The 230,686-nt window shown below is 45.3% G+C and carries 192 protein-coding genes, 3 tRNA genes and 1 other RNA gene (2 of these 196 only partly in view); 74 read left to right on the top strand and 122 right to left on the bottom strand.

Annotated elements, in window-relative coordinates; all coding sequences use genetic code 11:
* From OH455_RS03510 to OH455_RS03530, 5 genes are all read right to left on the bottom strand, one after another.
* Nucleotides 1-669, bottom strand: partial view of a NupC/NupG family nucleoside CNT transporter gene (locus OH455_RS03510; RefSeq protein ID WP_045976139.1) — the 5' portion only. 594 nt of this gene lie to the left of the window's left edge; the window shows 669 of its 1,263 coding nt (coding positions 1-669); the start codon lies at nucleotides 667-669; its stop codon lies beyond the left edge, outside the window.
* Nucleotides 670-873: 204 nt separating this feature from the next.
* A complete protein-coding gene (locus tag OH455_RS03515) occupies nucleotides 874-1,647 on the bottom strand; it encodes a TatD family hydrolase (RefSeq protein WP_269980371.1) in 774 nt (257 codons plus the stop codon).
* Nucleotides 1,647-1,796: a DUF5363 family protein gene (locus OH455_RS03520; RefSeq protein ID WP_206368189.1), complete on the bottom strand. Its 150-nt coding sequence runs from the start codon at nucleotides 1,794-1,796 to the stop codon at nucleotides 1,647-1,649. The genes OH455_RS03515 and OH455_RS03520 overlap by 1 nt, the downstream gene beginning before the upstream one ends.
* Nucleotides 1,797-1,808: 12 nt before the next feature.
* Nucleotides 1,809-2,582, bottom strand: a complete 774-nt coding sequence (yaaA, locus tag OH455_RS03525; RefSeq protein ID WP_206368187.1) for a peroxide stress protein YaaA — start codon at nucleotides 2,580-2,582, stop codon at nucleotides 1,809-1,811.
* 100 nt (nucleotides 2,583-2,682) lie between these two features.
* The gene (locus OH455_RS03530) at nucleotides 2,683-4,113 is read right to left on the bottom strand and encodes an alanine/glycine:cation symporter family protein (RefSeq protein ID WP_206368185.1); all 1,431 of its coding nucleotides are present in this window, start codon (nucleotides 4,111-4,113) and stop codon (nucleotides 2,683-2,685) included.
* Between the two features lie 703 nt (nucleotides 4,114-4,816).
* On the opposite strand from OH455_RS03530, the gene OH455_RS03535 reads away from it, so the two are divergent.
* Entirely contained in the window at nucleotides 4,817-4,999 is a 183-nt protein-coding gene (locus tag OH455_RS03535) for a DUF3545 family protein (protein WP_045976143.1), read from the top strand.
* A 53-nt stretch (nucleotides 5,000-5,052) separates the two neighbouring features.
* Here the strand turns inward: OH455_RS03535 and OH455_RS03540 are convergent, their stop codons facing one another.
* The 3 genes from OH455_RS03540 to nfo all read right to left on the bottom strand — a co-directional run bounded on the left by OH455_RS03540 (nucleotide 5,053) and on the right by nfo (nucleotide 7,519).
* Complete coding sequence (locus tag OH455_RS03540) at nucleotides 5,053-5,604, bottom strand: hemerythrin domain-containing protein (protein ID WP_206373488.1); 552 nt, start codon at nucleotides 5,602-5,604, stop codon at nucleotides 5,053-5,055.
* Between the two features lie 99 nt (nucleotides 5,605-5,703).
* Nucleotides 5,704-6,390 carry a uracil-DNA glycosylase gene (ung, locus tag OH455_RS03545; RefSeq protein ID WP_269980372.1) on the bottom strand — a complete coding sequence of 229 codons (687 nt, stop codon included), beginning with the start codon at nucleotides 6,388-6,390 and terminating at the stop codon, nucleotides 5,704-5,706.
* Between the two features lie 244 nt (nucleotides 6,391-6,634).
* A complete protein-coding gene (gene nfo, locus OH455_RS03550) occupies nucleotides 6,635-7,519 on the bottom strand; it encodes a deoxyribonuclease IV (RefSeq protein ID WP_269980373.1) in 885 nt (294 codons plus the stop codon).
* Nucleotides 7,520-7,837: 318 nt separating this feature from the next.
* Here nfo and grcA point away from each other — a divergent pair, with 318 nt between their 5' ends.
* Both grcA and OH455_RS03560 read left to right on the top strand, forming a co-directional pair.
* A complete protein-coding gene (grcA, locus tag OH455_RS03555; RefSeq protein WP_006957983.1) occupies nucleotides 7,838-8,215 on the top strand; it encodes an autonomous glycyl radical cofactor GrcA in 378 nt (125 codons plus the stop codon).
* A 135-nt stretch (nucleotides 8,216-8,350) separates the two neighbouring features.
* Nucleotides 8,351-9,196, top strand: coding sequence for a LysR family transcriptional regulator (locus OH455_RS03560; RefSeq protein WP_269980374.1), 846 nt, complete (start codon nucleotides 8,351-8,353; stop codon nucleotides 9,194-9,196).
* Here the strand turns inward: OH455_RS03560 and OH455_RS03565 are convergent.
* The 22 genes from OH455_RS03565 to rsmI form a co-directional block, all read right to left on the bottom strand.
* On the bottom strand, nucleotides 9,147-9,926 hold the full coding sequence (locus OH455_RS03565) for a TSUP family transporter (protein WP_045976149.1): 780 nt from the start codon (nucleotides 9,924-9,926) through the stop codon (nucleotides 9,147-9,149). The genes OH455_RS03560 and OH455_RS03565 overlap by 50 nt on opposite strands.
* A 188-nt stretch (nucleotides 9,927-10,114) precedes the next feature.
* On the bottom strand, nucleotides 10,115-13,345 hold the full coding sequence (gene carB / locus OH455_RS03570; RefSeq protein WP_269980375.1) for a carbamoyl-phosphate synthase large subunit: 3,231 nt from the start codon (nucleotides 13,343-13,345) through the stop codon (nucleotides 10,115-10,117).
* A 16-nt stretch (nucleotides 13,346-13,361) separates the two neighbouring features.
* Nucleotides 13,362-14,501: a glutamine-hydrolyzing carbamoyl-phosphate synthase small subunit gene (carA, locus tag OH455_RS03575; protein ID WP_019274504.1), complete on the bottom strand. Its 1,140-nt coding sequence runs from the start codon at nucleotides 14,499-14,501 to the stop codon at nucleotides 13,362-13,364.
* Between the two features lie 536 nt (nucleotides 14,502-15,037).
* Complete coding sequence (dapB, locus tag OH455_RS03580; protein WP_206368173.1) at nucleotides 15,038-15,847, bottom strand: 4-hydroxy-tetrahydrodipicolinate reductase; 810 nt, start codon at nucleotides 15,845-15,847, stop codon at nucleotides 15,038-15,040.
* 123 nt (nucleotides 15,848-15,970) lie between these two features.
* Nucleotides 15,971-16,375, bottom strand: coding sequence for an 8-oxo-dGTP diphosphatase MutT (gene mutT / locus OH455_RS03585; protein WP_045976152.1), 405 nt, complete (start codon nucleotides 16,373-16,375; stop codon nucleotides 15,971-15,973).
* A gap of 63 nt (nucleotides 16,376-16,438) precedes the next feature.
* Nucleotides 16,439-19,168 carry a preprotein translocase subunit SecA gene (gene secA, locus OH455_RS03590; RefSeq protein ID WP_269980376.1) on the bottom strand — a complete coding sequence of 910 codons (2,730 nt, stop codon included), beginning with the start codon at nucleotides 19,166-19,168 and terminating at the stop codon, nucleotides 16,439-16,441.
* A 410-nt stretch (nucleotides 19,169-19,578) separates the two neighbouring features.
* A complete protein-coding gene (lpxC, locus tag OH455_RS03595) occupies nucleotides 19,579-20,496 on the bottom strand; it encodes a UDP-3-O-acyl-N-acetylglucosamine deacetylase (RefSeq protein ID WP_045976154.1) in 918 nt (305 codons plus the stop codon).
* Nucleotides 20,497-20,596: 100 nt separating this feature from the next.
* The gene (gene ftsZ / locus OH455_RS03600; protein ID WP_045976155.1) at nucleotides 20,597-21,832 is read right to left on the bottom strand and encodes a cell division protein FtsZ; all 1,236 of its coding nucleotides are present in this window, start codon (nucleotides 21,830-21,832) and stop codon (nucleotides 20,597-20,599) included.
* Nucleotides 21,833-21,862: 30 nt separating this feature from the next.
* Nucleotides 21,863-23,125: a cell division protein FtsA gene (gene ftsA / locus OH455_RS03605; RefSeq protein ID WP_045976156.1), complete on the bottom strand. Its 1,263-nt coding sequence runs from the start codon at nucleotides 23,123-23,125 to the stop codon at nucleotides 21,863-21,865.
* Nucleotides 23,118-23,900, bottom strand: a complete 783-nt coding sequence (locus OH455_RS03610) for a cell division protein FtsQ/DivIB (protein ID WP_269980377.1) — start codon at nucleotides 23,898-23,900, stop codon at nucleotides 23,118-23,120. Before OH455_RS03610 ends, ftsA begins: the two co-directional genes overlap by 8 nt.
* A gap of 183 nt (nucleotides 23,901-24,083) precedes the next feature.
* Nucleotides 24,084-25,544 (bottom strand): UDP-N-acetylmuramate--L-alanine ligase, encoded by a 1,461-nt coding sequence (gene murC / locus OH455_RS03615; protein WP_269980378.1) that lies wholly within the window; start codon nucleotides 25,542-25,544, stop codon nucleotides 24,084-24,086.
* Between the two features lie 12 nt (nucleotides 25,545-25,556).
* Nucleotides 25,557-26,618 carry an undecaprenyldiphospho-muramoylpentapeptide beta-N-acetylglucosaminyltransferase gene (murG, locus tag OH455_RS03620; protein ID WP_269980379.1) on the bottom strand — a complete coding sequence of 354 codons (1,062 nt, stop codon included), beginning with the start codon at nucleotides 26,616-26,618 and terminating at the stop codon, nucleotides 25,557-25,559.
* The gene (gene ftsW, locus OH455_RS03625) at nucleotides 26,605-27,804 is read right to left on the bottom strand and encodes a cell division protein FtsW (protein ID WP_269980380.1); all 1,200 of its coding nucleotides are present in this window, start codon (nucleotides 27,802-27,804) and stop codon (nucleotides 26,605-26,607) included. The genes murG and ftsW overlap by 14 nt, the downstream gene beginning before the upstream one ends.
* Nucleotides 27,805-27,818: 14 nt before the next feature.
* Entirely contained in the window at nucleotides 27,819-29,138 is a 1,320-nt protein-coding gene (gene murD / locus OH455_RS03630; protein ID WP_269980381.1) for a UDP-N-acetylmuramoyl-L-alanine--D-glutamate ligase, read from the bottom strand.
* Between the two features lie 18 nt (nucleotides 29,139-29,156).
* Nucleotides 29,157-30,239 carry a phospho-N-acetylmuramoyl-pentapeptide-transferase gene (gene mraY / locus OH455_RS03635; RefSeq protein WP_269980382.1) on the bottom strand — a complete coding sequence of 361 codons (1,083 nt, stop codon included), beginning with the start codon at nucleotides 30,237-30,239 and terminating at the stop codon, nucleotides 29,157-29,159.
* On the bottom strand, nucleotides 30,236-31,594 hold the full coding sequence (locus OH455_RS03640) for a UDP-N-acetylmuramoyl-tripeptide--D-alanyl-D-alanine ligase (RefSeq protein ID WP_045976163.1): 1,359 nt from the start codon (nucleotides 31,592-31,594) through the stop codon (nucleotides 30,236-30,238). Before OH455_RS03640 ends, mraY begins: the two co-directional genes overlap by 4 nt.
* Nucleotides 31,591-33,075 (bottom strand): UDP-N-acetylmuramoyl-L-alanyl-D-glutamate--2,6-diaminopimelate ligase, encoded by a 1,485-nt coding sequence (gene murE, locus OH455_RS03645; protein WP_269980383.1) that lies wholly within the window; start codon nucleotides 33,073-33,075, stop codon nucleotides 31,591-31,593. The genes OH455_RS03640 and murE overlap by 4 nt, the downstream gene beginning before the upstream one ends.
* A 12-nt stretch (nucleotides 33,076-33,087) precedes the next feature.
* The gene (locus OH455_RS03650) at nucleotides 33,088-34,818 is read right to left on the bottom strand and encodes a penicillin-binding transpeptidase domain-containing protein (RefSeq protein WP_045976165.1); all 1,731 of its coding nucleotides are present in this window, start codon (nucleotides 34,816-34,818) and stop codon (nucleotides 33,088-33,090) included.
* Complete coding sequence (gene ftsL, locus OH455_RS03655) at nucleotides 34,815-35,132, bottom strand: cell division protein FtsL (protein ID WP_045976166.1); 318 nt, start codon at nucleotides 35,130-35,132, stop codon at nucleotides 34,815-34,817. Before ftsL ends, OH455_RS03650 begins: the two co-directional genes overlap by 4 nt.
* Before the next feature lie 5 nt (nucleotides 35,133-35,137).
* On the bottom strand, nucleotides 35,138-36,088 hold the full coding sequence (rsmH, locus tag OH455_RS03660) for a 16S rRNA (cytosine(1402)-N(4))-methyltransferase RsmH (protein WP_206368160.1): 951 nt from the start codon (nucleotides 36,086-36,088) through the stop codon (nucleotides 35,138-35,140).
* A 184-nt stretch (nucleotides 36,089-36,272) separates the two neighbouring features.
* An RNA gene (gene rnpB / locus OH455_RS03665) (RNase P RNA component class A) lies at nucleotides 36,273-36,663 on the bottom strand.
* Between the two features lie 109 nt (nucleotides 36,664-36,772).
* On the bottom strand, nucleotides 36,773-37,636 hold the full coding sequence (rsmI, locus tag OH455_RS03670; protein WP_206373505.1) for a 16S rRNA (cytidine(1402)-2'-O)-methyltransferase: 864 nt from the start codon (nucleotides 37,634-37,636) through the stop codon (nucleotides 36,773-36,775).
* A gap of 63 nt (nucleotides 37,637-37,699) precedes the next feature.
* Here rsmI and OH455_RS03675 point away from each other — a divergent pair, with 63 nt between their 5' ends.
* Genes OH455_RS03675 through OH455_RS03690 form a run of 4 tightly spaced genes read left to right on the top strand, consistent with a single transcriptional unit; the run spans nucleotide 37,700 to nucleotide 41,033 of the window.
* Complete coding sequence (locus tag OH455_RS03675; protein WP_269980384.1) at nucleotides 37,700-39,514, top strand: penicillin-binding protein activator; 1,815 nt, start codon at nucleotides 37,700-37,702, stop codon at nucleotides 39,512-39,514.
* Nucleotides 39,498-39,866, top strand: a complete 369-nt coding sequence (locus OH455_RS03680) for a YraN family protein (RefSeq protein ID WP_269980385.1) — start codon at nucleotides 39,498-39,500, stop codon at nucleotides 39,864-39,866. The genes OH455_RS03675 and OH455_RS03680 overlap by 17 nt, the downstream gene beginning before the upstream one ends.
* Nucleotides 39,867-39,869: 3 nt before the next feature.
* Complete coding sequence (locus tag OH455_RS03685; RefSeq protein ID WP_045976171.1) at nucleotides 39,870-40,460, top strand: phosphoheptose isomerase; 591 nt, start codon at nucleotides 39,870-39,872, stop codon at nucleotides 40,458-40,460.
* Nucleotides 40,461-40,463: 3 nt separating this feature from the next.
* A complete protein-coding gene (locus OH455_RS03690) occupies nucleotides 40,464-41,033 on the top strand; it encodes a BON domain-containing protein (protein WP_269980386.1) in 570 nt (189 codons plus the stop codon).
* A gap of 53 nt (nucleotides 41,034-41,086) precedes the next feature.
* Here the strand turns inward: OH455_RS03690 and sspB are convergent, their stop codons facing one another.
* The 8 genes from sspB to zapE form a co-directional block, all read right to left on the bottom strand.
* Nucleotides 41,087-41,578: a ClpXP protease specificity-enhancing factor gene (sspB, locus tag OH455_RS03695; protein WP_269980387.1), complete on the bottom strand. Its 492-nt coding sequence runs from the start codon at nucleotides 41,576-41,578 to the stop codon at nucleotides 41,087-41,089.
* An 11-nt stretch (nucleotides 41,579-41,589) separates the two neighbouring features.
* Nucleotides 41,590-42,225 carry a stringent starvation protein SspA gene (sspA, locus tag OH455_RS03700; RefSeq protein ID WP_045976174.1) on the bottom strand — a complete coding sequence of 212 codons (636 nt, stop codon included), beginning with the start codon at nucleotides 42,223-42,225 and terminating at the stop codon, nucleotides 41,590-41,592.
* 97 nt (nucleotides 42,226-42,322) lie between these two features.
* Nucleotides 42,323-43,060: a cytochrome c1 gene (locus tag OH455_RS03705; protein WP_045976175.1), complete on the bottom strand. Its 738-nt coding sequence runs from the start codon at nucleotides 43,058-43,060 to the stop codon at nucleotides 42,323-42,325.
* Complete coding sequence (locus tag OH455_RS03710; RefSeq protein ID WP_045976176.1) at nucleotides 43,057-44,322, bottom strand: cytochrome b; 1,266 nt, start codon at nucleotides 44,320-44,322, stop codon at nucleotides 43,057-43,059. The genes OH455_RS03705 and OH455_RS03710 overlap by 4 nt, the downstream gene beginning before the upstream one ends.
* A complete protein-coding gene (gene petA / locus OH455_RS03715) occupies nucleotides 44,322-44,915 on the bottom strand; it encodes a ubiquinol-cytochrome c reductase iron-sulfur subunit (RefSeq protein ID WP_045976177.1) in 594 nt (197 codons plus the stop codon). The genes OH455_RS03710 and petA overlap by 1 nt, the downstream gene beginning before the upstream one ends.
* A 328-nt stretch (nucleotides 44,916-45,243) precedes the next feature.
* Entirely contained in the window at nucleotides 45,244-45,636 is a 393-nt protein-coding gene (rpsI, locus tag OH455_RS03720) for a 30S ribosomal protein S9 (protein WP_005436094.1), read from the bottom strand.
* A gap of 15 nt (nucleotides 45,637-45,651) precedes the next feature.
* Nucleotides 45,652-46,080, bottom strand: coding sequence for a 50S ribosomal protein L13 (gene rplM / locus OH455_RS03725; RefSeq protein WP_045976178.1), 429 nt, complete (start codon nucleotides 46,078-46,080; stop codon nucleotides 45,652-45,654).
* Between the two features lie 232 nt (nucleotides 46,081-46,312).
* A complete protein-coding gene (gene zapE, locus OH455_RS03730; RefSeq protein ID WP_269980388.1) occupies nucleotides 46,313-47,416 on the bottom strand; it encodes a cell division protein ZapE in 1,104 nt (367 codons plus the stop codon).
* Between the two features lie 152 nt (nucleotides 47,417-47,568).
* On the opposite strand from zapE, the gene zapG reads away from it, so the two are divergent.
* The 3 genes from zapG (at nucleotide 47,569) to degS (ending at nucleotide 50,702) form a co-directional block, all read left to right on the top strand.
* Complete coding sequence (gene zapG, locus OH455_RS03735) at nucleotides 47,569-48,027, top strand: Z-ring associated protein ZapG (protein WP_045976180.1); 459 nt, start codon at nucleotides 47,569-47,571, stop codon at nucleotides 48,025-48,027.
* Between the two features lie 126 nt (nucleotides 48,028-48,153).
* Nucleotides 48,154-49,521 (top strand): DegQ family serine endoprotease, encoded by a 1,368-nt coding sequence (locus tag OH455_RS03740; RefSeq protein WP_269980389.1) that lies wholly within the window; start codon nucleotides 48,154-48,156, stop codon nucleotides 49,519-49,521.
* A 113-nt stretch (nucleotides 49,522-49,634) separates the two neighbouring features.
* Nucleotides 49,635-50,702 carry an outer membrane-stress sensor serine endopeptidase DegS gene (gene degS, locus OH455_RS03745; protein ID WP_045976182.1) on the top strand — a complete coding sequence of 356 codons (1,068 nt, stop codon included), beginning with the start codon at nucleotides 49,635-49,637 and terminating at the stop codon, nucleotides 50,700-50,702.
* Nucleotides 50,703-50,747: 45 nt separating this feature from the next.
* Here degS and parC read toward each other — a convergent pair whose 3' ends face one another.
* From parC to nudF, 6 genes are all read right to left on the bottom strand, one after another.
* Complete coding sequence (parC, locus tag OH455_RS03750) at nucleotides 50,748-53,018, bottom strand: DNA topoisomerase IV subunit A (protein WP_269980390.1); 2,271 nt, start codon at nucleotides 53,016-53,018, stop codon at nucleotides 50,748-50,750.
* Nucleotides 53,019-53,021: 3 nt separating this feature from the next.
* Nucleotides 53,022-54,902, bottom strand: a complete 1,881-nt coding sequence (gene parE, locus OH455_RS03755) for a DNA topoisomerase IV subunit B (RefSeq protein WP_269980391.1) — start codon at nucleotides 54,900-54,902, stop codon at nucleotides 53,022-53,024.
* Nucleotides 54,903-55,116: 214 nt separating this feature from the next.
* On the bottom strand, nucleotides 55,117-55,698 hold the full coding sequence (gene yqiA / locus OH455_RS03760) for an esterase YqiA (RefSeq protein WP_269980392.1): 582 nt from the start codon (nucleotides 55,696-55,698) through the stop codon (nucleotides 55,117-55,119).
* Between the two features lie 28 nt (nucleotides 55,699-55,726).
* Nucleotides 55,727-56,545, bottom strand: a complete 819-nt coding sequence (gene cpdA / locus OH455_RS03765) for a 3',5'-cyclic-AMP phosphodiesterase (RefSeq protein WP_269980393.1) — start codon at nucleotides 56,543-56,545, stop codon at nucleotides 55,727-55,729.
* Between the two features lie 9 nt (nucleotides 56,546-56,554).
* Nucleotides 56,555-56,995, bottom strand: a complete 441-nt coding sequence (locus tag OH455_RS03770; RefSeq protein WP_045976187.1) for a DUF1249 family protein — start codon at nucleotides 56,993-56,995, stop codon at nucleotides 56,555-56,557.
* Complete coding sequence (gene nudF / locus OH455_RS03775) at nucleotides 56,977-57,612, bottom strand: ADP-ribose diphosphatase (RefSeq protein ID WP_269980394.1); 636 nt, start codon at nucleotides 57,610-57,612, stop codon at nucleotides 56,977-56,979. Before nudF ends, OH455_RS03770 begins: the two co-directional genes overlap by 19 nt.
* A 233-nt stretch (nucleotides 57,613-57,845) precedes the next feature.
* Here nudF and tolC point away from each other — a divergent pair, with 233 nt between their 5' ends.
* Entirely contained in the window at nucleotides 57,846-59,171 is a 1,326-nt protein-coding gene (tolC, locus tag OH455_RS03780) for an outer membrane channel protein TolC (RefSeq protein ID WP_269980395.1), read from the top strand.
* Nucleotides 59,172-59,228: 57 nt separating this feature from the next.
* Here tolC and OH455_RS03785 read toward each other — a convergent pair whose 3' ends face one another.
* From OH455_RS03785 to OH455_RS03800, 4 genes are all read right to left on the bottom strand, one after another.
* Nucleotides 59,229-59,675 (bottom strand): hypothetical protein, encoded by a 447-nt coding sequence (locus OH455_RS03785; protein WP_269980396.1) that lies wholly within the window; start codon nucleotides 59,673-59,675, stop codon nucleotides 59,229-59,231.
* A 5-nt stretch (nucleotides 59,676-59,680) separates the two neighbouring features.
* Nucleotides 59,681-62,020 carry an aerobic respiration two-component sensor histidine kinase ArcB gene (gene arcB / locus OH455_RS03790; RefSeq protein WP_269980397.1) on the bottom strand — a complete coding sequence of 780 codons (2,340 nt, stop codon included), beginning with the start codon at nucleotides 62,018-62,020 and terminating at the stop codon, nucleotides 59,681-59,683.
* 81 nt (nucleotides 62,021-62,101) lie between these two features.
* Entirely contained in the window at nucleotides 62,102-63,850 is a 1,749-nt protein-coding gene (locus tag OH455_RS03795) for a diguanylate cyclase domain-containing protein (RefSeq protein WP_269980398.1), read from the bottom strand.
* A gap of 50 nt (nucleotides 63,851-63,900) precedes the next feature.
* A complete protein-coding gene (locus tag OH455_RS03800) occupies nucleotides 63,901-64,860 on the bottom strand; it encodes a TIGR01212 family radical SAM protein (protein ID WP_269980399.1) in 960 nt (319 codons plus the stop codon).
* A gap of 528 nt (nucleotides 64,861-65,388) precedes the next feature.
* On the opposite strand from OH455_RS03800, the gene gltB (OH455_RS03805) reads away from it, so the two are divergent.
* The 5 genes from gltB (OH455_RS03805) to OH455_RS03825 all read left to right on the top strand — a co-directional run bounded on the left by gltB (OH455_RS03805) (nucleotide 65,389) and on the right by OH455_RS03825 (nucleotide 78,261).
* Entirely contained in the window at nucleotides 65,389-69,939 is a 4,551-nt protein-coding gene (gltB, locus tag OH455_RS03805) for a glutamate synthase large subunit (RefSeq protein WP_269980400.1), read from the top strand.
* Nucleotides 69,939-71,408, top strand: a complete 1,470-nt coding sequence (locus OH455_RS03810; protein ID WP_269980401.1) for a glutamate synthase subunit beta — start codon at nucleotides 69,939-69,941, stop codon at nucleotides 71,406-71,408. The genes gltB (OH455_RS03805) and OH455_RS03810 overlap by 1 nt, the downstream gene beginning before the upstream one ends.
* 432 nt (nucleotides 71,409-71,840) lie before the next feature.
* Complete coding sequence (gene gltB, locus OH455_RS03815) at nucleotides 71,841-76,304, top strand: glutamate synthase large subunit (protein ID WP_269980402.1); 4,464 nt, start codon at nucleotides 71,841-71,843, stop codon at nucleotides 76,302-76,304.
* Between the two features lie 20 nt (nucleotides 76,305-76,324).
* Nucleotides 76,325-77,737 carry an FAD-dependent oxidoreductase gene (locus OH455_RS03820; protein WP_269980403.1) on the top strand — a complete coding sequence of 471 codons (1,413 nt, stop codon included), beginning with the start codon at nucleotides 76,325-76,327 and terminating at the stop codon, nucleotides 77,735-77,737.
* A gap of 95 nt (nucleotides 77,738-77,832) precedes the next feature.
* Entirely contained in the window at nucleotides 77,833-78,261 is a 429-nt protein-coding gene (locus tag OH455_RS03825) for a DUF1499 domain-containing protein (protein ID WP_269980404.1), read from the top strand.
* 172 nt (nucleotides 78,262-78,433) lie between these two features.
* Here OH455_RS03825 and truB read toward each other — a convergent pair whose 3' ends face one another.
* The 10 genes from truB to ubiT all read right to left on the bottom strand — a co-directional run bounded on the left by truB (nucleotide 78,434) and on the right by ubiT (nucleotide 86,602).
* Nucleotides 78,434-79,381, bottom strand: a complete 948-nt coding sequence (gene truB, locus OH455_RS03830; RefSeq protein ID WP_171323117.1) for a tRNA pseudouridine(55) synthase TruB — start codon at nucleotides 79,379-79,381, stop codon at nucleotides 78,434-78,436.
* Nucleotides 79,381-79,794 carry a 30S ribosome-binding factor RbfA gene (gene rbfA, locus OH455_RS03835; RefSeq protein ID WP_269980405.1) on the bottom strand — a complete coding sequence of 138 codons (414 nt, stop codon included), beginning with the start codon at nucleotides 79,792-79,794 and terminating at the stop codon, nucleotides 79,381-79,383. Before rbfA ends, truB begins: the two co-directional genes overlap by 1 nt.
* Nucleotides 79,795-79,908: 114 nt before the next feature.
* Complete coding sequence (infB, locus tag OH455_RS03840) at nucleotides 79,909-82,596, bottom strand: translation initiation factor IF-2 (protein WP_269980406.1); 2,688 nt, start codon at nucleotides 82,594-82,596, stop codon at nucleotides 79,909-79,911.
* A gap of 22 nt (nucleotides 82,597-82,618) precedes the next feature.
* A complete protein-coding gene (gene nusA, locus OH455_RS03845) occupies nucleotides 82,619-84,106 on the bottom strand; it encodes a transcription termination factor NusA (RefSeq protein ID WP_269980407.1) in 1,488 nt (495 codons plus the stop codon).
* Between the two features lie 24 nt (nucleotides 84,107-84,130).
* Nucleotides 84,131-84,586: a ribosome maturation factor RimP gene (gene rimP, locus OH455_RS03850; protein ID WP_006958050.1), complete on the bottom strand. Its 456-nt coding sequence runs from the start codon at nucleotides 84,584-84,586 to the stop codon at nucleotides 84,131-84,133.
* A 211-nt stretch (nucleotides 84,587-84,797) separates the two neighbouring features.
* Nucleotides 84,798-84,874: transfer RNA gene (locus OH455_RS03855), tRNA-Met, on the bottom strand.
* 55 nt (nucleotides 84,875-84,929) lie between these two features.
* A tRNA-Leu gene (locus tag OH455_RS03860) sits at nucleotides 84,930-85,013 on the bottom strand.
* A 15-nt stretch (nucleotides 85,014-85,028) separates the two neighbouring features.
* Complete coding sequence (gene secG, locus OH455_RS03865) at nucleotides 85,029-85,364, bottom strand: preprotein translocase subunit SecG (protein ID WP_045976255.1); 336 nt, start codon at nucleotides 85,362-85,364, stop codon at nucleotides 85,029-85,031.
* A gap of 223 nt (nucleotides 85,365-85,587) precedes the next feature.
* Nucleotides 85,588-86,091, bottom strand: a complete 504-nt coding sequence (locus OH455_RS03870; RefSeq protein WP_269980408.1) for a GNAT family N-acetyltransferase — start codon at nucleotides 86,089-86,091, stop codon at nucleotides 85,588-85,590.
* On the bottom strand, nucleotides 86,075-86,602 hold the full coding sequence (gene ubiT / locus OH455_RS03875) for a ubiquinone anaerobic biosynthesis accessory factor UbiT (RefSeq protein WP_269980409.1): 528 nt from the start codon (nucleotides 86,600-86,602) through the stop codon (nucleotides 86,075-86,077). Before ubiT ends, OH455_RS03870 begins: the two co-directional genes overlap by 17 nt.
* A 197-nt stretch (nucleotides 86,603-86,799) precedes the next feature.
* On the opposite strand from ubiT, the gene OH455_RS03880 reads away from it, so the two are divergent.
* The 3 genes from OH455_RS03880 to OH455_RS03890 all read left to right on the top strand — a co-directional run bounded on the left by OH455_RS03880 (nucleotide 86,800) and on the right by OH455_RS03890 (nucleotide 90,879).
* Nucleotides 86,800-88,839 carry an EAL domain-containing protein gene (locus OH455_RS03880; protein WP_443088579.1) on the top strand — a complete coding sequence of 680 codons (2,040 nt, stop codon included), beginning with the start codon at nucleotides 86,800-86,802 and terminating at the stop codon, nucleotides 88,837-88,839.
* A gap of 127 nt (nucleotides 88,840-88,966) precedes the next feature.
* Nucleotides 88,967-89,980, top strand: coding sequence for a ubiquinone anaerobic biosynthesis protein UbiU (gene ubiU, locus OH455_RS03885; protein WP_269980410.1), 1,014 nt, complete (start codon nucleotides 88,967-88,969; stop codon nucleotides 89,978-89,980).
* A 20-nt stretch (nucleotides 89,981-90,000) separates the two neighbouring features.
* Entirely contained in the window at nucleotides 90,001-90,879 is an 879-nt protein-coding gene (locus OH455_RS03890) for a U32 family peptidase (protein ID WP_269980411.1), read from the top strand.
* 69 nt (nucleotides 90,880-90,948) lie between these two features.
* On the opposite strand, the gene lysS is transcribed toward OH455_RS03890, so the two are convergent.
* The 3 genes from lysS to brnQ all read right to left on the bottom strand — a co-directional run bounded on the left by lysS (nucleotide 90,949) and on the right by brnQ (nucleotide 95,089).
* Entirely contained in the window at nucleotides 90,949-92,466 is a 1,518-nt protein-coding gene (gene lysS / locus OH455_RS03895) for a lysine--tRNA ligase (protein WP_006958058.1), read from the bottom strand.
* A 49-nt stretch (nucleotides 92,467-92,515) separates the two neighbouring features.
* Nucleotides 92,516-93,614, bottom strand: a protein-coding gene (prfB, locus tag OH455_RS03900) for a peptide chain release factor 2 (RefSeq protein WP_096000866.1) whose coding sequence is annotated in 2 segments (ribosomal slippage) — nucleotides 92,516-93,538 and nucleotides 93,540-93,614 — 1,098 coding nt in all. Because the reading frame shifts where the segments join, the coding sequence is not laid out codon by codon here.
* 161 nt (nucleotides 93,615-93,775) lie between these two features.
* Nucleotides 93,776-95,089 (bottom strand): branched-chain amino acid transport system II carrier protein, encoded by a 1,314-nt coding sequence (gene brnQ / locus OH455_RS03905; RefSeq protein WP_269980412.1) that lies wholly within the window; start codon nucleotides 95,087-95,089, stop codon nucleotides 93,776-93,778.
* A 304-nt stretch (nucleotides 95,090-95,393) separates the two neighbouring features.
* Here brnQ and OH455_RS03910 point away from each other — a divergent pair, with 304 nt between their 5' ends.
* Both OH455_RS03910 and srmB read left to right on the top strand, forming a co-directional pair.
* Nucleotides 95,394-96,113 (top strand): tRNA1(Val) (adenine(37)-N6)-methyltransferase, encoded by a 720-nt coding sequence (locus OH455_RS03910; protein ID WP_269980413.1) that lies wholly within the window; start codon nucleotides 95,394-95,396, stop codon nucleotides 96,111-96,113.
* 90 nt (nucleotides 96,114-96,203) lie between these two features.
* Complete coding sequence (gene srmB / locus OH455_RS03915; RefSeq protein ID WP_269980414.1) at nucleotides 96,204-97,433, top strand: ATP-dependent RNA helicase SrmB; 1,230 nt, start codon at nucleotides 96,204-96,206, stop codon at nucleotides 97,431-97,433.
* A gap of 445 nt (nucleotides 97,434-97,878) precedes the next feature.
* On the opposite strand, the gene prfC is transcribed toward srmB, so the two are convergent.
* Nucleotides 97,879-99,468, bottom strand: a complete 1,590-nt coding sequence (prfC, locus tag OH455_RS03920; protein WP_269980415.1) for a peptide chain release factor 3 — start codon at nucleotides 99,466-99,468, stop codon at nucleotides 97,879-97,881.
* Between the two features lie 222 nt (nucleotides 99,469-99,690).
* Between prfC and OH455_RS03925 the strand changes: the two genes are divergently transcribed.
* The gene (locus OH455_RS03925) at nucleotides 99,691-101,742 is read left to right on the top strand and encodes a putative bifunctional diguanylate cyclase/phosphodiesterase (RefSeq protein WP_045976212.1); all 2,052 of its coding nucleotides are present in this window, start codon (nucleotides 99,691-99,693) and stop codon (nucleotides 101,740-101,742) included.
* A gap of 1 nt (nucleotide 101,743) precedes the next feature.
* On the opposite strand, the gene rimI is transcribed toward OH455_RS03925, so the two are convergent.
* The 6 genes from rimI to rlmE all read right to left on the bottom strand — a co-directional run bounded on the left by rimI (nucleotide 101,744) and on the right by rlmE (nucleotide 107,619).
* The gene (gene rimI / locus OH455_RS03930) at nucleotides 101,744-102,184 is read right to left on the bottom strand and encodes a ribosomal protein S18-alanine N-acetyltransferase (protein ID WP_269980416.1); all 441 of its coding nucleotides are present in this window, start codon (nucleotides 102,182-102,184) and stop codon (nucleotides 101,744-101,746) included.
* 1 nt (nucleotide 102,185) lies between these two features.
* Nucleotides 102,186-102,584 (bottom strand): DNA polymerase III subunit psi, encoded by a 399-nt coding sequence (locus OH455_RS03935; protein WP_269980417.1) that lies wholly within the window; start codon nucleotides 102,582-102,584, stop codon nucleotides 102,186-102,188.
* A gap of 85 nt (nucleotides 102,585-102,669) precedes the next feature.
* Nucleotides 102,670-104,010 carry a phosphoglucosamine mutase gene (gene glmM, locus OH455_RS03940; protein ID WP_045976215.1) on the bottom strand — a complete coding sequence of 447 codons (1,341 nt, stop codon included), beginning with the start codon at nucleotides 104,008-104,010 and terminating at the stop codon, nucleotides 102,670-102,672.
* A 28-nt stretch (nucleotides 104,011-104,038) separates the two neighbouring features.
* On the bottom strand, nucleotides 104,039-104,869 hold the full coding sequence (gene folP / locus OH455_RS03945; RefSeq protein ID WP_269980496.1) for a dihydropteroate synthase: 831 nt from the start codon (nucleotides 104,867-104,869) through the stop codon (nucleotides 104,039-104,041).
* Nucleotides 104,870-104,917: 48 nt separating this feature from the next.
* Complete coding sequence (gene ftsH / locus OH455_RS03950; RefSeq protein ID WP_269980418.1) at nucleotides 104,918-106,882, bottom strand: ATP-dependent zinc metalloprotease FtsH; 1,965 nt, start codon at nucleotides 106,880-106,882, stop codon at nucleotides 104,918-104,920.
* A 107-nt stretch (nucleotides 106,883-106,989) separates the two neighbouring features.
* The gene (rlmE, locus tag OH455_RS03955; RefSeq protein WP_045976218.1) at nucleotides 106,990-107,619 is read right to left on the bottom strand and encodes a 23S rRNA (uridine(2552)-2'-O)-methyltransferase RlmE; all 630 of its coding nucleotides are present in this window, start codon (nucleotides 107,617-107,619) and stop codon (nucleotides 106,990-106,992) included.
* A 113-nt stretch (nucleotides 107,620-107,732) separates the two neighbouring features.
* Here rlmE and yhbY point away from each other — a divergent pair, with 113 nt between their 5' ends.
* Nucleotides 107,733-108,029 carry a ribosome assembly RNA-binding protein YhbY gene (gene yhbY, locus OH455_RS03960; protein WP_269980419.1) on the top strand — a complete coding sequence of 99 codons (297 nt, stop codon included), beginning with the start codon at nucleotides 107,733-107,735 and terminating at the stop codon, nucleotides 108,027-108,029.
* A 74-nt stretch (nucleotides 108,030-108,103) separates the two neighbouring features.
* Here yhbY and greA read toward each other — a convergent pair whose 3' ends face one another.
* Nucleotides 108,104-108,577: a transcription elongation factor GreA gene (gene greA, locus OH455_RS03965; protein ID WP_045976219.1), complete on the bottom strand. Its 474-nt coding sequence runs from the start codon at nucleotides 108,575-108,577 to the stop codon at nucleotides 108,104-108,106.
* A 525-nt stretch (nucleotides 108,578-109,102) separates the two neighbouring features.
* Here greA and OH455_RS03970 point away from each other — a divergent pair.
* Complete coding sequence (locus OH455_RS03970; RefSeq protein ID WP_269980420.1) at nucleotides 109,103-110,122, top strand: porin; 1,020 nt, start codon at nucleotides 109,103-109,105, stop codon at nucleotides 110,120-110,122.
* A 101-nt stretch (nucleotides 110,123-110,223) separates the two neighbouring features.
* Nucleotides 110,224-111,654: a serine-type D-Ala-D-Ala carboxypeptidase gene (dacB, locus tag OH455_RS03975; RefSeq protein ID WP_269980421.1), complete on the top strand. Its 1,431-nt coding sequence runs from the start codon at nucleotides 110,224-110,226 to the stop codon at nucleotides 111,652-111,654.
* Here the strand turns inward: dacB and OH455_RS03980 are convergent.
* Together OH455_RS03980 and tyrS are read right to left on the bottom strand one after the other, a co-directional pair.
* Nucleotides 111,633-112,478 (bottom strand): magnesium transporter, encoded by an 846-nt coding sequence (locus tag OH455_RS03980; protein ID WP_269980422.1) that lies wholly within the window; start codon nucleotides 112,476-112,478, stop codon nucleotides 111,633-111,635. The genes dacB and OH455_RS03980 overlap by 22 nt on opposite strands.
* Nucleotides 112,479-112,871: 393 nt before the next feature.
* Complete coding sequence (gene tyrS / locus OH455_RS03985) at nucleotides 112,872-114,059, bottom strand: tyrosine--tRNA ligase (RefSeq protein ID WP_269980423.1); 1,188 nt, start codon at nucleotides 114,057-114,059, stop codon at nucleotides 112,872-112,874.
* Between the two features lie 128 nt (nucleotides 114,060-114,187).
* On the opposite strand from tyrS, the gene OH455_RS03990 reads away from it, so the two are divergent.
* Nucleotides 114,188-115,474 carry a peptidoglycan DD-metalloendopeptidase family protein gene (locus tag OH455_RS03990; RefSeq protein WP_269980424.1) on the top strand — a complete coding sequence of 429 codons (1,287 nt, stop codon included), beginning with the start codon at nucleotides 114,188-114,190 and terminating at the stop codon, nucleotides 115,472-115,474.
* Nucleotides 115,475-115,537: 63 nt separating this feature from the next.
* Here the strand turns inward: OH455_RS03990 and OH455_RS03995 are convergent, their stop codons facing one another.
* The 3 genes from OH455_RS03995 to erpA all read right to left on the bottom strand — a co-directional run bounded on the left by OH455_RS03995 (nucleotide 115,538) and on the right by erpA (nucleotide 120,238).
* On the bottom strand, nucleotides 115,538-118,624 hold the full coding sequence (locus OH455_RS03995) for an efflux RND transporter permease subunit (protein WP_269980425.1): 3,087 nt from the start codon (nucleotides 118,622-118,624) through the stop codon (nucleotides 115,538-115,540).
* Between the two features lie 12 nt (nucleotides 118,625-118,636).
* Nucleotides 118,637-119,716, bottom strand: a complete 1,080-nt coding sequence (locus OH455_RS04000) for an efflux RND transporter periplasmic adaptor subunit (RefSeq protein ID WP_269980426.1) — start codon at nucleotides 119,714-119,716, stop codon at nucleotides 118,637-118,639.
* A 180-nt stretch (nucleotides 119,717-119,896) separates the two neighbouring features.
* Nucleotides 119,897-120,238: an iron-sulfur cluster insertion protein ErpA gene (gene erpA / locus OH455_RS04005; protein WP_045976227.1), complete on the bottom strand. Its 342-nt coding sequence runs from the start codon at nucleotides 120,236-120,238 to the stop codon at nucleotides 119,897-119,899.
* Nucleotides 120,239-120,494: 256 nt separating this feature from the next.
* Here erpA and hemL point away from each other — a divergent pair, with 256 nt between their 5' ends.
* From hemL to OH455_RS04075, 14 genes are all read left to right on the top strand, one after another.
* Nucleotides 120,495-121,787, top strand: coding sequence for a glutamate-1-semialdehyde 2,1-aminomutase (hemL, locus tag OH455_RS04010; protein WP_269980427.1), 1,293 nt, complete (start codon nucleotides 120,495-120,497; stop codon nucleotides 121,785-121,787).
* A gap of 258 nt (nucleotides 121,788-122,045) precedes the next feature.
* Nucleotides 122,046-123,131: an AI-2E family transporter gene (locus OH455_RS04015; protein WP_269980497.1), complete on the top strand. Its 1,086-nt coding sequence runs from the start codon at nucleotides 122,046-122,048 to the stop codon at nucleotides 123,129-123,131.
* A gap of 78 nt (nucleotides 123,132-123,209) precedes the next feature.
* On the top strand, nucleotides 123,210-124,232 hold the full coding sequence (gene rsmC / locus OH455_RS04020) for a 16S rRNA (guanine(1207)-N(2))-methyltransferase RsmC (protein ID WP_269980428.1): 1,023 nt from the start codon (nucleotides 123,210-123,212) through the stop codon (nucleotides 124,230-124,232).
* 195 nt (nucleotides 124,233-124,427) lie between these two features.
* Nucleotides 124,428-127,814 carry a response regulator gene (locus OH455_RS04025; protein WP_269980429.1) on the top strand — a complete coding sequence of 1,129 codons (3,387 nt, stop codon included), beginning with the start codon at nucleotides 124,428-124,430 and terminating at the stop codon, nucleotides 127,812-127,814.
* Between the two features lie 659 nt (nucleotides 127,815-128,473).
* Nucleotides 128,474-130,156 (top strand): ABC transporter substrate-binding protein, encoded by a 1,683-nt coding sequence (locus OH455_RS04030; RefSeq protein ID WP_269980430.1) that lies wholly within the window; start codon nucleotides 128,474-128,476, stop codon nucleotides 130,154-130,156.
* A gap of 169 nt (nucleotides 130,157-130,325) precedes the next feature.
* On the top strand, nucleotides 130,326-131,312 hold the full coding sequence (locus OH455_RS04035) for an ABC transporter permease (RefSeq protein WP_045976232.1): 987 nt from the start codon (nucleotides 130,326-130,328) through the stop codon (nucleotides 131,310-131,312).
* 2 nt (nucleotides 131,313-131,314) lie between these two features.
* Nucleotides 131,315-132,340, top strand: a complete 1,026-nt coding sequence (locus OH455_RS04040) for an ABC transporter permease (RefSeq protein WP_269980431.1) — start codon at nucleotides 131,315-131,317, stop codon at nucleotides 132,338-132,340.
* A 2-nt stretch (nucleotides 132,341-132,342) separates the two neighbouring features.
* A complete protein-coding gene (locus tag OH455_RS04045) occupies nucleotides 132,343-133,326 on the top strand; it encodes an ABC transporter ATP-binding protein (RefSeq protein ID WP_269980432.1) in 984 nt (327 codons plus the stop codon).
* A gap of 39 nt (nucleotides 133,327-133,365) precedes the next feature.
* Nucleotides 133,366-134,361, top strand: a complete 996-nt coding sequence (locus OH455_RS04050; protein ID WP_045976235.1) for an ABC transporter ATP-binding protein — start codon at nucleotides 133,366-133,368, stop codon at nucleotides 134,359-134,361.
* 57 nt (nucleotides 134,362-134,418) lie between these two features.
* Nucleotides 134,419-136,140, top strand: coding sequence for a glycoside hydrolase family 9 protein (locus OH455_RS04055; protein WP_269980433.1), 1,722 nt, complete (start codon nucleotides 134,419-134,421; stop codon nucleotides 136,138-136,140).
* 1 nt (nucleotide 136,141) lies between these two features.
* Nucleotides 136,142-137,017 (top strand): N-acetylglucosamine kinase, encoded by an 876-nt coding sequence (locus tag OH455_RS04060; RefSeq protein ID WP_269980434.1) that lies wholly within the window; start codon nucleotides 136,142-136,144, stop codon nucleotides 137,015-137,017.
* 10 nt (nucleotides 137,018-137,027) lie between these two features.
* A complete protein-coding gene (locus OH455_RS04065; RefSeq protein ID WP_269980435.1) occupies nucleotides 137,028-138,935 on the top strand; it encodes a beta-N-acetylhexosaminidase in 1,908 nt (635 codons plus the stop codon).
* Between the two features lie 88 nt (nucleotides 138,936-139,023).
* Entirely contained in the window at nucleotides 139,024-141,432 is a 2,409-nt protein-coding gene (locus OH455_RS04070) for a GH36-type glycosyl hydrolase domain-containing protein (protein WP_269980436.1), read from the top strand.
* Between the two features lie 53 nt (nucleotides 141,433-141,485).
* Nucleotides 141,486-142,898: a phosphoglucomutase/phosphomannomutase family protein gene (locus OH455_RS04075; RefSeq protein ID WP_269980437.1), complete on the top strand. Its 1,413-nt coding sequence runs from the start codon at nucleotides 141,486-141,488 to the stop codon at nucleotides 142,896-142,898.
* A gap of 48 nt (nucleotides 142,899-142,946) precedes the next feature.
* Here OH455_RS04075 and OH455_RS04080 read toward each other — a convergent pair whose 3' ends face one another.
* The 10 genes from OH455_RS04080 to hrpB form a co-directional block, all read right to left on the bottom strand.
* Entirely contained in the window at nucleotides 142,947-143,978 is a 1,032-nt protein-coding gene (locus tag OH455_RS04080; RefSeq protein WP_269980438.1) for an ABC transporter ATP-binding protein, read from the bottom strand.
* Nucleotides 143,978-145,603: an ABC transporter permease gene (locus OH455_RS04085; RefSeq protein ID WP_269980439.1), complete on the bottom strand. Its 1,626-nt coding sequence runs from the start codon at nucleotides 145,601-145,603 to the stop codon at nucleotides 143,978-143,980. Before OH455_RS04085 ends, OH455_RS04080 begins: the two co-directional genes overlap by 1 nt.
* A 160-nt stretch (nucleotides 145,604-145,763) precedes the next feature.
* Entirely contained in the window at nucleotides 145,764-146,777 is a 1,014-nt protein-coding gene (locus tag OH455_RS04090; RefSeq protein ID WP_269980440.1) for a Fe(3+) ABC transporter substrate-binding protein, read from the bottom strand.
* Nucleotides 146,778-146,931: 154 nt separating this feature from the next.
* Nucleotides 146,932-148,161: an ammonium transporter gene (locus OH455_RS04095; protein ID WP_269980441.1), complete on the bottom strand. Its 1,230-nt coding sequence runs from the start codon at nucleotides 148,159-148,161 to the stop codon at nucleotides 146,932-146,934.
* A gap of 26 nt (nucleotides 148,162-148,187) precedes the next feature.
* Nucleotides 148,188-148,526 (bottom strand): P-II family nitrogen regulator, encoded by a 339-nt coding sequence (glnK, locus tag OH455_RS04100; protein ID WP_004742633.1) that lies wholly within the window; start codon nucleotides 148,524-148,526, stop codon nucleotides 148,188-148,190.
* 189 nt (nucleotides 148,527-148,715) lie between these two features.
* Entirely contained in the window at nucleotides 148,716-149,087 is a 372-nt protein-coding gene (locus OH455_RS04105) for a YacL family protein (protein ID WP_269980442.1), read from the bottom strand.
* Between the two features lie 318 nt (nucleotides 149,088-149,405).
* Complete coding sequence (gene acnB / locus OH455_RS04110; RefSeq protein ID WP_269980443.1) at nucleotides 149,406-151,994, bottom strand: bifunctional aconitate hydratase 2/2-methylisocitrate dehydratase; 2,589 nt, start codon at nucleotides 151,992-151,994, stop codon at nucleotides 149,406-149,408.
* A gap of 298 nt (nucleotides 151,995-152,292) precedes the next feature.
* Complete coding sequence (locus tag OH455_RS04115; protein ID WP_269980498.1) at nucleotides 152,293-154,533, bottom strand: patatin-like phospholipase family protein; 2,241 nt, start codon at nucleotides 154,531-154,533, stop codon at nucleotides 152,293-152,295.
* Between the two features lie 121 nt (nucleotides 154,534-154,654).
* Nucleotides 154,655-157,015, bottom strand: a complete 2,361-nt coding sequence (gene mrcB / locus OH455_RS04120; RefSeq protein WP_269980444.1) for a penicillin-binding protein 1B — start codon at nucleotides 157,013-157,015, stop codon at nucleotides 154,655-154,657.
* A 2-nt stretch (nucleotides 157,016-157,017) separates the two neighbouring features.
* Nucleotides 157,018-159,471, bottom strand: coding sequence for an ATP-dependent helicase HrpB (hrpB, locus tag OH455_RS04125; RefSeq protein ID WP_269980445.1), 2,454 nt, complete (start codon nucleotides 159,469-159,471; stop codon nucleotides 157,018-157,020).
* A 54-nt stretch (nucleotides 159,472-159,525) separates the two neighbouring features.
* On the opposite strand from hrpB, the gene sfsA reads away from it, so the two are divergent.
* The 7 genes from sfsA (at nucleotide 159,526) to panC (ending at nucleotide 165,486) form a co-directional block, all read left to right on the top strand.
* Complete coding sequence (sfsA, locus tag OH455_RS04130; RefSeq protein ID WP_269980446.1) at nucleotides 159,526-160,239, top strand: DNA/RNA nuclease SfsA; 714 nt, start codon at nucleotides 159,526-159,528, stop codon at nucleotides 160,237-160,239.
* Between the two features lie 138 nt (nucleotides 160,240-160,377).
* Nucleotides 160,378-160,824, top strand: a complete 447-nt coding sequence (gene dksA / locus OH455_RS04135; RefSeq protein ID WP_045976249.1) for an RNA polymerase-binding protein DksA — start codon at nucleotides 160,378-160,380, stop codon at nucleotides 160,822-160,824.
* Nucleotides 160,825-160,896: 72 nt separating this feature from the next.
* Entirely contained in the window at nucleotides 160,897-161,787 is an 891-nt protein-coding gene (gene gluQRS, locus OH455_RS04140; RefSeq protein ID WP_269980499.1) for a tRNA glutamyl-Q(34) synthetase GluQRS, read from the top strand.
* A 120-nt stretch (nucleotides 161,788-161,907) separates the two neighbouring features.
* Nucleotides 161,908-163,272 (top strand): polynucleotide adenylyltransferase PcnB, encoded by a 1,365-nt coding sequence (pcnB, locus tag OH455_RS04145; protein WP_045976250.1) that lies wholly within the window; start codon nucleotides 161,908-161,910, stop codon nucleotides 163,270-163,272.
* Nucleotides 163,269-163,754, top strand: a complete 486-nt coding sequence (folK, locus tag OH455_RS04150; RefSeq protein ID WP_045976251.1) for a 2-amino-4-hydroxy-6-hydroxymethyldihydropteridine diphosphokinase — start codon at nucleotides 163,269-163,271, stop codon at nucleotides 163,752-163,754. Before pcnB ends, folK (OH455_RS04150) begins: the two co-directional genes overlap by 4 nt.
* 23 nt (nucleotides 163,755-163,777) lie before the next feature.
* Nucleotides 163,778-164,572, top strand: a complete 795-nt coding sequence (gene panB / locus OH455_RS04155; protein ID WP_045976252.1) for a 3-methyl-2-oxobutanoate hydroxymethyltransferase — start codon at nucleotides 163,778-163,780, stop codon at nucleotides 164,570-164,572.
* Between the two features lie 11 nt (nucleotides 164,573-164,583).
* Nucleotides 164,584-165,486 (top strand): pantoate--beta-alanine ligase, encoded by a 903-nt coding sequence (panC, locus tag OH455_RS04160; protein WP_269980447.1) that lies wholly within the window; start codon nucleotides 164,584-164,586, stop codon nucleotides 165,484-165,486.
* Between the two features lie 301 nt (nucleotides 165,487-165,787).
* Here panC and OH455_RS04165 read toward each other — a convergent pair whose 3' ends face one another.
* The 3 genes from OH455_RS04165 to OH455_RS04175 all read right to left on the bottom strand — a co-directional run bounded on the left by OH455_RS04165 (nucleotide 165,788) and on the right by OH455_RS04175 (nucleotide 169,344).
* The gene (locus OH455_RS04165; protein ID WP_269980448.1) at nucleotides 165,788-166,558 is read right to left on the bottom strand and encodes an ABC transporter permease; all 771 of its coding nucleotides are present in this window, start codon (nucleotides 166,556-166,558) and stop codon (nucleotides 165,788-165,790) included.
* 1 nt (nucleotide 166,559) lies between these two features.
* On the bottom strand, nucleotides 166,560-167,474 hold the full coding sequence (locus OH455_RS04170) for an ABC transporter ATP-binding protein (protein WP_269980500.1): 915 nt from the start codon (nucleotides 167,472-167,474) through the stop codon (nucleotides 166,560-166,562).
* Between the two features lie 199 nt (nucleotides 167,475-167,673).
* Nucleotides 167,674-169,344, bottom strand: a complete 1,671-nt coding sequence (locus OH455_RS04175; protein ID WP_269980449.1) for a SulP family inorganic anion transporter — start codon at nucleotides 169,342-169,344, stop codon at nucleotides 167,674-167,676.
* A gap of 335 nt (nucleotides 169,345-169,679) precedes the next feature.
* On the opposite strand from OH455_RS04175, the gene can reads away from it, so the two are divergent.
* Nucleotides 169,680-170,339, top strand: a complete 660-nt coding sequence (gene can, locus OH455_RS04180; protein ID WP_269980450.1) for a carbonate dehydratase — start codon at nucleotides 169,680-169,682, stop codon at nucleotides 170,337-170,339.
* Nucleotides 170,340-170,397: 58 nt separating this feature from the next.
* Here the strand turns inward: can and hpt are convergent, their stop codons facing one another.
* The gene (hpt, locus tag OH455_RS04185) at nucleotides 170,398-170,928 is read right to left on the bottom strand and encodes a hypoxanthine phosphoribosyltransferase (RefSeq protein ID WP_206368085.1); all 531 of its coding nucleotides are present in this window, start codon (nucleotides 170,926-170,928) and stop codon (nucleotides 170,398-170,400) included.
* Between the two features lie 306 nt (nucleotides 170,929-171,234).
* On the opposite strand from hpt, the gene OH455_RS04190 reads away from it, so the two are divergent.
* A complete protein-coding gene (locus tag OH455_RS04190; RefSeq protein ID WP_045977701.1) occupies nucleotides 171,235-171,840 on the top strand; it encodes a LuxR/HapR/OpaR family quorum-sensing transcriptional regulator in 606 nt (201 codons plus the stop codon).
* Nucleotides 171,841-171,958: 118 nt separating this feature from the next.
* Here OH455_RS04190 and lpdA read toward each other — a convergent pair whose 3' ends face one another.
* The 7 genes from lpdA to xerD all read right to left on the bottom strand — a co-directional run bounded on the left by lpdA (nucleotide 171,959) and on the right by xerD (nucleotide 183,406).
* On the bottom strand, nucleotides 171,959-173,389 hold the full coding sequence (lpdA, locus tag OH455_RS04195) for a dihydrolipoyl dehydrogenase (protein WP_045977702.1): 1,431 nt from the start codon (nucleotides 173,387-173,389) through the stop codon (nucleotides 171,959-171,961).
* Nucleotides 173,390-173,644: 255 nt separating this feature from the next.
* Complete coding sequence (aceF, locus tag OH455_RS04200; RefSeq protein ID WP_269980451.1) at nucleotides 173,645-175,543, bottom strand: pyruvate dehydrogenase complex dihydrolipoyllysine-residue acetyltransferase; 1,899 nt, start codon at nucleotides 175,541-175,543, stop codon at nucleotides 173,645-173,647.
* Nucleotides 175,544-175,562: 19 nt separating this feature from the next.
* A complete protein-coding gene (aceE, locus tag OH455_RS04205) occupies nucleotides 175,563-178,226 on the bottom strand; it encodes a pyruvate dehydrogenase (acetyl-transferring), homodimeric type (protein WP_269980452.1) in 2,664 nt (887 codons plus the stop codon).
* A gap of 49 nt (nucleotides 178,227-178,275) precedes the next feature.
* Nucleotides 178,276-179,043 (bottom strand): pyruvate dehydrogenase complex transcriptional repressor PdhR, encoded by a 768-nt coding sequence (gene pdhR / locus OH455_RS04210; RefSeq protein ID WP_006958126.1) that lies wholly within the window; start codon nucleotides 179,041-179,043, stop codon nucleotides 178,276-178,278.
* A 793-nt stretch (nucleotides 179,044-179,836) separates the two neighbouring features.
* Nucleotides 179,837-181,573 (bottom strand): single-stranded-DNA-specific exonuclease RecJ, encoded by a 1,737-nt coding sequence (recJ, locus tag OH455_RS04215; protein ID WP_269980453.1) that lies wholly within the window; start codon nucleotides 181,571-181,573, stop codon nucleotides 179,837-179,839.
* Nucleotides 181,574-181,720: 147 nt separating this feature from the next.
* On the bottom strand, nucleotides 181,721-182,470 hold the full coding sequence (locus OH455_RS04220; RefSeq protein ID WP_269980454.1) for a thioredoxin fold domain-containing protein: 750 nt from the start codon (nucleotides 182,468-182,470) through the stop codon (nucleotides 181,721-181,723).
* Between the two features lie 39 nt (nucleotides 182,471-182,509).
* Complete coding sequence (xerD, locus tag OH455_RS04225) at nucleotides 182,510-183,406, bottom strand: site-specific tyrosine recombinase XerD (RefSeq protein WP_045977896.1); 897 nt, start codon at nucleotides 183,404-183,406, stop codon at nucleotides 182,510-182,512.
* A 163-nt stretch (nucleotides 183,407-183,569) separates the two neighbouring features.
* On the opposite strand from xerD, the gene fldB reads away from it, so the two are divergent.
* Nucleotides 183,570-184,091, top strand: coding sequence for a flavodoxin FldB (fldB, locus tag OH455_RS04230; protein ID WP_045977893.1), 522 nt, complete (start codon nucleotides 183,570-183,572; stop codon nucleotides 184,089-184,091).
* 215 nt (nucleotides 184,092-184,306) lie between these two features.
* Here fldB and ampD read toward each other — a convergent pair whose 3' ends face one another.
* The gene (gene ampD, locus OH455_RS04235) at nucleotides 184,307-184,852 is read right to left on the bottom strand and encodes a 1,6-anhydro-N-acetylmuramyl-L-alanine amidase AmpD (protein WP_269980455.1); all 546 of its coding nucleotides are present in this window, start codon (nucleotides 184,850-184,852) and stop codon (nucleotides 184,307-184,309) included.
* A 131-nt stretch (nucleotides 184,853-184,983) separates the two neighbouring features.
* On the opposite strand from ampD, the gene nadC reads away from it, so the two are divergent.
* The 8 genes from nadC to yacG all read left to right on the top strand — a co-directional run bounded on the left by nadC (nucleotide 184,984) and on the right by yacG (nucleotide 191,994).
* A complete protein-coding gene (gene nadC / locus OH455_RS04240) occupies nucleotides 184,984-185,871 on the top strand; it encodes a carboxylating nicotinate-nucleotide diphosphorylase (RefSeq protein WP_269980456.1) in 888 nt (295 codons plus the stop codon).
* Between the two features lie 234 nt (nucleotides 185,872-186,105).
* On the top strand, nucleotides 186,106-186,543 hold the full coding sequence (locus OH455_RS04245; RefSeq protein ID WP_443088580.1) for a pilin: 438 nt from the start codon (nucleotides 186,106-186,108) through the stop codon (nucleotides 186,541-186,543).
* Nucleotides 186,543-188,210, top strand: coding sequence for a type IV-A pilus assembly ATPase PilB (gene pilB / locus OH455_RS04250; RefSeq protein WP_269980458.1), 1,668 nt, complete (start codon nucleotides 186,543-186,545; stop codon nucleotides 188,208-188,210). Before OH455_RS04245 ends, pilB begins: the two co-directional genes overlap by 1 nt.
* A gap of 2 nt (nucleotides 188,211-188,212) precedes the next feature.
* Nucleotides 188,213-189,448: a type II secretion system F family protein gene (locus tag OH455_RS04255; protein ID WP_269980459.1), complete on the top strand. Its 1,236-nt coding sequence runs from the start codon at nucleotides 188,213-188,215 to the stop codon at nucleotides 189,446-189,448.
* A 46-nt stretch (nucleotides 189,449-189,494) separates the two neighbouring features.
* A complete protein-coding gene (locus OH455_RS04260; protein ID WP_269980460.1) occupies nucleotides 189,495-190,364 on the top strand; it encodes a prepilin peptidase in 870 nt (289 codons plus the stop codon).
* A gap of 1 nt (nucleotide 190,365) precedes the next feature.
* Nucleotides 190,366-190,974 carry a dephospho-CoA kinase gene (gene coaE / locus OH455_RS04265; RefSeq protein WP_269980461.1) on the top strand — a complete coding sequence of 203 codons (609 nt, stop codon included), beginning with the start codon at nucleotides 190,366-190,368 and terminating at the stop codon, nucleotides 190,972-190,974.
* Between the two features lie 33 nt (nucleotides 190,975-191,007).
* Entirely contained in the window at nucleotides 191,008-191,748 is a 741-nt protein-coding gene (zapD, locus tag OH455_RS04270; RefSeq protein ID WP_269980462.1) for a cell division protein ZapD, read from the top strand.
* A 51-nt stretch (nucleotides 191,749-191,799) separates the two neighbouring features.
* Complete coding sequence (gene yacG / locus OH455_RS04275; RefSeq protein WP_045977782.1) at nucleotides 191,800-191,994, top strand: DNA gyrase inhibitor YacG; 195 nt, start codon at nucleotides 191,800-191,802, stop codon at nucleotides 191,992-191,994.
* Between the two features lie 501 nt (nucleotides 191,995-192,495).
* Here the strand turns inward: yacG and rplS are convergent.
* The 5 genes from rplS to ffh all read right to left on the bottom strand — a co-directional run bounded on the left by rplS (nucleotide 192,496) and on the right by ffh (nucleotide 196,080).
* The gene (gene rplS, locus OH455_RS04280; protein ID WP_045977783.1) at nucleotides 192,496-192,849 is read right to left on the bottom strand and encodes a 50S ribosomal protein L19; all 354 of its coding nucleotides are present in this window, start codon (nucleotides 192,847-192,849) and stop codon (nucleotides 192,496-192,498) included.
* Between the two features lie 41 nt (nucleotides 192,850-192,890).
* Entirely contained in the window at nucleotides 192,891-193,634 is a 744-nt protein-coding gene (trmD, locus tag OH455_RS04285) for a tRNA (guanosine(37)-N1)-methyltransferase TrmD (RefSeq protein WP_269980463.1), read from the bottom strand.
* A 27-nt stretch (nucleotides 193,635-193,661) separates the two neighbouring features.
* Nucleotides 193,662-194,210: a ribosome maturation factor RimM gene (gene rimM, locus OH455_RS04290; RefSeq protein ID WP_045977785.1), complete on the bottom strand. Its 549-nt coding sequence runs from the start codon at nucleotides 194,208-194,210 to the stop codon at nucleotides 193,662-193,664.
* A gap of 29 nt (nucleotides 194,211-194,239) precedes the next feature.
* Nucleotides 194,240-194,488 (bottom strand): 30S ribosomal protein S16, encoded by a 249-nt coding sequence (gene rpsP / locus OH455_RS04295; RefSeq protein ID WP_005438039.1) that lies wholly within the window; start codon nucleotides 194,486-194,488, stop codon nucleotides 194,240-194,242.
* Between the two features lie 209 nt (nucleotides 194,489-194,697).
* A complete protein-coding gene (ffh, locus tag OH455_RS04300) occupies nucleotides 194,698-196,080 on the bottom strand; it encodes a signal recognition particle protein (protein ID WP_045977786.1) in 1,383 nt (460 codons plus the stop codon).
* A gap of 207 nt (nucleotides 196,081-196,287) precedes the next feature.
* Between ffh and OH455_RS04305 the strand changes: the two genes are divergently transcribed.
* Both OH455_RS04305 and OH455_RS04310 read left to right on the top strand, forming a co-directional pair.
* Nucleotides 196,288-197,082 carry a cytochrome C assembly family protein gene (locus OH455_RS04305; RefSeq protein ID WP_206373591.1) on the top strand — a complete coding sequence of 265 codons (795 nt, stop codon included), beginning with the start codon at nucleotides 196,288-196,290 and terminating at the stop codon, nucleotides 197,080-197,082.
* Nucleotides 197,083-197,204: 122 nt separating this feature from the next.
* Entirely contained in the window at nucleotides 197,205-198,482 is a 1,278-nt protein-coding gene (locus tag OH455_RS04310; RefSeq protein ID WP_045977788.1) for an HlyC/CorC family transporter, read from the top strand.
* Between the two features lie 93 nt (nucleotides 198,483-198,575).
* Here the strand turns inward: OH455_RS04310 and rpoS are convergent, their stop codons facing one another.
* The 11 genes from rpoS to folB form a co-directional block, all read right to left on the bottom strand.
* Entirely contained in the window at nucleotides 198,576-199,559 is a 984-nt protein-coding gene (gene rpoS, locus OH455_RS04315; protein ID WP_269980464.1) for an RNA polymerase sigma factor RpoS, read from the bottom strand.
* Between the two features lie 66 nt (nucleotides 199,560-199,625).
* Complete coding sequence (gene nlpD / locus OH455_RS04320; RefSeq protein ID WP_269980465.1) at nucleotides 199,626-200,537, bottom strand: murein hydrolase activator NlpD; 912 nt, start codon at nucleotides 200,535-200,537, stop codon at nucleotides 199,626-199,628.
* Between the two features lie 2 nt (nucleotides 200,538-200,539).
* Nucleotides 200,540-201,166, bottom strand: coding sequence for a protein-L-isoaspartate(D-aspartate) O-methyltransferase (locus tag OH455_RS04325; RefSeq protein ID WP_269980466.1), 627 nt, complete (start codon nucleotides 201,164-201,166; stop codon nucleotides 200,540-200,542).
* A 2-nt stretch (nucleotides 201,167-201,168) separates the two neighbouring features.
* Complete coding sequence (surE, locus tag OH455_RS04330; protein ID WP_205622509.1) at nucleotides 201,169-201,912, bottom strand: 5'/3'-nucleotidase SurE; 744 nt, start codon at nucleotides 201,910-201,912, stop codon at nucleotides 201,169-201,171.
* Between the two features lie 14 nt (nucleotides 201,913-201,926).
* Nucleotides 201,927-202,970, bottom strand: a complete 1,044-nt coding sequence (gene truD, locus OH455_RS04335) for a tRNA pseudouridine(13) synthase TruD (protein ID WP_045977792.1) — start codon at nucleotides 202,968-202,970, stop codon at nucleotides 201,927-201,929.
* A gap of 45 nt (nucleotides 202,971-203,015) precedes the next feature.
* Nucleotides 203,016-203,495, bottom strand: coding sequence for a 2-C-methyl-D-erythritol 2,4-cyclodiphosphate synthase (gene ispF, locus OH455_RS04340; protein ID WP_045977793.1), 480 nt, complete (start codon nucleotides 203,493-203,495; stop codon nucleotides 203,016-203,018).
* Nucleotides 203,496-203,498: 3 nt separating this feature from the next.
* Complete coding sequence (gene ispD, locus OH455_RS04345) at nucleotides 203,499-204,203, bottom strand: 2-C-methyl-D-erythritol 4-phosphate cytidylyltransferase (protein ID WP_269980467.1); 705 nt, start codon at nucleotides 204,201-204,203, stop codon at nucleotides 203,499-203,501.
* A 2-nt stretch (nucleotides 204,204-204,205) separates the two neighbouring features.
* A complete protein-coding gene (ftsB, locus tag OH455_RS04350; RefSeq protein WP_045977795.1) occupies nucleotides 204,206-204,484 on the bottom strand; it encodes a cell division protein FtsB in 279 nt (92 codons plus the stop codon).
* A 108-nt stretch (nucleotides 204,485-204,592) separates the two neighbouring features.
* Nucleotides 204,593-205,396 (bottom strand): undecaprenyl-diphosphate phosphatase, encoded by an 804-nt coding sequence (locus OH455_RS04355; RefSeq protein WP_045977796.1) that lies wholly within the window; start codon nucleotides 205,394-205,396, stop codon nucleotides 204,593-204,595.
* 11 nt (nucleotides 205,397-205,407) lie between these two features.
* Nucleotides 205,408-205,902, bottom strand: a complete 495-nt coding sequence (gene folK / locus OH455_RS04360) for a 2-amino-4-hydroxy-6-hydroxymethyldihydropteridine diphosphokinase (RefSeq protein WP_269980468.1) — start codon at nucleotides 205,900-205,902, stop codon at nucleotides 205,408-205,410.
* A complete protein-coding gene (folB, locus tag OH455_RS04365; RefSeq protein WP_269980469.1) occupies nucleotides 205,899-206,252 on the bottom strand; it encodes a bifunctional dihydroneopterin aldolase/7,8-dihydroneopterin epimerase in 354 nt (117 codons plus the stop codon). Before folB ends, folK (OH455_RS04360) begins: the two co-directional genes overlap by 4 nt.
* 158 nt (nucleotides 206,253-206,410) lie before the next feature.
* Between folB and plsY the strand changes: the two genes are divergently transcribed.
* Nucleotides 206,411-207,022 (top strand): glycerol-3-phosphate 1-O-acyltransferase PlsY, encoded by a 612-nt coding sequence (gene plsY / locus OH455_RS04370; RefSeq protein WP_045977799.1) that lies wholly within the window; start codon nucleotides 206,411-206,413, stop codon nucleotides 207,020-207,022.
* Nucleotides 207,023-207,039: 17 nt separating this feature from the next.
* On the opposite strand, the gene OH455_RS04375 is transcribed toward plsY, so the two are convergent.
* Nucleotides 207,040-207,855, bottom strand: coding sequence for an alpha/beta fold hydrolase (locus tag OH455_RS04375; RefSeq protein ID WP_269980470.1), 816 nt, complete (start codon nucleotides 207,853-207,855; stop codon nucleotides 207,040-207,042).
* 138 nt (nucleotides 207,856-207,993) lie between these two features.
* Entirely contained in the window at nucleotides 207,994-209,010 is a 1,017-nt protein-coding gene (gene tsaD, locus OH455_RS04380) for a tRNA (adenosine(37)-N6)-threonylcarbamoyltransferase complex transferase subunit TsaD (RefSeq protein ID WP_269980471.1), read from the bottom strand.
* 228 nt (nucleotides 209,011-209,238) lie between these two features.
* Between tsaD and rpsU the strand changes: the two genes are divergently transcribed.
* The 5 genes from rpsU to OH455_RS04405 all read left to right on the top strand — a co-directional run bounded on the left by rpsU (nucleotide 209,239) and on the right by OH455_RS04405 (nucleotide 213,941).
* Complete coding sequence (gene rpsU / locus OH455_RS04385; RefSeq protein WP_001145625.1) at nucleotides 209,239-209,454, top strand: 30S ribosomal protein S21; 216 nt, start codon at nucleotides 209,239-209,241, stop codon at nucleotides 209,452-209,454.
* A gap of 26 nt (nucleotides 209,455-209,480) precedes the next feature.
* A complete protein-coding gene (locus tag OH455_RS04390) occupies nucleotides 209,481-209,924 on the top strand; it encodes a GatB/YqeY domain-containing protein (RefSeq protein WP_269980472.1) in 444 nt (147 codons plus the stop codon).
* 93 nt (nucleotides 209,925-210,017) lie between these two features.
* Nucleotides 210,018-211,775 (top strand): DNA primase, encoded by a 1,758-nt coding sequence (gene dnaG, locus OH455_RS04395; RefSeq protein WP_269980473.1) that lies wholly within the window; start codon nucleotides 210,018-210,020, stop codon nucleotides 211,773-211,775.
* Nucleotides 211,776-211,872: 97 nt separating this feature from the next.
* On the top strand, nucleotides 211,873-213,726 hold the full coding sequence (rpoD, locus tag OH455_RS04400) for an RNA polymerase sigma factor RpoD (protein ID WP_045977803.1): 1,854 nt from the start codon (nucleotides 211,873-211,875) through the stop codon (nucleotides 213,724-213,726).
* Nucleotides 213,727-213,865: 139 nt separating this feature from the next.
* A tRNA-Ile gene (locus OH455_RS04405) sits at nucleotides 213,866-213,941 on the top strand.
* 345 nt (nucleotides 213,942-214,286) lie between these two features.
* On the opposite strand, the gene OH455_RS04410 is transcribed toward OH455_RS04405, so the two are convergent.
* Both OH455_RS04410 and djlA read right to left on the bottom strand, forming a co-directional pair.
* Entirely contained in the window at nucleotides 214,287-215,408 is a 1,122-nt protein-coding gene (locus OH455_RS04410; protein ID WP_269980474.1) for a carbohydrate porin, read from the bottom strand.
* A 346-nt stretch (nucleotides 215,409-215,754) separates the two neighbouring features.
* The gene (gene djlA / locus OH455_RS04415; protein ID WP_269980475.1) at nucleotides 215,755-216,606 is read right to left on the bottom strand and encodes a co-chaperone DjlA; all 852 of its coding nucleotides are present in this window, start codon (nucleotides 216,604-216,606) and stop codon (nucleotides 215,755-215,757) included.
* Nucleotides 216,607-216,754: 148 nt separating this feature from the next.
* Here djlA and lptD point away from each other — a divergent pair, with 148 nt between their 5' ends.
* The 6 genes from lptD (at nucleotide 216,755) to apaH (ending at nucleotide 223,550) form a co-directional block, all read left to right on the top strand.
* Nucleotides 216,755-219,124, top strand: a complete 2,370-nt coding sequence (lptD, locus tag OH455_RS04420) for an LPS assembly protein LptD (RefSeq protein WP_269980476.1) — start codon at nucleotides 216,755-216,757, stop codon at nucleotides 219,122-219,124.
* Between the two features lie 52 nt (nucleotides 219,125-219,176).
* Complete coding sequence (gene surA, locus OH455_RS04425) at nucleotides 219,177-220,472, top strand: peptidylprolyl isomerase SurA (protein WP_269980477.1); 1,296 nt, start codon at nucleotides 219,177-219,179, stop codon at nucleotides 220,470-220,472.
* Nucleotides 220,462-221,454, top strand: coding sequence for a 4-hydroxythreonine-4-phosphate dehydrogenase PdxA (gene pdxA, locus OH455_RS04430; RefSeq protein ID WP_269980478.1), 993 nt, complete (start codon nucleotides 220,462-220,464; stop codon nucleotides 221,452-221,454). The genes surA and pdxA overlap by 11 nt, the downstream gene beginning before the upstream one ends.
* Nucleotides 221,455-221,466: 12 nt before the next feature.
* Nucleotides 221,467-222,273: a 16S rRNA (adenine(1518)-N(6)/adenine(1519)-N(6))-dimethyltransferase RsmA gene (gene rsmA, locus OH455_RS04435; RefSeq protein WP_269980479.1), complete on the top strand. Its 807-nt coding sequence runs from the start codon at nucleotides 221,467-221,469 to the stop codon at nucleotides 222,271-222,273.
* A gap of 71 nt (nucleotides 222,274-222,344) precedes the next feature.
* Nucleotides 222,345-222,722 (top strand): Co2+/Mg2+ efflux protein ApaG, encoded by a 378-nt coding sequence (gene apaG / locus OH455_RS04440; protein WP_045977810.1) that lies wholly within the window; start codon nucleotides 222,345-222,347, stop codon nucleotides 222,720-222,722.
* Between the two features lie 18 nt (nucleotides 222,723-222,740).
* Entirely contained in the window at nucleotides 222,741-223,550 is an 810-nt protein-coding gene (gene apaH / locus OH455_RS04445) for a bis(5'-nucleosyl)-tetraphosphatase (symmetrical) ApaH (RefSeq protein WP_269980480.1), read from the top strand.
* Nucleotides 223,551-223,601: 51 nt separating this feature from the next.
* Here the strand turns inward: apaH and folA are convergent, their stop codons facing one another.
* The 6 genes from folA to rplU all read right to left on the bottom strand — a co-directional run bounded on the left by folA (nucleotide 223,602) and on the right by rplU (nucleotide 227,507).
* Entirely contained in the window at nucleotides 223,602-224,087 is a 486-nt protein-coding gene (folA, locus tag OH455_RS04450) for a type 3 dihydrofolate reductase (RefSeq protein WP_269980481.1), read from the bottom strand.
* A 22-nt stretch (nucleotides 224,088-224,109) separates the two neighbouring features.
* Nucleotides 224,110-224,580, bottom strand: a complete 471-nt coding sequence (locus tag OH455_RS04455; protein ID WP_269980482.1) for a threonine/serine exporter family protein — start codon at nucleotides 224,578-224,580, stop codon at nucleotides 224,110-224,112.
* Nucleotides 224,580-225,347, bottom strand: a complete 768-nt coding sequence (locus OH455_RS04460; RefSeq protein WP_045977814.1) for a threonine/serine exporter family protein — start codon at nucleotides 225,345-225,347, stop codon at nucleotides 224,580-224,582. Before OH455_RS04460 ends, OH455_RS04455 begins: the two co-directional genes overlap by 1 nt.
* A 120-nt stretch (nucleotides 225,348-225,467) precedes the next feature.
* Nucleotides 225,468-226,640, bottom strand: a complete 1,173-nt coding sequence (gene cgtA, locus OH455_RS04465) for an Obg family GTPase CgtA (protein WP_006958202.1) — start codon at nucleotides 226,638-226,640, stop codon at nucleotides 225,468-225,470.
* A 277-nt stretch (nucleotides 226,641-226,917) separates the two neighbouring features.
* A complete protein-coding gene (rpmA, locus tag OH455_RS04470) occupies nucleotides 226,918-227,175 on the bottom strand; it encodes a 50S ribosomal protein L27 (RefSeq protein ID WP_004409945.1) in 258 nt (85 codons plus the stop codon).
* 20 nt (nucleotides 227,176-227,195) lie between these two features.
* A complete protein-coding gene (rplU, locus tag OH455_RS04475; RefSeq protein ID WP_006958203.1) occupies nucleotides 227,196-227,507 on the bottom strand; it encodes a 50S ribosomal protein L21 in 312 nt (103 codons plus the stop codon).
* Between the two features lie 272 nt (nucleotides 227,508-227,779).
* Here rplU and ispB point away from each other — a divergent pair, with 272 nt between their 5' ends.
* Nucleotides 227,780-228,751 carry an octaprenyl diphosphate synthase gene (ispB, locus tag OH455_RS04480; RefSeq protein ID WP_269980483.1) on the top strand — a complete coding sequence of 324 codons (972 nt, stop codon included), beginning with the start codon at nucleotides 227,780-227,782 and terminating at the stop codon, nucleotides 228,749-228,751.
* A gap of 377 nt (nucleotides 228,752-229,128) precedes the next feature.
* Nucleotides 229,129-230,686 carry the 5' portion of a lysophospholipid acyltransferase family protein gene (locus OH455_RS04485; RefSeq protein WP_269980484.1) on the top strand. Its footprint extends 197 nt past the window's final position, so 1,558 of the gene's 1,755 nt are visible here — the first part of the coding sequence; its start codon is at nucleotides 229,129-229,131; its stop codon lies off the right edge, out of view.

A 230,686-nucleotide genomic window follows, 5' to 3' on the forward strand; every position in this document is an offset into this window, starting at 1 on the left:
AGGTGTTTCTGTTTCTGGCTTGATGATTTTCGCGAATAGTAGACCGCCTGGCGCTGCCATAAATGATGCCGCAACTAGGTACTCTAGAGGTACACCCATAGAAGCGTAGCCCGCTAGTACACCACCAGCAACTGAAGCTAGACCACCACACATTACTGCGAATAGTTCAGATTGCGTCATCTTAGGAACAAACGGACGAACCACAAGAGGTGCTTCAGTTTGCCCTACGAAAATGTTCGCAGCCGCAGACATTGACTCCGCACGCGACGTGCCAAGTGCAGCCTGTAAACCGCCACCAAGAATCTTGATTACCCACTGCATGATACCAACGTAGTAAAGTACAGAGATAAGTGCAGAGAAGAAAATTAGCGTTGGAAGTACCTGGAACGCAAAAATGAAGCCAATACCGTCAACTGAGAAGTTAACTAGGCTGCCAAATAGAAAACCAGTACCGTCTTTACCGTAGTCGATAACACTTTGTACACCAGCTGAGAAGCCAGCTAGAAGGTCACGACCCCATGGTACGTAAAGAACGAAACCACCGATGATAAATTGGATAGCAAATGCGCCACCCACAGTTCTTAGATTGATAGCTTTTCGGTTATCAGACAGTAGTAATGCAATTCCTAGCAATACTGCCATACCGACTAGGCTCATAAACAGGCTCATAGTTTATGATTTCCTTATATGTTATTTGTTGGCGTGTTACAAAATGGAGCTCTAAAGCGGAGCCAATTATACTCATCCGTCCAATGATAAAGTAATGCTGCCCTCACAGTTTCTAATAAGATTCATCATGCGTTCACCCATTTACGTGAAGAAGATCACTTTATAGCGAACTGCAAATCATAAAAAGAACATTTTCTTTAGAAACTATTCACAAATACCGAATGCCGAATTGCTATTTTTCCAGATGCTTTCAGCAAGCGTTTGCTCATTAATACCCTTCAGCTTTGCGAGACATGACAAGGTTTGAGCTAACATTTCCGGATGATTAGGTTTACCTTGGTGCCCGTAAAGAGGCATGTCTGGCGCGTCCGTTTCCAGAACGAGACACTCCATAGGTAAGTTCATCACCGCTTGGCGCGTTTTCCGTGCTCTTGGATAAGTGATAACACCACCAATACCAATATAGAAACCCAACTCGACAAATTGCATTGCCTGCTGATAGCTACCCGAAAAACCGTGTAACACTCCACCGTAAGGAAATTTATGACGCTTTAGCAACTGAAGAACCAAATTGTGGGTTTTCCTCGCATGGAGGATCAGCGGTAACTTGAGTGTTTTCGCCAATTCAACCTGAGTAACAAACACTTGTCGTTGAATCTCTTCGTCAACAGCAACCATTGCATCTAAGCCACACTCACCAATCGCTTTACAACGTTCCAGCTTTGTTTCAAACAAAGTGTGTAACTCAGGTAACTGCTGCTGACTATCTTGCGTTAAAAAGTAGGGGTGCATGCCCAACGCAATATAAACAGATGGATATAAAGAAGACAGTGCAACTAATTGTTGCCAATTGGAGGGCCCAACAGCCGGAATCATGAACCGTTCAACGCCCGCTCGCTTTGCCAGTTGCAGTTGAGCCGGAAAATCATCTGAAAAGGGGGCGAAATCGAAATGACAATGGGTATCAAAAAGGCGCATTACCGCTGCGCCTTTTTATTAGATTGAGAAGCTTGCTGAACGGGGTCTGTGTGATAAGGAACACAACTGCGTTTGTTCTGCGGAGTTAGGCCCATCGACTGACACCACTCGTCGTATCGCGCAACCCACTGTTTAAACCAAGCTATCATCTGTTGATTCCTTTATTGCTCTTCGCGTTTAAAGACCAATTCGGTCGGTGAAGACTCATCTTCAACAAAATAATAGCCCGCTGTGTCAAATTTAGTCAGGTCCGCAACGCTCTCGATACGATTCTCAATGATGTATCGTGCCATCATGCCACGTGCTTTCTTCGCATAGAAGCTGATCACCTTGTACTGACCATTTTTACAGTCTTTGAAAATTGGCGTAATTACCTGAGCATCCAGAGATTTTGGTTTTACGGCTTTAAAGTACTCGTTTGAAGCAAGGTTAATTAGAACATTATCACCCTGTTCAGTAATAGCTTGATTTATCTTATCAGTAATCACATTACCCCAGAACTGATACAGGTTATTGCCGTTTTCATTGGCAAGTTTCGTTCCCATCTCCAAACGGTAAGGCTGCATTAGATCAAGTGGTTTTAATAAACCATATAAGCCAGATAACATGCGTAAGTGCTGTTGAGCATAATCAAAGTCATCGTCTGACAGGCTTTGAGCGTCTAAGCCAGTGTAGACATCACCTTTAAAAGCCAGAATCGCTTGGCGTGAGTTCTCCGTCGTAAACGTCTCACTCCACTCCTGAAAGCGGCCAACGTTAAGGTCAGCGATCTTATCGCTCACTTTCATCAAGCTAGCGACATCGGCAGGCGTTAGCTTACGACAGACATCAATCAGTTGTTTTGAATACTCTGTCAGTTCTGGCTGAGTAAATTTCTCTGTAGCCAGTGGAGATTCATAATCTAAGGTTTTCGCTGGTGAAACGACGATTAGCATGGCTTTACTCTATCTGTTCTGTTTTTATTCGCTATAGGTTACAAAAAAAGCCATGCTATGTCTGCATGGCTTTTTGAATCGTTTTAATAGAGGTTGGCTATTAATCTTTTTTGCTCTGATCCCAGATACCATCCTCAAGCTGAGATTTCAGCTCAGGAAAATCGTTCGAATCAAATGTCGGCACTTTACCTTCTTTTAGCTGACGGTTGTAATCTTTCGCCAGCTTAATCACGATGCCAGAGAGAAGCAAAATCGCCACCAGGTTGACAATCGCCATCATACCCATAGAAACATCTGCCAATGCCCAAACGATAGGTAGTGATGCAACGGCTCCAAACATTACCATCGCTAGTACAACCAGACGGAACACGCCCAGACCGGCTTTATGGTTATGCTCAAGGAAAATAAGGTTTGTTTCCGCGTATGAGTAGTTCGCTATAATAGACGTAAAGGCGAAGAAGAAAATCGCAACAGCTACAAAGATTCCACCCCACGAGCCTACCTGAGAGCTCAACGCTGCCTGAGTCAGTTCAATACCTGTGATCTCACCATGCGGAACGTACTCACCGGACATCAGGATAATCGCCACCGTCGCTGAACAGATCACGATAGTGTCCATAAACACACCTAACATCTGAACATAGCCCTGAGACGCAGGGTGTGGCGGATAAGGTGTAGCTGATGCCGCTGCGTTTGGCGCAGAACCCATACCGGCTTCGTTTGAGAAAAGACCACGTTTGATACCGTTAATCATTGCTTGAGCAATTGCATAACCTAAACCACCTGCCGCGGCTTCTTGCAGGCCAAAGGCACTCTTGAAGATCAAGCTCAGTACTGCCGGTAACTTATCGATATTCATAAACATAACGAATAGCGCCAGTAGCAGGTAAAGTAGCGCCATTGCAGGGACAATCATTTCTGCTACGCGCGCGATACGCTTGATGCCACCAAAGATAACCACTGCAGACAACAGAACTACGGCAACACCGACATAAGTTTCATCCCAACCAAATGCCGTATTCATGGCACCAGCAATTGAGTTAGCCTGAACCGCGTTAAATACCAAACCAAAAGCGATGATCAGGAAGATAGAGAACAATACGCCCATCCAGCGCATCCCTAAACCTTTCTCCATGTAGTAGGCAGGGCCACCACGATAGTTACCGTCATCATCTTTGGTTTTGTATAACTGCGCCAAGGTACTCTCGGCGAACGAGGTTGCCATACCCAGCATTGCGATCAGCCACATCCAGAAAATTGCACCTGGGCCCCCGGCGGTAAGAGCGACGGCAACACCCGCCATGTTACCTGTACCCACACGGGCTGCTAGGCTAGTACACAGAGCTTGGAATGATGAAATACCCGCTTTATCCGCTTTACGGCTGTTCTTTAACACCGAAAACATATGGCCAAAATGGCGGAACTGGATAAAGCCCAGTCTGAATGTGAAGTAGACCCCCACACCAACTAAGAGATAAACCAGAATAGAGCCCCAAAGTAGGTCATTCATCAAATTAATTAAATCTGTCATAAGATCCTCATAGTGAGTTTTCGCTGATCTCTGCTTCCCAGCCTTCCATCCAGTTGCAAACCAAGTGTCAATTTTGCTTAGTATTATTGTGTAATTATTGTGCAACTCAGATATGTAAAACGCGCCTCATGCTTCCATTTTACGTACCAGCGTATTTTTGACGGGCGGATAATGCAGTCAAGGATACCAAAAATCAATATGCATCATAATACATATTGTTGTTATTTTTCACTATAAAATCACCATTGATTAACACAAAAAAGAACATAAAAACCACAAAAACAGAACATTAACATCAAAATTTAACAACAATAAAGAACACACAACTCGATAAGAAATAGCAGAGCTGCAAATAATTGACACTCCTTTGTCATCAAGGACTCAGAGAAGAGAAGGTTAAGTGATTCGATCTGTAAATTCGATGTATCAACTCAGCCAAATAAACCTAATTGCATAGTTCAAGAAACCGCTGTTTTTTCACACACAGCGTTAACATACATCTTTTGAAAATTTAATCGTTTTCGGCAAACCGTTTGAACAAAAAACGACCAGGTATTGCTCCGTTTTTTGTGAAGACAAGTCTAAAACAACATGAAAACTTCATGGAATCGTAACAAATGAGAAACGAATCAAAGTTACGCTCCAAACAGAATGGTATTTAAACAGTACCCCTTCAAAGAGTAATCATTAAAAGAGGTAGCTTATGGAAGGCTTAAACTTTGAAGAAATCATGGAAATGGATTTTCCAAAAAATCGGGCAACACGTTCTAAACCCGCAAAGCGTAAATGGCGTGAAATCGAAGCAATAAAGGACAGGCAGAGACTTCGACGTGAATTAAAAGATATGGACATCGGATTCGACGATATTGATAATCTAGATTACTAACATTAGAAAAGAGGCGTATTAGCGCCTCTTTTTTGTTTATCGACACTTGAGCGTCAAACACACTCTTGATCGACCTGCCTAACACGTTGGGCTAATTGCTGATACTGCTCTGCAATGGTATGGCCAAAAACAGGATCGTCTTCAGTGACGCTCCAACGTTTCTCGACAACTTGCCAATCATGTAAAGTGAAACTCTTATTAATGAGAGGTAATATTGACTGCTCTTCAAGATCCATGTGGCGCTTTTGCGTCAGGACAAAATCTTCGAGTTGCTGTACAAACAGAGCCTGAGGTACCACAGCATCTTGGAGAATCATATCAACAGTATCGAGAAAAGCATGAGTTCTTTGTGACAATGTCTCATGCTCTAGTTCAAGATTCTCGATATCCGTGTGATGGCCGTAATGTTCTAGATAATAATGGTAGAGAATATCCTCTTTAGGGTGATGGACACGCTCAGAGTGGTGAGCCAGATAGTCCACTATTTCTCTCACTAAACTGTAATTGATGGTCTGTTCTTCCTTTAGCAGGGCAATCTTTTGCCTCAATACTGCCAGCAAACGAACCATGTAACCATGCTCTCGCCTTATCCTTTCAATCATCATAGCGCTTCTCCTTAACACCTACTTTTAATGAGTGTATAAAAGAAGCGCCAGTCAAGTTTTGACATTGCTCGAAGATTAAGCAATCCACATTAGGGAGAACTACATATTGACTTGAGTAGGAAGGTGCCAATTTATAGTTGGTTTACCTTGTGATCTAAGAATATGATTTGCTTGAGAAAAATGTCGACAACCGAAAAATCCACGATGCGCTGACAACGGAGAAGGGTGTGGCGCAGCTAATACATGGTGCTTATTACGGTCGATGAAACGCCCCTTCTTTTGCGCATGAGAGCCCCAAAGTAAAAACACTACGCCAGACTGATGCTGATTAAGCGCTTCAATGACTTTGTCAGTAAAGGTTTCCCAACCGGTTTTAGAATGCGAATGGGCTTTTCCCTGTTCAACCGTAAGAACAGTGTTGAGTAACAAAACACCTTGCTCAGCCCAGCTTTGAAGGTAACCGTGCGCCGGAATCTGAAAACCATCAATGTCCTGTGCTAACTCTTTATACATATTGACTAAAGAGGGAGGAGTCTTGATACCTGGTAAAACAGAGAAACACAGACCATGAGCCTGCCTAGGGCCGTGATAAGGATCCTGTCCTAAGATCACAACTTTCACGTCATTGAACTCAGTCGCCCGAAAGGCATTAAACACATCTTTTGCCGGAGGAAAGATCGCTTTACCTGATGCCCTTTCCGATTCAACAAAATTCAACGTCTGCTGAAAATAGTCCTGCTGCTTTTCAGCCCCAATGACGTCTTGCCATGTCAATGACGGGTTCATGTTTTGTTCCTTCTACTATTTGCGCTCAAACAATTGTCGCAAAAGTTAATGAAGGAACAAAGCGATAAAGTGAACTAGCTTTTTTGTGGGATCCGATAATGACCCTGACCCGTCACATGACGATTAGGAACAGGAAGGCGTGGCGAGCGTGCGATAGTATAAAAAGCAGTGTAAGGCATAGTGGCATCCTTATTTGTCTGAGTACATCCACTCACTATGAAAAATTAATGCCACTTTTAAATAGTTAGGCCATTTCCTTGAGCTGAGTAACATGATGCTGACGTATAAACTCAATTTCGTCAGGCCAACTTTCCGACTCTATTGTTTCTAGAATCAATGGGATATGGTCAAATCGAGCATCTTTGGCGATATACTCAAAACACGACCAACCAATTTCTCCTTTGCCTAATGCGTGGTGACGATCGACCTTCCCACCTAGGGCAATCTTTGAATCATTAATGTGCATTGCCCTTAAATAATGCATACCAACAACGCGCTCAAACTCCTCAAAAGTCGCCTCGCACGCATCAAAGCTGCTCAGATCATACCCAGCAGCGAAGGCATGGCAGGTATCAATACAGACACCAACGCGAGATTTATCCTTAACTTGTTGAATGATTTCTGCCAAATGCTCAAATCGCCAGCCTAGGTTGGTACCCTGACCCGCCGTATTTTCTATCACCGCGGTCACGTTTGGTACCGCTTGGTGGGCAATATTGATCGATTCCGCGATTCGCACTAAACACTCTTTCTCAGAAATTTTATTTAAGTGGCTTCCAGGATGAAAATTGAGTAAGCCTAGCCCAAGCTGATGGCAACGCTGCATTTCATCAATAAATGCAGCGCGGGACTTCTCAAGTTTTTCTTCTTCTGGAGCGCCGAGATTAATCAAGTATGAATCGTGTGGGAGTATCTGCTCCGCGGTAAAACCAAACAGGGTACAATTAGACTTAAATGCGGCGATGGTTGTTTCATCAAGCGGTTTGGCATTCCACTGGCGCTGATTTTTAGTAAATAGGGCAAACGCATTTGCTCCTATTTCATTTGCCCTCAATGGTGCCTGATCAACACCACCTGCTGCGGAAACATGAGCACCGATAAACTTGTTACCGTACGACTTTTCTAACATGTTGCTTTATCACTTTTGACTTTCAATATATGGTACGAATTACAGCAAGTTATTAGACTCATCTCAACAACCACACTTAATTTGTAGTAAAATTACAACAAAATAATAAATCCGAATCTATCACCAAGATCACAAGTCATTGCTATATATGATGTTATTGATTCAAATCAACATATTAACCACTAAGTTAACAATGATATTAGTAGTTATTTGACTTAAATCAAAACCACCCAAGTAATTTCGGGTTATATAATACGCAGCTCGACGAAATTCGAAAATTAACACCAATAAAACCACTAATGTGGATAGGAGACTGTGATGATTCAAGGCATTCAAATTACTAAAGCGGCAAACGATGCACTACTGAACTCTATTTGGTTACTTGATAGTGAAAAAAATGAAGCGCGCTGCGTGGCTGCAAACTCAGGTTTTGAAACTGACCAAGTTGTAGCAATCAACGAACTTGGCGAATACGAAAGCCGCGAAGTTGCGATCGAGAAAGCACCTCGCATCGAAGGTGGTCAGCACCTGAACGTTAACGTTCTTAAGCGTGAAACTCTAGAAGATGCGGTTGCAAACCCTGAGAAATACCCTCAGCTAACTATCCGCGTTTCTGGCTACGCTGTTCGTTTCAACTCGCTAACGACTGAACAACAACGAGACGTAATTGCACGTACATTTACTGAGTCTCTATAATTCAGTTAGTGGTACATTGAATATGACGACGGCGCCTTAATGGCGTCGTTTTTTTATGACTTTATAAAGAAGCAGTGCAAGCGAGTTTTTTTTCCGTTACATTAATTGACCCATTCCCATTTTTCATCAGTAGCTATGTTACTTGAAGGCATCGAGACTTTATTAGTTCTTAGTAAAGCGAAAACCATGAGCCGAACTGGCAGCTTACTGTATATCAGTCAATCAGCAGTCAGTAAACGAATCGCCAATTTAGAAAAAAAACTCGGTAAAAAATTAATCGAACCTTCTGGCCGTTCAATCAAACTGACACCCGATGGACAGGCTCTGATTGAAAACATAGGTCCTTCTTTTAGTGAGCTGCGAGGTCTGATCTATGAACAACAAGAGTTGGAAGATACATCCCTCATCAAGCTCGATAGCTCAAAATCTTTAATTGCTGGATATCTAGGCAAGACCATTGGCGACTACATTAAAAGCGATCAGTACATTACAATCACGACCAACCACACACCTCGTATTGTAGAACATGTTCAATCAGGTAAAGCAACGCTGGGCCTCTGTGCGGGTTTACTACCAGCCCACCATGGATTGATGACCTTTCACTTATTTGATGAGCCTTTCGCTGTCGTAAACGATGCACCTTTAAAGCAATTACCCGACAAGATCATCACAAACGATTTAACCAATCCCGCCAACAGCTATCAACTCATCACGCTAGAAAAGCTCGGTATCAAGCCAATCATGGAAATGGATGCTTACACCGCTGCGGCCCAGCTGGCGTTAGGCGGAACAGCGCCAGCGTTGATCCCTCATTCAATCATTAAAGCGCTCAATATCCCCGATAAACATTGCTTTTATTTCAAACAATTACAACACCTAATTCGACCTATCCATATTTGCGTCAGACAGAGTGTGTATCAATCACCTCGGGTTAAAAAACTGATAGCAACCATTGTTGATGCTGTTCCCAAAGCAGTTTAAATGCCATCGCCATCGACATCACGATCACTAGGGGACGGATCCATTTTTGGCCTTTGGTCACAACCACTTTCGCTCCCATTCGAGCCCCAAAAAACCCACCGACCGCCATTACCAATCCTAATTCCCAGATCGGTAATCCTGCCAACACAAAAAACAGTAATGCAGCGATGTTAGAAGTAAAGTTCAGAACCTTGGTGCGAGCGGTCGCATCGACCAACGAAAAATGCCCAATGGCAACAAAACACACAGTAAAAATGGAGCCTGTTCCCGGGCCGAAGAAGCCATCATAAAACCCAACCCCACCGCCTACGGACAAAGCAAACATCGCTTCTGACAGCTTGGCTTGCCCCGAGTGTTGTTTCGTTTTTGGCATCAGCAAAAAGTAAAGCGAGATAGCGACAAGAAGAATGGGAATAAGACTGGTCAGGGTACTTGCGTCTATATACTGCACCGCTTCCGCACCAATCGCTGAGCCAATGAAAGTACACAAAATGGCTAAGCGCATCTCTTTTATACTGACAATACCGTTGCGCACAAAATACCAGCTAGCAGAAAAACTCCCAAATGAGCTTTGCAACTTGTTTGTCGCTAAGGCTTGAGTCGGTGGAACCCCCGCCGCCAGTAGCGCAGGTAGCGTTAATAAACCACCGCCACCAGCCATAGCATCGATAAAGCCTGCAGCAGTAGCAACAAAGAAAAGTATGGTCAGTATTTCGAGGGAGATTTCCATAACTTATGTCTAAACGGCGAAACAATGGCCATAACCATAACACTGAGCTTTCCAGTCGGATAAGGAAAGCATCGAAATTGACCTATTCCATTTTTTCATCATTATAATACACAGCATAAAAAAGCCCGCTCAAAAGAGCGGGCAATGAGGTTGTCATATAGGCTCTGTTGCGAGCCTACTGGTTTTTATTACGCTTCGTTCTGTACCACTTTAGCGTGCAGCTCTTGAACTGAAGTCACTGACGTTTTAGCGTCAGCCGTGTGTGCCATACACACTGCAAACGCGGCATTCAGTGTCGTTGTGTAGTTCACTTTCTCAGCCAGTGCGCCACGACGTAGTACTTTTGAATCCTCAATCGCTTGACGACCTGCCGCGGTGTTGACGATGTAGGTGTACTCGTTGTTCTTGATACGGTCAAGAATGTGTGGACGACCTTCGTGTACCTTGTTCACTAGACGTGGGTTGATACCTGCTTCGCCTAGGATAACTGCTGTACCGTGCGTTGCATCCAGTTGGTAACCAAGTTTAGTTAGCTTAGACGCTAGGTCTACTACACGCTGCTTGTCACCTTCACGAACAGACAGTAGTGCGCGACCACCTTCTGGGTACACTGCGCCACAACCGAGTTCCGCTTTCGCGTAAGCTTCTGCGAACGTTGCACCGACACCCATTACCTCACCAGTAGAGCGCATTTCTGGACCTAACAGTGGGTCAACACCAGGGAACTTGTTGAACGGAAGTACCACTTCTTTCACTGAGTAGTAAGGTGGGATAATTTCTTTAGTAAAGCCCTGAGACTCTAGAGATTGACCCGCCATCACACGTGCAGCGATTTTCGCTAGTGGAGCACCTGTTGCTTTAGATACGAATGGTACTGTACGAGCAGCACGAGGGTTTACTTCGATTAGGTAAACTTCGTTATCTTTAACAGCAAACTGAGTGTTCATCAGACCGCGTACACCAAGTTCGAAAGCTAACTTCTCTACTTGCTCACGCATCTTATCCTGGATTTCCTGACTTAGCGTGTAAGCAGGTAGTGAACATGCCGAGTCACCAGAGTGAACACCCGCTTGCTCGATGTGCTCCATGATACCGCCGATAACTACGCGCTCACCGTCACAGATAGCATCGATATCAACTTCAGTTGCGTCGTCTAGGAAACGGTCTAGAAGCACTGGTGACTCGTTCGATACGCTCACCGCTTCGTTAAAGTAACGGCGTAAGTCTTGCTCGTCGTAGACGATTTCCATTGCGCGACCACCGAGCACGTATGAAGGACGTACAACCAACGGGAAGCCAATTTCTTTCGATTTCTCAACCGCTTGCTCGATTGTCGTTACTGTCGCGTTTTCTGGCTGTAGAAGACCTAGGCGGTCAACGGCAGCTTGGAAACGCTCGCGATCTTCAGCGCGGTCGATTGCATCTGGGCTAGTACCTATGATTGGCACACCTGCCGCTTCTAGAGCTCGAGCAAGTTTAAGTGGAGTCTGACCACCGTACTGAACGATAACGCCTTTTGGCTTCTCTACACGTACGATTGAAAGCACGTCTTCAAGTGTGACTGGTTCGAAGTACAGACGATCTGACGTGTCATAGTCAGTAGAAACTGTCTCTGGGTTACAGTTAACCATGATAGTTTCATAACCATCTTCACGTAGAGCTAGTGAAGCGTGTACACAACAGTAGTCAAATTCAATACCTTGGCCGATACGGTTTGGACCACCACCAAGAACCATGATCTTGTCTTTGTCTGTCGGCTGCGCTTCACACTCTTCATCATAAGATGAGTACATGTAAGCCGTATCAGAAGAGAACTCAGCCGCACAAGTATCAACACGCTTGTACACTGGGTGTATGTCGTACTGGTCACGCAGGCGACGAATTTCGTTCTCAGATACACCAAGAATTGAAGAGAGACGAGCATCAGAGAAACCTTTGCGTTTCATCTTACGTAGCACATCTTCAGTCAAGCCAGCAAAACCGCCAGCCTTGACTTGGTTTTCCAGGTTAACCAGTTCTTCAATCTGAACTAGGAACCAACGGTCAATTGCCGTTAGATTGAATACGCCATCTACTGACATACCAGCACGGAATGCGTCTGCGATGTACCAGATACGCTCAGCGCCAGCTTCTTTTAGTTCATGACGAATGGTTGTTAGTGCATCAGGCGCATCCAGATCAACCATTTCGTCAAAACCGTTGGCACCAACTTCAAGGCCACGAAGCGCTTTTTGTAGAGATTCTTGTTGGTTACGGCCGATAGCCATAACCTCACCCACTGACTTCATCTGAGTTGTCAGACGGTCGTTAGCACCGGCAAATTTCTCGAAGTTAAAGCGAGGGATCTTAGTTACTACGTAGTCGATTGTTGGTTCGAATGATGCCGGAGTCGCACCACCAGTGATGTCGTTTTGTAACTCATCAAGAGTGAAGCCAACGGCCAGTTTCGCTGCAATCTTAGCGATTGGGAAACCTGTTGCTTTAGAAGCAAGAGCAGAAGAGCGAGATACACGTGGGTTCATCTCGATGATAACCATGCGGCCATCTTTCGGATTAATACCAAACTGTACGTTTGAACCACCTGTCTCAACACCGATTTCGCGCAGTACCGCTAGAGATGCATTACGCATCAACTGGTACTCTTTGTCAGTCAGCGTTTGGGCTGGTGCCACTGTGATTGAGTCACCAGTGTGGATACCCATTGGGTCGAAGTTTTCGATAGAACATACGATGATACAGTTGTCCGCTTTGTCACGAACCACTTCCATCTCATATTCTTTCCAACCGATTAGTGATTCATCGATTAGAAGCTCGTTGGTTGGCGACAGGTCCAAACCACGACGACAGATCTCTTCGAACTCTTCTTTGTTGTAAGCGATACCACCACCAGTACCACCCATAGTGAATGAAGGACGAATGATACATGGGAAGCCGACCATATCGAGAACTTTGTAAGCTTCTTCCATCGTCTTAGCCGTATCCGCACGCGGACACTCTAGGCCGATTGACTTCATCGCTTTATCAAAACGAGAACGATCTTCTGCTTTGTCGATAGCGTCTGCAGTTGCGCCGATCATCTCTACGCCGAACTCTTCAAGTACGCCGTGCTTCTCAAGGTCTAGAGCACAGTTAAGTGCAGTCTGGCCACCCATAGTAGGTAGTACTGCATCAGGGCGCTCTTTCTCAATGATCTTGCGAACCACTTCCCACTGGATTGGTTCGATGTAAGTGGCATCCGCCATGTCTGGGTCAGTCATGATGGTTGCAGGGTTAGAGTTTACAAGGATAACTCGATAACCCTCTTCGCGCAGTGCTTTACATGCTTGGGCACCAGAGTAGTCAAACTCACATGCCTGACCGATAACAATCGGGCCTGCACCTAGAATTAGAATACTTTTTAAGTCAGTACGTTTTGGCATTCTCTACTACTCCGAATTAAGCGCTGTGTTGTTTGATTAGTTCGATAAAGTGGTCAAATAATGGTGCTGCGTCGTGTGGACCAGGGCTTGCTTCAGGGTGACCTTGGAAGCTAAATGCTGGCTTATCTGTACGGTGGATACCTTGTAGAGAGCCATCAAATAGTGACACGTGAGTTGCACGTAGGTTCTCAGGCAATGTTGCTTCATCAGCAGCAAAACCGTGGTTCTGAGAAGTAATCATCACAACATTACGATCTAGGTCTTTAACTGGGTGGTTAGCACCGTGGTGACCAAATTTCATCTTAACGGTTTGCGCACCAGACGCTAACGCAAGGATTTGGTGACCTAAACAGATACCAAAGATTGGCAAACCTTTATCCAAGAACACTTTGGTCGCTTCGATAGCGTAAGTACATGGTTCAGGGTCACCAGGGCCGTTTGACAAAAACACGCCGTCAGGGTTGAGCGCCAAAACTTCTTCTGCACTGGTTTCAGCAGGAACTACTGTTAAGCGGCAGCCTCGGTCAACAAGCATACGCAGGATGTTTCGTTTTGCACCGAAGTCATAGGCAACAACGTGATATGGCAATTCGCTGTCGTCTTGCGCCTCAGGAAGTCCACCCTCAAGCGTCCACGAACCTTGTTTCCATTGATACGCTTCTTTTGTTGTAACTTCTTTCGCAAGGTCCATACCTTTTAGGCCAGGGAATTCTTTTGCTTTAGCCAGCGCTAGAGCCTCGTCTAAGTTGTTACCCGCAACGATACAACCGTTTTGTGCACCTTTTTCACGCAGGATGCGAGTCAGCTTACGCGTATCAATATCAGCGATGCCAACGATGTTTTGCGATTTAAGGTAATCAGAAAGGGATTGTTCGTTACGAAAGTTAGAAGCGATGAGAGGGAGATCGCGAATCACAAGGCCTTGTGCATGAATGGAAGAGGATTCTTCATCTTCGGAATTGGTTCCGGTATTGCCTATGTGAGGATAAGTAAGTGTGACGATTTGTTGGGAATAGGAAGGATCAGTGAGGATTTCTTGGTACCCCGTCATCGAGGTATTAAAAACAACTTCACCAACGGACGACCCATCTGCTCCAATGGAAACTCCGCGGAACACTGTCCCATCTTCTAGGACTAACAGTGCTGATTTACTCAAGACAACCTCCAGAATAAAAATGCAAAAATAATAAATTAAACTGCAAATCTGCCTTCCTTCACGCAATAAAAAAGCGTTTTCAGGTTATTTAGACAAATTGGCGGTATTCTAATGAGGCGATAAAGAAGTGTCAACAGAGACACGAAAATAAATTTAATATTTAGAGCAGTTAAAACCAAAAATGTTTTTAGATGGCTAAAATATACAGTTTAGTCCGACTAACAAGGAGATAAGACGAACTATTTATGAAATGGAGTATTTTCAACATATCTGAGATCACAGTTTTTATTATCACCTTAGCGCAAACGTTGAACAACACACAATTACCATAACTTTTAAGCAACTAAGCAAAAATAAACACACAAACAACCAAAAAAACACACTAAACTTAGATGCAGATATCATATGTCAACTTGTTTATTGGATTACTAATTTAAGCCAGATACAAAAAGCGCCGGGCAAACCCAGCGCATAATTATTTACTTTCAGTTTCTAGTTTCACTTTAATACTAAGATGCAGGGTAATTCCCTTCAAACTAAAGCTCGTTTAGACCCAATACATCGGTCATAGTGTAAAAACCCGCTGGCTTCTCATTAAGCCAAACCGCTGCCTTAATTGCACCATTAGCGAAAGTCATGCGATCTGTAGCTTTATGGGTCACTTCCACACGTTCGCCAATATCAGCAAACATTGCTGTATGCTCACCAATGATGTCACCAGCGCGGATGGTCGCGAAGCCAATTTCATCTTTAGTACGCTCACCTGTGATACCTTCACGAGCGTAGACCGCCACATCACTTAGCTTATTACCCATTGCATCAGCAATCGCTTCTCCCATACCAATTGCAGTACCTGATGGCGCATCTACTTTATGACGATGGTGTGCTTCTACAATTTCAATATCGCAATAATCGCCCATTACCTTGGCGGCTTTTTCGAGGAGCTTGAAAACCAGGTTTACTCCCACAGAGTAGTTAGGTGCCATGACCACAGGTACATGCTGCGCAAATGCGTCAATTTGTTCACGCTCTTGCTCGGTAAAGCCTGTCGTACCAATAATAATACCCTTTGCGTGTTGCTTACATAACTCAAGGTTAGCAAGGGTGCTTGAAGGGGCAGTAAAGTCGACGATCACATCAAAGTTATTAATATCTTTTGCCAAATTATCAGTCACTACAATGTCAAACTTTCCTTCACCACACAGCTCCCCAATATCTACGCCGACTAAAGATGACTCTGGTCTCTCGGAGCCTGCACCTACTTGAGCCTGTTGGTTCAAATAAGTGGCTTTAACTAAGTTTCGGCCCATACGACCAGCAGCTCCGGCAATTGCAATACGTACCATTGCACCTCTCCATTATTATCATTAAATGTGCTTAGTAGATTAAAACTACCAACATTAACCATTGCTGGCTAGATCCGGATGATCTTTCATCACAAAATTTTTATCAAAACGAACGACACTTACCTACCTCTGTGCAAATTCGTTCATCACTCGATGTAAAATGGGTATGTTAGCTTCCGGGAATGCATAGCGAGTAAGCTCAGTTATTGGTACCCAAACGCCTTGTTGACCTTCTTTACCGTACGGAGCATTCTCGAATCTGGTCACACTAATGAAATCAAACTTGAGCGACTTTTCTGGGTAGTCATATTCAAGGTGTTCGAATAGACTCTGCTCTGTCACCTTAATACCGACTTCTTCTTCGAGTTCTCGAACAATAGCGTCTTCTATGGTTTCACCTAATTCCACTTTACCACCAGGAAACTCCCAGAAGCCCCCCTTATGTTTATCATCTGGCCTCTTGGTAATAAACACTTCCGATTGGTCGGAATTAAAAATGATGGCCGCAACAATATGAATACGTTTCATAGTAATTTTCCTCAAAAAAAGAGCCGCTTAAGCGACTCTTTACTTTTCATGTACGGTTTCAAATTAGCTATTAATTTGACCGTGACATTGCTTGTACTTCTTACCGCTACCACATGGGCATGGCTCATTTCGGCCAACTTTGCGTTCTTCACGAACCGTTGGCTGATGTGCACCATCATGGTTTTCGTCGTCGGAAAGTTGATTTTCAGCAGATGCATGCTGAGCTTGAGCACGACGAGCCGCTTCTTCTGCTTGGGCACGGCGCTGCGCTTCCATACGCTCAACTTCTTCCTGCTGTTGAACTCGCACTTTAGACAGTATGGTAATGACGTCTGATTTAAGCGCATCTAGAAGACCTTCAAACAACTCAAACGACTCACGTTTGTACTCTTGCTTCGGGTTTTTCTGAGCATAGCCACGTAGGTGGATACCTTGACGCAAATGATCCATTGCCGCCAAATGCTCTTTCCAAAGCGTATCCAGCGTTTGTAGCATAACGGATTTTTCAAAGTTACGTAGAACCTGCTCACCCACCACCGCTTCTTTCTCTTTATAAACGGCAACAGAAGTTTCAAGGATCTTCTCACGCAGTGCTTCTTCGTATAACTTATCGTCTTCTTCAAGCCACTGTTTGACCGGCGCATCCAAATCAAAGTCGTTCTTCAGACGCTCTTGAAGGCCTTCTACATCCCACATATCTTCCAGAGATTGTGGTGGAATGTATTCGTCGATAATAGCACTGATCACATCAGCTCGATTTTGCTCAACCATTTCACTGATGTCTTCAATACTCATCAGTTCATCACGAAGCTCATAAACCACTTTACGCTGATCGTTCGCCACATCATCGTATTCAAGTAGCTGTTTACGTATGTCGAAGTTGCGACCTTCAACTTTACGTTGCGCTTTTTCAATGGAGCGAGATAGCATCTTAGATTCAATCGCCTCACCTTCTTCCATACCACTTTGGATAAGACTAGCCATGCGATCTGAGGTGAAGATACGTAGTAAGGAGTCTTCCATTGATAAATAGAAACGCGAAGAACCTGCATCTCCCTGACGACCCGAACGACCTCGTAGCTGGTTATCAATACGACGAGACTCGTGACGTTCAGTACCAATGATGTGCAGACCGCCAGCTTCAAGAACTTTGTCGTGTATTTCTTTCCACTCTGCTTTGATCGTTTCGATTTGCTCTTGTGTTGGATTCTGCATTGAATCCACTTTCGCCTGCCAGCTTCCGCCTAACACAATATCAGTACCACGACCAGCCATGTTAGTGGCGATTGTCACCGCGCCAGGGGTTCCTGCTTCAGCAACAATTTCTGCTTCACGTTCGTGAAATTTTGCATTCAAAACGTTATGTTTGATCTTCGCTTTTTTCAGCGCATTAGACAGCAGTTCAGACTTTTCAATCGAAACTGTACCCACTAGAGAAGGCTGACCTTTAGCAACGCGCTCTTTAATATCTTCAATAATCGCATTGAATTTGTCTGCTTCAGTACGATAAACCACATCCGGCATATCGTTACGAATCATGGGTTTGTTGGTTGGGATCACAACCGTCTCTAGGCCATAAATAGACTGAAATTCAAACGCTTCAGTATCCGCAGTACCCGTCATACCTGATAACTTTTCGTATAAACGGAAGAAATTCTGGAATGTAATAGATGCGAGCGTTTGGTTTTCGTTCTGGATCTTCACACCTTCTTTGGCTTCAACAGCTTGATGAAGACCTTCAGACCAACGACGGCCTGGCATTGTACGGCCAGTATGTTCATCAACGATCACCACCTCGCCATCTTCATTGACGATATAGTCTACGTTCTTTTCAAACAGTACATGGGCACGCAGGGCCGCATTAACGTGATGCAACAGGCTAATGTTCGCCGGAGAGTAAAGTGTATCTCCTTCTTCCATTAAGCCATTCTTGATCATCAGTTCTTCAACAAACTCTTGACCCGTCTCTGTCAGATGGACCTGCTTCGATTTTTCATCGACGGTGTAATGGCCATCACCACGATACTCTTCTGAATCTTCCTGATCTTGTTTCTGAAGATTTGGAATAAGTGTGTTAATACGCGTGTACAGTTCAGAACTATCTTCTGCAGGGCCAGAGATGATCAATGGCGTACGTGCTTCATCAATAAGAATCGAATCTACTTCATCCACTACTGCAAAGAACCGAGCACGTTGAACACGGTCTTCGGGACGGAAGGCCATGTTGTCACGCAGGTAGTCAAAACCAAACTCATTGTTGGTTCCGTATAGAATGTCCGCTAAGTAAGCTTGTTTCTTTTCTTGTGGAGGCATATTTGGCACATTGACGCCAACGGTCATCCCAAGAAATTCGAAGAGAGGACGGTTTGTTTCTGCATCACGCTTTGCTAGGTAGTCGTTGACGGTAACAACGTGCACTCCCTTTCCTGCAAGAGCATTAAGATAAGCAGGTAATGTTGCAGTCAGTGTTTTACCTTCACCGGTGCGCATTTCAGCAATCTGACCAGCATTCAGTACCATACCACCAATAAGCTGGACGTCGAAGTGACGCATACCATAAACACGCTTTGATGCTTCACGTACTGTCGCAAACGCTTCTGGCAGAAGTTTATCTAAGGTTTCACCCTGTTCAAGACGCTGGCGGAACTCAACCGTTTTAGCTTTCAATTCTTCATCAGAAAGCGCTTCGAAGGTTGGTTCATAGTTATTAATTTCTTTTACAATTTTTCTAAGGCGACGTAACGTGCGGTCGTTGCGACTGCCAATTACCTTTGTCAGTAGCTTAGTTATCATTTGCTATGCATCTCTCTTTACTTAGATCGGGCCCGATCTACATTCTGTGCCTTCAGTCTCTAACAGTTTTGAACTAAGAATACTGAGATAAATCACTTTACTCAGATATTGTGATGAGAACTATAGATTTCAAGGCTTAAGTGGCGGTTAGTTTAAGGAATTTTGCCTCTAACGACCAATAATAAGGTGATTTGTTTGAAGCATTCTTTATTTTTGTTCGCTATATGATGGATGTTTATCTTCTGAGATTAAAATATGCCCACCAGTAAACCGAATAAATTTATTTATTGGACCTAAAGATTCAAATTGATCGGCAAGATCTTTTGAACCGTTGGCAGATCTTTGCCATGCGGCAAACGACGAAAACAAAAAAACCAGGCTTTCGCCTGGTTTTTTAAATCTTTTGCTTTTTACGCTACAACCATGCTTGGTTGCGCGAAAGCAACTGGTGAAACTGCTTCTTCTTCAAACGTTACCCACTCCCACGCTTCTTGATCTGCTAGAACAGAACGTAGTAGTTGGTTGTTTAAACCATGACCAGATTTAAACGCACGGAACTCACCAATGATTGGGTGGCCACACATGTATAGGTCACCAATAGCATCCAATACTTTATGAGTAACAAATTCGTTTTCGAATCGCAGACCTTCTTCATTAAGAATACGGTATTCGTCTAATACGATGGCACAATCAAAGCTTCCACCTAAACATAGGTTTTGAGATTGTAAGTATTCAATATCGCGCATAAAACCGAAGGTGCGTGCACGAGATATATCTTTGACAAAGCCTTGTGATGAAAAATCAAACAATAAATGTTGTTCATCTGATTCAATTGCTGGATGGTTGAACTCAATCTCGAAATCCATACGGAAACCATTGAAAGGTACAAACTCTGCCCATTTATCGTCATCTTCAAAGCGCACAGGTTTCTTGATACGGATAAAACGCTTAGGTGCGTTCTGTTCTTCAATACCAGCTTGTTGCAGCAAAAACACAAAAGGGCTAGCACTGCCATCCATGATTGGAATCTCTGGCGCATCAACCTCAACAATAATGTTATCGATACCCATACCTGCAAGTGCAGCATTTAAGTGTTCGACTGTTGAAATGCGTACGCCTTCGTCATTAACCAAAGCGGTACAAAGCATGGTATCACGAACTGATTCTGGATCTGCTGGAAAATCGACAGGTGGATTAACATCTGTACGACGGTAAATAATACCTGTGTTTGCAGCCGCTGGGCGAAGAGTAAGTGTCACTTTGCGACCAGAGTGGAGTCCCACACCAGTTGTTTTCACTATTTCTTTCAGAGTACGTTGTCTGATCATCTGCTTGCCTCAGTACTAATTGCTACAAAACGCGGTCAATGAGTAATATTGACCGCGAATCGTACCATAATTTTGAACAGTGTCAAATTATGACTTAATTTTAGTCAGCCTGACGACGTAAGAATGCTGGAATATCAAGATAACCAGTGTCCTTATCAGCTTTAGGGGCGGCACTTTGTTGACCAGCACCTGAGCTCGAAGGAGCAGAACTTGTCGGCTGAGGAGTCACCTGAGGTTTCTCTTGCAAACTTGGTGCCGGTTTTTCTTCCACTTTATTGACAGCTGGCTGCTGAGTAGGTGCAGCTGGCTGTGTTTGTGGTTGTGCAACAGAAGAAACTTTCGTTTTTCCACCAGCCACCAAAGTGATGTCAGGCTTTTTCTCTGTGCCAATACCAGTAGCAACAACAGTTACGCGAATTTCATCAGCCATATCAGGGTCTAACGAAGTACCAATAACAACTGTAGCATTATCTGAAGCAAATGCTTTAACCGTGTTACCCACTGTTTCAAACTCATCCAGACGCATATCAAGACCAGCTGTAATGTTAACAAGAACACCACGAGCACCAGCGAGATCGATATCTTCCAGAAGTGGGCTTGAGATAGCCATCTCAGCCGCTTCTTCAGCACGATCTTCACCTTTGGCAACGCCGCTACCCATCATTGCATGACCCATTTCAGACATCACAGTTCGAACATCTGCAAAGTCGACGTTAATCATGCCCGGACGAGTAATAAGTTCTGCAATACCTTGTACTGCATTCTTAAGTACGTCATTCGCGCTAGCAAAAGCTTCGAGTAGAGTGATGCCACGGCCCAATACTTTGAGTAGCTTTTCGTTTGGAATCGTAATTAATGAGTCTACCTGCTTAGACAACTCTTCAATTCCTTGCTCAGCAAAAGCTAAACGCTTCTTGCCTTCAAAGCTAAATGGCTTAGTCACGACGGCAACAGTGAGTATACCCAGCTCTTTTGCGACTTCTGCAATAACTGGAGCAGCACCTGTTCCTGTACCACCGCCCATGCCAGCTGCGATAAATACCATATCGGCACCATCGAGCTCTTCTTTAATTCTATCTCGATCTTCGAGAGCAGCATCACGCCCAACCTGAGGGTTAGCGCCTGCACCCAGACCTTTAGTGATATCACCACCAATCTGGATCACGCTATTCACGCTTGTTTTACGAAGCGCTTGCGCATCAGTGTTGATGCTAATGAACTCCACGCCTTCGATGGATTCACGTACCATGTGTTCAACGGCATTACCACCACCGCCACCAACCCCAACGACTTTAATTACTGCGTCGTCAGACATTTCCATCATCGGTTCAAACATGTGTTATCTCCGTTTATCCTGCTGCTCAGGTTAAAATTCTTTTTGTATCCAGTTACGCAAGCGTCCAAAAAATGACGTTACAGATTGGCGTTTAGGCTCATTGTATTCTGTATCGTCATTGATCTGGCTGTCTCTTGCATAATGAAGTAAACCCACCGCCGTAGAGTGATACGGCTCTTTTACATAGTCTGTAAGTCCGCTCACCTCGAGAGGTTTGCCAACTCGCACTTGATTACGGAATACACGTTCCGCGCACTCTACCAATCCTTCAATCTGCGCAGCACCACCAGTGAGCACCACACCAGCTGCAAGATGATGTTTAATCCCTTCTTCACGCAGCTTCTCCTGAACAGTATCGATAGTTTGATTAACCAGCCCCATCAACTCAGTATAACGAGGTTCAATCACCTCAGACAAAGTTTGTCTTTGCAAACTGCGTGATGGACGCCCTCCTACACTAGGAACGTTAACCGTGTCGTCCTTGCTGACCAACTCACTTAGAGCACAGCCATATTTCACTTTTATTTCTTCTGCATCGCTAACAGGAGTACCAAATGCAAAAGCAATGTCACTTGTCACAGCGTTACCTGCGTAAGAAAACACTTCTGTGTGACGTAAAGCACCACCTGTCCAGATTGACACATCCATAGTGCCAGCACCAATATCGACAACACAAACGCCTAGCTCACGTTCGTCTTCAGTGATCACAGCGTTACTCGCAGCTAAACCCGAGTAAACTAGGTGCTCCACTTTTAAACCACACCGCTCAACAGCTTTGATAATGTTTCTCGCCATATCATTGTGGCAAGAGATCAAATGCACGCTCACTTCCATCCTTACTCCTGATAAACCTAGCGGATTTTTAATCCCTTCTTGGTAATCGATAGTAAATTCTTGTGGAATTACATGCAGAATGCGCTGTTCGTCACCTATTTTGATAGATTTAGCAGTATGGATTGCACGGTCCATGTCCTCTTGAGAAACCTCTTCATCGGAGATGGTTCCCATGCCTTTCTCTATTCGGCTAGCAATATGTCTACCAGAGATTGAAATAAAAACATGACTGATTTGGCATTCGGCCATCAGTTCAGCTTGATCAACCGCTCTCTGGACAGACTTTACAACGGATTCAAGATCGTTGACGCCACCCTTGTCCATTCCTCGCGATGGACTACTACCTGCACCGATTATGTTTATCTGACCATCAGGCAGTACTTCTCCAACCAGAGCCGATACGGTTGCAGTACCTATATCAAGACCAACAATAATGTTGTCATCAGCGGTCTTAGTCATCTGTGCTCTCTTGTTCTAAATCTTGCTCAGGGAACCACCCAACGGAAGCTCCCGTATCATACCTGAGGTCAATATAACTGACTCTTTGGGAGTCGCTACCTAAGTTTTTGTACAAAGAGAGGAATCTTTCCACCCTCTCTTCTAAAGATTCTTTACCTAGTTCTAGCCTGATACCGTTATCAAGGATAATCTGCCATGCACGGCGTTCATTCAGTAATAACGAAGAAATCTTTAGGTTTAATACTGCAAATTGAGGATTGATTTGTTGCCATATTTCCAAGACTTCTTGGTTCGTGTCTATGGGGCCATAGAGCTTAACTCGCTCTTCCTCTAACTTGCCAATATCTCCATTAAATACCAGTCCCCGACTATTGAGCAGCTCATTACCATTCCAGATAGCGACCGCTTTATACTCGGTCAGAAAAACTTTTACAGTATCAGGCCACTGTTTACGAATCGATGCATGCGAAACCCAAGGAATAGCTTCAACCGTATCCTGAAGTACTTTCACATCTTGTGACATAAAAGTACCAACATGCTGTAACCTAGCGAATGCGCGCTGAACGTCGAGAGGGGAAACGTATTTCAAATCCCCCTCTAAAACGATGTGAGATAAAGGTAGACGCTTATCATCCCACATCCAAGATAACGTGGCATAAAGGGTAGACCCTATCAACATCAAAACCACCAGCAAAAATGCACCGCCAAAGGTGTGCTTTTTCACTAGTGGTGAGTCAGTAAAACGACGGCCTTCATTCACAGCACTTTCAATCAAGTCCGCTGTCCCTACTATCAGTTCGCAACTCTAAGCCCTATCTCATTTTTCGTAAAAAAGGCAAAAGCAATTACTTTAACCTTCGGATTATACTGGCGTCATTGAAAGTATCAAACACTGAAATTGAGAAATCGCACTTTAATTGCATTAATTAATCGAATTAATCGAAATCTCATATTTAAATCATGCCATTTGCATCTTATCGATACTTAATTCAAAAGCAGCTAGCTGCTTGGCTACTTTGCCAATATCTCCAGCACCTTGCGTTAGTACCAAGTCACCATCTTGCAAAACATTCGCTAAAACAGAGGGTAAAGTGCAACTATCTGAGACAAAAATGGGGTCAATTTTACCTCTACTACGAATAGTGCGGCATAAGTCACGGCTGTTAGCTCCAGCAATTGGTTTCTCACCGGCAGAGTAAACGTCGAGTATCAAAAGAACATCGACTTGCTCTAGCACATTAGCAAAATCATCGTACAAATCCCGCGTTCGACTATAACGATGGGGTTGAAAGATCATCACCAAACGCTTGTCTTGCCAGCCATTGCGAGCAGCATGAATTGTGACATCTACTTCGGTCGGGTGATGACCATAGTCATCCACCAACATCGCGCTGCCATTGCCTGTATCAAATTCGCCAAGGTGTTCAAAGCGGCGTCCTGTTCCTTGCGTTCCGGCCATAGCACGTAAGATAGCTTTATCGTCTATATCATCTTCCGTAGCAACGGCAATCGCCGCAGAAGCATTAAGTGCATTGTGGCGGCCAGGAATATTCAGTGTAATATCCAGATTTACACGCCCTTTACGCACCACGGTAAATTGTCCCTGCTGGCCTTCCTGACGGTAGTTTTCAATACGAACATCTGCGTCTTCAGAAAAGCCATAAGTGATGACTTGTCGACTCATTTTCGGGATCAAATCTCGAACTACCGGATCATCAATACACACAATCGCTTGCCCATAAAAAGGCAAATTGTGAAGAAAATCGATGAATGTTTGCTTTAGAGTTTCAAAGTCTCCGCCGTAGGTATCCATATGATCGGCTTCGATATTGGTTACGATACTCACCATAGGTTGAAGATGAAGAAAAGACGCATCGCTTTCGTCCGCTTCAGCGATCAGGATACGACTCGAACCAAGACGTGCATTCGTGCCAGCGCTCTTAACTAAGCCCCCGTTAACAAAGGTAGGATCGAGGCCTGCTTCAGAATAAATTTGAGTAACCAGTGCAGTCGTCGTGGTTTTACCATGAGTACCAGCCACGGCAATACCGTGACGGAAACGCATAAGTTCTGCCAACATTTCCGCACGGCGCACAACAGGTATTCTCGCCGTTCTTGCTGCTTTAATCTCAGGATTTTCTTCATTGATAGCGGTCGAGACAACGACAACACTTGCTTGCTGAACGTTATCTTCAGTATGACCAATAAAAATCGTCGCACCTTTTTTAGCAAGTCGCTCAGTGACAGGGTTTTCAGCTAAGTCAGAACCAGTAATTTGATAACCTTCATTGAGTAGAACCTCAGCGATCCCACTCATTCCTGCGCCACCGATACCGATAAAATGAATACATTTAACACGGCGCATTTCTGGCACCATGGCTCGAATTTGCGCTAAATCTTGGGTATGTTGAATTGTCATGAATATTTCTCTTTAATTCGCGAGCGCAATGATAGCTTCAGCGACTTTGGTATCGGCATCTAACTTGGCAGCAGTTCGGGCACTTTGTGCCATCTCAAGTAGCTTCGTGCGATCCAACTGGTGAATTTGTTCGGTTAATTTTTCGATTGTGAGATCAGGTTGCTCAATCATTTTTGCTGCACCACATTCAACTAAGTGATCGGCGTTCAATGCTTGCTGCCTGTCTTTGTGCATAAATGGAATAAACACAGCGCCAACTCCAGCAGCCGACACTTCGGAAACCGTCAGAGCTCCCGAGCGACAAACTAACAGATCTGCCCATGCATAAGCTTGTGCAACATCATCAATGAATTCTATTGCCTGAGCATTTTCAACATTAAAAGCTTGGTATGCTGCAGACACTTCTAAGTGATTATTTCTACCTGCCTGATGGCAAATTTCATACTTAGAGCCTAACCTAGACATGACTTCCGGCATTGTAATATTGAGAATTTTCGCGCCTTGGCTCCCACCCATCACTAGGATACGGATTTTCCCATCGCGCTCCATCATTCTCTGTTGTGGACAGGGTAATGCTACCACATCCTCACGAACAGGATTACCGACCACCTCAGCATCTGGGAAAGCCCCTGGAAATGCTTGAAAAACCTTAGATGCAATGCGCGATAGCCACTGGTTAGTTAGTCCTGCCACCGCATTTTGCTCATGCAGAATAACGGGTATTCCCAGTATCTTAGCCGCAATACCGCCCGGACCGCTAACGTATCCACCCATTCCAAGTACAGCATCAGGTTGCCATCGTTGCATATGTTTCTTTGCTTGCAGTATAGCATTCGCAATTTGAAAAGGCGCTTTGATAAGTCGACTCAATCCCTGACCACGTAATCCTTTGACTTTAATAAAGTCAATATCGATACCGTGCTTAGGTACCAGTTCCGCTTCCATGCGATCGGCCGTTCCAAGCCAACGAATTTCCCATCCTTGCTGCTGAAGCTTCTTCGCGACAGCCAATCCAGGAAAGACGTGACCACCAGTGCCTCCGGCCATCACCATTAATCGTTTATTCTCTTTCATTTTCTTCTTTCTGTTGCTGCTCGCTATGCAATGCGATCAATCGACATTCATGATCTATACGGAGCAATATCGCGACGGCTGTCGACATTATAATCAGACTGGAACCACCGTAACTAATCAAGGGTAACGTCAGACCTTTCGTTGGTACCATACCAGCCGCAGCACCAACATTAACCAAAGTCTGAAAAGCGAACCAAATTCCGATTCCAAACGATAAGTAACCTCCAAACAATAAATCGTGTTCAAAGGCTTTACGGCCTATCAGAATCGCTTTAACAACCAGACTAAAAATCAGCATTAAAACCAGTACTACACCAACAAAACCCAACTCTTCAGCTAGCACTGCAAATACAAAATCTGTGTGCGCTTCTGGCAAATACTCTAACTTCTGAATCGAATTACCCAGCCCCTGACCAAACCATTCACCTCGACCAAACGCCATCAGTGACTGAGTTAGCTGGTAACCACTACCAAACGGATCTTCCCAAGGATCAAGAAATGACGTCACACGACGCATTCGATAAGGCTCGACTAAAATAAGTCCAACAACAGAGACAATCCCTACGACCATCAGTGCCAAAAACTGAGTGAGCTTGGCCCCAGCAATAAAAAGCATACCAAACAAGGTGACAAGCATTACAATGACGGTACCAAGATCCGGCTGAAGCAACAGCAAACTTGCAAGGGTGCCAAACACTATAATGGGTTTGATAAAACCACCAAAAAAGCTTGATCGAACTTCTTCGTGTTTGCGGACTAAGTAATCGGACATATAGATAAACAGAGACAGCTTGGCAATCTCAGCTGGTTGAAGGTTAAACAGCCCCAGGGGTATCCAGCGGGAAGCACCATTAACCGATTTACCCGCCACGAGTACAACCACTAACAGAAAGAAAGATAGCCCGAGCAACGCAGTACTGTACTGAGACCATTTTCTCAGCGGCACCTGCAAAATGACGCTAGCTGTAGACAGTGCCAGTAGCAAAAAGACAGCATGGCGAAACATAAAATGGAACGGTTGATCTGTTAAACGTGAGCTGATCGGGAATGAGGCTGAAGTCACCATAACTAAACCAGTTAACATCAAACCTAAAGAGATCCACACCAATTGACGGTCAAAAAAGGCCTCTGGAGACGAGGTTGTCATCCACAGTTTGGTAGTCGAAAATAAGTGTCTTATCTGCATTCCAGTCGGTTCAATTAAGCATATTGCTTAGCGAGGGCAGCAAAAACCTCACCACGTACCATAAAATTCTTAAACTGATCAAAGCTCGCACATGCTGGAGACAACATAACCATATCTCCTGGCTCGACCTGTAAGCTGACCCATTTTACAATCTCTTCAAGAGTCTCAAATAGTTTGGCGTCTGGATGTAACGGCAGAAACTTATCGCCGTCAGCTCCAAAACAACATAGCTGAACATTCAATGGACTCAATACTGACGTTAATTCAGAAAAATCCGCCCCTTTTCCGTCACCACCGACTAACAAATACAGCCTGCCAGAGAGAGTTAAGCCGGAAAGTGCTGCCAATGTACTTGCTAAGTTGGTAGCTTTGGAATCGTTGACCCACTTAACACCCTTATTATCCATGACAACCTGACATCGATGTGTCAGGCCGCTGTAAGTCCTAAGTGCATCTATTCCGTGAGAAATAGCAATACCGGCTTGTTCGAGTAAGGCAAAGACAACTAATGCATTAGCTAAGTTGTGTCTTCCCACTAGGTTAAGCTCATCAGACGCCAATATTTTTACATTTTGGTGACACAAGTACTCTCTTTCATCCACCACTTTGATATGGAACTCGCAATTTTTTTCTAGGCTAAATTCGACGAGAGGGGCATGCTCCTTATCTGGATAGGTAGCGAGATCATCTGCATTGACAATACATGCCTGAGCATTATCAAAAATGCGAAGTTTAGCCCGACGATAGTCTTCCATACCGTCATAGCGATCCATATGATCCTCAGACAAATTTAAGAATGCCGCCGCTTTAAGACTTAGGCTAGATGTTGTTTCCAACTGAAAACTGGATAACTCAAGCACATACAATTCGGCTTCTTGCTCAAGCAAGTCCAACGCAGGTACACCAATATTACCGCCAATGGCAGTTTTTACTCCCGCAGCATTGGCGACCACACCCGTCAAATCGGTCACAGTGCTCTTACCGTTTGAGCCTGTTATTGCCAAAACTGGCTTATCTACCTGCCACGCGAACAGTTCTATATCACCAACGACTCGAATATTAGAGTCTATAGCATGTTGAATTTCTGGATTGGTCAGGGCAATACCAGGATTGGCGACGATCAAATCGGCTGCCATCAACCAGTCCAAATTCCAACCACCAGAATGAAGTTCAACTCCCTCTGGTAGCGCTTCACTACCCGGTGGGTTATCGCGTGTATCAATGACGCGAATAGTTAAAGAGTAAGGTAATTTTACCAAGTATTTAACAACCGAGAGCCCGGTAATACCGAGCCCCACAACGACAACACTCTCTATGTTCTGCCAACGATCCATAGTCAAATTCTGATTTCCCTAACGTACTTTGAGTGTTGCTAAACCTACAAGGACCAGAACGATAGAAATGATCCAGAAACGTACAATAACACGTGGTTCGGGCCAGCCTTTGAGCTCGTAGTGATGATGAATTGGAGCCATACGGAAAATACGCTGACCACGTAACTTGTAGGAACCAACTTGAAGAATCACCGACAGAGTTTCCATGACAAATACCCCCCCCATGATAACTAACACAAACTCTTGACGAACAAGCACTGCAATTGTGCCCAGCGCACCACCTAGTGCCAGTGAACCAACATCGCCCATAAAGACTTGGGCTGGATACGTGTTAAACCATAAAAAACCTAGCCCTGCACCAACTATTGCCGTACAAACGACCACCAGCTCAGAAGCGTGAGGTACGTGAGGAATATGGAGGTAATTTGCGAAGTTAACATTGCCAGTAGCCCAAGCAATCGCGGCAAAGCCTGCTGCGACCAAAACTGTAGGCATAATGGCCAAGCCATCAAGACCGTCGGTCAAGTTAACGGCATTACTAGTGCCAACAATAACGAAGTAAGTCAAAACAATGTACATCAGGCCAAGTTGAGGCATGATGTCTTTGAAGAAAGGCACAACCAGTTGAGTCGCCGAAGTTTCATTTCCATGCGCATACAAGCTGAAGGCAACAACCAAAGCAATAGCCGATTGCCAAAAGTATTTCCATCGCGCAATAAGTCCATCGGTATTTTTACGCACAACCTTTCGGTAATCATCAACAAAACCGATAGCACCATAGCCAATCAGAACAGCCAACACCGCCCAAACGTATGGATTAGAAAGGTCAGTCCAAAGTAAAACCGTCGTCACTATTGCAGTCAGGATCATGATTCCCCCCATTGTCGGGGTCCCACGTTTACTGAAGTGTGACTCTGGACCTTCGTTGCGCACGACCTGACCAATTTGAAGCATCTGTAAACGGCGAATCATGAGCGGCCCCATCCAAAGTGATATGCCTAACGCAGTCAACACACTTATGATAGCCCGAAACGATAAGTATTCGAACAAACGGAAGAATGAAAAGTATGGCTGTAGGAGCTCTGCAAGCCAAATGATCATGTATACATCTCCTTCAAAGCAGCGGCGATCTTGCTCATGCCTGCACTGTTTGCTCCTTTAACCAGTAATGTCTGAGAGCCAGTATTCAGGTTGAGCTGCTGCTCAATAAACTCAATCATGCTGTCATGAGTATCAAAGTGCTTACCCTTGCACACATCGCTGATCGCTTGAGTATCAGCACCGTAAGTAAGCACATATTCAAATTTAAATGGGGCCGCATGTTCACCGACTTGGCGGTGAAGTGCAAGACTTTCATCACCTAACTCCGCCATATTGCCCAAAATCAACCACCGTATGCCATCGAAGCTATTTAATAGATCTGCAGCTGCTTTCATAGCAGGGACGCTGGCGTTATAACTGTCATCAATCAGCCTTATGCTATCGCTTAGCTCAATCGTTTCAACTCGACCTTTCACTTTTGATAAGTTGGCTAGACCTGATGAGATCATCTCTGATGTTGCCCCTAGCTCTATTGATAAAGCTACTGCTGCGAGTGCATTTGCTACATTGTGCTGACCGATCATCCCCAGCTTGACATCAAATGATGTATCTGGTGCCTCAACGGTAAAGGATGCCTCACCATTCACATTCATTGTTACATTACGCGCTTTATATTCCGCACTGTTATCACACAGTGAAAATGTCTTCACCGTTTTGTCAGACAGTACTTCTCGCCAGTAATCTCCACCATGGCTATCTAGGTTTACAATAGCGACAGAACCTGGTTTAAGCCCCTGATAAATTTCACCTTTAGCACGTTTAACGCCATCCATTGAGCCGAAACCTTCCAAATGCGCAGCTGCAACGTTATTCACCAATGCGACATCTGGGCTAACCAGTTGTGTCGTGTAAGCAATCTCTCCAATATGGTTGGCACCCAATTCAATGACGGCAAAGTCATCTTCCGGTTGAGAACGCAGCAAAGTTAGTGGAACACCGATATCATTGTTAAAGTTGCCAGCGGTATAAAGCACTTGGCCTTGCTGGCTCATAATACTGGCGACCATTTCTTTGACTGTCGTTTTGCCGCAGCTTCCCGTAATCGCTACAGTTGGCGTTTGACACACTTGATGAACAAACTGACCCAGCTTACCCAGTGCAACTTTGGTGTTTTCAACCAACAACTGAGGCACCTGAACGTCGACCGCTTTGCTCACCAACAACGCACTCGCTCCAGACGTGACAGCCTGACCTGCAAAGTCATGGGCATCAAATCGTTCACCCACCAATGCGACAAATAAAGACCCTGACTCAATCGTTCTCGTATCCGTTGAGACAGATTGAATAGCAGTATCGTCACCGATGAGTTGGGCGTCCAGTACATCAACAAGTTGGGACAGCATTAGAGTAATCATAGTGTTAGCTCCAGAAGTCGTTGGGCAGATTCGCGATCAGAGTAATGAATGGTTTCATTAGCCATCACTTGGTAGTCTTCATGGCCTTTACCAGCGAGCAAAATAATATCGTCGCCACTACTGTGCTTTAGTGCCTGAGCTAAAGCGTTATAGCGATCATGTTCAACAATGGCATTTTGAGGTGAAGCCATACCCGCCAGCATATCTTTTACTATCGCTGACGGCGATTCGCTGCGAGGATTATCATCCGTTAGAATAATCACATCCGCTAAACTTTCGCCAATTGATGCCATCATCGGGCGCTTGCCAGTATCTCTATCTCCACCACAACCAAATATTGCCCACAATCTTCCTTTACAATGGACCCTCAGCGCAGATAGCGCTTTCTCCAAGGCGTCAGGAGTATGTGCATAATCAACCACAACTTTGGCTTTGCCCTCTGCCTGAAACAATTCCATACGCCCTAAGACAGGTTTAAGTTGGCTGGCAGTGTCTATCAACGCTTGTTTTTCTATTCCCATAGATAGCAGCGCAGTAAAAGCCACCAGCACATTGCTGGCATTAAATGCTCCAATCAAAGGTACTGTAAAGCAGCCTTCCCCATACTGACCGGAAAATTTCAGCGAAATACCCGCTTCAGAATATTCGACATGGCTAGCAAATACGCCATTGCCGTTTTGAATCGGAGATAAAGAGACCGGAATACAATTGCCGAGCTGTTTAACCCAGCTTTCCCCAATGGGGTCATCAAGATTGATCACAGCCTGAGCGCAATCATGTTGAGTAAACAAGGACAGCTTGGCTCGTGCATACTCTTCCATTGTGCCATGGTAATCGAGATGATCACGACTGAGATTAGAGAATACACCAACCGCAAAGCTGAGCGCTTTCACTCTGTCTTGAACCAAACCGTGAGACGAAATCTCCATCGCGGTATATTGTGCACCTTGTTTTTCTAAATCCACCAAAGTTTGCTGAACGTCTAACGCATTGCCCGTTGTATTCAAGGCTGGCTTCAACGAGTCTAAAAAACCGTTGCCTGTCGTTCCCAATACCGCCGCTTTTTTACCAGTCAGCTCTAACCATTGAGCAATTAGCTGAGTGATGGTCGTTTTACCGTTAGTTCCTGTCACTGCGATAAGTTGATTGCGCTCAAGAGGTTGAAAACGGTTTGCAAGTCCTGACAAATGGCTGGATAGCTGCTTGATGTAAATAACAGGAACATCACCAATCCATGTCACCTTACCGTGGACGGCACTCTCATCCGCTTCAGCAATAATGGCGTTAGCTCCGTGCTCAACCGCAGAGTGAATAAACTGCCGCCCATCGACAGCATGACCTTTAATGGCAACAAAGGTAGAACCAGGAGCCACTTTACGACTATCGAGAACCAATCTCTCAATAACAATGTCACCTCCTGCCTGGGACGACAAGTCAGCCAAAGGAGCAAGCAAATTAGCCAGTGTGAGTTCTTTGGTCATCTAACACCTCACTTATTCTTCTTTAAATCTGTTTTCATCAGGAGCAACGTTGAGGATCTGCAGTGTGCCCTTTAATATCTCAGAAAACACGGGGCCAGCAACGGAACCGCCATAGTAGTTGTCTCCTTGAGGCTCGTTAACCACTACCACTAGAGCTACGCGTGGATTACTGACAGGCGCCACACCTGCGGTATAGGCAAAATACTCATCACCATATCCCCCTGCAATCGCCTTGCGTGAGGTACCTGTCTTTGCTGCAACACGATAACCAGGCACCGCCGCTTTGGTTGCAGTACCACCAGGCTGAGTTACGGTCTCTAACATATTCAGCACCATATGTGCATTGTTCTCATCAATCACCTGACGGGATAGGTCCTGTTGGTTGTTTTCGATAATATGGATGGGTTGATACTTGCCGAAATTACCCAGTGTGGCATAAGCATGCGCAAGTTGAAGGGGTGTAATAGTCAAACCATAACCAAATGCCAAAGTTGCAATTTCAAATTTGGACCAACGACGTCGATCGGGGAAAATACCTGATGTTTCACCCACTAGGTTCAGCCCTGACATTTCACCAAACCCGATAGAACTGTACATACCAAGCAAGGCTTCTAAAGGCATATCGAGCGCTAGCTTAGCAACACCGATGTTACTCGATTTTTTCAAAATCGTCGTTAGATCCGCTTTTCCTACTTTGGATGTATCACGTACTCTCTGGCCACCAATTGGCATAATGCCACTGCCAGTATCAATGATCGTATTTTTATCAGCGACCCCATTTTCCAGCGCGGCTAAAACAACAAAAGGTTTCACCGTTGAACCAGGCTCAAACGCATCGGTGATGGCCCGGTTTCTCATTTTGGCCGATTGAAGGTCAGAACGGTTATTTGGGTTGTATGAAGGAGCATTGACCATCGCCAACACTGCACCGGTTTTTACATCCAATATCACCGCTGTTCCCGAGGTAGCGCGGTAATCAGCTACAGCTTGCTTGATAGAACGATAAGCAATGGCCTGAATACGTTGATCAATTGTCAGCTCGAGCGGTTTACCTTCTTCTCGCTCTTCCAATGAAATGTTTTCAACTACCCGACCATATCGGTCTTTACGAATGATGCGTTTACCCGCTTCTCCCGTCAGCCATTTATCATAGCTACGCTCAACACCTTCCAATCCGTGGCCATCAATACCAGTCACACCGACCAAGTGAGCACTAACTTCACCTGTCGGATAATAACGTCTGGACTCAGCTTTCAGACCAACGCCTGCAAGTTTCAGTTCACGGATATAGTGAGCCATTGCTGGGCTAACTTGACGTTGAAGATAGACAAACCGGCGGGATTTGTTACGACGGATTTTGTTGACCATTTCTTTACGGTCAAGGCCGAGAACATCGGCCAGAGCATACCAACGATCCATGTTAGCAAAGCCGTCACGTTTAAAAATAGTTGCCGGATCAGCCCAGACCGCCTCCACAGGCACACTAACAGCGAGAGGCTCACCATTGCGATCAGAAATGATTCCTCGGGCAGAGTGAATAGTTTTCGCTCGGATAGAACGTAAATCACCCTGCTGAATGAGATTGTCAGGCTCAACGATTTGAATGTAGGCTATGCGGGCTACCAGAGCTGAGAATGCCCCTAAAACAAACAATAGGACTAAATAAAAACGCCAACGGATCAAGCTAGGCTTCTCTGTATTCGCCGGTTTCTTGGTAGGAGCGGTGACTTTACTTTTACTCATGGGAGGTCAATTACCACTTCTTTATCTGAATCCGGACGTTTCATTTGCAGTTCATCTTTGGCAATTTCTTGCACTCGACTATGCTCGGCTAGCGCCGTTTCTTCAATCAGCAAGTTGCGCCACTCATTGTCTAGCCTTTCTCGTTCCTGCAAGGCTTGATCTTTTTCGGTAATAGCTTGTCGTGTGTGGTGTGTCGTGAAAACAACGCCCATGGCGGATGCAAAGATCAAAATCAATACCAGCAAAGGCATTCGCCCCACTGTCAGAAGGTCGACAACAATCAGTTTAGCTAGATTTGACTTGGCTTTACTCATTGCTATCAGAGTTTCTCCGCAATACGCAGTACAGAGCTACGAGAGCGAGTATTGATATCAATTTCTCGCTTAGAAGGCTTAATTGCTTTTCCTATTGGCTTTAAGTTAGCACTACCTAGGGCTTTGATTTGTGCTTCTGTCATTGGAATTCCATGAGGGACTTCAGGACCTTTGCTCTCTTTGCGAATAAAGCGCTTCACCATGCGATCTTCAAGAGAGTGGAAACTGATCACGGACAGACGGCCTTCAGCAGCTAAAATACTAGCAGCGCCTTTTAACGCGGTATCGATTTCTTCAAGCTCACTATTGATGTAAATACGGAACGCCTGAAATGCACGCGTAGCTGGGTGTTTTTTCTCTTTAAAACTCTTTGGCGCCGCGTCGGAAATCAGCTTAGCAAGCTGACCTGTACGTAGCAGCGGTTCATTTTCTTCGTTTTCACGGTAAGCCACAATCGCTTTCGCAATTCGACGAGCATGTTTATCCTCACCAAACTCACGAATAACCCAAGTGATGTCATCTAGATCGGCTTCCATTAGCCACTGAGAAACAGGGATCCCTGATGTGGGATCCATGCGCATATCCAGCGGGCCATCTTTCATAAAACTGAAACCACGCTCAGCATCATCGAGCTGAGGAGATGAAACACCAAGATCAAGCAAGACACCATCAACTTGACCAACTAAGCCTCGCTCTTTTGCATACGTCGCCATGCCTGAGAAAGGGCCATGAATAATCGTAAATCTAGGATCATCGATCGTTTGAGCTTCTTCAATGGCTTGCGGATCACGATCGATACTAAAAAGACGACCATGCTCTCCCAGCTGAGAAAGGATTTGACGACTGTGCCCACCACGACCAAAGGTTCCGTCAATGTAGGTACCATCAGGCTTAATGGCTAAGCCATCGATAGATTCATGCAGTAATACAGAAATGTGCTTAAATTCTTCGGTCATGATTTTTTATCTCGCTCTCGCACTGCGCGCTCAAACTTTCCAGTGTACTGATTTAGAGGGTGATCGCCACCCATTGCAGACTGGAACACGTGATATTGCGCTAAGTTTAGTGCTTGCAGAATTAATTTCGTCAATAAAAAGCAAAAAACCCATCATAACGCTGAGGTTACGATGGGTTTCGAATAGGTGGAGCCGACATGTAAGCCGGGTTCTGTTCCGCTTATGCGGTGGTAGCCATTCGTCTAGGCCAGCAATCGCTCACTGGCTCAAGCAACCTACCCGCTTCCTTACGCGAGCAACGCAATGTGGAAGCCTATTTGGTCTTGCTCCGGGTGGAGTTTACCTTGCAGCGAACTGTTACCAGTCGCCCGGTGCGCTCTTACCGCACCCTTTCACCCTTACCTGTACCCTTAGGCCATCGGCGGTCTTCTCTCTGCTGCACTTGTCGTAGGCTTGCGCCTCCCAGGCGTTACCTGGCACCCTGCTCTATGGAGCCCGGACTTTCCTCCCCTTCATCAGTCTCCCCAACACAAGGCTAGGGACATCAATGAAGCAGCGACTACCCAGTCAACTCCGATGCGGATTGTATAGAGATTGCCACTCAGTGTCTAGCGAGATCACACATTTGCCGTAAACCAACAACCAAGTGATTAGAAAACGAGCGACAACGTATTCACTCTAGACTCAGTTGAGGTTTTCTAGCCCCCATTTATATAAGGCATTTTTCTTCAAGTTATAGATTTCAGCAGACATGGCTGCAGCCTTCTTCAAAGGCAGTTCTTTTGTCAATATGGCCAAGGTACGAGTCGCTTCTTCCGGAAGAGAATCTTCAATAGCCGAGCGATAACCATGAATAAGTAGCGCCATTTCGCCTCTTTGCTGGTTCTCGTCTGATTTAACCCATTCAACGAGCTCCCCCAAAGGTAACCCGTGAATCGTTTCAAACGTCTTAGTCAGTTCACGAGCCAGAACCACTTCGCGCTCAGGGCCTAATATCTCCAACATATCTTCCAGAGAATCCACAATACGATGTGGGGACTCATAAAAGATACAAGTACGCTCAGCTTTTGCTATCTCAAGAAATTTATCTTTGCGACCTTTACTTTTTGCTGGCAGAAAACCTTCGAAACTAAACCTATCAGAAGGTAGTCCAGAGGCACTTAACGCAGTGACAACTGCACAGGCACCAGGAAGTGGCACAACTTTAACGCCAGCCTGACGACATTTGGTGACCAAATGATACCCTGGATCACTAATTAGTGGCGTTCCTGCATCAGACACTAAGGCAATTGAGTGTCCGGATAATAGCTTTTCGACCAACATTTGCGCTTTTTGCTGTTCATTATGGTCATGCAATGCAAAGGTTTTTGTCGGAATGCCGAAATGAGACAACAGTTTGCCAGTATGGCGAGTATCTTCGGCAGCAATGAGATCGACATCGGTTAAAACATCAAGTGCACGTTGAGTGATATCCCCTAAATTTCCAATTGGGGTTGGAACAATGTAGAGAGTTGGGACCTCAGTTGGTAAGGTTTTGTTATCTGTCATTTGTTTACCATCACTTCAACGATTAATATAGACACAATTTTATACGGAATTAGTTAATTACTCATGGCCATAAAAAACCAAAAGCGACTTAGTGTAACACGCTTACTGACTCCTGTAGCCCTCGCTGTCACACTAGCAGCCTGTTCTACAACCCCCTCAACACCAACCAGTGTAGACATTACGCTCGATCCAAACCAGTCTATGCAGACTTATCTAATGCGAGCAGACAGTAGTGAAGGAAGTATTCAGAACGATTGGTTGGTTATGGCATTGAAAGCGGCCGTTGAATCAAGTGACATTGCTCAGGCTAAGCTACTACTCAAGCGACTAGCAAGACAAAACCTTTCCCATCTGCAACAAGCAGAATGGCAGCTCGCTAATGCAGAAGCCTTAATCAAACAAGAGCAATATGAGCAAGCACTGAACACACTTAAGTTCAATACATCTTGGAAACTGGCCAATGAGCAGTGGAAAAGTTATCACCAGCTTCGTGCCAAGCTGTTCTCTCAACAAGGCCAATACTTTGAAGCCGCTCGTGCATTAAATGAGTCAGCGGAGTTTGTTAAAGATTCTGAGCAAGAATTTATCGCACAAAGTGTGTGGAACAACCTAAGCCAATACAGTCAGTACCAGATCACCCAATTCTCTGCAGAGCCTGATGAAGCTGTTCTGGACGGTTGGCTGCAGTTAGCTATTTATACAAAAACATTATCCGGCAATATTCCTCAGCTTAAAAATACTCTCGAAAAGTGGTTGGAAGAAAATCCAGCTCACCCTGCTGCAGTTTACACGCCTAAAGCAATTAGCAATATTCTCGCTCTCGATATTGTAAAACCCGTCAGTACAGCCTTGCTTCTGCCTTTGTCTGGTAAATTCGCTAAACAAGCTCAGTTGATTCGTGATGGCTTCATCTTAGAAATGATGAACGACACGCAGCGTGATGAGAACGCTAATTTGACTGTCATTGATACCAATACCGTGACGCCAGAGCAGCTAGAGCAAACTTTAGTAGAGAAGAACATCGACTTTGTCGTTGGCCCACTTATCAAAAGTAACATTGAAAAGCTACAGCAAGCCCAAACCAGCTTTTCACGCCCACTGCCCACTTTAGCGTTAAATATTCCAGATGACCTAGAACCAGGCAATAACACTTGCTATTTAGCACTCTCACCAGAGCAAGAAGTTGCTCAAGCGGCAAAGCACCTGTTTGCTCAAGGCTACCGCTACCCATTAATTCTTGCCCCTCAAGGCAGGCTTGGTACACGTGTTGTTGAAGCTTTCGAAAAGGAATGGAAGCATTACAGTAAAGATAAAGTCGCAGTCAATCTGTTTGGCGACAAACGCCAGCTTCAACGTGATATTAATAAAGTCTTTGGCTTACAAGAAAGCCAACAGCATATCGCGCAGATGGAATCATTACTTAATATACCTCTAGAGAGCCAGCCGCGTAGCCGTCGTGATATAGATGCTGTATATATCGTCGCAGGTAGCTCCGAACTAACATTGATTAAGCCATTTATAGAAGTCGCAGTAAATCCAGATACGACGCCACCCAAACTGTTTTCAAATTCACGCAGTAATAGCGGGCGTCAACAATATGAAGATCTAACTGGAGTCATGTATAGTGACATCCCTCTTCTAATACAGCCAAATGCAGCACTAGAGGCTCAGATGGAACAACTTTGGCCGAAAGACTCTAATGCGGAGAAACGTCTTCAAGCTCTCGGAATGGATGCCTATTTACTCATGGAACAATTACCACAAATGAAAGTTGTCCAGGGTCATACTTTACAGGGTAATACCGGAGTCCTAAGTATCAACGAAGACTGCGTAGTGCAACGAGAAATCAGCTGGGCTGAGCATGGCGTGGCTAAATAGACGTCATAGTGGCAAGCATTATGAAGCTCTGGCGGAGCAGTACTTGGTTCGTCAGGGCTTATCACCAATAGGAAGAAACTTCCATTCCAAAGGGGGTGAACTCGATCTTATAATGCTTGAAGGCTCAACGGTAGTTTTTGTTGAAGTACGCTATCGTGCAAGCCAACATTATGGTCATGCGGCAGAAACGGTCACCTCAAGTAAGATAAACAAACTCATTAACACAGCTAACGTCTGGTTGATGAAGCAAGGGAAATCTGTTCATACCACAGACTTTCGATTTGACTTGGTGGCGATGCACCAGCAAGGTAAACAAATCGAATGGATAAAAAACGCAATAACCCAAGGATAATCAATGCTAGACAGCATTAAAGACAGCTTCACTGAAAGTATTCAGATTCAAATCGCAGCAGCAGAAGCTCTGCCCGATGCAATTACCCACGCCGCCCAAGCAATGGTAGCGAGCTTATTAAACGGCAACAAGATCTTATGTTGTGGCAATGGAGGGTCGTCTTCTAATGCACAGCAGTTTGTATCCTGCCTCCTAAACCGTTTTGAAACTGAACGACCGAGTCTACCTGCTATGGCACTCACTGCCGACAATACAACGCTGACTGCCGTCGCCAATGATTACCATTATGAAGAGATCTTCTCAAAGCAGGTCAGAGCGTTTGGCCAAGCAGGAGACATTTTACTGGCTATATCGACCAGTGGTAACAGTAAGAACATCATCAAAGCTATGGAAGCGGCGGTTACACGTGACATGACGATAATTGCTTTCACAGGTAAAGACGGTGGTGAAATGGCTGGTCTGTTAGGTGAGAATGATGTTGAGATTCGGATTCCATCTCACAGAACTGCAAGGATCCATGAAGTGCATATGGTGACACTCCACTGCTTATGCGATCTTATTGATCAAGTTCTATTCCCTGCGCACGAAGAGTAAGCTATGAAACACCTTAAAGCTTTTGTTATTACTTGTATTTTGCTAAGCACTACTGGATGTGCTGGTTTGTTTGTTGCCGGCGCCGCCACCACAGTTAACGTTGTGACTGACACTCGTACCACTCAAGAAATGTGGAACGACAATAACATCGAATTTGAAGTAGCCGGTCTGACGAACAAACCTCCTTTTCAGCGCGAAGTCCGAATTACAGCAAGTTCTTATGATGGAACCGTAATACTAATGGGCCAAGCCAGCAATCAAGATCTACTCAATCAATTTGTTGCTACAATAAAAGACTTTAAAGGTGTGGAAAAAATCCATAATCAGGTTCGAATTAAAGCACCATTGTCCGTTGGCCAAATAAGTCACGACAGTTGGATCACAACTAAGGTCAAATCTGCTCTTCTAACAAATGGCCAACTGAATGGCGTGAAAGTAAAAGTCATTACTGAAGACAAAGAAGTGTTTTTGTTAGGCTACGTTTCTCCAGAGCAAGCGACTATTGCAGTGGATGTTGCGCGAAACATTTCAGGGGTAAAACAAGTCATTAAGGCGTTCAAGACTGGAAGCTAGTGTTATTTTATTACTCAATTTAAGACAAAAAAGCAGCGGTAACGCTGCTTTTTTCACTTTACAACTCTTAAGCTCGGACGACCTTTTGGTCGAGGTGGCTCATCATCTGGAGTGTTTTCTTCTTCTTTGTTACTAGTCTCTATAGCCAAAGATAACCCTGAATCTTCTTCTGGTGAATCTTCAACTTCAAACACTTCTTCATCAAAGTCGTTCATGTATGCATCTTCAGGCTCAAACATAGTACCAGCACCGTTTTCACGCGCATAGATAGCTTGGACAGCATACAGTGGAACAATAACAGAATGAGGACGGCCAGAGAAACGAGCGTTAAAAGTGATTGCCTCGTTACCTAGCTCAAGGTTGCCTACTGCTCGTGGAGCAATGTTCAGAATAATTTGTCCATCTTGAACAAATTCAACTGGAACACGAACGCCAGGAAGGGTAGCGGCAACAACCAGATGAGGAGTCAAATCATTATCCACCAGCCAATCATAAAATGCTCTAAGCATATATGGTCGGCGTGGTGTCATTTTTTCTATGTCCATTTCGCTTCCAATTAGCGACTCAGACGCATTTCACGTTCAGCTTCTGTCAAAGAGGCTAAGAATGAATCACGCTCAAATACGCGGTTCATGTAAACCTTCAGCTCTTTGGAACCAGGACCGGCAAGTTCGATACCTAGCTGAGGCAAACGCCACAATAGTGGAGCTAAATAACAATCGATCAGACTGAATTCTTCGCTCATGAAGTATTCAAACTCTGCAAAGACAGGGCCAAGAGTCAGAAGGTCGTTACGTAGTTTGTTACGTGCAGCTTCAGCTTCTTCAGCATTGCCTTTCACCACTTTTTCTGCCAGTGAATACCAGTTTTTCTCAATACGATAAATCATCAAACGACTGTTACCACGAGCAACTGGGTAAACAGGCATTAATGGAGGATGCGGGAAACGCTCGTCCAGATATTCCATGATAATTTTTGAATCGTAAAGCGCTAGCTCGCGATCAACCAAGGTTGGCACTGATTTATACGGATTTAGCTCAATCAGCTCTGCAGGAAGATTCGCTTCGTCGACGAGTTCAACTTCGACACTCACCCCTTTTTCAGCTAGAACGATACGTACCTGATGGCTATACATATCAGATGCACTTGAAAATAGAGTCATCACAGAACGTTTATTGGCAGCTACAGCCATGGAGCCCTCCAGCACACTTACAGATATAAAAATAATGGAGGCTAAGCCTCCATTATCAACAATAAAAATTGGGAATTAGCACAGCATGATAGCACAATTAGTGCACATCACGCCAATACTCTTTCTTAAGTAGAACCACCACGATGGTGAAGATAACGAGAAATGCCATTACCCACCAACCAAGAGCATGACGCTCCAGTTTCACAGGGTCACCTGAGTACTCAAGGAAGTTCACTAGATCTCGAACTGCATCGTTATACTCTTCTTGGTTAAGCTCGCCAGTACCATCGCTTTCAACACCAACCACAACCTTATGCTCTTCGCCATCAACGATTTGAGTATCGTAAACTGGCTTGGGAATGCCCTGAAGCTCTTCCAATACATGCGGCATACCGACACTTGGGAAAACAATGTTGTTCACTCCAAATGGACGAGATGGGTCCTCATAGAAAGAACGTAAGTATGTATATAGCCAGTCAGAACCACGAACACGGGCAACTAGCGTAAGATCTGGTGGCGTTGCACCAAACCATTTCGCGGCTGATTTGTCCGGAATCGCGTTTTCCATCAGATCACCAACTTTCGCATTTGGGTCGAAAATCAGGTTTTCCTTTAGCAACTCAACTGGAATACCGATATCACGAGCAACACGCTCGTAGCGTTGGTACTGCGCTGAGTGACAGCCGAAGCAGTAGTTCATAAACAGCTTGGCACCATTTTGTAGTGAAGCTTGGTCACTTAGGTCGTTGTTTGCTTTATCAAGCGGTACATTTGCGCCCGCTGCCATTGCCAGGGAAGGCAGCATTGCAAACAAAATTACAATCCATTTTTTCATTTGAATGTCACCCTTTCTGGTAGTGGCTTAGTCGCTTCGTTCTTACTGTAGAAGTACAGAAGGACGAAGAACATGAAGTAAGCTAAGCTAAAGATCTGAGCTAATAGCGTGTATGTTGGCGTCGCTGGAAGCGCACCAAGAACACCTAGGGCAATAAAGCTGATCGTAAACTGGATGATATTGAATAAATGGAACTTACTGCGGTAGCGGTAAGAGCGAACTTTACAACGGTCTAGCCATGGTAGAACAAACAACACGACAATAGATGCTCCCATTGCGATAACACCTAGCAACTTATCAGGAACTGCACGTAGAATCGCGTAGAACGGTGTGAAGTACCATACTGGTGCAATGTGCTCTGGTGTTTTCAGTGGGTTAGCAGCTTCAAAGTTAGGCGGCTCAAGGAAGTATCCACCCATTTCTGGATTGAAGAACAACACGTAACAGAACAGGAATAAGAATCCTGCGACACCAACCATGTCCTTCACCGTACCATAAGGATGGAAAGGAATAGAATCAATAATGTCGTATTTCTTAGTGTAATCTTTGTGGAATGGGAACTGAGTTTTGTAGCCGTCGCCCATCGAACCTTTAGGTAGCTTAGTTTCGATACCATCTGGGTTGTTAGACCCTACTTCATGCAAAGCCAATACGTGTAGAACGATAAGCAGCAGAAGTACGATAGGAAGTGCGATAACGTGCAGTGCAAAGAAGCGGTTCAGAGTAGCGCCTGAGATAACGTAGTCACCACGAATCCATAACGTTAGGTCATCACCAATAACCGGAATCGCACCAAACAGTGAAATGATTACCTGTGCACCCCAGTAAGACATCTGACCCCATGGAAGTAAGTAGCCCATGAAAGCTTCAGCCATCAACACAAGGAAGATAAGCATACCGAAAATCCACAGAAGCTCACGAGGCTTCTGATAAGAACCATAAATCAGGCCTCGGAACATGTGTAGGTAGACAACAACGAAGAACGCAGACGCGCCCGTTGAGTGCATATAACGAAGTAGCCAACCGTACTCTACGTCACGCATGATGTATTCGATAGAAGCAAACGCGCCATCGCCAGATGGAACGTAGTTCATTGTTAACCAGATACCCGTTAGGATTTGGTTAACCAACACAAGCATTGCTAGTGAGCCGAACAGATACCAAAAGTTAAAGTTCTTCGGCATCGGATACTCAGAAAGGTGCTTTTTGTACGCATTCATTGCGGGTAGACGTTTTTCTACCCAATCAAGTAGAGCTTGCATTATGCCTCCCCTTCTTCGTCAACACCAATAATAATCTTAGTATCACTCAGGTACATGTGCTTCGGAACAACCAAATTAAGTGGAGCAGGTACACCTTGGAATACACGACCAGCCATATCAAACTTGGAGCCATGGCAAGGACAGAAGAAACCTGATTTAACACCCTGAACCTGTTCACTGAAACTGTCCGGTAAATAAGTTGGTGAACAACCAAGGTGGGTACAGATACCTACAGCAACAAAGTACTCAGGCTTGATAGAACGGTAGGCATTTTGAGCATATGCTGGTTGCTGCTCTTCACCTGATGCTGGGTCACGAAGCTGACCGTCGATACTTTTCAGCGCGTCTACAATGGATTGTGCACGGCGGACAACCCACACAGGTTTACCACGCCATTCGACACGAACCATCTGCCCTTCTTCAAGTTTACCGATATCAACTTCAACAGGGGCACCCGCAGCTTTTGCTTTTTCACTTGGGTTCCAAGATTTAATAAAAGGAACGGCGACAGCAGCTGCTCCGAGACCACCCACAACCGCGGTTGTAGCTGTCAAGAAACGTCTGCGACCGTTATTTAAAGGCGCATTGCTCATCCAAACATTCTCCCATTTGCTCCTTTTGGATTATTATTATTCCGCTTAAAGAGCATGGCTAACAAAATACGAATTTAGTTGTATTTATTTGATGGCAAATGATAAATAAAACCCTACTTTTTGACAAGATAAAGCTACCTTTTTGTAACAACCGTGAAGTAAATCGCCTATGAGGTCACAAAAGGGGAATATGTCAGATAAAAGTTAGTGAAACGGGTCTGGGAGAAGGGATTCTTTTGCTGAGAAAAACAAAAAGCCTGGCAAGAAGCCAGGCTTTTGGGACCACATTCCGGTGAGAACACCGAAGGCCAATCTTTTCGAAAAAAGATTAACGCTTAGAGAACTGTGGACGACGACGTGCTTTACGTAGACCAACTTTCTTACGTTCAACGCAACGAGCGTCACGAGTAACGTAACCAGCGGCACGTAGAGTAGGACGTAGAGACTCATCGTATTCCATTAGAGCGCGAGTGATACCGTGACGGATAGCACCTGCTTGACCAGAAATACCGCCACCTTTAACAGTAACGTATAGGTCTAGTTTCTCAGTTAGTTCAACTAGCTCTAGAGGCTGTTTAACAACCATACGAGAAGTTGGACGACCGAAGTACTCATCAAGACTACGCTTGTTGATTACGATGTTGCCGCTGCCTGGTTTGATGAAAACACGTGCAGCTGAGCTTTTGCGACGGCCAGTGCCGTAGTATTGATTCTCTGCCATTTTCGAAATCCCCGATTAGATGTCTAGTACTTGTGGTTGTTGAGCAACATGGTTGTGCTCAGCACCAGCGTAAACTTTCAGTTTACGGTACATAGCACGGCCTAGAGGACCACGTGGTAGCATACCTTTAACTGCTAGCTCAATCGCCATCTCTGGCTTACGATCAATTAGCTTCTCGAAGCTGATTGATTTTAGGCCGCCAGGGAATTCAGTGTGACGGTAGTAAATCTTACCTTTAGCTTTGTTACCAGTTACAGTAACTTTCTCCGCGTTTACAACGATGATGTAATCACCAGTGTCAACGTGTGGAGTGTACTCAGCTTTATGTTTGCCACGTAGGCGAGATGCAATTTCACTTGCTAGACGACCAAGAGTTTTACCTTCAGCGTCTACAACGTACCAGTCGCGTTTTACAGTTTCTGGTTTAGCAACGAAAGTTTTCATGCTAATAATAACCCGTTAATTTAAATTTACACTTCAGGAGCATTGCTCCCACTGACTAAGAGCCCAGTCATCACCCCTTCGAGTGGATGGCACTCTCGACCCTAGATCCGCTATGGATTTGGTCTGCAGTAACGGTGGGTCGCAGGATTATAGAGAAGTCAGTTGAAAAAATCACCTCTTTTCGGATAAAAAGTTTAATTTTTTTTCAGTCTTCGTAGAAACACCCAACCCCTTATGCCAAATGCTCTTTCGCAAGATAATCATGGCTTTGCATTTCGATCAATCGAGACTGGCAACGTTTGAATTCAAATTCCAATTGTCCCTGAGTGTATAACTCCTCTAACGGTACTTGTGCTGAGATAATCAATTTGACGTTTCGCTCATAGAACTCGTCCACCAGCGCAATGAAACGACGAGCTGCGTCGTCGCTTGCCCTCCCCATTTGTTGTACATCGGCCAGTAGCACCGTATTGTAAATTCTTGATAACTCAATGTAATCATTCTGACTTCTGGCCGATTGACACAACTGACTAAAAGTGGCGTGCAATACCCCTTCGTAAGAATTCACGACTTCTATCTGACGATGATTAATTTCTATGTTTTTTTCACCCTGCTTGTTTTCACCAATAAGCTGTTCAAAGTAATGGCACAGGTTGGTGTTGGCCTTCGTATCTAATGGGAAATGGTAAATCTCTGCTTGTTCCAATGTTCTTAGTCGGTAATCGATACCGCTGTCTACATTCAATATCCGGCAATTAGCGTTGATTAACTCAATGGCTGGTAAGAAACGTACTCTTTGTAAACCATTTCGGTAAAGATCTTGAGGTGGGATATTAGACGTAGCTACAAGCACTACACCACGCTTAAACAAGGCTTGGAATAAAGTACCTAAAATCATTGCATCAGTGATATCTGAAACAAAAAACTCATCAAAGCAGATAATTTCTGCTTCTGATTTAAACTTATCCGCTACTAACTCCAGAGGATCATTCACCTCTCCCAATGTGTTCAGCTCATCATGTACTCGATACATAAATCGGTGAAAGTGTACCCGCATTTTTTTTTCACAGGGCAAAGCTTCATAAAACGTATCCATTAAATACGTTTTTCCACGCCCTACCCCACCCCAAAAATACAACCCCTTAGGGGCGACAGGTAACGAGGCTTTTTTACCGAACCAACTCTTCCACCTAGCAACAGGTTCAACTGAGGTGTTTACGTATTGAACAAATTCATGGTAGAGATTATCCAAAGCTGTCACTGCTTGAAGCTGCGCTTCATCTTGTTGAAAGCCATGTTCTTTTACATCTTTTGTATAGATCTCTATGGGTGTCATTACTTCACTCACGTGCTATAGAAGGATTGAAACTGCTATGCAGAGCACACGCATTTTTCTTTATCGTCTCGAGTTCTCATAGTAACATGTCCGATGAGCATGTGTAACCAGCCGGTAAAAAACATGTTAAATAACAATGATAAGGAGCGAATATGCCTTGGATTTATGCCCTCGTAGGTTTGCTTGTTGGCGCTGTTTTAGGAATCATCATCTCGCGCATTTCCACTCCGGGATACAAAAAACAGAAGACCATCCAGAAAGACTTAGAAACTGCTAAGTTCGAGCTTGAGCAACAAAAACAAGATCTTGCCGATCATTTTGCTCAGACAGCCGAAATGTTAGATTCACTGGGTAAGGAATACACTAAGCTGTACCAACATATGACGAAAACGTCTGCAGAACTGTTGCCAAACATTCCTGAGCAAGACAATCCGTTCAATAAAAAAGTCGCGGATCAATCTCAAACTGAACAGTCCGCTGAGCCCAAACAGCCATCACAGGCGTTTAGTGAAGCACCTAAAGATTACGTTTCAGGAGCAACGGGCATGTTAGCAGAAGAGGAAAAAGAAGTTCTCGACTCAGCACAGGCAGTAACTGCAAAAGCGTCGTAGTTCTATTTCACTTCTTGCTGAACTTTGCAAAGGTTTTTGAGTCATAACTCCCATAAGTGTCGATTGATTTCTTATTTTTCAAACAAATATTGAATCTCAGGCCTTAACTTAACTAGGAGTTATCAGATGAAAAAACCTTTGCTTGCTTTAACCGTCCTGTCTTTAAGCTTAAGTTCAATCATCACACCCATACAAGCTACAGCGGCTCTCCCTCTATCTGTTGATGGAGAACAATTACCTAGCCTTGCACCAATGCTTGAAACCGTAACCCCTGCGGTGGTCAGTATTTCAGTAGAAGGCACTCAAGTATCTAAGCAACGTATTCCCGAGCAGTTCCGTTTCTTCTTCGGACCTGAATTTCCAACAGAACAATTGCAAGAACGTCCATTTAGAGGGCTCGGATCCGGGGTTATCGTTAATGCAGAAAAAGGCTATGTGGTCACCAACTACCATGTCATTAATGGCGCAGAAAAAATTCGCGTTAAACTGCATGATGGCCGTGAGTACGATGCTGAGCTAGTTGGCGGAGACCAGATGTCAGATGTGGCTCTTCTGCAACTTGAGAAAGCTAAAAACTTAACGGAAATTAAAATTGCAGATTCCGATGCTTTACGTGTCGGTGACTTCGCTGTCGCGATTGGTAACCCATTCGGCTTAGGTCAAACAGTAACTTCAGGTATTGTCTCTGCGTTAGGTCGAAGTGGTTTAAATATCGAAAACTTCGAGAACTTCATCCAGACCGATGCAGCCATTAACAGCGGCAACTCAGGTGGTGCTCTGGTTAATCTGAAAGGTGAACTGATTGGTATCAATACTGCGATTCTGGGTCCAAACGGTGGCAACGTTGGGATAGGTTTTGCCATCCCATCTAACATGATGACAAACCTCACCGACCAAATCTTAGAGTTTGGTGAAGTCAAGCGCGGAATGCTCGGTGTACAAGGGGGAGAAATCACTTCCGAACTTGCGGAGGCTCTAGGTTATGAATCAAGTAAAGGGGCTTTTGTCAGCCAAGTGGTTCCAGACAGCGCTGCTGACAAAGCAGGCATTAAAGCTGGCGACGTCATTGTTTCTGTCAACGGCAAAGAGATTCATTCATTTAGTGAGCTGCGAGCTAAGGTCGCAACACTTGGTGCTGGCAAAAAGATCTCACTCGGAATTATCCGTGATGGTAAAAAAGAGAACTTTGAGGTCACCCTAGGCGAGCAACAAAACGTGAAAGCATCAGCAGATAAACTGCACGAAGGGCTGTCTGGTGCTGAGTTAACCAATACAACATCGAGTGACTCAGTCCAAGGCATAAAAGTCGCTTCAGTAGAAAAAGGCTCGAAAGCTGAGGCTTATCAACTTGCAAAAGGGGACATTATCATTGGTGTAAACCGTAAGCGTGTCAAAAACCTTGCAGAGTTCAGAAAAGTCCTTGAAAAACAACCTGGTGTTTTGGCTTTAAACATTCAGCGCGGTGAACGCACGATTTATTTGGTTGTGCGTTAAAAACGAAAAATCCATGTCAAAGGATGGTAGGATCTTCTACCGTCCTTTTATTATTTTCTCATCTAATGCTATCCTTTCGCCACTTGTCTGAATTTTGAAGTGGTTAGGAAAATATGCTGCAATTCTTGTTGCGTTCAATCGGTTTAGGGTTGGCGACAGCTGCTCTGTTACTATTAGCGATCCCCTCTCTACGTTCCAGTATTCTTCCTCAGACTTTCAGCAATGAAATCAATATCACTTCAGCTCAAGAGATATCCTTTAATGGTGCGGTGCGAAAAGCAGCCCCTGCCGTAGTAAATATATACAGCCGAAAATACACGGAAGACGATCGTTCTAAACTCCTGACTCAAGGGCTAGGTTCTGGAGTCATCGTTAGTGAAAAAGGCTACATCATAACCAACTATCATGTCGTCGCTCAGGCTGATCAGATTGTAGTAGCACTTCAGGATGGACGGGTAGCTGCCGCTCAATTAGTGGGTACTGACAAACGCACTGACATCGCGATTTTGCGTGTCGAAGGCAGCAATCTCCCCGTGATACCACTCAATCCTAATTACACTCCAACCGTAGGCGATGTGGTTCTTGCTATTGGTAACCCATACAATCTAGGTCAAACGACAACCTTTGGAATTGTTTCTGCGACTGGCCGTTCTTCCATTAGTGCAGGTGGACTACAAGGCTTTATTCAGACTGACGCGGCGATCAATGAAGGTAATTCTGGAGGGGCGTTAGTCAATACAAGAGGAGAGTTAGTTGGGATCAATACAGCCTCATTCCAGCAAGCAACTGAACTAGAAACCTACGGCATTTCTTTTGCTATTCCATACGCGCTGGCGAATAAGATCATGCAGAAGATCATTGCCGACGGTCGTGTTATCCGAGGCTATATAGGTATCGACGGTCAAGATATTAATTCCGTCACCTCTCGTTTATTGGGTAATGAGCATTTGGGCGGCATTGTTGTATTAGGCGTTGACCCTAACGGACCTGGTGCAGACGCAGGATTTCAGGCTCAGGACATTATTCTTAAAATCGATGGACAAAGAATTAATGGTCGTCAAAGCGTAATGGATATTGTCACTGAATTGAGACCAGGGACTAGCGTCGATGTACTGATTCTACGTAAGGGTAAAGAACAAACACTTAACGTTATGATTGCAGAAGACACTCAAAAGATTTAAAAATTGAATAAAAAAATCCCATACTTTCTAGCATGGGATTTGTTTTTACTCGCTGTCTTGCTCCATTGTAGAGCCTTCGATTTCTATGCGTGTTACTCTTTGTAATCCTCTAGGTAATAGACTGCCTCGACGGCCTCGCTCACCACGGAAGTTGTCCAGATCGGCGCTCTTCAAACCTAGCTTACGCTTACCTGCATAAAGAGTGATTGAAGCTCCTTGAGGCAAGGATATCAAATGTGATACCACCTCTTCGCGCTCTTTGGCTTTAGCAGCAGGAATATTGATGATCTTATTACCCTTACCTTTACCCAATTGAGGAAGATCCTTGATAGGGAATAACAGCATTCGACCTTGGTTGGTGATCGCTAAAATTTCATCATTATCTAGATCACTAATGGTGTCAGGAGTAATCACTTCCGAGTTTTGTGGTAATGTAACCAGTGCTTTACCACTACGGTTTTTTGATAAAAGATCACTGCCTTTACAAACGAAACCATAGCCAGCATCAGAACCCACTAACCACAATTGCTCTTCTTCCCCCATTACCACATGACGGATATTAGTTCCTGCACTAATGTTAAGACGCCCAGTAATCGGCTCGCCCTGACTACGGGCTGACGGTAGAGAATGCGACTCGAGTGAATAGCTTCGACCATCACTGCCGAGGAAAACGGCCTGCTGATTACTCTTACCACGAGCATGAGCAAGGTATTTATCACCCGACTTATAGTTCAGGCCATCCGCATCAACATCATGTCCTTTAGCATGACGAATCCAACCTTTCTCAGAAAGCACAACCGTAATTGGTTCACTAGGGACTAAGTCACGCTCTGTTAGCGCCTTGGCTTCTGCGCGCTCAACCATTGGCGAACGGCGATCATCGCCATACTTGTCTGCGTCCGCTTTGATTTCTTTCTTCAGAAGCGTATTGAGACGTCGCTCAGAACCTAATAGTTGCTCTAGCTTTTCACGTTCTTTTTCTAGCTCTTCCTGCTCTCCACGAATCTTCATCTCTTCCAATTTCGCTAAGTGGCGAAGCTTGGTATCGAGAATCGCATCGGCTTGAATATCAGTAATACCAAAACGTTCCATCAGCACCGCTTTAGGATCGTCTTCAGTACGAATAATCTCAATCACCTCATCAAGGTTAAGGTATGCAACCAACAAACCTTCCAAGATGTGCAAGCGAGCCATAACTTTATCTAAACGGTGTTGCAAACGACGACGTACAGTCGCACGGCGGAATTCGATCCATTCAGAGAGAATTTGAACGAGCCCTTTCACCTGAGGGCGGTTGTCTAAACCAATCATGTTTAGGTTTACACGGAAGTTCTTTTCAAGATCGGTTGAGGCAAATAGATGGTTCATCAACTGGTCACAGTCAACGCGGTTTGAACGCGGCACCACCACGATACGAGTCGGATTCTCGTGATCGGATTCATCACGCAGATCGTCAACCATAGGCAGCTTTTTAGCACGCATTTGGTTAGCGATTTGCTCTAGTAACTTAGCGCCGGACACTTGGTGTGGCAGAGCGGTAATGACGATCTCTGAACCTTCTTTATGCCACACAGCACGCATTTTAATGCTGCCGCGACCAGTACGATAAATCTTCTCTAAGTCTGCTTTAGGCGAAATGATCTCTGCTTCTGTTGGGTAATCAGGCCCTTGAACAAAGTTCATTACATCTGCAAGTTCAGACTTTGGATTGTCGATCAGGTGAATCGTTGCTTCCGCCACTTCACGTACGTTGTGTGGTGGAATATCCGTGGCCATACCTACCGCAATACCTGTCACACCGTTAAGCAGGATGTGGGGTAAACGTGATGGCAACATTTGCGGCTCTTTCATTGTGCCGTCAAAGTTCGGCTGCCATTCCACGGTGCCTTGACCTAGCTCGCCAAGCAAAACTTCCGCAAACTTAGATAGTTTGGCTTCGGTATAACGCATCGCCGCGAACGATTTAGGATCGTCAGGCGCACCCCAGTTCCCTTGACCATCTACGAGCGGATAGCGATATGAAAATGGCTGAGCCATCAATACCATAGCTTCGTAACAAGCAGAATCCCCGTGAGGGTGGTATTTACCTAACACGTCACCAACAGTACGTGCTGATTTTTTGTATTTTGCCGCTGCCGAAAGGCCAAGCTCCGACATTGCATAGATAATACGACGCTGAACCGGCTTTAAACCGTCACCAATATATGGCAACGCGCGATCCATAATGACGTACATCGAATAATTGAGATAAGCGTCTTCGGTGAACTTGCGCATTGGCAACTGTTCAACGCCATCAAATGTGATTTCAGTAGACATCTGTTAAACCTCTGCCATGTCGCCGTTGTTTTGTAACCAAGAGCGACGATCATCAGCACGCTTCTTACCAAGCAGCATATCCATCATTTCCATAGTGGCTTGGTTGTCATCAATGGTTAGCTGAACTAAGCGACGAGTATTTGGATCCATCGTCGTTTCACGAAGTTGCAGTGGGTTCATCTCACCCAAACCTTTGAATCGCTGTACGTTGATTTTTGCTTTCTTCTTCGACAAGCGCTCTAGAATGCCCTCTTTCTCATCGTCATCAAGGGCATAGAAAACTTCCTTACCACAGTCGATACGATAAAGAGGAGGCATGGCGACATAGATATGACCCGCTTCAACCAGAGAGCGGAAGTGACGCGTAAATAGCGCACAAAGTAGCGTTGCGATATGCAGACCATCCGAGTCCGCATCGGCAAGGATACAGATCTTACCGTAGCGAAGACCTTCAAGATTCTCGCTATCTGGATCAATACCTAGTGCCACTGAGATATCATGGACTTCTTGAGAAGCAAGTACCTGATCAGGAGAGACTTCCCACGTATTAAGAATTTTACCGCGTAGTGGCATTACCGCTTGGAACTCACGGTCACGAGCTTGCTTAGCTGAACCACCTGCCGAGTCACCCTCGACGAAGAAGATTTCAGTGCGGTTTAAATCTTGAACCGAACAGTCCGTCAGCTTGCCTGGTAGAGCTGGGCCTGAAGCCACTTTTTTACGCACTACCTTCTTACTTGCACGCATACGACGGTGAGCGTTAGCAATACAGACTTCAGCAAGCTGTTCAGCAAGTTGTGGTTTTTCATTTAGCCATAAGCTGAATGAATCCTTCACGACTCCAGAAACAAATGCAGCGGTTTGACGTGAAGAGAGACGCTCTTTAGTCTGACCAGCAAATTGGGGATCCTGCATCTTAACCGACAACACGTACGAACAGCGATCAAATACATCATCCCCCGTAAGCTTAACGCCACGTGGCAACAAGTTGCGGAATTCACAGAATTCACGCATTGCATCAAGTAACCCCTGTCGTAGACCGTTAACATGAGTACCACCTTGTGCGGTAGGAATGAGGTTAACGTAGCTTTCGGTGATCATCTCACCACCTTCTGGCTGCCAAATGACAGCCCAGTTTGCGGCTTCTGTTTCAGCAGAAAATTCGCCAGTAAATGGCTCTTCGGGCAAAACTGTATAGCCTTTCACGCCTTCCGCAAGATAATCTTTGAGACCATCTTCATACAACCATTTATGCTCGTTACCATTAACCTTATCAGAGAACGTGATTTCCAGTCCTGGACAAAGCACAGCTTTGGCTCGAAGGTTGTTAATCAGTCGGGTGACTGAGAAGTTTGCCGAGTCAAAGTACTTAGCGTCCGGCCAGAAGTGGACGCTAGTACCTTTGTTACGACGTCCACAAGTCCCTGTCACGGTTAAATCAGAAACCTTATCACCATGTTCAAATGCAATGTCATACACCTGACCATCACGGCGCACTGTCACTTCCACACGCTTAGACAAGGCGTTCACCACGGAGATACCTACCCCGTGTAGACCACCAGAGAATTGATAGTTTTTATTCGAGAACTTACCACCTGCGTGAAGCTTACATAAAATAAGCTCCACACCAGAGACTTTCTCTTCTGGGTGGATATCAACGGGCATGCCTCGACCATCATCGATCACTTCAAGCGACTGGTCAGCATGGAGAATTACTTGAACTTTTGAAGCGTGTCCGGCGAGCGCTTCATCGACACTGTTATCGATGACTTCTTGTCCCAAATGGTTAGGACGCGCGGTATCCGTATACATCCCTGGTCGGCGACGTACTGGCTCCAAACCATTAAGAACCTCAATGGCTCCTGCATTATATTGTTCAGTCATAATACGGAATTTCGTTATATAAAATAAATGGGTTACTGAGCCAGCAATTTTTTGTTCTTTTTATCAATGAGCCTAAAAAGTAGCAAAAACGGCCAAACTCTCGTCGTTCTGAATCCAGCTCAATACAGGTGAAACATAGTCTGGAAGAGAGGCAATGATGTCAAGCGGGATAACGAAGTAACCACTAAAATTATGACTCTTCCCTCAAGGAGTGCTAGAGCTGAAGAAATTCGATAATTTGTTGGGGGTAGCGTTCGAAGTTAATAAAACTATGATCCCCCCCTTCTTCAACAGTTTGCTTAGCTCCTAAAAATTTATCGACTGCCTGATGATAATCCAGCACTTCATCCTTAGTTTGCTGCAAAAGCCAGAAATCCTGAGGTCGCTTGATTGAAGGTGTATCCAATACTTTAAGCTCATCAATGTGTCTATCTTCTAAAACATAACGTTGATGTGTATAGGGGTTTTCTTGTTCACCTAAGTAATCAGCGAGCAATTCATAAGGTTTTACTGCTGGGTTAACAACCACAGCTCTGAAGCCAAATTGAGCATTCAGCCACATAGACATGTATCCCCCAAGAGAGCTGCCAATCAAACCAATACGATATTCATTGATATGTTGTTCAATAATGTCCAATAAACACTCAGCGGCTTGTTTCGGGAAGCATGGTAGCTGAGGCACAACCACCTTAATATCAGGATAATATTGCTTACAATACTCCTTCATAACATTAGCTTTATGAGACAAAGGAGAACTGTTAAAGCCATGAATATAAAGAAGTAATGAAGGTCGCATAGAGATCCTTAGTAAGAAGAATTCAAGTTTAATAGCCCGTTGAATGAAAATCAGGTTGGAAGCTACCCACAGGTAGCCGTTTCACTTCAGTCTCGACAGTACCGTCGTCGTGTAACAGAAGTTCACGCCAACCTGGAGCCTGATTATCTAAAGCAAAATCATCGCAGTGTGGTTTGAACTGAACGCAGGTGGATGGCGTTGCCATAACACGAACGCCTTTACGAACGACATTCATATCTTGATGCACATGACCACATAAGACAGCTTTAACATTATTATGTTTATCAAGAATTTGCCATAAATCTTCTGAATCTTTCAAGGTGTGCTGATCTAGCCAAGCACTACCAACCAGTATAGGATGATGATGAAGTAAAATCAGGGTGTAGCGTTGAGGGTACTGAGCGAGTTTTTCCTCAAGAAGCATAAGCTGCTTGTCGCTCAAACGACCATGCGGTACACCTGCAACCTGAGAGTCAAGCACAATCATCTGCCATTGTTCACCCAACAGTGCATGTTCAATCTGCTGAATTTGCTGAGAAGGTATCACTGATGTCATGCTCGGTTTGAAATCATGATTACCCGGCAGCCAGAAACATTTTTTCTTGAGTGGGATAATACCTTTCTCAAACCGTTGGTAAGAAGCTTCGCTATGATCTTGTGAAATATCCCCTGTCGCCAAAATGGCATCATAGGCAGGATTTTCTTCGACAATAGCGTCAATGACAGCTTTGAAACTGTCGCCTGTATTCACACTCAAAAGGCTTCCATCTGCTGCTTCAAATAGATGAGTATCTGTAATCTGGAGCAGTCTAATGCTGCTATCTGATGAGCTTGACGTTACTTTCAAAACTAAAACCTAAATATTGATCGGCGTCCGGCTGATACCATGCCTTAAGCAAAAAGATAACCAATCACCCAAGAAACGATTCAATTGTACTTTCTCATCTTGTTGAACCATTTTGTCATTGGGATATTCGTATCGAGCATTCACTCGTTTTAAATGTTCGCACTCGCATACCTCGGCTACACGAGCATCGTGATAGAGCCTGACAGACATTTTTGGCAATGGAAACACCGGTATATCATCACTTTGACAAATATCGACCAAAGTTGTGTACTTTGTGACTTCGACCACTTGAATTTGATACGCCATGTCAGCAGCTTGATAGCAGCGTAAATCTCCGACCTTAGCTCCAAGTGGAAGTAAAGCGTTGAGCTTGGCGTAATTGGTTTCATAGGTACGCATCAAATCTGCTAAATCAACGTGATACGCCTTTTTTACTGCTGCTTGTGCCATTGTTCTCTTACTGCTTGGTAGTTGAGCTGTAACCACTGCAAAGCAATGATCGAAGCACCATTTTCAAATTTCCCGTCCGTGACCCATTGATAGGCGACCTCGCGATCAACCACATGAACTCGGATATCCTCACCTTCATAGTCTAAACCATGAACGCCATGTGCGGAGGAAGCTTGGGCTTTCCCAACGTACACATCCAGTTTCTCTGAGCAGCCTCCAGAAGAAGGATAATAGGACACCACTTTGATTAACCCATCAACTGAAATGCCGGCTTCTTCTGCCGCTTCGCGACGAACTACCTCTTCTGGTGACTCTTGTGTATCAATAATCCCGGCGACAATTTCTAGTTGCCATGGATGAGCATGCTCCAAAGCCCCCACTCGAATTTGTTCAATCAAAACAACCTGATCCGTCACTGGGTCATATGGCAGTAGAGCCGCAGCGTGTCCTCGCTCGAACATTTCACGTTCAATAACTTCACTCCAACCTCCTTCAAACAATTTATGTCGAAAGCGATACTTAACCATCTTAAAAAAGCCCTTAAATAGAGTTTCTTTTGAGATAATTTCGACATCTTGTGGAGTAAATTCACTTTGTTGACTGTCAGATAGTTGCATTCGGTACCTCAGTGAGTGAATCTTATAGTTTACTCAGACAAAAGCTTAACTTCCAAGGATATGGCTCAACTTTTTATACAATTTTTGTATTCTGAGTTAAATTGATGAATTAAATATATTGCACAAGTGGATAGTTAAGTGTAAAAATTTGCAAAGTTTTGCGTGAATTAGCATCAGTATGAGTTAAACTCTCGATGAGTCACCTTTTTCATATTTTGGCAGGAATAGGACCTATGAAAAAACTGCTTCCACTATTTATCAGTGCAGCACTAGGAAGCCTGAGCACAAATGCTTTCGCTGACACACTGACGGAAATTTATAACCAAGCAAAAGATAACGACCCAACATTACTTAGCGCAGCAGCTTCTCGCGATTCTGCATTTGAAGCGGTGACTTCTAGCCGTGCAACCTTACTACCTCAAATTAGCTTAACAGCAGCTTATGACGTAAACCGTGGTGAACGTAACAGTGCCACAAACGATTCTGAGGCTTGGAATGCCGCAGTAGGCTTTACCCAAGAGTTATACAAGCGCTCAAGCTGGATAACTCTAGATACAGCGGAAAAAACGGCACGCCAAGCTGACGCGACTTATGCAGCAGCCCAGCAAGATCTCATTCTTAGGGTTGCCACTGCCTATTTTGAAGTGCTAAGAGCAAAAGACAATTTGGTTTTTGTTCAAGCCGAAAAAGCGGCAGTGGGTCGCCAATTAGAGCAAACTAAACAACGTTTTGAAGTAGGCCTTTCTGCCATTACTGACGTACATGACGCGCAGGCGCAGTACGACTCAGTGTTAGCTGATGAGGTATTAGCTGAAAATAGTTTGGTAAACAGCTACGAAGGTTTACGAGAGATCACCGGCCTAGAACACGCCAATCTAAATGTATTAGATATTACTCGTTTCTCTGCGACTAAAACTCAAACGCCAGTCGACGCTTTAGTTGAAGAAGCTCAGCAGAAAAACCTGAGCCTACTGTCTTCACGTATCGCACAAGATATCGCCAAGGATAATATTTCACTTCAAAGCTCAGGTCACCTACCTTCATTAACTTTGGATGGTAGCTACAGCCTTGCCGAACAAATGAATAGTACCCCAAGCTCTGGTGATTATGACTCGGATGGCTTTAACATCGGGCTAAATTTGTCGGTACCTCTATACACGGGTGGTTCAACTACCTCTCTCACCAAGCAAGCTGAATTTGATTACGTAGCAGCGAGCCAAGATTTAGAAGCAACTTACCGCGGCGTAGTAAAAAACGTACGTGCTTTTAACAATGACATCAGCGCTTCAATTGGAGCACTGCGTGCTTATGAACAAACCGTTGTATCGACTAAGTCTGCTTTAGAAGCCACTGAGGCAGGGTTCGATGTTGGTACTCGTACTATCGTTGATGTTCTCGATTCGACTCGCAACTTGTATGATGCGAACAAGAATTTATCTAACGCACGTTACGATTACATTTTGAGCGTATTAAAACTTCGCCAAGCCGTCGGAACTTTAAGCGAACAGGATGTTCTCGACATCAATGCTGGTTTAAAAGAGGTGCCAGCGAGTAGCTAAAAACGAAAAAGGTTGATGCCAAGGCATCAACCTTTTCGATCTCTGGGAGACCAGTGACTAATAGACTGTATCTATTGCTACTTCTTTTTCTACCAGCCACTCGACCTTATCACCGTTCTTAAGCATGACAGCCACATCCACTGGTTGATCTGCATTCACAGCAAACTGCCACACAAAAGCGACCTCCCAGTGACTTTGATTGTGCGTGCGTAATTCCAGTAATTCGCCATCAATAGTCCAGCTATCATCACCTTGCTTAATAGAAATACTGTCAACTTCCAGAGTTGCCGGTAATAGCTTGTCAGACTCTAGATTCAGCGAACCATGGAGCGTTTGATCTTGGACTTCACCTAAGGTCGGCATCTTATTCAACCAAAGGTTACTCTTCAAGCGTACCGTCGCTTCTTCAACTGTTGCTTGGTTTCTTTGTTCCCAACCGACTGGTGCGGTTGAACACCCTGCCAAAAGCACTGCGCCAAGAGCGACTAATGCGATTTTTTTCATTGTTATCACCTTTGAGCCAACCACTCTTTCAGAATCTGAATATCATTCTGATATTCATTCTTTATTTCTTCAACCCAGTCATCGATATTTTCCCACCATGCAGGCAAGTCAGGGGATTGTGCTTTCTGAGCAATTTTCTGAATATGTTTGAGGCCGATAGAGCCCGCTGCGCCTTTAATCTTATGGGCTTCAGAAACAATACCGTCTTGATGCTTCGCTGTCATATTCGAATTAAGCACTTCAATGTATTCTGGCATCATGTTCTCAAACATATCAATACTATCCAGCACTGGCTTAGCACCAACAATACCCACGTAAGAGTCCAGCATCTCTAGGTCCAGCACTCTGCTATATAATTCGTTAATTTCTGGAATATCGACCTCTTTATCAGGCTCTGGACGTTGGTATACTTCACCCGAAGTAAACTTAGCAATCACTTCCTGCACCGCGATCACCGATAGGGGTTTACTAATCGCATCGTCCATGCCTTTTTCAAGATACTCATTTTTATTCTTTAGTACATTAGCAGTAAGGGCGACCAAAGGAGGTAAATCTTTATAGGTTTTACGATAAAATTCTGCGACATCGAAACCTGTCATATCCGGAAGCTGTATATCGAGGAAGGCTAGATCATAGATCTCAGGGTCAAACATTTCGATTGCATCTTGCCCGGTCATGGCGACACTAACCTCATGCCCCATACTTTCAAGCAGCGAGCGCGCAACAGTGATGTTGAGTTCAATATCTTCAACCATAAAGATATTAAGTTCCTTACGCTCAGTATCAGGGACTCCAGACTCTTCAACGGCCTGAGATAGAGGGACATGAATAGTCACGGTAAAGGTACTACCAAAGCCTTCCTCGCTGCTTACCGTAATATCTCCATCCATCATCTTAATCAGTTGTTTAGAGACGGCAAGGCCAATCCCAGTGCCAACAGCATGCAGATTATCTTTGCCCGATTTAACTTGATAATACATGGCAAAAATCTTTTCCAATTCGGCTTCCGGTATCCCAATACCACTATCTTCAATTTCCATTGTAATGCGAGCAAACTCTTCATCGACTTCAGCTTCTACCGTCATTACAACACCGCCCTCTTTGGTGAACTTCATGGCGTTGCTAATCAAATTCCACAACACCTGCCTCAATCGGGTTGCATCTACATCAATCGCCGTTGGAAGTTCACTAAGACGCTCAAGGTCAAAGCGCAGACCTTTCTGAGACGCCATTAAGGCAGAAATGCTCTCTATTTCAGCAACAAACTCTTCAAAATTCAGTGACGACGGGAAAAGCTCAAGCTTACGGCGATCAAACTTATCCATATCAATAATATCGTTAAAAATATTACCAAGAGTAATCGCACTAACATTAATAGTTTGCATGTGGTTTCGCTGCTCATCTGTCAATGGCGTATCAAGCAGCATGCGGCTCAATCCAACAATACCATTAAGAGGTGTTCGCAGTTCATGGCTGATGGTTGAAATGAAAGTCGTTTTATCTCGACTCGCTTTCTTCAAAGATTCTTCGTGACGCTTACGCTCGGTAATGTCACGCCCAAAACCAACCAACCCAAGATGACGGCCATCCTTGCTATAAAACGGAACTTTACGCAATTCAAAATAGTTCTTGCGACCATCTGGGTATTCCAACCATTGCTCATAGGTCAACGCCTGATTGTCTGCAAACACCTTTTCATCTGTATCAACAATCTGCTGAGCAACTTCTCTGCTATAAACGTCCCATGGTGTTAAACCCACTAATTGATTTTCTTTTTTACCAGTCAACTCTTCCATGGCACGGTTACAGCCAGAGAAAACACCATCAGCATTGCGGTAATATATAAGATCAGGAGAAGCATCTATAAATGAACGAAGTAGCGCGGTTCTTTCAGCTAACTCAAGTTGAGTACGCTCACGCTGATAAACCTCATTTTCAAGATCTTTCATGGCTTCTTCGCGTGCTTCTTCAGCTTTAATACGCTCTTCAATTTCCTGATTGAGCTTGGCAATGTTTTGCTGCAGCTTATGATTTAAGTCCTGATCCCGAGAGCGCATATCTTTGAGTTTAGAAACGAGCTTGGACAAGCGTTGGCGTGACTCCTCAAGCTGATCGACTACCACTGAAAGGAAGTACACAGCCCAAGGTGTGATCAGCAGACCGAAAAATACAGAGCGAACGATATCAATGTCATCCACATGGCCACTCAAAACTAACGTAATGCCAACCTGAACGACAACAGCTAAAGCGACTAATGCCAATGCAAGTAAAATTGAGAAACGCAAAATGCCGAGCTTAACCAAAAGATCGACATAATACTGAGCGAGGTTTTTTATCGGTTTCATGGAGCGCTCCGTGCGACAAGGTTAGGTAAATACTACCTGTTTTCACTGAGCACGGCTAAGGGAACCTAGGTCCTGACGACGTTAATTGTCTGATGTGTGATGGACACAAGTTTGATTACGTCCATTTGCTTTCGCCTGATACAAAGCACTGTCAGCCAGAGCAATCAAGCTTTCGCTATTGTCCATAGGTTGAGGAGAAAGAGTCGCGATACCAATACTCACGGTCAAGATGGAGGAGGCTTCTGAAGCACAATGTTCTAAATGCAACAACTTCACTTCTTGGTGAATTTTTTCTGCAACCTGCAAGGCACCGTCAACCGTTGTATTGGGTAAAATAAATCCAAACTCCTCACCGCCATATCGAGCCACGCAATCACTGGTTCGAAATAACACTGACTTGAACACTCCTGCAACTTTAGCTAGGGCTTCATCACCTGTTTGATGTCCATAATAGTCGTTGAAGCCTTTGAAATAGTCGATATCACATAACATAACGCTTAGAGGCTGACGCTCACGTATATGCAATGGCCACAAGGTCGCTAACTGTTCATCGAATCGACGTCGATTCGGAATTTGCGTCAAACTATCAATAAAGCTGAGCCGCTCGAGTTCCTGATTCGCCTCTTCAAGTTTTTGCGCAGCAAGATAACGATCAGAGACATCCCTAGCCATGATCAAGACACCATTCGTACCTGAAGCAGGATCGCGAAAAGGCGATTTGACCACATCATACCAAGTGAACTCACCGTTACTATTGATTGCCTTATCAATATAACGTAATGATTTTCCTTCATACAGCACCTTTTGATCCGTTTCAGACAAACGGCTATATACATCATCAGGAATCACATCTTGCAACCGTTTACCGATTAGATCATCAACATCAGAAATACCAAGAGCGCGAACAAATGGCTTATTACATGCCTGATAGACCATATTCTCGTTAAATATACCTATAGAGTCAGGGCTGGACTCTAGAATATTTTGCAAAATGGTATCGCGCTGAGCCAAAGCCACTTCAGTATCACGACGCTTGTCCATCTCATTACGGAGGTTTTGTTGCATATTGTGCCAGTCCGTCACATCATGACTGATACCTATGCTTCCCATCGTTTCTCCTGAAGAAGAAATCAAAATATTCTGATAGGTTTCGAGTAGGCAACTGCGGCCATCGGCATTTGTGGTCCAGCGGCGTTTATTTGCCCGTCCTTTAACAACCCCTTTAATGTCCTCACTGCCTTCCTCAGCACGTACGCCCCAGAAACGTTCAAATGCACGATTCGTTGAAATTAATTCACCTTCGTTATTTTTTATAAAAACCAATTCAGAAAGGTTATCCAATGCACTTCTGACCACTGAAAGAGACTCAATTTCTCGCGCCATTTCATCCTCAGTTGCTTGGTAGGAAGACAGATATAGCAGCCAAGAAACACGTCTCCGGTAAATGGTTCTACGGCCACTCATCTCTACCTTAACACGGGTATTTTTCGACACCTGCCATTCTATAGGAAAGCGCTTAAACCCTTCGCCAGAGAACTGGTTGATTATCGATAGTAAGAATTGACATGGAACGGTGTCGGGCAAAAGATACGATTTACCTACCCGGCGAATTGCCAGCAATTGCATGGCACCCTTATTGGCAAGAAGTAACTTACCAGACTGAGCTTCAACTAATATCAAGGCTGTCGGTGTATCCTGAACCAACGCCTCAATATGTTTTTGTAAGCGAGAATAGAGCACAAAGGACATAATCACACAAAACAGAATGACAACAAGGCCAAAACCATGCCCATGGGAGGTATCCAATAACCAGTAAAACACCTGCTCCATTCTAATACTCTATGTCAATCTGCAACCTAATACTAAGGTTACAAAAGATATCAGCTTATTGCTGATTTTTCTGTATTTATTGAGGGTTTTGTATATAAAAAAGGTTGGTTAATTAAGGAACCTTGTGGCCCATCACGCTCAAGCGTACGTCCAATTTCTGTCATGGATAACCAACGATTCTCACACCATAAAGGGGCAAGCAGAGTTGGACGCCGGGCTGCCGATGAAACCCGATGAAACACAATATCGGGTGGTGTCATGCGGATCATGGCGCTAGCAGTATCCACATATTGCTGCAGAGAGGGAGCATTAAGCTTGCCTGCCTTCCAAGCTTTAGCCATGGTACTACCTTCTACAATGTGCAAGCTGTGAAGTTTGATCCCATCAGTTCCGACATCAATAACTTTACGCATCGTATCAATGTTATCTTGGTGGGTTTCTTTCGGTAGGCCAACTATTAAGTGGGTACAGACTTTAATACCTAAAGCTCTCGCTCGTTTAGCGATGCTAGCATAACAATTAAAATCATGGCCGCGATTTATACGCTTAAGGGTGTGATTGTTCGCAGTCTGAAGACCGAGCTCAAGCCAGACTTCATAACCTCGCCGCACATAACTCGCCAAAAGCTCTAACACTGCATCAGGAACACAGTCAGGTCTTGTTCCAACGCACAGTCCAACAATGTTTGCCGCTTTTAATGCCTGTTCATACATACGTTTCAACACTTCGACTTCTGCATAGGTGCTGGTGTAGGCCTGAAAATAAGCAAGATATTTTTCCGCTCTGCTGATTTCACCAGCGCGATCTTTGAGCTGTTCACATATGCTCTTGATCTGATTTTTTTCGTCTGAAAAAGAAGCAACATTACAGAAAGTACACCCTCCTCGGCCTATTGTTCCATCTCTATTTGGACAGCTAAAGCCAGCATGTAACGTCAACTTATGTACTTTCTCCCCGTAGCGGCGCTGAAGATCTTGCCCAATCGTATTGACTAGTTCGTGAAGTTGCAATTCCCACCCCAAACAATAATAAATATCATTCCCATTAATGTAATTAAATTACACAAATGAAAAAAACAAAGGTTGAAAGTTATCGATTTAAAACGGATAGGGAGTTATCCAAAATCAATAAACATGCATAAAATGAAGCAATAAATACCAATGTTAAGCAAAAGTTAAACATAAAGATCAAAATCAGACATAAAAAAGAACGCCATCACCTCGAATTTCGATTGCATTTACGCCTAACAAAATTGTAGGATAATTTCAGATTTTAGTTTTATTTGTGCATTAAATTACACATTTAGTTACTAAAACATCGGTGTTTTCCAGCTCTCACCTATACAAATCACTAGATTGTGATACAAAAAACATGGATTTCACCAAGGATTGTTTTTCTCGCAATATTTTTCCTGCGAGGTACGGAATGGAGTCAAAGTCGCCAACCTAGGCAGGCTGCGAATCATAAAAATAAAGGACTGGACGCAGAACTAGTATCAGCTAGTACATTTGCGTCTACTGAACTGGAAGGATGTATCTATGGTAGATAGAGAGCAAAGTTCACAGGGTCTGTATACTCCTGAACTGGAGCATGACGCTTGTGGTATCGGTTTTGTTGCTCACCTCAAAAACCGTAAATCGCACGAAGTAGTAACTCAGGCATTGGATATGCTGGCACGAATGGAACACCGCGGTGGTCAAGGTTGTGACCCATGCAGCGGTGACGGTGCGGGTATCTTGCTACAAAAACCTCATGAATTCCTGTTAGAAGAAGCGGTTAAGCTAGGCATTAAATTGCCTTCGTTTGAAAAGTATGGTGTTGGTATCGTTCTTTTCCCGAAAGACGAATACAAACGTGAGCAATGCCGTGACATTCTGGAACGTAACGCACAACGTCTAGACCTTGAAGTCATCGGCTACCGTGTACTACCAACTGACAACTCAATGATCGGTGCAGATCCACTAAGCACAGAACCTCAGTTTGAGCATGTGTTTATCTCTGGTGGTCCGGGCATCACACCCGAAGAGCTTGAGCGCAAACTGTATGTACTTCGTAACTACACTGTACGTGTTTGCCTAGAAAGCGTTTCGAACATTGGTGACGACTTCTACATTAACTCGATGTCTTACAAGACATTGGTGTACAAAGGTCAGTTAACGACCGAGCAAGTACCTCAGTACTTCCTTGATCTGCAAAACCCGACCATGGTGACTGCACTGGCACTGGTGCACTCTCGTTTCTCTACCAATACCTTCCCGAAATGGCGTCTTGCACAGCCTTTCCGTTACATTGCACACAACGGTGAAATCAATACAGTTCGCGGCAACTTGAACTGGATGAAAGCCCGCGAAGCAATCCTAGAATCAGACCTGTTTACTCAGGCTGAAATCGACATGCTTCTTCCAATCTGTCAGGAAGGGAGCTCGGATTCATCTAACTTTGACATGGCACTTGAGCTCCTAGTTCTTTCTGGTCGCAGCCTGCCACAAGCACTGATGATGTTGATACCAGAAGCATGGCAAGAAAACAAAAACATGGATCCTAAACGTCGCGCGTTCTATCAGTACCACGCGAATATCATGGAACCATGGGATGGTCCTGCTTCAGTATGTTTTACTGATGGTGTTCAAGTTGGTGCGACACTTGACCGTAACGGCCTACGCCCTTCTCGCTACACAGTGACCAAAGACAATTTCCTCGTGATGGCATCAGAATCTGGTGTTGTGGATATTGAACCAGAGAACGTTGAATTCCGCGGACGTCTACAACCAGGTCGTATCTTCGTTGCAGACCTAGAGCAAGGTCGCATCATTTCTGACGAAGAAGTGAAAGACAGCATTGCAACGGCGCAGCCTTACGAGCAGTGGGTAGAAGAAAACCTACTGAGCTTGAAGAAGCTACCAGATGCGAGCAACCAGTTCAGCCAACCTTCTCCTGAGCGTTTGCTGCACCGTCAACAAGCTTTCGGTGTGAGCACTGAAGAAGTGAACGAAATCATCGTTCCAATGGCGAATGACGCGAAGGAACCATTATCAGCTATGGGTGCCGACTGGCCTCTTGCGGTTCTATCTCATCAGTCTCAGCACCTTTCAAACTACTTCAAGCAGCTGTTTGCACAGGTAACTAACCCACCGATCGACCCGATCCGTGAGCGTATGGTTATGTCGCTGAATACATACTTGGGTAAAGACCACAACCTTCTGACTGAAACGCCACTTCACTGTCAGAAAGTCGAGTTGGAATCACCTGTTCTGGCGAACTCCGAGCTTGAAAAACTGCGTGCTATCGATAACGAGCACCTACAAGCGAAGACGTTGGATATCGTATTCCAAGCCAATGAAGATCAAGGCAAGCTTGAGCGTGCACTAAAACGTATCTGCCAATACGCAGAAGACGCGGTTGTCGATGGTTACTCAATCATCTTACTAACTGACCGAGCAGTGAACTCAAACCATGCGGCGATTCCAGCAATGCTGGCTGTTGGTGCTGTGCACCACCATTTGATCCGCAAAGGTCTACGTGCGAAATGTGACATCGTGGTTGAAACCGGTGACGCACGCGAAACGCACCACTTTGCAACGCTACTTGGTTACGGTGCGAATGCGGTTAACCCTTACCTAGTGATTGAAACCATCATTGAACTTCAACGTACCAAGAAGTTGGATCCAGAAGCGAACCCTCGCGATCTGTTCAACAACTACCGTAAAGCGATCAATGGCGGTCTGCTGAAGATCTTCTCGAAGATGGGGATTTCTACGCTACAGTCGTACCATGGTGCGCAAATCTTCGAAGCCTTGGGGATCCACAAGTCAGTAGTAGACAAATACTTCACAGGTACGGTTTCTCGTATTCAAGGTCTAACCCTTGATGATATCGCCAAAGAAGTTTTGATCCGTCACCGCATCGGTTATCCACAACGCGAAATTCCAATTCAAATGCTGGATGTTGGTGGTGTTTACCAATGGAAACAGCGTGGTGAGAAGCACCTGTTCAACCCAGAAACCATTTCTCTACTGCAAGAGTCTACGCGCAACAAGAACTACGATCAGTTCAAGCAATACGCGACCGCTGTAGATAAACAAGGTGACAACGCGGTAACCCTGCGTAGCCAACTTGAGTTCATTAAAAACCCAGCGGGCTCTATCTCTATCGACGACGTCGAGCCAATTGAAAGCATAGTGAAACGCTTCGCGACCGGTGCTATGTCATTCGGTTCTATTTCGTACGAAGCACACTCGACACTGGCTGTTGCGATGAACCGCCTTGGCGCGAAATCGAACTCCGGTGAAGGTGGTGAAGACCCAATGCGTTTCGAGCGCAAAGAAAATGGCGATTGGGAGCGCTCAGCAATCAAGCAGGTCGCTTCAGGTCGTTTCGGCGTAACCTCTTACTACCTAACCAACGCTGATGAGCTACAGATCAAGATGGCTCAAGGCGCGAAACCAGGTGAAGGTGGTCAGCTACCAGGCGATAAGGTAGACGATTGGATCGGTGCAACACGTCACTCAACTCCGGGTGTCGGTCTTATCTCGCCACCGCCACACCACGATATCTATTCAATCGAAGACTTGGCTCAGCTTATCTATGACTTGAAGAATGCGAACCGCGCGGGTCGTGTAAACGTTAAACTGGTATCGGAAGCGGGCGTCGGTACTATCGCTTCTGGTGTTGCTAAAGCGAAAGCAGACGTTGTACTTATCGCAGGTTTCGACGGTGGTACTGGTGCATCACCAATGTCTTCAATCCGTCATACTGGTCTTCCTTGGGAACTTGGTTTGGCGGAAACGCATCAAACGCTACTGAAGAACGGTCTGCGTAACCGTATCGTGGTTCAAGCGGATGGTCAGATGAAGACACCTCGTGACCTTGCAGTGGCAACACTACTTGGTGCAGAAGAATGGGGTGTGGCAACCGCAGCATTGGTGGTTGAAGGATGTATTATGATGCGTAAGTGTCATAAGAACACCTGTCCTGTCGGTATCGCGACTCAAAACAAGACGCTTCGTGAGCGCTTTGATGGTCGCGTAGAAGACGTCGTCACCTTCTTCCAATACATGGCACAAGGTCTGCGTGAAATCATGGCTGAACTTGGCTTCCGCACTATCGATGAGATGGTCGGTCAAGGCCAGAAACTGAAAATTCGCCAAGACATTTCTCACTGGAAATACAAGAATCTAGATCTGTCTCCTGTTCTCCACGTTGAGCAACCACGCGAAGCCGATGGCGTATTCAACCAAGCTCAGCAGAACCACAATCTAGAAGAAGTGCTAGACCGCAAGCTGATTCAAGCAGCAATTCCCGCTCTGGAGAAAGGCGAAGCGGTGAATGCAGAATTCCCTATCGTCAACACGGACCGCTCTGCAGGTACCATGTTGTCGAACGAAATCTCGAAAGTGTACAAAGATGCGGGTCTACCTGAGCCAATGAACGTGAAATTCAAAGGTTCTGCGGGTCAGTCATTCGGTGCATTCCTAGCTAAGGGCGTGAAGTTCGAAGTGGAAGGCGACGCGAACGACTACTGGGGTAAAGGCTTATCTGGCGGTACATTAGTACTTTACCCAGATGCGAAAGCAAGCATTGTCGCGGAAGACAACATCGTGGTTGGTAACGTGTGTTTCTATGGTGCAACTTCGGGTGAGTCTTTCATTCGCGGTATGGCTGGTGAACGTTTCTGTGTTCGTAACTCAGGCGCGAAAGTAGTAGTAGAAGGCGTCGGTGATCATGGTTGTGAATACATGACAGGCGGTGCAGCGATTATCCTTGGTTCAACAGGTCGCAACTTTGCTGCTGGTATGAGTGGCGGTGTCGCTTACGTATGGGATAAATCAGGCGACTTTGAGTCGAAACTGAACCCAGAGCTAGTAGACCTAGATCCAATAGAGCATGAAGACCGAGAGCTATTACTCGACATGCTAACCAAGCATATTCAATTCACAGGAAGTGAAGTTGCTCAGTCTTTCCTAGACAACTTTGAAGCAAGCCTAGCCTCTATGGTTAAGGTGATGCCACGTGACTACAAAGCAGTTCTTCAAAAGCGTAAAGCTGAAGCACAGTCTCAAGGAAACGAAACTCAAGTGGAGGCCGTATAATGGGTAAGCCTACTGGATTTTTAGAGCATGGTCGTGAACTACCACAGAAGATCGACCCAGTTGAACGCATCAAGAACAACAAAGAGTTCGTTCTGAACGAGGAGTTTGGAGACAAGATCAATACTCAAGCTTCTCGTTGTATGGACTGTGGTGTGCCGTTTTGTCATAACGGCTGCCCTATCGGTAATATCATCCCGGAGTTTAACGATGCCGTTTATCGTGATAGCTGGGAAGAAGCATGGAACATTCTAAGCTCAACCAATAATTTCCCAGAGTTTACTGGTCGTGTTTGCCCTGCTCCATGTGAAAGTGCTTGTGTACTTGGCATTAACCAAGATCCAATCACTATCTGTAATATCGAGAAAACCATCGTAGAAACGGCGTATCGTGAAGGGTACGCCAAACCAAAAACACCACGTTCTCGCACTGGCAAAACCGTTGCGATCATCGGTTCGGGTCCTGCTGGCCTTGCGGCGGCTGAGCAGCTAAACAGTGCAGGTCATACCGTGACGGTATTCGAGCGAGACGAGAAGGTCGGTGGCCTGCTACGTTTTGGTATCCCAGATTTCAAACTAGGTATGGACGTGATTGATCGTAAGATCAACCTGATGGCCGAAGCGGGCATCGAATTCAAAGTAAACCAACACGTTGGTGTTGATGTGAATGCCCAGCAACTGCGTCAAGAGTTCGATGTGGTTCTGCTAACGGGTGGCTCAACTGTCCCACGTGATTTGCCTGTTCCAGGTCGTGAGCTAAAAGGCGTTCATTTCGCGATGGAATTCCTAGGTCAAAACAACCGCCGCGCCAACAACATGGATCTTAAAACCGAAGAGATCCACGCAAAAGGCAAACATGTTGTCGTCATTGGTGGTGGTGATACTGGTTCTGACTGCGTAGGTACATCAAACCGCCACGGTGCAGCAAGCATCACTCAGGTTGAAATCATGCCGATTCCACCAGAGAAACGCCCTGCTAATATGCCATGGCCACAGTACCCGATGATCTTGCGTACTTCGACATCTCATGAAGAAGGCGTTGATCGCCACTGGAATATCCTAACCAAAGAGTTCATTGGTAATGACAAAGGTGAAGTCACTGGCCTTCGATTAGCTGATATCGTTTGGCAAGATGCAAAACCAGGCGAGCGTCCAAACTTCAAAGAAGTAGAAGGCAGCGAGCGTGTAATCGCGTGTGATCTGGCATTCCTAGCCATGGGCTTCCTACACCCAGAACCAACAGGGGTACTTGCTCAACTGGATATCGCGCTAGATGAGCGTGGTAACGTGGAAACTCAGGGTTTTGCTACAAGCCAAGAAGGTGTATTTGCTGCTGGTGATATGCGAACAGGCCAGTCTTTAGTGGTTCGTTGTATCAATGAAGGTCGCGAATGTGCCCGTGCGATCGATGACTACCTAATGGGTGGGACTCATCTTGAAGCGAAAGCCGATTCACTAATGCTATCAGCATAAGTCGAATCAACTCCAGCATCAGACAACAATGAATAATTCTGGAGTTAAAACGAATAACTAATCAATCCTTCCAAACTATCCAACTTGACCAGCACATTGTGCTGGTCTTTTTTATTCCAACCGAATTCAATTGTTGCAAAATTGTAACAATCAAAAACATATACTCATGATATATAAGTACTTTTTAGGATATTGGTGGGTAAATATAACATTGATGTTATATATCACCAAAAACTTGACCTTTTCTATCATACGCTATACGTTGTGAAGTCGATGAAAATGATTTCGTCTTTATTTAAAAAATAATAACAAACCATTCTGCGTATATTTATGCGGAATGTGACAATTTGAAAGCATAGTTAGTCATACATACCAACCCTTGTGATGTTGGTAGTTCTGTCTGGAAGACAGAGAAGCAAAGGGAGAATTGCAATGGCTTTATATGATCCTAGTCTTGAAAAAGACAACTGTGGATTTGGTTTGATCGCTCATATGGAAGGACAACCAAGCCACAAACTGGTTCGTACAGCAATTTCGGCATTGGATCGCATGACCCACCGAGGTGGTATCGCCGCCGACGGTAAAACCGGCGATGGTTGTGGACTTCTATTACAAAAGCCCGACTCATATTTACGCCTCATCGCGGAAGAGAACAACTTCAACCTCAGTAAACAATACGCTGTAGGTATGATGTTTTTCAGCCAAGATCCAGTCAAAGCGCAATCTGCTAAAGACATCATCAATAAAGAGTTAACTCAAGAAACTCTGACCGTTTCAGGTTGGCGTGATGTGCCGACCAACTCAGATGTTTTAGGCCCAATCGCACTGGATTCGTTACCTAATATTCAACAAATATTCATTTCTGCCCCTGCAGGCTGGCGTGAGCGTGACATTGAACGTCGTTTGTATATCGCACGCCGCCGCATAGAAAAACAAATCACGCAAGACAGTGATTTTTACATCTGCAGCTTATCCACACAGGTGATTGTATATAAAGGCCTGTGCATGCCTGCAGACTTACCACGCTTTTACCTCGATCTCGCAGACTTGCGCATGGAATCCGCTATTTGCTTGTTCCACCAGCGTTTTTCAACAAATACCCAGCCACGTTGGCCGCTGGCTCAACCCTTCCGCTATCTGGCACACAATGGTGAAATCAATACCATTGAAGGCAATCGCCAGTGGGCACGTGCTCGTGCATACAAATTCGCTTCGCCCCTACTGCCTGATCTGCAAACGGCAGCTCCATTTGTGAACGAAACGGGCTCTGATTCATCCAGTCTGGATAACATGCTCGACCTTTTCCTAGCGGGTGGCATGGACGTCTTCCGTGCGATGAGAATGCTGGTGCCGCCTGCATGGCAAAATCACCCGGATATGGATCCGGATTTGCGTGCATTCTACGATTTCAACTCCAAACATATGGAACCATGGGATGGCCCTGCTGGCATCGTATTGTCCGATGGTCGTTATGCTGCGTGTAACCTAGATCGTAATGGCCTGCGCCCCGCTCGTTATGTCATCACTAAAGACCAGCTCATTACACTGGCATCAGAGGTTGGTATTTGGGATTATGCTCCCGACGAAGTGGCAGAAAAAGGCCGTGTTGGACCGGGCGAATTGTTGGTCGTTGACACACGCCGCGGGAAATTATGGCAATCAAGTGAAATTGACAACGATCTAAAAGGTCGCCACCCATATAAAGAGTGGATGGACAATAACGTCCATAAGCTCAAACCATTTGCTCAGTTGCCTGAAGATCAGGTAGGTAAGCGCAATTTTGATAGTGACTTGCTCAAGACCTATCAGAAGCAATTCGCTATGACTAACGAAGAAGTCGATCAAGTCCTTCGAGTCCTTGGTGATATGGGTCAAGAAGCGGTTGGCTCTATGGGTGATGATACCCCGATGGCCATTCTTTCCTCGAAAGAACGATTAGTTACAGACTACTTCCGTCAGAAATTTGCTCAGGTCACCAATCCACCGATCGATCCGTTGCGTGAAAAGCACGTCATGTCACTGGCGACCAGTGTTGGCCAAGAAATGAACGTGTTCTGCGAAACCGATGGACACGCTCATCGCGTAACTTTTGATTCGCCGGTACTGCTTTATTCAGACATGCAGCAACTGCTCGAACTGGCTGATGCGCACTACCGTAACACCATCTTAGATATCAATTACGATCCTGAGAGCAAAGACCTACAACAAGCTATCAACGACTTATGTGACCAAGCAGTCGACGTTGTGCGTGAAGGGACTGTATTGGTGGTTTTATCTGATCGCGCGTTAGTGAAAGGCAAGCTGCCGATTCCTGCTGCGATGGCAGTAGGCGCGGTGCAAACACGTTTGATTGAAGAGAATCTTCGTTGTGATGCCAACATTATTGTCGAGACAGCCACTGCTCGCGATCCACATCAGTTTGCTGTCCTACTTGGATTTGGTGCAACAGCGGTATACCCATACTTGGCTTATGAAGCCTTAGGTAAACTGATTGATGATGGTGCGCTTGAAAAAAGCTACCGCGATGTGATGCAAAACTATCAATATGGCATTAACAAAGGCCTCTATAAGATCATGTCCAAAATGGGCATATCCACCGTTGCCTCTTACCGTTGCTCGCAATTGTTTGAAGCGGTGGGCCTAAGTGAAGATGTTGTCGAACTTTGCTTCCGCGGGGTCACGACTCGTATCCAAGGCGCCAGCTTCGACGACTTCCAGCAAGACTTGTTTAACCTTTCACGTAAAGCCTGGGCTAAACGTAAAGCCATTGAACATGGTGGTTTACTGAAATATGTCCATGGCGGCGAGTATCATGCCTATAACCCGGATGTCGTTGGCACATTGCAACAGGCCGTCAAATCCGGTGAGAGTGGTGATTATCAAAGTTTTGCCAAACAAGTAAACCAACGTCCAGTTGCGATGTTGCGTGACTTGATGACGCTGAAAAAATCTGCGACGCCGCTACCACTAGAACAGGTTGAACCAAGCACTGAACTGTTTAAACGCTTTGACTCTGCCGCAATGTCCATTGGCGCTCTGAGCCCAGAAGCTCATGAAGCTCTGGCAACCGCGATGAACCGTCTCGGTGGCTATTCAAATTCAGGTGAAGGTGGCGAAGATCCACGCCGCTTCGGCACAGAACGTAACTCTCGTATTAAACAGATTGCCTCAGGTCGATTTGGTGTCACTCCGCATTACCTGACCAATGCCGATGTTCTGCAAATCAAAGTCGCTCAGGGTGCAAAGCCGGGTGAAGGTGGTCAGCTTCCGGGGCATAAGGTTACAGCGGAAATCGCTAAATTACGCTATTCGGTACAAGGCGTTACGCTGATCTCTCCTCCACCGCACCACGATATCTATTCGATTGAAGATTTAGCTCAGTTGATCTTCGACCTAAAGCAGGTTAATCCAAACGCCTTAGTATCGGTCAAACTGGTTTCTGAACCTGGTGTTGGCACTATTGCCACTGGTGTGGCAAAAGCGTATGCAGACTTGATCACCATCTCAGGCTATGACGGGGGGACTGCTGCCAGCCCACTGACATCGGTAAAATACGCCGGTTGTCCTTGGGAGCTAGGCCTTGCCGAAACTCAACAAGCACTGGTGGCTAACGGGCTTCGTCACAAGATTCGCCTTCAAGTGGATGGCGGTCTAAAAACAGGTTTAGACGTTGTAAAAGCCGCGATACTAGGTGCAGAAAGCTTCGGCTTTGGAACAGCACCTATGGTAGCGATGGGCTGTAAATTCCTGCGCATTTGTCACCTCAATAACTGTGCAACAGGCGTTGCCACTCAAGACGAAATGCTCCGCAAAGAATTCTTTAAAGGTTTACCTGAGCAAGTGATGAATTACTTTGTAGGTTTGGCTGATGAAGTACGTGCTTTGCTAGCAGAACTGGAAGTGGAAAAGCTCACTGATCTCATCGGTCGTACTGAACTGCTTGAGACAGTAGAAGGGATGACCGCCAAGCAAACCAAGCTCGACTTAAGCAATATTCTTGAAGCGCCTGTATCACCGGAAGGTCATCCACTATTTTGGACAGAACCTAACACACCGTTTGATAAGGCTGAGTTGAACCAGAAGATCATCGATGATGTCCTTTCAGCCGTCGAAGCACGCGAGTCCGCAAGCTTCTTCTATAACGTCATTAATACCGATCGCTCGATTGGTGCGCGTCTATCAGGTGAAATTGCTAAGCGTTATGGAAACCAAGGCATGGCGGCAACCCCCATTAAGCTCCACCTTGATGGCACCGCTGGACAATCATTTGGGGTCTGGAATGCCGGTGGTGTAGAACAGTATCTCACTGGTGATGCCAATGACTATGTTGGTAAAGGCATGGCTGGAGGCAAGTTGGTCATCAAACCACACTTAGGGACAGCATTCCGCTGTAATGAAGCCACTATTATTGGTAACACCTGCTTATACGGTGCAACTGGCGGCAAACTGTTTGCAGCTGGCACGGCAGGCGAGCGCTTTGGCGTACGTAACTCTGGAACCATCGCAGTCATTGAAGGCGCAGGCGACAACGCTTGTGAATATATGACTGGCGGTATCGTGGCAATTCTTGGCGCAACCGGAGTCAATTTTGGTGCAGGCATGACAGGGGGATTTGCCTACGTTCTTGATAAGAATGAAGACTTCCAAGGCCGAGTGAACAATGAATCAGTCGAGGCACTGGCGCTGTCTGATCTCTATATCCATCAGGAACATTTACGTGGCCTGATTGCGGAGCATCTTGAAGAGACAAACTCAGTTCACGCTGAAGATATTCTGGCGAACTTTGATGAATGGATTCCAAAGTTCTATCTGGTGAAACCTAAAGCTGCAGACCTTCGTACCCTGCTGGGTCACCAAAGTCGTAGTGCCGCTGAACTTCGCGTTCAAGCGCAGTAATCATGGAGGATGTTTGAATCATGAGCCAGAACGTATACCAATTTATTGATGTACAACGCGTCGATCCTGCGAAGAAACCGATTAAAGTTCGCAAGATTGAATTCGTCGAAATTTATGAACCCTTTACCAAGCAACAAGCCACTGCTCAAGCTGATCGCTGTCTTGACTGCGGTAACCCATACTGCGAGTGGAAATGCCCTGTACATAACTACATTCCGCAATGGCTAAAACTTGCTAATGAAGGGCGAATCTTGGAAGCCGTTGAGCTTTCTCACCAAACAAATAGCTTACCAGAAGTGTGTGGGCGAGTTTGTCCACAAGACCGATTATGCGAAGGTTCTTGTACCCTGAATGATGACTTTGGCGCCGTAACCATAGGTAATATTGAAAAATATATCACAGATAAAGCCTTCGAAATGGGTTGGAAACCAGATATGTCCAAGGTGGAATGGACAGATAAGAAGGTCGCTATTATTGGCGCAGGCCCAGCAGGACTTGCTGCTGCAGATATTTTAGTGCGCAATGGAGTCAAACCTGTTGTGTTCGATCGCTACCCAGAAATCGGTGGCCTACTCACTTTTGGTATTCCATCATTCAAACTGGAAAAAGGCGTCATGGAAAACCGACGTCGTGTCTTTACTGAAATGGGCGTGGAATTCCAGCTCAACGTTGAGGTAGGTAAAGATGTTCAGATGCAGCAACTGATTGAAGAATACGATGCCGTGTTTCTTGGGGTTGGTACCTATAAAAACATGCGTGCCGGCCTAGAAAATGAAGAAGCGCCGGGTGTCTATGATGCACTGCCGTTTTTGATTTCCAACACATACAAAGTCATGGGCTTGGAAGCTGAGCAACCCTTCATTGATATGACCGGTAAAAAAGTCGTCGTACTCGGGGGCGGTGATACCGCGATGGACTGTGTTCGCACATCCATTAGACAAGGGGCCTCTAACGTCATTTGTGCCTATCGACGTGATGAAGCCAACATGCCAGGTTCTCGTCGAGAAGTAAAAAATGCCAAAGAAGAAGGCGTGGATTTTAAGTTTAACCTTCAACCTTTAGGCGTCGAAGTGGATACCTTTGGCAAAGTTTCGGGGGTGAAAGTGGTTAAAACCGCGCTTGGAGAGCCCGATGAAGCAGGGCGTCGCCGTCCAGAGCCTGTAGCAGGCAGTGAACACATATTGCCAGCAGATGCAGTGATCATGGCATTTGGTTTCCAGCCACATAAAATGGAATGGTTGACACCGTATGATGTTGAACTCGATCAATGGGGACGCATCAAAGCACCTTCAGACCAAGAGTTTATGTTCCAGACAAGCAACAAAAAAATCTTTGCCGGAGGGGATGCCGTTCGCGGATCTGATCTTGTCGTCACTGCGATTGATGAAGGCCGCAAAGCTGCTGAAGGTATACTTGATTACCTTGAGGTATAGTCCTACCTCAACTCACAAAAGGATCCATTAATTGGATCCTTTTTTCATTTAAAACATATAATTGAATTCAATTAGAGTAAGACAAGGTATTCAATATGAAGAACGCCGCTCTCCTTTCAATCACCCTATTGGGTTTAACCGCTTGTAGCCAAGGAGTACAAGATATGTCAGATCGCACAGCTTCCCCTTGTGGTGACAAGCCTAACTGCGTTTCAACACAAGATACTCGACCAGAGCATAACCTCGCCCCGTTTGAACTCAATGACGGCGTGACCTTAGGTCAGATCGAAGCTGTGGTACTAAAAGAGCCAAGAACCAAAACTGCGGAAAAAAGCGCTGATTATTTACGAGTAGAATTTACCAGTAAGATCATGCGTTTCGTCGATGATTTGGAATTAAGAATAGAAGGGAACAGTCTGATTGTTCGCTCTGAATCTCGCACCGGTCACTCTGATTTTGGAGTTAACCGCAAACGTGCTGACGCACTGAGAGCCGCTCTGAGCGAAGCTAAGCTAATTAAATAGCCTCTTACACAAGAGTCCAGACTCCTACAAAATTCGACGCCTTGGCAAACCTCGCTACATAAGTAACGACTGCTTGTTGCTATTGCATCAAGTATCCACAGAAATTGCGCCACACAGCTATAAAAAAACCGAAGCTTTAAGCTTCGGTTTTAAATATTCAGTAATGATGCCGCTACTCAGCTTCTTCGCGGAAGACAACTAGGCGCTTTGGTGCCACCTTACCATCATCATTCACCTCAGCAACACCAATGAACAGCTTCTCTTCACCTGACGTCATACGCAGCGGTGTGCCCTCTGGTGCGCCGAATACTTGCACTGGCATACCGTGCTGAACCAAGTTGGTCAATTCAGCATTAAGGTTTACTTCTGGTAAGTCTTCGACCGCGGTATCCATAGGTAACAACAGAGGATCAAGTAGCTCTTTCGGTGCAACTTCATCACGATGTGCTTGCTCTAACAGCTCATTAAGTTGCTCTAGAGTCACCATTTTCTCGTATGGGTATTTGGCAACACCTGTACGACGAAGCATAGTGACATGAGCACCACAGCCTAACATCTCACCGAGATCATCAACGATAGTACGGATGTAAGTTCCTTTAGAACAGTGGACTTCCATCTCGACTTCATCACCTTCAAAACGATGCAGCACGATTTCATAAACCGTAATTTTGCGTGATTCACGCGGCACTTCAATGCCTTTTCGTGCATATTCATACAAAGGCTTACCTTGGTATTTCAATGCCGAAAACATTGAAGGCACTTGATCTGATTCACCACGGAACTTATCAATACAGGCTTCAAGCTTGTCGAGAGAAACGTCTACCGGACGAGTCTCAACCACTTCACCATCAGAATCCGAAGTATCTGTGCGCTCACCTAACTTGGCGATCACTCGGTAGCGTTTATCAGAATCCAACAAGAACTGAGAGAACTTGGTTGCTTCACCAAGACAAATTGGCAGCATACCTGTCGCTAGGGGATCCAGAGCACCGGTATGACCTGCTTTCTCTGCAAAGTAAATGCGTTTTACTTTCTGCAGCGCATCATTAGATGAAATGCCTGTTGGCTTGTCTAAGAGGACAACCCCATTAATTGGACGACCTTTACGACGGCGAGCCATTATGCCTTACCTTCTTCCGAATTTTCGTCTTCACGGCCAGCGTCATGCTGTTTACGCTTATCTTCGCTAACTACCTCTGACACTAGGTTTGACATACGCATACCCTCGACAAGGGTATTATCGTAGTGGAAACGCACTTCAGGTGTTAGACGTAGGCGAATGCGTTTGCCTAGCATCATACGAATATGAACTTCATGCTCACGTAGTGCTTCTAGGCAAGATTCTGGAGTTTGCTCACCAACACATAGGAAAGTTACAAACACTTTTGCGTATGCTAAATCACGTGACACTTCCACATCAGAAATCGTCACCATGCCTAGGCGAGAATCTCGAACTTCGCGTTGAAGGATCATGGCGAGTTCTTTTTGCAGCTGCTGTGAAACACGCTGCGTGCGGCTAAATTCTTTTGACATATCTTTTCTCTTATTAGAAAGAATGGGGGGATGGATAAATTCCAACCCCCCATGGCGTATTCAACAACCAATTACTGCTTATCTATCAATAAATAAGCCAGCAATGTTAGTCAATTAGTCTAGAGTACGTTTGACTTCAACGATTTCGAAGACTTCGATTTGGTCACCAACGCGAACATCGTTGTAGTTCTTAACGCCGATACCACATTCGTAGCCGTTCTTAACTTCTTGTACGTCATCTTTAAAGCGACGTAGTGACTCTAGTTCACCTTCGTAGATAACCACGTTCTCACGTAGTACACGAATTGGGTTACTGCGCTTAATAGTACCTTCAGTAACCATACAACCCGCAATAGCGCCAAGTTTTGGTGACTTAAATACATCACGCACTTCTGCAAGGCCGATAATTTCTTGCTTGAACTCTGGAGCAAGCATACCGCCCATTGCTTGTTTTACTTCATCAATCAATTGATAAATGATTGAGTAGTAACGTAGATCTAGGTTTTCAGCTTCAACTGCACGACGCGCAGTTGCATCAGCACGAACGTTGAAACCTAGGATGATAGCGTTAGATGCGGCCGCTAGAACAGCATCTGTTTCTGTAATACCACCAACACCAGAGCCCACGATGTTCACTTTCACTTCTTCAGTAGAAAGTTTACGTAGCGAGTCTGCGATAGCTTCCACAGAACCTTGAACGTCTGCTTTAAGTACTACATTAAGCTCAGCCACTTCACCAGCTGCCATGTTAGAGAACATGTTCTCTAGTTTCGCTTTTTGTTGACGTGCTAGTTTAACATCACGGAATTTACCTTGACGGTAGTTGGCAACTTCACGTGCTTTACGCTCATCACGAACAACAGTCGCTTCATCACCAGATGCAGGCACACCAGACAGACCAATGATTTCTACTGGGATAGAAGGACCCGCAGTGAAGATCTCTTTACCATTCTCATCACGCATTGCACGAACACGGCCGTACTCTTGACCACAAAGAAGGATATCACCTTTGTTTAGAGTACCAGACTGAACCAGTACAGTGGCAACTGGGCCGCGACCTTTATCTAGGCGAGATTCAACAACCACACCAGACGCCATGCCTTCTTCTACCGCTGTTAGCTCAAGAACTTCAGATTGTAGAAGGATAGTTTCTAGCAGACCTTCAATGTTTGTACCCTGTTTCGCAGAGATGTGAACAAACATGTTCTCACCGCCCCACTCCTCAGGAATAACATCGTATTGAGCCAGCTCATTCTTAACGTTGTCTGGGTTCGCATCTTCTTTATCGATCTTGTTCACGGCAACAATCAGAGGTACACCCGCCGCTTTCGCGTGCTGGATTGCTTCGATTGTCTGTGGCATTACACCATCGTCTGCTGCTACAACAAGAACAACGATATCTGTTGCCTGAGCACCACGAGCACGCATTGCCGTAAACGCCGCGTGTCCAGGAGTATCCAGGAAGGTGATCATGCCGTTTTCAGTTTCAACGTGGTATGCACCGATGTGCTGTGTGATACCACCGGCTTCGCCTGACGCAACGTGCGCTTTACGGATGTAATCAAGTGTAGAAGTCTTACCATGGTCAACGTGACCCATGATGGTAACAACTGGAGCACGAGGTACCGTCTCCGCATTGCTGTCACGGTCTGACAGTACTGCTTCTTCTAGCTCGTTCTCTTTACGCAGAATTACCTTGTGGCCCATTTCTTCAGCAACAAGTTGTGCTGTTTCTTGGTCGATAACCTGGTTGATCGTCGCCATTGCACCCATCTTCATCATTACTTTGATAACTTCTGTCCCTTTTACAGACATCTTGTTAGCAAGTTCTGATACAACGATGGTTTCACCGACAACAACGTCAGCTTTTGCAACCGTCGCGCTCTTATCGAAACCTTGCTGCATTGAAGCAGGCTTAGCCAGTTTACCTTTATTGCGGCCTTTAGCGCCGCGCTGGTTACGACCACCACGGTTTTGACCATCGTTGCCAGAAGCTTTCTTCTTCTTACGACGACCACCTTCTTCTTTGCGATCCGCAGCATCTTCTGCTTCACGAGCGTATGATGAAGTCGTTACATGATAGTCAGAGTTTTCCAACTCTTTCTTCTTCTGTTCCGCTTCACTCCAGCGAGCCTCATTTTCTTCAGCAAGCTTGCGAGCTTCTTCAACCAGCTTAGCTGCTTCTTGTTCAGCTTTACGCTGTGCTTCTTCTTCCTGACGACGTTTCAGTTCGTCAGCTTCGTTTTTCGCTTGCGCGTTCACTTCTGCACTTTTTGTTGCATTCATGTCTTTCTTAGCCTTATCAGCTTGTACGCGTTTGGCCTTTTCTTCAGCTTCACGTTTTGCGTCCGCTTCTCGCTTCGCTTTTTCTTCGGCCTCGCGTTGTGCTTTCTCTGCAGCTTCACGTTTTGCTAGCTCTTCAGCTTCACGCTTCGCAAGCTCTTCAGCTTCACGCTTTGCTGCTTCCTCAGCCTCGCGGTTCGCGTCGTCTTCGATAGTGCTGCGCTTCACATAAGTGCGCTTTTTGCGCACTTCTACTTGAACATCCTTACTCTTGCCGCCACCAGCATTGACGCTTAGTGTGCTGCGAGTTTTACGCTGTAGAGTTAAACGAGTTGGTTCAGCTTCACCAGAAGTATCACCGTGCTCTTTTTTCAGGTGAGTAAGCAATTTTTGCTTCTCTTCTTCGGTTACCTGATCTGCACTCGCTTTTGTCATACCAGCATCAGCAAGTTGCTCTAATAAGCGGTCAACTGGTGTACCAATTTCTTCACTCAGTGCTTTAACAGTAATTTGTGTCATGCCGCTTTCTCCTTGCTGAATATTATTCGTCTTCGCCGAACCAACAGATGTTACGAGCTGCCATGATTAATTCACCCGCACGTTCTTCAGTTAGGCCGTCGATACCTTCTAGGTCATCAATACCTTGATCTGCTAGATCTTCCAGTGTTGCTACCCCTTTAGCCGCTAGTTTAAAGGCCATTTCACGCTCTAAACCTTCAAGACCAAGCAAGTCTTCCGCAGGCTCTAAGCCTTCAAAAGATTCTTCCTGAGCCAGAGCCATTGTTGTTAGGGCATCTTTTGCACGATTACGTAGTTCTTCGACAAGATCTTCGTCTAGACCATCGACTTCAAGCAGTTCGTTTACTGGTACGTAAGCGACTTCTTCAAGAGAAGAGAAGCCTTCTTCAACTAACAGCTGAGCGAAATCTTCTTCGATATCTAGGTACTTCATGAAGTTTTCGATAGACGCTTGAGACTCTTCTGCGTGTTTCTTCTGCAGATCTTCAACCGTCATTACGTTCAGTTCCCAACCTGTTAGTTGAGAAGCTAGACGTACGTTTTGACCGTTACGGCCAATAGCTTGTGCTAGGTTATCGGCTTCAACCGCAATATCCATTGCGTGAGCATCTTCATCAACGATGATAGAAGCTACGTCTGCTGGTGCCATTGCATTGATAACAAACTGAGCTGGGTTATCATCCCAAAGCACAATATCAATACGCTCACCGCCAAGCTCGCCAGAGACTGCCTGTACACGTGCACCACGCATACCAACACACGCACCCACTGGGTCAATGCGCTTGTCGTTAGTCTTCACTGCAATCTTCGCACGAGAACCAGGATCTCGAGCCGCACCTTTCAGTTCAATGATCTCTTCTGCTATTTCCGGTACTTCAACACGGAATAGCTCCGCCAGCATTTCTGGCTTAGATCGTGTGATGAATAGTTGGAAACCACGTGCTTCTGGCGCTACACGGTACAGAAGACCACGAACGCGGTCACCCGGACGGTGGTTTTCACGAGGAAGCTGGTCATCACGTAGAATTACCGCTTCAGCGTTGTTACCTAGGTCAAGTACGATAGTTTCGCGGTTAACTTTCTTAACCACACCTGTAACTAGCTCACCTTCATTGTCGATGAACTGCTCAACGATCTGGGCACGTTCAGCTTCACGAACTTTCTGTACGATGACCTGCTTCGCTGTTTGCGTAGTAATACGATCAAAAGTTACTGACTCGATATCATCTTCTACGTAGTCACCTAGCTCAATCGTCTCATCATCAAACTGTGCTGCTTCAAGAGAGATTTCTTTTGTTGGGTTCTCTACTTCTTCAACAACTAACCAACGACGATAAGTATCGAACTCACCCGTTTTACGGTCAATTTCAACACGTACATCGATTTCGATTTCGTGTTTCTTCTTTGTAGATGTAGCTAGAGCTATCTCTAGGGCTTCAAAGATGCGCTCACGAGGTACCCCTTTTTCGTTTGATACCGCTTCTGCTACCGCTAAAATTTCTTTACTCATTTTAAATAGCCTCTAAGACCTTAATTAAAATTTAGGGATCAGGTTAGCTTTTGAAATGTTGCTCAAAGCAAACTCTTCTGCGTTGCCGTCCACAGTAACTGTTACTGTTTCACCCTCGATTGCGTGGATGACACCTTTCCACTTACGACGGTTACCAACAGCCATTTTCAAAACGATGCTTACCTCGTGACCAATAAATTGTTCATAGTGTGCTGCTTTGAAAAGTGGTCTTTCTAAACCTGGAGAAGACACTTCTAGGTTGTAAGCCACGGTGATTGGATCTTCAACGTCCATGACTGCACTGACCTGACGGCTAACTTCTGCACAATCATCTACAGAGATGCCATTTTCATGATCAATAAAGATACGTAGTGTTGAATGTTCGCCTGCGCGAATAAATTCTAATCCAACTAACTCATAACCTGATGCAGCTACTGGTGCTTCAAGCATTTCAGTAAGTTGTCTTTCTAAACCAGTCATTTAAACCACTCCAGAAACAAAAAAAGGGCTCAGAGCCCAATTTAAATTCCAAGCAATGTCTGAAATTCTGAGATACAGAAATTCAGATAACAAAAAACCCCGAAAGTCGGGGTTTTTTGATGCTGGACCCTGATGTGTTAAGCAATCAAAATCTGCTTAACTCACAGTTGCTACTGCAACTGCGCAAACTTGTCCACATCCAGTAAAGGATTGGTTGCGGGGGCCGGATTTGAACCGACGACCTTCGGGTTATGAGCCCGACGAGCTACCAAGCTGCTCCACCCCGCGTCCGACTTGTCGAGCATTATACGCTCTCCAAGTTGTTTTACAAGTTTGTAAATAATGGTGCCGAGAGAGGGACTCGAACCCTCACACCTAAGGCACTAGCACCTCATGCTAGCGTGTCTACCAATTTCACCATCTCGGCAGCTAAATCTTTAGCTTATTGAGGAATTTCGTCACCTGTAGGGGCTGGAACTTCACTCGCAGCATCGTCAGCTTTCTGGATAACTTGACCTTGAGTCGGGTCAACCCACTGAGATTCAGTTTTATGAGTTGACATGTTACCTAGTACCAAGCTGAGGATGAAAAATACTGTTGCAAAAATTGCAGTCATTCGGGTTAGGAAATTACCTGAGCCGCTTGCGCCAAACACTGTGTTTGATGCGCCTGCACCGAATGAGGCTCCCATATCTGCGCCTTTACCTTGTTGAATCAGCACTAGGCCGATTACACCAACCGCTGCCAACAGGTAAATCACAAGTAGAACTGTAAACATGATTTCCACCTATGTTCCAAATTGTTGAGCCAGCGCCGCTCGAAAACTTATTTTTGATGTTTTTGACCAAGGCTAGCGACCTCCTTATCGAAGGCCGAGCAATACTAGCGAAACGTTATTAAGCTGACAAGTAGAATTTTTCAAAAAAAGACGACTTGGAGGCTAAGCGGTCAAAAAAAGGACAAAAGTCTTACTTTTCTCTACCTTTGCGTATGCACTCTACCTAAAACGCTGAAAACTCTGGGCTGTATTCAATTAGACCACTTCGATTAGTAAACTCACCTTCTGCAAGCGCTATAACTTGGAATGAACCAATTGGTACTTCCCATTGACAATTGAAACCATACTTTTCACTCGCTTCAAAACCAAAGCGCGAATAATACTCTGGTTGGCCTAATACTACGCAAGCTGGATAACCAAATTCCTTCAGAGATTCGAAAGCCTCTTTAACTAGCTCTGCCGCTACTCCTTGGCGTCGATAACTTTCTTTTACAGCCAAAGGAGCCAACCCTTGCCAGTTCAAGTCTTCATTATTTAGTGTGACCGGACTGAACATAACATGCCCAACAACCTCACCATCATCATTACAGGCAACTAATGATAAGGTTCTACGTCCATTTTCTCTTAGCTTCATAACTAAAGCTGCTTCAGCTTTTGTTTCAAAAGCAGACTTAAGTAGTCTGTCGACCGCAAGAATATCAGCCGGAGCTTCAGTTCGAATTAGCATTAATCACCTCACTTTGTGCAATAGGCGATTGTAACCCTTTCTGCACAAAATCGGCTAGTTGATTTAATAGAGTTTGCAATGGTTTCGGCAACTGCTCGAAATCAATACTATCCATTAAGTTTTTAATCTCTAACCCCAGCTCTGTATCTCCTTCTATAGACAAGCGGCGCTGAAAGAATAATGTATCAGGATCTTCTTTTCTTCCTGCTATTAATACTAGGTCATTGAGATTACCGCGAAACGCAATATCTTCCTCGACTTGAGCATTTGCAACAATCAGCTTGTCTTTCTGATAGCTCAAACACCAACTGAGATGCATATCCTTTATCTCTATTTTCAACCACTTATCTTGGAGAAACTCAAAGTCACCGTCTTCGAGCGCCTCTTTAAATACCATCTTCAATCCATTCAGTAAGGCTTTTTTTTGTACAGATTCTGGTAATAACTGGACTGGAGATCTCAAAATTGATGCGGCATTTTCAACTAGCTGAGTACGAATCTTGTTAATCACGAGCGTTATCCGTTACTTTGTAAATAGGAAACTCATCATAATGGATGACGATGGAGCGATTCCTGTTGTGTATCAAAAATGAGTCTGATACCGCTAACCCTTTAATCTAGCGGCAATCACAGTTATAGTTATTGGTATCGCTTCTATTCACAACTCTGTGACTCGTATTGCTCTTTGGAGAGTCGGTAATACCTTTGATGCTTTCGCAACAACTACAGCATTGGTTCACGAAGATAACGGCGAACAGCCCGTTTTTTTTCGCCATTTTGGATAGCCAGCATAACTATGCCATGGTTAATGGTCGCTATTGCGATATAGCAGGTCTATCCAATCGAGAACTGGTCGGTATGAGCGATACGCAAACCTTAGGTGAACATTTCTATCAACAGCTCAAGCCTTATTATGAGAGAGCCTTTAACGGAGAATTTCTCGAAGCAGAAATCACACTGAACGAGATTGAGCTCGAAACAAGCCTGCATTTCAGCTTAGCCCCCATCTTAATCGACAAGAAAATTGAATACGTAGCTTTTCATGCTGTCGATACATCCGAAAAACATATTCTGGTGCGCTCTCTGGAAGAGTCAGAAAATAAGTTCTCAACACTCACGACCTTATTACCAGATGGCTTGCTCATTGTAGAAGACGATTGCATCATTTCAGCCAACCCTGCGGCGGTACGTTTACTCGGCTTTGAAGATAACAGTGATTTGTTGGGTGAAGAGCTTTCACGCTTATTTGTCGATGAGAAAACCAAAACGGTTTTCAGTAAATCGCTCAGCAGTTCACTGGCGAAAGCACCTTTAACCTGCCTGACAGGGCCTAGGTGTGGCTTTGAGCGCCGTGTTCAACTGCACGCTGATGAGGCGATGGTGCTAGGCAGTGGTTCTCAGTTAGTGCTCATTCAAGATGCTGATGAGGCCCCCAAACATCTAAGCAACAAGCCCTTAGAAGATGCACACATTGATTCTTTAACTGGCCTTTACAATCGTTTTGGTTTTACCAAACGTCTTGAGCAGTTCATTCATAATGAAACACCACTTTTGTTGCTCTATTTAGATATTGATAATTTTAAAAACATCAATGATTCTCTAGGTCATCATATCGGTGACAAAGTGATAAAAGAAGTGTCGTCACGTCTTAAGCGTTTGTTACCACAGCACGCAGTAGTAGGGCATTTAGGAGGCGATGAATTCGGTCTGATTATGCCTGAACCAGACAATCATCACATGGCCGAAATGCTTGCTGAACGTATCATTTCCCTCATTAACCAGCCTTTTGATCTGCACCATTTCAGCAAACGTTTAGCGTGCTCTATTGGCAGTGTGGCTTATCCAGGTGACGGCAACGACGCTCGTATTCTGCTGCAAAACGCAGACACCGCGATGTACGAAGCCAAAGACCGTGGCCGAAATCGTCTGATTAAATTTAATGACCAGATGAACAAAGAAGCGCGTATGCGTTTATGGCTAGAGATAGAGCTGCAAAAAGCCCTGCAACAAAATGGCTTGGAAGTGTGGTACCAGCCTAAGGTCAACGCCCGTGATTTCAGCATTAATGGCGCCGAAGCTCTTATCCGCTGGAAACATCCAGTGGAAGGTTACATTAGCCCAGGAGCCTTCATTCCCGTAGCTGAGCGAGCAGGTTTGATTGAACACTTGGGTAGAGTTGTCATGCGAGAAGTATTCAGTACCGTTAAGCGTTGGAAACTTCAAGGTATTTTGCCAGGTCGAGTCGCAATCAACCTGTCGCCAGAACAATTTGGCAATCCAAAACTGATCGATTACATGGAAAAACTCCTGCGTACTACAGAGCTTGATCCCAACTGTATCACGTTCGAACTGACCGAAAGTGCCGTGATGAGCGATAGCGAGCATACGCTGCAAATGCTCAACGCCATTAAAAAGCTTGGCTTTGCTTTGTCGATTGACGACTTTGGTACCGGCTATTCTTCGCTTTCTTATCTGGCCCGTTTCCCGATTGATGAGCTTAAGATTGATCGCGCTTTCATCAGTGACATAGATACGCTACCGAAACAGGTAACGGTGATCGAAAATATCATTAATCTGGGTAAATCACTTAATCTGACTGTCGTTGCAGAAGGCGTCGAAACTCAGCAACAAGCGACTCTCCTCTCTAACCTAAATTGTAATTCGATTCAGGGTTTCCATTTCTATCGCCCTCAACCAAAGCATGAGGTCGAAGAGCTGTTTGCTCAGCACCGCCGCCACAAAAACTGAACGCTACTCACTGTAAATGAGTATTTGACTCAGAAACTTACCTAAACCTGCCTTAAATCAAACTTGCCATTCATATTCCTTCATAAAATGCGGAGCAATTTTTCGCAAAGACAGATTGGAAGGCGCAATGGAACTCCTCTGCCCTGCAGGCAACTTACCTGCTCTTAAAAAAGCCATCGACTGTGGTGCTGACGCTGTATACATCGGCTTCAAAGACGATACCAATGCGCGCCACTTCGCAGGTCTTAACTTCACTGGCAAGAAACTGGACAAAGCGGTTCAGTACGTTCATGACCATAAGAAAAAAATTCACGTCGCGCTGAATACTTTCGCCCATCCTGATAGATTTGAGCGTTGGACGGACGCCGTCGATCGCGCCGCCCAAAGTGGCATTAATGCATTAATCATTGCTGATATCGCCGTACTGGATTACGCCGCCAACAAATACCCAGAGCTCGAACTGCATTTGTCGGTTCAAGCATCTGCGACCAATGTAGCAGCGATAGACTTCTATAAACGCAATTTCAATGTTAAACGTGTGGTGCTGCCGCGTGTACTGTCTATCCATCAGGTCAAACAACTGTCACGCAATATTCCACAGGATGTCGATTTGGAAGTGTTCGCCTTCGGCAGCTTGTGCATTATGTCTGAAGGCCGCTGTTACCTTTCTTCATATATGACGGGCGAATCACCCAATACCGTTGGCGCGTGCTCTCCTGCAAAGTTTGTTCGTTGGCAGGAAACAGACAAAGGGCTGGAATCTCGGTTGAATAAAATTCTCATTGATCGCTACACTGATGGCGAAAATGCTGGCTACCCCACTTTATGTAAGGGCAGATTCACGGCAGAGCTGGACGAGCACACTCAGGCTTATCATGCATTGGAAGAGCCCACCAGCCTCAATACACTCTCGATGTTGCCTGATTTGTTCGCCGCGAATGTAGCTTCTGTAAAAATCGAAGGCCGTCAACGAAGCCCCGCCTATGTAGAACAGGTGACTCGTACCTGGCGTGCAGCCATAGACCACTACTTAGCCAAACCTAAAACCTATCAAGTTGAAGCAGCTTGGGATGCTACGCTGGCCAACGTCTCGGAAGGTACTCAGACAACCCTCGGTGCTTATCACCGTAAGTGGCAGTAAGGTATAGAATGGAAAATACGATGAAATACGCCCTTGGTCCTCTCCTTTACTTCTGGCCTAAGCAAGATGTTGAAGAGTTTTATCTGCAAGCCGCATCAAGCGACGCCGACATCATTTATCTAGGTGAAAGTGTGTGTACCAAACGTCGAGAAATGAAACCTGCACATTGGCTGGATATTGCGAGAGCGCTCAGCCAATCCGGCAAACAAGTCGTGCTATCCACCATGGCATTGCTTGAAGCGCCTAGTGAAGTCAATATCATGAAGAAGTACATTGATAATGGCGAATTTGCTATCGAAGCTAACGATGTCTCTGCCATACAGTTGGCTTCTGAACAGAAGATTCCGTTTGTCGTCGGCCCTGCTGTGAATGTTTATAACGCACATACGCTGAAACTATTTGTTAAACAAGGCATGAGCCGATGGTGTATGCCAGTTGAGCTTTCCCGCGACTGGTTGGATAAAACAATGATGCAATCTGAAGAAATAGGGATTCGTGGACAGTTCGATGTTGAAGTTTTCAGCCATGGCTATTTGCCACTCGCCTACTCTGCGCGCTGCTTCACTGCTCGTGCTGAAAATAGAGCCAAAGACGATTGTGAAACTTGCTGCATCAAATACCCAACAGGTATAAAAGTCAGCAGTCAGGAAGGTCAACAAGTGTTTAATCTCAATGGTATTCAGACTCAATCAGGCTATTGCTACAACCTGATTAACGATTTGCCAAGTATGAGAGGATTGGTCGATGTCGTTCGTCTCAGCCCACTTGGCATCGAGACCCTTTCAGAGTTAAACCATTTTCGAGCTAACGAATTCGGACAAAGTCCGATGAACATTGAAAGCCGCCAATGTAACGGTTATTGGCATCAGATCGCAGGCCTGGAAGTGAAAAACCTCTGACCCTAGAGCCATAAAAAAGGCCGATACCACAGAGTGATATCGGCCTTTTCGCTGTTTTTACACTCGCTATTAAGCTTGTGGACGCATTGCTGGGAACAGAATCACGTCACGGATAGTGTGCGTGTTAGTAAACAGCATCGCTAGACGATCGATACCGATACCTTGACCTGCCGTTGGCGGTAAGCCGTGCTCAAGTGCTGTGATGTAGTCCGCATCGTAGTACATAGCTTCATCATCACCTGCATCTTTCGCATCAACCTGTGCTTTAAAGCGCGCATCTTGGTCTTCTGCATCGTTAAGCTCTGAGAAGCCATTCGCCACTTCACGACCACCGATGAAGAACTCGAAACGGTCTGTGAAGAATGGGTTGTCATCGCTGCGACGAGCAAGAGGAGAAATATCCGCTGGGTAACCAGTGATGAAGGTTGGTTGAATTAGCTGAGGTTCAGCAGTCTCACCAAAGATCTCTTCTAGAAGCTGACCACATGTCCAGAACGTTTCTACTTCCACGTGTACTGATTTTGCAATAGCAACCATCTTGTCACGGTTAGTAAGGTCTTGTTCTGTTAACGCCTGGATCTCAGCGTGCTCTGGGTTGTAGTGTTTGATTGCTTCAAACATGCTCATGCGAGCGTACTTACCGCCAAATTCAACGGTCTCGTCACCGTAAGGCATAGACGTTGAACCCAGAACGTCCATCGCAACTGTGCTTAGCATCTCTTCAGTCAGATCCATTAGGTCTTTGTAGTCAGAGTACGCTTGGTAGAATTCCATCATAGTGAATTCTGGGTTGTGACGTGGCGATAGACCTTCGTTACGGAAGTTACGGTTGATCTCGAATACGCGGTCAAAACCACCAACCACTAGACGCTTTAGGTAAAGCTCTGGAGCAACACGTAGGTACATGTCGATGTCTAGTGCGTTGTGGTGAGTGATGAATGGGCGAGCCGTTGCACCACCTGGGATAACGTGCATCATTGGCGTTTCAACTTCTAGGTAGCCTTTTGAGCTCATGAAGTTACGAATTGCCGATACAAGCTTAGAACGGATGATGAAAGCTTCACGTGAATCTTGGTTGACGATAAGGTCAACGTAACGCTGACGGTAACGCATCTCTTGGTCAGTCAGACCGTGGAATTTCTCTGGAAGTGGACGAAGTGCTTTTGTTAGCAACTCGTACGACTCCATGTTCACGTAAAGGTCGCCTTTACCTGACTTATGAAGAGCACCTTTCACACCGATGATGTCACCGATATCTAGGCCTTGGTATTTCTCTTTCAGCTCTTTTTGAACATCTTTTGCAGCGTAAGCTTGGATACGACCAGATGTTTCTTGAATCGCTAGGAAAGGACCACGCTTAGCCATGACACGGCCCGCGATAGCCACAACATGGTTTAGCTCTTCTAGCTCTTCTTTCGTCTTTTCACCGAATTCCGCTTGAAGATCGCCAGCTAGGTGCTCACGACGGAAGTCATTTGGGTGGCCGTTTGCTTTGCAGCTCTGACGGATATGATCCAGTTTAGCGCGGCGCTCAGCAATCAGCTTATTCTCTTCTTGTACATTGTCGTTTTGAACAGCATCAGTCATTTTTGATGTATCCTGTCTTTCTTTATGAAAATAGTTTTCGGTGAAAAGCTTACAGGCCTGATTTCAGGCTAGCTTCGATAAATTTGTCTAGGTCGCCGTCAAGAACCGCTTGAGTGTTGCGGTTTTCAACGCTAGTACGCAGATCTTTGATGCGTGAGTCATCCAGCACGTATGAACGTATCTGGCTACCCCAACCGATGTCTGACTTAGCGTCTTCATTGGCTTGCTTCTCTGCATTTTGCTTTTGAATCTCTAATTCAAATAGCTTCGCACGAAGCTGTTTCATCGCCTGATCTTTGTTCTTATGCTGAGAACGATCATTCTGACACTGAACCACAGTATTGGTTGGAACGTGCGTAATACGTACCGCCGATTCCGTGGTATTAACGTGCTGACCACCCGCACCAGATGCGCGGTATACGTCAATACGTAGATCAGAAGGGTTAATGTCGATGTCGATGTTGTCATCAATCTCTGGGTAGATAAACGCAGAAGCAAACGATGTATGACGGCGGCCACTTGAATCGAATGGCGATTTACGAACCAAGCGATGAACACCTGTTTCCGTACGTAGCCAACCATAAGCGTATTCGCCGGAGATCTTAACCGTTGCACCTTTCAGACCAGCAACTTCACCTTCAGAGACTTCGATCACTTCCGTCTTAAAGCCTTTTGCTTCAGCCCAACGTAAGTACATGCGTAGCATCATCGATGTCCAGTCCTGCGCTTCTGTACCACCAGAGCCTGACTGCAAATCAATGTAGCAGTCAGATGCATCATGGTCGCCAGAGAACATACGACGAAATTCTAGCTTTTCTAACTTAGCTTCAAGCTCAGCAAGCTCTGGTTCAATTTCATCAAAGGTTTCTTGATCTTCTTCCTCAACTGCAAGCTCTAGAAGGCCATCAACGTCCTCCACTCCTTGCTCAAGTTGGTCAATCGTTTCCACAACCGCTTCTAGCGCAGAACGTTCTTTACCTAGCGCTTGCGCACGTTCAGGCTCGTTCCACACATCCGGTTGTTCTAGTTCTGCGTTGACTTCTTCTAGACGCTCTTGCTTAGCGTCATAGTCAAAGATACCCCCTCAGGACATTGGTGCGCTCAGACACGTCCTTAAGGCGGTTTTTAATGGGATTGATTTCAAACATGTTTGCTCAACATTTATGAGTAGAATTTAACCGAAGAATTGTACTGAAAAGTGTGACGAAGATACAGGGATTTTTTGCATTGGAGCCTGAGAATAATACAACGAAAAATCCCCTGTCACACGAGGTATGACAGGGGATTATTATCCATGGTATGTTTCAGCTCAAACCGTTTTTTTGGCTAACTCTGGTTGAGTCGGTTTTCCAACAAAGAACATGCAGAGTATCGCCGCAATGGTTGGTAGTAACCAACCCATACCGATATCAAACAGCGGTAACATACTCAGAGCAGATACATCAATGCCCGCTACTTTTGCTGCATCAATCAGAGCAAATAGAAGCGACACTAAAATAACCGTACGATAAGCTAATTTAGGGCTTGGTAGTTTCTTGCGAACAAAGGTCAGTGCAACCAAAGCGATAGCGACTGGATATAGAGCAAAGAGCACAGGAACAGACAGAGTGATCAGTTGAGAAAGACCGACATTGGCAACCAAAGCACACGCTGCACCATTGATTAGAACCCAAGTTTTATAAGACATCGGTGTCAAAGAACTGAAGTAATCAGAACACGCTGAGATAATACCAATCGCGGTCGTCAAACACGCTAAAAGCACAATCACTGACAACACAATTTGACCATAAGGGCCGAAGAGAGATTGAACGTACACACTCAGAATCACACCACCATTGTCTGCGCCAGCAGCTACAGCCGCACTGGTTGCGCCGAGATAGAATAGCGATACGTATACAAACGCCAATCCTGCAGCGGCAACACACGCAGCTCTGATCAAGTATTTTGCAGTCGCCTTTTGATCTGAAATACCTTTTTGACGGAGTGCATCCACGATAAGCCCACCAAACATCAACGAGGCAAAAGTGTCCATCGTGTTATAGCCTTCGAGGAAGCCTTTTTGCAATGGGTGCGAAAGGTAATCACCGTTTGCCGCGATCATTTCCCCTTGAGGATCGATAAACACAGCAACAGCAAGCACAAGCAAACCTAAGAAAAGCACTGGAGTCAACACTTTACCGATCACATCAATCAGTTTGCCTTGTGACCAAGCAAATAGCATTGCCACAGCAAAAAATAGGATAGAGAAAACCGTTAAATGTGATTGTGCCGCCTCGACGAAAAAGGGTTTTACCGCCATTTCGTAAGCCACTAAACCTGTGCGTGGCGCGGCAAATGCAGGACCGATAATGATAAAGATCAATACAGCAATAGTCATCGCCACACGTTTAGGTAAATCTTTAGTAAGGTGCTCCCAAGAGCCACCAGCAACGGCAATAGCAACGATAGTAATAAGAGGAAGACCTACCGCCGTTAAAAGAAAACCTGTCATCGCAGGAACGAGATTCTCACCTGCTAGCTGTCCTGCCAATGGCGGGAAGATAATGTTGCCCGCTCCAAGGAAGAAAGCGAAAAGCATAAAGCCTACCGCAATAATATCTGTTAATTTTAAAGTCTGATTCACAAGAGACCCTTAAATATTTTGATTGATGTTGTGCATGCTGGGCAATCCGAATTGGCTACCCAATCTATAAATTTGGAGGCGAATAATGACGAAACACACACCTAACCGCAAGCCTAGGGCAAAAAACACCATATAAATTTATGTATTAGCCAGAATACTAGTAGTTTAAACCACCACAATATTAATTATTAGCTTAATATATGGATCAATAAATCAAAAAAATGAAACACTGATAGAACAAAAGACCATACAAATATCCAACAAAAGACTTAATCACTCAATTAACAAACGTGTACAGAACAAAATGAAAAATACTCTATTCACAACAAAAGGCTTTTCATTCAAGCAGTTTAAAATTGCAGGTGGTCACTCAGGTATGCCTGTCAGTACCGATGGCGTCTTACTCGGTGCGTGGTGCGACATTAGACAAGCTAATACCATTTTGGATATTGGAACAGGTACAGGTTTGTTGGCTTTAATGTGTGCACAGCGCAACCCTGACTGTGTCATTGACGCAATAGACATTGATCAGCACGCTTTACAGGCTGCGAAAGAAAACTTCACCTCTTCTCCTTGGTCTTCACGGCTGGCACTGCTGGAAGGCGACGTGCTCAACTTTCCATTCGAAACAAGCTATGACGCTATTGTATGTAACCCTCCTTATTTTAATTCAGGAGAGCACGCCCAAAACCAGCAACGAGCGACCGCAAGGCATACCTTAACCTTGAGCCACGAAGCTTTGCTTGAACGCTGTTTTAAGTTATTGAGCGCTGAGGGCCAGGCTTGGTTTGTCCTCCCAGAAGCAGAAGGACGTATGTTTATCTCCTTGGCAGAAACACTTGGTTGGCATCTAGCGGGTTTATGTGAAGTACAGCCAACAGCCAAGAAACCCGTTAGCCGCTTGCTGATTGAACTTAGCCAGCACCCATCAAACACCAAGATAGAAAAGTTGATAATTCAAAAGGATAATGGCTACAGCGATGAATTCGTCGCATTAACTAAAGCGTTTTATTTAAAGATGTAGAAATTAAGGTGTGATCCTTATCACCGAACCCTCTATAATGCTTCCCCTTAAATTTATCGTTCTCACTTACCAGCTTGTGGAGACACCAGAGTGATCAAAAATTTTGCTGAACTAGAGCTAGATGAAAACCTGCTCGTTGCCATCGAAGAAATGGGTTATACCCGCCCAACCCAGATCCAGGCCGAAGCAATTCCACAAGCTTTGGACGGTAGGGATATTCTCGCTTCTGCGCCAACTGGTACAGGCAAAACCGCCGCTTTTGTTCTGCCAGCTCTACAATACTTGCAGGACTTCCCGCGTCGTAAGCCTGGGCCGGCTCGTGTGCTTATCCTGACTCCTACTCGCGAGTTGGCAATGCAAGTCGCTGATCAGGCTCGTGAGCTCGCCAAAAACACTAATCTGAACATCTTCACCATCACTGGTGGTGTGCAGTATCAAGAACACGCCGATATTCTCGCTAAGACACAAGATATTGTTGTTGCAACGCCTGGTCGTTTGATGGAATACATCGAAGCGGAACGTTTTGACTGCCGTGCTATTGAATGGTTGATCCTTGATGAAGCGGATCGCATGCTCGATATGGGCTTTGGCCCGACAGTGGATCGCCTTTCTTCTGAATGTCGCTGGCGTAAACAAACGCTGCTCTTCTCTGCAACGCTAGAAGGCAAAGGCGTGGAAGGATTCACCGCAGATCTGCTTAAAGAACCTGCAGAGATCGACGCTGAGCCATCTCGCCGTGAACGTAAGAAAATTGCCCAGTGGTATCACCGTGCAGATGATATGACGCATAAGCTGGCACTGTTGAAAACCATCATCAACGACCAAGCTGAGCGCTCTATTGTATTTCTGAAAACTCGTGAACGTTTAGCCGAGCTGCGCGTTGAGCTGGAAAAAGCGCAAATTCCTTGTGCGTGGATCCAAGGTGAAATGCCGCAAGATCGTCGTAACAATGCCATTGCGCGTTTTCGTGACGGTACAGTAAACGTACTTCTGGCAACAGACGTCGCTGCCCGTGGTATCGACCTGCCAGATGTTAGCCATGTCATTAACTACGACATGCCACGCAGTGCAGACGTGTACCTCCACCGTATCGGCCGTACCGCCCGCGCAGGTAAAAAAGGCAATGCGATCTCTTTAGTTGAAGCTCATGACCAAACCATGATGGACCGTGTTGCTCGCTACGTAAAAGAAGAGATCAAAGAGCGCTTTATTAAAGAGCTTCGTCCGAAACACAAAAAGCCAGTGTTTAAGAAGAAGAAAAAAGACGACAAGAAAAAAACAGCTTCTAAGGGCAAAAAGAAAGTCGCCAAGAAGAAATAGCGGAAGAGCTAAAAAAATTTAGAGGGTTGATGTGAGAGCATCAACCCTTTCTTTTTTCTGTGCAGACCACACTGTAAAGCTCATCTAGTTCACGGCCCACTTTAAGAGATTCCTGACTCACTCCTTCGTCGCTCTAAGGAATGACGCTCATATATTCAACCACAATAAGACAACGTCATCCTCAAGAGTGAGGTACGAACGAGTTGGGGATCTCATCAAAGTTACGACGCGCTTTAAGAGATTCCTTACTCTCTCCTTCGTCGCTCTAAGGAATGACGATCAAAAAAATACCGCCTTAATAAGGCGGTATTTCAGAAACGGTTCTTCAAAGCATTTGTTGTGAGAGCAAGGCGGCAAGTAAACTCAGCCTTGGGAGCGTAGTCCACTACGTGACCAAGGTGAGTTTGTGCAGTCAACGCCGCTATCGCAGCAAAGGCGAAGAAGATTAGTGTTCGCGGGTTGCGCGGAACTCTACCTCTGGGAAACGCTCTTTCGCCAGATTCAAGTTAACCATAGTTGGCGCAATGTACGTCAGGTTATCGCCACCATCCAGTGCTAGGTTGGTTTGGTTCTTACGCTGGAACTCATCCAGTTTCTTACCATCTTCACATTCCACCCAACGTGCGGTTGCAACGTTAACGCTCTCATAAATCGCTTCAACGTTATACTCTGCTTTTAAACGCGCGACAACGACATCAAACTGAAGCACACCAACCGCACCAACAATCAGGTCATTGTTTTGTAATGGACGGAATACCTGTACAGCCCCTTCTTCAGACAGCTGCACCAGACCTTTAAGCAGCTGCTTTTGCTTCAATGGATCTCTCAGGCGAATACGACGGAACAGCTCAGGTGCAAAGTTTGGAATACCTGAGAATTTCAGTGCTTCACCCTGAGTGAAGGTATCACCAATCTGAATGGTGCCGTGGTTATGTAAACCAATAATATCACCCGCGTAGGCATTTTCAGCACGAGAGCGATCACCCGCCATAAAAGTTACCGCATCAGAGATATTGACCTGCTTGCCAAGACGCACGTGGTTCATCTTCATACCCTGTGTGTAGGTACCAGATACAATGCGCATGAAAGCAATACGGTCACGGTGTTTTGGATCCATGTTGGCCTGAATCTTAAATACGAAGCCAGAGAATTTCTCTTCATTCGCTTCAACTTGACGCTCATTCGCTTGACGCGGCATTGGCGCAGGCGCCCAGTCCGTCAAACCATCCAACATATGGTCAACACCAAAGTTACCCAGCGCGGTACCAAAGTATACAGGTGTCAGTTCACCAGCAAGGAACAGCTCCTGATCAAATTCAGGGCATGCACCAATCACAAGCTCTAACTCTTCACGTAACTGTTCTGCTAACTCAGCGCCAACAGCTTCATCAAGTTCAGGGTTATCCAGCCCTTTAACAACCAGCTTGTCCTGAATAGTGTGGCCTTGGCCTGTGCTGTAGAGAATCGTTTCATCACGGTGAATGTGATAGACACCTTTAAACTCTTTGCCACACCCAATTGGCCAAGTAATCGGCGCACAGGAAATGTTTAGCTCACTTTCAACTTCATCCAATAACTCCATTGGGTCACGGATATCGCGGTCGAGTTTGTTCATGAAAGTGACGATAGGTGTATCACGAAGACGGGTAACTTCCATCAACTTACGTGTACGATCTTCAACACCTTTAGCAGCATCAATAACCATCAAACAAGAGTCAACTGCGGTCAACGTACGGTAGGTATCTTCTGAGAAGTCCTCGTGCCCAGGAGTATCCAATAGGTTAACCAGACACTCGTTATAAGGGAACTGCATCACAGAAGTAGTTACCGAGATACCACGCTCTTTTTCCATTTCCATCCAGTCAGATTTCGCGTGCTGAGCAGAACCTCGACCTTTGACTGTCCCGGCCGTTTGAATTGCACGCCCGAAAAGTAATACTTTTTCAGTAATGGTGGTCTTACCCGCATCTGGGTGAGAAATGATAGCGAACGTTCTACGCTTAGAAACTTCGCCCGTAAATGCTGTATTTGACATCAAAAGGTCTTCTTCGGTCTGTAAGCTAGAATCTCGTCACGAATCGTCATGACATATCACCTAGCTGATGGATTCGATATTGCGCGGTATTCTCGCTTATATTGCGCTTTGGAGCAACAGAGGCATATAAAACCTCGATAAATCACATCCAAACAAGATACAAATTAAAATATCAATAAAATTGGGCTATAACTAAAGGAGTAGAGGGAACCATAGAAAATTATGCCTGCGAGCAAAAAAATTAACTCATTAGCATTTAGACAAGCGAAGACTGTTTTTCTCGTATCCGTGATACTAGGAATTATATTCAGCTTGTATCAAATTTTGGTGGATCTTCATCAGGAACAAAAGCGGATTGAAGAACACTACCAATTTAAGCTACTGCAGAACTACTCCAACGCAAGTCAAGCTGCCTATCACTTGAATCAGCTCCTAGCGGAACAGGTGGCATCAAGCTTGATGATGGATGGTGCTATTTATCAGGTTTCGATTGTTGACGACTTTGGCGATACCTTGACCGAAAGAGAAAGAGGTGTGTCACTTGAAAGCTCGTTTACAGAGGCACTTTCACGCTATCTAACACCGACAACCCCAGTCTATAAAACCGAGTTACATCAACCTAATTCGCATGTTGTCGTCGGGACACTGAGTTTCTCGGTCAATGGCGCCAATATCGCCAAGGACTTTATCGCTAAAACCAGTCAAATACTGCTGTTTGACCTGTTCCGGAATATCTTGCTGACGACCATCTTATTGTTGTTCTTCTACCAAAAGCTCTCGAAGCCACTGGTGACGTTGATTGACTGGGTTCGCTCACTGCAAGATAAAAAAGCCGAAGTTCCAATGCCGAATCTGTATCGAGATGATGAACTCGGACACTTGGCGAAAACCTTCCATAATTTATGGAAAGACAGAGAAGCGGCAGAAGCAAAACTGAATCAATTAGCTTATTACGATTCACTCACGGGATTAGCCAACCGTAGTTTGTTGCTGCAAATGCTCGAAGAAGCGATCGATAATGCCAACAAGACCAATACATCTGGTGTACTTTTCTATCTCGATTTAGATCGCTTTAAAACAATTAACGATTCATTAGGCCACACCATTGGTGACCACCTTATCAAAGCGATCTCGAAACGCATGGAGGCATGGTTGGTCGAAGATTATACAGCCGCACGTATCGGAGGAGACGAGTTCGCTATCTTAATGCCATCGATATCGACTGACAAAGCCCATGAAACTGCTCAACAGCTTTTAGCATTGATCTCAAACCCTTACTCGATCGACGATCACTTACTTTACTGCACGACGAGTGTCGGTATTTCTGTGTTCCCCTCGGTCAACAGCACTAATATAGATGTATTGCGTCAGGCTGACACCGCCCTCTATCGAGCTAAAGTGGCTGGTAGAAATAAGTACATGTTCTATGAACCAGAAATGCAGGCTCAGGTCGAATCATTTTTAGAGATAGAGAAAGGGCTTCATGAAGCACTCAACAAAGGACAGTTAGAGCTCTACTATCAACCTCAGGTAAATGGAGAACAACAGATTGTCGGTGTTGAAGCCTTGATTCGTTGGAACCATCCTGAAAAAGGCGTTTTGCCTCCCGGCGTATTTATGCCAATTGCCGAAGAAACCGGACAGATCTTACAAATTGGTAATTGGATTATTGAACAAGCGTGCTACCAATACTCGCGTTGGCGTAAACAAGGGGTGCTGCCTGATACTTTCCGTCGCCTTGCCATCAACATCAGCCCATTACAATTTTCACAGAACAGCTTTGTCGAGCATATACATGATGTGCTTGCCCAAGCTGATATTGATGGCGAGCATATAGAATTGGAGATTACTGAGAACCTGTTACTTGAAAACGTTGAGAGTGCGATACAGAAAATGAGCGAACTAAAGCAATACAACCTCAAAATTTCGATCGACGACTTTGGTACGGGCTATTCTTCGCTCAGATACTTAAAACATCTTGCCGCTGATGTGTTAAAAATAGATCGCTCTTTTGTAACTCAATTGCATTTGGATGAGAGTGATCAAGCTATCGTAGATACTATCATTATGACAGCTCAGAGATTGAACCTAGAAGTGATAGCTGAAGGCGTAGAAGACGCTAACGAACTCAATACGCTAAAGCAACTCGGTTGTGACCAGTTTCAGGGCTATCTGTTCGACAAACCTCTACCAGCATCCGAGTTAATTTCTCGATTTGAAGCAAATTTCTACCCCGTTGAAGGCTCCCCCATCATCAAAGCAGTTCAAAAGTAGTTTACAAGAAGATGTAACTCATGATGATGGCGTCTTCTTTTCCTTCAGAAGTCGGATAGTAGTTACGACGCCGATCGACTTCATTGAACCCCGCTGACTCGTATAAGTGAGCAGCACGAGTATTGCTTTCCCTAACCTCTAACCAGGCACTTTCCGCGTTTCTTTGCTCACACAAGGCTAAAAACGATTCGATAAGCTGGTTGCCATATCCTTTACCTTGCAGAGTCGGATCCACAGCAATATTGAGCAGGGTGACTTCACCGATTATGTTCTGAGCATAAAAATACCCGACAACCTTATCATCATCGATGAGCACATGATGACACGCCCCTCTGCTTGTCACATCGCGAATCATTGTTTCTGTCCAAGGGTGCGTATGGGCTTGAATTTCTATTGAGTACACCGATTCTAGGTGAGTTTCAGCTAAAGGAAGTAACTTCATTTTATTTCAAAGTTTGAATCTGCTGCCAAAGCGCGCGTTTATGTTGTTGATTGCCATCAATCTCACTCAGATTTGGGGAATGAAGAGTTTTCTGGCCAAGATCCCTTTGCACCTCACAGCCTGCGAACCAGATCCATTCGACCTGAGTGGGTGTAAGTAGACTCAAGTGTTCAGGGGCCAAATAGAGAGCATGTTCCAACTTCAAGTTCATTGTTTTTATAATGTTCTCAAACAGTATCGCAGTCGAACCCGAAGGTTGTTGAGGTGAAACCAAGAGGATTTTACAGTCTTCAGACAAAGTAATGCCTTCAACACTATAGCCATGCAACCTATCTGGATGGACCAGTTCATAGGCTTGTATCCCCATTTCATGTATATACGTAAGCTCTCGAGTCGACATAATTGGCAAATCGCTAGAATGAAAAACGGTGCCATGCTATCACAAGCTGGCACCGCTATTATATGACTAAACGAAGTGAAAAGCCTTAGAAGCTAGCTTTCACTGCGTCTGCAATTTTTAATGCTGATGATTTCACTAACTCTGCATCTTCTCCTTCCACCATAACGCGGATAAGAGGTTCAGTGCCTGATTTACGTAACAGCACTCGACCTTTGTCCCCGAGTTCGGCTTCAACAGCCGCGACTGAAGCTTTTACAGCTGCAGCTTCTAGTGGATTAGAGTCACCAGAAAAACGAACATTTTCCAGTACTTGAGGATAAAGAGTCATGCCTTGAGAAAGCTCATGCAAAGACATATCACTACCGACTACGGAGGCCAATACTTGCAATGCAGCCACAATCGCATCGCCAGTGGTCACTTTATCAAGTAAGATCACGTGGCCTGAATTTTCCGCCCCGATCTTCCAGCCTTTTTCAAGCAGCTGCTCCATTACATAACGATCACCTACCGCCGCACGAACGAAGGGAATACCTAATTGCTTGAGGCCATTTTCCATACCTAAATTCGTCATCAGGGTTCCAACAACACCGCCTTTCAACTCACCACGACGCATGGCATCACGAGCAATGATGTAAGCAATCTGGTCACCATCAACCTTATTCCCAAGATGATCAACCATGATTATGCGGTCACCATCACCATCGAAAGCTAAACCAAGATGGGCCTGCTCCTGTACTACTCTCTGCTGCAGGGCTTTGACATCGGTTGCACCCACTTCGTAGTTTATGTTGGTACCATTCGGCTCAATACCCATAGCAATAACGTCTGCGCCTAACTCACTAAACACAGCCGGCGCAATATGGTAAGTCGCACCGTTGGCACAATCCACTACAATTTTCAATCCAGCGAGACTAAGTTCTGAAGGGTATGTGCTTTTACAAAACTCAATGTAACGTCCAGCAGCGTCATCAAGGCGACTTGCTTTACCTAACAATGAGGACTCGACACATTCAATGTCTTTATCAAGCTCAGCTTCAATCGCTAACTCAATATCATCGGGGAGCTTAGTGCCCTCTGAAGAGAAGAATTTAATACCGTTGTCGTAATAAGGGTTGTGAGAAGCTGAAATAACAATACCTGCTTCAGCCCGAAACGTTTGAGTCAGGTATGCCACTGCTGGTGTTGGCATTGGGCCCGTAAATGTCGCTTTTAAACCCGCAGCAGCAAGGCCTGCTTCGAGAGCAGACTCCAACATGTAACCCGAGATTCGGGTATCTTTACCAATAATGACTTTCTTTGTACCCTGTTTTGCGAGGACTCTTCCTGCGGCCCATCCAAGCTTGAGTACAAAATCCGGTGTGATCGGGTACTGACCCACTTTTCCACGTACACCATCTGTACCGAAGTAACGCCTTTTATTAGACATGGTTGTTCCTTTTATCTTTCTATTCTGATCAATAATTCGCGTTGGTCATCGAAACAATTCTTATCGCATCCAACGTTTGCTCAAAATCGTGCACACGTATGATTTGTGCTCCTTTCATAGCGGCGATTGTAGCGCATGCGACACTAGCAGACACACACTCTGCTGGGGCTTTATTGAGGAGTTTGAAGATCATAGATTTTCGCGACATCCCTGCAAGAATTGGCAGGCCAAATTGATGGAATTCTTCTAGGTGAGACAGCATATGGTAGTTGTGTTCAAGCGTTTTACCAAAGCCAAAGCCAGGATCTAAGATCAGTTTTTCACGAGAAATCCCTACCGCTTCACATGCAGCAACACGTTCTTGAAGAAATTCACCCACTTCTTGAATTAGATCTTCATAATGTGGGTGAGCTTGCATTGTGCGAGGTTGTCCCTGCATATGCATAAGACAAATAGGCAAACCACTAGCGGCGGCAACTTCTAATGCTCCAGGTTCTTGCAATGCACGGACATCATTAATGATATCAGCACCAACACTTGCCGCTTGCCGCATCACTTCGGCTTTACTGGTATCGATAGAGATCCATACATCAGATTGAGCACGAATTTCTTTAATAACGGGAATGGTACGTTGAAGTTCTTCTTCTAACGTAACATCAGGCGCGCCTGGACGAGTCGATTCACCACCAACATCAATAATGGTCACACCTGAATCGATCATACGTTGAGCTTGAGCAAGCGCATCTTCCAGTGCCCTAAACTTTCCACCATCAGAGAAAGAATCAGGGGTGACATTCAGAATGCCCATCACTTGTGGTTGAGATAAATCGAGAGTTTTATTATTGGCTTTCAAGATCATAAACACAAAAACCCCGAGTTGCCTCGGGGTTTCTCTTAATCATAACAATTATTCTGAATCTTTCTTCTCAGTCGTTTCAGCTGAAGCCGAATCTTGTGAAGGCGTTGGTTCATCAGCTTTCACTTCAGTCGCTTCTGTTTTACCTTCAGATTTGTCGTCAGCCTTTGCGTCTGGTTTATTGCTAACGCTGTCACCCCAACCTGCTGGTTCACGGATCTCTGCCTTACGCTGCATTAGATCTTCAATCTGGCCCGCATCGATCGTTTCATACTTCATCAACGCATCTTTCATGGCATGCATGATATCCATGTTATCTTGAATCAGCTTCAGTGCACGATCGTAGTTGCGATCAATAATGGCTCGGATTTCTGAGTCTATTAGTTTGGCAGTATCATCAGAAACATGCTTAGTCTGAGTCACACTGCGCCCCAAGAATACTTCGCCTTCTTCCTCGGCATACAGAAGAGGCCCAAGTTTTTCTGAGTATCCCCATTGAGTAACCATGTTGCGTGCCAGATTTGTCGCTACCTTGATATCATTTGATGCACCAGTAGAGACTTTATCAGCGCCATAGATCAAGTCTTCAGCAATACGTCCACCGTATAGAGTTGCAATTTTGCTCTCTAGGAATTGACGGCTGTAGCTAATTGCATCTTCTTCTGGGAGGAAAAAGGTTACACCAAGAGCGCGTCCGCGTGGGATAATTGTCACCTTGTGGACAGGATCATGTTCTGGTGACAGGTAACCAACAATAGCGTGGCCCGCTTCATGATATGCCGTCGATTCTTTAATCTCTTCAGACATAACCATAGATTTGCGTTCTGCACCCATGTTGATTTTGTCTTTCGCTTTTTCAAACTCAACCATGGAGACATTGCGCTTATTTCCACGCGCAGCAAACAACGCGGCTTCATTAACGAGGTTGGCAAGATCTGCACCAGAATAACCCGGTGTACCGCGCGCCAATACGGATGCATCGACATCATCTGCACGCGGAACTTTACGCATATGGACTTTCAGGATCTGCTCACGACCACGGACATCTGGCAGACCTACCACTACTTGGCGGTCAAAGCGACCAGGGCGAAGCAGCGCAGGGTCAAGAACATCTGGACGGTTGGTAGCTGCGATAACAATGATGCCTTCGTTACCTTCGAAGCCATCCATCTCAACCAGCATTTGGTTAAGAGTCTGCTCACGCTCATCGTGTCCACCACCAACACCCGCACCACGCTGACGGCCTACTGCATCAATCTCATCAATAAAGATGATACAAGGCGCAGCTTTTTTAGCTTGCTCGAACATGTCACGTACACGTGATGCACCAACACCAACGAACATCTCAACAAAGTCTGAACCTGAAATAGTAAAGAACGGAACTTTCGCTTCACCAGCTATCGCTTTGGCGAGAAGCGTTTTACCCGTACCCGGAGGGCCAACCATAAGCACACCCGTTGGGATCTTACCACCAAGTTTTTGGAATCGGCTCGGATCACGAAGGAAATCAACCAACTCTTTGACATCTTCTTTTGCTTCGTCACAGCCTGCAACATCAGCAAAAGTTGTCTTGATTTGTTCCTCACTCATCATTCGAGCTTTACTCTTACCAAAAGACATTGCGCCTTTACCGCCACCGCCTTGCATTTGACGCATGAAGAAAATCCATACACCAATCAGTAAGATCATTGGGAACCAAGAAATGAAAATGGTACTCAGTAAGCTCTGCTCTTCTGGCGGCGTACCTTGTACTTTAACATTCTGATTAATCAGGTCATCCAGCAGTTTCTGGTCATAGACCGGCATGTAAGTAACATAACGCGAGCCACCGCCACGACGAGTGAAGGTAATCTCCTCGCCTTTAAATGTTGCTTCCTGAACCTGGCCTTGGCCAACTTCCTGTACAAAAGTGGTGTAATCAACCGCTCTGCCGTTGTTTTCTCCAGGACCAAAGCTCTGGAAAACCGACATCAAGACTACGGCGATCACAAGCCACAGAATTAAATTTTTTGCCATGTCACTCAAGGTGTCAGCCTCGCGATAACTAATTGTAATTAAAGGTAGGGTACTACAGTTTGATGACTGTAGCTACATTGTTAACTGTTGCTCGATCAAGCAAATAGTTAACCTTTGTAACCAGTGGCTACAATAAATACTTCTCGGGAGCGAGCCCTTGAAGAATCGGGTTTACGGATTTTCACGACTTTAAACATGTCACGAACATCTTTAACGTATTGATCGAAGCCCTCGCCCTGAAAGACTTTGACAACAAAGCTACCATTGGGCGCAAGAACTTGTCGACACATATCTAAAGCTAATTCGACCAAATACATTGCTCGCGGCTGATCAACCGAATTGTTCCCAGCAATATTTGGTGCCATGTCAGACATAACTACATTAACCATTGAAGGTTGAATTCTGTCGAGTAACGCTTCTAAAACCGCATCTTCACGGAAGTCACCCTGCAGAAAGCTCACTCCAGCGATAGGGTCCATTGGCAGTAAATCACACGCGATGATTTTACCTTCATCCCCTACTATCTTAGCAGCATATTGGGACCAACCACCTGGGGCAGCACCTAAATCAACGACGGTCATCCCAGATTTGAGTATTTTGTCTTTGTTTTGAATCTCTTCCATTTTGAAATAGGCTCGAGAACGGTAGCCCTTTTTACGAGCTTCGTTTGCGAATTTATCGTCAAAATGTTCTTTCAACCAACGGCCAGAACTAGCCGAATGTTTCTGTTTACTCATTCGATTCCTAACTAATAGAGGGACCATCTTGCCCAATAAATTATAGTCTTCAAGGATAGATGGCGTTAAAATGGTATTTTTCAACCCTTATAGTAAAGAAAATTGGCCGCGTAATGAACCTAAGCACCAAACAAAAACAGCATCTAAAAGGCCTAGCGCACAGTCTAAAACCTGTTGTGCTTATGGGCGCGAATGGACTAACCGAAGCTGTTCTAGCGGAAATCGAAATCGCTCTAGATCACCATGAGTTGATTAAAGTAAAAATCGCTTCTGAAGATCGTGAAACGAAAAACCTGATTGTAGACGCTATCATCCGTGAAACAGGCGCAGAGAAAGTACAAGTTATCGGCAAAACGCTGGTTCTGTATCGTCAGACTGAAGATCGCAAAATCGAATTGCCACGTAAGTGATACTGGTTTCGCTTTTCTTGGTATAAAAAAGGTCGCATTCAGCGACCTTTTTGGTTTTTATCAAGCAGAGAGTGTTAAACATACTCAACGCTATCAATTTCAAAATCGCGATCACCACCTGGTGTAGAAATCACAACTTCATCACCTTCCATCTTACCAATCAAGCCACGAGCAATTGGTGAGCTTACCGAAATTCGACCAGCTTTAATGTCTGCTTCATCGTCACCCACAATCTGGTATGTTTTCTCTGCTTCCGTATCGCAGTCAATCAAGGTGACTGTCGAGCCAAAGATAACCTTGCCTGAGTTATCCATCTTAGTAACATCAATGACCTGCGCTACTGAAAGTTTATATTCAATATCGCGGATCTGTGCTTCACAGATACCCTGCTCTTCGCGTGCCGCGTGGTATTCTGCGTTTTCTTTCAGGTCACCTAGCTCTCGAGCTTCTGCTATAGCTTCGGAAATCTGTGGGCGAAGCTTCAGTAGTCGGTCTAATTCTTCACGCAGCTTTTGTTCGCCACGCACTGTCATTGGGACTTTTTCCATTGTTTACCTCATTGCCAAAGCTACCTTTGGACAAAACAAAACTACCTAATCCTATGGATTAGGTAGTGAGTGAACGAATCATTTTCCTTTAGTGTAAACAAAGTTAGCGACTAAATCATCTGAATTCAATACTCATCATTTTTCCGTCCCATTTATGATAGTTCAGTCAACTAAATTCCCTGAAAACGTTTTTTTATAGTTGCTCCGAGGAATAAAAAAAACTAAATAACAAAAATGTAAACAAACGAAAAAAACTGAAATAAAAACAATACAAAACAAATACTTGATTATTTTTTACATAAAATAAAACAGTGTTCATTATTCCAATTTATATCATTTTACTAACTCATCGAGGAACTTTGGCGGTACAACAGGGCTCACCAAATACTCTATGGCATTCCATGTGTGTTGTATTTCTTATCAATGATCACTCGAATCCATAGAACGGAAGAAAGAGAAAGGTGCAGCAAACGTTATGCTGTTTCTCAAAAAACTATTTATGGACAGTAAATTAGGACTTATAAGATGAACAAAACTCTGATCGCTCTAGCAGTTTCTGCAGCAGCAGTGGCAACTGGCGCAAACGCGGCGGAAATCTACAGCCAAGACGGCAACACTATCGAAATGGGAGGCCGCGCAGAAGCTCGCCTTTCTCTAAAAGATGGTAAAGCTCAAGACAACTCTCGTGTGCGCCTGAACTTCCTAGGTACAGCTCAGATCAACGACAGCCTATACGGTATTGGTTTCTACGAAGGTGAGTTCACTACAAATGAAAATGGTGGCGCAACAGATAGCAGCACAGACACTCTAACAAACCGTTACCTATACGGTGGTCTGGGTGGTCAGTTTGGTGAAGTCACTTATGGTAAAAACGAAGGTGCCCTAGGCGTACTAACAGACTTTACTGATATCATGGCTTACCATGGTAACTCAGCAGCAGACAAGCTAGCTGTAGCTGATCGTTCAGACAACATGATCTCTTACAAAGGCCAATTTGCTGACCTCGGACTGAAAGCAAGCTACCGTTTTGCTGACCGTACAGAAGATGCAACTACGGGTTCATACACAGACAACGATGCTGACGGCTACTCTCTATCAGCTATCTACGCTTTCGGCGAAAGTGGTGTGAAGGTAGGTGCTGGTTACGCTGCTCAAGACGAAGCTAACGAGTACATGGGTACTGCGTCATACTCAATCAATGACCTTTACTTTGCTGGTATTTACACAGACGGTGAAAAGCAACTTTCTAACTCAAAGAGCACTGTTGACTACACAGGTTACGAACTAGCAGCAGCCTACACTATGGGTCAGACTGTTTTCTCGACGACATACAACAACGCAGAAACTAACAAAGAGACTTCTGCTGACAACGTAGCAATTGATGCAACTTACTACTTCAAGCCTAACTTCCGTGGCTATGTTTCTTACAACTTTAACCTAATCAGTGAAGGCGATAAGATCGGTTCGGTAGCAGCGTCAAACGGCACAGCTAGCAAGATTGACTCAGAAGACGAAATCGCTCTAGGTCTACGTTACGACTTCTAATTTGTGATTTAACGTCATGATATCTAAACGCCCGCTGCTAGCGGGCGTTTTTTTTACTGGCTATACTGCTTTCTTGTCTTTCGATCTCACGGCGCTTTGCTATGCAGCTTTCCAAACTGTTTCTGTTGTTTTTTATATCTCTGTTTTCTCTCTCAGCTTTTGCCTATGCGCCCGTGGGCCAATTACCCAATGGCAGTCGAGCAGCTCTGCTTGTTGAATCACTCGACCAGCAAAATTCCTTACTTGATACTCACAATAGTGATCAGTACTTTCCTCCAGCGAGCACACTCAAGCTCGTCACGGCCCTAGCAGCAAAGCTTGAGCTAGGTGATAACTTTCGCTTCGAAACCCAACTTGAGCAAACCGATAAAGACATCATCATCCACTTTTCTGGCGACCCTACTCTGACAACCGAAGATTTAAAGCAGTTGTTTGTCGTCGCGAAGAGACATGGACTTAGCGAGATTAAAGGCGACATCTGGTTAGATAACAGCGCGTTTACTGGATACGACCGCGCTGTCGGCTGGCCATGGGATATTCTAGGCGTTTGTTATAGCGCACCTGCAACTGCCATTTCACTTGACGGTAACTGTGTCCAAGCTTCTATTTATACCCAAGATGATGGCAACACTCGCGTTTACGTACCGGAGCACTTTCCTGTCTACGTCACTACCCAGGCATCAAGTGTCAGCAAAGACCAGCAAGAAAGTACTCAGTGTGATTTGGAGCTGATCTCCTCTCCAGATAACCATTATCAGCTTCAAGGTTGTTTAACCGAGCGGAGCAAACCCCTGCCACTCAAATTCGCGGTACAAGATCCTGAGCTTTACACTCAGCGAATGTTAAACAGCGTGTTAAACCAATTAAATCTGCCTTTCTCAGGAACGGTACGTATTGGGCGACCAGATCACTCAACTAGCAAGGTCCTTCTCGCCACTCATAGTTCCTTACCACTCACAAAGTTACTTGAAACCATGCTGAAAAAATCGGATAACCTGATCGCCGATAATCTCACTAAAACACTGGGGGCCAAGTTTTATATCCAACCCGGCAGCTTCAGCAATGGTACTAAAGCTATTAAGCAGATTATTTTTTCCAACACCGGAATAAACTTAGAGGCTACCCCAATGGCCGACGGTTCTGGTTTATCAAGAAACAACCGTTTTACCAGTCAGGCGATGTCTAAAATCTTACGCTACATCTGGCTCAATGACAGCACATTGAAGATGATTGATTTGATGCCCAAGTCGGGTGAATCTGGCACGCTAAAATATCGCCGAAGTATGCGTAAAGACCCAATAAAAGGAGCACTAATCGCTAAAAGTGGTTCACTTTACGGCAGTAATAATATGGCTGGTTTTGGGCTAGATGGATCGGGAAAGCCAACCACCTTGTTCGTACAGTATGTGGCAGATTATTTGCCACCAAAGAAAAAGAGCGATGGTAAACCGACCATCGCTCCTATTACACAATTTGAAACTTTGTTCTATCAAGACATCGTAAAATTCAGTCAGGCAATGCCTAGAAAGTGATTCACAACGGTGAAGTAAATCCACATACCGGATATATCGACAATCGAAGCTAACACTGGGCTCACCAATACAGCTGGGTCCAGTTTGAACGCCCGAGCGAGAATCGGTAACAAACCGCCTAAGGTTGTCGACATCGTTACCTGAATAAACAGTGCGACAGCAATCGCCAGTGCGATATTGATGAGTTCAAAGCCCCCCGTTGATGCGCCATCACTAAACAGCATGACCCTGCCAACAATGACCAGCGCGATAGCCAAAGCCAAACACAGTGCGACACGACTTTCTTTCCAGAACACCGCTAACCACTGGCGCTTTTTCAGCTCCCCTGTCGCTAAAGCTCTTATCACCAAAGTCGCCGCTTGAGAACCCGTGTTGCCGCCAGCTGCAGCAATAACGGGCATATAAACCGCCAACAACACCAGTTGACTCAAGGTGTCCTCATACTGGGCAATGATTAACCCAGAAACAATACCCAACAACGCCAAGGCAATGATCCAGCCAATGCGCTGTTTCACGTGCCCCAATACTGATGTACTAAGGTAACTGTTGGATGTTTCCACCTCTGAATGAATCAGGCCTAATTGGTGCGCGTAATGGCGCGCGAGCTTGTCATGGCCTTCATTTTCAAGCACAGAAATCAACTGCTGGACATAGCCAACTGAACAGTGGTGCAAGATAGCTACCGCTTCTTCAATAGGCATCACAGTCAACAAGTGAACCTGCTGTTGTTGCTCGTATTGCAGAAATGCATTGCGAGCTGCCCCAATTTCTTCCGAAGAGAAATTTAGGGTGTTTTCAATGTATGTATTGCTCATTACCGTCATGGCGAATCTCCCGATTGGCAGTAGGTAACGACCATCCAGTTACAGCAAGCACAACAAGCCAAACGCATACTGAGTATGAGTCTGTAACTGAATACTAGATAGGAAGGAGAAAAATCTGAGATTACTCAAGAAAAGAGACACTCTGCCACTAAGGCAGAGACGAAGATCGCCAATACCGAAGCGGTTTATTTTTCTCCCTTCATACTAGGAGGATGGTCGGTATTGTTCATAAAAATCTCCGAATGAACTGCCAGTTTGGCAGCGCGAGCATGATAACAAAGCGCAGGCTTTTTTACAGCCAATTTAATGAAAAAATCTCAGACTATTAACCAAATTTCTCGTATTAAAAAAGCGCCATTGAGGCGCTTTTTGTTATCGATTTTCAGCAGACGCTTACTTAATAGTAATACGAGCAAATTTACGTTTACCAACTTGGAATACGTACGTACCTGCTTGCGGCACAAACTTAGAATCGGCGACTTTCTCACTATCAATCTTCGCAGCACCTTGCTTGACCATACGCATCGCTTCAGAGGTCGACGCACATAGGCCAGCTTCTTTCAGAAGGTTGCTAACCGGAAGGCCTGCATCAAATTCAAACTCTGGCATTTCATCTGGAATTTGATTCTTAGCAAAACGATTCACGAACTCTTGCTCGGCTGAGTCTGCATCCGCTTCGCTATGGAAGCGAGCAATGATCTCTTTTGCTAACAAGACTTTAATGTCACGTGGGTTCTTACCTTCAGCAATACTTGCTTTAAACTGTTCGATTTCTTCCAAAGGACGGAACGACAGCAGTTCGTAGTAACTCCACATCAAATCGTCTGAGATTGACATGATCTTACCGAACATTTCACTTGGTGCTTCGCTGATACCGATGTAGTTGTTAGCAGACTTCGACATTTTCTTCTCGCCGTCCAAACCAACAAGCAGTGGCATCATTAGTACCGCCTGTGGCTTCTGACCATTCGCTTTTTGCAACTCACGGCCCATCAGCAGGTTAAACTTCTGATCGGTACCACCTAGCTCAACGTCAGTTTCCATCGCAACGGAGTCCCAACCTTGCAGCAATGGGTACATAAACTCATGGATAGCGATTGGCTGACCGCCTGCGTAACGCTTTTTAAAGTCATCACGTTCAAGCATGCGAGCAACCGTTTGGTTCGCTGCAAGACGGATCATTCCTTCTGCGCCTAGTTCAGATAGCCATTCCGAGTTGAACTGAATCTTAGTTTTCGCAGGATCAAGGATCTTAAACACCTGTTCCTTGTAAGTTTCAGCATTTCGAAGTACATCTTCACGGCTCAGTGGTGGGCGAGTACTGTTTTTACCCGTTGGGTCACCGACCATGGCGGTGAAATCACCGATAAGAAACGTCACTTCATGGCCAAGCTCTTGGAACAAGCGTAGCTTATTGAAAATAACCGTGTGACCCAGGTGAATGTCTGGAGCGGTTGGATCGGCACCCAACTTAATACGTAGAGGACGATTCTCTTTCAGCTTTTCAATCAGCTCTTCTTCTGGAATTAGCTCTTCAACGCCGCGTTTAATCTCGGCCAGTGCAGCTTCAATGCTCGCCATTCTTGTTCACTCCCACAGATTTGGCAAAAATTTGGTAATTTCCCATCTTACTTGAATAGCGATGCTTTTTGAAACCAGTTAGACTAAACAGCTAGCTATTTTTACTGAATTTTTTAGAACGAACATAAATGTTGTCTATTTTTGCTCGACTTCCATGGATGCACCGAGCCTGTATCACCTTATTTAGTGCACTGATTGTCATCGCACTTTTTCTGCCATCACCTCAAGATCTCAGACCGGATGAGAAGCTTTATGAGGTTGGTGAACACTACCCTATCGCAATCGATGCTGAGGCGTTGATGTCTTCTGATTCAGAAAACACAGCGGCCTCACTGCGCTGGGAGAAACACACCATAGGTTCTGGTGACAGCATGGCTCTGCTTTTTCAACGAGCTGGTCTCTCCTCCCGCCTACTGTATAATCTGACCACAACCAGCAAAGAAATTAAGCAGCAGCTGACACGAGTCCGTCCTGGCGACTCATTTCAGTTCGGTTTCGACACAGATAATCAACTGGTCCAGATAAAGCGTCAGCTCAATGCTTACGAAACCTTTTTAATTACCCGCTCTGAGACTGGATTTACTTCGCAACTCAACAAAAAAGAAGTCTCTTACCAATACAACTATGCAGAAGCAGACATCACGTCCAATTTTTGGAACGCGGGGGTTGGTGCAGGCCTCACTGCCAATCAGATTATGGAGTTGGCGGGTATTTTTGGCTGGGACATTGATTTCGCGCTCGACATCCGTAAGGGCGATCATTTTGAGATCCTGTATCAGGAACGCGTGGTAGAGGGAGAAGTAGTTGGACGTGGTAAGATTATCGCAGCAATTTTTACCAACCAAGGCGACACCTTCAAAGCGATTATCAATGATAAGAATGGCAACTACTACGATGAAAATGGTCGTGCGATGAAGAAAGCCTTCTTGCGTTCGCCACTGGATTTCCGTCGTGTTTCTTCCAACTTTAATCCTCGCCGTCGCCACCCAGTGACAGGAAAAGTACGTGCACACAGAGGAACAGATTACGCAGCCCCTGTAGGAACACCAATTTGGGCCGCTGGTGATGGTATCGTGCAAAAATCCAGCTACAACCAGTTCAATGGTAATTACGTATTCATCAAACACAGCAATACTTACATCACCAAGTACTTGCACTTAACTAAGCGAATGGTGAAAACCGGTCAGCGTGTCAAACAAGGTCAAACTATTGGTACTTTAGGCGGAACAGGACGAGTGACTGGCCCTCACCTGCATTATGAGTTCCTAGTCAATGGTGTTCACAAGAACCCAAGAACCGTTAAACTTCCGCAATCTAAGTCATTAACTGGTAAAGATAAAGCCACCTTTATCGCCAACGCCAAGTTAAGGCTAGAAAAACTTGATCGCTACGGTGAACTGCTCGCGACTCGTTAAACTGTTTTAAGAAAAAGCCCGCTACTGCGGGCTTTTTTAATCTTCTACAATGATATTCGCGTTTTATTCAACCTTGTGCTGCCGACCCAACATCAACAAGCATGGCGTCAACACCAAAGTTAATACCGTTGCAAACGCTAGCCCTCCAGCAACGGCAGTTGCCAATTGCGACCACCACTGAGTGCTTGGCGCACCGAACTCAACTTTCTGATTAATCAAGTCGATATTCATCTCCAATACCATAGGTAGAAGACCTAGAATTGTCGTCACTGTGGTTAGCAGAACTGGACGCAAACGCTGCATCCCTGTCCTTAAAATCGCATCTCGCTTATCCATACCGCGCTTGAGAAGTTGATTGTAGGTATCAATCAAAACGATGTTGTTATTCACCACAATCCCCGCCAAAGCAATAACCCCAATCCCTGACATGATAACGCCAAATGGCTTTTGGAAGATAAGTAAGCCAACAAAAACGCCCACGGTGGAGAACAGCACAGCACTGAGGATTAAAAATGCCTGATAGAAGCTATTAAACTGAGTGATCAAGATTAACGCCATCACTACTAAAGCGATCAAAAATGCCTTCTGTAAAAAAGCGGAGGAGTTTTCCTGTTCTTCATTCTGACCACGAATTTTAAACTCTACCCCGTTAGGTAAGTTCAGGCCAGTAAGCGCTTGTTCAATGTTGGGCAGCTCCAACGCTAAGTTGTAGCCCTCTTTCATGTCGGCAAAAATATTGATCACTCTATGTCCGTCTATACGCCGGATCGTGTCCTGTTTGTGATCAGGAACAATGCTGGCAAAATTGGTGATAGGGACCATACCTGCGGCGGTTTTGACTTTAAGCTGATCGAAACGGCCAATATCTCGCTTATCCTCTGGGTAACGCACCAGAATATCGACCTCTTCAGTGGCATCGTCTGGTAAGTAGTCCCCAAGTTTGAGGCCATTAGTGACAAACTGAACTGTATTGCCTACCAATGTCGCATCAGCGAGAAAACGGGAGGCATCATCACGACGAATGTCTATCTGCCAGTCGATGCCTTCTTTACTCGATGTATCACTAATATTGGTAAAAGCAGGGGACGAATCGGCCCAGTGGCGAACCATTTTAGCAGCACGATCTAGCTCTCCTGGGGTACGCGTCGACATTTCGATAACCAGATCATGCTCCACAGGCGGCCCTGCATCTGGAAACTTGTACTCGATTTCTACTCCAGCGTATTGGTCGGTCGTTTGCTTTAGTTCATCAATAATGGTTTTCACTTTACGACGGTACTGCCAATCCACAGGCGTGATCTGAATCTGTCCGATTTCATCGTCGCCACCCGTTTTGGTATAAACGCTTTCAAATTCGTCATGACCTAGCATGACAGATTCGATATCACGCATGATGACGTCTTTTTCATTGATCGACAGATCGCCATAAGAACGTACTTTAACAGTAAAGAATGGCGGGTCTACTTCAGGGAAAAACTCTGCACCTAAGCCCGCTTTGGCATAGGTAAAGCCGACTCCCACAGCAAGTAAAATCGCGCTTAACAGAATCTTTAGTGGATGGCGTAAAGCGATGTTAAGTGTTTCAAGGTAGAGTTTAGTAAGCCCAGTGGCCTTGGAAAAGTCGCCATCATGCAGAGCAACCATTTTCTCACGTTGCTGTTTAGTGACATGCTGTGGCTTGCCAATCAAACCACCTAGTACAGGGACAAACAACAATGCCATCGCCAATGATGCTGCCAATGTAGCAATCAGTGTTAAAGGCAGGTATTTCATAAACTCGCCTGTAATGTCTGGCCAAAATAATAACGGAGCAAATGCTGCTAAGGTTGTTGCGGTCGACGCTGTAATAGGCCATGCCATACGTTTAGCGGCATCCCGATACGCATCTCGGCGAGCTGCTCCTTCTTGCATTCGACGATCAGCAAACTCCGTCACAACAATCGCCCCATCCACCAGCATACCGACCGCCATGATCAACGAGAACAGCACCACAATATTGACCGTCAAACCAAACACAGAAAGAACCAATAACCCTGTGAGAAACGAGCCGGGAATGGAAATACCCACCAATAGTGCCGTTCGGACACCCAAGATAGCGATGATCACCACAACAACCAGAATGATCGCTGACAGAATATTGTTTTGTAGATCATTGAGCATCATTTTGACGTCTTTCGACTGATCCCAAGTGTATTTCACTTGCAAATTATTCGGCCAGTCGGCGCGCTTTTGACCTTCCTCCATCACCTGCTTGATCAAAGCTACAGTCTCAATAATGTTTTCGCCCGCTCGTTTTTTAACATCCAAAACAATTGCAGATTCGCCATCAAGACGCGCGTAACTTTCAGGATCGCGAAACGCTCTGCGAACCGTTGCGACATCACCGAAAGTGATCACTTGTTTGCCGTCTACCTTAACTGGCAACTCTAGAACATCTTTCAACGAATCAAATACGGATGGAACTTTGACGGAGAAACGACCATAACCAGTGTCAACGAAACCTGCCGCCACGACTCGGTTATTGAGGGCAATCAGATTATAGATATCCGCTTGGTCTAATCCGTAGCTTTCCATTAATAAAGGGTCAACAATGATCTCGACAATGTCTTCCCTATCACCAGCGATATCGACTTCTAAGATCTGACGGAAACTCTCCAGCTTATCTCGGAGTTGACGGGCTATTTGCACTATGGTGCGCTCGGGCACCGTACCATACAAAACCACCGTCAAAGCCGGCTCTTCTGAAGCGAACGTTACCTCATTGACCGTCGGCTCATCACTGTCTTCCGGTAATTTGGGCTTCGCTAAGTCCACAGCTTCTCGCACATCCGCCATGGCTTTATTCAGATCCACACCGACACTGAACTCCAACTGCACGGAAGCATGCCCTTCGGAAGCGGTTGAGGTCATCTCCTTGACCCCTTCAATCGAGCGCAACTCTTGCTCGATTGGGCGAACCAAGAGGCGTTCAGCATCGGTAGGTGAAATCCCCTGATGCCCCACGGATACATAAATGATTGGAATGGTGATATCTGGGCTGGATTCTTTCGGTACCGTCAGGTAAGTCATAACACCAGCTATCAAAACGAAAACCAATAGCACCAACATGGTACGGGTACGAGATAAAGCCGCATCAATTAAGGCGTACATAATGACTCCTTACTATTGCTGCTCGACAGCGATCACTTGATCGCCGTCTCGTACAAAACCTTGCCCGGTGGTGATAATACTGACCTGCTCACCCAAGCCTGTCAGCCACACGCCGTCCTGCTCTGCTTTTACTAGCTGAATCGGAATAAAGTGCACTCGTTCATCGACAAGCGTTTTAACCCCTAAGTTGCCAGATTCATCCAAGGCCAACATTGCAGGAGTCACCTTCACCGCCAATTGCTGCTTAAGATTGAGTTCCACTTCGGCACTGATCCCTGCAGGGATTTTTTGCTGTGGATTAGGCAGAATAATTTCGATCGGAAAAGTATTGGTTGAAGCTGAAGAAATCCGAGAAATATAACGAACCTTACCCTCGACTTTTTCGCCACCAATAAAACTGACTGACGCAGGCTGGTTTAGCGTGAGGTCTTGGATATGCCGTTCGCTCACATCGGCTTCAATCACTATCTGACTAAGGTCAATCAAACTCGCGACCGGATCACCAACGCCAACAAAATCGCCGAGTTCGATATCTAAACTGTCGACAATACCGCTAAATGGTGCAGTGACCGCGGTGTTTCTCAGAGCAATCTTGGCATTACTGACCATTGCTTTGGCTTCAACTAAGGCTGCCTGCGCATTGCTGAAAGCCACCTCACCTTGTAATCCTTTATCCTTAAGTGACTGAGCCGCCTTGTATTCTTTCTCACGCACTTTGAGCATGGCCTTAGCACGCTCAAGCTGGATCTCCAAATCCCCTTTATCAATCAAAGCAATGGTTTGCCCCTGCTTGACGCTATATCCCTTACGTACTTTTAACTCAACGATTTTACCCGCGATCTCTGCGCCGAGCTTGGCCTGTTTTTCTGGTGCGGTTCTGCCGTATAAGTCGATAGATTTATGGGTACTTTGAGCAGTAAAGGTCTGAAAGGCCACTTTCGCCAATGGCACAACCTCTTGTTGATGCTCAGGCTGACCACCGTCCGCTTTGAGTGTACCAAGGCCAAGCCAAATTGATAAAATGAGAATAATAACGAGTGAAACAATGTAGGGTCTGACCGCGAGAAAACGGAATAGTGAAAATCTGCCCATAACAATCCTTTGCTGAGTAAAAGCACCAACGCTTATAAGCTCAGGATATAAATTAACCAATAAAAAATAAAATACAGTCGGACAGTAATTTAGCCGAGGTCTCAGTTCTGGCCGAGTTGCATAGATATTTGGCAGAAAAAAGCCGCGACTTAGCGCGGCTCTTCAGATAAAGCTTTTGATTTAGACACTGAATGAAGCGCCACAGCCACAAGTTGTTGTCGCATTAGGGTTACTAACAAAGAAACGTGAACCTTCCAACCCCTCGGTATAATCTACTTGACCACCAACAAGATACTGTAAGCTCATTGGGTCAACCACAAGCGTGACGCCGCTATTTACAATCGTGGTATCGCCGTCATTGACACTCTCATCGAATGTGAAGCCATACTGAAAGCCGCTGCAGCCCCCACCCGTAATGTAAACACGCAACTTCAGGTTTGGATTTTCTTCTTCAGCGATTAGCGCGCCGACACGTTGTGCCGCTGCATCTGAAAATGTTAGTGGGATATTTAGTTCGCTCACGATGACCTCTCTCACTCATGTAAATCCAAATCACTGCACACAGTTTTGGATAAATCATCTTTCTATAATCGGTCCATTATCTAATACCTGAGTTATCCGTTCAAGTATTCACCACCTTTCGTCGATTTTTTTCATAAAAACTCCTCTTTCTTGATGGAAAACTGCCCATAATGTGGCGCAAAGCGTTTTCTTGAATAGGAATCGGCGGGTACAATGCCAGCCAAATTGGTCCGAGCAATCAAAAGAGGATATATCCATGACCAAATCAGCAGAGCTTTACGAAAAAGCACAACAGACTATTCCTGGTGGCGTTAACTCTCCAGTACGTGCTTTCAATGGCGTTGGCGGCTCACCTATTTTTGTAGAACGTGCAGATGGCCCGTTGATTTTCGATGCTGATGGTAAAGCGTATATTGATTATGTTGGCTCTTGGGGTCCGATGATCCTTGGTCACAACCACGCGGTCATTCGCGAAGCAGTGATTGAAGCAGCGCAACGCGGTCTTAGCTTTGGTGCGCCAACGGAATTGGAAATCCAAATGGCAGAACTGGTCTCTGAGCTCGTACCATCAATGGAACAAGTCAGAATGGTCAGCTCAGGTACAGAAGCGACCATGAGTGCTATTCGCCTCGCACGCGGCTTTACCAACAGAGACAAAATTATCAAGTTTGAAGGCTGCTACCACGGTCATGCAGACAGTTTGCTTGTAAAAGCGGGGTCTGGTGCACTGACACTTGGTCAACCAAGCTCTCCAGGTGTTCCTGCCGATTTCGCAAAGCACACGCTAACCGCGACATTTAATGATTTAGATTCTGTTCGCGAACTGTTCGCAGCCAACAAAGGCGAAATCGCTTGTATTATCGTTGAACCCGTCGCGGGCAACATGAACTGTATCCCACCAGTCGCAGGGTTCCACGAAGGCTTACGTCAAATCTGTGATGAAGAAGGTGCACTGCTTATCTTTGATGAAGTCATGACTGGTTTCCGCGTCGCTTTAGGTGGTGCTCAAGGCTATTACAATATCAAGCCAGATATCACTACCCTAGGTAAAGTCATCGGTGGTGGTATGCCTGTGGGAGCTTTTGGTGGCCGTAAAGACGTAATGCAATACATTGCACCAACAGGTCCGGTTTATCAGGCCGGTACGCTGTCTGGCAACCCAGTAGCAATGGCAGCAGGTTACGCTTGTTTAAGCTTATTGAAAGAAGAAGGTAACGAGAAACGCCTAGCCTCAAAGACCAAACAATTAGCCGATGGTTTTAAATCTCTTGCCGAGCAACACGGCATTCCAATGGTCGTGAATCAAGTCGGTGGCATGTTTGGTTTCTTCTTTACGGAACAGGAAGAAATAAACTGCTATGAAGACGTCACCAAATGCGACATCGAACGCTTTAAACGCTTCTTCCACCTAATGCTAGAGCATGGCGTTTATCTAGCGCCGTCGGCTTTTGAAGCCAGCTTTACCTCGTTGGCACATGGCAGCAAAGAGATTGAAGCGACATTAGAAGCAGCAGATCGCTGTTTTGCTATTCTAGCCAAAGAAGCGTAATTCAACATGATAATAAAAAAGGCTGCGCATGCAGCCTTTTTTATCGCCAGTTAAATACCACTAAAACTACCAGAAGAAAAAGAATCAGTGCGAACCAAGGAATTTTTCGCTTCGGCTTAATCCCCCCACAACAGGATTTATCATCATTACAACAGCCCATAATTTCATCCTACGCTGATAACATTTTGATATTGCATTGAAGACTCAATGTTTTACAGCCATTATACTGCTATCGCGATGAATAATTGGACAACAAACGTGTCAGAAAAACTAAAAATAACTTCCAGCCATTGGGTGTTGATTATTTCCTTACTTGCTGCTGGCTTTGCCTGTTTCCTGTTAGTTGAACCTTATATCAACTCAATTGTGATGGCATTTATCATCTCTCTACTGATGTTTCCCATCCATGAGTGGATTGAAAACAGAATGCCGAACTACAGAAATCTCGCATCGCTACTCTCTTGCACCTTGCTTACCGTTATCATAGTACTCCCTCTACTATTCGTTTTTGCCGCGATTGTTCAGCAGGGCTCCGCCTTTTCACAGAATGTGTATCAATGGGTAACGCATGGCGGCATCCAGGCTTTGTTTGAACATCCTTGGGTGGTAAAAGGCTTGTCAATCATCAATACCTACTTACCTTTTGATGAGATTCAACCTCAGGAAATCGGTCAGAAAGTGGCTCAGTTCGCCACATCATTTGGTTCGAACTTAGTCGGTATCAGTGCAAAAATCCTAGGCGATGCCACTAACTTCCTACTCAACTTTTTCCTGATGTTGTTTGTTTTGTTTTTTTTGCTTCGAGACCATGACAAAATCATTGCCGCGATTCGTCACATTCTACCGCTGTCTCGCAGTCAAGAGGACAAACTACTGGATGAAGTTGAACAAGTATCTAAATCCGCCGTTATGGGGTCATTCCTAACCGCAATCGCTCAGGGCTTTGCGGGTGGTCTTGGTATGTGGCTCGCTGGTTTTCCTGGCTTATTTTGGGGCACCATGATGGGTTTTGCTTCCTTTATCCCAGTCGTCGGCACTGCACTTATCTGGATTCCAGCTGCCGCTTATCTTTTCCTAACCGGAGAAACTACTTGGGCAATCTTCCTAACTATTTGGAGTGTTGCCATTGTCGGCTCGATAGATAACCTGCTAAGACCGCTTCTTATGCAAGGCAGTGCTGGGATGAATACCTTGATGATTTTTTTCTCTCTATTAGGCGGTCTTCACCTCTTTGGCTTGATTGGACTTATCTACGGCCCTTTGATTTTCGCCATCACTATGGTGCTGTTTAATATTTACGAAGAAGAATTTCAGGACTTCCTCGACGAACAAGATCAAAACTAGCATCTAAGGAACAGGAAAACTTCAAGAATGCGGGGGATTATGCGAAAATCCCCCGTCTTTTTTCAGTCAGAGTCCATTATGTCTGCCTATATTGCACCGAGCCAAATTGCGCAACGACAACTCGCCTACTTTAAAGGTAAACATGTTCTTGTTGCTGGGGAATCAGAAGATCTGTTCCCTCTAGAGCTAACCAAACACTGTGAGTCCGTCACTGTGTTCACGACTAATTATGGATATTATCGTCAGCTGGAGCCCCACTCTCAGCTCACTACCGTGTTTGGCGCGGAGTTTACTCAGCAGACTCAAGCCGACATGATTCTACTGTACTGGCCTAAAGCAAAAGCGGAAGCGGAGTTTTTGCTGGCTATGTTGCTGGCCAAACTAGGGCCAGAAACTGAAGTCGTCGTTGTTGGTGAAAATCGCTCGGGGGTAAAAAGCATCGAAAAGATGTTTAAACCCTATGGACCAATCAATAAATTCGATTCGGCAAGACGTTGTTCTTTTTACTGGGGACAATGCCTTGAGCAGCCTGCTGAGTTCAATCTAAACGATTGGTTTAAGCAGTATCAGGTTAGCTATCAAGGGCATGAACTGACGATCAAAAGTTTACCTGGTGTATTCAGTCACGGTCAGTTCGATATTGGTAGCCAATTGCTGTTAGATTCTCTGCCAGCGCTGTCAGGAAAAGTATTGGATTTTGGTTGTGGTGCCGGAGTGATTGGCTCAGTGATAGCAATGCGCCATACTGAGATTGAACTCGAAATGTGCGACATCAGTGCACTAGCGGTTGAATCGAGTAAAGCGACACTTGACGCCAATGGATTACAAGGACGAGTGTTTGCCTCAGACATTTACTCTGATACCAGCCAAGATTATCAATTTATTATCAGTAACCCGCCTTTTCATTCTGGTCTAGATACCAGCTACAGTGCCACGGAGACCCTATTAGCTAATGCGCCAAAATACCAGAATACCAATGGTCAACTGTTGATTGTTGCCAATAGTTTTCTCAAGTACCCACCCATTATTCAACAGGCGTTTGGTAATTGTGAGACGCTAAATAAGACCAACAAATTCGCTATATACTACGCAAAGAAGTAATTAATAGGCCCGAACCTTCCCTTTCTATCGGGCTCATTTCTTCCAATATCGCAAAATTTGCGCATCTCACCACGCTTTAATTTAGACTTACTTGTCAAAGTAAAAAAACTCGTTAATTTTGTCATTCAAAGAAAGTTACGTTTTTACTTAGGCAAGTTTATCGCTTGCTTTGACAACGGAAAGTCTAGTTAGCTCATGTTCAAGTTGTATCGAAAACAAAGATTTAAGCGCCTACAACACACTTTGATGTTGGCTTTTCTGGTGCTTAGTATTACGCCTCTCACCATTATTGCGCTCTTCTTTTTACAATCTCACACCAAAGATCTACAAGAACAAAGTACCTCTCACCTAATCTCAGTGCGTGACAGCAAACAGCAGCAAGTCGTCGATTACATGTATGCCAAAGAATCGGAGATCATGGGCTTCGTGCGCTCCGAACTGGCTTATGCCAGTGGCGGCCGCTTTTATGGATTGGTCAATGCCTTTCGAAGTTTAGGTTTAGATATTGAGCAAGCGCGTGATTATGCGCAGCAACGTTACATTCCAGGCTCTGGAGATCAAATAAAAACGTCAATCCTTCCTCAATCCAATGTTTACAATGGCTCTGAACGGTACCGATTGCTTCATAAACGCTACCATCGCGCCTATCTAGAGCTGCTTAAACGCTCTGACTTCGACGATGTTTTGCTCGTCGACTTAGAAGGTAATGTCACCTATTCGATCTACAAAAACGATAACTACGGAACGAATCTACTGACTGGTCGTTTTCGAGAGACCAACTTAGGCAGCACTTTCCATAAGTTGAAAACTCAAGTCACCAAAAAGCGTAAATCCAATGAAGACTATACGCCCGTCATTGTTTCCGATTTCAAGATGGATAGAGGTAAACCTGTCGCTTGGCTCGGCGCTCCTATCGTCCAACAAGGCTACCTTCACAGCTATGCCATGTTCCGCTTACCAAACAATGGCATCACCAAGCTAATAGCCGATACAAACAATGCCTCAGCAATGAAAACCTTGCTGGTCGGTACTGACCATCAATCAAGAACGATGGCGTACGAGCAAAAAGATATCGACAAGAGCCGCGCAGTGGTTGATTTAGCATTAGAGGGCAAAACCGATTTCGGAACATACACAAATATGGTCGGTGAAGCGACTATTGCGGCTTACAGCCCAATTTCGTTTAAAGGTATCGACTGGGCGATTGTGGTAGAAGTTCCCGAAAAAGAGGCTTTTGCACGGGTCCACCAACTCGAAACTGTGTTTGTTTTTGCCATGCTATGTGCAATCGTGCTGGTAGTTGCCGCGTCTCATTATTTATCCAATTTTATAACCGCTCCTTTGTTGAAGCTAACCTGGGCTGCAGAAAAAGTCTCGGCAGGTGACCTCGATACTAATATGATCAATACCGAGCGGAAGGACGAGATTGGTCGACTGGCTATCAGTTTTGAACGCATGCAACGCTCTATTCGAGACAAAATACTGTTGATAAAACAGCAGAACGAGGAGCTAGAAAGTAATCTTAAACTGATACAAAAACAAAATGATGAACTGCAACTCGCAAATAAACTGAAAGACGAGTTCCTCGCCACCACTTCTCATGAACTACGCACACCACTCCATGGCATGGTAGGCATCGCAGAAGCACTAATCTCCGGTGCTAATGGGCCAATTACCGCCAATCATAAGTACCAACTTGACATCATCATCAGTAGCGGCCAGCGACTCGCAACCTTGGTTGACGACCTACTTGACTACCACAAAATGCGCTACGGAAATCTCGATATCGACACCCAAGCAGTCGATATCTCTGGTGCCACGCGCTTGGTACTCGAACTATCTAATCATTTATTAGGTAATAAACCCATTCGCATCATTAATCAGGTTCCTAACGAGCCACTATGGGTAAGCGCTGATCCTCAACGCTTAGAGCAAGTGCTTTACAATCTCGTTGGTAACGCCATCAAATACACCACTGAAGGTAAAATCGTTATTTCCGCTACCCAAGTTGACGAAAATATCAGAGTACAGGTGGTGGATACAGGTCAGGGAATTCCAGCTGATCAGCTCGAGCACATCTTTGAACCACTTATTCAAGCAGGTAGCGATAGCAGCCGCTATCGGCAAGGTGCAGGTTTAGGGCTGTCCATAAGCCGTCAGTTAATCGATTTAATGCGAGGCACGCTGTACGTCAGTAGCCAACCTATGGTTGGTACAACATTTAGTTTCACTTTGCCCATCGCCTCAAGCGAGCAGATATCTTTAGCAAATCATATCGAAGGCGTACATTTCATTGCTCCAGAAAATAATGACCTCGAATTATTCGAAGGCTCAAACTTACCAGAAAACCCAGACGGCCCCTTACTCTTAGTAGTCGATGATGAGCCCGTCAACCTACGTGTCTTAGATAGCTTCCTTCGCCTTGAAGGCTACCGAGTACGCACCGCTAAAAACGGTGAAGAAGCTATTGAATCCGTTCATCATGAAAAACCGGAACTGATGCTACTCGATATCATGATGCCAGGAATGAGCGGTTACCAGGTATGTGAAGTATTGCGCAAAGACTACGACCATGCTCAGTTGCCTGTCATTATGCTTACCGCCTTGAATCAGCCCGATGATCGAGTTCGAGGTTTTGAAGCTGGCGCCAATGACTACCTATCAAAACCTTTTAATAAACAAGAGCTCGCTGCAAGGATTACAGCGCATTTAACCGCTAGCAAGGCTGAGGTGCGTAGAATTGAAAATCAGCAGTTGCAAAATGAGCTGAAACAACGCGCCATGGTTGAAGCCAGTTTATTGGAGACACAAGGACGCTTATTAGAACAATTAGAGTCCGCACCGGAAGCTATTATCTGTGTTCGCGACGACAATAAAATACGCTTTACCAATGATGCCGCCTCGCGTCTATTTAAGCGCTCCACAGAACAGTTGAGGCGTTCCAACGCGGATGAATTAATTGCACCGAAATTCCTCATGGTAGATCAGCAGCACTACTGTGGCGTTATTGATATTTATGTTGAAGATGTTCGTCAACACTTATCCGCAGATATATTAAAACTTCCTGAAGGGTCAGGACTAAAATCCATGTATATTTTCGATGTTGGGGGCGGAGTCAATGCTGCGCGAATCACCAACCTTGAAACAGCCATCGAAGCACTATCTAGCTACGCTTTTGAAGGTGATAAAGCGAAGCTTCAGGAATTGAAAGAACTTGGTGGAGAATTCACACGCTTGGCTGATCGTGTGACTGCGGAAAACCAATCTAAGCAAGATACCATGCGTGAAGTGCTGGTCGATTCAATGGCGAGTGCTCTGCTCTACTGGGAGAATGTTACCGGCCAAAGCAAGTTTGTATTCGCTGAACAAAGTGGTTTGTGGCGTGTATACCTTGACCGGAGCACACTGCAAACCCGTACTTTGGATAAATACCTTCGAATAGAAACCTTACCAAAAACACCACGCTGGCGAACGGTTCTAAATTCCTTGGACTACATTTTGGAACATTGTCAGGAAATGAGTCCAGAACGCACTCATATTGAACACTTGCGAGACAAGCTTCAACACCTTCTTACCAACTAGATGCCTCAACTAAAAAGCCCGCCCAGCGGGCTTTGTTTTGTCTAACCTCTCTCAAAGACAAATTCATCAAATGAGTTGGATATCAAAAGTTTTTACACAAAATAAAACAACTTAAATTTAAGCGGAAAAATCCGATGCTATTTGGCCCTAACTAAACCAAAGTGGCCGTTATTTAGCAACTCATTGAAGAAAATAACTCAGTTTGCGAACATAATCACAACAAGACGGCAGAATTAATTTTCCGTTATAAATTAACCCTAAAACTCTTTAGTGACAATGGTCTCACATACTCAAAAACAGGAGAAAACCAAAGAAAAAAAAGACACAAAACGAAAGTAACCACTCACTTACAACCTTAATCATCTTCAATAATGCGATCCAACTCCAATCAAAAAACGAGTCAATATTTGAGCAGAAAAAGAGTGGATTAACGAAATTAACGTCTTTCGTATGTTTTTTAACGTTTTTAACGAGATGGGCAATTGCCAAATTTAACGTAAAGGTGTTTTCTTAACTTGCCTAAGGCCTACAGGCCACTCAATCCCCTTATGCTCCTCCGCATATTAGGGATACGATTGAGGTAGGTTTTAGGGAGCGTCTATCCATTGACGACATTCGATTCCATACAGTGAAATGAAAGCAAATAGTAAGGAACAGCTATGCTTGCCAATATTAAAAGAACAACGCTAGCAACAGCAATTATTGCAGTAGCGACAACAGGATTTACTTCTGTCGCTACCGCCGCTGAACGCAGTGAACTAACAGTACACCCTAAAGAATTCACCACTTTTGTACGCAATTTTAACCCGTATTTAGGAGCCACTAACCTTCACACAACAACAGACTTCTTATACGAGCCTCTTGTTGTGTTTAACGAAATGCATGGTAACACTCCTGTATTCCGTTTGGCTGAAAGCTTCAAAATGTCTGATGACCTAATGAGCGTTACTTTCGATATTCGTAAAGGCGTGAAATGGTCAGATGGCGAAACCTTTGATGCAAACGACGTTGTTTACTCTTTTAACCTAGTAAAAGAGAAGCCAGAGCTGGACCAAAGTGGTATCAACTCTTGGGTGGCTGGTGTTGAAAAACTGAATGACTACCAAGTCAAATTCCGCCTAACTGAGGCGAACTCTAATGTTCCTTACGAAATTGCTAAGGTGCCAGTTGTTCCTGAGCATATTTGGAAGGATGTTAAAAACCCAGCGACCTTCACGAACGAAAACCCGGTAGGTTCAGGCCCGTTCACTGAAATCGATACCTTTACTGCGCAACTCTACATTCAGTGTCGTAACCCGAATTACTGGGATGCAGACAACTTGGAAGTGGATTGTCTTCGGGTACCTCAAATCGCCAACAATGATCAGTTCCTTGGAAAAGTGGTTAACGGCGAAATGGATTGGACGTCGTCTTTTATTCCAGATATTGACCGCACGTATGCAGCGTCAAGCCCTAGCCACCAATACTGGTATCCACCAGCGGGTACTCAGGCATTCGTCATCAACTTCAATAACCCAGATGCAGCTAAGCATGAAGCCTTGAGCAATGTTGATTTCCGTCGCGCGTTCTCTATGGCACTGGATCGTCAAACCATCATTGATATTGCTTACTACGGTGGCGGTACAGTTAACGACTTTGCTTCAGGCCTTGGTTATGCATTTGAAGCTTGGTCTGACGAAAATGTTCACAATAAGTACAAAGCGTACAACACTTACAATGTTAGGGGGGCAAAAGCACTGCTAGACAAAGCAGGCTTTAAAGATGTCAACAAAGATGGCTTTGTAGACACGCCGTCAGGTAAATCATTTGAGCTCTTGATTCAATCACCAAACGGTTGGACAGACTTCAACAATACTGTTCAGCTAGCGGTAGAACAGCTCGCTGAAGTGGGCATCAAAGCCAAAGCTCGTACACCGGATTTCTCTGTGTATAACCAAGCCATGCTGGAAGGTAGCTACGATGTCTCGTACACCAACTACTTCCATGGTGCAGATCCCTACACTTACTGGAACAGTGCTTACAACTCAGCGTTGCAATCTGGTGATGGCATGCCTCGCTTTGCCATGCACTTCTACAAAAATGACCAGCTAGATGGCCTACTTAACAGCTTCTACAAAACAGCTGATAAAAACGAGCAGCTAGAAATTGCTCACGGCATCCAGCAAATCATTGCCGCAGATCAAGTAACTGTACCTGTCATGTCTGGTGCTTACATGTATCAATACAACACAACTCGCTTCACTGGTTGGTGGAATAAAGACAATCCCAAGGGCCGTCCAAACATTTGGGCTGGTATTCCTGAGCGTCTACTTCACGTTCTGGACCTAAAACCAGTTCAGTAAGCGTTCATCTGCGTGGCGCACATTCCGTGCGCCGCCTTTTCCCCAAAAACTTTAACCAATTAAAGTATGGCGCCAGTCGTCAGGGGATTGTTCGCTCTCAATTTTGACTTTCGCTAGGAGCGACCTGAAACCAGAAACAGGGAAAATCTGGGCGAGTAAGGTGTAAGTTATGGGTTATTTTTTAAGACGTTTGTCATTTTACTTTGTCGCACTTTTAGTAGCCGCGACACTTAATTTTATTATTCCACGGGCAATGCCGGGCGATCCGGTCACCATGATGTTTGCTAACGCATCTGTCCAAGTGACGCCTGAGCGCATTGCCGCAATGAAAGAACTGCTGGGTTTTGTTGATGGTGGGCTCTTTGTCCAGTACGTCGCCTACATGAAAAACATACTCAGTTGGGAACTGGGGACTTCCATCCAGTTTTACCCACTCGCCGTTAATGACTTGCTAGGTAGCGCATTTGGCTGGTCACTATTTTTGGCGGGCACAGCGGTCATTCTGTCTTTTTCTATCGGTTCTATTCTGGGCATCTACGCGGCTTGGAAGCGCGGTAGCAAGTACGACGCATTCATTACACCGGGCATGCTAATCATTCAAGCCGTACCACAAGTCGTCATTGCTATGATTGCAATGTTCATTTTCGCGATTGGCTTGAAGTGGTTCCCGACTGGCTATGCGTATACCGCTGGTACATCTCCAGATTGGACGAGCTGGGCATTCATTAAAGATGTGGCTTATCATGCTGTCCTTCCTCTTTTCTGTGCGTCTGTGGTCCAAATCGGCGGTTTCCTTGTCAATATGCGTAATAACATGATTAACCTGCTAGCAGAAGACTACATCACAATGGCTAAAGGCAAAGGCTTGAGTGAGAACCGTGTGGTCTTCAATTACGCAGCACGAAATGCTTTGTTACCTAGTGTAACCGCCTTATCCATGGCGCTAGGTATGGCGATTGGTGGTCAGTTGATCATTGAAATCATCTTCAACTACCCAGGTTTAGGTTCAGTACTTTTCAATGCGATTAAAGCTCGTGACTATCAAGTTCTTCAGGGCCAGCTACTGATCATGACGCTATTCATGCTGTTCTTTAACTTATTGGCTGACATGCTTTATGTCGTTCTTGACCCTCGCCTACGTAAGGGAGGCAAATAATCATGAAGGGATTCATCAAACTCATCATAGGTAACCCAATCGCTTTGATTGGCAGCATCATCATCGGCATCTTCTTGTTTATTGCACTTGCAGCACCTCTGCTCAGTAAACACGCACCGGACAAACGTACAGGTAACCCACACGAGTACCCAGCTTTCATCGTGAAATCAGCGCAAGCCAACCCAGACGGCTGGGTGGCAGAAAACCTAGCGACAGACCGCCGAACGCTGTTGATGTCGAAAAAAGCCGATCACACACTGGGGACCACCCGCATGGGACGTGATGTCTGGTCGCAGTTTGTCCACGGTGCTCGAGTATCACTTGCCGTCGGTTTTGGTGCTGGTATTACTGTGTGCTTTCTAGCCACTGTGATCGGCATTTCAGCAGGTTATTTCGGTGGTCGCATCGATGACGTTTTAACCGCAGCAATGAACATCATGTTGGTTATTCCACAGTACCCTCTACTCTTCGTATTGGCCGCGTTTATTGGCGAGGCCGGACCATTAACCATCGCCGTGATCATTGGCCTAACTGCTTGGGCTTGGGGCGCTAGGGTCATTCGCTCACAAACTTTAGCTCTGCGTGAGAAAGAGTTCGTTAAAGCCGCAGAAGTACTCGGCGAATCATCTTGGCGCATCATCTTTGTCGAGATCCTGCCGAACTTAATCCCTATTGTTGGCGCAAGTTTCATTGGTTCAGTGATGTACGCCATCATGATGGAAGCGACCATTTCCTTCCTTGGCTTAGGTGACCCTAATACTGTTAGCTGGGGCATCATGCTGTACAACGTTCAAACTTCATCCTCAATGCTTATTGGCGCTTGGTGGGAACTGTTTGCACCTTGTGCGGCCCTTATCTTACTTGTGACTGGATTGGCATTGCTTAACTTCGCTGTAGACGAAATTGCTAACCCGCAGCTGCGCTCGCACAAAGGGATGAAACGTTGGAAAAAACTAGCCCAGCAAGACAAAAAAGAACGTGAGCCAGAACTGGCACCACAAAATGCACTTTGGAGCGGAGATAAATAATTATGACAGCCCCACTCATTTCTATCCGTAACTTATGTGTTGATTACATTACAGCAGCGGGCGACGTGCGAGCCTGCAACAATGTCAGCTTTGATATCGCTCCAGGTGAAGTCTTTGGCTTAGCGGGCGAATCAGGCTGCGGAAAATCAACGGTCGCGTTCTCGTTAATGCGACTGCACAAACCGCCTGCATTTATTACCGGGGGCCAAGTCATCTTCAATGGCGAAAACATCCTCAACTACAGCGATGAAAGAATGCAAGCCTTCCGCTGGAGCGAAATGTCAATGGTATTTCAGAGTGCGATGAATGCGCTGAACCCCGTTCTAACCATGGAAGAACAGTTTTGCGATGTGATTATGCGTCATACCAACATGACGCGTGAGCAAGCGCGTAAACGCGCAGAAGGGTTACTAGAAATTGTAGACATTCATCCAAGCCGTTTGACTGACTACCCTCACCAGTTTTCTGGTGGAATGCGCCAGCGTTTGGTAATCGCCATTGCCCTCGCACTCAATCCTAAAATGATCATTATGGATGAGCCGACCACTGCTTTGGATGTTGTGGTCCAACGCGAGATTCTTCAGAAGATCTACGCTCTGAAAGAAGAATTTGGTTTCTCTATCTTGTTCATTACCCACGATCTCTCGCTGATGGTCGAATTCTCAGATCGCATCGGCATTATGTACTCCGGTGAATTGATCGAAGTCGCGCCATCAAAGCAAATTTTAGAAAGCCCTTACCACCCGTACACCAAAGGGCTGGGAAGCTCTTTCCCTCCACTCACTGGTCCAAAAACTAAGTTGACTGGTATCCCTGGCAACCCACTCAACCTGCTGGAAATTCCACAAGGTTGTCGATTCCAAGCACGATGCGATCGTGTCCACGAAGCCTGCACCAAGATACCAACTCAACTGAAACAAATAGAACCAAGTCGTTTCTCAAACTGCCACCTATATGGTGAGCCAATAGCCCAAGCCAAACTCTAGCGCTGGAAGACAAAAACATAACGATTACTGGAGACAATAATGAGCAAAGAATTTGGTGAACTACTAGTGGAAGGGAAAAATCTCGTTAAAGACTTTCCTATTAACAGTAATGCGCTGCAGCAACCCATGATGCGTGCGATAAACGACGTATCGTTTAAAATGTACAAAAGTCGCGGCTTGTCAGTGGTTGGCGAGTCAGGCTCAGGCAAGTCGACCACTGCCAAGATGATCGCAAAGATGTATGCCCCAACCAGCGGCACCATTGAATATAAGGGGCGTGATATCCAGAGCATTGGCTCTCGTTCTGATCTAATGGCCTATCGCGAAGGCGTGCAAATGGTCTGGCAAGACCCCTTTGGATCTCTAAACCCAACCCATAATATTTTCCATCATATTGCCCGTCCATTGCTGATCCATAAAAAGGTCAAACCGGGGAATAAGAAGGAATTGGAAGAACGTGTTTACGACTTGCTTGAGCAAGTAGGACTCATTCCGCCTAAGGAAACCGCGCAAAAATTCCCGCACCAACTTTCCGGCGGTCAACGCCAAAGAGTCAACCTAGCGCGTAATATTGCTGTTGGCGCTGAGGTAGTACTCGCAGATGAACCAACATCCATGTTGGATGTCTCGATTCGCGCGGGCGTCCTTAACTTGATGGAAGAGATGAAGTTTGAAAAACAGATGTCACTTCTCTACATCACTCATGACATCGCAACCGCGCGCTACATCGCAGAAGATCTTGCCGTAATGTACGTCGGTCACATGGTCGAATGGGGAGATACAGAACAGATCATTCACACTCCCCAACATCCATACACTCAATTACTGGTTTCCGCTGTGCCGGATCCAAGCAAGTCGATCCATGAACAACTTAAAGGCAAGAAAGGAGAGATCCCTCTTTGGACACCTAACTCCCTAGGCTGCCCGTTTGCTGGACGTTGCCAGCATGCAACCAATCAATGCCGTGAACAATTGCCAGAAGTCACTCAACTGTCAGACAACCACTTTGTGCGTTGTTACTTGTATCAAAGCTAACACCATGTTGAAGCCAGCCTATAAAACTTGGCTCATCAGATTTGCTCGGAGATTTTAATGCTGCTACTTACGAACCATATTGGTTATGAATCCCTGGGACCAAAACAGGCTATTCTGATGGCAGATGGACCCAACCTACCATCTTTCACTGCCCTTTTGGTCTGTGCAGATAGCCATCAGACTGTTGCATCACTGGATGTTGAGATTGGGACTCGAGTGGCAAATTGGCACCAGGGGTATTTTTTTCGCATTGATTTTTCCAGCGTGGAAACACTAGGGCTCTATTACCTTAAGTACAATAGTTGCCAGTCTTCTATTTTTTCGATCGCACAAGATCTGCTCTTCACCTCCACACTGTCTGACGTAGTGCACTATTTTAAATCCCAACGCAGCAGCGGCATCTACGATCATCAGGATCAAAACATACCGCTACTAAACAGCAGTCAAACTGTCGACGTTCGTGGAGGCTGGTACGATGCCTCGGGTGATGTCAGCAAATATTTAAGTCATCTCTCTTATGCCAACTACTTGAACCCACAACAAATTCCAATGGTGGTGTGGAATATACTCAAAGGTCTTGAGTTATGTGAGACCAGCTCAAATCTTGCAGCATTTACGCAATTGCGCCTCAAAGAAGAGGCCTTATACGGTGCCGATTTTCTAGTCCGGATGCAGCACGAATCGGGATATTTCTATACCACAGTATTTGATAGTTGGTCGAAAGACCCAGAGCAGCGTGAAATATGCTCTTACGCAACGCAAGACGGCCACAAATCAGATGACTTTCAGGCCGGCTTTCGTCAAGGTGGTGGCATCGCCATCGCAGCATTAGCGGCAGCAGCACGTTTGGATACCCATGGCGAATTTACCATTCAGCAATACCTGAATGCTGCTGAGTCCGGTTACCACCATCTGAAAGAGCTCAATTGTCATTACCTCAATGATGGCGAAGAAAACATTATTGATGAGTATTGCGCACTGATGGCCTGCGCTGAACTTTACAAAACAACGCAAAAGCATTTCTATCTTGAAGAAAGCCGATACTGGGCGGCACGTTTAACGCAGCGACAGCAGTCAGATGCACTTATCCAGAATTTCTGGTCAGCGAATAAGGACGGCTCACGTCCTTATTATCATGCGGCGGAAGCTGGCTTACCTGTCATTGCTCTATGCCTGTATTTAGAGATCGAAGATGACTCACAACGACGCCAATCAACAGTCGATACCATCACGTATGCCTGTCAATTTGAACTGACGGTTTCCACTAAAGTCGCCAACCCTTTTGGTTATCCACGTCAGTATGTAAAAGGCGTCAATCAAGTAAAACAGGACGCTTTCTTCATCGCTCAGGATAATGAGAGTGGCTATTGGTGGCAGGGAGAAAATGCCCGTTTAGCATCATTGTCTGCAATGGTGTACCTCGCTCATCGGCATCTATGCGACGCTGAGCAAAAAAACAAGCTCAACCAGTTTGCCCAAAATGCTCTCAATTGGATTCTCGGCCTTAACCCGTATGACATGTGCATGTTAGATGGGCACGGACGCAACAATCCCGACTATTTACCACACCTTGGATTTTTTAATGCCAAAGGAGGGATTTGTAACGGCATAACGGCAGGCTTCGACGATTCAGACGATATTGCATTTAACCCAACCGGACAAAAAGACGACATGCTACAAAACTGGCGCTGGGGCGAGCAATGGATTCCTCATAGTGCATGGTATTTACTTGCCATCATGGCTCAGCAAGCTCATTTCAGTCGCATAGAGGAGCACTAACATGACTGAGTATTTTGTCGGAATTGATGGCGGAGGCACATCTTGCCGAGCACGCATCAGAGATCAACACGGTAAGCAACTTGGAGAAGGTAAAAGTGGCAGCGCCAATATTCTTTTAGGGGTCGATGTGGCACTTCATTCTATTATTGACGCAGTCACAATCGCTGCGCAAAAAGCCGAACTCGACTCATCCCAGCTAAAACACATGCATTTAGGGTTAGCCTTGGCAGGGGCAGAACAAAGGTCGGTTTGGCATGAGTTTATGGCTCAATCCCACCCTTTCGCTTCTATCGTATTCAACACTGATGCTTATGGGGCATGCTTAGGCGCTCACAATGGTGACAGTGGAGCGATTATGATTGCTGGGACAGGATCTTGTGGCATTTATTTGTCCGGTGATGAGCAGCATGTTGTAGGGGGGCGAGAGTTTCCTATTTCCGATCAAGGCGGTGGCGCCATGATGGGGCTGACATTAATTCAAAAAGTGCTTCTTGCTGAAGATGGTATTGGTGAAAAAACGCCTTTGTGCCAAGAAGTGATGACCCACTTCTCCAACGATGTCGACCAAATTGTGAGTTGGTCGAAAAACGCCTTACCCCGTGACTATGGCCAGTTTTCGCCAATGATTTTTCGCCATGCGGCCCAAGCCGATTCATTAGCTATCTCGTTGCTTAAACAAACTGCAGCCGACATTGAAATGTTCATTCTCGCCTTACACAAGAAGGGTGCCAACCGAATCTGCCTAATGGGCAGCATAGCAGAGCGTATGCATGACTGGCTTTCGCCTCCTGTTCAACAGTGGATTGTTGAACCCCAGTTCGATGCCATTGAAGGGGCATTAATGTTTGCTGGCAAACCAGAGCATAACCTGTATTAAAGGGGATACTATGAGTTATCGAATTGACCTCACCGTTCTGTCTGAGCATAAGCAATACTGTCGTTTTGGTCTGACGCTGCACAATCTGTCGGATCAAGCACTAAACAATTGGCATTTGCAGTTCATCATTGACCGCTACATCCTTCCTGATAGCTTTAGTCACGGTTCGATCACACAAACAGGCAGCTTTTGCGTTGTTACTCCGGATAGCTACACACTCGACGCAAATCAGCATTATTACTGCGAATTTAGCATCAATACAGCGCCATTGCGCTTTTACACTGACGGCCTCAAAGATGCTTTGATTGTCAGTGACAATGGTGCTAATGAGTTAGCAGTGACGTTGACGCCTATTGCTATCGCCTCCCCCTATCAAGAGCGCACCCAACTTGACCCGATACCTGCTGCGGAGCACTCACTGATCCCGGCACCCAACCAGATCAGTTATCAGGGTGGAACCTTTCATTTATCGGCCTCCAGCCAGATTACCCTGCAAACTGCGCAAGCCGAAAAAGCAGCGACTTGGCTAGAGACAGAACTAACTACTCTATTTGGCTATCAGGCCAAGGCCATTGGTCAAAGCGAAATCCTGTTTCGCAATAATCCAACCTTGGATGAAAGTCAGTATCAGCTGATCGTATCCGCTACAGGTGTCAGGATTGAATCGGCATCGGCTGCAGGTTTCGTACATGCCAGTGCCACGTTAATGCAATTCATAAAACAAGATAACGACCAATTATCAGTACCTTATGTCAAAGTAGTGGATAAGCCTCGCTTTAAATACCGAGGCATGATGCTCGACTGCGCTCGCCATTTCCATTCAATCGACGATATCAAACGGTTAATTAACCAACTCGCTCACTACAAGTTCAATACTTTTCACTGGCATTTAACCGATGATGAAGGCTGGAGGTTGGAGATCAACGCTTTTCCTCAGCTCACGCAAGTAGGGGCATTTCGGGGAAGAGACTCGGCACTCAAGCCGCAATTTAGTCATCTTTCGCCAGTATATGGCGGGTATTATTCTCAGCATCAGGTAAGAGAAGTGATTGCTTATGCTCAAGAGCGAGGTATTACCGTCATTCCTGAAATTGATATTCCGGGTCACTGCCGAGCAGCGATTAAAGCCCTTCCAGAATTACTGCTCGATCCGAGCGACAAATCGGAATATCGCAGTATTCAGCATTACACCGATAATGTTCTCTCTCCTGCAATACCAGGTACTTACGAGTTTCTCGATAAAGTGCTTGAAGAAGTCTCCAGTCTGTTTCCAGCCCCTTGGGTGCATATTGGCGCCGATGAAGTGCCTGATGGCGTTTGGCTCCAGAGCGCGAATTGCCAAGCATTAATGGAATCTGAAGGATACCAGAATACTAAAGAACTTCAGGGGCACCTGCTGCGATATGCCGAGCAAAAATTACGCTCTTTGGGCAAGCGTATGGTCGGCTGGGAAGAAGCTCAGCACGGAGATAAGGTCAGCAAAGATACCGTAATTTATTCTTGGTTGAGTGAAGAGGCAGCCCTCAAGTGTGCCAAACAAGGTTTCGATGTTGTCCTACAACCAGCCCAATCGACCTATCTAGATATGGCACAGGATTATTCCCCTGAAGAACCTGGCGTCGACTGGGCGAATGTCATTCCTCTCGAAAGCGCGTATCGCTATGAACCTCTGGCTGACATTCCACAAGAAGACCCTATCCGTAAACGTATTCTCGGCATTCAGTGCGCGCTATGGTGTGAACTTGTCTCCCACCAGCAACGGCTGGACTACATGGTGTTCCCTCGCCTGACAGCCATAGCAGAAGCTTGCTGGACAATGAAACAACATCGCGACTGGTACGACTATCAAGCAAGGTTGAAAGGCCACTTATCTTTACTCGATAAACAAGGCATCAATTATCGCAACCCTTGGAAATAACTTTTGCTGGCGGCCATAGCCCTTAGCAGTTTTCTCTAGCAAATACATTAAGCCACCGTTTCAGTGGCTGTAGGAAAAGGAATAAAACATGAAATACGGCTATTTCGATAACGAGAATCGTGAATACGTCATCACTCGCCCTGACGTACCTGCGCCATGGACAAACTACCTAGGCACTGAGAAGTTCTGTACGGTTATCTCGCACAATGCGGGGGGCTATTCGTTCTACAACTCGCCAGAATACAACCGTGTTACTAAATTCCGCCCGAATGCGACCTTCGATCGCCCAGGACATTACGTTTATCTGCGTGATGATGAAACAGGTGATTATTGGTCAATCTCTTGGCAACCAGTGGCCAAAAGCCTAGATGAAGCAAACTACGAAGTCCGTCATGGCTTGTCATACTCTAAGTTCAAGTGTGAATACAGCGGCATTTCCGCGACGAAAACACTCTTCGTCCCTAAAGGCGAAGACGTTGAAATTTGGGATGTGGTGCTCAAGAACACCTCTGAAAAACCACGTACCATCAGCGCGTTCTCTTTTGTTGAATTCTCATTCAGCCATATCCAATCTGACAACCAAAACCATCAGATGTCTCTGTACTCCGCAGGTACGACTTACAATGAAGGTGTAATTGAATACGACCTGTACTACAACACCAACGATTTCGAAGGTTTCTACTACCTTGCTTCGACGTTTTCTCCAGATTCTTACGACGGTCAGCGTGACAGCTTCCTAGGTCTTTACCGCGACGAAGCCAACCCAATCGCCGTGGAAAAGGGCCAATGCTCCAACACGGCTCAGACTTGTTACAACCACTGCGGTTCTCTGCACAAGCAATTTACCATCCAACCAGGTGAAGAAGTTCGCTTTGCTTACATTCTAGGTATCGGCAAAGGCAATGGTGAGCGCCTACGTGCTAAATACCAAGACCTAGCAGAAGTCGATAACGCCTTCGCTGGTATCAAAGCCCACTGGGATGAGCGTTGTGGCAAGTTCCAAGTGAAATCACCAAACGAAGGTCTAGACACCATGATCAACGCTTGGACACTATACCAAGCAGAAACCTGTGTCGTGTGGTCTCGTTTTGCATCCTTTATCGAAGTGGGTGGTCGTACTGGCCTTGGTTACCGCGATACCGCACAGGACGCGATTTCAGTCCCTCATGCCAACCCAGCAATGACACGCAAGCGTATCGTTGATCTACTTCGCGGTCAGGTGAAAGCGGGTTATGGTCTGCACCTATTCGATCCAGACTGGTTCGATCCAGAGAAAGCAGATGTGAAACCGTCTAAGTCGCCAACGGTTGTTCCTACCCCATCCGACGAAGACAAAATCCACGGCATTGAAGACACGTGTTCGGATGACCACCTATGGTTAGTGCCAACCATCTGTAAGTACGTGATGGAAACCGGCGAGCACAGCTTCTTCGACGAGGTGATCCCTTATGCAGATGGTGGCGATGCCAGCGTTTATGACCACATGAAAGCAGCATTAGACTTCTCAGCTGAGTACGTAGGTCAAACCGGTATTTGTAAAGGTCTACGCGCAGACTGGAACGACTGTCTAAACCTAGGCGGTGGCGAATCTTCAATGGTGTCGTTCCTCCATTTCTGGGCGCTACAAGAGTTCATCGACCTAGCGAAATATCTAGGTAAAGACTCTGACGTTGAGAAATACACCGAGATGGCAGCAAATGTCCGCGAAGCATGTGAAGCTCACCTTTGGGATGATGAAGGCGGTTGGTACATCCGCGGCCTAACCAAGAGCGGTGACAAAATCGGTACAGCTCAACAAGCAGAAGGTCGTGTCCACCTAGAGTCAAATACTTTAGCTGTACTCTCTGGCGCGGTATCTCAAGAACGCGGCGAGAAAGCAATGGATGCCGTAGATGAGAACCTGTTCTCTGAATACGGCTTACACCTCAACTCGCCGTCTTTCGCCACGCCTAACGATGACATCGGCTTCGTGACTCGCGTTTATCAAGGCGTGAAAGAAAACGGCGCTATCTTCTCACACCCAAACCCATGGGCTTGGGTTGCAGAAGCAAAATTAGGTCGTGGTGACCGTGCAATGAAATTTTACGATGCACTAAACCCATACAACCAAAATGACATCATCGAAAAACGGATTGCAGAACCTTACTCTTACGTGCAGTTCATCATGGGGCGCGACCACCAAGATCACGGGCGTGCGAATCACCCATGGCTAACGGGCACATCGGGTTGGGCTTACTTCGCAGTCACCAACTTTATTCTTGGCGTACGTACAGGTTTTGACGGACTGACGGTCGATCCATGTATCCCAACCAACTGGCCGGGCTTCGAAGTGATTCGTCAATGGTTAGAGGCAACGTACAACATCAGAGTGGAGAACCCAGACTCAGTGAGCAAAGGGGTCAAATCGATCCTAGTCAATGGAGAAAAAGTGTCTGGCGCCACGATACCCGTACAACCAAAAGGCAGCGTTAACGATGTCATCGTTGTACTTGGTTAACCACCCAATGAGCCTCTCACTGAGGCTCTTTTGTTGAATAAAGGATTAAAGCAATGATTAAGTTTGGTACTGGTGGCTGGCGTGCATTTATCGGTGAAGAGTTTACCAAAGATAATGTTCGCTTGGTTGCCCAAGCGCTGGCAAACATCATCAACCACGAGAAAGTCGCCGACAAAGGATTCATTATTGGTTACGACCGTCGTTTTTTATCAGACAAAGCGGCTCGCTGGTTCGCCGAGGTGCTTGCCGCTAACAATATTCCCGTTAGCTTCATCGACAAATTTGTTCCGACTCCAATTGTGATGTTTAAAGCCAAAGCGATGGGCTGTGCCTACTCGGCATGCATTACTGCCTCCCACAACCCAGCAGATTACAACGGCATTAAAGTCTTTATTGAAGGGGGCCGTGATGCGGATGAGATAATCACAGAAAAGATCGAAACTCAAATTGCAGCTTTAACTGGCGATAGAGTGCAAAGCGTGGAGTTTGATCAGGCGGTTGAAGATAAACTGATTACCATCATTAACCCAATGAACGAATTCGTCGACTCGATCATCGACTTTATCGACATAGAAGCGATCAAAAAAGCCAATTTACGTGTACTGATTGATCCTATGTTTGGGGTGGCTAAAAACGCGCTGCAAACGGTGTTGATCAATGGTCGCTGTGACGTCGATGTGATTAACGATGGCAAAAACCCTGATTTTGGTGGCTTGATGCCGTCTCCCAATGCTGCCACATTGTATCGTCTAAAACATCTTGTTGCAGAGCAAGGTTACGACATTGGTATTGGCACCGATGGCGATGCTGATCGTCTCGGCATCATCGACGAAAAAGGTCACTTTGTTCACCCTAATGAAGTGCTGATCCTGCTTTACTACTACTTGCTTGAGTACAAAGGCTGGTCCGGTTCCGTAGTTCGTAACATCGCGACCACTCATATTCTAGACAAAATAGCAGCAGACCATGGTGAGAAGAGCTTTGAAGTACCCGTCGGCTTTAAGCACATCAGCTCACAAATGGAAGCCAATGACTCGCTGATTGGTGGCGAAAGCTCGGGCGGTTTGACGATTCGTGGCCATATCAAAGGTAAAGATGGCGTATTCGCCTCCAGTCTATTGGTTGAAATGATTTCAGTAACAGGCAAAAAGCTTTCTGAGCTTCTTGATGAAATTTATACCAAATACGGCTATGCCTATACGGCAGAAGGAGACTGTAGCTTTAAAGCCGGGCAAAAGCAGGCACTGCATCACATGATATATGTCGAGAAGCAACTACCACAGTTTGAGTTTGAAATTGAACGCGTGAGCTACGAAGATGGCGCTAAAGTCTATTTCAAAAATGGCGGCTGGGTCATTGCCCGATTCTCTGGTACCGAGCCTCTTCTGCGTATCTTTGCAGAGATGGCGGACAAGGAGACCGCAGAAGGCATAGTTGAACAGTTCAAATCATTCTTACAACTGTAGCTAGCCTAGAGATCAAAACACCCAGCGATTTGCTGGGTGTTTTGTTGTTTAAAAAGCCAATACGCCTTGCGTTTCAACTTTAACCGAGACAGGTTGACCTATCGACAGTGGCTCCGCTGAGCTGGCCAACAATCGGCTACCGCTGGCATCAATCACATAACGGCAATGGTCCCCCATAAACTGTTGCTCCAAGACCGTCACACTGCTCTCCTCAGTCGCACTGATCTGAACATGCTGTGGACGCAGCAACAGCTCACATTCCGCTTGCAACTGAATTTCTTGCTGAGCTTGCGCCTCAACCACCCCTAACTCAGTTTCAAACTCAGACTCAGACACACGCTTCGCGATCAAGTAGCTGCCGCCTCCTAAGAAATCCGCAACAAATTTGCTCGAAGGCTGATAGTAAAGATCACTCGCCGTACCATACTGTTCAATCACGCCGTGGTTCATCACCGCCATCTTATCAGCGAAGGCAAACGCCTCTTCCCGACTGTGAGTAACAAATATCGCCGTGACGCCATGCTTTTTGAAGATCTTACGGATTTCTGCAATCAACTCATGGCGAACCTGAGTATCAATGTTAGAGAAAGGTTCATCTAACAACAATAAGTCAGGCTTGTATGCCAATGAACGAGCAATAGCAACACGCTGCTGCTGTCCACCGGACAACTGATGTGGATAGCGCTCTTCGAACCCTGTCAGGTGAACCAGATCAAGCATTTCTGCCACTTTGGCTTTTCTGTCACCATTAGCCAACGTCTTCAGACCAAAAGCCACATTTTCCTCAACGGTTAAGTGCGGAAAAAGAGCGTAATCCTGAAAAATCATACCAATATTACGCTGCTCAGGCGGCAGCCAGTGTTTACCGTCATCAATTGTCATACAGTTCAAACTCATTGAGCCAGAACTGAGCGGTATTAAGCCCGCAATCGCTTTAAGTAAAGTGGTCTTCCCGCAGCCACTCGCGCCCAGTAAGCAAACAATCTCACCGTGTTCCACCTCTAGTGATAGAGATTCCAATACGGTTGTCTGTTCATCGTACTTACAAGTTAACTTATTGATTGATAATGCACAGCTCATCAGTGTGTATGCTCCAGTGAACGGTTAACCATAACTAAGGGAATCAATCCGACTAATACCAGTAGCACTGCTGGTAAAGCGGCTAACTCAAGTTGTTCGTCAGAGGCAAAGTTGTAGACATAGGTTGCCAGTGTTTCGAAGTTAAAGGGCCTAAGCAGCAGCGCTGCATTCAGCTCTTTCATTGATTCAATGAAAACCAACAAGCCAGCAATCAAAGCTCCACGACGAATCAGCGGGAAATGCACTCGCCACAACATTTGATTGGAATTACACCCCATAGTGCGAGAAGCCATATCTAGAGAAGGTGAGACTTTGTTTAAGCTGCTTTCAATACTGCCGATTGCGACTGCAGAGAATCGGACGACCAATGCAAAAATAAGCGCAAACATTGAGCCAGAAAAAATTAACCCCGGCCTACCCCACTGCATAAACTTAGCAATGTCATTGACCAAATGGTCCATAAACAAAACGGGAACCATGACCCCAATCGCCAGAACAGTACCTGGTACCGCATACCCCATCGAAGACAAGCGCATAAACGCCAGCCCCTGACGGTTAGCTGCTAAGCGATTATAAAAATTCACGATGATGGCGACAATGACTCCAATGACGGCGGCCGATAGAGAAACGTAGAGGCTATTCAGCGCATACTCTCGGAATTCCGGAGTCCAGCTCTGTACAAAATACTTGTAAGCGTAAATCACCAGTTGCAACAGTGGGAGCAAGAAGGCAATTGCGACTAACCCCCAACACCAAGTCAACGCCAGCCACTTCTTCCAACCTGATAACTCGTAGCGAAAGTCTTCTCGGCTACTGAACTGGTTCTGGAATAGTTTTTGTTTACGACGACTGTAGCGCTCTGCGCTAAGCAGGAGAATCACAAACACCAACATAATGGCCGAAATCTTCGCGGCCGCAGTCAAGCTTGAGTAACCGAGCCAGGTATCATAAACCGCCGTGGTCAGAGTATTGACGGCAAAATAGCTCACCGTACCGAAATCACCAATGGTTTCCATTGCAACCAACGACAGGCCGACGGCAATGGAGGGGCGAACAAGTGGAAGCGAGATGCGACAGAAACTTTCCCAAGGAGAACATTTTAGTAAGCGCGCTGATTGCAGCAAAGAAACGTTTTGCTCCATAAATGCAGCACGACACAGCAGATAAACGTAAGGGTAAAGCACCAATGCCAGCACAATGATTGCACCAGTCAACGTTCTGATATCTGGAAACCAATAATCTCCGGGTCCCCAACCTGTTAGATCACGGAGCAAGATTTGTACTGGTCCGGCAAAGTCGAGCCAATCAGTAAAAATGTAACCAACGATGTAACCCGGCATAGCCAGAGGCAACACTAAAGCCCATTGTAAAATCCGCTCGCTGGGTATCCGACACATGGCCATAATCCAAGCAGAAGGGATACCAAAAACTAGGGACAGAGCCATAGTACCCGCGGCCAAGACTACCGTATTAAAGGTATAGGTTGGCATTACCGTCGACATCAGATGCGAGAATAAGTCATCAGTCTCGCCGATAGAGGTAAGGAATATCGCTAAGATCGGCAAAACCAGTAGCAGGGCCAACGTCCCACTACTGGTTTTCCATAAATAATTATTTTCTTTCATCGCCTAACAATCACAGGTATACATCGCTTAAATGCACTTGCTAATACATCTCATATACCTTTAATACGCTTAAGGGTCTGTTATACCCTTATAAACAAACAACCTCAAGTGACCCTTGTAAAAGAGCGACTTGAGGCTGTGTATATAAAGCGTCAAACGATTACAGGTCGAACTTCACTTCATCAAGAAGCTTGATTGCTGCTGCGTGGTGGTCGGCAATTTCATCGAGAGAAATCGTGTCAGCTTTGAAGTCGCCCCAAGACGCTACTAGGTCAGAACGCTTAACGCCTTCTTTCACTGGGTACTCGTAGTTCACTTCAGCGTACATGCTTTGAGCTTTATCACCCGCTAGGAATTCCATCAGCTTAAGTGCGTTCTCTTTGTTTGGAGAGTACTTAGCCATTGCCATACCAGAGATGTTTACGTGAGTACCAGTTGTGTTCTGGTTAGGGAAGTTAATGTAAACAGCATCAGCCCACGCTTTCTGCTCTTTATCGTTAACCATCTTACCTAGGTAGTAACTGTTACCCAGAGAAACGTCACATAGACCCTCTTTGATCGCTTTAACCTGTGCACGGTCGTTACCTTGAGGTTTACGCGCTAGGTTAGCTTTAACGCCTTCTAGCCACTCTTTAGTTTCCGCTTCGCCTTTATGAGCAATCATGGAAGAGACTAGAGAAACGTTGTAAGGGTGCTTACCACTACGAGTACAGATTTTGCCTTTGAATTCAGGCTTAGCAAGATCAGCGTACGTGAAATCATCACCTAGCTTACCAACACGGTCACGTGAAGAGTAAACGCTACGAGTACGGGTTGTCAGAGCAAACCACTCATTGTCAGCATCTTGGTACTGAGCTGGAATGCTCTTTTCAAGAATAGCGCTTTCTACAGACTGAACCAAGCCTTGCTTAGTTAGCTCAGACAAACGGCTGATGTCTACCGTCAGAATCACGTCAGCTGGGCTGTACTCGCCTTCTTGAGCTAGTTTCTCTGCTAGGCCTTTCTTTGCGAACTTAACGTTTACTTTGATGCCTGTTTCTTTAGTGAACTCGTTGAACATAGGTTCAACTAGGAAAGGTTGACGGTAAGAGTAGACGTTCACTTCTTCAGCAGCCATCGCAGTCGGTGCTAGTGTTGCACATGCTAAAGCAGAAAGAGTCAGCAGTTTTTTCATTGGTTCAGTCCTTTAACTTCGTAATGATAACGTTTATCAGTTGCGTTATTATATTCATGATGATTTAGAAAACAATGCTGTAAAACGCAAAAACCTGCCGGAGTTGGCAGGTTTTTGAGTATTTTATTTGTAACAGTCTGTGTCTTGTTCTGACTTACTTCACAGTCACAAATTCAGGGTAGGCACCAACACCACAGTCGTGCATGTCCATACCTTCCAATTCTTCATCTTCGGACACTCGAATACCAATCGTTGCTTTAAGCACTGCCCACACCGCAAGACTTGCACCGAACACCCAAGCAAATATAACCGCCGCACCCAATAGCTGAGCACCAAACGTTGCATCACCATTACTCAGTGGCACAACCATCAGGCCGAAGAAACCACATACACCGTGCACCGAAATCGCACCCACTGGATCGTCAATTTTAAGCTTATCAAGAGCAATGATGCTGAACACAACTAGCGCACCTGATACTGCACCAATGGCCACAGCATAGATTGGCGATGGAGACAGCGGATCGGCAGTGATGGCAACTAGGCCAGCCAGTGCGCCGTTGAGGATCATCGTCAGGTCTGCTTTACCCCACGTCGTTTTACACACCAGGATAGCTGCAATCGCACCAGCCGCTGCTGCTGCGTTTGTGTTGAGGAAGATTTGACCTACTGCCGTTGCATTCTCAAAGTCAGAAACCATCAACTGAGAGCCTCCGTTGAAACCAAACCAACCGAACCAAAGGATAAAGGTACCCAGTGTCGCCAGAGGCATGTTCGAACCTGGAATTGGGTAAATCTCACCATTTTTCCCATATTTACCTTTACGAGCACCTAGTAGCAACACGCCTGCTAATGCCGCGGCTGCGCCAGCCATGTGTACTATACCTGAGCCAGCAAAGTCACTAAATCCCGCTTCTGACAAGAAGCCTCCTCCCCAAGTCCAGTAACCCTCCATTGGGTAGATAAACGCCGTCAGTACCGCGGAGAAAATCAGGAATGACCATAACTTCATTCGCTCTGCGACCGCACCAGACACAACAGACATAGCTGTCGCAACAAACACCACTTGGAAGAAGAAGTCAGATTCTAGAGAGTGGTCTGCGCCTTCCCCTTGTGTTCCAATCAACGTACCAAATGAAGGTAGCCAGCCGCCCTCACCATTGTCGACATACATAATGTTGTAGCCAACGACCAAATACATGGTACATGCAATTGCATATAAGCAAACATTTTTGGTCAGAATTTCAGTGGTGTTCTTTGAACGAACTAAACCCGCCTCAAGCATGGCAAAACCAGCCGCCATCCACATGACCAACGCACCTGAAATGAGGAAGAAAAAAGTGTCTAGTGCGTAACGTAATTCGGTTACTGTGGTTGTTAATTCCATTTTTTTATCTCCAGTTCTTTGAATTCTTAAAGCGCCTCAGCGTCCATTTCACCAGTACGAATGCGCACTGCCTGGCTCAGGTCATAAACAAAGATTTTTCCGTCACCGATTTTTCCTGTGTGCGCCGCTTTGGATACAGCTTCAATCACGCGGTCTACATTTTCAGCCTGTGTTGCTATCTCGAGTTTCACCTTAGGCAAGAAATCCACTTGATACTCTGCACCACGATAAAGCTCGGTGTGGCCTTTCTGGCGTCCAAACCCTTTCACTTCGGATACCGTCATACCTTCGATACCGACATCAGCTAGTGCCTCTCGAACATCGTCTAATTTGAATGGTTTGATAATCGCATTAATAAGTTTCATCGCATCCTCTCTGAAGCTGTCATCCTTTTATCTTTAATAATCCAAGTGACATGCCAACTTATTAAGCATTTGATAATTAATGATTTATTAATCGCAGAGGGCCAAATACACAAAAAGGCGCACCATAACGGTGCGCCTTTATCACAATAATGAGGCAATAATTTCATTCTTCACTATATCAGTGCAGATTTATTTGGTGGTCAGAAACTCTTTCCATTGTTCAATCAGCAGCTCAAAGTCATCTAAGCCACAACTGGCCGTACTCTCACTGTCATAAAAATTAAACTCGCTGTCTTCTGCCATCGCTTCCCCATGCGCCAATACATTCTCTTGAATGGTGACTTCATCACCATGAATAGAGATAGAAATCTCAGTACCCAGCATGGTGTGTTCCCGAAGTGGAGACTGGTGTACAGCCTCTAGCATAGACTCGACCTGCTCTATCTTCTGCCAATCCTTACCGATTTCTTCCTGCAACCAGCGACCAGCAATTTCATGGCCCATACTCGACTTAACGTAGTACTCGCCCATTAAAGTGTTTCTAATAAACTCAAATTCCATAGGGCGCCTCTTGCGGTTCTGTCTAACTCAATGGGCGGGAGTATACAAGGACTAAAGGTGTGAGGCGAGGTATAGACGACAAAGTCCATTCTTATGATTAATTGCAACTCACTCTCGTCATCCTCAAGAATGAGGAACGAATGAGTTGGGGATCTTTTAAAACAACGACATACTTGAAGAGATTCCCTACTCGTTCCTTCGTCAGTCTATGGAATGACAGGTTCAATCAATTTGAAAATTGGTAGCTTTAGAAACAAAAAAAACGCCTACCGAAGTAGACGCTCTCAATTCTATGCCTCAATCAAATATGACAAGGGATTATGCAGGCTCTTGAAAAATCACTGAATCCGCTTTCTTAGTGTACTGATCCATCTTATGGAAGTTCAAGTAACGGTAGGTATCTGCGGCTGTCGCGTCGATTTGCTTCGCGTACTCTAGGTACTCTTCCTTAGTGGGAATCTTACCTAGAATCGCACCAACCGCCGAAAGCTCAGCAGAAGCAAGATAAACGTTAGCACCGGTACCTAAACGGTTCGGGAAGTTACGTGTCGACGTTGACATTACTGTCGCCTTATCTGCCACACGTGCCTGGTTACCCATACATAGTGAACACCCTGGCGTTTCAATACGAACACCAGCACGGCCATAAATACCGTAGTAACCTTCTTCGGTTAGCTGATCGCGGTCCATCTTCGTTGGTGGAGCCACCCATAGGCGAGTATCTAACTGACCACCGAACTGTTCTAGTAGCTTACCTGCAGCGCGGAAATGACCAATGTTAGTCATACAAGAACCAATGAAGACTTCATCGATATTGGTACCCTGTACTTCAGAAAGTAGACGAGCGTCATCTGGATCGTTTGGTGCACACAGAATAGGTTGATCAATTTCTGCTAGGTCGATTTCAATGATGTGAGCGTATTCCGCATCTGCGTCTGCTTCCATCAACTCTGGCTTCGCCAACCACTCTTCCATCGCAGTGATACGACGCTCGATAGTACGACGGTCACCGTAACCTTCGGAAATCATCCACTTAAGCATGGTGATATTCGAGTTTAGATACTCTTCAATCGACTCTTGAGACAATTTAACTGTACAACCAGCCGCTGAACGCTCTGCAGAAGCATCTGAAAGCTCAAACGCCTGCTCAACCGTTAGGTGTTCAACACCTTCAATCTCAAGCACGCGGCCAGAGAATTCGTTAATCTTACCCGCTTTCTCAACTGTCAATAGACCTTGCTGAATTGCGTAATAAGGAATTGCATGAACTAAATCACGTAGCGTGATACCTGGCTGCATTTCGCCTTTAAAACGAACCAAGATGGATTCCGGCATATCAAGCGGCATAACACCTGTCGCTGCAGCAAACGCAACTAGACCAGAACCAGCTGGGAATGAAATACCCAGAGGGAAACGAGTGTGCGAGTCACCACCTGTACCAACAGTATCAGGAAGAAGCATACGGTTTAGCCATGAGTGGATAACGCCATCGCCTGGACGAAGAGAGACACCACCACGGTTCATGATAAAATCAGGCAACGTATGATGCGTGTTGACGTCGACTGGTTTTGGATACGCAGAAGTATGACAGAATGACTGCATCACTAGATCAGCTGAGAAGCCAAGACACGCAAGGTCTTTTAGCTCATCACGCGTCATAGGTCCAGTTGTATCCTGAGAACCGACTGTCGTCATCTTAGGTTCGCAGTATTGACCAGCGCGAACACCTTCAACGCCACATGCTTTACCGACCATCTTCTGAGCCAGTGTGTAACCCTTGCTTGATGCGGAAGGATCAATCGGCTTTGCAAACAGATCGGTTTCTTCTAGGCCAAGAGAAGTACGAGCACGACTTGTTAAACCACGACCAATGATCAATGGAATACGGCCACCAGCGCGCACTTCATCAAGCAGTACCTTGCTCAGCTCAAAGTTTGAAATTTCTGCGCCACCTTTGCGCACAACACCTTCATATGGGTAAATTTCAATCACATCACCCATGTTCATGTCTTGAACGTTTAGCTCAATTGGTAGTGCACCTGAGTCTTCCATCGTGTTGTAGAAGATTGGTGCGATCTTACCGCCTAAACAGATACCGCCTGTACGTTTGTTTGGTACAAATGGGATATCTTCACCCATGAACCAAAGTACAGAGTTAGTCGCTGACTTACGTGAAGAACCGGTACCCACGACATCACCGACGTAAGCCAATGGAATACCATCTTTTTGTAGCTCTTCGATTTGTTTGATAGGACCAACGCTTCCTGGTTCGTCTGGGTTGATACCATCACGTTCCATTTTCAGCATCGCTTTCGCGTGCACTGGGATATCTGGGCGCGACCATGCATCAGGCGCCGGAGACAAGTCATCGGTGTTAGTTTCACCAGTGACTTTGAATACTTTAACGGTAATTTTTTCAGCAACTTTCTCTTTCGAGGTAAACCACTCAGCATCAGCCCAAGATTGCAGTACTTGCTGTGCGTAAGTGTTACCTGCTTTCGCTTTCTCTTCTACGTCATAGAAAGCATCAAACATGAGTAGAGTGTGAGATAGTGCTTTTGCAGCAATAGATGCCAACGCGTCATCATCAAGAAGGTCAACTAGCGGAGCGATATTGTAGCCACCCTGCATCGTACCCAACAGCTCAGCTGCTTTTTCACGACTTACCAGTGGCGATTCCACTTCGCCTTTGGTAATAGCCGTCAGAAAACCTGCTTTGACATATGCAGCTTCATCTACGCCAGGTGGGATACGATTTTCTAGTAGGTCAAGAATTACGGTTTCTTCACCTTGAGGGGGATTTTTCAGAAGTTCGACAAGACCAGCAACTTGCTCGGCGTCTAGTGGTTTAGGAACAACTCCTTCAGCAGCACGCTCTGCGACGTGTTTACGATAGGCTTCAAGCACGACTTTTTCCTCTCATTGCGGTTCCTCCGTTATTATTACTATTATTCAACGTAACGAAGTGAACATCCTTGGAAACTTGGCTCTCCTTTTTGCCATATTTTTCATTCATCTTGAGTGAGAAACAGTGCCAGAGAGGCCAAACTGTGGGCAGTAGGATAGCAAATTTAACGATAAATTAAAATCTCATCATTTTGACCAACATAGCAACTTAAGACTAAAGTTCTATGATTTTCTTTGCTTAATTTCATCAATTCCCTGCTTTGACAATAGACGATTGATTGAATGAATTATTGAATAGCTATTTAAAACTTGTCCCTATAATCAAGTATATAGAATCGTAGTTTTGTTCTGTTCTGCCATAGCCAAACATGATTGGCCCAACGGGAGAATCAACCCCGGCAAACAGAGAACCTGCAGCGTACAATGGCGCCGAATCGAGTTTGATGCTTGGATCTGACCAAACACCACCGTATTCAAAAGACGCACCTAAATAAAATGGTGAAGAAAATAATCCAAAGTCATTGTCGAACCAACGGTAGCGATACACCAAACTACCAAACGCTTTGTTCTGACCAATCAAGCTATTACGTGGGATACCAGATAAATTGAGGAAGCCGCCAAGCTCTTTGGGGTCGATAATAAGAGAAGAATTTTTGCTTTCTACCACTCCAACATCGAGATTCGCAACCAAAGTATGACGCGAGAAGCTATTGGCATAGACGATCTTAGCACCATATTCATACGCCGTATCTTCATCATGACCAGCGAAAACACTACCTGAACTGCCGACACTTTCATCATGTGACACTAGGTAATCCAGATTCAAGTACAGCCCTCTATTGGGCAAACTGTAGTTATCTAAGGTGTCGATGCGATAATTGGCAAACGCACCTAATCGCTTAAATGAGACGTCACCCAATGATGGCAGCGACGCGAGTTCTCCTGAGCCATCAGTGTATCTGACACCGACTTTAAATCGTCGCCACAAAGTATCTTGATACCCAACAGCCCACTCGGATTCCCACTCAGTGAAAGATATCGGGAAAAAATCTTGAGTCGCTTTGAGTGACGGTACTTCTCCTCCATCCTTGGACACATTGACCTTTTCATTGCTGAACGTGACGCCCAAAGTAGTGAACACGTCAGAACTGGAAAAAATTGGGCTATAAAACTCCCCTTCTATGAGTTTATCTGTGCCCATTTCTACATTAAGAGTCAGTTCAGCGCCAAACTCATTAACATCGGTAAAATTGGTCGATACCCCTATTGCGTATTGACTGTCAGTATCAAAGTCATCTTCTAGGAAGAAACGGAAGTTGACATAGTTAGGACCCCAAGATTTTTCTTTGACGTTAACAATCAAGGCATCTTGATCATCAATTTTGTCATAGCGATAAGTGATCAATTCAAAACGATCCAGCGCGTAAAGGTTCTGAACACCCTGCTCGACTTCGGACGTTTTATATCGATGACCCGAATCAAGACTCAGGTGTTTTTTCAGCACATCATCACTGTAATGAGTGTGGTTATGAATAACGACTTTATCGACCAGAATTTCATCGCCATATCTCAGTTTTCTACGTACATCTTCTTTGTGATCAACGTAATCCTGATACTCAGATGAAGACACGCTGTAGCGTTTGAGTAATTCTTGGTTTTGAATGGCAATTTGATACCCCTTTTTAAACGCTTCGGGCATCTTGTCAAACTCTGTCGTTTCCATATCGCCAACTTGTGGCTTAAGGAACACATCGTCTTCCGTCAGCGTCTTCGCTTGGCGATTAGTCGTGCTGCGCACTAAATAATTCGACAATTGATCCGCTACGCTGAACAGAGTAGTAAAATCATCTTCGTCTTTGTAATCAGTACTGATATCAACTGCAATAACGATATCTGCGCCGAGATCTCGTGCAACATTGACAGGCATATTGTTGGTTACCCCACCATCTACCAGAAGCTGATCATTGAGTTCGTAGGGAGGTAACGCTCCAGGAACCGACATGCTAGCCATCATGGCATCAACAAGGTAACCATTTTCGATAACAACAGGTTTGAGCTCAAGAATGTCAGTTGCGACTGAGCGATAAGGAATGGCAAGTTCATCAAAGGATTTAAACGGTGGAAGGTTGCCAGACGATTCACGTAGGATTTTTAGCATTCCCTGCCCTTGCACAATGCCACGGGCAGCACGTACTTCCCCCCAGCCAAGACCTAAATCTGTCGTCAGTTGGAATCTGTCTTCGTATTCTTTGTCACGCACACGACGCTGGCTACGATCAACCCGATCACGGTAGCCACGGTTCCAATCTATGGTCTCAGTCAAGCTTTCAATTTCATCCGCACTCATGCCTGTTGCATACAAGCCACCCACATAAGCCCCCATACTGGTGCCCGTGATATAGTCGACTGGAATTCTGAGCTCTTCAAGCGCTTTCAAAACACCGATGTGCGCCGCCCCCTTGGCACCACCACCAGCTAGAACCACCGCGATTTTTGGCCGTTCTGGTACGGCATGTTCTCTTGTATCAGAAAGCACCATGCGCGGTAACACAAACGCAGATGTACATAAAAGCCAGGCTAGTTTTTTCACTCTAGAGTTCCCGTATTATTCGCATACGTACAGAAGTCGATGGTTTTATATTATTGACACAAGCAACTGTTTACCAACTAAATATGTTCTTTATCCACTGAGTAGGCTGACTGTCACATTGCTGTTGAAGCACACCATTTTTATCCCAAACGGGTAACTTAAACGAATTCTTACAGTCCAGTTGCAGGCTGCCTTGTTCTGTGGATGCAAAACCGAGGGTGCTGACTCCTTTTGGCCAAGGTAGCGACAGCTTTTCCGGTATGCGGTGATTGAGATATTCCGCATAGACTCTTAACGCACCGCTGGAGCCCGTAAGCTTGGTTGGCTTATTATCATCTCGGCCAAGCCAGATAGTTGTCACTTCGCGTCCATCAACACCAACGAACCAGCTGTCACGCGTATCGTTACTGGTCCCGGTTTTCCCTGCTAACGCCGCCCAGCCAAACTGGCTGTTGAGATAACGGCCAGTGCCCTCCAAAACGCCGCGTTTCATAGCATAGGTCGTCAACCAAGCGGCTTGCTGGTCGATAGTTTGAGACATGCGCGGCAGTGACTGAAAAAGGGCATTACCTTCTAAGTCAACCACAGAACGTAGCGCAGACAATGGCGCTTTCTTACCCGAATTGGTCAACGTCTGATACATCTGCGCGACCTGAAATGGCGTCAATGTGAAAGAACCAAGAAACATTGATGGCACTGGACGGATTTCATTGCGATCGACCCCCAACTTTTCCAAAGTATTGACAACATTTGGAATGCCGAGCTGCATACCCAGCTGCACTGTAGGTACATTGAGAGATTTTGCCAACGCCATGTACAAAGGGACATCACCCCGGAACTTACGATCATAGTTACGCGGCGACCAAACACTGCCTTTTGAACCCTTAAGGCTGATAGGTTTATCGTGCAAAGTGGTAGCAAGATTGTACTTATCAGGCTGTTCCAGAGCAGTGAGATAGACCGCTGGTTTAGCTAGTGAGCCAATTTGACGACTGGCGTTCAACGCACGATTGAATCCGTCATAGCCTGTCCGCTTGCCTCCGACCATAGCACGAATTTCTCCGGTATGGCGGTCAACGGCGATTGCAGCCCCTTCAAGCGATTTACCTGCGATTTTACTAAGCTGAGGTATTTTCTTGGCAATGGCCTGCTCCAACTCTTGTTGAGAGACTGGATCGAGAGATGTAAACACCCTTAGGCCAATATCCGACTGAAACGCCTCACCAACTTTCTCTTTCAGCTCAATCTTCAACTGCTGGAAGTAAGCCGGTTGCCGGCTAGCAATACGCGGATTATCCTGAATATCCAGCGGACGACTCGCTGCCATGTCGTACTGGTTAGCGCTCAGGATCCCCTGCTGCATCATCAGACGAAGCACTAAGTCTCGACGTTCTTTGGCTCGCTCAGGGAAACGCACTGGGTTGTAATAAGATGGCCCCTTAACCATACCCACCAACAACGCCAACTGGTCAATGCGCAGTTCTTGAATCGGCTGTCCAAAATATAGGCGAGAAGCCAGTCCAAAGCCGTGAATGGCTTCTCCACGACTTTGCCCTAAATACACTTCATTCAGATAGCCTTCCAGAATGCGATCTTTGCTGTAGCGATAATCGATGATCAATGCCATGTAGGCTTCACGGACCTTACGCCACAGCGTTCGGTCACTGGAGAGGAAAATGTTCTTCGCGAGCTGCTGCGTTAGGGTGCTCCCCCCTTGCACCGTGCGACCCGCCTTAACGTTGGCAACTAATGCACGGGCAATGGCAAACGGTGAAACGCCATCATGCTGATAAAAATCTCTGTCTTCAGTCGCCAGCAACGCATCCACCATGACCTCAGGAAACTGATCACGCCTTAAGAACAGGCGCTGTTCATCGTGATTTTTCTCCAACATCCCCAACATCTTCGGCTCGACCCGCAAATAGCCAAGGTCTCCCGCTGATTCGAGCGACTGAATACGAAGTAAGCCTGAACCATCAAAGTGCAGCATCACATGGCGATCTGGCTCTGGCCCATCGGTAAACTCAAACGGGCGGCGAATCAGTTCAATTTTGGTTGACGACGACGAATATTCACCTGGATAACGGGGCTGACGTACTTTACGGTAATTGAGTACATCGAGTTCATTGCGAACTTCCCGAATCGAGATCGAATCACCCGGAGAAAGGTTAAGAATGCGAGCGTAAACCACGGTCGGCAAGTCAAACAACTGTCCTTCAAAACGCTGTTTAACCACACTGTCTAGGTAAATACCGACAAACAATAACAAAGCAAACCCAGCTAAACCTAGCTTCCAAGTCACCCCCCATAGAGTTTTTAACCAGCGACGTTGGCCATTTGGCGTGGTTTTACGTTTCACTGTTGCCCGCTTGCGAGCAGGCTTTTTCGTTGCTTTGGTTTTACTGCTCGCAGGTGTTTTTTTCTTGGTCATGATTACAGTTGTCGCTTAGTTTTGGTCGTTGCCATATGGTTAGCCGGATCGTCTGGCCAAACATGCTTGGGGTAGCGCCCTTTCATTTCTTTTTGCACATCTTTATATGCACCAGACCAGAAGCTCGCTAAATCACCTGTGACTTGGAGAGGCCGTTGTGCTGGAGAGAGTAATTCCATAACCAACGTTTTGCGGCCATCAGCAATGTTTGGCGACCTCTGCTCACCAAACATTTCTTGCATACGAACAGAAAGTACAGGCTCTTGGCCTTGTTGATAGCGTATCTTCTTCTTTGAACCTGTAGGCACGACGTAGTGTGTCGGTAGCCATTGGTCAATTTCCTGATTAAGTGGCCAAGCTATATAGGCCATCAGAGCAGGTTCCAAATCCACTTTAGCTAGCGCTTTGATTGAACTTACTCCAACCAGATAAGGCTCTAACCAAGTCTCAAGATTTTCCAACAATTCTGCATCGGAAACACCGGGCCATTGATGTTCTGGCAACCATTCAGCAGCACATCGGATTCGTTCAAGAGTGTCTTTGCTTCTATCGGACCAGTTTAATATATCCAACCCTTTGCGACGTACACAATTTAGTAAAGCCTCGGTCATTTTTTGTTTGTCTGGCTCAGGGAGTGGACAACGCTCAATCACTAAGCGCCCCAGATGACGTTGATGTTCTGCTATCAACCGTCCTTTGCGCTCGTCCCAATCGACACTTTCTTTTGCCACAATCAATTGAGGAAGCCATTTCTCGATTGCAACGATGTCTAGTTCTGCAGCAAGAAAAATTCTCGAGGAATCAGAGTAGCTGCGCATCAGATCAGCGACTACCAGATACTCAGCGGTCGCGAGGCGTTCATCATCGGCCATTTCAGCACCATGACCGTTCGCCAATAAGAACTTCCCCGTCTGCGATTTTCTTCGTTGACCGATACGGTCAGGAAAAGCCGTCGCCAAGATCACGGCGACTAATGACTCATCAATAGCCTCAAGAGAAAAATTTATCGACAATTTACGTGCTAACACTTGGCCACGTTGCTGCGCGACTTTCTGTTTACTGTGAACACCGCGCTTAAAGCGATCAACACTGTGCATGAAATCGAGGACGTTATGTTCCGGTTCTTCTAGTAAACTAGCCACCGCTGAGGCTGTATTCTTCCAAACTTGCAGTTCAGTGTGCACCAACATCGCCGCAATTCGCGGCTCAACGCCGAGTTCATTTGTCAGGCGGCCATGTTCGGTTAACTGGTATTTGTCATCCAAAAGTCCCAGTTTGTTGAGCAAACGACGTGATTGATTCAGGCTATTCTGAGGAGGGACATCGAGCCACTTCAGTTCAGCAGCATTCGCTGCGCCCCACTGTGCTAATTCTAATGCTAATGCTGCCAAATCTGAGTGAAGAATTTCAGCCTGTGGGACTTCTGGTTGCTGATTCAACTGGCTTTCACTATACAGACGCAGGCAAATTCCGGGTTCAATACGCCCAGCACGACCAGCCCGCTGTACCGCTGAAGATTGCGCAATTCTGCTTTGTTCCAGTTTTGTCACACCACTTTTTAAATCAAACTTTGCGACTCGTTCTAACCCTGCATCCACGACCAAGCGAATTCCTTCGATGGTTATTGACGTTTCAGCAATATTGGTCGCTAGCACCACCTTACGCTTACCATTTTTTGCTGGCTGAATGGCCGCTTGCTGCTGATCAAAACCAAGTTGCCCGTATAAAGGGCATACTTCGACGTTATCTGGCAGGTCACTCATTCTATCAGCAACACGCTTTATTGCCGCGACACCAGGTAAAAAAGCTAAAACAGAACCGGATTCTTTGCTCATTAGCGAAGCAATTTGTTTGGCCATCACCTCTTCCAATCGCTCATTGGGCTTTAGTGGCTGATAGCGATATTCAACGGGAAAACTGCGACCTTGAGATTCAATATATGCCGCATCCGGCATCAGTTGTCTTAATGCTCGTTGGTTAAGTGTTGCCGACATTACTACCAATTTTAGATCCTCTCGAAGAGCATCTTGAATCTCAAGACTAAATGCCAAGGCGGTATCAGCATGAATACTACGCTCGTGAAATTCATCAAAAATTAGTAGTGAGACACCATCCAGTTCAGGATCTGACTGGACCATTCGGGTCAGGATTCCTTCGGTGACAATCTCTAATTTAGTCTCTGGGCCTATCTGGGTTTCTCCCCGCACTCGATACCCTACTTGCTGTCCGACTTTTTCTCCCAGTTGCTGAGCCAAATAACGAGCAATATTGCGTGCGGCTAAGCGTCTAGGTTCAAGCATTATAATTTTCCCATCCACGACGCTCTCACGAAGTAATTGCAGAGGAAAGAGGGTCGATTTACCGGCACCGGGCGCAGCTTTGAGGATAACTTGAGAACGAGTTCGCACGCTTGAGAGTAGCTCATGCATCACGCTCTCGATAGGCAGCTGTGACAATGGAAAAACCTTATGGTGTAATAATGTGAGTATTGTACATAAATCCAGTCCCAAATGAAGTTTGATCCCCAACTCGAATCAGCAATCCTAATTAAACGCTATAAACGTTTTTTGGCAGACATCCTATTGCCCGATAACAGCGAACGTACTATCCATTGTGCCAACACTGGCGCGATGACAGGGTGTGCAACTGCAGGCAACACGGTTTGGTACTCCACATCCGACAACCCGAAACGCAAATACCCTAACAGTTGGGAACTAACACAAACCTCGCATGGGCACTATATTTGCGTTAACACTGCGAGAGCCAATCAGTTAGCGGTAGAGGCCATTGAATCTGGAGTTATCAGTGAATTACAGGGCTACGAAGAGCTGAAAACAGAGGTTAAATACGGCATTGAAAATAGTCGGATTGATATCTTGCTCAAGTCACAACATCAACCAACGTGCTATATAGAAGTAAAAAGTGTTACGCTGTTCGATGAGGAACAGCAAGGACGGGGCTATTTTCCCGATGCAGTGACCACTCGTGGCCAGAAGCATCTGAGAGAGCTCACAGAAATGGCACAAAATGGAAGCAGAGCAGTACTTTTGTTCACTGTTTTACATTCAGGCATTGAAAAAGTCTCTCCAGCACACCATATAGACGCAAAATATTCACAATTGTTGAAGAGCGCACAAGAGCAAGGGGTGGAAGTTTTGTGCTACAAAGCAAAGCTTTCAAACACTGAGATGAAATTGATGGAACGCATCGATTTCATCTGTTGAGAAAAAAATGATGTCATCTTCACATTGACAACAAGTTTACGCTCCAGAGTTTGCCTCATATTGTTCTTTTTGCTATAGATAGCCGCCTTAAAATCTAACTGCGAGCGCAGTTGATTAGGTGTTAGTAGGAGATGCTGCATGCCAGAACCGAAGAAAAAAGCGCTAGGCATCCTAGCCATTGCAGGGGTTGAGCCATATACAGAGAAGGCTGGTGAAGAATACATGTCACCGGAACAAATGGCTCATTTCACAAAAATTTTGACAGCATGGCGCAACCAGCTCAGGGAAGAAGTTGATCGCACCGTTCACCATATGCAGGATGAAGCGGCGAATTTCCCAGATCCAGTTGACCGTGCATCTCAAGAAGAAGAGTTCAGCCTTGAACTTCGTAACCGAGATCGCGAACGTCGTCTCATCAAAAAAATAGAGAAAACGTTAAACAAAATCGAAGAAGATGAGTTTGGCTTCTGTGATTCTTGTGGTGTCGAAATTGGCATTCGTCGTCTTGAAGCACGCCCGACCGCTGACCTGTGTATTGATTGTAAGACGCTGGCAGAAATTAAAGAAAAGCAGATGCAAGGCTAAGCACTTCGCGGTTAATAAACACGGTAAGAGGGAGCATACGCTCCCTTTTTGATTTTGATACGATAATAAATGATGAGTTACACAGGCCGTTTTGCACCATCCCCTTCTGGCCCATTACATTTTGGCTCTTTGATCGCCGCTTTAGGCAGCTACTTTCAAGCCAAGGCCCAACAGGGAAAATGGTTGGTTAGAATCGAAGATCTCGACCCGCCTAGGGAGATGCCAGGCGCTGCAGACTTGATCCTTCGTACGCTCGACGCGTACCAACTCCACTGGGATGGTGAGGTTGTGTATCAAAGCCAACGACATGAGCGATACCAGGCCCAGATTGAACAGTGGTTGGGCTCATACCAAGCCTATTATTGCCAATGTACTCGCAAGCAAGTCAAAGCCATGGGTGGCTTTTATAATGGAGCGTGTCGTCATCGGCTACTCGACAATCAAAAAGAATGTGCCGTGCGTTTAACCATGACAGATCCTGTTTATTGTTTTGACGATCAAAAGCACGGACAATTAAGTATCCCTAGTCAACTGGCAGATGAAGATTTTATTATAAAGCGTCGAGATGGATTGTTTGCTTACAACCTTGCAGTAGTATTGGATGACATTGATCAAGGGGTCACAGAAGTGGTTAGGGGTGCAGATTTAATTGAACCTACAGGTCGCCAAATAAGTATGTACAAAGTGTTGGGGGTACCTCCTATCAGCTACCTCCATTTGCCATTGGCACTGGATAAAAATGGTCATAAATTATCCAAGCAAAATCACGCACCAGCCATTGATAACTGCCAGCCTAAACCAGCTTTAATCGAAGCAATGCGTTTTTTAGGTTTTGAGTTGCCAAAGGAAATAGAGCAAGCTAATGTCCCAGAAATCATTGAGTGGGGAGTCTCAAACTGGCAAGTTAACCAGTTACCAGACTCGACTGAGATCACACCAATATTCTCAAATCGCTCACTGTGAGCTATCATTAGCCGCAAATCCGCCCCTAGGGCATAAACAGAATCAGAAGCAAGTCCTGACTAGGCACACTCAAACGCAGCTCACAACCAAAGAGATCAGCGTGACGAGTCACTAAAGCACATGAATAAAAACGACTATACACCAAGCGAAAAAGAAAATTATCCAGAGCTATCTCTGAACATTATTACTCGCCAAGAGCATAATATCTCTCGCAAACAAATCAGTGACAATGCATTGAAGGTGCTATACCGACTTCATGGTGCAGGCTTTGAGGCCTTCCTAGTCGGTGGTGGCGTACGTGATCTACTACTGGGTCAAAACCCGAAAGATTTTGATATCGCTACCAATGCCACTCCTGAGCAAATTCGCCAATTGTTTAAAAACTGCCGCTTAATTGGTCGCCGTTTTCGTCTTGCACACATCATGTTTGGCCGCGACATCATCGAGGTAGCGACATTCCGTGGTCACCATCAGGAAACCAGTAAAAACATCTCTCAACAATCCAAAGAAGGGATGCTGTTGCGCGACAATGTCTATGGCACCATAGATGAAGATGCTGAGCGGCGTGATTTCACCATCAATGCAATGTATTACAACATCGGTGATTATGCGATTCATGACTATGCTGGCGGCAATGAAGACTTAGAAGACCGATTAGTACGCCTGATTGGCGACCCTGAAACGCGTTATCGTGAAGATCCAGTGCGTATGTTGCGTGCCATTCGTTTTGCCGTAAAGCTAGACTTCGATATCGAAGAAGAAACGGCCGCACCTATTGAACAGATGTCACCGCTACTACGTGATATTCCATCGGCACGCCTGTACGAAGAGTCACTGAAAATGCTGCAATCAGGATATGGCCTAGAAACTTATCACCTGATGCGCGAATACAATCTTTTCCAGCAATTGTTCCCTATCATCTCTGCTGATTTCACTGCAGACTATGCTTCCAAAACGGAGCAGATGCTTGACTTAGTTCTTGATTCAACCGATCAACGCATAGAAGAAGGCAAACGTATCAACCCTGCATTTATGTTCGCTGCTATGTTGTGGTATCCGTTGCAGGATCGTGCTGCCTTACTAATGGAAAAGCGCAAACTGCCTTACTACGACGCTATCATGGAAGCGAGCAACTACATTCTTGATGATCAGGTTCGTACTATTGCCATCCCACGCCGTCATACCGCCACTATTCGAGAAATTTGGCAATTACAACTGCGCATGCCACGCCGAAATGGCAAACGCGCCTTCCGCTTGATGGAATTGAATAAGTTCAGAGCAGGGTATGACTTCCTCGAAATGCGAGGAGAAATTGAAGGCGGTGAAACTGAAGAGCTAGCAAAATGGTGGGAAACCTTCCAAAACGCTGGACGTAACATGCGCCAAGCCATGGTTGCCGATCTCGATGTTGATTCGCCTGAGCCAGGTAAAAAGCGACGTCGCAAGCCATTTCGTAAAAAAAAGAGCAAGGCTCAATCATCATGATCACGGCATACATTGCTGTCGGCAGTAATCTTGCCGAACCTGTTGCTCAAGCAAAAAGTGCTATTGAAGCTCTAAAAAAGCTACCAAGATCTGAGTTTTGTCGGACTTCTATGCTGTACAGTAGCACTCCGATGGGACCACAAGACCAGCCGGATTACATTAATGCGGTGGTAGAGATCCACACTGAATTAACGCCACTTGAACTACTTGATTGCACACAGGCGATCGAGCAAGAGCAAGGGCGTGTCCGTAAAGACGAGCGTTGGGGGCCAAGAACCCTCGACTTAGACATCGTTCTTTATGGCAATGAGGTGATTGATTCCGAGCGCCTGACAGTTCCTCATTATGGGATGAAGGAGCGCGAGTTCGTGCTTTATCCGCTCGCAGAAATCGCACCAAATTTAACCCTCCCATGTGGGACCAGACTGGAAGAATTACTCAAAGTAGTCAAACAAAACGGTCTGCGTACTTGGCAATCATAGCCAACTCCTTAAAAGGAAAAATCATGAAAAAAATTACCATAAACGACCTGATGAAATGGAAGCAGGAAGGTCGTAAATTCGCGACTTCCACCGCGTACGACGCCAGCTTTGCTCAGCTATTTGAAAGTGCGGAGATGCCAGTACTGTTAGTTGGTGACTCACTGGGAATGGTGTTGCAAGGTACACGCGATACGTTACCTGTTACGGTAGAAGAAATTGCTTATCATACACGTTGTGTACGTGCAGGTAGCCCTAATTGTTTGTTAATGGCCGATATGCCATTCATGAGCTATGCCACTCCAGAGCAAGCTTGCGACAGCGCCGCAAAGCTCATGCGCGCAGGCGCAAACATGGTAAAAATTGAAGGTGGCGATTGGCTAGTCGATACCGTAAGAATGCTGACAGAACGCGCGGTCCCTGTGTGCGCTCACCTTGGTCTCACACCTCAATCAGTGAACATTTTTGGTGGCTTCAAAGTCCAAGGTCGCGATCAAGATAAAGCAGATCGAATGGTTCGTGATGCGCTAGCTCTTCAAGACGCAGGTGCACAAATCATTCTATTGGAATGTGTTCCAAGCGAGCTTGCCGCTCGCATCACAGAAGTATGTGATGTCCCTGTTATTGGCATTGGCGCGGGTAATACGACCGATGGTCAGATTCTAGTGATGCACGATATGTTTGGTATTTCAGCCAATTACATGCCGAAGTTCTCAAAGGACTTCCTTGCTGAAACAGGTGACATGCGTAAAGCTGTTGCTATGTACAAAGACGAAGTTGAAAGTGGTGTCTTCCCAGGTGAAGCCCACACAATTGCGTAAGGATTTGACTGATGCAAACTTTTGCTGAAATTGCCGCTCTCCGTGAACAGCTCAAACCGCATAAACGTGATGGTCGCAGAATCTCCTTTGTTCCAACGATGGGTAACCTCCATGAAGGCCACCTCACTCTGGTTCGTAAAGCGCGCGAGCACGCTGACATTGTTGTGGTGAGTATTTTTGTTAACCCAATGCAGTTTGAACGCAGCGATGACCTCAACAATTACCCAAGAACTTTAGAAGACGATCTCACTAAGTTAGGTGCCGAAAGTGTAGATTTCGTTTTCACCCCGACCCAAGAAATCATCTATCCTGAAGGTCTGGATAAACACAGTTCAATTGAGGTTCCTGGTTTATCAAACATCCTGGAAGGGGCTTCTCGTCCCGGTCATTTTCGTGGTGTTGCTACTGTCGTCACTAAACTATTTAACATCGTTCAGCCAGATGTTGCTTGCTTCGGTGAAAAAGATTTCCAACAGCTCGCCGTGATTCGCAAGATGACTGAAGATTTAGCCATGGACATAGAGATCGTAGGCGTGGCCACTGTTCGTGAAATGGATGGTCTGGCGATGAGCTCACGCAACGGCCTACTGACGATTGATGAACGACAGCGTGCCCCTGTTTTGGCTCGCACAATGCGTTGGATCAGCAGTGCTATGCGAGGCGGACGCGATGACTACGCATCTGTGATTGAAGATGCGAATGATCAGCTACGCGCAGCAGGCCTGCAGCCTGATGAGATCTTTATTCGCGATGCCCGCACCCTGCAAGGGATCACTGCCGATACCACTCAAGCTGTGATTCTAATGTCTGCTTTCTTAGGTAAAGCTCGCCTGATCGATAACCAAGTTGTCGAAATGGTGGTTGAATCAAAAGAAGAAGAAACCGCTGAAGCGCCTTCGGAAAGCGCTGAATAGCGAGAAGCGAGAAGCGAGAAGCGAGAAGCGAGAAGCGAGAAGCGAGAAGCGAGAAGCGAGAAAAGTTTGAAGGGTTGATATGAGAGTATCAACCCTTTTTGTTTTTATGGTTATCCTCAAGAGTAAGGAACGAACGAGTTGGGGATCTCATCAAGCTACCGACTCGATGTAAGAGATTCCCTACTCCTTCCTTCGTCAGTCTAGGGAATGACAATTAATCCCGAAGGGCGAAGCCCGCTCCCGTTTCCAAAAGCGAAGCGCTCCCGCTCTCCATAGGACGAAGTCCGTTCCCAGCAAACTGCTAGCTACGCAATCCTATCCCACGAGTCACTAGGTAATGGGCTACGGTATACAAAGCAACGACAAACATACCCAGAACACCGAATGACGTCATAATACCCACGTCCGATACCCCGAGAAAGCCGTATCTGAACGCATTAACCATATATACAATAGGGTTTATTTTCGACACACCTTGCCAAAATTCAGGTAGCAGACTTATTGAGTAGAACACACCACCCAGATAAGTCAGTGGCGTCAGGACAAATGTCGGAATAATAGAGATATCATCATAAGTCTTCGCATAAACTGCATTGATTAAGCCACCTAGTGAGAACACAACTGAAGTCATGAATACCGTTGCGAATATAATTCCCCAGTGATCAACTTGCAGGTCAACAAAGAATAATGAAACAAAAGTCACAATAATTCCGACCAGTAAACCACGTACCACTCCTCCCATGACAAAGCCAAGAATAATGACATAGTTTGGTACAGGAGCTACGAGCAGCTCTTCAATGTTTTTCTGAAATTTAGCACTGAAAAATGATGATGCGACATTTGAATAAGAGTTAGTGATAACCGACATCATGATAAGACCAGGCACTATATATTCCATATAGCTGAAGCCATTCATTTGTCCAATTCTTGAACCTATCAAGCTACCAAAAATAATGAAATACAACGTCATTGTGATGGCTGGTGGAACCAAAGTCTGAACCCAAATGCGAGTAAAGCGATTAACTTCTTTCGTCAGCAAACTGCGAAAGGCCGTCCAATATAGGCGATACATATTACTGACCTCCCTCACGGACAATATTGACAAACAGCTCTTCCAATCGGTTTGCTTTATTGCGCATCGACAACACCTTTACTCCTAGCTCTGTTAGCTGACTGAAAATACTATTGAGCCCTTGAGTTTTCTCAATTTCAATCTCGAGCGAACCATTAACCACACTTTGACTGTTTACACCTTTCAACAGAGGGACCTCTACGCCTTCCTCTAAATCAAAAATAAAAGTTTCTACATGCAGCTTACCTAGTAGGTGTTTCATCGTGGTGTTTTCTATTAACTCACCTTTGCTGATGATACCTATGTTACGACATAGCATTTCAGCTTCTTCAAGGTAATGGGTCGTCAAAATGATCGTGATACCTTCTTGGTTAATCTCTTTAAGAAACTCCCACATAGAACGGCGTAGTTCAATATCGACGCCTGCCGTCGGTTCATCCAGAATCAATAACTTAGGCTCATGGACTAAGGCGCGGGCAATCATCAGACGACGCTTCATTCCTCCAGATAAGTTTCGTGCGCGTTCGTTACGTTTTTCCCACAAATCAAGCTTGGTTAAATACTTTTCGGCTCTTTGCTTCGCTAAAGTGCGTGACACCCCATAGTATCCAGCCTGTTGCAAAACAATTTGCTCAACGGTCTCAAATTGATTGAAGTTAAACTCCTGCGGGACTAAACCTAGGTGTTGCTTAGCCAGCTCTAGATCTTTGTCAGTGTCATAACCGAATACTCTAACCTTGCCAGAGGTCTTATTGACCAGAGAGGAGATCACACCAATAGTCGTCGACTTACCGGCACCGTTAGGCCCCAATAAGGCATAAAAGTCGCCTTTGGCGACATTGAGGCTAATACCCTTTAGCGCCTCAAATCCCCCCGCATAGGTTTTGCGAAGTTGTTCAATTTCTAATGCATACATAGTTTTCAGTGTAATTGTTGGTTTGTGCGGATGTGGGTAACGTGCGTATGCCGTTAGAGAGCCACGAGTGTAATTCAGTTTATCGTTGAATAACGATGAATACAATTACACGATTCGATTTATTTGGAAATATGAAATGCTGTAACCCTACTGCAAAAACGCCGCTGAGAGTCAGCGGCGTGAGTAGGTATTTGTCAGTCTAAACTGCTTGGAACTGATGTTCATCACTCTCGACATGCTTCAACGCCGCTTTGAGCGCCTCGTAACGAAATTTATATGTATTTTCTTGAGGTACTAAATCAATAACATGGAATTTTTCCAATTGTTGGCGGGTGCTTTCATTCGGGCACAACAAATATACTTGGCAATTCGCGTCAAGAGCATCTTTAATCGCATTTTCTAGCGCGAGCCCGACCGTCACATCAATCATAGGCACGTCAGTCAAGTCTAGGATCATCACCTCGTAATCAGAAATACTACTGTGCTGGCGTGAGATGGCTTTCGAAACACTAAAAATCATCGGCCCAGACAAATAGAAAAACAGTACTTTGTCATTGGCTCTGTCTAACAGAGCTCTTTCACTGTCTGTCAAAGGAACATCATTTTCATCCGCATCACTGATGGCTTTGACCTGTCGAGCTTGTTCACGACTCAAACGTTCAATAATGATGATATTAGAAATGAAAACGCCAAGTCCCACAGCCACGATAAGATCCACAAACACTGTCAATAGCATGACACCATACATGACCGCCATCCCCGCAAAGCTCACTTTATGCGCTCGTTGGATGAAGCTCCAGTCAAGTATATTGAAGCCAACGTACACAGCTATACCCGCCAATACCGCCATAGGAATAGGCTTGGTCAAACCTCCAGCGACCAACACCACTAAAGCGAGCATTAAAGCACGGATCACCCCCGATAGTGGTGAACGAGCCCCTACCTGAATATTTGTCACGGTCCCCATCGTAGCACCAGCCCCCGGCAGTGCACCAAAAAGACCTGAGACCATGTTCGCTAAGCCTTGACCGCGAAGTTCTTTATCTGAGTTGTGTTCTTTACGAGTCAGTGAGTCGCCAATGACAGCAGTCAGCAGCGTATCGATACACCCCAGTGTTCCCAATACCAGCGCATCGATGACCATCTCGGTGAACATAGAAGAATCAATGTGCGGAATCACTAGAGATGGCAAGCCCGCTGGAATTTCACCAATACGACGAATATCTTCAGTGTCAAACACAACGATAGATAAGAGGGTAACGGCAATTAATGCCACTAGCTGAGCGGGTACGTATTTGCGGTATTTTTTTGGAAAGAAAAACAAAATTCCCAGTGTCAGGAGGCCGAGAAATAGCTCACTGAACTTCATATTGGCAACCGTTTCAGGGAAAGCGGATAAGGTGCCTAATACACCGCCTGAAGGAGCGGCATGGCCAAGCAGTGGCGACAACTGAAGAATAATCAAGATGACACCTATCCCTGACATAAAGCCAGAAATCACACTGTACGGCATCAAGGTAACATACTTTCCGAGCTTCAATGTTCCTAGTAAGATCTGAAAAGCACCGGCCATCATCACAACCGTAAAAGTCATCGCCATGCCAGTCTCGGGGTATTTAGCCATCATACTAGTAAGCACAGCGGTCATAATCACTGTCATTGGGCCTGTAGGCTCTGAAATCAGTGAGTTTGAACCACCGAATAGAGAAGCAAATAAACCGACCAAGATCGCGCCCCAAAGTCCGGCTTCAGCACCGGCTCCCGAAGCGACCCCAAAAGCTAGCGCTAATGGTAACGAAATAATAGCGGTGGTCACTCCACCAAAGGCATCACCTTTCAGATTAATATCTTCAAAACGATTTCCAAACACAATCCAGCTCCACTGCTTAATTAATGCGATTTTGATACTCGAAGAGGTAATGAGTCGTGAATACCCTCATTAAAAGTAATAAATTAGAATAAATTTGCTGACATCTTCGTTGATATACCAACTAAAAAGCAACTTTAGCAAATATGCCTAACTCGCGTTAGTACGATCACAGCCCCATCAAACACACTATATAACTCTTTGTTAGATTCACTACTAAGTTTATGATTTTTAGCGATGAAACACGTCAGATGAGTGCTTTTTTACACAGTTTTGACAGGAATGAAATTGTAACATTGTGTATAGTAGCGAAAGAAATGTTTAGGATTGATTGTAAGATGCCGGAAATTAAACAGCTTTTTGAAAACAACTCAAAGTGGTCTGAATCCATTAAGGCTGAACGACCAGAGTACTTTGCAAAACTTGAAGAAGGCCAGAACCCTGGGTTCCTTTGGATCGGTTGCTCTGACAGCCGAGTGCCTGCCGAGCGCCTTACTGGACTGTATTCAGGCGAACTATTCGTTCATCGCAATGTTGCTAATCAGGTTATCCATACGGACCTTAATTGCTTATCAGTTGTCCAGTATGCTGTAGAAGTTCTGAAAGTAAAACACATCATCGTTTGTGGACATTATGGCTGTGGTGGTGTTAACGCTGCTATTGATAACCCCCAATTGGGACTAATCAATAACTGGTTACTCCACATTCGCGATAATTACCTCAAATATAAGACGCAAATCGAATCATTACCACGTGGCCAATGGGGCAACAAGCTATGCGAAATCAATGTCGCAGAGCAAGTCTATAACCTCGGTCACTCAACAATACTGCAAGGTGCATGGGAAAGAGGCCAAGAGGTTGAGATTCATGGCTTCGTCTACGGTATTGGCAATGGCAAACTGCAAGATTTAGGTGTTCGCTGCTCAAGCCGAGAAACGTTAGAAAGTCGCCACCAAGAGGCATTGGATAAGATTTTAACTTCTCCTGTACTTGACTAAACAACAAAAGACCCGCGAAATAGCGGGTCTTTTTACATTTGTCTAAGGAAAAAGGTGGCTATTCTTGAGGAACCACTTTACCTATGTAAGGAAGGTGACGATACTTCTGCGCGTAGTCAATACCCACCCCAACAACAAACTCATCGGGAATAGCAAACCCAATCCAATCAACCGGAACATCAACTTCACGGCGTGACGGCTTATCGAGCAAAGTGCAGATAGCGATAGATTTGGGTTCACGCAAAGAAAGGATCTCTGTGATTTTGTTCAGCGTGTTGCCCGTATCAATAATATCTTCAATGATTAGAACATCTTTACCTTTAATATCATCATCCAGATCTTTAAGAATGCGAACATCGCGAGAGCTCTCCATCGTGTTGCCGTAACTAGAAGCCGTCATGAAATCTACTTGATGCGTTAGTTCAATCTTTCGAGCCAAGTCTGCCATAAAGACAAATGAGCCACGTAACAAACCAACCAGCACTAAATCTTCGCTGCCTTGATAGTGAAGGGTAATGGCTTTACCCAGTTCACTCACGCGTTCCTGAACCTCTTGCTCAGAAATCATTACTTCTACTGTATGTTTCATACCAATCTCGTTCTCTGCATTAACGATAGTTCACTAAACATTAGTTTAGATCCCGTCAGATGATCTTAAGCACGTAGTTTATCACCACTATGTAGCAGGAGAAACGTTTGCTTGATTAAAGGCTGCAATAAACATATGCAACTACATGATCAGAAGCACGGTATTAATAAAAATGATTATTAAATAAACTGAAATCGTTGACCTAATTCATATGCACCATTACACTCATTACTGCGAAAGCAATAATAAAATACTAATTAGGGCAAAAGCCCACATATACAACTCAATTGGCAAGGAAATATAACTATGGATTCTATAGCTAAGAGACCGCGTACGCGTCTTTCACCACAAAAACGTAAACAGCAGCTGATGGAAATCGCACTAGAGGTGTTTGCAAGACGTGGTATTGGACGTGGTGGTCACGCTGACATCGCAGAAATCGCACAGGTTTCTGTTGCGACTGTGTTTAACTACTTCCCAACCCGAGAAGATCTGGTTGATGATGTACTTAACTACGTAGTTCGTCAGTTCTCAAACTTCCTATCAGATAATATCGATCTTGATATTCATGCAAAAGAAAACCTACGTAACCTGACTTCGGCAATGGTTGATCTTGTTGTCAATGACTGTCACTGGTTGAAAGTTTGGTTTGAGTGGAGTGCATCGACTCGTGACGAAGTATGGCCATTGTTTGTGACAACAAACCGTACTAATCAATTGTTGGTCCAAAATATGTTTGTCAAAGCCATCGAGCGTGGTGAAGTGTGCGATGATCATGACCCAGCAGACCTAGCGACACTATTCCACGGCATCTGCTACTCACTGTTTGTTCAGGCTAACCGTACTCAAGATGATGAGTCTGTAAACCGCCTGACACAAAGCTACCTAGATATGCTTTGCATCTACAAGTAGATTAACCAGTGTCATTGTAAAGCCGGGGGGTTCACCCGGCTTTTTTATGTCTGCAACACCCTAAAATAAAAAAGCCGCTGAGTAATCAGCGGCTTTTGTTCTTCAGTCTTCAGAGAAATTATTTTTTCTTTTTAACTGCTTTTTTGTTTGGAAGGTCAGTAATAGAACCTTCGAATACTTCAGCAGCTAGGCCGACAGACTCATGTAGAGTTGGGTGAGCGTGGATAGTCAGCGCGATATCTTCTGCATCACAACCCATCTCGATAGCTAGACCGATTTCACCGAGTAGTTCACCACCGTTAGTACCAACGATCGCACCACCAATAACACGGTGAGTCTCTTTGTCGAAGATAAGCTTAGTCATACCGTCAGCGCAGTCAGAGGCGATTGCACGACCTGATGCAGCCCAAGGGAAAGTAGCCACTTCGTACTTGATGCCTTCTTCCTTCGCTTCTTTCTCAGTCTTACCAACCCATGCCACTTCTGGCTCAGTGTAAGCAATTGAAGGGATAACCTTAGGATCAAAGTAGTGCTTCTTACCAGCAATAACTTCAGCGGCAACGTGGCCTTCATGCACACCTTTGTGCGCCAGCATTGGTTGACCAACGATATCACCGATCGCAAAGATATGAGGTACGTTTGTACGAAGCTGCTTGTCTACATTGATAAAACCACGCTCATCAATTTCTAGACCTGCTTTCTCACCATCGATAAGTTTACCATTTGGTACACGGCCGATAGCCACTAGAACGGCATCATAGCGCTCTGCATCAGCAGGTGCTTTCTTGCCTTCCATTGATACATAAATACCGTCTTCTTTCGCCTCAACTGCTGTCACTTTCGTTTCTAGCATTAGGCTGAACTTATCCTTCACACGCTTAGTGTAAACTTTAACGATATCTTTATCTGCCGCAGGAATAACCTGGTCGAACATCTCAACAACGTCAACTTTAGAACCTAGAGACTGATATACCGTTCCCATTTCTAGACCGATGATACCACCGCCCATGATGAGTAGTTTTTCAGGAACTTCTTTCAGTTCGAGTGCGTCAGTAGAATCCCAAATTCGTGGATCTTCATGTGGGATGAATGGAAGTTTGATAGGGCGAGAACCAGCAGCAACGATCGCGTTATCAAAGTTTACTGTTGTTGCCTCACCTTCTCCTTCAACAAGGATAGAGTTAGGGCCAGTAAATTTACCGTAACCATTAACAACAGTCACATTACGCATCTTAGCCATACCGCTAAGACCACCAGTCAGTTGATTAACAACTTTCTCTTTCCAGATACGAATTTTGCTGATGTCAGTTTGCGGCTCACCGAACACAACGCCGTGATCTGCCATCGCTTTTGCTTCTTCAATTACTTTAGATACGTGAAGAAGTGCTTTAGATGGGATACAACCCACGTTTAGACATACACCGCCAAGAGTGCTGTAGCGCTCGATTAGTACAGTTTCAAGACCTAAGTCTGCACAACGGAAGGCAGCGGAGTAACCAGCAGGACCAGAACCAAGTACAACAACTTGGGCTTTAATTTCTTTGCTCATTTTGACCTCTTGTAGTCATTATCCCTAACAGGCTGAGTGGGTATTGATTCTTATGTTTAAGAGTGGTTAGTTTTAAACAATTATTTTCAGACCGCCAACAGTTTACAGAGATGTTAATGGTGTGAAAAGCAATTCCATTTAGCCTGTGAGCTAGCCAACAATTAAGTAAGGAAAACGTTCCCCTTGACTCATTGTCAGATGTTTCTATTAACAGAGGCGGCTAAAAAAGGCCGCCTCTCAATCATCTCAATTCAATTAAAGAACCAGACGACGGATATCTGATAGCGCTGCGTTCAAGAACGTGATGAAACGAGCACCTTCAGCACCATCAATCACACGGTGATCGTAAGATAGAGATAGTGGAAGCTGTAGACGTGGTTCGAACTCTTTACCGTTCCACACTGGCTTCATTTCAGACTTAGACACACCTAGGATACCGACTTCTGGTGCGTTTACGATTGGAGTGAACGCAGTACCGCCGATGCCACCTAGGCTTGAGATAGTGAAACAGCCACCTTGCATGTCAGCCGCCGTTAGCTTACCTGCACGTGCTTTCTTAGAAACAGCCATTAGCTCTTCAGATAGCTCGTAGATGCCTTTCTTATTCACATCTTTAAAGACAGGAACAACTAAGCCGTTAGGCGTATCGACTGCGATACCGATGTTGACGTATTTCTTCAGAATGATGCTTTCGCCATCTTCGGATAGAGAAGAGTTGAACGCTGGGAACGCTTCAAGCGCTTTAGCAGCAGCTTTCATGATGAACACAAGTGGTGTGATCTTCATACCAGTGTCTTTCTTCGCTTCGATAGCGTTCTGCTCTTTACGGAATGCTTCTAGCTCAGTGATATCAGCGTTGTCCCACTGTGTAACGTGAGGGATCATCACCCAGTTACGGTGTAGGTTTGCACCAGAAATCTTCTTGATCTTAGAAAGCTTCTGAACTTCAGTTTCACCAAACTTGCTGAAGTCAACTTTCGGCCAAGGCAGTAGACCAAGCGCTGCGCCGTCGCCTTTACCAGATGCTGCTGCACCTGCACCAGACTCAAGACGCTTAAGTGCGTCTTTCACGTAGGCTTGAACGTCTTCTTTCAGGATGCGGCTCTTACGGCCAGAACCTTTAACTTTAGACAGGTTAACGCCAAACTCACGCGCTAGACGGCGAACAACTGGAGATGCGTGTGCGTACTCGTTGTTCTCTTGGAAATCGCCAGTCGTTGCTGGAACTGCTGCCGCTGGAGCTTCTGCTTTAGGAGCTGCTGCAGGTGCCGCCGCTTGAGCTGGAGCCACTGCAGGTGCAGGTGCTGCACCCGCCACTTCGAAGACCATGATTAGCGAGCCAGTCGACACTTTGTCGCCAGTTGCAATCTTGATCTCTTTAACTGTACCAGCAAACGGAGCAGGAACTTCCATTGAAGCTTTGTCACCTTCAACAGTGATTAGAGATTGCTCTTCTTCCACTGTATCGCCAACTGCAACCATGATCTCAGTGACTTCAACTTCGTCACCGCCGATATCAGGAACGTTAACTTCTTTCGCTGCTGATGCTGCTGGAGCCGCTGCAACTGGAGCTTCTACTGCTGCAGGTGCCGCTGGAGCGCCAGAACCTGCTACTTCGAATACCATGATTAAAGAGCCAGTCGTAACTTTATCGCCTGCTGCTACTTTGATCTCTTTTAGTGTACCAGCGAATGGTGCAGGTACTTCCATAGAAGCTTTGTCGCCTTCAACCGTTAGAAGAGATTGCTCTTCTTCAATGCTGTCGCCAACTGCAACCATGATTTCAGTCACTTCAACTTCATCGCCACCAATATCTGGTACGTGAACTTCTTTAAGCTCTGCTGCTGGAGCCGGAGCCGCTACTGGAGCTGCTTCTGCCGCAGGAGCAGGTGCAGCATCAGCTGCACCCTCGGCTTCAACATTATCTTCAACGAACAGCATGATTAGAGAACCAGTAGAAACTGAGTCGCCTTCTGCAACTTTAATTTCTTTAACGATACCCGCTTGAGATGCAGGAACTTCCATAGAAGCCTTATCGCCTTCAACTGTGATCAGAGACTGCTCTTCTTCAACCTTGTCGCCAACGCTTACAAGAATTTCAGTAACTTCAACCTCATCCGCACCGATGTCTGGTACATTAATTTCGATTGCCATTTCTTATTTACCTTCTCAATTAAGCGTATAGCGGGTTAGTTTTTTCTGTGTCGATGTCGAACTTAGCAATCGCTTCAACGACTACAGACTTTTCAACATCACCACGTTTAGCCAGTTCACTTAACGCTGCTACAACAACGTAACCTGCGTTCACTTCGAAGTGACGACGTAGGTTTTCGCGGCTGTCTGAACGACCGAAGCCATCAGTACCCAGTACTTTGTAAGACTCAGAAGGCATGAACGCACGAACTTGTTCTGCGTAGTTCTTCATGTAGTCAGTCGCTGCGATTGCAGGCTCGCTGCCCATCACTTCTGCGATGTAAGGCACTTTTGCGTCAGCTTCTGGGTGTAGCATGTTGTCACGCTCTACCGCTTGGCCGTCGCGAGTCAGTTCGTTGAATGACGTTACAGAGAACACGTCAGACGCGATGCCGTACTCTTCGCTTAGGATAGTCGCTGCTTTACGTACTTCGTTCATGATAGTACCAGAGCCCATTAGCTGAACTTTAGACTTGTCACCTGCGTAAGACTCAAGCTTGTAGATACCCTTACGAATGCCTTCTTCAGCGCCTTCTGGCATGGCTGGCATGGCGTAGTTTTCGTTCATTACCGTTAGGTAGTAGAACACGTTCTCTTGGTTTTCACCGTACATGCGACGAATACCGTCTTGCATGATTACCGCAACTTCGTACGCGAATGTTGGGTCGTAAGAGATACAGTTAGGAACTGTGTTCGCCATGATGTGTGAGTGACCGTCTTCGTGCTGTAGACCTTCACCGTTTAGCGTTGTACGACCAGCAGTAGCACCTAGTAGGAAACCACGAGCTTGTTGGTCACCCGCCATCCATGCCATATCGCCTACACGTTGGAAACCAAACATTGAGTAGTAGATGTAGAATGGAATCATTGGCAGGTCATTGGTGCTGTAAGATGTCGCAGCAGCAACCCAAGAAGCCATTGAGCCTAGCTCGTTGATACCTTCTTGCAGAACCTGACCAGATGTCGCTTCTTTGTAGTAAGAAACGATGCCTTTATCTTCTGGCGTGTATTCCTGACCGTGCGGGTTGTAGATACCGATCTGACGGAATAGACCTTCCATACCAAACGTACGTGCTTCGTCACAGATGATAGGAACGATGTTCTTACCAATGTTCTTGTTCTTAAGCAGGATGTTAAGTGTACGTACATAAGCCATCGTTGTTGAAATGTCACGCTTTTGCTCACTTAGTAGCGGCGCGAATTCTTCTAGCTCAGGTACTTTGAATTCTTGAGTAAAGTTAGGTAGACGCTGTGGCGTGTAACCTTTTAGTTCTTTACGACGAGCGTGTAGGTATTCGTATTCCGCAGAACCTTCTTCAAGTTTTAGGTACGGAAGCTCTTTAACCGCTTCGTCAGTTAAGATGTCTTGAAGACCTAGACGATCACGTAGGTGTAGTACGTGAGTCATGTCCATCTTCTTAACTTGGTGCGCGATGTTCTTACCTTCAGCCGCTTCACCCATGCCGTAACCTTTAACAGTCTTAGCTAGGATTACTGTAGGACGACCTTTAGTTTCTGCCGCGTTTTTGTATGCTGCGTATAGCTTAGAAGACTCGTGACCACCACGCTTAAGCGCGAAGATTTCGTCATCTGTCATGTCTGCAACTAATGCCGCTGTCTCTGGGTATTTACCAAAGAAGTGTTCACGTACGTAAGCACCGTCTTTTGATTTAAATGTTTGGTAGTCACCGTCGATAGTTTCGTTCATTAGCTGTAGAAGCTTGCCAGACGTATCTTTAGCAAGTAGTGCATCCCAGTTGCTACCCCAGATAACTTTAACAACGTTCCAGCCTGCACCTTTAAATAGGCCTTCTAGCTCTTGGATGATGCTACCGTTACCCATAACAGGGCCGTCTAGACGCTGCAGGTTACAGTTCACTAGGAAACATAGGTTGTCTAGTTTCTCACGTGCTGCGAAAGACAGTGAACCACGTGATTCTGGCTCATCCATCTCACCATCACCTAGGAACGCATATACACGTTGAGCAGACGTGTCTTTCAGACCACGGCCGTCAAGGTACTTAAGGAAACGCGCTTGGTAGATCGCAGAGATTGGGCCTAGACCCATAGATACTGTTGGGAATTGCCAGAACTCGGGCATCAGTTTAGGGTGCGGGTATGATGGAATACCTTTACCGTCTACTTCTTGACGGAAGTTGTCTAGCTGCTCTTCAGTTAGACGACCTTCAACGAATGCACGAGAGTAGATGCCTGGCGAGATGTGACCTTGGTAGTACACTAGATCGCCACCGTCCGTCTCATTTGGAGCACGGAAGAAGTGGTTGAAACATACTTCGTAGAATGCAGCAGAAGACTGGAAAGACGCCATGTGGCCGCCTAGCTCTAGGTCTTTCTTAGATGCACGTAGAACGATCATGATTGCGTTCCAGCGGATGATGGAACGAATACGGCGCTCAAGTGTTGTGTCACCTGGGTAAGCTGGTTCTTGATCTGCAGGAATCGTGTTGATGTAGTTGGTTGTGATTCCAGTTGGCATGTCAACACCGTCTAGACGTGCTTTGTCCAGAACTTGCTCTAGTAGGAACTGAGCACGCTCTACACCTTCTTCACGTACAACTGACTCAAGGGCTTGTAGCCATTCTTGAGTTTCCAGTGCGTCTACGTCATGCTTCATATCAGACATGGCGATCTATCCTTCTGTTGGTTGGATCTACTTATTTAAGCAACGCTCTTTACGAGTCGTTACCCTGCTGAATTCGACGCAAAGATCGCTCACGGCGAGATTCTTCACGACTCAAATCCAACAATGTTTCTTCAATATAAGCTAAGTGTGAGTGCGACATTTCACGCGCCTTTTCTGGCTGACCAGAAACGATCGCATCAACGATATTAGCTCGGTGTTTACTTACTTTTTCCACCACTTCATCGCGGCGATGTAAGAGCTTAAGATTCTGAAGGACGTTTTGCTCCAGCAAAGGGGCCAAACTACGAACGATATGAAGCAAGACAACGTTGTGCGCCGCTTCAGTCAAAGCGATCAGAAACTGCATAACTGCAGCCGCTTCTGCTTCAACATTTTTCTTCGTTTGCTCTTCGCTGATGTTTTTCAGGCAAGCCTGAATACGGGCAAAGTCCTCATCGGTGCCACGAACTGCTGCAAAATAAGCAGAGATACCTTCCATCGCATGGCGCGTTTCCAGTAAATCGAGCTGTGTTTCCGAATGGCTAGACAATAAATTTAGCAGAGGATCTGAAAAACTCGTCCAGATATTCTCGCTAACAAATGTGCCACCACCCTGGCGACGAGTAAGAAGACGTTTAGCTTCGAGGCGTTGAATTGCTTCACGGATTGAAGGACGAGACACATCAAACTGCTTTGCCAGTTCGCGCTCTGGTGGCAGCTGCTGCCCCGGAGACAATGTTCCTTCCACAATCAGCCGTTCTAACTCTTGTTCAATTACATCAGAGAGTTTTGGCTGACGAATCCTTTGATAAGCCATAGTTGTTGTTCTTCTACTCTTTGCAGTCAATTGGTATTACCAATTTTAAGTTGGCGACGAAATTAACATAATTAAAACGCAAGTTCCAGTCAAAAATTGACCCAAATCATAGAACAAGCCATGCATCAACACTTTGATAACATTAGCTGATTAAAACAGCAATCAAATTGGTCTGACCAATTACAAAATATAAACAGATGGGAATAAGTCGTGCTAGCAAACACACTTTAATTGGTCAGTTTTAAAGGAATATGAACAGAATATGTCGTAAAGAGATGGGAAGTTGCAGGATATGGGATATGGGATGCGGGATGCGGGATGCGGGATGCGGGATGCGGGATGCGGGATGCGGGATGCGGGATGCGGGATGCGGGATGCGGGATGCGGGATGCGGGATGCGGGATGCGGGATTGATTTTGAGGGTCGAGGTTTGTTCGTCAACCCTTTTACTTTTATTTAGAACGTTCATCCTCAAGAACAAGGGGCGAGTGAACTGAGATTATGATAGCAAGCCGAGAAGACATAGAGATTCCCTACTCACTCCTTCGTCGTTTTATGGAATGACCACTTGTACATCAGGCCATCCCAAACAACGTCATCCTCAAGAGTGAGGCACGAACGAGTTGGGGATCTCTTAAAGCGAATAGAACCCTTACTCGATCTATGGAACAACCCAGCAGAAGAATCCGAAATAGTCGTAAGACTCTTTTCTCGAAGGGCGAAGCCCGCTCCCGATTCTCGCGGGCGTAGCCCGTTCTCCGAGCAACGCGTTCTGTAGGGCTATGCCCGTACTCTATTTCGCCTCTATATGATCAATCATCAATTGTAGCGATTGATTGCCCCGAAACTCGTTGATATCAAGCTTGTAAGCCAAACGTACGGTTTTCACTGACGCATCTGGCCAGCGACGCAGATCGACGTTGAATGCAATACCATCAATCATAATATTGGTTGGATGACCTTTGTGTAGAGGTTCTAGCATTAGTTTAAGGTGCTTTTCTCCTACCAGTTTCTGATGCAGAACCTTAAACTCACCGTCGAACAATGGCTCTGGAAACGCTTGCCCCCATGGTCCACCAGCACGAAGCATCTCTGCGATGTGCATTGAAAACTCTTCTGGCTTCAATTCACCGTCAGACAAAATCACACCTTTAAGTGCCGCGTCGTCCAACTCTTGTTTCACAGCCTCATCAAACAACTGAGCAAATCGTTCGAAGTCTTTTTCCATGATCGTCAGGCCAGCCGCCATGGCGTGACCACCAAACTTGAGGATCAGACCGGGGTTTTGAGTATCAATACGATCGAGAGTGTCACGCATATGCAGGCCTGGAATCGAACGGCATGAGCCCTTAATGCTCCCTTCACCACCATCGGCGAAGGCAATCACAGGACGGTGGAACTTCTCTTTGATTCGAGATGCTAAAATGCCAATCACACCTTGGTGCCAGTCACGCTGAAAAAGCACTAGCCCATGGGGCATGTTCTTATCACCAAATTGAAGACGCTCACAAAAAGCCATTGCTTCCTGCTTCATGCCTTCTTCGATTTCTTTACGCGTTTGGTTCAAACCATCCAGCTCACTCGCCATACGACGTGCAGCATGAATGTTGTTGGCCATCAATAGTTCAACACCAAACGACATGTCATCCAAACGACCAGCTGCGTTAATTCGCGGACCCAGTGCAAAACCGAAATCGGCAGCGACCAATCGACGTGCATCTCGCTTTGCGACTTCAATCAAGGCTTGAATACCTGGTCTTGCTTTACCCGCACGGATACGCTGCAGACCTTGGTGAACCAGAATGCGGTTGTTTTCATCCAGAGGCACTACATCAGCAACCGTGCCCAGAGCAACCAAGTCGATCAGTTCCATCAGTTTAGGCTCTGCCATGCCCTGATGAACAAACCACCCTTGCTTTCTCATATGAACACACAGTGCCATCATGAGATAAAACGCTACTCCCACTCCAGCTAGGGCTTTCGAAGGAAAAGCACACTCTTCGAGATTTGGGTTGACCATAGCGTCAACATTCGGTAATTCGTGGCCGGGTAAGTGGTGGTCAGTAACCAGTACCTTCAAGCCCTGCTCTTTCGCATAGCGCACACCATCAATTGAAGAAACGCCATTATCGACCGTCATGATCACTTCAGCGCCAATCTCAATCGCCTGATCAACGACTTCAGGGCTAAGACCATAACCATCTTCAAAACGATTTGGCACCAAATAATCGACGTTATTGGAACCTAGCATTCGTAATGCAATCACCGACAAAGCCGAGCTGGTTGCCCCATCGGCGTCGAAATCTCCTACGACAATAATTCGTTTATTGCCTTGAATAGCTTCAAATAGAAGTTCGACAGCAGCGTCAATACCGTGCAGTTTTTGATAAGAGTGCAATGCACGCGCCGTCGTTTCTAACTGCTGGGCACTGGTGATACCGCGTGAGATATAAATGCGCTTAAGAAGTGGCGCAATGTCGGTAGAAAGCAGACTGAGATCAACCTCAGGCCGTCGTTGAATTTCGATCATAGATTGGATTGAGCCTTGTTCTTGGGCAGGACGCCTGAATAGCGAACAAGTTAACAGATGAGAATCTTATATCAACCTAATTCATGGCATAGGATTCTCATCACAAGATAGCTTCTCAGGCACTCAAACGTAACTCTGAAGGCTGAGTTACGATTTTTGTGTTTGTTGCAGGCGTTGCAGCATCTGCTCAGGTGGTAAATAACCACCAACCATTTCACCGTTTGGTAGGAAAATTGCTGGCGTACCGCTGATACCTAACTCACGTCCAAGTGCGTAGTGCTGTTTGATAATATCTTGATACTTGGTGAAATCTTTACTCTTCTCAGGAAATTCACGGTTTACCTTGCCATTATGCATTGCAGCCTGTGGGTCATCCGAACCCCAAATCGTTGCCATTTGATCCGCAACAGAACCCGTTGCGCCCTGACGTGGGTAAGCCATGTAACGAATAGTAATGCCTAAATCGTTGTAGTCTTTCATTTGGCTATGAAGACGTACACAGTAGCCACAAGTAATATCGGTGAAGACAGTGATAACGTATTTTTCGTCTTTGGCCTTAAACTCGATCATGCTGTCTTTGAAAGTTTCAATTTTATTCGCATTGATTGGTGCCTGACGTTTCGCCAACACATCTTCATACTGACCATTGCCATCAAGCTTATACAATGTACCCGCTAGAAAATAGTCACCGTTTGGCGAAGCGAAAAGAATTCCGCCACTAGTCTGCACTTCAACTAAACCATCTATCTCTGCTGGAACCACTTGTTTTACTTCTAGCCCTAACTTGGCAAAACGCTCTTCAAGCTGAGCCTTATCAAATTTGACTTCCGCTGCTACTGCCTGTGCCGCCACGAGCAGTGGTAACGTAAGTAGAGTTATTCGGCGTATTACGCTCATTAAATTCACCTTATTTTTAATATGATAAGAGATAATCCCTTATGCTCTTGGATGATGTTCACTGTGTAGCTGTTTTAGCCGTTCTGTCGCTACATGAGTATAAATTTGTGTCGTCGATAAGTCGCTGTGTCCGAGCAACATCTGTACTACTCGCAGGTCGGCGCCATAGTTAAGCAAATGCGTCGCAAAAGCGTGGCGCAATACGTGAGGCGATAACATCTCAGTATCGATACCCGCTAAAACCGCATAATGCTTGATACGATACCAGAAAGTCTGACGCGTCATCTGGCGTGCTCTTTTACTCGGAAAGACAACATCAGATGTGGTTTCCCCAAGTAACTCAGACCTGCCTTGTTGGATAAAAGTTTCAATCCAATCCACCGCATTTTCTCCCATTGGCACCAAACGCTCTTTGCCCCCTTTACCCGTAACACGCACAACGCCCTGACGAAGGCTGATATTTTCCATCGTCAAACTGACGAGCTCGGTCACACGCAAGCCTGTCGCATAAAGTAATTCCAACATGGCTTTGTCACGCAGTTCCATTGCATCGTTTGGGTCTGGCGCATTGAGCAGCGCTTCAACCTGCTCTTCACTTAGATCTTTGGGTAGCCTCTTGGGCAACTTAGGGCTGACCAATAAAGCACTAGGATCATCCGCTCGCACTTTTTCTCGATGCAAATACTGAAACAAGCGACGAATCGCAGACAACATGCGGGCTCTTGAGGTCTGCTTGAAGCCCTGATCCATTAACCAACTTTGGTAATCCTGTAAACCAGACAAACTAATAAAATCGAGCCTATAGTTATTTGCAGTCATCCACTGAAGTAGTTTGGATAAATCATTACGATAAGATGCCAGCGTATTTTCGGATAATCCTCGCTCCAACCACATCGCATCTAGAAACTGCTCTACCATCCCCTGATCGGGTGACATCATCTCTGACACTGTAATCCTCAACTTTATGATATGCGCTCAATGTAAGTGCCACGCAGCAATAAAGCTATAAAAATTGCCATTCGATATGGATATTCGCTGCAAAGCTCGCCATTTTGTGTTTAGAATTCGCTATTGATTCAAAATAATGAAAAAGAACGTGATGAAAATTGGTCTATTTTACGGTTCTACGACTTGCTACACAGAAATGGCAGCCGAGAAAATGCGTGCCATCATAGGTGAGGAATTGGTGGATATCCGCAATGTCAAAGAAACGCCTCTGGCAGAGATGGCTGATTATGATTTTCTGATTTTAGGCATTTCAACCTGGGATTTTGGTGAAATTCAAGAAGATTGGAATGAGATATGGGATCAAATCGATGGTTTATCGCTCAATGGTAAGACCATCGCACTATATGGCTTAGGCGATCAAGAAGGCTACGGCGAATGGTATCTGGATGCAATGGGCATGTTGCACGATCAACTTAAGAAGACAGGTGCAAACCTGATTGGCTACTGGCCAAACGATGATAGTTACGAGTTTGAAGCATCAAAGGCACTGACCGAAGATCGCAGCCAGTTTGTCGGCCTCGCTTTAGACGAAGATTCTCAGTATGAGCTCAGCGATGAGCGTATTGCCACTTGGATTGAGCAGATTTTGGTTGAGTATCAAGAGACGCTGTAAAACGGGAATCGGGAATCGGGATGCAGGATGCGGGATGCAGGATGCGGGAACGGGCTTCGCCCTACGGATAACTGGATAACTGGATAACTGGATAACTGGATAACTGGATAACTAACGTTGATCCATTTTTCTTATGGGATCAACTCTAGCTTTCCCGCAGCAAAGCGAACCATAGATCGCAGCTCGTTCCCGAAGGACGAAGTCCGTTCCTATTTCTAAGGGCGTAGCCCTTTTCTAAACCTACCCCAATCAAACACCAAACCCGGATCAGTTTTACGCAGTGGCGCAATGTACTGGTGGCCAGTAATGCGCGGTAAGGTGATTTTCGGGTAGCTGACTTGAATCTGCTTGGTGAGCTCCGTTAAAGCTTGGTATTGCTCATCTGTGTAGGCAATAAAGTCACTGCCCTCTAACTCAATGCCGATCGAATAGTCATTGCACTTATCTCGCCCCGCAAAACTTGAGACGCCAGCATGCCATGCCCTCGCTGTGAATGGTACAAACTGCACCACTTCACCATCACGCCTTATCAGACAATGTGCAGAAACGCCCATCTCATGAATCACTTTAAAAAATGGATGCTCTTCAGCATTGAGTTGCCCAGTAAAGAACTGCTCGATGTATGGTCCGCCAAATTGGCCTGGTGGCAAGCTGATATTATGCACCACCAGCAAGGAGATGTCTGTTGCATCAGTTCGCTGATCGAAAAAGGGAGACGGGACATGTCTGGCACCTTGATACCAACCACTTTTATCAATCATGTTTGTCTCCTTTTGCTTACTAAGCTCTTGATTTTAGACTTTCAACAGTGAAATACCAGAATAATGGCTGAATTTCCTTCACAGTCATCGTATCATGCGCACCTTATGTTCAACTGCCTATTAGATTTGCAATGAAAGAAACCCACAATAGCCAAGAACGTCTTGAATATTTGAAACAGCATTTGCCTCTGGAAATCTCTCGCTCCGTAACCGAAACCATAAAAGAAGATCTCGGTGGTACCTTAGATCCAAGCGCTGACATTACCGCAAGTCTAATACCTGCTGATGCCCACAACGAAGCCACCATCATTACCCGTGAGCATGGCGTATTTTGTGGTCAAGCATGGGCTGATGAAGTCTTCAAACAACTGGGTGGTGAAGTAAAGATTACATGGCATGTCCAAGATGGTGATGTCGTTGAGCCTAATCAGATACTTTGCCACCTATCAGGCCCTTCACGCGCGCTGTTGACCGGTGAACGTAATGCGATGAACTTTATCCAAACACTATCAGGTTGCGCCACGATTACTGCCGAGTACGCAAAGCATCTCGAAGGCACAGATTGTAGACTGTTAGATACCCGTAAAACCATCCCTGGCCTACGCAGCGCGCTAAAATATGCCGTAGCGTGTGGCGGTGGTTTTAATCACCGTATCGGTGTTTTCGATGCCTATCTAATTAAAGAGAATCACATTATTGCCAACGGCGGCATCACTCAAACGATTCAGAATGCTAAACAGTTGAATCCGGGTAAACCTGTTGAAGTTGAAACAGAGAGCTTAGAAGAACTGACTGAAGCGATAGAAGCTGGTGCTGACATCGTCATGCTTGATAACTTCACAACCGAGATGATGCGTCAAGCCGTGAAGATTAACGCTGGCCGAGCTGCGCTAGAAAACTCAGGTAATGTCACTCTCGAAACCCTGCGCGAGTACGCGGAAACGGGTGTCGACTACATTTCTGTTGGCGCTCTAACCAAGCACGTCAAAGCCATGGATTTGTCAATGCGGTTTAAATAAACCCAACCGATGTACAGAAAGGGGGGCACTGCCTCTCTTTCTGCATTTTAAAGCTCCCACCATGCCACACAATAAATACCAATTCATACAGCACAGATGTGTAATTCTAATGTCTGATTTGGATTAAGCGAATCTATTCCTCTCGAGTATATTATCCTGTCTGATAGCCAGACCAGCACTCGCTACCCTAACCTTCAGCAAAATCCCTTAAACGGCTGGAGAATCAGCACCATGATGATGTCGTACACCAATACATCACGAGGCTTTACACTGATAGAGCTGATGAGCGTCGTGGCAATCATTGGTATTTTGTCTGCCTTCGCCATTCCTGCTTATCAAAACTACACTCAACGTGCTCACGCCAGCGATCTACTTAGCGCAACATCAGCAATGAAAACAGCGGTAAGCCTTTGCCTTACAAATCATAGCTCAGCAGCTAACTGTACCTCTGGTAACAATGGCGTACCACTACAGCAGAACTTCAACGGCTTTTACGTTAAAGCGCAAACCAGTGGAGCCGCGAGTGTGATTGTCGCAGCCCTATCAGGAGTGAAAGGCTCCTTGCCGAGCAATGCCAGTGTGACTCTAACGTCAGACTTTTCGAGCAGCGGGATTTCATGGGCAATCAGTTGTAGCGGTACCGAGAGCCAAAATTGGTGTCCAAGTCGCTAATGACGAGTCAGTTACCCCTGCTGCTGCAAAAAGCAAATAAAATAAACCAAGAGCAAGCTTTGCATGTACTTAAGACGATGAGCGAGCGTAAAACTGATGCTTATACAGCTCTACTCTCACTTGAACAACTATCGCCCAAAAAGCTGACGACGATACTCAGCGAGTTATTTAACCTTCCCATTATCAAACTAGACTCATACGATTACTTTCTGTGCTGCCAACATCTTGGGCTTGGTGACCTAGTGCGTCGTCATTCAGCGTTGCCTATTACTATCGATAACGAACAGTTGACTTTGGCAGTTATCGATCCGTCCATTGCAGAACCAGAGCAAGACTTTCGCTTCGCCACAGGTATGAAAATCAATCTTGTTCTGTGTGATGCACGTACTATCACCCATGCAATACACAACTTATACGGAGATACAGAATCGGAAAAATGGAACGATTTTAAAGAGCTCACTCCCCAACAACTGGAACAACTGGTCGAGCTCCCAGCAGAAGAAACCGTCGATCATGAAGCTCTTTATCAAGATACTTCTCCAATCAGTCGCTACATACATCAAGTGCTGTTAGATGCCATACGAAAGCGTGCTTCAGATATTCATTTTGAACCTTATAAAGACTGGTTCCGCATTCGGTTCAGATGCGATGGTTTACTGATTGAGATGCAGCAGCCTCCTAATCATCTGTCTCATCGTTTAACTGCCAGACTGAAAATACTCGCCAAACTCGATGTTTCAGAGCGCCGCCTTCCACAAGATGGGCGTATCACATTAGCAGTATCACCATCAAAAAATATCGATATACGAGTCTCAACCTTACCAACAATTTGGGGTGAGAAAGCGGTGCTACGATTACTCGACAAACGAATCACTAGCTTACAGTTGGACCACTTAGGCTACAACCCATCCCAAAGTGCATGTTATCGTCATGCACTAGCCAAACCTCAGGGGATGATCCTCATCACAGGCCCAACGGGTTGTGGTAAGACGCTTTCTTTGTACAGCGGTCTCAATATCCTCAATCAAAAGGATATCAATATTGCCACAGCAGAGGACCCCGTCGAAATACACTTATCTGGAATCAATCAAGTTCAGATCCAACCCAAAATTGGATTTGGTTTCGCTCAGGCTCTACGCGCTTTTCTCCGCCAGGACCCTGATGTGGTTATGGTCGGTGAGATACGCGATTATGAAACAGCTGACATCGCTACTAAAGCTTCACAGACAGGACATTTAGTGCTTTCCACTCTCCACACTAACTCAGCATCAGAAGCCGTTCTTCGCATGCAGAACATGGGCGTAAAGCCTTTCAATATCGCGGCTGCTCTGAGCCTTATCATTGCTCAAAGATTGGTTAGGCGCCTTTGCCCTCAATGCAAACGAGCATCTCTGACTTCAATTGCTTCACAAGATCAGGTGTTTGAAGCTAATCCTGAAGGCTGCCACTACTGTAATCAAGGCTACGCAGGACGAATAGGTCTGTTTGAAATACTCCCCGTCACACCCCAAATGGCAGAAATGATAGCGGCGGGTGCTACACCCCATCAAATTGAGAAACTAGCAATGAAGCAAGGAATGCAGACTCTACAACAGTCTGGGTTAGAAAAGCTGACACAGGGGCTGACTAGTCAAACTGAGCTACAACGGGTGCTACCAGAGCTTTGACCATGAGCAAAGAATACCCCCGTACTTTTTCCAAACTGGAGTCGTACTACTGGCAAGGTGTAAACCAAAAAGGTTGGCGGTTAAAAGGAACAATATTAGCGGTCAGCGACATACAAGTGATGGAACAACTCAACGAGCGCAATATTGATGTACGCTTTATTCGTCGAAAGCCACTCGCCTGCGATTGGCGGTTCAAGCACAGCATTAGCAGCAAAGATCTCACCCATATCACGCGCCAATGGGCGACAATGCTCACTGCTGGCTTACCGATTACCACCACACTTAAAATTATCATGCAAAACCAAAAACGCCCTGAGATAAGAGCAACATTATGGATGATAAGACATCAACTCCAAGCAGGTCACTCAGTCACAGACGCTCTCAGACAATCATCCCGATGTTTTGACTCACTATATCTCGATCTTATAAATGTGGGCGAAAAAACTGGGGATTTAGCGGCTTCATTGGAGCGCATAGCTGAACATAGAGAGAGAACTGAACAGCTAACGCATCGAATTCAATGTGCTGCTATCTATCCTAGCCTGGTAATGTTCACAGCCTTAGCAGTGGCTGTTTTGATGTTAACTAAAGTTATTCCAGAGTTTGAAGCCCTATTTAGCGGATACCAATCTGAACTTCCATGGTTCACACAACAAGTTCTCTGGCTATCACAGACTGTACAGCGGTATAGCTTAAGCATTGTTGTTTTCACTATTCTGATACCAATAGCCATTACATTTTTATATAGAGGTTCGGCTCAATTCCAACACGGGGTTAGTCGTGCTAAGTTACGCCTGCCTGTAATAGGAAGTTTGTTCATCAAAAGTTGTCTGGCGCGTTTCAGCCATACACTGTCAATATGCATAGCATCGGGTTTACCCATTCTTATCAGCTTGGAAACAGCGGCACGAACAACGAGAAATGCTCACTATAAAAAAGCGATTGAACACATTGTCCAACAAGCTAGTTCAGGCGTCTCGTTGCACTCCGCTATGCGTCAATCAGGACGTTTTCCTGAACTCATGGTGCAAATGATTATGATAGGAGAAGAGTCTGGGCAACTTGATAAAATGCTGGAAAGAGTCGTGACGCAGTTAGAAGACGAAATTAACACTACTATTGAAAGCCTTGAAAAAATACTCGAGCCGATTTTAATTTTAGTGCTAGGAGGTTTGGTAGGAAGTTTGGTAATTGCTATGTATCTACCTATCTTTAACTTAATGAACATAATGGGATAGTATATCTGCCTCGACTCAAGACGACATAAGCACTAACTAAATTTTTATGGAACTCTTTAACTATTATCCGTGGTTGTTTCCAACTCTAGCGACTCTTTTTGGCCTTATCATAGGCAGCTTTCTCAACGTCGTCATTCATCGCTTACCTAAAATGATGGAAAGAGAGTGGCGCCAAGAGTGTTCTGAAAGCTTCCCTGAGTATGGCATTCAACCGCCACAAGGCACTTATAACCTCAGCATCCCCAGATCAACGTGCCCAAACTGCGACACTCAAATACGCAATATTGATAACATACCGTTACTGAGTTGGTTGGCTTTACGAGGGAAATGTCGTTTTTGCCAACACGTTATCAACCCACGCTATCCTATCGTTGAACTGGTTTCAGGGTTAATGAGTTTTGCGATCGCTTACCAATTCGAACTCAGCGTATTTACTGTCGCTCTGTTATTCTTTACCTTCGTTTTAATCGCTGCAACATTTATCGACCTCGACACCATGCTATTGCCTGACCAATTAACTTTACCACTGATTTGGTCTGGAATAGCCCTGTCATTGTTCGGCTTTAGCCCAGTCTCTTTACAAGACTCAGTGATTGGAGCAATGGTAGGCTACTTATGCCTGTGGTCCGTATACTGGGGGTTCAAACTTCTTACGGGTAAAGAGGGGATGGGTTACGGTGATTTCAAGCTGCTTGCCGCTCTAGGCGCGTGGTTAGGTTGGCAGTATTTACCTGTTATTGTTCTGATCTCTTCATTAGTCGGCTTAATGTTCGGTCTCATTCAATTACGACTCAGAAACCAAGGCATCGACAAAGCGTTCCCATTTGGTCCTTACCTTGCGATTGCGGGGTGGATCAGTGTGATGTGGGGAGAAAACATCGTACATTGGTACTTCACACAAGTTTTGGGGATCTGATATGCCTTTTGTTATCGGCCTAACAGGCGGTATTGCCAGCGGAAAAACGACTGTAGCCAACCTTTTTCATGATCTCTATGGTATTGAAATCGTCGATGCAGATATCGTTGCTCGAGAAGTGGTGGAACCAGGTGCTGAGGGACTGAAAGCTATCGAAGAACGATACGGTTCTAACATTTTACTGGCAGACGGGACTCTAAACCGAGCTAAACTTAGAGAATACATTTTTACCAGTGATGAGGAAAAAACATGGCTCAACCAGCTGCTGCATCCCATGATTCGTCGAAAAATGCGTGCTGATATTACCAAAGTCTCGTCTCCTTACGCTTTACTGGTTATCCCGTTAATGGTCGAAAATAACCTGCAAAACCTAACAAATCGAGTGTTAGTTGTTGATGTAGATGAGCAAACGCAGCGCCAAAGAACAATGGATAGAGATCAGGTTCCTGTTGAACAGGTTGACTCAATCTTAGCGGCTCAAGCCAGCCGTTCACAACGACTGGCTATCGCAGACGATGTGATTAAAAATAACGCAACAAACGAAGAACTTTTGCCTCAAATCACAGAATTGCACCAAAAGTACCTAGAAATATGTAGGGAAAATCGGTGAGAATAAAGAAAGAAGAACTTAAGGCCGCATGTAATGACAACGCACTTTTTTGAACATCCGTTAAATGAGAAAACTCGCATATATTTACGCGTTGAAGCGTTATTGAATCAGTTAAACGTTTCTTCTCAATTTAACGATGACATGCAGCATCTCTTGTTTTTCCGTTCTTTGTTTGATCTTCTGGAGATATTCGAACAGATACAACTTAAAAGTGAGCTTGCTAAAGACATAGAGAAGCAGCGCCTAACTTACCGCTCTTGGTTGGATGTTGACGGTGTAGACCAAGAAATGCTCAGCGGTGTTCTTAACGAAGTTGACCATGTTCACAGTGCCTTGATGGCGGCTGAACGTTTTGGTCAAAGTCTTAAAGAAGATCGCTTTCTCAGTGCTATTCGCCAACGATTCAACTTGCCCGGTGGATCATGCTGCTTTGACTTGCCAGCTCTTCACCACTGGCTGCACTTACCGGTAGAGCAAAAAACCAAAGACACCAATCTATGGCTAGATACACTTCAACCTCTAACAGACGCACTCAAGCTTTGGTTGCGCTTAACCCGTGAAACTGGCCACTTCCAACCACAAGAAGCTACGGCAGGCTTTTACCAAAGTGATGCAGAAGATGCCAATATTCTGCGCCTCGAAATCCCAATGCAATACGGTGTTTTCCCAATGATTTCTGGCCATAAAAACCGTTTTGCAATTAAGTTTATCAACTTTACTTCGGGACAAGCTTCCGTCGATAATATTCAGTTCCGTCTGGCAGTTTGTAGCTAGCTTAGTTAGCACTATACTCGCTCAACATTCAACATTTTCAGAGATAATCACATGTCTAAAATTACCACCGTTCCCTGCCCAAAATGCAGTACAGACGTCGAGTGGGGAGAGCAAAGCCCTTTTCGTCCATTCTGTAGCAAACAATGCCAAATGATAGACTTTGGTGAATGGGCTGATGAAGAGAACAGCATACCAGGTGCACCGGATATGTCCGACTCTGACGGGTGGTCTGAAGAGCAGTACTGAAAGTAAGGAACGCTTCGCTCGAGAGTCGAGAACGCTGCGCTACGGGATTAAAGAGAAGCTGATGTGATTAGAGCATCGGCTTTTTGTTTTTTTGGGAACTGGATAACTGGATAACTGGATAACTGGATAACTGGATAACTGGATAACTGGATAACTATTAGAGGGTTGGCACTTAGTATCAATCCTTTTATTTCAATAATTTACCATGTCATCCTCAAGAAAGAGGTACGAGTGAGTTGGGGATCTCTTCAAGCTAGTCGATGACTTATGGAGATTCCCTACTCCTTCCTCCGTCAGTCTAGGGAATGACGGAATACAACTGCGACCTTCCCCTCGCAGGACGAAGCCCGATCCCGCTTTCCAAAAGCGAAGCGCTCCATAGGACGAAGTCCGTTCTAAAATCCCGGAGGAAGTAGTCCGTTCCAGCTTTCCGAAGCGAAGCGCAAAAAAAGCGGAGACCGACTGGTCTCCGCTAATACTATGAGAACGCTAGTTATAGCATTACTTCTTAGCAAGTTTCTCTTTAATACGAGCTGACTTACCAGAACGCTCACGTAGGTAGTACAGTTTGGCACGACGTACTGCACCGCGGCGTTTAACTTCAATGCTATCAACCATTGGAGAGTGAGTTTGGAACGTACGCTCTACACCTTCACCGTTAGAAATCTTACGTACAGTGAATGCAGAGTGTAGACCTCGGTTACGAATACCGATTACAACGCCTTCAAAAGCCTGTAGACGCTCACGATCACCTTCTTTTACCTTAACTTGAACAACAACTGTGTCACCAGGTGCAAAGTTAGGCAGGTCTTTTTTCATTTGCTCTTCTTCAAGAGCCTTGATGATGTTACTCATTTTCAATATTCCTAGAATAAACTGATACTAAATTTAATAGGTTACTTCGCTTTACATTCTTTAATGAACTCAGCGAGTAATAGTTCCTGTTCGTCAGTCAGAGCTAGGTTTTCCAGGAGCTCTGGTCTTCTTATCCAGGTGCGACCTAACGACTGCTTGAGCCGCCAACGACGAATATCCTTGTGGTTACCGGATTTGAGCACCGCTGGTACTTCTTCTCCATCTAACACTTCGGGACGCGTATAATGTGGACAATCCAACAAGCCATTGGCAAAAGAGTCTTCTTCTGCTGACGCGAAATCACCCAGTACCCCTGGAATAAACCGAGATACCGAGTCGATTAGCGTCATGGCTGGAATCTCTCCACCCGTCATCACGAAATCTCCGATTGACCATTCTTCGTCAACCTCAGATTGGATGATACGCTCATCTACCCCTTCATAGCGGCCGCAAATCAGAAGTAGATTCTCATTTGTTGCCAGCTCTTCCACCCCTTTCTGGTCGAGTTTACGACCTTGAGGTGATAGGTAAATAACTTTCGTCTTACCCGGTGAGGCTTGCTTAGCGGTATGGATAGCATCGCGCAAAGGCTGAACCATCATAAGCATACCTGGGCCACCACCGTAAGGTCTATCATCGACAGTTCGATGCTTGTCGCAAGTGAAATCACGAGGATTCCAAGTCTCAATCGACAAGAGACCTTTCTTAACCGCTTGACCTGTTACTCCAAAATCAGTAACAGAACGGAACATTTCAGGAAATAGGCTAATTACGCCAACCCACATGTCTATCTCGCTCTGGTAATTTGGAGTTTAGAATCCAGGATCCCAGTCAACTTCGATCCGTTGAGCTTCACGATCAATCAACTTGATCACTTGCTCTTCAAGGAACGGAATTAATCGTTCCTTTTGCCCAAAAGCATCTTTCAAATTTGCTTTAACAACCAAAACATCGTTGGAACCAGTTTCAAGCATGTCAGAGACCGTGCCTAAGTCATAACCGTTATCAGTTACAACCTGCATTCCAATCAAATCACGCCAGTAGAACTCATCTTCTGGCAATTCTGGCAGTACCGCAGGGTCAATTGCGATTTCAAAGTTAGTCAGTAATTGCGCTTCTTCGCGCACGTCCAAACCTTCCAGCTTTACCACCAAACCTTTGTTATGGCGCTTCCAGCTTTCTACTTTTCGCTCAACCCACTCACCTTTCTGGTTGATAAACCAAGGTGCGTAATCAAATATGCTTTCAGTATTGTCTGTGTAGGAAAAAACTTTAAGCCAGCCACGAATGCCGTAAGTAGCACCAAACTTACCTACAACAATCTTCTCGCTGCTCATTGTTTCATTACCTTTCATCGACATAAGCTAATTACTACTTCTTAAATTAAGAATTAAGCCGCTTTTTGAGCGTCTTTAACTAGCTTAGCTACGCGGTCAGATAGAGATGCGCCTTGACCAACCCAGTGGTTAACGCGATCTAGGTCTAGACGTAGACCTTCTTCTTGACCTTTAGCCGTTGGGTTGAAGAAACCAACTTTCTCGATGAAACGGCCAGTTGCAGCATTGCGGCTGTCCGCTACTACGATTTGATAAAATGGACGCTTCTTAGCGCCGTGACGTGCCAAACGAATGGTTACCATGTCGTCCTCTTTGCTTTCTCAAAAATAAAATTAACCCCAGGAACTGCTCAATGAAAAACAGTTTGGGGTCTCGTGCCAAAATAAAGCTCCGGAATTTTACTCTTATTCCGGAGCAATGCAAGGCATTTAGCTACTTTTTCACCACCATAAAATGAGATTAGAGTTTGTGACTCAACTAACACCTTGAATTTTTTCGTTGCCGGATGAAATTAGCGTCCGAAGGGATTGAAGCCACCGCCTCCACCCATGCCACCCATCATGCCTTGCATATTGCGCATCATGCCTTTCATTCCACCTTTCTGCATTTTCTTCATCATTTTCTGCATCTGAGTGAATTGCTTGAGTAATCGGTTAACATCCTGAACCTGAGTACCAGAACCCGCGGCAATACGTTTCTTACGTGAGCCTTTAATCAACTCAGGGCGTTGACGTTCTTTCATGGTCATGGAATTGATAATGGCTTCCATTTGCTTAAACATCTTGTCATCAACTTTATCTTTGACGTTGTCTGGCAAATTACTCATACCTGGCAGCTTGTCCATCATACCCATCATGCCACCCATATTTTGCATCTGGCCAAGTTGTTCACGAAAGTCTTCAAGGTCGAAACCTTTCTTCTCTTTGAACTTCTTGGCTAGTTTCTCTGCTTTCTCAGTATCCACATTGCGTTGTAGGTCTTCGATAAGCGACAGGACGTCACCCATGCCAAGAATACGTGAAGCAACACGATCTGGGTGGAATGGTTCTAGCGCATCGGTTTTTTCACCAACACCTAAGAACTTAATTGGTTTTCCTGTGATATGACGAACCGAAAGTGCAGCACCGCCGCGCGCATCACCATCTACTTTGGTTAAGATAACCCCTGTCAGTGGTAACGCATCGCCAAAGGCTTTAGCCGTGTTTGCGGCATCCTGACCTGTCATCGCATCGACAACAAACAAGGTTTCAACAGGATCAATCGTAGAGTGAAGCTCTTGGATCTCACCCATCATCTGCTCATCGATCGCGAGGCGACCCGCAGTATCGACGAGGAGAACGTCATAAAATTTCTTCTTCGCATGGTCTATCGCCGCGTTGGCAATATCAATCGGCTTTTGATCGGGCGAAGATGGGAAGAAATCGACACCAATGTCTGAAGCAAGCGTTTCTAACTGTTTGATCGCCGCTGGGCGATAAACGTCCGCAGAAACAACCAAGACTTTCTTCTTGTCTCTCTCTTTAAGCAGCTTAGAAAGCTTACCAACCGAGGTAGTTTTACCCGCACCTTGCAAACCTGCCATTAAAATCACAGCTGGCGGCTGTGCTGCAAGATTCAGAGCTTCATTGGACTCCCCCATAACAGCTTCAAGTTCAGATTGAACAATCTTAATGAACTCTTGGCCAGGCGTAAGAGACTTAGAAACCTCTACGCCAACAGCACCTTCTTTTACGCGCTTAACAAAATCACGTACAACCGGAAGAGCGACATCCGCCTCAAGCAATGCCATGCGCACTTCACGTAAAGTGTCTTTAATATTGTCTTCGGTCAAACGACCTTTGCCGCTGATGTTCTTCAGCGTTTTGGATAATCGATCCGTTAAATTATCAAACATCTTAGTCTCTTTACCTGAGCGACCTACAGTGCAGTCGCCCTAAAACGACGACAAATTACTGTGAGTATACCTTAGCCAGTCCCTCCTTTGCACGACTGCAATAACATTTGATCTCTCACTCAACACAAAATCAGGGAGATAAGTCATAGCTCAAGCTGTTGATGCAGGGTATAATTTGCTAAAAATTCACCAGATCTTTAGAGAAGAATGGACAACTTAATTGCCGTTGCTGCTGCCGTGCTTTATTTTTTAGCAATAGCAACCATAGTACCAGGCCTTGTGCACCAAACAGGGATCCGAACCAAAACGGTTTTGATCAGTGCTTTTTTAGCGCTCGTTTTTCATGCCTGGTTATTGAGCGATCTTATTATCGAAGGTTCGGGACAAAATCTTAGCATCCTCAACGTTGCCTCGCTGATTAGCTTTATTATTTCTCTGGTCTTAAGCATAGCAATGCTTAAAACACGTCTTTGGTTCTTACTGCCCGTAGTATATAGTTTTGCGGCAATCAATCTTTCTGCAGCCTCTTTTTTACCCAGCACCTTTATTACGCATCTTGAACAAGATCCTAAGCTGCTTATCCACATTTCGTTGGCACTATTCTCATACTCAACATTAACCATAGGTGCCTTGTATGCCCTGCAGCTAGCGTGGTTAGATCATAAGCTTAAAACGAAAAAAGCCTTAGTGATCAACCCCAATTTGCCACCACTTTTAATGGTTGAACGACAGCTATTTAAAATTATCTTAGTCGGAAACTTGCTTCTCACAGGCACACTGATTACTGGTTTTATCTTTGTTCAAGATATGTTTGCCCAAGGCAAAGCGCACAAAGGTATTTTGTCTTTCATTGCCTGGGTAGTGTATTCAATTCTTCTATGGGGCCACTATCAGAAAGGATGGCGTGGCCGCAAAGTTACATGGTTTGCCGTTGCTGGAGCAACTTTATTAACGCTTGCCTACTTCGGTAGTCGCTTTGTTCGCGAGATCATTCTTAACTAATTGATATTCACAGGTGCATATAATGCACCTTTCTTTTACAATACCCTGCCCACTACCTGAGATTGACTTGGCGCTTTAGTTAGGTCATAAATTAATCAAACATCAAAAGGAAAAGATAAGTTTTGGACGACATATCAACGGGTATCTTGTTTGCGCTACTCGCGTGTCTGATTGTTATTTCAGGATATTTCTCAGGTTCAGAGACTGGAATGATGGCTCTGAATCGGTATCGCCTTAAGCACCTTGCGAATAATGGACACAAAGGAGCAAAACGGGTTGAGAAGCTTCTAGATCGCCCTGATCGTTTGATTGGCTTGATTCTGATCGGCAATAACCTAGTCAACATTCTCGCCTCTGCTATCGCAACAATTCTCGGTATGCGTTTATACGGGGACATCGGTGTCGCTATTGCCACTGGTGCGTTAACCATGGTTATTCTTGTCTTTGCCGAAGTCACACCTAAAACACTGGCGGCGCTCTACCCAGAACGGGTATCTTACGCTAGTAGTATTCTTCTCAGTATCCTGATGAAACTCCTGTCACCACTAGTTATGCTAGTGAACTTCATCACCAATGGTTTTATTCGATTACTTGGAATACGAGCGAGTCACGGTGGCGATGACCACCTCAGTTCAGAAGAATTACGCACCGTTGTTAATGAAGCAGGTAGTCTGATCCCAAGGCGACACCAGGATATGCTGATCTCAATCCTTGATCTTGAACATGTGACAGTGAACGACATCATGGTGCCAAGAAATGAGGTTACAGGTATCGATATCAATGACGATTGGAAATCGATTGTTCGCCAGCTGACCCACTCTCCTCACGGCCGAGTTGTTCTCTATCGTGATCAAATTGATGAAGTCGTTGGCATGCTTCGCTTGCGAGAGTCCTATCGTTTGATGCTGGAAAAGAATGAGTTCAATAAAGAAACACTCCTTCGAGCAGCAGATGAAGTTTACTTTATTCCAGAAAGCACACCACTCAATATTCAGTTACTGAAGTTCCAACGCAATAAGGAGCGAATTGGCCTAATCGTTAACGAGTACGGTGATATCATAGGTTTAATTACTCTCGAGGACATTCTGGAAGAAATCGTTGGTGAGTTTACTACCTCTATTGCACCAAGTTTGTCTGAAGAAATCACCCCACAAGGTGATGGCAGCTTCTTAATTGAAGGCAGTGCCAATATTCGCGATATCAACAAAGGGTTAATGTGGAAGCTACCGACTGACGGCCCTCGTACATTGAATGGTTTGATCCTTGAGCATTTAGAGGATATTCCTGAAAGCCACTTGAGTGTTCAAGTGTCAGGGCATCCAATGGAAATCGTCGAGTTAGAAGAGAACCGTATTAAACTCGTCAAAGTATTCCCAAGTAACGCTAATCAAGGAAATTGACAAGTTAGCTTTCAGAACACATGTAAGAGTACACACGGTAAAAATAAGAAAGCCTTGGCAATGCCAAGGCTTTGTCATTTATATGAGGATGATTTACTCTTCGTTCATACTGAAAAGGTTTTCCATGTTCAGCCCCTGTTTGATCAGTATCTCCCTTAAGCGGCGTAAGCCTTCGACCTGAATTTGACGCACACGCTCACGAGTCAAATTGATTTCGCGGCCTACTTCTTCCAGTGTCGACGGTTCATACCCTAGTAGCCCGAATCGGCGAGCAAGCACTTCTTTTTGTTTCGGATTGAGTTCATCCAACCAATCGATCAATGAGGACTTGATATCATCATCTTGTGTGGATACCTCTGGGTCTGAGTTATTTACATCGGGAATAATGTCTAATAAGGCTTTCTCACCATCCCCACCAATTGGGGTATCGACTGAACTAATACGTTCATTAAGGCGTAGCATCTTACTGACATCATCAACTGGCTTATCAAGCTGTGTTGCAATCTCTTCTGCCGTCGGTTCATGGTCAAGTTTTTGTGATAACTCACGAGCAGTGCGGAGATAAATGTTCAGCTCTTTGACGACATGGATTGGAAGACGAATAGTTCGGGTCTGGTTCATAAGAGCTCGCTCAATGGTTTGACGAATCCACCACGTTGCGTAGGTTGAGAATCTAAAACCTCTTTCAGGATCAAATTTCTCAACAGCTCGTATCAGTCCAAGATTGCCCTCTTCGATCAAATCAAGCAGAGCAAGACCACGGTTACTGTATCGACGGGATATTTTCACCACCAAGCGAAGGTTACTCTCAATCATACGTTTGCGCGCGGCTTCATCGCCTCTCAAGGCGCGTCGGGCGTACAAGACTTCTTCTTCTGCGGTGAGTAGTGGAGAAAAACCAATTTCTCCTAAATAAAGTTGAGTGGCATCCAAACTTTTAGTGGAAACATCGAATTCCTCTTTGCTTTCCTCAGCTTGGGTACGGTTGGTGGTAGTCAGTTCAACTGCCTGAACAGATTCCATTGTAGGTTCAAGCTCAAACTCTTCGACTTTCGTTGCTGTATTGCTGATACTCATAGCGCCTCCCCCTGGCGAGCTAGCAAGACATTACTACTTCTAATGTCGCTATATACCTATTAAGTATTATGGTAAGTAGCGTTTTGGATTCACCGACTTACCTTGGTAGCGAATTTCAAAGTGTAGACGAACACTGTTGGTTCCAGAACTGCCCATCGTTGCGATTTTCTGGCCTGCTTTTACACTTTGTCCTTCGTGTACGAGCAACCGTTCATTATGCGCATAAGCACTGAGGTAATTATCGTTATGTTTGATAATCACAAGATTACCATACCCACGCAGCGCGTTACCCGAATAAACGACGGTGCCACTAGCTGTAGACGATATCGACTGACCTCGCTGTCCTGCAATGTCGATGCCTTTATTACCTTGGTCTCCAGCTGAGAAGTTTTTGATTATCCTCCCTTTTGTTGGCCACAACCACTTTGAGATTTTATCATTCTTTGGTTTTGAGCTACTGACTGGTTTGTTAACTTTTTGTTTACTTTTAGAACCAACATACTCCTTTGACTTTGATTGATCAACCTTCTTGATTGGATCTTTTTTGACCACCTTTTGTTTACTTTGTGCACTACTGGCGTTAAGTGATTGATTCGAGTTTTTACTCGAATTTATACTAGATGCAGAGGCTGCAGCGACAACAACAGGGGTAGATACCGCACCTATGCCTGTACTACCGTACGCTGGAGGGGTATAGGCAGGCTGCCAAAGTTTCAGTTTTTGCCCAGGAAAAATGGTGTAAGGAGCTGTTAAGCCATTGTAACGAATGATGTCTTTTACATCTTTATCTGTGACGTACGCAATAAAGTAAAGAGTGTCACCTTTATTGACCTGATAGTAGCTACCACGGTAGCTACCGCGAGAAATTGAACTGTAGTCTTTGTTGAGACCTGAAACTGGCGCAGGGGAGTGAGCAGCACATCCAATCAGTATGCTACTTAAGGCCACAACAGGAATAAACTTAGACCAACATTTCATAGTTAAGCAAGTTCACCAGCAATCAGGGGAACAAAACGTACATCTTCAATAATTTGGGACAAGAACGCTTCACCTTGGCGAGTGATCTTGAGTAACTGCTGAACATCTTCACCGACAGGAATCACTAGAACCCCTCCTTCAGTCAATTGCTCAAGCAATACAGGAGGAACAGAAGCGGCTGCCGCAGTGACAATAATAGCGTCAAAAGGTCCTTTTGTTGCCCATCCTTGCCAACCATCCCCGTGCTTGGTCGACACGTTATAAATATCTAACTGTTTGAGCCGACGCTTAGCCTCCCATTGGAGGGATTTTATACGCTCTATGGAATAAACGTGTCCTACCAACTGAGCCAAAACAGCTGTCTGGTAACCGGACCCCGTCCCCACTTCCAGAACTTTACTGGTTTGACTAAGCTCAAGCGCTTCTGTCATCTTGGCTACAATGTAAGGCTGAGAAATGGTTTGTCCCTGACCAATAGGCAACGCATTATTATCATACGCTTGATGTTCCATAGCCTGAGAAACAAACCGTTCTCTCGGCAAAGCGTAAATTGCCTCGAGCACTTTTTGATCCTGAATGCCACTGGCGACCAGAAAATCGATCAATCTGCCGGCATGTGGATTCGTCATGATTATTTGTCCTTCAACCAATTGCCCATACTTAACAACGACTCGTGAGCCGTGAGATCCACTTGTAGCGGGGTCAGAGATACATAGCCTTGCTCAATGGCATAAAAATCGGTTCCTTCACCGGCATCTTGCTCTTTGCCTGGAGGCCCGAGCCAATAAATATCATGACCTCGAGGATCTTGCTGCTTGATCATCGCTTCTGCGTGATGACGCGCACCTAAACGAGTAACTCTGATTTCTTTTAAGTCTTCAAGTGGCACGTCCGGAATATTGACGTTCAAAAGTCGATTGGTTGGGATCGGTGATGCTAGGTGCTGTTCGACAAGGTGACGAGCAATGTGAGCGGCCGTCGTAAAATGTGTATTCCCAACCAATGAGAAAGCAATCGACTGCACTCCTAGAAAGTGACCTTCCATAGCCGCTGCTACTGTCCCTGAATACAACACATCATCACCTAGGTTGGCACCATGGTTAATACCAGACAGTACTAAATCTGGCAGGTCATCTTTCATTAGTTCGTTTAACGCAAAATGCACACAATCGGTTGGAGTTCCCTGCACAGAATAGTTACCTGCTGATAACTCATTGACGCGCAGAGGTTGTTCCAACGTCAGTGAGTTTGATGCTCCAGAGCGATTTCGGTCAGGTGCAACAATGGTAATATCGGCAAGATCGCTCAATGCTTCAGCCAAAACACGGATCCCCTCAGCATGTACACCATCATCATTGCTCAAAAGAATTTTAATCGCTTTCTCACTCATTAGTAGCTGCGCTCCACTTCCTGTTCCTGAATAAGCTCACGAATGATTGCGGTGGCGAAGCAGCCAGCATCCAAAGAGAATCGCAATGTTATTGTGTCCTGCTCAACACTCCAGGAAAGATCCTGAGGTTTTAGCGCTACAGGACGACGATCATGACGCATGCGATTTCCGCGAATCAGAGCCATCAAGTCAGGCTCCGCATCCAGATGAGGCTGTTCCAATACTAGAGCCTTCTCTGTAGTGGGCAAAGCATTGTCACCCGCCATCGCTGCCGTGATCTGAGCATCGCCTTGCTTAATGGCCTCGTTAAGTTCTGCCATTGCTTCTGATTCAGCACTAACAATTCCCTCAGATGTCTGAATGCAATCACCTTCTACAGCCAGATTAAACACGTCTTGTTCAATGCGCTGTGACACTATGTTGTTGAAGATCCACGAGCGTGCTGCCGAAAGATACAAACTTCTTTTGTTTTGATTTCGAGTGCGTACATTATCACGTCCCCAACGTCTTGCTTCATTGAGATTATTACCATTGTTCCCGAAACGCTGACTACCAAAATAGTTTGGCACACCGTGTTGACGGATTGAGTCAAGTCGCACAATTACATCTTCGACATCACTTACCTCAGTCAACGTGATGATAAAATCGTTACCGATTAAGTCACCCGGACGTAATTTTTTGTTGTGGCGGCTGGTTTCAACAATCTCAATACTTGGATGTTGACTAAGAAACGCTGTGAAATCAGGAGTGTCCCCTTTAGGCAGATGTACACTTAACCACTGCTCAGTCACAGCATGACGATCTTTTAAACCAGCCCAGCTGACATCTTTCGATTTCACGCCACAGGCTTTAGCCAGTTCATTTGCAACGAAGCTGGTGTTCTCTCCCGTCTTACGGATACGCACCATCAGATGCTCTCCTTCACCCGTAAAGGCAAAACCAAGATCCTCGTTAACCTGAAAATGCTGCGGCTGGGCTTTCAACTTCCCCGTTGCTTGAGGTTTTCCATTCAAATAGGCAAGTGAAGATAAAATGTCAGTCATAATGCTACCGTTACCCCTTTCAGCGATAGTCGCTAGGCGTAGTTTTTATTGTTGTTTTATTAGTAATACGACCGCTTCGGTCGCGATACCTTCTTTGCGGCCAGTGAAACCAAGGCGCTCAGTTGTTGTCGCTTTGACATTCACATTGCCAATATCCGTTTCCAGATCTTGCGCAATCACTTCACACATCGCCGTGATATGCGGGGCCATTTTGGGCGCTTGAGCCATAATGGTGACGTCCGCATTACCCAGTATATACCCTTGTTGTTTAACTCTACGGTACACGTCGCGTAGCAAATCTCGGCTGTCAGCCCCTTTCCATTCATCATCAGTGTCAGGAAAGTGGCGACCAATATCACCCGCTGCAATAGCTCCGAGTAACGCATCACATAGTGCATGTAGAGCAACATCACCATCTGAGTGCGCGATCAGCCCCTGCTCATATGGTACAGAAACACCACCTATAATTACCGGGCCTTCACCACCAAACTTGTGAACGTCGAAGCCGTGACCAATACGAATCATGATTCATCCTTTGTTACGATTAAGATAAAACTCTGCTAGCGCTAAATCTTCGGGCTGAGTAATTTTTATATTATCTGCCGCTCCCTGTACTAGGGCTGGAGATTGCCCAGACCACTCTATCGCGGACGCTTCGTCAGTAATCGTAATACCTTTCAAAAGCGCCTCACTCAAAGCCGTGATCAATTGCTCAGTTTTAAACATTTGTGGAGTCAGTGCGTGCCACAGTGCTTCTCTATCTACAGTATGATCAATATTTTGACCTCTGTTTGCTCTTTTCATTGTGTCTCTGACGGGCGAAGCAAGAATGCCTCCAACCTCATGCTTTAATGACACCTCAATAAGCTTATCTAAATCTTGCTGTTTTACACATGGCCTAGCGGCATCATGCACCATCACCCAATCGGCAAGCTGATGGTCACAAACAAACTTAAGCCCAGACAAGACGGAATCTGCTCGTTCCCGTCCTCCATCTACTTTTACCACTTGCGGGTGTTGAGCAATAGACAGCAGGGGAAAGTATGGATCACCTTTGGTAATCGATACGATGACTTTGTCTATCTTTGGGTGTTGCAGTAGTTTCTCGACGGTATGCTCAAGGACGGCTTTATCGTTAATAGAAAGGTACTGCTTTGGGCGGTCTGCCTGCATGCGGCTGCCAACACCAGCCGCAGGGACTATCGCTACAATGGAAGGGGTCACTTGCGTCATGCTCAGTTGTCATCTCCGACAATGCGGTAAAACGTCTCACCTTCTTTTACCATCCCCAGTTCGTGACGAGCGCGCTCTTCGATTGCGTCTAGTCCTTGGCGAAGGTCATCAATTTCAGCGAACATTTCATCGTTTCGGTTCTGCAGGTTGCCATTGACCTGATGCTGAACTTCAATTTCAGCTTTGACCGACTGAAACTCAGAGATGCCATTTTTGCCCAACCACAAGGTGTACTGCAGCCAGCCTAATAACAAGAGTAAAGTTAGGGCAAAAATTCGCATAAAATATTCTAAGAATGAGAGATATAGAAAGACCACATATATATCATAATGTCTCTTTTCAAGCGAGATTGAAGAATGTGGTCTTTACAAAGTTATTGATGATTGTGCCTACTGCATGAGTAAAAATGCAAACAAACCGAAGCCGAGGATCAATCGGTAAATCACGAAAGGTGTCATTCCCATTCTAGAGATCAATTTCAGGAAGAAATGAATACATACGTAGGCGCTGATAAACGAGGTTACGATCCCGGTCAGCAACACACCCAAATGAATAGGGTCGCCACTGCTTACTAGTTTCAGACCTAAATAACCACCAGCCAATAGAATGATAGGAATAGACATTAAGAAGGAAAATCTTGCCGCCGCTTCTCGGGTAAAACCTAGGTACAAGGCTGCCGTGATCGTCGCACCAGAACGCGAAGTGCCAGGAATCATGGCTAGTGCCTGAGCAACACCAATAAATAATGCTTTTTTCCAATCCGCCTGATATTCATCATCCTCGAGACTCGAATATTTATCGACATACCATAGCAATAAACCAAACACGATCGTGGTGGTCGCTATCACCCAAGCACTGCGCAGATACAATTCTATAAAGTCTTTCATTAGCAAACCAAACACACACGCAGGAATAGTTGCTAGAATGATCATCCACGCCAGTTTTGCTTCTTTACTGCGATCACCTTTAAAAATAGACGCAAAAAAGGCCGACAGTAACGACACAACTTCACTACGAAAATAGATCATGACGGCTGCTAATGTACCAACATGTACGGCCACATCGAACGCTAAACCTTGATCTTCCCAGCCTAAAACCGCTGAAGGCAAGATTAAGTGCGCCGAGCTGGAAATAGGCAAGAACTCGGTAAGACCTTGTATTAAGGCCAGAATAAACGCTTCAAAATAACTCATTAGATACTCAATTATGTTTGGTAATCAAACCAGAGGTCGACTTTATTTAAGGTTTCCGGATAAGACGATTCGAGCCAGATTTGGCGTATGGTTCGACCATCACCTGGCACACAACGTTCAGCACAAAGCTCATTAAGTGGCTCAATCACAAAACCGTATTTGTAGATATCGCTCCGGGGAAGCTCCGGCGAACGCTCAGAGATAGTCTGATCAAATAAAATGATATCGAGATCGATAGTCCGCGGCTGAAACTTTTGGGCATCTTCTTCCCTACCCCATTTGAGCTCAATATGACGCAGTTGTCGTGAAAACTCCGTTAAACTTAACGGCGTTTTCATTTCTACGACAAGGTTATAGAAGGTATCCCCTTCAAACCCAACCGCTTCACACTCATAAATCGTGGACAGTCTAAGATTCTGACCCAAAGCAGACAACTCATCAATTGCGGCTTTAATGTGTTTACGCCTTTCTACATTGGATCCTACTCCAATGTATGTGGTGTTCATGCCACGCCTCGTTCAATGATAACTCCAACACCGGAAGCTTGTGGTACAGCACCAGGTTTGGTTAGGCGAATCTTGACCCATGGCACACTGAATTGCGTCATGATCAGTTGCGCCACTTCTTCAGCTACACGCTCAACAAGTAAAAAACGGCCAGATTCAATATGAGATAACACCGCAGAACTGACTTGCGCATAATCCAGCGCATCAGCCACATCATCACTTTTACCTGCTGGTTGATTGTCATGAGCCATTTCAATATCCAAAACCAGCTTTTGTTTGATTTCCTGTTCCCAATCGTAAACGCCGATAGTGGTGATCACTTCTAACTGCTCGATAAATACTTTATCCATGCGCTTTGCTTCCTTTAGAGGTCGGATACCCAAATCAGGTAAAAAGTCGTACTATTTTTATCTCAAACGCCACGCAGTTGGTAGTTTGAGTATTCTAAGCGCGATATGATATCAATTACTTGCCTAGCTAACATCTCTTTATAACGAGTAACTTTACTATGACGCCACTAGCACTTGTCATGATCATCCTTGCCTATCTACTGGGCTCGATCTCAAGTGCTGTTTTGATCTGTCGTATACTCAGGTTTCCTGACCCTCGAGGAGTAGGCTCTCACAACCCAGGCGCGACCAACGTGTTAAGAATTGGAGGTAAAAAGGCAGCAGCGGCAGTGCTGCTGTTCGATATGCTCAAAGGGACTATTCCCGTCTGGGGTGGCTACTTCCTGAATATTGACCCAATCATTCTTGGTGTAATTGCCATCGCAGCCTGTTTAGGCCATATGTATCCGATCTTCTTTCATTTTAAAGGTGGTAAAGGTGTTGCGACTGCCTTAGGCGCCATAGCCCCAATAGGACTCGACTTGACAGCAATGATCATTGCAACATGGCTGTTAGTAGTACTGATTTTCCGTTACTCATCTCTGGCTGCCATCGTCACGGTACTATTAGCACCTTTATATACTTGGATGATCAAACCTCAATACACATTACCCGTCGCCATGCTATGTTGTCTGATTGTGTTCAGGCACCACCAAAATATCAGACGCTTGTTTGAGGGAACAGAACCTAAAGTCGGCGAGAAAAAGAAAGGAATCAACAAGGCCTCCTGATGAGGCCTTGTTATTGTCTAGCTGTATACCTTGGAAAGGAAGTTCTGCAGCATTGCGGTCACAAATTCCGGCTGCTCTAGGTTGGCAATGTGACCAGCTTTTGGTACCTGAATCAGCTCAGAATCGGTAATACAATCGTTCATCAAATACGATTCCAGTGCCGGACGAGGAATATCTTCTTGCCCCACAGCGATCAGCACAGGTAACGTGAACTTCTCAATATCTTCGATTTGATCTCGACGACCAAACACCATTCGCCCCATACGTGCGACTTCGGCAGCTTGCTGACCTTTCAGATTAGATAACTTCTCTCGAAACCCAGCTACTAAATCAGGTGAATCTTGCTCTGCATTTCGCGCAAAAAACATCGGGGTCACAATATCAATGATAGGCTCTGGAACCATTTGTGCGGCCGAAATCGTCTCCAACATCGTAAAGTATTTCTTGTGGGTCACTTCCGGCTCTAAACCAACGAACGTATCCATCATAACTAGAGATTTGACACGCTCAGACGCCAGATTTACCACTTCACTGCCCCACATACCACCCACAGAAAGCCCGATAATCGAAAACTGCTCAACTTCTAGATGGTCCATTAACGCTATAATTTGCTGAGCATAATCCACCAGTGAGTGAGTTGAATCTGGGGCAAACTCAGACTGACCATGCGCCCAGAAATCCGGCACTATGCAGCGATAATTTTGACTTAAGACTTCAATTTGAGGCGCCCACATTTTGCTGTCCCACAAATAGCTGTGACCCAAAACGATAACTGGGCCTTGGCCAACATCCTGATACGCCATTTGATGGCCATCTACAGCAAATTTATTCACAGTTTTTTCCATTGATATTGTCTATAAAACTTAAGAGTATCATTAATAACAAAATTAACACCTCGGATGTATTCAGTTTTACACCAGAAGAAAGAAAAAAGGCCGACTCTCAAGAGCGGCCTTATTGCAGCAAGTCATTTATGCGATGGGTTCAAGCTGATCGATAGGCCAACGTGGCGTTGCCTGAACGGATAAATCAGCCAGCTCACCGTTCTTTAAGCGTTGCATACCTGCGTAAGCGATCATCGCACCATTATCAGTACAAAATTCGGTGCGAGGGTAATAAACCTCACCACCCATTTTCTTTGCTAACTGCTCCAAGTCTGAGCGTAGGCGGCGGTTAGCACTCACACCACCCGCAATTACAATACGCTTAAAGCCAGTTTGCTCTAGCGCTCGCTTACATTTTATCGTTAATGTAGCACACACCGCTTCTTCAAACGCCAGAGCAATATCAGCACGAGTTTGCTCATCGTCACCATTCGCAGCAATGGTGTTAGCCGTGAATGTTTTCAGCCCAGAAAAACTCATATCTAAGCCCGGTCTATCCGTCATTGGACGAGGAAATTTAAAGCGCCCTGGCGTACCTTTTTCGGCCAACTTAGAAAGCAGTGGGCCTCCAGGGTAATCCAAACCCATCAGCTTAGCTGTTTTATCAAATGCTTCACCAGCGGCATCATCGATCGACTCACCAAGAATCTTATATTCACCAATGCCGTTTACTTCAACCATCATGGAATGCCCACCAGAGACCAATACCGCAACGAATGGAAAAGGTGGAGGATTATCTTCCAACATAGGGGCAAGGAGGTGACCTTCCATATGATGGACAGGCACAGCAGGCACACCCCACGCATACGCCAAGCTACGACCGATAGTTGCTCCTACAAGTAACGCCCCAACCAAGCCCGGACCTGCAGTATAAGCAACCCCATCAATATCCTTTGGCGTCAGGTTCGCTTCAGCCATTGCAGATTTGATTAATGGGATCGTTTTCTTTACATGATCTCGTGAAGCAAGCTCAGGAACCACACCACCATAATCGGCATGGAGCTTAACCTGACTGTATAGCTTATGAGAAAGAAGGCCCTTCTCATCGTCATAAATCGCGATGCCTGTTTCATCACATGAGGTTTCAATACCAATAATGCGCATGGTTTAACCTAGGTGTCTTAATCTCAGATTCAAAATTGACGCAATCTTACCTCGGCTTGGCTTCGCAAACAAATTTTGTATACTGAATAGACGGAAAAGGGCTTTACAAAGCCTATGCGATCGGATTAAAATTCCGCACCATTTTTGATCAAGCTGATTGTAGACCCAGCATTTGAGCTCGGTACTGTGAAGTCAGCATTAACGAATAACCCCTGAGGTGAAAGGCATATGCCAGTAGTTAAAGTACGTGAAAACGAACCGTTCGACGTTGCTCTACGTCGTTTCAAACGCTCTTGCGAAAAAGCAGGTATCCTTTCTGAAGTGCGTCGTCGTGAGCACTACGAAAAGCCAACTACAGTTCGCAAACGCGCTAAAGCAGCGGCTCAAAAGCGTCACGCTAAGAAGCTAGCTCGCGAAAACGCTCGTCGCGTTCGCCTGTACTAATAACTAAGTCCAAAAGGATTATAGTTATGGCTCTGATTGATACTCTCAAAGAAGAGCAAAAATTAGCGATGAAAGCCAAGAACAAGTTGCGTCTTGGTACTATTCGTTTAGCTCTTTCCGCCATTAAACAACGTGAAGTTGACGAACAGATTACTCTGGGCGACGACGATATTCTCGCTGTACTGACGAAAATGGTTAAACAACGTCGTGACTCTGTCGCTCAATTCGAATCAGCAGGTCGTCAAGACCTTGCTGACGCTGAGCAAGCTGAGATTGCTGTACTTGAGGACTTCATGCCTCAACCGCTAACGGATGAAGAAGTGGCTGCACTTGTTGAAAGTGCTATTTCTGATTCAGGTGCTGCGGGCATGCAAGACATGGGTAAAGTAATGGGCGTGCTTAAGCCTCAAATTCAAGGGCGTGCAGATATGGGTAAAGTAAGTGGTTTAGTTCGCGCTAAACTTGGTTAATTACCCAACCCAAATTGCAACAAGCCGTGCTATCCTCCGGAACGCACGGCTTGTTTGTATCTAGATTAGTCTTTTCTTTCTTTGTTAGGTTTTATGGCAGGACACATCCCCCGCAGTTTCATTGATGACCTACTGGCTCGACTGGATATCGTCGATATCATTGACGCTCGGGTAAAACTTAAGAAAAAAGGCAAAAACTACGGCGCATGCTGCCCTTTCCACAACGAAAAAACGCCTTCTTTTAGTGTCAGCCAAGAAAAGCAGTTTTATCACTGTTTCGGCTGTGGGGCACACGGCAATGCCATCGACTTCATGATGGAGTACGAACGCCTTGAGTTTCCTGAAGCCATTGAAGAACTCGCTTCCTCTGTTGGTCTTGATGTTCCGAGAGAACAACGTCAAGGTGGACGTTTTCCTGCCAATCAGCCTCAAGCAAACACCGAGCAAAAACGCAATCTCTACGATTTAATGGCTGGGATCGCGCAATTCTATCAAACACAACTCAAACTTTCCGCCAGTAAGGTCGCGATCGATTATCTCAAAGGTCGTGGTTTGTCGGGTGAAATTGTTCAGAAGTTTTGTATTGGCTATGTTGCAGATGAATGGGATCTCATCCGTAAAAACTTTGGCCAGCAGAAACAAGCTCAAGATATGCTTGTTTCAGGTGGTATGCTGATTGAGAATGAAAAAGGGAACCGCTATGACCGTTTTCGTGGTCGGGTGATGTTCCCGATCCGCGACCGGCGCGGCCGAGTGATTGGTTTTGGGGGACGAGTCCTTGGGGATGGAACACCAAAATACCTTAACTCACCAGAAACACCGATATTTCATAAGGGTAAAGAGTTATATGGCTTATATGAAGTCATGCAGGCTTATCGTGAACCTCCACAGATATTGGTTGTTGAAGGCTATATGGACGTCGTTGCGCTTGCTCAATATGGTGTTGACTATTCAGTGGCTTCACTGGGTACATCAACCACAGGTGACCATATTCAACTTTTGTTCCGTCAAACCAATACTGTTGTTTGTTGCTACGATGGTGACCGAGCAGGTAAAGAAGCGGCATGGCGAGCACTCGAGAATGCGCTACAATACCTAAAAACAGGTAACACTCTGAAGTTTTTGTTTCTTCCCGACGGTGAAGATCCCGATAGTTATATTCGAAAGCATGGTAAAGATGCTTTCGAGCAACAAATGAAACAAGCGATTCCTCTATCACGCTACCTGTTTGAGAACTTGATCGAAATTAACCAGCTCAACTTAGGCAGCAATGAAGGAAAGTCCGCACTGCGTGCACATGCCAGTAACCTGATCAATAAAATACCAGACCCCTATTTCCAAGAGTTGCTGGAAAAACTTCTTGATGAACGCACTGGGTTTGACAACAGGTTGCGTCAACCACGTAAGAAAGTCAGTGAAACCAAGCCTCAACCGCATAAAGAACTCAAGCGAACTCCCATGCGTGAGGTTATCGCTTTGCTTATTCAGAATCCGAGCTATGCTCAAATGGTACCTGATTTGGCAAGTGTGAGAGACTTACCAGTCCCAGGATTAAGTTTATTCATCGAGGTGCTTGAATATTGTCATCAGCACCCCAATGTAAACACAGGCCAGTTAACTGAACACTGGAGAGATACGAGCCATGAAGCTCTAATGTCTCGTTTAGCCGGATGGGAAATCCCACTCGACGAAGATAATGAACAAGATATATTTTTAGACTCACTGGACAAAATACTTGCTCAGTGTGTCGAAAAACAAATTGAAAATCTGCAGGCCAAAGAAAGAAGTGTCGGTTTATCAACCGAAGAAAGAAGGGAGCTGCTAGCACTAATGCTAGATTTAAAAGCGTAACCCTGTTCGAATAGTCAGCAACAAATTAATTTGTTAATATGTGTGGTTTGCACTCGCATACTAATTCCTTCACCAGATACTAAGTTGGATACCGTCTATGGATCAAAATCCGCAGTCACAGCTAAAACAACTTGTCATTAAAGGCAAGGAACAAGGCTATCTGACCTACGCAGAAGTAAATGACCACCTGCCAGCAGAAATCGTAGATTCCGAGCAGGTCGAAGATATCATTCAGATGATTAACGACATGGGTATTAGAGTAGTAGAAACTGCTCCGGATGCTGATGATCTTGCACTGAACGATGACGATACAATCACCGATGAAGACGCAGCTGAAGCAGCTGCTGCTGCGCTTTCAAGCGTAGAAAATGAAATCGGCCGCACCACTGACCCTGTGCGTATGTACATGCGCGAAATGGGCACCGTAGAACTGCTGACTCGCGAAGGTGAGATCGATATTGCAAAGCGTATTGAAGATGGTATCAACCAAGTTCAAAACGCTGTTGCTGAGTATCCAGGAACTATCCCTTATATTCTTGAGCAGTTTGATAAGGTACAGGCCGAAGAACTTCGCCTAACTGACCTTATCACGGGCTTCGTCGATCCGGACGCAGATGAAACAACGGCACCAACGGCTACGCATATCGGTTCTGAACTTGCAGAAGCAGACCTTGAAGACGAAGATGCCGAGGAAGAAGACGCAGAAGAGTCAGAAGACGATGAAGAAGAGGAAGATACAGGGATCGATCCTGAGCTTGCTCTAGAGAAGTTCACAGCTTTACGTAACACTTTCCAAAACTACCAGCTTGCTTGTAACGAATATGGAAACGAGAGCCCGAAAGCGACACTTGCTCATGAAATGGTCATCGACGTCTTCAAAGAATTCCGTCTAACGCCCAAACAGTTTGACTACCTTGTTGAAGAACTGCGCACCTCAATGGAGCGTGTACGTACTCAAGAACGCCTGATCATGAAGGCATCTGTTGAGTATGGCAAGATGCCTAAGAAGTCTTTCATTACTCTTTTCACAGGCAACGAATCAAGCGAAGCATGGCTGGATGAAATTTTATCTTCTGATAAGCCATATGCAGAAAAGATCCGTCGCAGTGAAGAAGATATTCGTCGTTCGATCTCAAAATTAAAGATCATCGAAGAAGAAACATCACTCACAGTTCAAAACATCAAAGACATCAGCCGCCGTATGTCTATCGGTGAAGCAAAAGCTCGCCGTGCGAAGAAAGAGATGGTTGAAGCAAACTTGCGTCTGGTTATTTCTATCGCGAAGAAATACACCAACCGTGGTCTACAGTTCTTGGACCTGATCCAAGAGGGTAACATCGGCCTAATGAAAGCCGTTGATAAATTTGAGTACAGACGTGGTTACAAGTTCTCGACTTACGCAACTTGGTGGATCCGTCAGGCAATTACTCGTTCGATTGCAGACCAAGCTCGTACTATCCGTATACCAGTGCACATGATCGAGACGATCAACAAGCTTAACCGTATCTCTCGTCAAATGCTTCAGGAGATGGGTCGCGAGCCGTTGCCGGAAGAACTTGCAGAACGCATGCAAATGCCGGAAGACAAAATCCGTAAAGTTCTGAAGATTGCTAAAGAGCCAATCTCAATGGAAACACCAATCGGTGATGACGAAGATTCGCACTTAGGTGATTTCATCGAAGATACAACTCTAGAGCTACCACTAGACTCTGCAACATCAGGCAGTCTTAAAGTCGCTACTAAAGATGTTCTTGCAGGTTTAACACCTCGTGAAGCGAAAGTACTGCGTATGCGCTTTGGTATCGACATGAACACCGACCACACTCTTGAAGAAGTAGGTAAGCAGTTCGACGTTACTCGCGAGCGTATTCGTCAAATTGAAGCGAAGGCATTGCGTAAGCTGCGCCATCCAAGCCGTTCAGAGACTCTACGCAGTTTCTTGGATGAATAACCCATCAATTTGATTAAAAGGCGAGCAAGTGCTCGCCTTTTTTATATCTAAATGATTTAAGTGGATAAAAACCAAGCGCATTTACCCTATTAAGTGTCTAGACAGCCTAGTCGGCTTCCCCTATAATTCTTGTCCTAACGGCCCCTTAGCTCAGTGGTTAGAGCAGTCGACTCATAATCGATTGGTCCGCAGTTCAAGTCTGCGAGGGGCCACCACTTTCGTTCGGTGAAGAACAAGAAAGGCCTGAGAGCGATTCCGCTTCTCAGGCCTTTTGCTTTTCTCACGACCGTATAGCAAAACAGGTTTATGCTACTAGAATCAAGAATCCTATTTTGAACAACCTAACTTTAACCCAGTAACAGTTAACGCATTCTAGTGGAGATACTGGTTAAAGAGGTAAATGGATACCTCTTCGTTCAGTGCGCGCCTGTCTACTCTGATAACCGTCATAGTGTGTGATCTCCATTTGGCTACAAAAACCATAAAAACATTATATGACGATGAGCGTTCCCTTCAGCATGATATTGTTTTCGTTGAGTGGCTGAGCGTTAAATAAACGCCTAGATACTCACTTTTATGTTCCCTCGGATACCAAATACCCAAGCACTATCTACCTGAGAGTTGAAAGGAAGGCGACTAAGATATTGAGCATTGGGGGCTATCGATACAGGGCCAAAATTCATTTGATAATAAAGTTCAGAGTTGAACGTATCATCAAACGGAGCATTAGGTTGTGCCCAACCGACCGCCAAACCAAGTGTTCCGGGGCCCAGCCCGAGATAGCCAGTTCCAGCAACAACAGAGGACTTATAGAGGGCTTCTGGCCCTTTTGCGACTCCAGCTCTAAAGAAAGGCACCCAACTGCCCATTTTATAAATGGTCGACCAATTAGCCCCATAGTTCTCACTGGACTGCTCCTTAGGCCCGTCACTATGCCAAATCGTCAAGTGAGAGTTCTGCATATAAAATGCATCTTTACTAGGCACCCACCCAATTTCCAGCGACTTAAAATATTGGTTGTCACGAAAAAAGTTTTCAACCCCATCAAACGGCTCGGTAGAGTCTGCTTTCGCATCAGAGAAGCTTAAATATCCATAAAAGTTTTCAGACATCATGTGCCGAACAGAGACCCCGAATGTCGATTCATCAGGAATAGCAATCGAACCTGACCCCGTACTAAACTGGATGTTAGAGAAACCGGAATAGGGATTGCCAAGCGCGTAAGTGTCAATGTAGTCCGTACTGTCTAAAAAGCCGGCCATCATTTCTGTATCTTGTGCATTAAATTCATGCTTCCAATATAGATTGGTTAGCCTTGAACCAATATCACTAAAAGCGGGCTGTATTAAACCAAAACCACCGATATTCCCCATAACAAACTGAGACGGAGCATCTTCGGTATAATCATGTTTATGGTCGACCCTCAACCTTAATGAACCTGTATCTAGGTCAGTTTCATCTTGATAAGCCAACCAATCAATGGTTACCCTAGCGATACCAGCGGCCGCAGTACCCTCTTTTCCTGAAAGAGTTTCACTGGAAGTTAACCCAAATGCGTAATAGTCACCCGTCACACTCACTGTTTGTTGTTCAGAAGAATATACTTCACTGGCAGTCATTAATGCAGTTGCGACTACAAGGGTCATCAGAAACTGCGATTTTGATAATAAATGTTTACTCATTTCAATAGCTTCCTATGCTAGCTACTGAGTTGTACGACTTAGCTCAACCGTATTGTTTGAATAAAAAGGAGGACCGTTTTGCATGTGTGCAAAAGGAGAGAACATTACAATCTCGAGACGCGCATAAGTCCCTTAATTAATACTTATTAATCATTCAGATTCATTAAAGTTTAATCGTGTCCGTGATATGAGCAGGCCAGTGTCCTATAAGAATTTACGAGAGCATATACTCGATGAAGGCCTCAGGCAGGTCCAATTGTCACATCACTGTTGATTGAACTATAGGAAGTAAAAAAGCCTGATGATAAAACACATCAGGCGATTTATTTGCTCGTCTTAACTAGTTTTAGAAACCTTTGGTTTTTTTGATCAGGTCATAGGCACTTTGGATTTCTTGTGCCTTCTCTTTGGCTACATTCATCATTTCTGGCGGAAGACCTTTAGCCATCAGTTTATCTGGATGATGTTCATTCATCAGTTTACGGTATGCACGTTTAAGTGTTTTCGTATCGGCATTGCTGTCAACACCTAAAAGCTTGTACGCATCACTAAGCTGATCGGCAGTAGTGGCTTGCTGCCCTCGTCCGTATTGATGAGAGTGACCATTATTTGAATGTCCTCCAAAACCGCCTTGCTGAAAGCGGAATGCCGCTTCCTGCATGCGTAAGCGCTGCTCAAGCTGATCGGAAGAGAAACCCAACCCTTTCGCTACTTTATGTAGAACACTGCGTTCACTAGGGTGAATATCTCCATCTGCGAACGCTGCCGATATCTGCAATTCTAAGAAGAACTGCATCAGATCAAATCGCTCCCCAGCAGAAATTCGAACTCTCTCTAACACATTTTCCAACGGAAAGTCGGCTTCCTTACCCTCACGAAATGCATTCTGTGCTGCACGTCGCAGCTCACCATGCAAATTCATCCGTTCCATCATGGTGGTCGCTAACTGAATTTCTTCACGGGTAACTTGTCCTTTAGCTTTCGCTACATGTCCCATCACGGCGAAACCAGCTTTAAAAAATTCTTCTTGACGTTCAGTTTGGCTGGGGCCACCACCGAAGCCAGGGTTAAAACCAGCTTGGCGCAATCTGCGTGCTTTATCGAACTGATGACCTAAAAAAAGGCCGAATATCGCACCAAACGGTCCTCCCATGAGGAAACCAAAAAAAGTGCCAAGTATTTTGCCGAAAATATGCATTATGTGTTCTCAATCTCTGAATTTTTTCTTCATAAAGCGGTCTGATAGTGCCGTAAGCTATAAATTCCTTTATTATAGGGACCGTTTTATTTTACATTCGGTCACCTATTCACCGGATATATCAAGTTAAACAGGATAGTAAAACTCGATGTCACGTTTTCCTCGCACCTTGTTAGCCACTTCAATTAGTGCCGCTTTTCTTATGCCTCAGGCTCAGGCTGAAGACATCCCTCTGGACACGTCACAAGAAATGCCGTTCATTGGCGAATGCCAAACATTAGACCTTATTGATCAATGCTTGGTCAATGAAGAGGAGCCTGAAAACGCAAAACAACTGCCAATTAACGTTGAAGCCGACAGCTTAGAAGCGATCAATGGTGATAAATCGACCTATAGTGGTAACGTAACAGTTGTACAAGGCAAAAAACGCATGAAAGCGGACAATGTCACTCTTCATCAGCAAGATAATATTGTCGTCGCTGAGGGTAACGTGACATTCAGCGATGGCGAGTTAAAAACGATCTCAGACAAAGCCGTAAATCATCTAAATACTGAACAAGTGACATTAGAGAATACCAACTATAAATTCTTGTGTGAGCCTGGTCGCGGTGAAGCTGTCTATGTATCCAAAACAGGCAAAGCTGTCTATGAGATAGAGGATGGCACGATCACTTCTTGTCCAGAGGGTGACAAATCTTGGCGAATGAAGGCTTCGAGCATCGATATCGATCAAAACGAAGAGGAAGCCACCTTCTATAACCCTCGGTTTGAAATACTAAACGTCCCTGTTTTTTACCTACCATTTCTGACCGTCCCCATTGGTGATACGCGTAAAACTGGTTTCTTATATCCAACCGTTTCTTACGGTTCTAGTGATGGCTTTGAAATGCAGGTGCCGATTTACTGGAACTTGGCACCAAACTACGACTTAGAGACCACTCTAAAGTATATGCAGGAGCGAGGCACCCAGCTCAACAGCGAATTTAGATACCTCTCAGACCTCGGCTATAGTACGCTCAAATCTGAGTATTTACCTGATGATCAAAAGTACCCAGAGCAAGGTGACCGTTGGGGATTTCAGTGGCAACACAGCGGTATTTTCCAAGAGAATTGGAAATTTGAAATTGATTACTCGAAAGTCAGTGATATTAGCTATTTTTCCAATATTGACTCAAGCCTAGGCAATAAATCCGATGGTCAGCTTCTACAAGAAGCCAGAGCTACTTATCGTTCTTTAACATGGGATGCCGCCGTTTTAACTAGAGATTTTCAAGTATTAACCACCAGCAGTAACACGCCATACCGACTGTTACCTCAAGTCGAGTTTAACTATTATTCTCCGGAGTTAATGCGCTATCTCGATTTCGATGTGATCAGCCATGTGTCTCAATTTGATACTGATGATCCCGCTAAACCGTCTGCAACGCGAGTGCATGTTGAGCCTGGTATAAAAATACCTGTTGGCACTACTTGGGGAACTTGGACCACAGAAGCTCGAGTTTTAGGGACCTACTATCAGCAAGATTTAGGGGGACTCAACCTGAGTGATTTTAGTAGCCAAGGCTACAACTTAAAAGAGTCAACCTCACGAGTCATTCCAGAGTTTCGGACCCATGCAGGTGTCGTTTTAGAGAGAGATACCGTTCTGTTCGATAGCTACACTCAAACATTGGAACCTCAGATCCAATATTTGTATGTGCCTGAAGAAGATCAAAGTGAAATTTATCTCTATGATACGACGCTCCTTCAAACCGATTACTATGGTTTGTTCCGCAGCCGTAAGTACAGTGGCGTAGACAGAATTGCCGCAGCTAACCAGTTTAGTTATGGCGCTTCCACTCGCTTTTTTGATGAACAATATAAAGAACGCCTGAATATCTCATTCGGACAAATCTTCTACTTGGACAAAGATACTAAAAATTCCAATATCTCCAATCAAGATAACAAATCCGATTACTCTGCATGGGCGGTCGAAATGGACTTCAACTATGACGACTACCTCTTCTATCATGGTGGTATCCAATATGATATCGACACCAGTGAAGTTCAGCTCGGTAATAGCACACTTGAGTATCGATTCTCCGGAGGATTCATTCAAGGTAACTATCGCTACGTTACACGTAGTTATCTTGACAGTACCGTAGGAGACAGCCTGCCTCTAGATAGCCTAACCAAAGATGGCATTTCTCAGGCAGGCTTAATTGCGGGTTACCAGCTAACCAGAAAGTGGTATGCAAGTGCCCAATATTTCTACGACCTAACAACCGAAGAAGATTTGGAATGGCTAACCAACCTAAGTTACCGATCAGATTGCTGGTATATTGGCTTCTCGTACAGCAATCAACTGCGCAGTGGTTTACTGTCTGATCCCGTACAGCCTATATATGAAAACAACTTCAGCTTTAATTTCGGTATTATCGGATTCGGTACTTCTATCGGCTCTGACTCCGGCGTGACAGGATCTGATACGGCTAATAGCTCTTTAGGTTACGGTCGCCCGTTCTTCTTAAACAACTAATTTAAAAGCCTGTGGTCTAAATTCGCAGGCTCATTCTTTTAACAGGAAATTTATGAAACTTTGGAAGCAAACCTTGTTTGGGCTAATTGCAGCCAGCCAGTTTTCTTTTGTACAAGCAGAGCCTGTCGAACTGGACAAAGTCGCGGTGATTGTAAATGGTGGCGTAGTATTGCAAAGTGATATAGAGACTTCTCTCAAAACTATTCGCGCGAATGCTAAACAAAACCAACAATCGCTACCTGCTGACGCGACTCTGCGTGAACAAGTCACAGAAAAGCTAATAGTAGACACCATCCAGCAGCAGGAAGCGCAACGTATTGGCGTTCTTATCGATGACAGCCGCCTAAATGAAGCGATCGAAGAAATTGCAGAGAACAACAATCAGACGCTTGAGCAACTCACTAATTCTATAGCAAAAGAAGGATTGAGCTACGCGCAGTTCCGTGAACAGGTGCGCAAAGAAATTGCTGCTAGTGAAGCTCGAAACGCATTAGTTCGCCGTCGAATTAACATTTTGCCGGCTGAAGTTGATAACCTAGCAAACATGTTGGCTAAAGAAACCAACGCAACAGTGCAATACAAAATTGGCCATATCCAACTTCGTGTGAATGATGGTGATGACAAGGCAGCAATTGAAGAGAAAGCCAATCAAATCGTCAAGGAGCTTAATCAAGGTGCTGATTTCAGCACTTTGGCATATACTTATTCAAAAGGTCCAAAAGCACTACAAGGTGGTGATTGGGGCTGGATGCGCAAAGAAGAAATGCCTACTATCTTTGCAGACCAAATCAACCTAGAGAACAAAGGCAGTGTTATCGGTCCATTTCGCAGCGGTGTCGGTTTCCACATTCTAAAAATCGAGGATGTGAAAGGCCTAGAAACGGTTGCTGTGACAGAGGTCAATGCACGACATATTCTGATTAAACCTACAGTAATCCTCAGCGATGAAGGGGTGCAAAAAGAGTTACGCGATATCACTCGCCGTATTCAGTTGGGCGAAGCAACTTTTGGTGAAATGGCTCAACAATATAGCCAAGACCCGGGCTCAGCAGCACAACAAGGTGAATTGGGTTTCCAGACTTCAGACCTCTACGTTCCTGAATTCAAACATCAAATTGACACTCTTCCTGTTGGCCAAATAAGCGAACCATTTAAAACCGTGCATGGTTGGCATATTGTCGAAGTGATGGAGCGCCGTGAGGTTGACCGCACAGATTCAGCGCTCAAGAATAAAGCCTATCGCATTATCTTTAATCGTAAATTTAATGAAGAAGCTAGTGCTTGGCTGCAAGAAATCAGGGCAAGTGCTTTCGTAGAAGTCGTCAAGGAAGGACAAGATGACAATTAAACGTATTGTGATCACCGCAGGGGAGCCTGCAGGAATCGGACCTGATTTAGTTTTAGCCCTTTCGAAACAAAGTTGGCCACATCAAATAGTGGTCAGTGCCGATAAGGATTTGCTGGAGCAACGCGCTAAACAACTCGATATCAAAGTACAACTTATTGATTATGATGCTGAGGCGCTTCCTACCCCTCAGCAAGCTGGCTCGTTGATTATCGATCATATTGCGCTTAATGTCCCTGCGATTGCGGGTCAGCTCGATGAGAAAAATGGCCACTATGTATTAGAAACACTAGAAAGAGCCGCTTTGGGCTGTATGAATGGTGAGTTTGATGCTATTGTCACTGGTCCTGTACACAAAGGCGTAATTAATCGAGCTGGCGTCGCGTTTAGCGGTCATACTGAGTTCTTTGCTGACAAATCAAATACACCATTGGTGGTTATGATGCTGGCCACAGAGGGACTCAGAGTTGCCTTGGTAACAACTCATATTCCATTGGCTTACGTTTCTAAAGCGGTAACCGAAGATAGACTGAAGAAAATAGTACGTATTCTCCATCAGGATTTGGTTGAGAAGTTTGCTATTTCATCACCTAAAATATACGTCTGTGGATTGAATCCACATGCAGGAGAGGATGGCTGTCTGGGTCGGGAAGAGATTGACACCATCACACCAACGCTGAACAAGCTGCGCCATGAAGACGGTGTTGACCTTATCGGTCCATTACCTGCTGATACGATTTTTAACGAAAAGTATCTCAACGAGGCGGATGCCGTACTAGGCATGTACCACGATCAGGTTCTTCCGGTGCTAAAATACAAAGGTTTCGGTCGCTCAGTGAACATTACTCTGGGCCTCCCATTTATCAGGACATCCGTGGATCACGGTACGGCATTAGACCTTGCAGGGACAGGTGATGCAGACACAGGAAGTTTTACAACGGCACTCGCTCATGCTATTGAGCTTGTCGACAAGAAAACCAGTTAACTTGAGAACACTATGAGAAATGATGTCCATTTAGGACACAAAGCACGTAAGCGCTTTGGTCAAAACTTCTTGAACGACCCATACATTATTGATGGGATTGTCTCTGCCATCAATCCTAAGCCAGGTCAAAACTTGGTTGAGATCGGTCCTGGTCTAGGCGCGATTACTGAGCCTGTAGGTCGAGAAGTCGATAAGTTTACTGTCATTGAACTTGACCGAGATCTCGCGGAACGTTTAAGGACTCATCCTGAACTTGCGGATAAGCTGACCATTCATGAAGGCGACGCCATGCGTTTTGACTTCACACAATTGGTTAAGCCTAACAATAAATTACGCATCTTTGGCAATCTACCATACAACATCTCTACACCTTTGATGTTTCACCTCTTTGAATACCATAAAGATATTCAAGATATGCACTTTATGCTGCAAAAAGAGGTGGTGAATCGTTTAGCCGCAGGTCCTGGTACTAAGGCTTACGGCCGTCTAACGGTAATGGCGCAATACTACTGTAAAGTGGTTCCGGTGCTAGAAGTGCCGCCAACAGCATTCGTCCCACCACCAAAAGTTGATTCAGCCGTTGTTCGCCTCGTCCCATATGAGACTCTGCCATACCCAGCGACCAGCCTGAATTGGTTAGATCGCGTTTGTCGTGAAGGCTTCAACCAAAGACGCAAAACTGTTCGCAACTGTTTTAAATCTCTGGTCGATGCTGAAACGCTGGAGCAGTTGGGTATTAACCCTGGTATGCGTCCTGAAAATCTGACTCTAGAACAATTCGTTGATTTAGCTAACTGGTTAGACGCAAATCACAAATAATCTTCATATAATTAGAGTTGTAACCTGTTGGTCTACAACTCTAAATTTTTGACTTGCACGCAGGAGTCTACATGGAAGCTAACCCTTGTATTAAAGTTCAAGTTCATACTAAATACATTTCGGAACAATCTCAACCCGATTCCAAGCGCTACGTCTTTGCCTATATCATAACTATTAAAAATTTAAGCAATCAAACCGTTAAGCTCATCAGTCGTCGATGGTTAATCACAGATGCCAATGGCAAACAAATGACAGTTGAGGGCGATGGTGTCGTAGGTCAGCAGCCTTTTATTCCAGGTAGTGATGAGTATACCTACAGCAGTGGTACCGCTCTAGAAACTCCCGTTGGCGTCATGCAAGGTCAATACATTCTTCTTGATGAGAAAGGCCGAGAGTTTATCACCGAAATTGAGCCATTTAGACTTGCTCTACCTAATATTCTCAACTGATATCACTTAGGAATTTTTGTGTCCAATTATATTGTTGGTGATATTCAAGGCTGCTTTGATGAGCTACAACTACTCCTTAAACAAGCTAGCTTCGAACCTCAATCTGATACACTCTGGGTTGCAGGTGATCTGGTTGCACGAGGGCCAAAATCGTTAGAAACACTCCGGTTTATTAAAGATTTAGGCCAATCAGCTAAAGTCGTTTTAGGTAATCATGACCTGCACTTACTCGCCGTCTCAATAGGTGTACACAAAGTTAAGAGCAAGGATAAGACCGCTCCTATCTTTGATGCTGACGACAAACAGGAGCTACTCAATTGGCTTCGCCAGCAACCCCTTCTCGCGGAGCATGATGAATTCATTATGTGCCATGCAGGCATTTCACCGCAGTGGTCGCTTGATGTCGCTAGAAACAGTGCCAGAGAAGTCGAAGCCATTTTACAGAGTAAAGAATGGCATTGGCTGATCAAAAACATGTACGATAATCAGCCAGATTATTGGTATGGTAAACTCAAGGGCATTGAGCGCTACCGATATATCATTAACGCCTTCACAAGAATGCGCTTCTGCTTTTCCGATGGAAGGCTAGATATGGCCTGTAAGCGGCGACCAAAAGATGTCCAAGATAGTCATTTAACGCCATGGTTTAAACTTAACAATCGTATTCCGCTGAATAAGATAGTGTTGTTCGGCCATTGGGCAGCCTTGGAAGGCTATACTGGCAAAGATGTCATTGGATTAGATACAGGTTGTGTGTGGGGTGGTAGCCTGACGATGTTGAGATGGGAAGATAAAACGTTTTTTACCCAAGATGCGCTAGAAAGCTAGAGAGCCAACAACACTCCGCGACTCCTAGCTCACAAACCGTTAGCAAATCTGCTAGCCCTGTCGTTCTAAAACAACAAATCGCATATCGTACGCATTTTTTTCATCTGCTAAATAGTTTTCAGAATAGGTTTCTTCAAACATATCTCCCCAATGCGGAAATTGAGTATCGCCTTCTATTTGGGCGCCTATATAAGTCACGTAGAGCTTGTCAGCTTGAGGAAGGCAGGCTTTGTAAATCGCACCACCACCGATGATCATCACTTCGTCTACATCACCAGCAGCCTCTAAAGCATGATCAATAGAGATCACTGTTGTGACACCCTCGATGGCTAAGTTGACATCACGGCTGACCACAATGTTATGACGACCTGGAAGTGGGCGCCCAATCGACTCGTACGTCTTACGCCCCATAATAACAGGCTTGCCCATAGTACAACGTTTGAACCAAGCAAAATCTGCTGGCAGATGCCATGGCATTTGATTGTCTTTACCAATTACACGATCCTTTGCCATGGCGGCGATCATACTGATGATCATTGCTGATGCTCCTTTAAACGTATCAGACTATCGATTTCCGGCGATAGAATAGCAACCCAGGCATGGCTAAGCCAACCGCTAATCCCGCAATTATAAACATTGCTTTGAGGAAGTTTTCCGCCAACATGGCCACTAACTCATGGCTGTATCCTCTATGATTGAGCTCCACTAAGGCTATCATTGCCCTAAAAGCAAATACACCTGGGACCATAGGAATCAACGCGGCTACCGTAAACACTTTAGGATGAGCGAGAAAGCGATGAGACCAATGGATACCAATAATACTAACCAACATCGCGGCAAAAAAAGTAGCCCATTCGATAGTGATGCCAAAATGCATCATCAAGTAGCGTGAACCATGCCCAATTGCTCCCCCGATTGCACAATAGACCAAGGCTTTTTGGGGAACATTAAAGACTAAAGCAAACCCCACAGCGGGAATCGCGGCAAACAGCATGTCGTTGAGCAAAGCAACCAATAAATCAAACCACATCACAACACCCACCCCCAGACACCAACTAGGCTCATGGCCGCGACGATACCAAGGCAGGTTGCCAAGGTAAGCAGGCTTGCCATAACAAAGCGAGCAATGCCCATATTGATATAGCCTTTGAGCATATCCGCGACAGCATTAATTAAAGGAAACCCTGGCACCAGCATAAGTACCGAAGAGGCCATAACCAAAAACGGCGAATTACCTAACCCATAAATTACCGCTTGCGCTGACACAACGGTTGTAACAAACGCTGTCGCGGCAAAGTTCATCAAGGGGTTAAAGTGGCGATGGCCGATTTCCTGCCTGACTATCATCCCGATCGAAGAAGCGATAAATGTCATAGCAAAGACCACCCAATCTCCTCCCGCTAGTCGGCTAAATGCAGCACAAGATAAGCCTATCATCACTACGACTAGCCAACGGTTGTAACGTTCGGGATTAATTCTTTCCAGCTTATGCTGAGCCAAGGCATGGTCTATGATGCCTCTTTCAAGCATGATACAAATCCGTTGTATCTGAGTGATGACCCTCATATTGATTCCACGATCAGGGCTGCGGCGTGCAGTGGTAATACAGTGCTCCTGATATACAGTCGTCACTACTAACGAACTGGCAGATAAAGAAACTTCCACCTCATCCATACCACTCGCAAGTCCAATACGTCGGGTAATATCCCCTACCAATGTGCTCTCTGCTCCGTGAGCAAGCAGCATTTGCCCTGCTTGAGCGATAAGGCGAGAAACACTGCGTTGTTTTGAAACCATAAATCAATCCTACTCCTTTAGAAGCCTGTTATTGTGGCGAATCACGCCGACAATTGATTTGATTTAAATACAAAAAAGCCGCAATGCTTTAAACATTGCGGCTTTCAATCAATTCAACGATTATTCGCGGACATAAACGACATGCCCATCGTCTTCTTCATCGTCCCAATCATCCCAGTCATCGTCGTCTTCAGTAATGACGTCTTTGCCTGACATTGCGTCTTTATGGTAATCATCCCACATGAAGTCAACTTTCTCTTCTTCAGAGATCTCTTCTTCTTCACGAGGTAGATTCTCCATAAAGTCAGCCAACTTGTAACAAAGCTCTTTGGTTCCTTGCTTATTCACCGCAGAGATCTTGTAGTAATCCTCTTCCCAACCTAGAGCGTCGAGAATGTTTTGGATCACTTCGTTAGCTTCTTCTTCAGGCATTAAGTCAACTTTGTTGAAGATAAGCCAACGCGGCTTATCTGCTAGCTTCTCACTGTACTGCTCAAGCTCATCAATGATGGTTAACGCATTTTGCACAGGATCACTTTGATCAATCGGCATGATGTCGATCATATGCAGTAGAACTCGACAGCGTTCTAAATGCTTCAAGAATCGAATACCGAGACCAGCACCATCAGCAGCGCCTTCAATCAATCCAGGAATATCAGCGACAACAAAGCTCTTTTCAGGTACGACACTAACTACACCTAAGCTAGGGATCAAAGTCGTAAATGGATAGTCAGCTACTTTTGGCTTAGCAGCTGACACCGAGCGAATAAATGTTGATTTACCTGCATTCGGTAAACCAAGCATACCCACATCAGCAAGCAACAATAGCTCTAAGCGAACTTCACGGATCTCGCCTTTAGTGCCCAAGGTTTTTTGACGTGGTGCGCGGTTGACCGACGACTTAAAACGCGTATTACCTAAACCGTGCCAGCCACCTTTTGCGACCATGATTTTTTTGCCATGCTCTGCGACTTCCGCCACGATTTCATTAGTGTGAATATCCACAGCACGAGTTCCGACAGGTACACGCAGCACCTTATCTTTCCCTCGTTTACCTGTACAATTACCACCGCGCCCATTTTCTCCGCGCTCCGCTTCGTAGAAGCGCTGAAAACGATAGTCAATCAGGGTATTAAGGTTTTCATCAGCTTGGATATAGACGTCGCCACCATCACCACCGTCACCACCATCTGGGCCACCTTTCGCAACGAATTTCTCTCTCCAGAAACTCACTACACCGTTGCCGCCATCTCCGGCTTGAACTTTAACTACCGCTTCATCAACGAATTTCATCTCTTACTCCGCCCAATTACTACTTATCGTAGTTGCGTTGCAAATATCATCTCACTGCCCCTGTTTCGGGATGTGAATGATATAAATTCTAGCAGATCCCAATTTCAGATCGATCACCTAAAATCCCAGATCGTTCTGCCACTCAGGAACATATAATGAGGGACTTTTTACAAAGTGCCTTAGTATCGATTCCAGCTTGCTGCAAATAAAAAACCCCGCCGAATCGGCAGGGCTTTTGAATTCAGCTAGAAGCCTAAATTCTTAATCTCAGTGAGAATTACTCAGCTTCGATGCTTACGAATTTACGGTTCTTAGGACCTTTCACTTCGAACTTCACTTTACCTTCAGTAAGAGCGAATAGAGTGTGGTCTTTACCGATACCAACGTTAGTACCAGCGTGGAACTTTGTACCACGTTGACGAACAATGATGTTACCTGCAAGAACAGACTCACCACCGAAACGCTTAACACCTAGACGTTTGCTTTCTGAATCGCGGCCGTTACGAGTAGAACCACCAGCTTTTTTGTGTGCCATTGTTAAACTCTCCTAATAAATTAAGCGTTGATACCAGTGATCTTCACTTCAGTGAACCACTGACGGTGACCCTGTTGCTTACGAGAGTGCTTACGACGACGGAACTTAACGACTTTAACTTTGTCGCCACGACCGTGTTGTACAACTTCAGCAACTACTTTGCCGCCCTCTACTAGAGGAGCGCCAACTTGAACGTCTTCGCCGTTAGCAACAAGAAGAACTTTATCGAATTCTACAGTTGCACCAGTTTCTACGTCTAATTTCTCTAAACGAAGAGTTTGACCTTCGCTTACACGGTGTTGTTTACCACCAGATTGGAAAACAGCGTACATATCTTACTCCGCTTTTTCCGCACAGCCTTATGCTTGTTTATTGAGCATCATGGGTGTGCGCTAAACTAATCATCAATAGGGCGCAGATTCTACAGAAGAGATGTCCCTATGACAAGCCATATTTTGAAAAAATTGGCGAAAAGCTAATCGCCAGATAAAAGTGCCGCAATCATGCCCTTTAGCCATGTATTTATCAACGTTTTTTAGTGTATTATTCAGCAATAAAGTCAGATAAGAAGACCTTACTAGTTCTAACTTCAGCCGGATTTACAATGGATTTTAAAGCTATCCAAGCTCTAACTGCCGACGACATGGCAAAAGTGAATGAAACGATTCACGCTCAACTCAACTCTGACGTATCTTTAATCAACCAATTAGGTTTTTACATCGTTAGTGGTGGTGGTAAACGTATACGTCCTCTTTTAGCCGTATTATCTGCTCGTGCTCTGGGTTATCAGGGCCAAGCGCATACGACAGCGGCTGCGTTTATTGAGTTTATTCATACTGCCACATTACTTCATGACGATGTGGTTGATGAGTCACATATGCGCAGGGGCAAAGCTACAGCCAATGCCGCTTTCGGGAATGCTGCCAGCGTTTTGGTTGGTGATTTTATTTACACACGCTCTTTTCAGATGATGACAGAGCTAGGATCAATGAAGATCCTCAAACTAATGAGTGATTCAGTCAACGTTATCGCCGAAGGCGAAGTCCAACAGCTCATGAACTGCAATGATCCAGATACGACTGAAGAAAGCTACATGCAGGTTATTTACTCAAAAACGGCTCGATTGTTTGAAGCCGCAACACAAATAGGGGCTATTCTCAATGAAGCCCCTGCTGATATGGAGTTTGCCTTACAGAATTACGGCAAGTACCTAGGGACGGCTTTCCAACTGATTGATGACGTGATGGATTATACCTCTGACGGTGAAGACATGGGTAAAAATGTCGGTGATGACTTAGCTGAAGGTAAACCTACCCTACCGCTACTTTACGCAATGCTCCACGGTTCGCCAGAACAAACCAGCATGATTCGTGAAGCCATTGAGAAGTCGAACGGTATGGAGAAACTTTCAGCCATCATGGAAGCGATGGAACAAACGGGCGCTCTGAAATATACCCGCGAAAAAGCTTATCAAGAAGCGGACAAGGCTATAGCAGAACTGAAAGTACTGCCAGAGTCTCAGTATAAAGAAGCGCTCGTCGCATTAGCCCACATGGCAGTTCACCGGACTAAATAATCGTTTAAAACAAGTTAACGGGAACCCCTTGGTTCCCGTTTATTCCAGTGCAGCAAGTCGAAGGTCTATTGGCTCTACTATTACTAGCATTGAGCGAAGTCTTGTGCCGCGCTTTACCAGTAATAAGCCTTTACATACCTATTTCAACCTAGCAGTAGATCACCAACACGGGCAAACATTACCTATGTTTTTGCGACCAATCGTTTGATTCGTTCGAGTAAGCTTCCACTGTTACACCTGAAATTAGTAGTGCGCCACCATTTATTCTTTGATCATTAAAGCGTCATAGCTCATTCATAAATCTCTCATTCTTCTGACCTCAAATTGCAATCAAACCGAACTAACCTCTGTTTGCCAATCGTAGAACCGAGGACAGTATGGAAGTTTCGAGCCCTTTTCGTTTACCACGTAAGACACCTTTTGGTTTGGGAGAAAACTTAGCCGAGTGGGCCACTGGTCTGCATAAGCTTGATCAGTATTACGCACAAAGGCCAGCAGGCTGTGATAGCAAAGCATTTCTTCGATTTACCCTAGAGATCCTCGGTATTGATTATCAGGTAATTAAAGGCTCTTTGACGCATATTCCTACCCAAGGAGCAACTGTGGTCGTCGCCAACCATCCTCTTGGCTGCGTTGAAGGGGTAATCTTGGCTGAGCTACTGCTGCATGTCAGAGACGATGTACAGATATTGGCAAACCGGTATTTAAAAACCGTCCCTGAGTTGGATAAACTGTTTATAGGTGTCGATGTATTTGAAGGCCAGAACGCCCACAAAGCGAACCTGAAAGCACTTCGACAGGCTCACCAACATTTAGATCAAGGTGGGCTATTACTCCTTTTCCCCGCTGGAGAAGTCTCTCAACTGGTTGATCGGAAGACTCAACGTATTGAAGATAAAGAATGGAGCCGCTCGGTGAGCAGCTTAGTACGTAAGGCCAGAGCGAGTACCATACCAATGTTTATCGATGGTCAAAACTCCAAGCGCTTCTATATGGCTGGTAAAGTCCACCCACTACTTAGAACCTTAATGCTTGGCCGCGAACTACTCAATAAAAACCAGCGGCCAATCAATATATCCATCGGTTCGGCAATCAAATTTAAAGAAGTGAACGGCCTAACAGACGCGCAAACTGTCAACTATCTTCGCCTTAATACCTACTTATTACAAAACAAAACCTTAAGTGCTGAAAACACTGAAGAGTTGGAGTCCAACCCTTTACCTGTCGCACATGCTTTACCTGTTCAAGACCTTAAAATGGATCTTACCAAGCTACCAGCTGAACATCACTTGTTGACCAGTGGTGAGTTTGACGTCTATTGCACTGACGCCGAACATATCCCTTCATTACTGCATGAAATAGGCAGGCTGAGAGAGAATAACTTCCGTAAAGTAGGTGAAGGCACAGGGCTTGCTTTAGACATCGACGAATTTGATCGTTACTACAAGCATCTGTTTATCTGGGATAGAGATAATGAATGCCTAGTTGGCGCCTATCGCCTTGGATTAGTCGATGAGCTTATGCAGCACAAGGGACTGTCCGGGCTCTATTCGAGAACTCTTTTCCATTATGGCGAAGACTTTCTCAACACCATGGGCAAATCGATTGAAATGGGTCGATCGGTGATTGATGAGCCTTATCAGAAAAGTATGGGGGCTCTGCTATTGCTCTGGAAAGGGATCGCAACTTTCGTCCACCGCAACCCAAGCTATACGCATTTATTTGGCCCTGTCAGTATCAGCAACGACTATAGTGAGCAAGCTAGACAACTGCTTGCGGATACCATGACTCTCCATCATTACGACTCAAAGAAAGCCGAATATGTGACACCAACGAATCCTCTGCCAGTTCAACCCAAAAACTGGAATACTAGCATGCTGACCGCGTTGGGCGATCTCCATCTATTGTCTCGAGTTATTGCACGTATTGATGATG

Origin of the sequence: Vibrio sp. T11.5 (assembly GCF_027587155.1) — a bacterium.
Taxonomy (GTDB): Bacteria; Pseudomonadota; Gammaproteobacteria; order Enterobacterales; family Vibrionaceae; genus Vibrio; species Vibrio neptunius.

Bases quoted from the DNA above. Each gene is read 5' to 3' on its own strand.
- sfsA (WP_269980446.1), top strand. From the start codon at position 159,526: ATGAAGTTTGATCCCCAACTCGAATCAGCAATCCTAATTAAACGCTAT.
- xerD (WP_045977896.1), bottom strand. From the start codon at position 183,406: ATGTCACCCGATCAGGGGATGGTAGAGCAGTTTCTAGATGCGATGTGG.
- OH455_RS04055 (WP_269980433.1), top strand. From the start codon at position 134,419: ATGCTGCTACTTACGAACCATATTGGTTATGAATCCCTGGGACCAAAA.
- aceE (WP_269980452.1), bottom strand. From the start codon at position 178,226: ATGTCTGATATGAAGCATGACGTAGACGCACTGGAAACTCAAGAATGG.
- OH455_RS03870 (WP_269980408.1), bottom strand. From the start codon at position 86,091: ATGCTAATTCGAACTGAAGCTCCGGCTGATATTCTTGCGGTCGACAGA.
- ubiU (WP_269980410.1), top strand. From the start codon at position 88,967: ATGGAACTCCTCTGCCCTGCAGGCAACTTACCTGCTCTTAAAAAAGCC.
- rpoS (WP_269980464.1), bottom strand. From the start codon at position 199,559: ATGAGTATCAGCAATACAGCAACGAAAGTCGAAGAGTTTGAGCTTGAA.
- OH455_RS04165 (WP_269980448.1), bottom strand. From the start codon at position 166,558: ATGTATCGCCTATATTGGACGGCCTTTCGCAGTTTGCTGACGAAAGAA.
- yacG (WP_045977782.1), top strand. From the start codon at position 191,800: ATGTCTAAAATTACCACCGTTCCCTGCCCAAAATGCAGTACAGACGTC.
- OH455_RS03825 (WP_269980404.1), top strand. From the start codon at position 77,833: ATGAAGAACGCCGCTCTCCTTTCAATCACCCTATTGGGTTTAACCGCT.
- OH455_RS04355 (WP_045977796.1), bottom strand. From the start codon at position 205,396: ATGAGTTATTTTGAAGCGTTTATTCTGGCCTTAATACAAGGTCTTACC.
- carB (WP_269980375.1), bottom strand. From the start codon at position 13,345: ATGCCAAAACGTACTGACTTAAAAAGTATTCTAATTCTAGGTGCAGGC.
- folP (WP_269980496.1), bottom strand. From the start codon at position 104,869: ATGATCTTGAAAGCCAATAATAAAACTCTCGATTTATCTCAACCACAA.
- yaaA (WP_206368187.1), bottom strand. From the start codon at position 2,582: ATGCTAATCGTCGTTTCACCAGCGAAAACCTTAGATTATGAATCTCCA.
- zapD (WP_269980462.1), top strand. From the start codon at position 191,008: ATGACAACGCACTTTTTTGAACATCCGTTAAATGAGAAAACTCGCATA.
- OH455_RS03995 (WP_269980425.1), bottom strand. From the start codon at position 118,624: ATGTACGCCTTAATTGATGCGGCTTTATCTCGTACCCGTACCATGTTG.
- murC (WP_269980378.1), bottom strand. From the start codon at position 25,544: ATGACAATTCAACATACCCAAGATTTAGCGCAAATTCGAGCCATGGTG.
- rplM (WP_045976178.1), bottom strand. From the start codon at position 46,080: ATGAAAACTTTCGTTGCTAAACCAGAAACTGTAAAACGCGACTGGTAC.
- OH455_RS03740 (WP_269980389.1), top strand. From the start codon at position 48,154: ATGAAAAAACCTTTGCTTGCTTTAACCGTCCTGTCTTTAAGCTTAAGT.
- gluQRS (WP_269980499.1), top strand. From the start codon at position 160,897: ATGAGTTACACAGGCCGTTTTGCACCATCCCCTTCTGGCCCATTACAT.
- rpmA (WP_004409945.1), bottom strand. From the start codon at position 227,175: ATGGCACACAAAAAAGCTGGTGGTTCTACTCGTAACGGCCGCGATTCA.
- OH455_RS04000 (WP_269980426.1), bottom strand. From the start codon at position 119,716: ATGGGCAGATTTTCACTATTCCGTTTTCTCGCGGTCAGACCCTACATT.
- OH455_RS03770 (WP_045976187.1), bottom strand. From the start codon at position 56,995: ATGGCACAAGCAGCAGTAAAAAAGGCGTATCACGTTGATTTAGCAGAT.
- rlmE (WP_045976218.1), bottom strand. From the start codon at position 107,619: ATGAGTAAACAGAAACATTCGGCTAGTTCTGGCCGTTGGTTGAAAGAA.
- nlpD (WP_269980465.1), bottom strand. From the start codon at position 200,537: ATGAAATGTTGGTCTAAGTTTATTCCTGTTGTGGCCTTAAGTAGCATA.
- ftsA (WP_045976156.1), bottom strand. From the start codon at position 23,125: ATGACTAAGACCGCTGATGACAACATTATTGTTGGTCTTGATATAGGT.
- yhbY (WP_269980419.1), top strand. From the start codon at position 107,733: ATGAACCTAAGCACCAAACAAAAACAGCATCTAAAAGGCCTAGCGCAC.
- yqiA (WP_269980392.1), bottom strand. From the start codon at position 55,698: ATGCGACCTTCATTACTTCTTTATATTCATGGCTTTAACAGTTCTCCT.
- OH455_RS03650 (WP_045976165.1), bottom strand. From the start codon at position 34,818: ATGAGTAAAAGTAAAGTCACCGCTCCTACCAAGAAACCGGCGAATACA.
- lpxC (WP_045976154.1), bottom strand. From the start codon at position 20,496: ATGATCAGACAACGTACTCTGAAAGAAATAGTGAAAACAACTGGTGTG.
- ftsZ (WP_045976155.1), bottom strand. From the start codon at position 21,832: ATGTTTGAACCGATGATGGAAATGTCTGACGACGCAGTAATTAAAGTC.
- OH455_RS03980 (WP_269980422.1), bottom strand. From the start codon at position 112,478: ATGACGGTAATGAGCAATACATACATTGAAAACACCCTAAATTTCTCT.
- folK (WP_045976251.1), top strand. From the start codon at position 163,269: ATGATCACGGCATACATTGCTGTCGGCAGTAATCTTGCCGAACCTGTT.
- OH455_RS03890 (WP_269980411.1), top strand. From the start codon at position 90,001: ATGAAATACGCCCTTGGTCCTCTCCTTTACTTCTGGCCTAAGCAAGAT.
- OH455_RS04045 (WP_269980432.1), top strand. From the start codon at position 132,343: ATGACAGCCCCACTCATTTCTATCCGTAACTTATGTGTTGATTACATT.
- glnK (WP_004742633.1), bottom strand. From the start codon at position 148,526: ATGAAACTTATTAATGCGATTATCAAACCATTCAAATTAGACGATGTT.
- OH455_RS04390 (WP_269980472.1), top strand. From the start codon at position 209,481: ATGGCTCTGATTGATACTCTCAAAGAAGAGCAAAAATTAGCGATGAAA.
- aceF (WP_269980451.1), bottom strand. From the start codon at position 175,543: ATGGCAATCGAAATTAATGTACCAGACATCGGTGCGGATGAGGTTGAA.
- OH455_RS03560 (WP_269980374.1), top strand. From the start codon at position 8,351: ATGTTACTTGAAGGCATCGAGACTTTATTAGTTCTTAGTAAAGCGAAA.
- fldB (WP_045977893.1), top strand. From the start codon at position 183,570: ATGAAAATTGGTCTATTTTACGGTTCTACGACTTGCTACACAGAAATG.
- sspA (WP_045976174.1), bottom strand. From the start codon at position 42,225: ATGGCTGTAGCTGCCAATAAACGTTCTGTGATGACTCTATTTTCAAGT.
- sspB (WP_269980387.1), bottom strand. From the start codon at position 41,578: ATGGACATAGAAAAAATGACACCACGCCGACCATATATGCTTAGAGCA.
- murD (WP_269980381.1), bottom strand. From the start codon at position 29,138: ATGGATCGTTGGCAGAACATAGAGAGTGTTGTCGTTGTGGGGCTCGGT.
- OH455_RS04060 (WP_269980434.1), top strand. From the start codon at position 136,142: ATGACTGAGTATTTTGTCGGAATTGATGGCGGAGGCACATCTTGCCGA.
- OH455_RS04190 (WP_045977701.1), top strand. From the start codon at position 171,235: ATGGATTCTATAGCTAAGAGACCGCGTACGCGTCTTTCACCACAAAAA.
- trmD (WP_269980463.1), bottom strand. From the start codon at position 193,634: ATGTGGGTTGGCGTAATTAGCCTATTTCCTGAAATGTTCCGTTCTGTT.
- OH455_RS03795 (WP_269980398.1), bottom strand. From the start codon at position 63,850: ATGGAGCAGGTGTTTTACTGGTTATTGGATACCTCCCATGGGCATGGT.
- folB (WP_269980469.1), bottom strand. From the start codon at position 206,252: ATGGATAAAGTATTTATCGAGCAGTTAGAAGTGATCACCACTATCGGC.
- OH455_RS04305 (WP_206373591.1), top strand. From the start codon at position 196,288: ATGGACAACTTAATTGCCGTTGCTGCTGCCGTGCTTTATTTTTTAGCA.
- arcB (WP_269980397.1), bottom strand. From the start codon at position 62,020: ATGAAACCGATAAAAAACCTCGCTCAGTATTATGTCGATCTTTTGGTT.
- gltB (WP_269980402.1), top strand. From the start codon at position 71,841: ATGGCTTTATATGATCCTAGTCTTGAAAAAGACAACTGTGGATTTGGT.
- rplU (WP_006958203.1), bottom strand. From the start codon at position 227,507: ATGTACGCTGTTTTCCAATCTGGTGGTAAACAACACCGTGTAAGCGAA.
- OH455_RS04075 (WP_269980437.1), top strand. From the start codon at position 141,486: ATGATTAAGTTTGGTACTGGTGGCTGGCGTGCATTTATCGGTGAAGAG.
- panB (WP_045976252.1), top strand. From the start codon at position 163,778: ATGAAAAAAATTACCATAAACGACCTGATGAAATGGAAGCAGGAAGGT.
- OH455_RS03785 (WP_269980396.1), bottom strand. From the start codon at position 59,675: ATGAAAAAAATCGCATTAGTCGCTCTTGGCGCAGTGCTTTTGGCAGGG.
- infB (WP_269980406.1), bottom strand. From the start codon at position 82,596: ATGACACAAATTACTGTTAAAGCACTGAGTGAAGAAATTGGTACACCA.
- rplS (WP_045977783.1), bottom strand. From the start codon at position 192,849: ATGAGTAACATCATCAAGGCTCTTGAAGAAGAGCAAATGAAAAAAGAC.
- petA (WP_045976177.1), bottom strand. From the start codon at position 44,915: ATGAGCAATGCGCCTTTAAATAACGGTCGCAGACGTTTCTTGACAGCT.
- folA (WP_269980481.1), bottom strand. From the start codon at position 224,087: ATGATCATCAGTATGATCGCCGCCATGGCAAAGGATCGTGTAATTGGT.
- dacB (WP_269980421.1), top strand. From the start codon at position 110,224: ATGCAGCTTTCCAAACTGTTTCTGTTGTTTTTTATATCTCTGTTTTCT.
- glmM (WP_045976215.1), bottom strand. From the start codon at position 104,010: ATGTCTAATAAAAGGCGTTACTTCGGTACAGATGGTGTACGTGGAAAA.
- panC (WP_269980447.1), top strand. From the start codon at position 164,584: ATGCAAACTTTTGCTGAAATTGCCGCTCTCCGTGAACAGCTCAAACCG.
- ftsH (WP_269980418.1), bottom strand. From the start codon at position 106,882: ATGGCAAAAAATTTAATTCTGTGGCTTGTGATCGCCGTAGTCTTGATG.
- OH455_RS04025 (WP_269980429.1), top strand. From the start codon at position 124,428: ATGTTCAAGTTGTATCGAAAACAAAGATTTAAGCGCCTACAACACACT.
- rsmI (WP_206373505.1), bottom strand. From the start codon at position 37,636: ATGACAGATAACAAAACCTTACCAACTGAGGTCCCAACTCTCTACATT.
- plsY (WP_045977799.1), top strand. From the start codon at position 206,411: ATGACGCCACTAGCACTTGTCATGATCATCCTTGCCTATCTACTGGGC.
- OH455_RS04245 (WP_443088580.1), top strand. From the start codon at position 186,106: ATGATGTCGTACACCAATACATCACGAGGCTTTACACTGATAGAGCTG.
- apaG (WP_045977810.1), top strand. From the start codon at position 222,345: ATGGAAGCTAACCCTTGTATTAAAGTTCAAGTTCATACTAAATACATT.
- OH455_RS04260 (WP_269980460.1), top strand. From the start codon at position 189,495: ATGGAACTCTTTAACTATTATCCGTGGTTGTTTCCAACTCTAGCGACT.
- OH455_RS03535 (WP_045976143.1), top strand. From the start codon at position 4,817: ATGGAAGGCTTAAACTTTGAAGAAATCATGGAAATGGATTTTCCAAAA.
- secA (WP_269980376.1), bottom strand. From the start codon at position 19,168: ATGATAACTAAGCTACTGACAAAGGTAATTGGCAGTCGCAACGACCGC.
- folK (WP_269980468.1), bottom strand. From the start codon at position 205,902: ATGAACACCACATACATTGGAGTAGGATCCAATGTAGAAAGGCGTAAA.
- OH455_RS04030 (WP_269980430.1), top strand. From the start codon at position 128,474: ATGCTTGCCAATATTAAAAGAACAACGCTAGCAACAGCAATTATTGCA.
- OH455_RS03880 (WP_443088579.1), top strand. From the start codon at position 86,800: ATGCTTTCGCAACAACTACAGCATTGGTTCACGAAGATAACGGCGAAC.
- lpdA (WP_045977702.1), bottom strand. From the start codon at position 173,389: ATGAGCAAAGAAATTAAAGCCCAAGTTGTTGTACTTGGTTCTGGTCCT.
- ampD (WP_269980455.1), bottom strand. From the start codon at position 184,852: ATGATTGATAAAAGTGGTTGGTATCAAGGTGCCAGACATGTCCCGTCT.
- grcA (WP_006957983.1), top strand. From the start codon at position 7,838: ATGATTCAAGGCATTCAAATTACTAAAGCGGCAAACGATGCACTACTG.
- ftsW (WP_269980380.1), bottom strand. From the start codon at position 27,804: ATGCAGATAAGACACTTATTTTCGACTACCAAACTGTGGATGACAACC.
- OH455_RS04255 (WP_269980459.1), top strand. From the start codon at position 188,213: ATGAGCAAAGAATACCCCCGTACTTTTTCCAAACTGGAGTCGTACTAC.
- OH455_RS03685 (WP_045976171.1), top strand. From the start codon at position 39,870: ATGCTAGACAGCATTAAAGACAGCTTCACTGAAAGTATTCAGATTCAA.
- rimP (WP_006958050.1), bottom strand. From the start codon at position 84,586: ATGACTGGTTTAGAAAGACAACTTACTGAAATGCTTGAAGCACCAGTA.
- OH455_RS04325 (WP_269980466.1), bottom strand. From the start codon at position 201,166: ATGACGAATCCACATGCCGGCAGATTGATCGATTTTCTGGTCGCCAGT.
- OH455_RS03810 (WP_269980401.1), top strand. From the start codon at position 69,939: ATGGGTAAGCCTACTGGATTTTTAGAGCATGGTCGTGAACTACCACAG.
- ftsL (WP_045976166.1), bottom strand. From the start codon at position 35,132: ATGAGTAAAGCCAAGTCAAATCTAGCTAAACTGATTGTTGTCGACCTT.
- truD (WP_045977792.1), bottom strand. From the start codon at position 202,970: ATGACTGACATTTTATCTTCACTTGCCTATTTGAATGGAAAACCTCAA.
- OH455_RS03990 (WP_269980424.1), top strand. From the start codon at position 114,188: ATGTTGTCTATTTTTGCTCGACTTCCATGGATGCACCGAGCCTGTATC.
- OH455_RS04065 (WP_269980435.1), top strand. From the start codon at position 137,028: ATGAGTTATCGAATTGACCTCACCGTTCTGTCTGAGCATAAGCAATAC.
- secG (WP_045976255.1), bottom strand. From the start codon at position 85,364: ATGTTTACAGTTCTACTTGTGATTTACCTGTTGGCAGCGGTTGGTGTA.
- mraY (WP_269980382.1), bottom strand. From the start codon at position 30,239: ATGATCATTTGGCTTGCAGAGCTCCTACAGCCATACTTTTCATTCTTC.
- OH455_RS03690 (WP_269980386.1), top strand. From the start codon at position 40,464: ATGAAACACCTTAAAGCTTTTGTTATTACTTGTATTTTGCTAAGCACT.
- OH455_RS03710 (WP_045976176.1), bottom strand. From the start codon at position 44,322: ATGCAAGCTCTACTTGATTGGGTAGAAAAACGTCTACCCGCAATGAAT.
- djlA (WP_269980475.1), bottom strand. From the start codon at position 216,606: ATGCATATTTTCGGCAAAATACTTGGCACTTTTTTTGGTTTCCTCATG.
- cgtA (WP_006958202.1), bottom strand. From the start codon at position 226,640: ATGAAATTCGTTGATGAAGCGGTAGTTAAAGTTCAAGCCGGAGATGGC.
- ffh (WP_045977786.1), bottom strand. From the start codon at position 196,080: ATGTTTGATAATTTAACGGATCGATTATCCAAAACGCTGAAGAACATC.
- recJ (WP_269980453.1), bottom strand. From the start codon at position 181,573: ATGATCGAAATTCAACGACGGCCTGAGGTTGATCTCAGTCTGCTTTCT.
- OH455_RS03515 (WP_269980371.1), bottom strand. From the start codon at position 1,647: ATGCGCCTTTTTGATACCCATTGTCATTTCGATTTCGCCCCCTTTTCA.
- OH455_RS04460 (WP_045977814.1), bottom strand. From the start codon at position 225,347: ATGGTTTCAAAACAACGCAGTGTTTCTCGCCTTATCGCTCAAGCAGGG.
- OH455_RS03705 (WP_045976175.1), bottom strand. From the start codon at position 43,060: ATGAAAAAATGGATTGTAATTTTGTTTGCAATGCTGCCTTCCCTGGCA.
- OH455_RS04040 (WP_269980431.1), top strand. From the start codon at position 131,315: ATGAAGGGATTCATCAAACTCATCATAGGTAACCCAATCGCTTTGATT.
- OH455_RS03935 (WP_269980417.1), bottom strand. From the start codon at position 102,584: ATGTCGACTCGAGAGCTTACGTATATACATGAAATGGGGATACAAGCC.
- OH455_RS03565 (WP_045976149.1), bottom strand. From the start codon at position 9,926: ATGGAAATCTCCCTCGAAATACTGACCATACTTTTCTTTGTTGCTACT.
- rpoD (WP_045977803.1), top strand. From the start codon at position 211,873: ATGGATCAAAATCCGCAGTCACAGCTAAAACAACTTGTCATTAAAGGC.
- OH455_RS04085 (WP_269980439.1), bottom strand. From the start codon at position 145,603: ATGAAAGAAAATAATTATTTATGGAAAACCAGTAGTGGGACGTTGGCC.
- rimM (WP_045977785.1), bottom strand. From the start codon at position 194,210: ATGTCGATGAAAGGTAATGAAACAATGAGCAGCGAGAAGATTGTTGTA.
- tyrS (WP_269980423.1), bottom strand. From the start codon at position 114,059: ATGGCGAGCATTGAAGCTGCACTGGCCGAGATTAAACGCGGCGTTGAA.
- OH455_RS03540 (WP_206373488.1), bottom strand. From the start codon at position 5,604: ATGATGATTGAAAGGATAAGGCGAGAGCATGGTTACATGGTTCGTTTG.
- dapB (WP_206368173.1), bottom strand. From the start codon at position 15,847: ATGGTACGTATTGCAATTGCCGGAGCTGCTGGTCGTATGGGCCGAAAC.
- OH455_RS03530 (WP_206368185.1), bottom strand. From the start codon at position 4,113: ATGACAGATTTAATTAATTTGATGAATGACCTACTTTGGGGCTCTATT.
- rpsI (WP_005436094.1), bottom strand. From the start codon at position 45,636: ATGGCAGAGAATCAATACTACGGCACTGGCCGTCGCAAAAGCTCAGCT.
- lptD (WP_269980476.1), top strand. From the start codon at position 216,755: ATGTCACGTTTTCCTCGCACCTTGTTAGCCACTTCAATTAGTGCCGCT.
- OH455_RS04410 (WP_269980474.1), bottom strand. From the start codon at position 215,408: ATGAGTAAACATTTATTATCAAAATCGCAGTTTCTGATGACCCTTGTA.
- nusA (WP_269980407.1), bottom strand. From the start codon at position 84,106: ATGAGTAAAGAAATTTTAGCGGTAGCAGAAGCGGTATCAAACGAAAAA.
- OH455_RS03675 (WP_269980384.1), top strand. From the start codon at position 37,700: ATGGCCATAAAAAACCAAAAGCGACTTAGTGTAACACGCTTACTGACT.
- OH455_RS04115 (WP_269980498.1), bottom strand. From the start codon at position 154,533: ATGGTGCTTTCTGATACAAGAGAACATGCCGTACCAGAACGGCCAAAA.
- coaE (WP_269980461.1), top strand. From the start codon at position 190,366: ATGCCTTTTGTTATCGGCCTAACAGGCGGTATTGCCAGCGGAAAAACG.
- OH455_RS04095 (WP_269980441.1), bottom strand. From the start codon at position 148,161: ATGGAATTAACAACCACAGTAACCGAATTACGTTACGCACTAGACACT.
- truB (WP_171323117.1), bottom strand. From the start codon at position 79,381: ATGGCTCGCCGTCGTAAAGGTCGTCCAATTAATGGGGTTGTCCTCTTA.
- mutT (WP_045976152.1), bottom strand. From the start codon at position 16,375: ATGAAACGTATTCATATTGTTGCGGCCATCATTTTTAATTCCGACCAA.
- OH455_RS03925 (WP_045976212.1), top strand. From the start codon at position 99,691: ATGCCTGCGAGCAAAAAAATTAACTCATTAGCATTTAGACAAGCGAAG.
- pdhR (WP_006958126.1), bottom strand. From the start codon at position 179,043: ATGGCTTATCAAAGGATTCGTCAGCCAAAACTCTCTGATGTAATTGAA.
- OH455_RS04090 (WP_269980440.1), bottom strand. From the start codon at position 146,777: ATGAAAAAACTGCTGACTCTTTCTGCTTTAGCATGTGCAACACTAGCA.
- prfC (WP_269980415.1), bottom strand. From the start codon at position 99,468: ATGTCAAATACAGCATTTACGGGCGAAGTTTCTAAGCGTAGAACGTTC.
- ung (WP_269980372.1), bottom strand. From the start codon at position 6,390: ATGAACCCGTCATTGACATGGCAAGACGTCATTGGGGCTGAAAAGCAG.
- pilB (WP_269980458.1), top strand. From the start codon at position 186,543: ATGACGAGTCAGTTACCCCTGCTGCTGCAAAAAGCAAATAAAATAAAC.
- parE (WP_269980391.1), bottom strand. From the start codon at position 54,902: ATGACTGAACAATATAATGCAGGAGCCATTGAGGTTCTTAATGGTTTG.
- rbfA (WP_269980405.1), bottom strand. From the start codon at position 79,794: ATGTCAAAAGAATTTAGCCGCACGCAGCGTGTTTCACAGCAGCTGCAA.
- parC (WP_269980390.1), bottom strand. From the start codon at position 53,018: ATGTCTACTGAAATCACATTTGATGGCGTTGAACAGTTGCCAATGCGC.
- OH455_RS03910 (WP_269980413.1), top strand. From the start codon at position 95,394: ATGAAAAATACTCTATTCACAACAAAAGGCTTTTCATTCAAGCAGTTT.
- OH455_RS03680 (WP_269980385.1), top strand. From the start codon at position 39,498: ATGGCGTGGCTAAATAGACGTCATAGTGGCAAGCATTATGAAGCTCTG.
- rpsP (WP_005438039.1), bottom strand. From the start codon at position 194,488: ATGGTAACCATTCGTTTGGCACGTCACGGCGCTAAGAAGCGTCCATTT.
- ispF (WP_045977793.1), bottom strand. From the start codon at position 203,495: ATGATTCGTATTGGTCACGGCTTCGACGTTCACAAGTTTGGTGGTGAA.
- rsmH (WP_206368160.1), bottom strand. From the start codon at position 36,088: ATGACCGAAGAATTTAAGCACATTTCTGTATTACTGCATGAATCTATC.
- OH455_RS04080 (WP_269980438.1), bottom strand. From the start codon at position 143,978: ATGAGCTGTGCATTATCAATCAATAAGTTAACTTGTAAGTACGATGAA.
- pcnB (WP_045976250.1), top strand. From the start codon at position 161,908: ATGAATAAAAACGACTATACACCAAGCGAAAAAGAAAATTATCCAGAG.
- tolC (WP_269980395.1), top strand. From the start codon at position 57,846: ATGAAAAAACTGCTTCCACTATTTATCAGTGCAGCACTAGGAAGCCTG.
- OH455_RS03640 (WP_045976163.1), bottom strand. From the start codon at position 31,594: ATGATTACTCTAATGCTGTCCCAACTTGTTGATGTACTGGACGCCCAA.
- pdxA (WP_269980478.1), top strand. From the start codon at position 220,462: ATGACAATTAAACGTATTGTGATCACCGCAGGGGAGCCTGCAGGAATC.
- ispD (WP_269980467.1), bottom strand. From the start codon at position 204,203: ATGACGCAAGTGACCCCTTCCATTGTAGCGATAGTCCCTGCGGCTGGT.
- OH455_RS04170 (WP_269980500.1), bottom strand. From the start codon at position 167,474: ATGTATGCATTAGAAATTGAACAACTTCGCAAAACCTATGCGGGGGGA.
- murE (WP_269980383.1), bottom strand. From the start codon at position 33,075: ATGACCAAAGAACTCACACTGGCTAATTTGCTTGCTCCTTTGGCTGAC.
- ftsB (WP_045977795.1), bottom strand. From the start codon at position 204,484: ATGCGAATTTTTGCCCTAACTTTACTCTTGTTATTAGGCTGGCTGCAG.
- hemL (WP_269980427.1), top strand. From the start codon at position 120,495: ATGACCAAATCAGCAGAGCTTTACGAAAAAGCACAACAGACTATTCCT.
- nfo (WP_269980373.1), bottom strand. From the start codon at position 7,519: ATGTTAGAAAAGTCGTACGGTAACAAGTTTATCGGTGCTCATGTTTCC.
- dksA (WP_045976249.1), top strand. From the start codon at position 160,378: ATGCCAGAACCGAAGAAAAAAGCGCTAGGCATCCTAGCCATTGCAGGG.
- mrcB (WP_269980444.1), bottom strand. From the start codon at position 157,015: ATGACCAAGAAAAAAACACCTGCGAGCAGTAAAACCAAAGCAACGAAA.
- rimI (WP_269980416.1), bottom strand. From the start codon at position 102,184: ATGAAGTTACTTCCTTTAGCTGAAACTCACCTAGAATCGGTGTACTCA.
- OH455_RS04050 (WP_045976235.1), top strand. From the start codon at position 133,366: ATGAGCAAAGAATTTGGTGAACTACTAGTGGAAGGGAAAAATCTCGTT.
- zapE (WP_269980388.1), bottom strand. From the start codon at position 47,416: ATGACACCCATAGAGATCTATACAAAAGATGTAAAAGAACATGGCTTT.
- degS (WP_045976182.1), top strand. From the start codon at position 49,635: ATGCTGCAATTCTTGTTGCGTTCAATCGGTTTAGGGTTGGCGACAGCT.
- OH455_RS03970 (WP_269980420.1), top strand. From the start codon at position 109,103: ATGAACAAAACTCTGATCGCTCTAGCAGTTTCTGCAGCAGCAGTGGCA.
- lysS (WP_006958058.1), bottom strand. From the start codon at position 92,466: ATGACTGATGCTGTTCAAAACGACAATGTACAAGAAGAGAATAAGCTG.
- OH455_RS04455 (WP_269980482.1), bottom strand. From the start codon at position 224,580: ATGTGGTTTGATTTATTGGTTGCTTTGCTCAACGACATGCTGTTTGCC.
- OH455_RS04105 (WP_269980442.1), bottom strand. From the start codon at position 149,087: ATGGAATTTGAGTTTATTAGAAACACTTTAATGGGCGAGTACTACGTT.
- rsmA (WP_269980479.1), top strand. From the start codon at position 221,467: ATGAGAAATGATGTCCATTTAGGACACAAAGCACGTAAGCGCTTTGGT.
- hpt (WP_206368085.1), bottom strand. From the start codon at position 170,928: ATGAAACATACAGTAGAAGTAATGATTTCTGAGCAAGAGGTTCAGGAA.
- rpsU (WP_001145625.1), top strand. From the start codon at position 209,239: ATGCCAGTAGTTAAAGTACGTGAAAACGAACCGTTCGACGTTGCTCTA.
- greA (WP_045976219.1), bottom strand. From the start codon at position 108,577: ATGGAAAAAGTCCCAATGACAGTGCGTGGCGAACAAAAGCTGCGTGAA.
- can (WP_269980450.1), top strand. From the start codon at position 169,680: ATGCCGGAAATTAAACAGCTTTTTGAAAACAACTCAAAGTGGTCTGAA.
- ispB (WP_269980483.1), top strand. From the start codon at position 227,780: ATGGATTTTAAAGCTATCCAAGCTCTAACTGCCGACGACATGGCAAAA.
- OH455_RS03820 (WP_269980403.1), top strand. From the start codon at position 76,325: ATGAGCCAGAACGTATACCAATTTATTGATGTACAACGCGTCGATCCT.
- surA (WP_269980477.1), top strand. From the start codon at position 219,177: ATGAAACTTTGGAAGCAAACCTTGTTTGGGCTAATTGCAGCCAGCCAG.
- rsmC (WP_269980428.1), top strand. From the start codon at position 123,210: ATGTCTGCCTATATTGCACCGAGCCAAATTGCGCAACGACAACTCGCC.
- nudF (WP_269980394.1), bottom strand. From the start codon at position 57,612: ATGCAACTATCTGACAGTCAACAAAGTGAATTTACTCCACAAGATGTC.
- OH455_RS03520 (WP_206368189.1), bottom strand. From the start codon at position 1,796: ATGATAGCTTGGTTTAAACAGTGGGTTGCGCGATACGACGAGTGGTGT.
- OH455_RS04035 (WP_045976232.1), top strand. From the start codon at position 130,326: ATGGGTTATTTTTTAAGACGTTTGTCATTTTACTTTGTCGCACTTTTA.
- OH455_RS04070 (WP_269980436.1), top strand. From the start codon at position 139,024: ATGAAATACGGCTATTTCGATAACGAGAATCGTGAATACGTCATCACT.
- dnaG (WP_269980473.1), top strand. From the start codon at position 210,018: ATGGCAGGACACATCCCCCGCAGTTTCATTGATGACCTACTGGCTCGA.
- nadC (WP_269980456.1), top strand. From the start codon at position 184,984: ATGAAAGAAACCCACAATAGCCAAGAACGTCTTGAATATTTGAAACAG.
- gltB (WP_269980400.1), top strand. From the start codon at position 65,389: ATGGTAGATAGAGAGCAAAGTTCACAGGGTCTGTATACTCCTGAACTG.
- zapG (WP_045976180.1), top strand. From the start codon at position 47,569: ATGCCTTGGATTTATGCCCTCGTAGGTTTGCTTGTTGGCGCTGTTTTA.
- murG (WP_269980379.1), bottom strand. From the start codon at position 26,618: ATGAAAGAGAATAAACGATTAATGGTGATGGCCGGAGGCACTGGTGGT.
- tsaD (WP_269980471.1), bottom strand. From the start codon at position 209,010: ATGCGCATTATTGGTATTGAAACCTCATGTGATGAAACAGGCATCGCG.
- OH455_RS04220 (WP_269980454.1), bottom strand. From the start codon at position 182,470: ATGAGCGTAATACGCCGAATAACTCTACTTACGTTACCACTGCTCGTG.